Source organism: Nocardia sp. NBC_00416, from assembly GCF_036032445.1.
In the GTDB taxonomy this organism is placed as follows: Bacteria; Actinomycetota; Actinomycetes; order Mycobacteriales; family Mycobacteriaceae; genus Nocardia.
This window is the reverse complement of sequence record NZ_CP107932.1, coordinates 7,193,395-7,372,728: the sequence shown is the minus strand read 5'-3', so window position 1 is coordinate 7,372,728 and position 179,334 is coordinate 7,193,395. Positions and strand designations below refer to the sequence as shown.

172 protein-coding genes, 1 tRNA gene and 3 pseudogenes (1 of these 176 only partly in view) are annotated in these 179,334 nt (G+C 68.9%); 85 read left to right on the top strand and 91 right to left on the bottom strand.

The genetic code is table 11. The features are described 5' to 3' along the window. Nucleotides 1–121 precede the first annotated feature (121 nt). Together tyrS and OG804_RS32195 are read right to left on the bottom strand one after the other, a co-directional pair. Nucleotides 122–1,411, bottom strand: a complete 1,290-nt coding sequence (gene tyrS, locus OG804_RS32200; protein ID WP_328392505.1) for a tyrosine--tRNA ligase — start codon at nt 1,409–1,411, stop codon at nt 122–124. A 202-nt stretch (nt 1,412–1,613) separates the two neighbouring features. Then, nucleotides 1,614–2,234, bottom strand: a complete 621-nt coding sequence (locus tag OG804_RS32195) for a DNA-3-methyladenine glycosylase (protein WP_328392503.1) — start codon at nt 2,232–2,234, stop codon at nt 1,614–1,616. Nucleotides 2,235–2,455: 221 nt separating this feature from the next. On the opposite strand from OG804_RS32195, the gene OG804_RS32190 reads away from it, so the two are divergent. Genes OG804_RS32190 through OG804_RS32180 form a run of 3 tightly spaced genes read left to right on the top strand, consistent with a single transcriptional unit; the run spans nt 2,456 to nt 4,658 of the window. Beyond that, nucleotides 2,456–3,187 carry an ABC transporter ATP-binding protein gene (locus OG804_RS32190; protein ID WP_328392500.1) on the top strand — a complete coding sequence of 244 codons (732 nt, stop codon included), beginning with the start codon at nt 2,456–2,458 and terminating at the stop codon, nt 3,185–3,187. Next, a complete protein-coding gene (locus tag OG804_RS32185; protein WP_328392498.1) occupies nt 3,184–4,017 on the top strand; it encodes an ABC transporter permease in 834 nt (277 codons plus the stop codon). The genes OG804_RS32190 and OG804_RS32185 overlap by 4 nt, the downstream gene beginning before the upstream one ends. After that, nucleotides 4,014–4,658: a TetR/AcrR family transcriptional regulator gene (locus OG804_RS32180; protein ID WP_328392496.1), complete on the top strand. Its 645-nt coding sequence runs from the start codon at nt 4,014–4,016 to the stop codon at nt 4,656–4,658. The genes OG804_RS32185 and OG804_RS32180 overlap by 4 nt, the downstream gene beginning before the upstream one ends. An 8-nt stretch (nt 4,659–4,666) precedes the next feature. Here the strand turns inward: OG804_RS32180 and OG804_RS32175 are convergent, their stop codons facing one another. From OG804_RS32175 to OG804_RS32165, 3 genes are read right to left on the bottom strand one after another with little or no spacing between them, the layout of a single operon-like run. Further along, a complete protein-coding gene (locus OG804_RS32175; RefSeq protein ID WP_328392494.1) occupies nt 4,667–4,897 on the bottom strand; it encodes a Trm112 family protein in 231 nt (76 codons plus the stop codon). 5 nt (nt 4,898–4,902) lie between these two features. After that, entirely contained in the window at nt 4,903–5,388 is a 486-nt protein-coding gene (locus OG804_RS32170) for a GtrA family protein (RefSeq protein ID WP_328392492.1), read from the bottom strand. Continuing rightward, on the bottom strand, nt 5,385–7,622 hold the full coding sequence (locus tag OG804_RS32165) for a hypothetical protein (protein ID WP_442941698.1): 2,238 nt from the start codon (nt 7,620–7,622) through the stop codon (nt 5,385–5,387). The genes OG804_RS32170 and OG804_RS32165 overlap by 4 nt, the downstream gene beginning before the upstream one ends. 307 nt (nt 7,623–7,929) lie before the next feature. On the opposite strand from OG804_RS32165, the gene OG804_RS32160 reads away from it, so the two are divergent. After that, entirely contained in the window at nt 7,930–8,943 is a 1,014-nt protein-coding gene (locus OG804_RS32160; protein WP_328392490.1) for a glycosyltransferase, read from the top strand. After that, entirely contained in the window at nt 8,940–10,145 is a 1,206-nt protein-coding gene (rffA, locus tag OG804_RS32155; RefSeq protein WP_328392488.1) for a dTDP-4-amino-4,6-dideoxygalactose transaminase, read from the top strand. The genes OG804_RS32160 and rffA overlap by 4 nt, the downstream gene beginning before the upstream one ends. Here rffA and OG804_RS32150 read toward each other — a convergent pair. Continuing rightward, nucleotides 10,106–13,042, bottom strand: coding sequence for an AMP-binding protein (locus OG804_RS32150; RefSeq protein WP_328392486.1), 2,937 nt, complete (start codon nt 13,040–13,042; stop codon nt 10,106–10,108). The genes rffA and OG804_RS32150 overlap by 40 nt on opposite strands. A gap of 165 nt (nt 13,043–13,207) precedes the next feature. Between OG804_RS32150 and idi the strand changes: the two genes are divergently transcribed. Continuing rightward, complete coding sequence (gene idi / locus OG804_RS32145) at nt 13,208–13,795, top strand: isopentenyl-diphosphate Delta-isomerase (protein WP_328392484.1); 588 nt, start codon at nt 13,208–13,210, stop codon at nt 13,793–13,795. 188 nt (nt 13,796–13,983) lie between these two features. Here the strand turns inward: idi and argH are convergent, their stop codons facing one another. Together argH and OG804_RS32135 are read right to left on the bottom strand one after the other, a co-directional pair. After that, the gene (gene argH, locus OG804_RS32140; protein WP_328392482.1) at nt 13,984–15,393 is read right to left on the bottom strand and encodes an argininosuccinate lyase; all 1,410 of its coding nucleotides are present in this window, start codon (nt 15,391–15,393) and stop codon (nt 13,984–13,986) included. 241 nt (nt 15,394–15,634) lie between these two features. After that, on the bottom strand, nt 15,635–16,837 hold the full coding sequence (locus OG804_RS32135; RefSeq protein ID WP_328392480.1) for an argininosuccinate synthase: 1,203 nt from the start codon (nt 16,835–16,837) through the stop codon (nt 15,635–15,637). A gap of 299 nt (nt 16,838–17,136) precedes the next feature. On the opposite strand from OG804_RS32135, the gene OG804_RS32130 reads away from it, so the two are divergent. Together OG804_RS32130 and OG804_RS32125 are read left to right on the top strand one after the other, a co-directional pair. Then, nucleotides 17,137–17,283 carry a hypothetical protein gene (locus OG804_RS32130; RefSeq protein WP_328392478.1) on the top strand — a complete coding sequence of 49 codons (147 nt, stop codon included), beginning with the start codon at nt 17,137–17,139 and terminating at the stop codon, nt 17,281–17,283. A 158-nt stretch (nt 17,284–17,441) separates the two neighbouring features. Beyond that, a complete protein-coding gene (locus OG804_RS32125) occupies nt 17,442–18,932 on the top strand; it encodes a protein kinase domain-containing protein (RefSeq protein WP_328392476.1) in 1,491 nt (496 codons plus the stop codon). Nucleotides 18,933–18,984: 52 nt separating this feature from the next. Here OG804_RS32125 and OG804_RS32120 read toward each other — a convergent pair whose 3' ends face one another. From OG804_RS32120 to argC, 6 genes are read right to left on the bottom strand one after another with little or no spacing between them, the layout of a single operon-like run. Continuing rightward, complete coding sequence (locus OG804_RS32120) at nt 18,985–19,494, bottom strand: arginine repressor (protein ID WP_328392474.1); 510 nt, start codon at nt 19,492–19,494, stop codon at nt 18,985–18,987. Next, nucleotides 19,491–20,435 carry an ornithine carbamoyltransferase gene (gene argF / locus OG804_RS32115; RefSeq protein WP_328392472.1) on the bottom strand — a complete coding sequence of 315 codons (945 nt, stop codon included), beginning with the start codon at nt 20,433–20,435 and terminating at the stop codon, nt 19,491–19,493. Before argF ends, OG804_RS32120 begins: the two co-directional genes overlap by 4 nt. After that, complete coding sequence (locus OG804_RS32110; RefSeq protein WP_328392470.1) at nt 20,432–21,631, bottom strand: acetylornithine transaminase; 1,200 nt, start codon at nt 21,629–21,631, stop codon at nt 20,432–20,434. Before OG804_RS32110 ends, argF begins: the two co-directional genes overlap by 4 nt. Next, nucleotides 21,628–22,545: an acetylglutamate kinase gene (gene argB, locus OG804_RS32105; RefSeq protein WP_328392468.1), complete on the bottom strand. Its 918-nt coding sequence runs from the start codon at nt 22,543–22,545 to the stop codon at nt 21,628–21,630. The genes OG804_RS32110 and argB overlap by 4 nt, the downstream gene beginning before the upstream one ends. Further along, a complete protein-coding gene (gene argJ / locus OG804_RS32100) occupies nt 22,542–23,753 on the bottom strand; it encodes a bifunctional glutamate N-acetyltransferase/amino-acid acetyltransferase ArgJ (protein WP_328392466.1) in 1,212 nt (403 codons plus the stop codon). The genes argB and argJ overlap by 4 nt, the downstream gene beginning before the upstream one ends. Next, a complete protein-coding gene (gene argC / locus OG804_RS32095; RefSeq protein ID WP_328398901.1) occupies nt 23,750–24,802 on the bottom strand; it encodes an N-acetyl-gamma-glutamyl-phosphate reductase in 1,053 nt (350 codons plus the stop codon). The genes argJ and argC overlap by 4 nt, the downstream gene beginning before the upstream one ends. 307 nt (nt 24,803–25,109) lie before the next feature. Between argC and OG804_RS32090 the strand changes: the two genes are divergently transcribed. From OG804_RS32090 to OG804_RS32075, 4 genes and pseudogenes are all read left to right on the top strand, one after another. Then, on the top strand, nt 25,110–25,544 hold the full coding sequence (locus tag OG804_RS32090; RefSeq protein WP_328392464.1) for a VOC family protein: 435 nt from the start codon (nt 25,110–25,112) through the stop codon (nt 25,542–25,544). Nucleotides 25,545–25,561: 17 nt separating this feature from the next. Next, the gene (locus tag OG804_RS32085; protein ID WP_328392462.1) at nt 25,562–26,578 is read left to right on the top strand and encodes an aldo/keto reductase; all 1,017 of its coding nucleotides are present in this window, start codon (nt 25,562–25,564) and stop codon (nt 26,576–26,578) included. Nucleotides 26,579–26,581: 3 nt separating this feature from the next. Further along, nucleotides 26,582–26,674 (top strand): annotated as a pseudogene (locus OG804_RS32080) (DNA alkylation repair protein); the annotation flags it as partial. 421 nt (nt 26,675–27,095) lie between these two features. After that, a complete protein-coding gene (locus OG804_RS32075) occupies nt 27,096–27,896 on the top strand; it encodes a crotonase/enoyl-CoA hydratase family protein (protein WP_328398899.1) in 801 nt (266 codons plus the stop codon). Nucleotides 27,897–27,963: 67 nt separating this feature from the next. On the opposite strand, the gene OG804_RS32070 is transcribed toward OG804_RS32075, so the two are convergent. Further along, nucleotides 27,964–28,548, bottom strand: coding sequence for a helix-turn-helix domain-containing protein (locus tag OG804_RS32070; protein ID WP_328392460.1), 585 nt, complete (start codon nt 28,546–28,548; stop codon nt 27,964–27,966). Between the two features lie 63 nt (nt 28,549–28,611). On the opposite strand from OG804_RS32070, the gene OG804_RS32065 reads away from it, so the two are divergent. Further along, nucleotides 28,612–29,286, top strand: coding sequence for an AzlC family ABC transporter permease (locus OG804_RS32065; protein WP_328392458.1), 675 nt, complete (start codon nt 28,612–28,614; stop codon nt 29,284–29,286). Next, nucleotides 29,283–29,606, top strand: a complete 324-nt coding sequence (locus tag OG804_RS32060; RefSeq protein ID WP_328392456.1) for an AzlD domain-containing protein — start codon at nt 29,283–29,285, stop codon at nt 29,604–29,606. The genes OG804_RS32065 and OG804_RS32060 overlap by 4 nt, the downstream gene beginning before the upstream one ends. 62 nt (nt 29,607–29,668) lie before the next feature. Here the strand turns inward: OG804_RS32060 and OG804_RS32055 are convergent, their stop codons facing one another. From OG804_RS32055 to OG804_RS32025, 7 genes are all read right to left on the bottom strand, one after another. After that, nucleotides 29,669–30,160: a pyridoxamine 5'-phosphate oxidase family protein gene (locus OG804_RS32055; RefSeq protein WP_328392454.1), complete on the bottom strand. Its 492-nt coding sequence runs from the start codon at nt 30,158–30,160 to the stop codon at nt 29,669–29,671. A 127-nt stretch (nt 30,161–30,287) separates the two neighbouring features. Next, nucleotides 30,288–33,089, bottom strand: a complete 2,802-nt coding sequence (gene ppc / locus OG804_RS32050) for a phosphoenolpyruvate carboxylase (RefSeq protein ID WP_328392452.1) — start codon at nt 33,087–33,089, stop codon at nt 30,288–30,290. A gap of 136 nt (nt 33,090–33,225) precedes the next feature. Further along, nucleotides 33,226–33,645: a VOC family protein gene (locus OG804_RS32045; protein WP_328392450.1), complete on the bottom strand. Its 420-nt coding sequence runs from the start codon at nt 33,643–33,645 to the stop codon at nt 33,226–33,228. 121 nt (nt 33,646–33,766) lie between these two features. Then, a complete protein-coding gene (locus OG804_RS32040; RefSeq protein WP_328392448.1) occupies nt 33,767–34,438 on the bottom strand; it encodes a hypothetical protein in 672 nt (223 codons plus the stop codon). 118 nt (nt 34,439–34,556) lie between these two features. Further along, nucleotides 34,557–35,135, bottom strand: a complete 579-nt coding sequence (locus OG804_RS32035; protein ID WP_328392446.1) for a GNAT family N-acetyltransferase — start codon at nt 35,133–35,135, stop codon at nt 34,557–34,559. A 294-nt stretch (nt 35,136–35,429) separates the two neighbouring features. Next, nucleotides 35,430–36,620: a Cmx/CmrA family chloramphenicol efflux MFS transporter gene (locus OG804_RS32030; protein ID WP_328392444.1), complete on the bottom strand. Its 1,191-nt coding sequence runs from the start codon at nt 36,618–36,620 to the stop codon at nt 35,430–35,432. A gap of 263 nt (nt 36,621–36,883) precedes the next feature. After that, nucleotides 36,884–37,240, bottom strand: a complete 357-nt coding sequence (locus OG804_RS32025) for a hypothetical protein (RefSeq protein ID WP_328392440.1) — start codon at nt 37,238–37,240, stop codon at nt 36,884–36,886. A gap of 275 nt (nt 37,241–37,515) precedes the next feature. Between OG804_RS32025 and mscL the strand changes: the two genes are divergently transcribed. The 4 genes from mscL (at nt 37,516) to OG804_RS32005 (ending at nt 40,652) form a co-directional block, all read left to right on the top strand. Next, entirely contained in the window at nt 37,516–37,965 is a 450-nt protein-coding gene (gene mscL, locus OG804_RS32020; RefSeq protein ID WP_328392438.1) for a large conductance mechanosensitive channel protein MscL, read from the top strand. 85 nt (nt 37,966–38,050) lie between these two features. After that, complete coding sequence (locus OG804_RS32015) at nt 38,051–38,866, top strand: ABC transporter ATP-binding protein (RefSeq protein ID WP_328392436.1); 816 nt, start codon at nt 38,051–38,053, stop codon at nt 38,864–38,866. After that, nucleotides 38,863–39,837 carry an aliphatic sulfonate ABC transporter substrate-binding protein gene (locus OG804_RS32010; RefSeq protein ID WP_328392434.1) on the top strand — a complete coding sequence of 325 codons (975 nt, stop codon included), beginning with the start codon at nt 38,863–38,865 and terminating at the stop codon, nt 39,835–39,837. Before OG804_RS32015 ends, OG804_RS32010 begins: the two co-directional genes overlap by 4 nt. A gap of 122 nt (nt 39,838–39,959) precedes the next feature. Then, the gene (locus OG804_RS32005; RefSeq protein ID WP_328398897.1) at nt 39,960–40,652 is read left to right on the top strand and encodes an ABC transporter permease; all 693 of its coding nucleotides are present in this window, start codon (nt 39,960–39,962) and stop codon (nt 40,650–40,652) included. Between the two features lie 27 nt (nt 40,653–40,679). Here OG804_RS32005 and OG804_RS32000 read toward each other — a convergent pair whose 3' ends face one another. Further along, nucleotides 40,680–42,374, bottom strand: a complete 1,695-nt coding sequence (locus tag OG804_RS32000; protein ID WP_328392432.1) for a WXG100 family type VII secretion target — start codon at nt 42,372–42,374, stop codon at nt 40,680–40,682. Between the two features lie 190 nt (nt 42,375–42,564). On the opposite strand from OG804_RS32000, the gene OG804_RS31995 reads away from it, so the two are divergent. Continuing rightward, entirely contained in the window at nt 42,565–47,262 is a 4,698-nt protein-coding gene (locus OG804_RS31995; protein ID WP_328392430.1) for an FHA domain-containing protein, read from the top strand. After that, entirely contained in the window at nt 47,243–47,518 is a 276-nt protein-coding gene (locus OG804_RS31990; protein WP_328392428.1) for a hypothetical protein, read from the top strand. The genes OG804_RS31995 and OG804_RS31990 overlap by 20 nt, the downstream gene beginning before the upstream one ends. 8 nt (nt 47,519–47,526) lie before the next feature. On the opposite strand, the gene OG804_RS31985 is transcribed toward OG804_RS31990, so the two are convergent. From OG804_RS31985 to pheS, 4 genes are all read right to left on the bottom strand, one after another. Next, entirely contained in the window at nt 47,527–48,567 is a 1,041-nt protein-coding gene (locus OG804_RS31985) for a hypothetical protein (RefSeq protein WP_328392426.1), read from the bottom strand. Between the two features lie 107 nt (nt 48,568–48,674). Continuing rightward, nucleotides 48,675–49,187, bottom strand: a complete 513-nt coding sequence (locus OG804_RS31980) for a hypothetical protein (protein ID WP_328392424.1) — start codon at nt 49,185–49,187, stop codon at nt 48,675–48,677. A gap of 71 nt (nt 49,188–49,258) precedes the next feature. Continuing rightward, the gene (gene pheT / locus OG804_RS31975) at nt 49,259–51,760 is read right to left on the bottom strand and encodes a phenylalanine--tRNA ligase subunit beta (RefSeq protein WP_328392422.1); all 2,502 of its coding nucleotides are present in this window, start codon (nt 51,758–51,760) and stop codon (nt 49,259–49,261) included. 28 nt (nt 51,761–51,788) lie between these two features. Further along, a complete protein-coding gene (gene pheS, locus OG804_RS31970) occupies nt 51,789–52,862 on the bottom strand; it encodes a phenylalanine--tRNA ligase subunit alpha (RefSeq protein WP_328392420.1) in 1,074 nt (357 codons plus the stop codon). Between the two features lie 167 nt (nt 52,863–53,029). Here pheS and OG804_RS31965 point away from each other — a divergent pair, with 167 nt between their 5' ends. Further along, nucleotides 53,030–54,319 (top strand): glycosyltransferase 87 family protein, encoded by a 1,290-nt coding sequence (locus OG804_RS31965; RefSeq protein WP_328392418.1) that lies wholly within the window; start codon nt 53,030–53,032, stop codon nt 54,317–54,319. 46 nt (nt 54,320–54,365) lie between these two features. On the opposite strand, the gene OG804_RS31960 is transcribed toward OG804_RS31965, so the two are convergent. After that, on the bottom strand, nt 54,366–55,814 hold the full coding sequence (locus tag OG804_RS31960; protein WP_328392416.1) for an MFS transporter: 1,449 nt from the start codon (nt 55,812–55,814) through the stop codon (nt 54,366–54,368). Between the two features lie 116 nt (nt 55,815–55,930). Continuing rightward, nucleotides 55,931–57,133 (bottom strand): IS110 family transposase, encoded by a 1,203-nt coding sequence (locus OG804_RS31955; RefSeq protein WP_328392414.1) that lies wholly within the window; start codon nt 57,131–57,133, stop codon nt 55,931–55,933. Between the two features lie 236 nt (nt 57,134–57,369). Between OG804_RS31955 and OG804_RS31950 the strand changes: the two genes are divergently transcribed. Further along, nucleotides 57,370–57,912, top strand: coding sequence for a TetR/AcrR family transcriptional regulator (locus OG804_RS31950; protein ID WP_328392413.1), 543 nt, complete (start codon nt 57,370–57,372; stop codon nt 57,910–57,912). Nucleotides 57,913–57,922: 10 nt separating this feature from the next. On the opposite strand, the gene OG804_RS31945 is transcribed toward OG804_RS31950, so the two are convergent. Together OG804_RS31945 and OG804_RS31940 are read right to left on the bottom strand one after the other, a co-directional pair. Then, on the bottom strand, nt 57,923–58,729 hold the full coding sequence (locus tag OG804_RS31945) for a TrmH family RNA methyltransferase (RefSeq protein WP_328398895.1): 807 nt from the start codon (nt 58,727–58,729) through the stop codon (nt 57,923–57,925). A gap of 367 nt (nt 58,730–59,096) precedes the next feature. Beyond that, a pseudogene (locus OG804_RS31940) lies at nt 59,097–59,531 on the bottom strand (carboxymuconolactone decarboxylase family protein); the annotation flags it as partial. A 352-nt stretch (nt 59,532–59,883) separates the two neighbouring features. Between OG804_RS31940 and OG804_RS31935 the strand changes: the two are divergent. The 4 genes from OG804_RS31935 (at nt 59,884) to OG804_RS31920 (ending at nt 61,655) form a co-directional block, all read left to right on the top strand. Continuing rightward, entirely contained in the window at nt 59,884–60,135 is a 252-nt protein-coding gene (locus OG804_RS31935) for a hypothetical protein (RefSeq protein ID WP_328392411.1), read from the top strand. 189 nt (nt 60,136–60,324) lie between these two features. Beyond that, nucleotides 60,325–60,711: a hypothetical protein gene (locus OG804_RS31930; protein WP_328392409.1), complete on the top strand. Its 387-nt coding sequence runs from the start codon at nt 60,325–60,327 to the stop codon at nt 60,709–60,711. A 65-nt stretch (nt 60,712–60,776) separates the two neighbouring features. Further along, nucleotides 60,777–61,061: a winged helix-turn-helix transcriptional regulator gene (locus OG804_RS31925; protein ID WP_328392407.1), complete on the top strand. Its 285-nt coding sequence runs from the start codon at nt 60,777–60,779 to the stop codon at nt 61,059–61,061. Nucleotides 61,062–61,208: 147 nt separating this feature from the next. Next, the gene (locus tag OG804_RS31920) at nt 61,209–61,655 is read left to right on the top strand and encodes a MarR family winged helix-turn-helix transcriptional regulator (protein WP_328392405.1); all 447 of its coding nucleotides are present in this window, start codon (nt 61,209–61,211) and stop codon (nt 61,653–61,655) included. Between the two features lie 132 nt (nt 61,656–61,787). Here OG804_RS31920 and OG804_RS31915 read toward each other — a convergent pair whose 3' ends face one another. The 5 genes from OG804_RS31915 to infC all read right to left on the bottom strand — a co-directional run bounded on the left by OG804_RS31915 (nt 61,788) and on the right by infC (nt 64,843). Then, nucleotides 61,788–62,624 (bottom strand): SAM-dependent methyltransferase, encoded by an 837-nt coding sequence (locus OG804_RS31915; RefSeq protein WP_328392403.1) that lies wholly within the window; start codon nt 62,622–62,624, stop codon nt 61,788–61,790. A gap of 115 nt (nt 62,625–62,739) precedes the next feature. Beyond that, complete coding sequence (locus OG804_RS31910) at nt 62,740–63,087, bottom strand: rhodanese-like domain-containing protein (RefSeq protein WP_328392401.1); 348 nt, start codon at nt 63,085–63,087, stop codon at nt 62,740–62,742. A gap of 298 nt (nt 63,088–63,385) precedes the next feature. Continuing rightward, entirely contained in the window at nt 63,386–63,766 is a 381-nt protein-coding gene (gene rplT / locus OG804_RS31905) for a 50S ribosomal protein L20 (RefSeq protein ID WP_058856755.1), read from the bottom strand. 113 nt (nt 63,767–63,879) lie between these two features. After that, complete coding sequence (rpmI, locus tag OG804_RS31900; protein ID WP_328392399.1) at nt 63,880–64,074, bottom strand: 50S ribosomal protein L35; 195 nt, start codon at nt 64,072–64,074, stop codon at nt 63,880–63,882. Between the two features lie 142 nt (nt 64,075–64,216). After that, on the bottom strand, nt 64,217–64,843 hold the full coding sequence (gene infC, locus OG804_RS31895; RefSeq protein WP_328392397.1) for a translation initiation factor IF-3: 627 nt from the start codon (nt 64,841–64,843) through the stop codon (nt 64,217–64,219). A gap of 350 nt (nt 64,844–65,193) precedes the next feature. Between infC and OG804_RS31890 the strand changes: the two genes are divergently transcribed. Further along, the gene (locus OG804_RS31890; RefSeq protein WP_328392395.1) at nt 65,194–65,721 is read left to right on the top strand and encodes a DinB family protein; all 528 of its coding nucleotides are present in this window, start codon (nt 65,194–65,196) and stop codon (nt 65,719–65,721) included. A gap of 30 nt (nt 65,722–65,751) precedes the next feature. After that, entirely contained in the window at nt 65,752–66,093 is a 342-nt protein-coding gene (locus OG804_RS31885) for a DUF1844 domain-containing protein (RefSeq protein ID WP_328392393.1), read from the top strand. Between the two features lie 166 nt (nt 66,094–66,259). Here the strand turns inward: OG804_RS31885 and uvrA are convergent, their stop codons facing one another. Both uvrA and OG804_RS31875 read right to left on the bottom strand, forming a co-directional pair. Next, nucleotides 66,260–69,289 (bottom strand): excinuclease ABC subunit UvrA, encoded by a 3,030-nt coding sequence (gene uvrA, locus OG804_RS31880; RefSeq protein ID WP_328392391.1) that lies wholly within the window; start codon nt 69,287–69,289, stop codon nt 66,260–66,262. A gap of 394 nt (nt 69,290–69,683) precedes the next feature. Then, nucleotides 69,684–70,841 carry a beta-ketoacyl synthase N-terminal-like domain-containing protein gene (locus OG804_RS31875; RefSeq protein ID WP_328392389.1) on the bottom strand — a complete coding sequence of 386 codons (1,158 nt, stop codon included), beginning with the start codon at nt 70,839–70,841 and terminating at the stop codon, nt 69,684–69,686. A gap of 190 nt (nt 70,842–71,031) precedes the next feature. Here OG804_RS31875 and OG804_RS31870 point away from each other — a divergent pair, with 190 nt between their 5' ends. Together OG804_RS31870 and OG804_RS31865 are read left to right on the top strand one after the other, a co-directional pair. Next, nucleotides 71,032–72,366 carry a diguanylate cyclase domain-containing protein gene (locus OG804_RS31870; protein ID WP_328392387.1) on the top strand — a complete coding sequence of 445 codons (1,335 nt, stop codon included), beginning with the start codon at nt 71,032–71,034 and terminating at the stop codon, nt 72,364–72,366. A 127-nt stretch (nt 72,367–72,493) separates the two neighbouring features. Then, the gene (locus OG804_RS31865) at nt 72,494–74,824 is read left to right on the top strand and encodes a HelD family protein (RefSeq protein ID WP_442941697.1); all 2,331 of its coding nucleotides are present in this window, start codon (nt 72,494–72,496) and stop codon (nt 74,822–74,824) included. An 86-nt stretch (nt 74,825–74,910) separates the two neighbouring features. Here OG804_RS31865 and OG804_RS31860 read toward each other — a convergent pair whose 3' ends face one another. From OG804_RS31860 to OG804_RS31850, 3 genes are all read right to left on the bottom strand, one after another. Beyond that, nucleotides 74,911–75,363, bottom strand: a complete 453-nt coding sequence (locus OG804_RS31860; RefSeq protein WP_328392385.1) for a universal stress protein — start codon at nt 75,361–75,363, stop codon at nt 74,911–74,913. Between the two features lie 337 nt (nt 75,364–75,700). Beyond that, nucleotides 75,701–76,114: a DoxX family protein gene (locus tag OG804_RS31855; protein ID WP_328392383.1), complete on the bottom strand. Its 414-nt coding sequence runs from the start codon at nt 76,112–76,114 to the stop codon at nt 75,701–75,703. Between the two features lie 56 nt (nt 76,115–76,170). Further along, the gene (locus tag OG804_RS31850) at nt 76,171–77,049 is read right to left on the bottom strand and encodes an AraC family transcriptional regulator (RefSeq protein WP_328392381.1); all 879 of its coding nucleotides are present in this window, start codon (nt 77,047–77,049) and stop codon (nt 76,171–76,173) included. A gap of 404 nt (nt 77,050–77,453) precedes the next feature. Between OG804_RS31850 and OG804_RS31845 the strand changes: the two genes are divergently transcribed. Further along, nucleotides 77,454–77,924, top strand: a complete 471-nt coding sequence (locus tag OG804_RS31845) for a VOC family protein (protein ID WP_328392379.1) — start codon at nt 77,454–77,456, stop codon at nt 77,922–77,924. A 29-nt stretch (nt 77,925–77,953) separates the two neighbouring features. On the opposite strand, the gene uvrB is transcribed toward OG804_RS31845, so the two are convergent. Continuing rightward, nucleotides 77,954–80,146, bottom strand: coding sequence for an excinuclease ABC subunit UvrB (uvrB, locus tag OG804_RS31840; protein ID WP_328392377.1), 2,193 nt, complete (start codon nt 80,144–80,146; stop codon nt 77,954–77,956). Nucleotides 80,147–80,263: 117 nt separating this feature from the next. Here uvrB and OG804_RS31835 point away from each other — a divergent pair, with 117 nt between their 5' ends. The 3 genes from OG804_RS31835 (at nt 80,264) to OG804_RS31825 (ending at nt 82,270) form a co-directional block, all read left to right on the top strand. Continuing rightward, complete coding sequence (locus tag OG804_RS31835; RefSeq protein ID WP_328392375.1) at nt 80,264–80,788, top strand: DUF402 domain-containing protein; 525 nt, start codon at nt 80,264–80,266, stop codon at nt 80,786–80,788. Between the two features lie 47 nt (nt 80,789–80,835). Next, entirely contained in the window at nt 80,836–81,411 is a 576-nt protein-coding gene (locus OG804_RS31830) for a TetR/AcrR family transcriptional regulator (RefSeq protein WP_328392373.1), read from the top strand. A 70-nt stretch (nt 81,412–81,481) separates the two neighbouring features. Further along, on the top strand, nt 81,482–82,270 hold the full coding sequence (locus tag OG804_RS31825) for an oxidoreductase (protein WP_328392372.1): 789 nt from the start codon (nt 81,482–81,484) through the stop codon (nt 82,268–82,270). 196 nt (nt 82,271–82,466) lie between these two features. On the opposite strand, the gene coaE is transcribed toward OG804_RS31825, so the two are convergent. After that, complete coding sequence (gene coaE / locus OG804_RS31820) at nt 82,467–83,639, bottom strand: dephospho-CoA kinase (RefSeq protein WP_328392371.1); 1,173 nt, start codon at nt 83,637–83,639, stop codon at nt 82,467–82,469. Nucleotides 83,640–84,156: 517 nt separating this feature from the next. Next, nucleotides 84,157–84,873, bottom strand: coding sequence for a TetR/AcrR family transcriptional regulator (locus OG804_RS31815; protein ID WP_328392370.1), 717 nt, complete (start codon nt 84,871–84,873; stop codon nt 84,157–84,159). Nucleotides 84,874–84,962: 89 nt separating this feature from the next. On the opposite strand from OG804_RS31815, the gene OG804_RS31810 reads away from it, so the two are divergent. After that, entirely contained in the window at nt 84,963–85,640 is a 678-nt protein-coding gene (locus OG804_RS31810; protein WP_328392368.1) for an NAD(P)-dependent oxidoreductase, read from the top strand. 64 nt (nt 85,641–85,704) lie between these two features. Here the strand turns inward: OG804_RS31810 and rpsA are convergent, their stop codons facing one another. Continuing rightward, the gene (gene rpsA, locus OG804_RS31805) at nt 85,705–87,171 is read right to left on the bottom strand and encodes a 30S ribosomal protein S1 (RefSeq protein ID WP_328392366.1); all 1,467 of its coding nucleotides are present in this window, start codon (nt 87,169–87,171) and stop codon (nt 85,705–85,707) included. A 167-nt stretch (nt 87,172–87,338) separates the two neighbouring features. On the opposite strand from rpsA, the gene OG804_RS31800 reads away from it, so the two are divergent. Next, a complete protein-coding gene (locus OG804_RS31800) occupies nt 87,339–88,229 on the top strand; it encodes a class I SAM-dependent methyltransferase (RefSeq protein ID WP_328392364.1) in 891 nt (296 codons plus the stop codon). A gap of 168 nt (nt 88,230–88,397) precedes the next feature. On the opposite strand, the gene OG804_RS31795 is transcribed toward OG804_RS31800, so the two are convergent. Beyond that, on the bottom strand, nt 88,398–88,565 hold the full coding sequence (locus OG804_RS31795) for a hypothetical protein (protein WP_328392362.1): 168 nt from the start codon (nt 88,563–88,565) through the stop codon (nt 88,398–88,400). After that, a complete protein-coding gene (locus OG804_RS31790) occupies nt 88,565–89,449 on the bottom strand; it encodes an SPFH domain-containing protein (RefSeq protein ID WP_328392360.1) in 885 nt (294 codons plus the stop codon). The genes OG804_RS31795 and OG804_RS31790 overlap by 1 nt, the downstream gene beginning before the upstream one ends. Before the next feature lie 161 nt (nt 89,450–89,610). On the opposite strand from OG804_RS31790, the gene OG804_RS31785 reads away from it, so the two are divergent. Then, nucleotides 89,611–90,696, top strand: coding sequence for an isocitrate/isopropylmalate dehydrogenase family protein (locus tag OG804_RS31785; RefSeq protein ID WP_328392358.1), 1,086 nt, complete (start codon nt 89,611–89,613; stop codon nt 90,694–90,696). A gap of 41 nt (nt 90,697–90,737) precedes the next feature. Here OG804_RS31785 and OG804_RS31780 read toward each other — a convergent pair whose 3' ends face one another. The 4 genes from OG804_RS31780 to OG804_RS31765 form a co-directional block, all read right to left on the bottom strand. Continuing rightward, entirely contained in the window at nt 90,738–92,135 is a 1,398-nt protein-coding gene (locus tag OG804_RS31780) for an FAD-binding oxidoreductase (protein WP_328392356.1), read from the bottom strand. 138 nt (nt 92,136–92,273) lie between these two features. After that, nucleotides 92,274–93,050: an amino acid ABC transporter ATP-binding protein gene (locus tag OG804_RS31775; RefSeq protein ID WP_328392354.1), complete on the bottom strand. Its 777-nt coding sequence runs from the start codon at nt 93,048–93,050 to the stop codon at nt 92,274–92,276. Then, nucleotides 93,047–93,979, bottom strand: coding sequence for an amino acid ABC transporter permease (locus tag OG804_RS31770; RefSeq protein WP_328392353.1), 933 nt, complete (start codon nt 93,977–93,979; stop codon nt 93,047–93,049). Before OG804_RS31770 ends, OG804_RS31775 begins: the two co-directional genes overlap by 4 nt. A 4-nt stretch (nt 93,980–93,983) precedes the next feature. Beyond that, nucleotides 93,984–94,847, bottom strand: a complete 864-nt coding sequence (locus tag OG804_RS31765) for an ABC transporter substrate-binding protein (protein ID WP_328398891.1) — start codon at nt 94,845–94,847, stop codon at nt 93,984–93,986. A 210-nt stretch (nt 94,848–95,057) separates the two neighbouring features. Between OG804_RS31765 and OG804_RS31760 the strand changes: the two genes are divergently transcribed. After that, a complete protein-coding gene (locus OG804_RS31760; RefSeq protein ID WP_328392352.1) occupies nt 95,058–95,591 on the top strand; it encodes a 2'-5' RNA ligase family protein in 534 nt (177 codons plus the stop codon). A gap of 124 nt (nt 95,592–95,715) precedes the next feature. Further along, nucleotides 95,716–96,099 (top strand): thioredoxin, encoded by a 384-nt coding sequence (trxA, locus tag OG804_RS31755; protein WP_328392351.1) that lies wholly within the window; start codon nt 95,716–95,718, stop codon nt 96,097–96,099. 87 nt (nt 96,100–96,186) lie between these two features. Here trxA and OG804_RS31750 read toward each other — a convergent pair whose 3' ends face one another. From OG804_RS31750 to OG804_RS31715, 8 genes are all read right to left on the bottom strand, one after another. After that, entirely contained in the window at nt 96,187–96,627 is a 441-nt protein-coding gene (locus tag OG804_RS31750; protein WP_328392350.1) for a 2-keto-3-deoxygluconate kinase, read from the bottom strand. Between the two features lie 668 nt (nt 96,628–97,295). Next, nucleotides 97,296–100,034 carry a DNA polymerase I gene (gene polA / locus OG804_RS31745; RefSeq protein ID WP_328392349.1) on the bottom strand — a complete coding sequence of 913 codons (2,739 nt, stop codon included), beginning with the start codon at nt 100,032–100,034 and terminating at the stop codon, nt 97,296–97,298. A 46-nt stretch (nt 100,035–100,080) separates the two neighbouring features. Then, complete coding sequence (locus tag OG804_RS31740; RefSeq protein ID WP_328392348.1) at nt 100,081–100,839, bottom strand: ABC transporter ATP-binding protein; 759 nt, start codon at nt 100,837–100,839, stop codon at nt 100,081–100,083. After that, nucleotides 100,839–101,882 (bottom strand): ABC transporter ATP-binding protein, encoded by a 1,044-nt coding sequence (locus tag OG804_RS31735; RefSeq protein ID WP_328392346.1) that lies wholly within the window; start codon nt 101,880–101,882, stop codon nt 100,839–100,841. Before OG804_RS31735 ends, OG804_RS31740 begins: the two co-directional genes overlap by 1 nt. Then, entirely contained in the window at nt 101,879–103,285 is a 1,407-nt protein-coding gene (locus OG804_RS31730) for a branched-chain amino acid ABC transporter permease (RefSeq protein ID WP_328392344.1), read from the bottom strand. The genes OG804_RS31735 and OG804_RS31730 overlap by 4 nt, the downstream gene beginning before the upstream one ends. Beyond that, nucleotides 103,282–104,316: a branched-chain amino acid ABC transporter permease gene (locus OG804_RS31725; RefSeq protein WP_328392342.1), complete on the bottom strand. Its 1,035-nt coding sequence runs from the start codon at nt 104,314–104,316 to the stop codon at nt 103,282–103,284. Before OG804_RS31725 ends, OG804_RS31730 begins: the two co-directional genes overlap by 4 nt. Nucleotides 104,317–104,410: 94 nt before the next feature. Further along, the gene (locus OG804_RS31720) at nt 104,411–105,658 is read right to left on the bottom strand and encodes a branched-chain amino acid ABC transporter substrate-binding protein (protein ID WP_328392340.1); all 1,248 of its coding nucleotides are present in this window, start codon (nt 105,656–105,658) and stop codon (nt 104,411–104,413) included. A 210-nt stretch (nt 105,659–105,868) separates the two neighbouring features. Next, nucleotides 105,869–106,465, bottom strand: coding sequence for an ANTAR domain-containing response regulator (locus tag OG804_RS31715; protein WP_328392338.1), 597 nt, complete (start codon nt 106,463–106,465; stop codon nt 105,869–105,871). Nucleotides 106,466–106,684: 219 nt separating this feature from the next. Here OG804_RS31715 and OG804_RS31710 point away from each other — a divergent pair. The 3 genes from OG804_RS31710 to OG804_RS31700 all read left to right on the top strand — a co-directional run bounded on the left by OG804_RS31710 (nt 106,685) and on the right by OG804_RS31700 (nt 108,451). After that, nucleotides 106,685–106,771, top strand: a tRNA-Leu gene (locus OG804_RS31710). Between the two features lie 396 nt (nt 106,772–107,167). Continuing rightward, nucleotides 107,168–107,797: an arsenate reductase/protein-tyrosine-phosphatase family protein gene (locus OG804_RS31705; protein ID WP_328392336.1), complete on the top strand. Its 630-nt coding sequence runs from the start codon at nt 107,168–107,170 to the stop codon at nt 107,795–107,797. A 246-nt stretch (nt 107,798–108,043) separates the two neighbouring features. Further along, nucleotides 108,044–108,451, top strand: coding sequence for a hypothetical protein (locus tag OG804_RS31700; protein ID WP_328392334.1), 408 nt, complete (start codon nt 108,044–108,046; stop codon nt 108,449–108,451). A 105-nt stretch (nt 108,452–108,556) separates the two neighbouring features. On the opposite strand, the gene OG804_RS31695 is transcribed toward OG804_RS31700, so the two are convergent. From OG804_RS31695 to OG804_RS31655, 9 genes are all read right to left on the bottom strand, one after another. Beyond that, a complete protein-coding gene (locus OG804_RS31695; protein WP_442941695.1) occupies nt 108,557–109,450 on the bottom strand; it encodes an acyl-CoA thioesterase in 894 nt (297 codons plus the stop codon). A gap of 26 nt (nt 109,451–109,476) precedes the next feature. Then, nucleotides 109,477–110,895, bottom strand: a complete 1,419-nt coding sequence (gene pyk / locus OG804_RS31690) for a pyruvate kinase (protein WP_328392332.1) — start codon at nt 110,893–110,895, stop codon at nt 109,477–109,479. Nucleotides 110,896–111,151: 256 nt separating this feature from the next. After that, complete coding sequence (locus OG804_RS32465) at nt 111,152–111,709, bottom strand: TM2 domain-containing protein (RefSeq protein WP_442941694.1); 558 nt, start codon at nt 111,707–111,709, stop codon at nt 111,152–111,154. A 103-nt stretch (nt 111,710–111,812) separates the two neighbouring features. Further along, nucleotides 111,813–113,087 (bottom strand): prolipoprotein diacylglyceryl transferase, encoded by a 1,275-nt coding sequence (gene lgt, locus OG804_RS31680; RefSeq protein ID WP_328398887.1) that lies wholly within the window; start codon nt 113,085–113,087, stop codon nt 111,813–111,815. 125 nt (nt 113,088–113,212) lie between these two features. After that, the gene (gene trpA, locus OG804_RS31675; RefSeq protein ID WP_328392330.1) at nt 113,213–114,013 is read right to left on the bottom strand and encodes a tryptophan synthase subunit alpha; all 801 of its coding nucleotides are present in this window, start codon (nt 114,011–114,013) and stop codon (nt 113,213–113,215) included. Next, the gene (gene trpB, locus OG804_RS31670) at nt 114,010–115,305 is read right to left on the bottom strand and encodes a tryptophan synthase subunit beta (protein WP_328392328.1); all 1,296 of its coding nucleotides are present in this window, start codon (nt 115,303–115,305) and stop codon (nt 114,010–114,012) included. Before trpB ends, trpA begins: the two co-directional genes overlap by 4 nt. After that, nucleotides 115,302–116,120, bottom strand: a complete 819-nt coding sequence (trpC, locus tag OG804_RS31665) for an indole-3-glycerol phosphate synthase TrpC (RefSeq protein WP_328392326.1) — start codon at nt 116,118–116,120, stop codon at nt 115,302–115,304. Before trpC ends, trpB begins: the two co-directional genes overlap by 4 nt. Nucleotides 116,121–116,263: 143 nt before the next feature. Then, nucleotides 116,264–117,181, bottom strand: a complete 918-nt coding sequence (locus OG804_RS31660) for a TIGR02234 family membrane protein (RefSeq protein WP_328392324.1) — start codon at nt 117,179–117,181, stop codon at nt 116,264–116,266. Further along, complete coding sequence (locus OG804_RS31655; protein WP_442941693.1) at nt 117,178–118,776, bottom strand: anthranilate synthase component I; 1,599 nt, start codon at nt 118,774–118,776, stop codon at nt 117,178–117,180. Before OG804_RS31655 ends, OG804_RS31660 begins: the two co-directional genes overlap by 4 nt. Before the next feature lie 65 nt (nt 118,777–118,841). Here OG804_RS31655 and OG804_RS31650 point away from each other — a divergent pair, with 65 nt between their 5' ends. The 3 genes from OG804_RS31650 (at nt 118,842) to OG804_RS31640 (ending at nt 121,290) form a co-directional block, all read left to right on the top strand. Next, a complete protein-coding gene (locus tag OG804_RS31650) occupies nt 118,842–119,306 on the top strand; it encodes a peroxiredoxin (protein WP_328392322.1) in 465 nt (154 codons plus the stop codon). 178 nt (nt 119,307–119,484) lie between these two features. Next, nucleotides 119,485–119,976, top strand: coding sequence for a MarR family winged helix-turn-helix transcriptional regulator (locus OG804_RS31645; protein WP_328392320.1), 492 nt, complete (start codon nt 119,485–119,487; stop codon nt 119,974–119,976). Between the two features lie 135 nt (nt 119,977–120,111). Next, on the top strand, nt 120,112–121,290 hold the full coding sequence (locus tag OG804_RS31640) for an NAD(P)/FAD-dependent oxidoreductase (protein ID WP_328392317.1): 1,179 nt from the start codon (nt 120,112–120,114) through the stop codon (nt 121,288–121,290). Nucleotides 121,291–121,366: 76 nt separating this feature from the next. Here OG804_RS31640 and hisI read toward each other — a convergent pair whose 3' ends face one another. The 5 genes from hisI to OG804_RS31615 all read right to left on the bottom strand — a co-directional run bounded on the left by hisI (nt 121,367) and on the right by OG804_RS31615 (nt 124,529). Next, nucleotides 121,367–121,732 carry a phosphoribosyl-AMP cyclohydrolase gene (gene hisI / locus OG804_RS31635; protein WP_328392315.1) on the bottom strand — a complete coding sequence of 122 codons (366 nt, stop codon included), beginning with the start codon at nt 121,730–121,732 and terminating at the stop codon, nt 121,367–121,369. Then, nucleotides 121,732–122,505: an imidazole glycerol phosphate synthase subunit HisF gene (gene hisF / locus OG804_RS31630; RefSeq protein WP_328392313.1), complete on the bottom strand. Its 774-nt coding sequence runs from the start codon at nt 122,503–122,505 to the stop codon at nt 121,732–121,734. Before hisF ends, hisI begins: the two co-directional genes overlap by 1 nt. Before the next feature lie 64 nt (nt 122,506–122,569). Continuing rightward, nucleotides 122,570–123,439 (bottom strand): inositol monophosphatase family protein, encoded by an 870-nt coding sequence (locus OG804_RS31625; protein WP_328392311.1) that lies wholly within the window; start codon nt 123,437–123,439, stop codon nt 122,570–122,572. A gap of 25 nt (nt 123,440–123,464) precedes the next feature. Beyond that, complete coding sequence (gene priA, locus OG804_RS31620) at nt 123,465–124,196, bottom strand: bifunctional 1-(5-phosphoribosyl)-5-((5-phosphoribosylamino)methylideneamino)imidazole-4-carboxamide isomerase/phosphoribosylanthranilate isomerase PriA (protein ID WP_328392309.1); 732 nt, start codon at nt 124,194–124,196, stop codon at nt 123,465–123,467. A gap of 156 nt (nt 124,197–124,352) precedes the next feature. After that, the gene (locus tag OG804_RS31615) at nt 124,353–124,529 is read right to left on the bottom strand and encodes a hypothetical protein (protein WP_328398907.1); all 177 of its coding nucleotides are present in this window, start codon (nt 124,527–124,529) and stop codon (nt 124,353–124,355) included. Here OG804_RS31615 and OG804_RS31610 point away from each other — a divergent pair. The 9 genes and pseudogenes from OG804_RS31610 to OG804_RS31570 all read left to right on the top strand — a co-directional run bounded on the left by OG804_RS31610 (nt 124,449) and on the right by OG804_RS31570 (nt 132,546). Beyond that, the gene (locus OG804_RS31610) at nt 124,449–125,993 is read left to right on the top strand and encodes a serine/threonine-protein kinase (protein WP_328398883.1); all 1,545 of its coding nucleotides are present in this window, start codon (nt 124,449–124,451) and stop codon (nt 125,991–125,993) included. The genes OG804_RS31615 and OG804_RS31610 overlap by 81 nt on opposite strands. Nucleotides 125,994–126,034: 41 nt before the next feature. Then, nucleotides 126,035–126,637: a maleylpyruvate isomerase family mycothiol-dependent enzyme gene (locus OG804_RS31605; protein ID WP_328392307.1), complete on the top strand. Its 603-nt coding sequence runs from the start codon at nt 126,035–126,037 to the stop codon at nt 126,635–126,637. 36 nt (nt 126,638–126,673) lie between these two features. After that, nucleotides 126,674–127,105, top strand: coding sequence for a hypothetical protein (locus tag OG804_RS31600; protein WP_328392305.1), 432 nt, complete (start codon nt 126,674–126,676; stop codon nt 127,103–127,105). Nucleotides 127,106–127,239: 134 nt separating this feature from the next. Beyond that, nucleotides 127,240–128,577, top strand: coding sequence for a histidinol dehydrogenase (gene hisD / locus OG804_RS31595; RefSeq protein WP_328392303.1), 1,338 nt, complete (start codon nt 127,240–127,242; stop codon nt 128,575–128,577). Continuing rightward, nucleotides 128,574–129,731, top strand: a complete 1,158-nt coding sequence (locus OG804_RS31590) for a histidinol-phosphate transaminase (RefSeq protein ID WP_328392302.1) — start codon at nt 128,574–128,576, stop codon at nt 129,729–129,731. Before hisD ends, OG804_RS31590 begins: the two co-directional genes overlap by 4 nt. 20 nt (nt 129,732–129,751) lie before the next feature. Then, nucleotides 129,752–130,384, top strand: coding sequence for an imidazoleglycerol-phosphate dehydratase HisB (hisB, locus tag OG804_RS31585; protein WP_328392301.1), 633 nt, complete (start codon nt 129,752–129,754; stop codon nt 130,382–130,384). A gap of 136 nt (nt 130,385–130,520) precedes the next feature. Further along, nucleotides 130,521–131,144, top strand: a complete 624-nt coding sequence (gene hisH / locus OG804_RS31580; protein ID WP_442941921.1) for an imidazole glycerol phosphate synthase subunit HisH — start codon at nt 130,521–130,523, stop codon at nt 131,142–131,144. Continuing rightward, the gene (locus tag OG804_RS31575; protein WP_328398881.1) at nt 131,126–131,419 is read left to right on the top strand and encodes an SDR family oxidoreductase; all 294 of its coding nucleotides are present in this window, start codon (nt 131,126–131,128) and stop codon (nt 131,417–131,419) included. The genes hisH and OG804_RS31575 overlap by 19 nt, the downstream gene beginning before the upstream one ends. 303 nt (nt 131,420–131,722) lie before the next feature. Then, nucleotides 131,723–132,546: pseudogene (locus OG804_RS31570) on the top strand (IS5 family transposase). A gap of 8 nt (nt 132,547–132,554) precedes the next feature. Here the strand turns inward: OG804_RS31570 and OG804_RS31560 are convergent. Then, nucleotides 132,555–133,529, bottom strand: a complete 975-nt coding sequence (locus OG804_RS31560) for an alpha/beta hydrolase family protein (protein WP_328392299.1) — start codon at nt 133,527–133,529, stop codon at nt 132,555–132,557. A gap of 89 nt (nt 133,530–133,618) precedes the next feature. Here OG804_RS31560 and OG804_RS31555 point away from each other — a divergent pair, with 89 nt between their 5' ends. Beyond that, nucleotides 133,619–134,797, top strand: coding sequence for a winged helix DNA-binding domain-containing protein (locus OG804_RS31555; protein ID WP_328392297.1), 1,179 nt, complete (start codon nt 133,619–133,621; stop codon nt 134,795–134,797). A gap of 33 nt (nt 134,798–134,830) precedes the next feature. Beyond that, a complete protein-coding gene (locus OG804_RS31550; RefSeq protein ID WP_328392295.1) occupies nt 134,831–135,466 on the top strand; it encodes a GNAT family N-acetyltransferase in 636 nt (211 codons plus the stop codon). Nucleotides 135,467–135,512: 46 nt separating this feature from the next. Here the strand turns inward: OG804_RS31550 and OG804_RS31545 are convergent, their stop codons facing one another. Beyond that, nucleotides 135,513–135,983, bottom strand: a complete 471-nt coding sequence (locus OG804_RS31545) for a MarR family winged helix-turn-helix transcriptional regulator (protein WP_328392293.1) — start codon at nt 135,981–135,983, stop codon at nt 135,513–135,515. A 101-nt stretch (nt 135,984–136,084) separates the two neighbouring features. Here OG804_RS31545 and OG804_RS31540 point away from each other — a divergent pair, with 101 nt between their 5' ends. Then, nucleotides 136,085–136,615: a nuclear transport factor 2 family protein gene (locus tag OG804_RS31540; protein ID WP_328392291.1), complete on the top strand. Its 531-nt coding sequence runs from the start codon at nt 136,085–136,087 to the stop codon at nt 136,613–136,615. A 49-nt stretch (nt 136,616–136,664) separates the two neighbouring features. On the opposite strand, the gene OG804_RS31535 is transcribed toward OG804_RS31540, so the two are convergent. The 4 genes from OG804_RS31535 to nadA form a co-directional block, all read right to left on the bottom strand. Beyond that, a complete protein-coding gene (locus OG804_RS31535; protein WP_328392289.1) occupies nt 136,665–137,528 on the bottom strand; it encodes an arylamine N-acetyltransferase family protein in 864 nt (287 codons plus the stop codon). Nucleotides 137,529–137,613: 85 nt separating this feature from the next. After that, nucleotides 137,614–138,474, bottom strand: a complete 861-nt coding sequence (gene nadC / locus OG804_RS31530; RefSeq protein ID WP_442941692.1) for a carboxylating nicotinate-nucleotide diphosphorylase — start codon at nt 138,472–138,474, stop codon at nt 137,614–137,616. 124 nt (nt 138,475–138,598) lie between these two features. Further along, complete coding sequence (locus OG804_RS31525; RefSeq protein WP_328392285.1) at nt 138,599–140,221, bottom strand: L-aspartate oxidase; 1,623 nt, start codon at nt 140,219–140,221, stop codon at nt 138,599–138,601. Between the two features lie 108 nt (nt 140,222–140,329). Further along, on the bottom strand, nt 140,330–141,385 hold the full coding sequence (nadA, locus tag OG804_RS31520; RefSeq protein ID WP_442941691.1) for a quinolinate synthase NadA: 1,056 nt from the start codon (nt 141,383–141,385) through the stop codon (nt 140,330–140,332). 64 nt (nt 141,386–141,449) lie between these two features. Here nadA and OG804_RS31515 point away from each other — a divergent pair, with 64 nt between their 5' ends. Beyond that, nucleotides 141,450–142,205 carry an NUDIX hydrolase gene (locus tag OG804_RS31515; RefSeq protein WP_442941690.1) on the top strand — a complete coding sequence of 252 codons (756 nt, stop codon included), beginning with the start codon at nt 141,450–141,452 and terminating at the stop codon, nt 142,203–142,205. A 40-nt stretch (nt 142,206–142,245) separates the two neighbouring features. Here OG804_RS31515 and OG804_RS31510 read toward each other — a convergent pair whose 3' ends face one another. Next, nucleotides 142,246–142,776, bottom strand: coding sequence for a DUF1353 domain-containing protein (locus tag OG804_RS31510; protein WP_328392281.1), 531 nt, complete (start codon nt 142,774–142,776; stop codon nt 142,246–142,248). A 383-nt stretch (nt 142,777–143,159) separates the two neighbouring features. On the opposite strand from OG804_RS31510, the gene OG804_RS31505 reads away from it, so the two are divergent. Both OG804_RS31505 and crcB read left to right on the top strand, forming a co-directional pair. Further along, nucleotides 143,160–143,663, top strand: a complete 504-nt coding sequence (locus tag OG804_RS31505; RefSeq protein WP_328392279.1) for a fluoride efflux transporter FluC — start codon at nt 143,160–143,162, stop codon at nt 143,661–143,663. Beyond that, a complete protein-coding gene (gene crcB, locus OG804_RS31500; protein WP_328392277.1) occupies nt 143,660–144,022 on the top strand; it encodes a fluoride efflux transporter CrcB in 363 nt (120 codons plus the stop codon). Before OG804_RS31505 ends, crcB begins: the two co-directional genes overlap by 4 nt. 88 nt (nt 144,023–144,110) lie before the next feature. On the opposite strand, the gene OG804_RS31495 is transcribed toward crcB, so the two are convergent. Genes OG804_RS31495 through bioB form a run of 3 tightly spaced genes read right to left on the bottom strand, consistent with a single transcriptional unit; the run spans nt 144,111 to nt 146,112 of the window. Then, on the bottom strand, nt 144,111–144,812 hold the full coding sequence (locus OG804_RS31495; RefSeq protein WP_328392275.1) for a DUF2567 domain-containing protein: 702 nt from the start codon (nt 144,810–144,812) through the stop codon (nt 144,111–144,113). A gap of 2 nt (nt 144,813–144,814) precedes the next feature. Further along, nucleotides 144,815–145,024, bottom strand: a complete 210-nt coding sequence (gene bsaP / locus OG804_RS31490; protein WP_328398877.1) for a biotin synthase auxiliary protein BsaP — start codon at nt 145,022–145,024, stop codon at nt 144,815–144,817. A 50-nt stretch (nt 145,025–145,074) separates the two neighbouring features. Then, nucleotides 145,075–146,112 carry a biotin synthase BioB gene (gene bioB / locus OG804_RS31485; RefSeq protein WP_328392272.1) on the bottom strand — a complete coding sequence of 346 codons (1,038 nt, stop codon included), beginning with the start codon at nt 146,110–146,112 and terminating at the stop codon, nt 145,075–145,077. A 157-nt stretch (nt 146,113–146,269) separates the two neighbouring features. Between bioB and OG804_RS31480 the strand changes: the two genes are divergently transcribed. From OG804_RS31480 to macS, 5 genes are read left to right on the top strand one after another with little or no spacing between them, the layout of a single operon-like run. Next, nucleotides 146,270–146,866: a TetR/AcrR family transcriptional regulator C-terminal domain-containing protein gene (locus OG804_RS31480; RefSeq protein ID WP_328392270.1), complete on the top strand. Its 597-nt coding sequence runs from the start codon at nt 146,270–146,272 to the stop codon at nt 146,864–146,866. A 59-nt stretch (nt 146,867–146,925) separates the two neighbouring features. Further along, on the top strand, nt 146,926–148,080 hold the full coding sequence (locus tag OG804_RS31475) for an 8-amino-7-oxononanoate synthase (RefSeq protein WP_328392268.1): 1,155 nt from the start codon (nt 146,926–146,928) through the stop codon (nt 148,078–148,080). Continuing rightward, nucleotides 148,077–148,802 carry a dethiobiotin synthase gene (gene bioD / locus OG804_RS31470; protein ID WP_328392266.1) on the top strand — a complete coding sequence of 242 codons (726 nt, stop codon included), beginning with the start codon at nt 148,077–148,079 and terminating at the stop codon, nt 148,800–148,802. Before OG804_RS31475 ends, bioD begins: the two co-directional genes overlap by 4 nt. A 10-nt stretch (nt 148,803–148,812) precedes the next feature. Continuing rightward, on the top strand, nt 148,813–149,283 hold the full coding sequence (locus OG804_RS31465) for an SRPBCC family protein (RefSeq protein WP_328392264.1): 471 nt from the start codon (nt 148,813–148,815) through the stop codon (nt 149,281–149,283). A gap of 36 nt (nt 149,284–149,319) precedes the next feature. Then, on the top strand, nt 149,320–150,492 hold the full coding sequence (macS, locus tag OG804_RS31460) for a MacS family sensor histidine kinase (protein ID WP_328392262.1): 1,173 nt from the start codon (nt 149,320–149,322) through the stop codon (nt 150,490–150,492). 126 nt (nt 150,493–150,618) lie between these two features. On the opposite strand, the gene OG804_RS31455 is transcribed toward macS, so the two are convergent. Then, nucleotides 150,619–151,044 (bottom strand): hypothetical protein, encoded by a 426-nt coding sequence (locus OG804_RS31455; RefSeq protein WP_328392260.1) that lies wholly within the window; start codon nt 151,042–151,044, stop codon nt 150,619–150,621. A gap of 155 nt (nt 151,045–151,199) precedes the next feature. Here OG804_RS31455 and OG804_RS31450 point away from each other — a divergent pair, with 155 nt between their 5' ends. The 7 genes from OG804_RS31450 to OG804_RS31420 all read left to right on the top strand — a co-directional run bounded on the left by OG804_RS31450 (nt 151,200) and on the right by OG804_RS31420 (nt 158,712). Further along, nucleotides 151,200–151,862 carry a DUF998 domain-containing protein gene (locus OG804_RS31450; protein ID WP_328392258.1) on the top strand — a complete coding sequence of 221 codons (663 nt, stop codon included), beginning with the start codon at nt 151,200–151,202 and terminating at the stop codon, nt 151,860–151,862. A 60-nt stretch (nt 151,863–151,922) separates the two neighbouring features. Further along, nucleotides 151,923–152,294, top strand: coding sequence for a YciI family protein (locus OG804_RS31445; protein WP_328392256.1), 372 nt, complete (start codon nt 151,923–151,925; stop codon nt 152,292–152,294). Continuing rightward, nucleotides 152,291–153,553: an RNA polymerase sigma factor gene (locus tag OG804_RS31440; RefSeq protein WP_328392255.1), complete on the top strand. Its 1,263-nt coding sequence runs from the start codon at nt 152,291–152,293 to the stop codon at nt 153,551–153,553. Before OG804_RS31445 ends, OG804_RS31440 begins: the two co-directional genes overlap by 4 nt. Nucleotides 153,554–153,992: 439 nt before the next feature. Then, nucleotides 153,993–155,165 carry an alpha/beta hydrolase family protein gene (locus OG804_RS31435; RefSeq protein ID WP_328392254.1) on the top strand — a complete coding sequence of 391 codons (1,173 nt, stop codon included), beginning with the start codon at nt 153,993–153,995 and terminating at the stop codon, nt 155,163–155,165. A gap of 191 nt (nt 155,166–155,356) precedes the next feature. After that, nucleotides 155,357–155,620 carry a hypothetical protein gene (locus OG804_RS31430; protein ID WP_328392253.1) on the top strand — a complete coding sequence of 88 codons (264 nt, stop codon included), beginning with the start codon at nt 155,357–155,359 and terminating at the stop codon, nt 155,618–155,620. 184 nt (nt 155,621–155,804) lie between these two features. After that, nucleotides 155,805–156,440 (top strand): response regulator transcription factor, encoded by a 636-nt coding sequence (locus tag OG804_RS31425; RefSeq protein WP_328398875.1) that lies wholly within the window; start codon nt 155,805–155,807, stop codon nt 156,438–156,440. A 100-nt stretch (nt 156,441–156,540) separates the two neighbouring features. Further along, nucleotides 156,541–158,712, top strand: coding sequence for a DUF2339 domain-containing protein (locus OG804_RS31420; RefSeq protein ID WP_328392252.1), 2,172 nt, complete (start codon nt 156,541–156,543; stop codon nt 158,710–158,712). Nucleotides 158,713–158,771: 59 nt separating this feature from the next. On the opposite strand, the gene OG804_RS31415 is transcribed toward OG804_RS31420, so the two are convergent. After that, on the bottom strand, nt 158,772–160,064 hold the full coding sequence (locus OG804_RS31415) for an adenosylmethionine--8-amino-7-oxononanoate transaminase (protein WP_328392251.1): 1,293 nt from the start codon (nt 160,062–160,064) through the stop codon (nt 158,772–158,774). Nucleotides 160,065–160,175: 111 nt separating this feature from the next. Between OG804_RS31415 and OG804_RS31410 the strand changes: the two genes are divergently transcribed. Beyond that, the gene (locus OG804_RS31410) at nt 160,176–160,490 is read left to right on the top strand and encodes a hypothetical protein (RefSeq protein WP_328392250.1); all 315 of its coding nucleotides are present in this window, start codon (nt 160,176–160,178) and stop codon (nt 160,488–160,490) included. 189 nt (nt 160,491–160,679) lie between these two features. Further along, on the top strand, nt 160,680–163,082 hold the full coding sequence (gene treY / locus OG804_RS31405; protein WP_328392249.1) for a malto-oligosyltrehalose synthase: 2,403 nt from the start codon (nt 160,680–160,682) through the stop codon (nt 163,080–163,082). 26 nt (nt 163,083–163,108) lie between these two features. Here treY and OG804_RS31400 read toward each other — a convergent pair whose 3' ends face one another. Both OG804_RS31400 and OG804_RS31395 read right to left on the bottom strand, forming a co-directional pair. Further along, nucleotides 163,109–164,524: an amidase gene (locus OG804_RS31400; RefSeq protein WP_328392248.1), complete on the bottom strand. Its 1,416-nt coding sequence runs from the start codon at nt 164,522–164,524 to the stop codon at nt 163,109–163,111. Between the two features lie 126 nt (nt 164,525–164,650). Beyond that, the gene (locus tag OG804_RS31395) at nt 164,651–164,878 is read right to left on the bottom strand and encodes a hypothetical protein (protein ID WP_328392247.1); all 228 of its coding nucleotides are present in this window, start codon (nt 164,876–164,878) and stop codon (nt 164,651–164,653) included. A 166-nt stretch (nt 164,879–165,044) separates the two neighbouring features. On the opposite strand from OG804_RS31395, the gene OG804_RS31390 reads away from it, so the two are divergent. Then, nucleotides 165,045–165,479: a nitroreductase family deazaflavin-dependent oxidoreductase gene (locus OG804_RS31390; protein WP_328392246.1), complete on the top strand. Its 435-nt coding sequence runs from the start codon at nt 165,045–165,047 to the stop codon at nt 165,477–165,479. Between the two features lie 92 nt (nt 165,480–165,571). After that, on the top strand, nt 165,572–166,927 hold the full coding sequence (gene ilvA / locus OG804_RS31385) for a threonine ammonia-lyase IlvA (protein ID WP_328398873.1): 1,356 nt from the start codon (nt 165,572–165,574) through the stop codon (nt 166,925–166,927). 4 nt (nt 166,928–166,931) lie between these two features. Here ilvA and OG804_RS31380 read toward each other — a convergent pair whose 3' ends face one another. Then, the gene (locus OG804_RS31380; RefSeq protein ID WP_328392245.1) at nt 166,932–168,155 is read right to left on the bottom strand and encodes a serine hydrolase domain-containing protein; all 1,224 of its coding nucleotides are present in this window, start codon (nt 168,153–168,155) and stop codon (nt 166,932–166,934) included. A gap of 491 nt (nt 168,156–168,646) precedes the next feature. Here OG804_RS31380 and OG804_RS31375 point away from each other — a divergent pair, with 491 nt between their 5' ends. Beyond that, the gene (locus OG804_RS31375) at nt 168,647–169,507 is read left to right on the top strand and encodes a helix-turn-helix domain-containing GNAT family N-acetyltransferase (protein WP_328392244.1); all 861 of its coding nucleotides are present in this window, start codon (nt 168,647–168,649) and stop codon (nt 169,505–169,507) included. Nucleotides 169,508–169,536: 29 nt separating this feature from the next. Here the strand turns inward: OG804_RS31375 and OG804_RS31370 are convergent, their stop codons facing one another. Further along, a complete protein-coding gene (locus OG804_RS31370; protein WP_328392243.1) occupies nt 169,537–170,088 on the bottom strand; it encodes a hypothetical protein in 552 nt (183 codons plus the stop codon). Between the two features lie 210 nt (nt 170,089–170,298). Between OG804_RS31370 and OG804_RS31365 the strand changes: the two genes are divergently transcribed. The 5 genes from OG804_RS31365 to OG804_RS31345 all read left to right on the top strand — a co-directional run bounded on the left by OG804_RS31365 (nt 170,299) and on the right by OG804_RS31345 (nt 176,049). Next, the gene (locus OG804_RS31365; protein ID WP_328392242.1) at nt 170,299–171,576 is read left to right on the top strand and encodes a PucR family transcriptional regulator; all 1,278 of its coding nucleotides are present in this window, start codon (nt 170,299–170,301) and stop codon (nt 171,574–171,576) included. Nucleotides 171,577–171,838: 262 nt separating this feature from the next. Beyond that, entirely contained in the window at nt 171,839–172,822 is a 984-nt protein-coding gene (locus OG804_RS31360) for a phosphotriesterase family protein (protein ID WP_328392241.1), read from the top strand. A 141-nt stretch (nt 172,823–172,963) separates the two neighbouring features. Further along, nucleotides 172,964–174,757, top strand: coding sequence for an ABC transporter substrate-binding protein/permease (locus OG804_RS31355; RefSeq protein ID WP_328392240.1), 1,794 nt, complete (start codon nt 172,964–172,966; stop codon nt 174,755–174,757). 3 nt (nt 174,758–174,760) lie between these two features. Continuing rightward, complete coding sequence (locus OG804_RS31350; RefSeq protein ID WP_328392239.1) at nt 174,761–175,486, top strand: amino acid ABC transporter ATP-binding protein; 726 nt, start codon at nt 174,761–174,763, stop codon at nt 175,484–175,486. Nucleotides 175,487–175,545: 59 nt separating this feature from the next. Further along, nucleotides 175,546–176,049, top strand: a complete 504-nt coding sequence (locus OG804_RS31345) for a hypothetical protein (protein WP_328392238.1) — start codon at nt 175,546–175,548, stop codon at nt 176,047–176,049. Between the two features lie 41 nt (nt 176,050–176,090). On the opposite strand, the gene OG804_RS31340 is transcribed toward OG804_RS31345, so the two are convergent. Next, nucleotides 176,091–176,258: a DUF4236 domain-containing protein gene (locus OG804_RS31340; protein ID WP_328392237.1), complete on the bottom strand. Its 168-nt coding sequence runs from the start codon at nt 176,256–176,258 to the stop codon at nt 176,091–176,093. Between the two features lie 86 nt (nt 176,259–176,344). Between OG804_RS31340 and OG804_RS31335 the strand changes: the two genes are divergently transcribed. From OG804_RS31335 to OG804_RS31325, 3 genes are all read left to right on the top strand, one after another. Then, the gene (locus OG804_RS31335; RefSeq protein WP_328392236.1) at nt 176,345–176,959 is read left to right on the top strand and encodes a class I SAM-dependent methyltransferase; all 615 of its coding nucleotides are present in this window, start codon (nt 176,345–176,347) and stop codon (nt 176,957–176,959) included. A gap of 155 nt (nt 176,960–177,114) precedes the next feature. Further along, nucleotides 177,115–177,624 carry a YbaB/EbfC family nucleoid-associated protein gene (locus OG804_RS31330; protein WP_328392235.1) on the top strand — a complete coding sequence of 170 codons (510 nt, stop codon included), beginning with the start codon at nt 177,115–177,117 and terminating at the stop codon, nt 177,622–177,624. Then, complete coding sequence (locus OG804_RS31325; protein ID WP_328392234.1) at nt 177,621–177,935, top strand: hypothetical protein; 315 nt, start codon at nt 177,621–177,623, stop codon at nt 177,933–177,935. The genes OG804_RS31330 and OG804_RS31325 overlap by 4 nt, the downstream gene beginning before the upstream one ends. Nucleotides 177,936–177,945: 10 nt before the next feature. Here the strand turns inward: OG804_RS31325 and dnaE are convergent, their stop codons facing one another. Further along, a protein-coding gene (dnaE, locus tag OG804_RS31320) for a DNA polymerase III subunit alpha (RefSeq protein WP_328392233.1) crosses the window boundary here: on the bottom strand, nt 177,946–179,334 show its final stretch. The gene runs 2,160 nt beyond the window's last position; 1,389 of the gene's 3,549 nt are visible here — the last part of the coding sequence; the start codon falls outside the window, past its right edge; it ends in the stop codon at nt 177,946–177,948.

The following is a 179,334-nucleotide window of genomic DNA, read 5'->3' as shown; positions in this document are numbered from 1 at the left end:
CTACGCGGCGGAGAACGCTACGTCAAATCGCCACGTCGGCACCGCATCTGCGCAGTTCAGAGGCTTGCCGACAAGCGATCCGGCGGGCCGGATCGCACAAGTGTGACCCAGCCCACCAAGATCAATTCACCGGTGTACGCCGCACACCCGCGAAATTCCGCTTGCCACGGCGCAATACGAGCCACTGTCCGTGCAGGTAGTCACTGTTTTCCGGCGTCCATTCCAGGTCCTTCACGCGCTCGTTGTTCACCGAGGCGCCCCCTTCGTTCACGGCCCGGCGGGCCGCTCCCCGGCTCTCGCACAAGCCGGCGGCGACCAACAGGTCGACGATCGTGTCGCCGCCGGGCACCACCTCGGCGACCGTCCCATCGGCCGCGGCCTCACGCAACGCCGCGGCGAGTGTCGGCTCGTCCAGGTCCCGCAGCTCGGCGCGACCGAACAGCGCCTGACTGGCGAGTTGCACGGCGCGGGTGTTCTGTTCTCCGTGCACCAGCGTGGTCATCTCGGCCGCGAGACGGCGCTGCGCCTCGCGTGCGTGGGGACGCTCGGCGGTCGCCTCCTCCAGTTCCCCCAGTTCGGCACGGTCCAGGAAGGTGAACCAGCGCAGGTAGCGGACGACATCGGCGTCGGCAGTGTTCACGAAGTACTGGTACCAGGCGTACGGGCTGGTCAGCTCCGGGTCTAGCCAGAGGCTTCCACCTCCCGTGGACTTGCCGAACTTCTTACCGTCGGCCGAGGTGACCAGCGGAACCGTCAGCGCGTGGACGGCGGCGCCGTCCACGCGTCGGTTCAGTTCCACCCCCGCGATGATGTTGCCCCACTGATCGGAGCCGCCGACCTGCAGTACGCAGTCGTGCGTGCGGCGCAGCTGCAGGTAGTCGTTGGCCTGCAGCAGCATGTAACTGAACTCGGTGTAGGAGATTCCTTCTCCCTCCAACCGCCGTTTCACGGTGTCGCGGGCGAGCATTACGTTGACCGAGAAGTGTTTGCCGATATCGCGCAGGAAGTCGACGGCGCTCAGGGCACCGGTCCAGTCCATGTTGTTCACGATGAGCGCGCCGGTCGGCGAATCGTCCAGGTCCACGAACCGCGCGAGCTGGGAGCGGATCCGCTCGGCCCAGGCGGCGACGGTATCGGCGGAATTCATCGCCCGCTCGCCTACCTCGCGCGGATCGCCGATCAGTCCGGTGGCGCCACCGGCCAGCACGATCGGGCGGTGCCCAGCCCGCTGGAAGCGCGTCAAGGCCAGCAGCGGCACCAGATGTCCCGCGTGGAGACTGGCCGCGGTGGGATCGAAGCCGGCATAGAGGTTGCGCGGGCCCGAGCCCAGCGCCTCCCGGAGCGCGTCGAGGTCGGTGGACTGCGCGATGAGACCGCGCCAGGTCAGTTCGTCGATGATGTCGCTGCTCACGGGTCCATCTTCGCGCACCACCGCAACCGGGATAACGCGCGGTGCGATCATCGCGAACCACTCCGGTGGGCGATGCGCGGCGGTAGTGTCCGCCGCTGCGCACGGTCCCGGCGCGGGCGATCCGCGTGCATCGCGGTCGGTCGCGGCAGTTCCCGCTCACGACCGGCGCACCAGCCGCGCGAGCCGGCCGGGCGACGTGGGCTCAGGCGGACTTCTCGCCGCGCGGCGCGCGTGGACTGCGCCGGTATGCGGAGACCGCCGGGGAACCGGCCAGCCAGACCCGCCACGGGCGGTCGGCGGCGGAGCTCACTCCGACCCGTGGTCCGGTGGCGATCCGTGACGGCTCGACCGGACTGCCCAGTTCCAGCCGGATCGCGGACTCGGGATCGAAAACGTCGGCGCCGTAGTCACCGAGCCCTATGCCCAGCGCGCTGCCCAGGTTGCCCGGCCCCTTGGCCAGGTCGGCATCGGTGCGCGCGCCGGGCCGGCGACCACCTGCCTGCGCGTGGCCGGCGATGATCTCCGCCGCCCGGAGCAGAATGCCGCTGGCCACACCGTCCGGACCGCTGATGATGTTCACGCAGGTGTGCATTCCGTAGCTGAGATAGCAGTACAGCCTTCCCGGCGGGCCGAACATCACCGCGTTACGCGGCGTCGGGCCGCGCCCGGAATGCGCCGCCGGATCATGCCAGGGTCCCGCGGGGTCGCCACCGTATGCCTCGACCTCGACGATCCTGGCGCCGACCGGGCCCGACCACAGGGTTGCGCCGAGTAGACGCCGGGCGGCGGTCAATGGATCAACAGCCAGTTCCTCGGCACTCACCTGTGGATTGTCGCAGCCGGTACCCGGCGCCCGCCCGGGGTGTCTGTCCGTGCAGGTCCACGCGGTGAACCGGGCCGGTGGGGACGGCGCGAGATCTGGGCGCGCACCGCTCGGGACAAGTGGGGTCGACAGGTCGATCGACCTCACGGCTTGCGGAGGGGACCCGCCGGGCGAATAATTCATCAGGTAATGAATTCAACACCGGATGAATAAGGTGGATCATGTCCGATACCGGCGCGCCGGCCGCGGTGGAGGTTCGGAGCCTCACCGTTCGCCGCGGCAAACACGAAGTGCTACAGGATATTTCGCTGAGCATTCCGCGGGGATCCATCACCGGACTGCTGGGACCGTCGGGTTGCGGGAAGACCACCCTCATGCGCAGCATCGTCGGCACCCAGGTGGTGGCCGGGGGTGAGGTCACCGCACTCGGACTGCCCGCGGGCAGTGCCGGGTTGCGGCGGCGGATCGGTTACGTGACCCAGGCGCCGAGCATCTACTCCGATATCAGCGTGCGCGACAACGTCGCGTACTTCGCGGCGCTCTACGGGGGTGATCGGGACGCGGTCGAATCGGCGCTGGGCGCGGTCGGATTACTGGACCATCAGGGACAACGCGGCGACGAACTCTCCGGAGGACAGCGGACACGGGCCTCGCTGGCCTGCGCGCTGGTCGCCGGACCCGAACTGCTGGTACTCGACGAACCCACCGTCGGGCTGGACCCGGTCCTGCGGGTGGAGCTCTGGAAACAGTTCCGCGAGCTGACCGCCGGCGGCACGACCCTGCTGGTGTCGAGCCATGTCATGGACGAAGCCGAGCACTGCGATCGGCTGCTCCTCATGCGCGACGGCCGGTTGCTGGCCCAGCTGAGTCCCGACGGGCTCCGCGAACACACCGGCGAGCAGAACCTCGAACAGGCGTTCCTCGCCCTCATCACGATGGGAGCCCCGGCATGAGCGACCGAGGAGCGGAATCGACCGTGGCGCCGGGACGCACCGAACCGGCCACGCTGTCGCCGGCCGGACCCCGGCCGGGGGCGGCCTACCTGGCGACCACCGCCCGGATCCTCCGGCAGTTGCGCAGCGATCGGCGGACGGTGGCCATGATCCTGGTCGTGCCGGCACTGCTGATGACCCTGCTGTACTTCATCTATCAGGACGTTCCGGCCACGCCACAGCAGCCGGTGAGCCTGTTCGACCGCGTCGGGATCAGCATGCTCGGCATATTGCCGTTCATCGTGATGTTCCTGATCACCGCGATCGCCATGCAACGCGAACGCACGTCGGGAACACTCGAACGGCTACTCACCACACCGCTGACCAAACTCGATCTGCTCGGCGGATACGGGAGCGCGTTCTCCCTCGCGGCGGCGGCCCAGGCGGCGGTCGCCTGCCTGGTGTCGTTCGGACTGCTGGGCCTCGACGCGGCCGGCAATCCCGGCTGGGTCGTGCTGATCGCGATGGTCGACGCGATGCTGGGAGTCGCACTGGGGCTGCTGTGCAGCGCGTTCGCCCGCACCGAGTTCCAGGCGGTGCAGTTCATGCCGTTGGTGGCGGCGCCGCAGATCTTCCTGTGCGGACTCCTGGTACCCCGCGCACAGCTGCCCGACTGGCTGGAGGTGATCAGCAACATCATGCCGCTGAGCTATGCGGTGGACGCCCTGCACGAAGTATCGATCCATGCCGAACCGACGGGCCTGATGTGGCGGGATCTGGCGATCGTCGCGGGGTTCGCGGCGGTCGCGCTCTGCCTGGGCGCGGCGACGCTGCGGCGCCGGACCGCATGACTACGGAGGAATCCGACGCCGCGCGGGTGCCCCGGACGGGCCGGCGCCCCGGGCAGTCCGGGGCGCGGGACGCGATCCTCGCCGCCGCCCGGCAGCGATTCGCGCGGGGCGGTTTCGACAAGACCTCGATCCGGGCGGTAGCGGCGGACGCCGCAGTGGATCCGGCGCTGGTGCACCACTACTTCGGAACGAAACAGCAGTTGTTCGCGGCGGTGGTGGAACTGCCGGTGGATCCGGAGATCGTGCTGCGGCAGATCGACGCGGCACCAGTGGATCGACTGGGCGAAGCCATGGTGGCGGCGGTGGTGGGTCTCTGGGATTCCCCGGCGGGCGCGGGAGCGATCGCTTTGGTCCGCAGCATCGTCGCGGGCGGCGATACCACGCTGGCCCGGGATTTCTTGTTGTCGGTGATCCTGGAACGGGTCCGGCAACGCATCGCCACCGACGGTGACGACGGACGGTTGCGGGTCGCACTGGCGGCATCCCAGATGGCGGGGCTGGTGCTCACCCGCAAGATCCTGAACCTGCAACCGGTCGCCGAGCTGCCGCTGCCCGACGTCGTCGCCATCGTCGGACCCGCTGTGCAGCGGTATCTCACCGGTGATATCGGCCAGGGCCCCCGGTCCGGCGACGAGCCCTGACCCGGGGGTCATTCTCCGTACTGGCTCGCGAAGTCCGCGTGCTCACCGTCCTCGACGGGACGCGCTTCGTCGGCGAGCAGTACGGGGATCCCGTTGTCGATCGGGTAGGCCAGGCGCAACCGCGGGTTGTAGAGCACATCCGCGCCGTCGGCGGCGCGCACCAGGTGCAGCTGCCCTTTGTCCTGTGGGCAGGCCAGCAGGCTCAGCAGGGTGGGGTCCAGAATGGTTTCCTCCGACATGGAGATCAACCTACCGGGCGGCGGAACGAGATATACCGGTGGCCGAAATAGGTCCCGGCCGCGACCGCCCCCATCACCACCACCGCGGCCGGCGCCCGGGGGAAACCGAGCACCGTCACCGCGAGTTCGAGCAGCAGCGCGTTGGCGACCAGTCCACCGCTGTTGACCGCCGCGAACGCCACGAAATCCCGGAACACCCGGCCCTGGACCCGGAACACCAGTTTCCGGTGCAGTACGAACGCGATACCGATTCCGGTCGCGTACGCGGCGGCCACCCCGGCCGACGGCGGCACCGAGGCGCCGAGAACAGCGAGCCACGCGACGGTCAGACCTATTCCCATCACCGTATTGACGGCCCCGACCACAGCGAAGGCGAGTCCCTGACGGCGGACCAGCCGCAGCAGGGGACCCGGGTCCGGCGGCTCGCCGGGCGTGGCGCCCGCTTCGGAGGAGGCGGTGGCCGGGGACGCGTGTGCGGCGGGATCGCTCACGGCCGGGCCGCCACCAGATCCGGCTGGTCGGCTGCCGGTTCGGCGGGCGGCGGGATCGGTGTCCCGCCCTGGCGACGTCCGCGCCGATACAAGAGTTCGAGGAGCGCGAGACCGAGCAATCCCGCTACCGCGGCCGCGATCCCGATTCTCCAGCCCGGCGGCCGCCAGGTGAGCTCCAGATCAGCCGCACGGGTGCCGGGCGGGATGTCCACCGCGACGAAACTGTTCGCGACCACATCGATCGGAATCGGACGTCCATCCAGGTGAGCGCGGTATCCGGGCCAGCCCAGCCGCGCGAAGACGATCCGGCCGCCGCTGGGCGAATCGACCCGGACCCGGCTGGTGGTGTCGGATTCCGCGGGCGCGCCGGTGGCGACGCCGTCGGTGTACGCGATTCGCCCGGTGCGACCGGATACCGGGCCGCCTTCTCGTTCGAGGACCTCGAGGTACTTCTCGTGTCCCGGGTAGTCGACCCATTTCCAGCCCGGCGGAGCGGGTTGATCACGAGCGCCGGGATACAGCGCCCGGTGCAGGACGACACGGTCGACGAGCATCAGATCCACCAGGGGGCGGCCGGTCTCGGGTTCGGGCGCGAAAGCCCGGCGGTAGGCGTCGGGGCAGACGCTGGTGTCCCAGCGCATGCACAACAGATGCCCGAAATAGAAGTGACCGTTGGGGGTGTAGCCGCCCACGTAATCCGCTTCCAGGTTCTTGGCATAGTTCCCGAAGGCCAGCGATCCATAGGCGCCGTCGAGGGTGCGCTCGCCGGGATCGATCAGCGCACGATCGCCCAATTGCAAGGTGGTACCGGGGAAGTCGGGGAACGCGGCCTTCATCGCCGAGCGTTTCTCCGGCAGGTGCCAGCTCATCGGCGTGGGTTGCGCGGCGTGGACCTGGAGGTAGGCGATGGGCGCCACCGCGGCCAGCGCCAGTACACAGGCCGCGGCCCGGCCGCGGGTCCGGGCCAGCCACACTACGGCCGCCCCCAGCACCCCGACCCCCGTCGCTGCCGCGAGGTGCCCGAGTACCGCCTCGGGCGCGGCCGCCGCGGAGCGCGCCAGCAACGCGACGATCAGCAGGCCCGCCGCGATACCGCGGCGCTGTCCCCCGGCCACGGTCCCGAACCGGCCGAGCAGAACGCACACCAGCACCAGCAGGGCGAGCGCCACCATCGGCAGCACCCGCGCCGGCCAGCGCAGCGGACCCATGGTGCCGGGTCCGGCGGTCCACAGCAGGGTCAGAACCGCGAACAGCGCGGGCCCGCTCAGCTCGCGGGCCGCCTCGGCCGCGCGTTTCCAGTCGACGAACGCCAGCGCCGGGATCAGGAACCAGGCGATGTACACCATCGGCAGCGGCTGTACGTAGCCCCACCAGGAGGTGAAGGCCGGCAGCGTGCTGGGCAGGCTGGCGTTCAGCGATTCCGACCACGGCACCGCCAGGAACTGGTCGTTGCGTATCTCCGACGCCCCACGCCAGGTGACATCCGCGGTCAGCAGGCTGGGCAGGTAGGTGGCCAGGCCCGCGAGCGCCGCGCACCCCGACACCAGGGCCAGCCGGACCGAGGGCGCCCAGCGACGCTGGTACACGACCTCGCCGATGAACACCGCGCCGAACAGGACGGCCGCTTCGACGGCGGGGAACACGTACTGGACCGAGAACGTGAAATAGAGGAACACGAAAACCGGGATCGGCCCGCCACGCCCGCGCGCGTACCGGACCCCCGACGCCCAGGCGTGGACCAGCCAGGCGGTTCCGGTGAACGCGGTCATCCAGCTGGCGGCGTCGAAGAACAGCAGGAAACCGCTGAACGGAAGGGCGACTCCGGCGACCGCCGACCAGGCCGGACGACCCCCGTAGCCGAGGCAGACCCGGTACACGCCGAGCCCGAGGATCACCGCGAACAGCAATTTGACCGCGGTCGCGTACAGCGCGAGATCGTCCACCGAGACCGCGACCAGGTCGATCAGCAGTTGCGGCGGGTTGAGCAGTCCGGCCTCTTCGATCGCATAGTTACCGGCCAACCAGTGTTCGGGCACCATGACAGGGAATTTCCCGTCCCGCAGCCGGCGGCCGATCATCACCCACAGCGGCGCGTACTGGGATTCGGTGTCGTCGGTGTAGAAATGCCGGGAATTCGCCAGTAGGACAGCGACGTAGGCGGCGAGCACTCCCGCCGCGCACACCAGCCCCCATCGGAGCACATCCCGCCGATCATCGGCTCGACCATCCGCCACGGGTCCCAGACCCTACCGTTTCCGAGCGGCTCCGCGACCGTAATGACGCGCAACCGGATCTACCCGCGCCGCGCCCAGTACACCTGCTAGAGTTCGCATTTCTCGGGCTCACCAGCGTCATCGAGACCCGGCACGCGTTATCCGCCGTCGAAAGTCGATCTCGCCAATGCCGTCTTCTCCCAGGTTCGCTTCCGCCCCGGCCACCGACCGGCCATCGGCGTCTCCGTCCGCTCCATCCACCCGTGCGGGCCTCCCGTGGTCCGATCCCCCGTTACCGCCGACCGGTTCGGCATCCGATTCGCCCGAAGTGTGCGGTATCTCGGTGGTGGTTCCGGTCTACCGCGGTGAGCAGACCATCGCCGAGCTGGTGCGCGAACTACACACACTGGCCGCGCCCACGGAGACGCCGGGCGGGCTCCGGTTCCGGGTGGACGAGATCGTGCTCGTCCACGATCACGGTCCCGACCGGTCCGATCTGGCCCTCCAGCGACTCGCCCGCGAATACCCGCGAGTGCGAGTGATCTGGTTGAGCCGCAATTACGGTCAGGATGCCGCGACCATCGCGGGAATGGCCGCCGCGCGGGGCAGCTGGGTGGTGACCATGGACGAGGACGGTCAACACGATCCGGGCGATATCGCCGCGTTTCTCGACGCCGCTTACCGCGAGCGTGCGGATCTGGTGTACTCCCGGCCCACCAACACCCGCCCGCACGGTCCGCTGCGCAACCTCACCTCACGCGGCGCGAAACTCGTGCTGGCCACCCTGTTCGCCTTCCCCGCCTCGACCCGCTTCGAGAGTTACCGGCTGATCCGCGGCGATATCGGCCGCCGGCTCGCCGAGGTCGCCGGGAACGGCGCCTATCTCGACGTCGCGCTGACCTGGGTCGTCGGCCGGACGGCGACGGTTCCGGTGCGGTTGCGCACCGAGGGTCGGGCCGAATCGGGCTACAACTACCGGCGGTTGTTCTCGCTGTTCTGGAAGATGGTGCTGTGCACCGGAACCCGGGGTCTGCGACTGGTGAGCCTGCTCGGCGTGACGCTGGCGCTGGCCGGAGCGGTCCTCGCCGGCCTGATCATCTATTCCGCGCTGGCCGGTGACGGCGGTGATCCCGAGGGCTGGGCCTCGATCGTCGTCGTCACCCTGCTGTGTTCGGGCGCGGTGCTGTTCTCGCTGGGGCTCATCGCCGAATACCTCGGCGTGGTGCTGCACATCCTGGTGGGCAAACCGCTGTATCTGACAGTCGAATCACCCACCCCCCGGCCACCCGACGAGGTCCCCCGATCGACCGTGCGGCAACCCGCCGAGGCGGCCGCGCGATGAGCGACCGGATCATCTTCAGCCGGCCCTACCGGTCCGCCGCGGAACTGGCGAACGTGACGGCCGTACTCGACTCCGACCACTGCCACGGTGACGGCCCGTTCACCGCGGCGGCGTCCGCGAAACTCGCCGAGATCACCGGCTCCCCGCATGTGCTGCTGACCACCTCGTGCACGCACGCGCTGGAACTGGCCGCGCTGCTGCTGGAACTGGGTCCCGGCGACGAGGTGATCGTGCCGAGTTTCGCCTTCACCTCCGCCGCCGCCGCATTCGCGGTGCACGGCGCGACCTGTGTGTTCGTCGATATCGACGAGACCACCGGAAATATCGACCCGCAGGCCGCCGCCGCGGCGGTCACCGACCACACCAAGGCGATCGTGGTCATGCACTACGGCGGGGTCGCCGCCGATATGGCGGCACTACAGCGGCTGGCGGACCGGCACGCGATCGCGCTCATCGAGGACAACGCTCACGGCCTCGGCGGCACCTGGCGCGGCCGCGCCCTGGGCACTCTCGGCACGCTGGGCACCCAGAGTTTCCACGACACCAAGAACGTGCACTGCGGCGAGGGCGGCGCGCTGCTGCTCTCCGACGAGATCCTGATGGGCCGCGCGGAGATCATCCGGGAGAAAGGCACCGACCGGGCCCGGTTCCTGCGCGGCAAGGTGGACAAATACACCTGGCAGGACATCGGATCCAGTTATCTGCCCAGCGAACTCAACGCCGCTGTGCTCGACGCCCAGCTCGCCGAATTCCACACCATCCAGCGCGCCCGGCACCGGGTCTGGCACACCTATGCGGCCGGGCTCGGTGCGTGGGCGGCCGAGCAAGGGGTCGTGCCGATGACGGTCCCGCCGGACCGGCGGCATACCGCGCACCTGTTCTATCTCCGGATGCCCAGCGAGGAAGAGCGGGACGGGCTCATCCGGCATCTCGCCGGACGAGGGATCGTCGCGCCGTTCCACTATGTCCCTCTCGATTCCAGCGCGGCGGGCCTCAAATACGGCCGGACACCGGTCCCGTGCACCCGCAGCGCCCGATTCGCGGCGACCATCGTGCGGTTACCGCTGTGGCCCATGCTCACCGGTGACCAACTCGACCGAATACTCGAGGCGGTCACCGATTACCGATGCGGATCCGGCCGTGCCGCGGATCCGCCGACCTGTCACAGCCGGGCCGCACCGGTTTCGGTGAGCACCTCGTAACTCTCCGAGGCAGGGTCGTACCACCAGGTGAGCGGGCCGGGCTGTGGCCCGCCCGCCGCCTGGACCGCATGCGCCGACGGGCGGAACCACGGACTGCGCGCAATATCGTCGACCACGTACACCAGGTCGGGGCGCTGGTCCGGCGCCAGTGAGCGCAGGGCCTCGGTGACATCGGCGGGCTCGAGCCGGAACCCGGGTCGCACGCTCACCGCGGCAACGGCCAGAACACTGTCGCGGGCCGGCAATCCGTAGGCGACTTCCATATCCACCGCGGCGATATCGTTGAGCACATCGACGATCGGCTGGGTGAACACCGGTCCGCGCCTGGTCCCGATCACCGTGTCGATCCGGTCGACCAGCCAGTAGTCACCGTCGCTGTCCCGGCGGAACAGGTTCTCGGTGGGCAGCCAGGAGTCCTCCGGTTCGAACACACCGCGTAACCCGCCCAGGGACAGGTCCACGGTCGCGCCGGCCGAGCCGATGAGCAGCCCCACCTCGTTGTCCGCGCAGCGCCGGGCATACCCGTTCTCGTCCACCAGCACCTGCCCGGTCTCCGGGGCATAGGCCACCAGCTCGACCCGCGCCGTCCCCGGCACCGGACGGCCCTTGCACCCGAACTTGACGCCCGGCACATTCGCCAGCACCACATCGCCCTCGATCGAGGCGTAGAACTCCAGGACTCGGGCCGGCGCGAACTGTTCCAGGGTGCGCCGCCAAAGTCCCGGGGGCATACCGGAGCCGATGAACAATCGGATCGGATGCGCGTGACCTTCGGGGAAGACCTCGGCGTCGAGGATGTCCCGCAGCATCGTCCACGTATAGGTCACGACGGTGACCCCGTACCGGTGGACCTCTTCGGCGAATTGCGCCGGATCCAGCGACCTGGCCAGCGCGATCCGGCTCCCGCCCGCGATAGCGCCGCCCAGACTCACCAGCAATCCGGACGAATGGTGCAGCGGCGCCAGGCAGTAGACCGTGTCCTTGTGATCGAGGTCGGCGGCCGTGGCGGTGCCGAAGGCCGACAGCGCCCAGCGATGGTTGGTGATGTATTTGACCTCCAGGCGGTCGCCGCCCCCGGCGACCAGAATGAACGCCAATTCGCGCGCCCGTCCCGGATTCGGTCGGTACCAGCCCGGCACCCGCACCTGTTCCGGATCGATCTGCTCCAGATCTACCAGATCGGTGGCGCCGGAAACGGCCAGTCCACGGGCGTCGCCGCCGCCCAGGACGAGCACCCGGGCACCCGTGGCGACCGCGTGGCGCACGTTCTCCGGATCGGATACCAGGATCGTGGTCCCGGTCTGCTCCAGTGCGGCGCTCAGATCGCTCTCGGGCGCCATGAGCACCGCGACCGCGCCGATCCGGGACAGCGCCGCCAGGGTCACCAGCGCGCTGGGCCGGGTCTCCATCACCACCCCGACGCGACTCGCGGGGCGGATCCCGACCGAGATCAGTCCGCGCACCACATTGTCGATCCGGATATCGACGGCGGCGTGGGTGTGCACCCGGTCGTCGAACAGGAAGCATTCGCCGCCCGGCGAGCGGCGGGCCTGCTCGGCCATGAGCCCGCCGATGGAGATCCGGGTCTGCGGCTCGATCGTGCCGAGCCGGGTCAGCCGGGGCAGGGTCCGCGCGGCGCCCTCGACCACTCCGACCGAACCGCGCAGCGTATTCCCGGCGATATGTTCGATGGTCCGGCCGATCTCGGCGCCGGCCTCGGCGAGTGCCGCCACGGTGTGCACCGCGCGCAGCAGGGCGGTCCGCGGCGCTCCCGCGGGCACATGCTCCGACATGGGCACGATCTCCTCCGGCAACGGGTTGCTCCCATCGACCCAGCCCACCCAGTCACGAACCTGCGGCCAGGTGAACCTGGTCGCCACGGAGCCCGCGACCAGACCGAAATGCCCCGACACCACGGTGGATTCGTACACTTCGGCGCGTGGCGCGGCCCGCACGATACCGCGCACCGCCGCCGGCTGGCCGATCTCGTCGACCTCGCCGACGAAAGCCAGGATCGGGCATTTCAAATCGGCCAGGGAGATGGGCTGATCGCGGATGACGAAGCCACCCAGCATCATCCGGTTGTGCACGACGAACTGTTTCAGCAGGTCGGCCGCCGCGGGCCCGGCGTAACCGATCCACCCCTCGCTGGCCAGGAACCGCCGCTGGCGTTCCTTGGGCAGCAGCGCCTCGCGATCGTGCAGCTGGCGCAGGAAATCTATCCGCGCTTTGGCGGTCTTCACCGGATCGAGCATCTGGAAGCCGATCCGCACCATCCGGTCGGTGATCGGCAGCCGGGGCACGACATGGTCGGCGGCGAAATCCACCAGATCGCTCACCGCGTCGTGCGGCAGGCCCAGCGGCATTCCGGCGACGATATCGACCGGGCTCCCGAAGGTCACGATGCTGGCGATGCCTTTCCCGGCACGGTAGGCGGCGGTCTGGTAGGCGAACATGCCGCCCTGCGAATACCCCATGAGGTGCACGTTGCGCCCGGTCGCCGCGCAGACGGTGTCGATCGCGCTGTTCACGGCGAGCACATGGTCGGCGAGATCCCGTTTCCAGCCGCCCTCCTCCGCTGACGGGGAGCCGAAGTCGATCACCCAGCAATCGACACCGCTGCGGTGCAGAATTCCCACCGCGCCGTCGTCGCCGTTGACGTCCCAGATATCGGCGCTGACCATGAGCGGCGGCACGAACAGCGCCACCGGACCGCCGCCGGTGGCGCAGGGGAAATAGCGCCGCAACCGGTACATGGGCCGACGCTCGGCGATCTCGAACGGCGAGGATTCCGTGTCCCGTCCCAGCCCGCCGAACCGGATCACTTCGAGACCGTTCTGCGCGGTGGACAACACCCGCCGCGCCGACCCCGCCAAATCTCGCACACTCAACTTCACGTTCCGCTCCCAGCCCTACACGTGGCGTGGAATACCTCATAACCCTGGAGGTATGCACAAAGCCTGCCATATCGCTCGCCGCACCCGAAGGTCCGTTGTGACATCTACATCATGTACCCGTCACCTCGAGGAGCCCTCGCGTCCCGCGCCGATAAGGTGGGGATCGTGACCGAGCCGACCCTCCCGCCGACCCCCGCGCGCCGGACGGCGGGCGCCGATCGTGAATCCCTGCTCGTCGAGCTCGTGGACGACGCCGGTACGACGGTCGGTTCGTGTGCGGTGGCCGCGGCGCACCGCGCACCCGGGCGCCCGCACCGGGCGTTCTCGGTGCTGATCTTCGATACCGCGGGCCGGACGCTGCTACAGCAGCGCGCGCTGGGTAAGACGCGGTTCCCGGCCCGCTGGTCCAATACCTGCTGCGGCCATCCGGCGCCCGGTGTCCCGGTACTCGAGTCCGCGGGTATCCGGCTGATCGAGGAGATGGGCCTGCGGGTTCCGCTGACCGAGGTCGGCGTGTACCGGTACCGGGCCGAGGATCCGCGCACCGGGTTCGTCGAGGACGAATGGGACCATGTCCTGGTCGGTTCGCTCGACGGTGTCGAACCGGCCCCGGATCCGGCCGAGGTCGCCGGCCACCGCTGGATACGCCCGGAGGAGCTGCGCACCCGGCTACGCGAACAGCCGGACGATTTCAGTCCGTGGCTCGCCGGAGTACTCGAGATCGCGGGTGCGAACCCGCCGGTCCACACCTGACGACACCGGACACCCGCGCGGCGCAGGCCTCTGCTCCTCTGTGTCGATCGGGCGTTTTCTCTCCACCCGGGTGACATATTCAGATGCGCATATCGTCGTAGTCAGATTTTTCAGAGCCTCTCGCATGGCTCACCGCCCGAACCGGAGCGGCGAGCCATGCGGGACCGCGGCAGTGCGCGGGCGGCGATTCAGCCCAGCCAGGACCGGATCTCCACGACCGCCTGCCGGATCTCGCCGAGTTGTTCGGCCACCCGCTCCCCCGCGGTACCGCCGCGCGCGTTGCGCGACGCGACCGAACCCGCGACCGTCAGCACCTCCCGCACCCGCGGCGTGAGTGCCGGATCGATCGCGGCGAACTCGGTGTCGGTCAGTTCGTCCAGCCCGACTCCCCGCGCCTCGGCGGTGCGCACGCACGCCCCGGCCGCCTCGTGTGCGACCCGGAACGGCACCCCGTGCCGCACCATCCATTCCGCGATATCGGTCGCGAGGGTGAAACCGGCGGGTGCGAGTTCGGCCATCCGGTCGGTATGGAAGGTAAGGGTGGAGATCAGACCCGCGATGGCGGGCAGCAGCAGTTCCAGCTGAGCCACCGAGTCGAACAGGGGCTCCTTGTCCTCCTGCAGATCCCGGTTGTACGCCAGCGGCTGGGCCTTCAGTGTGGCGAGCAGCCCGGTGAGATTACCGATCAGCCGGCCCGCTTTTCCCCGGGTGAGTTCGGAGACGTCCGGGTTCTTCTTCTGCGGCATGATCGACGAACCGGTGGACCAGGCGTCGGCGAGCGTGATGTAGCCGAATTCCGGCGTACTCCACAGAATGACCTCTTCGGCCATCCGGCTGAGATCCACTCCGGTCATCGCCAGCACGAAAGCCGCCTCGGCCGCGAAATCGCGCGCGGAGGTGGCGTCGATGGAATTGGCGGCCGAGGCCGTGAAATCCAGTTCGGCCGCGATCGCCTCCGGGTCCAGGCCCAGCGATGACCCGGCCAGGGCGCCGGACCCGTAGGGGGAGACGGCGGCCCGGCGGTCGAAATCGCGCAGCCGGTCGATATCGCGCAGCAGCGGATGGGCGTGCGCGAGCAGGTGATGTGCGAGCAGCACCGGCTGCGCGGCCTGCAGATGGGTCTTACCGGGCATTACCGCGTCCGGGTGGGCGGCGGCCTGGTCGGCCAACGCGTCCACCACCGCGACCAGCCCGGACGCGATGCGGCGCACCGCGTCGCGCAGCCACATCCGGAACAGTGTGGCCACCTGGTCGTTACGCGAGCGACCGGCCCGGAGCCGGCCGCCGATCTCCGGGCCGACCCGGTCGATCAGTCCGCGTTCGAGCGCGCCGTGCACATCCTCATCGGACTCCGCCGGCACGAAATCACCGGATTCGACATCGGTGGCGAGCCGATCGAGGCCGGCGAGCATATCCGCCAGATCGGGCTCCGACAGGAGCCCGGCCTTGTTCAGCACCCGGGCATGCGCCTTGGAGGCGCGGATATCGTAGGGCGCCAGCACCCAGTCGAACTGGGTCGATTTGCTCAGTGCCGCCATCGCCTCGGCGGGACCGGAGGCGAACCGCCCGCCCCACAACGCGCCTTCGTTGGTGCCCACTACCTCTCCCGTCTCGGTGTGCCGCTCGAATCGTCGGCCCCACGGTATTCGCCGGTCCGGACCGGAGTCCGGCCGCCCGGCTCCCACGCCCGATCCGGGCGCGGACCGGAACCCGCGCGATCACCGGGGCGCGGACCGGTGTCCGACGCCGATGGTCGTCGCTCGCGCCGGTGGCGGGCACCCGCCGCACCACCGGAACAGCGGCGTCGCCCCGCCCGGATTCCGGGCGGGTTCTCGCTTATTACTTCTGGTTCAGATCGCGCTTGGCGGCGACCTTGGAGGACAGGCCGTGGATCTGCACGAAGCCCTTCGCCAGCGACTGATCGAAGGTATCGCCCTCGTCGTAGGTGGCCAGGTTGAAGTCGTAGAGCGACTGGTCGCTGCGACGGCCGTTGACCACCACATTGCCGGCGTGCAGCACCATCCGGATATCGCCGGTGACGTGCTGCTGGGTCTCCGCGACGAACGCGTCGAGCGCCCGCTTGAGCGGCGAGAACCAGAGACCGTCGTAGGCCAGCTCGCCCCAGCGCTGTTCGACCTGCCGCTTGTACCGGCCGAGCTCCCGCTCGAGGGTGACGTTCTCGAGCGCCCGGTGCGCGGTGATCAGCGCGATGGCGCCCGGGGCTTCGTAGATCTCGCGGCTCTTGATTCCGACGAGCCGGTCCTCGACCATGTCCAGCCGGCCGACGCCCTGGCGACCCGCGCGGGTGTTCAGCTCGGTGATCGCCTCCAGCACACTCACCGGACGGCCGTCGATGGCGACCGGAACGCCCCGCTCGAAGGTGACGATCAGTTCGTCGGGCGCCTCGAAGTTGACGGTCGGATCGGTGGTGTAGTCGTAGACATCCTTGGTGGGTGCGTTCCAGAGGTCCTCGAGGAACCCGGTCTCGACCGCGCGACCCCAGACGTTCTGGTCGATGGAGAACGGCGATTTCTTGGTGACATTGATCGGGAGCTTGTTCTCCTCGGCGAACGCGATCGCCTTCTCCCGGGTCCAGGCGTAGTCGCGGACCGGGGCGATCACGTTCAGATCGGGAGCCAGCGCGCCGATGCCGACCTCGAACCGGACCTGGTCGTTACCCTTGCCGGTGCAGCCGTGGGCCACCGTGGAAGCGCCGTGGAACTTCGCGGCCTCCACCAGATGTTTGACGATGAGCGGCCGGCTGATGGCCGATACCAGCGGGTATTCGTCCTGGTAGAGCGCGTTGGCCTGGATGGTGGGCAGGCAGTATTCGTCGGCGAACTCGTCGCGGGCGTCCACGACGACCGCTTCGACGGCCCCACAGTCGAGGGCGCGCTGGCGCACCACGTTCATATCCTCGCCGCCCTGTCCCAGGTCGATGGCCACGGCCACGACCTCGGCGCCGGTCTCCTTGCCGATCCAGCTGATGGCCACGGAGGTGTCCAGCCCACCGGAGTAGGCGAGTACGACGCGATCGGACATGTTCTGGTGCTCCTCGGATGATCTTCGATAGTGCGGATGATGGTAGGTCTGCTGTGTTCGCGGGCCCACTGCCTCTCAGCAGTATGCTGGCCCGTTGCCGGTACGGCTCGCGCCACCGCTACAAATGATTATGCACGATGATGCAATCTCATTCACACTCGGGGTGTCACGGCCGCCACCTGCGCGGATATCCGCTGGCCCGAGTGTCTCGATCGATGACGAGCCCTTCCGGACCCCCATCCACTGTGAGACGCTGATCACACCGACAGCAGCCCGAACGGTAAAGGAGGTGGGACGCCGTGCAGACATTGCAGCAATTCGCGCAGGACAACTACGAGACGATCGGCTTCATCGTCGTCAATCTCGGCAACGCCGCGCTGACCATCGGCAAACTGGGCATCGAACTGGCCACACCGATCCTGCAGGACCTGGTGAACAACCACTGAGCTCCGCACCGACGGCCCGATCTCCGCGTCGAATACCGGCCCGCCGAGGTGTCCGGCCGGATAGGCGCGCTCGGTCCCGGATCACGAGCCGAACCGCCGGACGGTACCGGAAAGTGCGGTAGCGTCACGGCGTTCGGATCGGAGCGGAAGGAGCAGCGGTGCTGGGGGTGGGCGCGACCTTCGCCGGATACCGAGTCGAAGGGGTGCTGGGCCAGGGCGGAATGGGGACGGTCTACCTCGCCCGCCATCCACGGTTGCCGCGCAGTGTCGCACTGAAGCTGCTGAACCGGGAGGTGAGTACCGACACCGAACTCACCCGCCGGTTCGAACTCGAGGCCGATGTCGTCGCGCGACTGGAACATCCGGGCATCGTCGGCGTGTTCGATCGCGGAACCGACGAGGGTCATCTGTGGATCGCGATGCAATACGTCCGGGGAACCGACGCGGCCACCTGGGTGGCCCGCGCACACCCGCCCGCCACCGCCGTGCGACTACTCGGCGAAACCGCGGCGGCCCTGGACTACGCGCACGGGCGAGGCGTGCTGCACCGCGACGTCAAACCGGCCAACATTCTCATCGCCGACGCCGATCCGCTGCGCGAGGCGCATTCGGTACTCACCGATTTCGGTATCGCCCGGCTCACCGACGCCAATACGAAGATGACGGCGACGGGGGCCTTCACCGCCACCCTGGCCTACGGCTCTCCGGAACAACTGTCCGGTGAAGTGGTCGACCAGCGCACCGACCAGTACTCCCTGGGATGCACGCTGTTCGCGGTTCTCGCCGGCCGCCCACCGTATGCCTCGACCAATCCCGGGCAAGTGGTGATGGGCCATATTTCGCAACCGGTGCCCCGGCTCACCGCCACCCGGCCCGACCTCCCCGCCGCGATAGACGGCGTGCTGGCCCGTGCCATGGCCAAACATCGCGACGACCGATTCGGCAGCTGCGCCGAGTTCACCACCGCGATCCGCGACGCGCTCGACGGCAGGCACACCGCGGCGCCCGTCGCGGCACCCATATCCGCACCTGCCGCGCAGCCGCGCATACCGCCGGAGCACGGCCCGCGCGAGTGGCCCGGCCGGGGCTCCTGGACGCCGCCGATTCCCGCCCGGGCGCGGGTCGCCACGGATCCCCGCCGCGCGGCGAGCGGCCCGGCATGGGCCGCTCCGGTGGCCGGGCCCGGTCCGGTGGCCGGCGCGGGCGGACCGAAACCGTCCCGCGGCACCGCGGTCACCGCCGCGATCGCCACCCTGCTGGTCGCCTGTTTTCCCGCTTTCATCTGGTGCGTGGGCCTGGTGGAGACGGTGCGAATGGCCGGGGCGGCCGGGCGGGAAGATCTGCTCTACTCGATCATCGCCCTGCTGGTGGTCAGCGCGGTGCTGCTGTTGTGGGCCGGCTCAGCGGTATTGCTGCTGGCGGGTCGCCGGATAGGTCGCGCGCTCACCCTGGTGAGCTCGGTACTCGGTGTCATCACATCCACGATCGGCGAGGGTGCGGTGATCTACGCGCGTGAGCTCGCCGGACTGGCGGCCATCACCCCGCTGCTGATCCTGTCGGTGATCGCGCTGATCTGCGCCGCGGCGCGCAGCACCGGGCGCTGGATCGACCACCGCACCGCGGTCCGGGCGGTTCGACGCAGGTACTGAAACCGCGAAACGGGCTCGCACGCCGGGTCCGACCGGCACCGCGCACCGCACGTCAGGCCAGGTTTTCGATCTTCGCCGCCAACTCCGCGCCGGTGAGCGGCTCACGGGCGATCACCGCGATGGTGTCGTCCCCCGCGATCGTGCCGACGATGAACGGCAGCGACGCCCGATCCAGCGCACTGGCCAGGAAGTGCGCGGCCCCCGGCGGCGTGCGCAGGACAGCGATATTGCCGCTGGAATCCGTGGACACCAGCAGATCACCGAGCAGTTTCGTCAGCCGGCCGGTACCACCGGTGACCCCGCGCACCGGACTGCCGTCCTCGGGCACCACATAGACGCCCGCACCGCCGTCGGCGGCCCGGAGTTTGACCGCGCCCAGTTCGTCCAGGTCACGCGACAGTGTCGCCTGGGTGGTTTCGATCCCCTCGGCGGCGAGCAGCGTGGCCAGTTCGGTCTGGCTGCGCACCGGATGCGCGGCCAGCAGCGCGATGATCCGCGACTGCCGACCGGCCCGGGTGGCCGCCGTTATCGGGCCTGCCGAATGCGTTCGGGCTTCGCTCATCGGCGCCGCGCGCCTTGATGTCCCAGCAGCCACACCAGCAGCGCCTTCTGCGCGTGCAGCCGATTCTCGGCTTCATCCCAGACCACGCTCTGCTTCCCGTCGAGCACCTCGTCGGTGATCTCCTCGCCGCGGTGTGCGGGCAGACAGTGCAGCACCATCGCGTCCGCGCCCGCCCGGGCCAGTAGCTCGGCGTTCACCTGGTAGGGACGGAACGGGCCGACCCGGTCCAGGCCGTCCGATTCCTGACCCATCGAAGTCCAGGTATCGGTGACCAGTACGTCGGCGCCGGCGGCCGCCACCCGCGGATCCTCGGTCACGGTGATACTGCCACCGGTTTCGGCCGTACGCGCCTGAGCGGCCTCTACCACCGCGGGATCAGGGAGGAACCCCGCCGGGGCGGCGATCCGCACGTGCAGGCCGGCGGTCACCCCGCCGAGCAGCAGCGAATGCGCCATATTGTTGGCGCCGTCACCGAAATAGGCCAGCCGCAGCCCGCGCAGCCCGCCCTTGTGCTCGGTGATGGTGAGCAGATCCGCCAGCACCTGGCAGGGGTGGAAATCATCGGACAGCGCGTTCACCACCGGAACGGTCGCGGTGGACGCCATTTCCTCGAGGCGCCGCTGCCCGAAGGTCCGCCAGACGATGGCCTCGACGTAGCGCGACAGCACGCGCCCGGTGTCGGCCAGGGTCTCGTCGCGCCCCAACTGGGTGGTCTGGCTGTCCACGACCACAGCGTGCCCACCGAGCTGGGCGATCCCGAGCTCGAAGGAGAACCGGGTGCGGGTGGAGTTCTTGTCGAAGATCACCCCGACACCGCGCGGGCCCTCCAGCGGCCGGTGCGCGAACGGGCTCTTCTTGAGTTCGGCGGCCAGGGCCAGCACTTCAGCCTGTTCGGTGGGCGTGAGGTCGTCATCGCGTAGGAAATGCCGGACGGCGGTCATCCTCGGGTTCCTTCCGTTTCGGCCAGCGCCTCGTCGAGGATTCCGGGCAGATCCAGAACCAGATTGTCGGCCTGTGTTTCGGTGAGCACCAGCGGCGGGGCGAGCCGCACGGCATCGGGCTTGGCGGGGTTCACCAGGTATCCGGCCGCCCGCGCGTGGGCCTCCACCCGGGCCGCCACCGGCTGGGTGAGACCGATCCCGATCAGCAGTCCCGCGCCGCGCACCTCGGAGATCAGCGGATGCTCGAGCACCGCGATCCCGTCGCTGAGCCGTTTCCCGACCGATTCGACGTGTTCCAGCAACCCGTCCTCCTCGAGCGTGCGCAGCACCGCCAGCGCCGCGGCCGCGCAGACGGGGTTGCCGCCGAAGGTGGTGCCGTGCATCCCCGGGGTGAACAGCTCCGCGGCGTCCCCGGTGGCCAGTACCGCGCCGATCGGCAGCCCCGCGCCCAGCCCCTTGGCAAGGGTGATCACGTCGGGGGTGATGCCGAACGACTGGTGGGCGAACATCTTTCCGGTGCGGCCGATGCCGGTCTGCACTTCGTCGAGGATCAGCAGCGCTCCGGCCCGCGCGGTGATCTCCCGGGCCCGAACGAGATAGTCCATCGGTGGGACGACCACGCCGCTCTCGCCGAGCATCGGCTCCAGGAACACTGCGGCGGTATCGGAATCGACCGCGCGCTCGAGGATTCGCGCGTCACCGTAGGGCACGTGCACCACACCGGGCGGCATGGGTTCGAACGGCGCCCGCTTGGCGGGCTGGCCGGTGAGCGCGAGCGCACCCATGGTGCGGCCGTGGAACGCCTCGTCACAGGCGATGATCTTGCGGCGACCGGTCAACCTGGCCAGCTTGAAGGCGGCCTCGTTGGCCTCGGTGCCGGAGTTGCAGAAGAACGCGCGCCCGTCGCCGTCACCGAAATGCCCGAGCAGGGTTTCCGCGAGTTCGATCACCGGCTCGCTGCCGTACAGATTCGACACATGGCCCAGCGTGCCGAGCTGATCCATCACCGCGCTCAGGACGGCCTGGTGCGCGTGACCGAGACTGTTGACCGCGATTCCGCCCACGAAATCGATGAAGCGGTTGCCGTCCGCGTCGTACACCACCGCACCGGTCCCCCGGGTCAGTACGACCTCCGGGGTGGGGTAGTTGCGCATCATCACGTTCGACCACCGTTGCCGCAGTTGCGCAGTGTTCATGCTCCGACTCCGTTTTCCTCGTCCGCCGATGATGGTGTGACCATGGTTCCGATCCCCTCCCCGGTGAGAAGCTCCAGCAGTACCGCATGGGGCACGCGTCCGTCGATAACGTGTGCGCCCGGTACCCCGCCCCGGACGGCGCGCAGGCACGCCTCCATTTTGGGCACCATTCCCGAATCCAGTGACGGCAGCAGCTCCGCCAGCGCGTCGGTGTCGATCACGCTGGTCAGCGACGACCGGTCGGGCCAATCGGTGTACAGGCCCTCGACGTCGGTGAGCACCACCAGTTTCTCCGCCCCGATCCCCTCGGCCAGCGCGGCCGCGGCGGTATCGGCGTTGATGTTGTGCACGACGCCGTCGGCGTCCGGCGCGATGGTGGACACCACCGGGATCCGGCCCGCACGGATCAGGTCGAGCACCGAGTCCGGGTGCACATCGGTGACATCGCCGACCAGCCCGATATCGGTGGCCGCACCGTCGACATCGACGGTGCGGCGGGTCGCGGTGAACAGCCGGGCGTCCTCTCCCGAGATGCCGACCGCGTACGGTCCGTGCGCATTGATCAACCCGACCAGTTCGCGCCCGACCTGACCGAACAGCACCATCCGCACCACATCCATCACCTCGGGTGTGGTGACCCGGAAACCGCCCCGGAACTCCCCGGTCATGCCGAGGCGTTTCAGCATGGCCGAGATCTGCGGCCCGCCCCCGTGCACGACCACCGGGTGCACGCCCACCGTCCGCAGGAAGGCCATATCGGCGGCGAACGCGCGTTTGAGATCGTCGTCGATCATGGCGTTGCCGCCGTATTTGACGACCACGATCTTGTCGCGGAACTTCTGCAGCCAGGGCAGGGCCCCGGCGAGGATATGCGCTTTGTCCAGCGCGGACATAGCGTGGATGGCTTCGGTCATGAGCTGTATGCCGAGTTCTCTTCGACATAGCCGTACGACAGGTCGGTGGTACGGACGGTGGCCGTCCCCGAGCCGAGCCGTAGATCTACCACGACCGCGATATCGGCGCCCGACAGATCCACCTCGCGCGCGCCCGGCGCACCGGTGCCGTCGACGCATACCGGAGAACCGTTGAAGGACACCGAGATGAGGTCCGGATCCAGGTCGATCGGGGCGGTGCCGACCGCGGCCAGTACCCGACCCCAGTTCGGGTCGGAGCCGAACATTGCGGTCTTGACCAGGCTGTCCCGGGCGATCACCCGGGCCGCGGTGAGCGCGTCGTCGTCGCTGCGCGCCCCCTCGACCGTGACCAGGACCCGCTTGGTGACGCCTTCGGCGTCCGCCATCAGCTGACCCGCCAGATCGTCGCAGACCGCGAGCACGGCCGCGTCCAGATCCGCCTGGGTGGGGCTGACCTCACTGGCGCCGTTGGCCAGCAGCAACACCGTGTCGTTGGTCGACATCGACCCGTCCACATCGAGCCGGTCGAAGGTGAGCCGGGTGGCCCGCCGCAACGCGGTATCGAGCTGCTCGGCGGTGGCGACGGCGTCGGTGGTGAGCACCACCAGCATGGTCGCCAGCGACGGCGCCAGCATGCCCGCACCCTTGGCCATCCCGCCGACGTTCCACTTGCCGGGATGGTGCAGCGACGCTTCCTTCGACACCGTATCGGTGGTCATGATGGCGTGCGCGGCGTCGGTGCCGCCCGACATCCCGCCGCCCATCTCGTGCACGATCTCGGTGATCGCGGGCAGGATCTTGTCCATCGGCAGCAGGTCACCGATCAGCCCGGTGGAGCACACCGCGACTTCACCGGCTCCGGTCTCGGTGCCCCAGTTGCTCAGCGCCGTGGCGAGTTCCTCGGCGGTGCGGTGCGTGTCCTGGAACCCTTGCGGACCGGTGCAGGCGTTGGCGCCACCGGAGTTGAGGATCACCGCGCGCAGCCGCCCGGATTTCAGCACCTGCTGCGACCACAGCACCGGTGCGGCTTTCACCTTGTTGCTGGTGAACACACCGGCCGCGGCGTAGTCGGGGCCCTCGTTGAAGACGAGCGCGAGATCGGGACCGCCTTTGGTCTTGATCCCGGCGGCGATCCCCGCCGCGCGGAAGCCGAGGGGTGCGGTGACGCCCTGGTTGTGCACGAGGTTTCCGTTCTTGTCGGTGGTCACGGCGCCACTCCTACGGTGGACAGCCCGGCGGTCTCGTCCAGGCCCAGGGCCAGGTTCATGGACTGCACCGCGCCGCCCGCGGTGCCCTTGGTCAGATTGTCGATCGCGCCGATCACCACCAGCAGGCCGGCATCGGCGTCCACCGCGACCTGCAGCGTGACGGCATTGGCGCCGAGGACCGCGCCGGTCTGGGGCAGCACACCTTCGGGCAGCAGATGCACGAAGGGCTCGTCGGCGTAGGCCTTCTCGTAGATCGCGCGGACCTCGGTCGCGTCCACCCGCACCGGCGCGGTGCAGGTCGCGAGGATTCCTCGCGGCATGGGCGCGAGCACGGGGGTGAACGACACCCGGACCGGCGCGCCGGCGACCGCCGACAGGTTCTGCGTGATCTCGGGTGTGTGCCGGTGCGCGCCGGCGACGCCGTACGCCCGCGCCGAACCCATGACCTCCGAACCGAGCAGACCCACATCCAGTTTGCGCCCCGCGCCCGAGGTGCCGCTGACGGCGACGATGTTCACCGTCGGCTCGACGATCCCGGCCGCGATCGCGGGAGCCAGCGCCAGACTGCTGACGGTCGGGTAGCAGCCGGGCACCGCGATACGAGTCGCGCCCCGGAGCGCGTCTCGCGCGCCGGGCAGTTCCGGCAGCCCGTACGGCCAGCTCCCGGCGTGCGGGCCGCCGTAGTACCGGTCCCAGGCCGCGGGGTCGGTGAGCCGGAAATCCGCGCCGCAATCGATGATCACGGTCGAATCCGGGAGTTCTGCGGCCAGCGCCGCCGACTGCCCGTGCGGCAGGCCGAGGAAGACGATGTCGTGACCGGCCAGTTCCGCGGCCGTGGTCGGGGCGAGGATCCGGTCCGCCAGGGGCAGCAGCTGCGGTTGCAGCGCGCCCAGGGCCGTGCCCGCGTTGTTGCCGGCGGTCAGCGCCCCGATCTCGAGGCGCCCGGCTCGGTACTCCGGATGGCCCAGCAGCAGGCGCAGCACTTCTCCGCCCGCGTAACCACTGGCACCGGCGACGGCCACGCGCAGGGGTCCGTTCCGGTCGGGCATATCCGTGAGATCAGCCATGTGATGATTATGCACGACCATGCAAGCTCATTCACAACGTGGTTCGCGCCCGACTTCGGCAAGCCCACGTGGACGCCCCGGTTCGCATCGGCGACCGAGGTCCGCGGCGCCGAAATGGCAAGCGGCGGAATAGCGGCGGCCGTGCGGATGTTGCGACAGCCGGGATCCGTGGGCACCCGACGCGGACCTGCCACCGGGCGCGGGAGCAAAGTACGGACAGCGCCCCGGAGACATTCGATACACGACCGCCGGTCGCTCCTCGGCGAACGTTTTCCGGAAGGGCACAGCCGTGGCCACTCTGACCCCCCATCTCGTCGTGCGTGACGTGGCGCGCGCCGCACGCTGGTACACCGAGGCGCTGGGCGCCCAGGAGCGCAGCCGGATCCCACTGCCGGACGGCAAGGTTCTCACGATAGAACTGGCCTTCGGCGACTCGGCGGTCATGATCGCCGACGAGTTCCCCGCACAGGGGATCGTCTCGCCGCTCACCTTGGGTGGCACCTACGGCGCGCTGCAGATAGCCACGCCCGACGCCGACGCTCTCTGGAAACGCGCGCTGGACGCGGGCGCCGAGGTGTTCCACCCCCTCGCCGATGTCTTCTGGGGCGAACGGCACGGACAGATCATCGACCCGTTCGGGCACCGCTGGGGCATCTCCCAGCACCTCCGCGACGTCTCACCCGAGGAGATCGCGCAGGCGGCAGCCGAAGCGTTCGGCGCCTGAGTCACTGAGGAGAACCCTTGCGTTACAGACTTTTCGGCCGAACCGGCCTGCGCGTATCCGAGTTGTTCCTCGGCGCGATGACCTTCGGCGAGCAGGGCGGTGTCGGAGCCCCGCTCGACGAATGCCGGCGCATCCTGGATGCCTACGCCGACGCCGGCGGCAATGTCGTCGACACCGCGATCAACTACCGCGGCGGCGCCAGCGAGGAATTCCTCGGCGAACTGCTATCCGGGCGCCGAGACCGTTTCGTGCTGGCGACCAAGTACACCGTTTCCCGTGACGGCGCCGACCCCAACGCGGCGGGTAACCACCGCAAGAACCTGACTCTGTCACTGGAAACGAGCCTGCGTCGATTGCGGACCGACTACCTCGACGTCTACTGGGTGCATCTCTGGGATCGGAACACCCCCGTCGAGGAAACGATGCGGGCGCTCGACGATGCCGTCCGGTCCGGCAAAGTCCTCTATATCGGGATCTCCGACGCGCCGGCCTGGATCGTTTCCCGTGCCAACACCCTCGCCGAGTGGCGCGACTGGTCGCCTTTCGCCGGTCTCCAGGTGCCCTATAGCCTGCTCAACCGGGATATCGAGAACGAACTGCTGCCCATGGCCGAATCCTTCGGGATGACCGTCGCGGCCTGGAGCCCGCTCGGCGGCGGTGTCCTGTCGGGCAAGTACACCAGCGCGGCGAGCGACGCGCCCCGGCGCCTCGACCCCGGCCAGATCAGTGCGCACGACCTCGATGTCGCGAAGGTGGTCCAACTGGTCGCCGACGAACTGGGCGCCACTCCGTCCCAGGTCGCCCTCGCCTGGGTGCGGTCGCGCTCGCGCAACGTTCACCCCATCATCGGCGCGCGGACCGTCGAGCAGCTGACCGACAACCTCGCGACGCTGGACCTCGATCTGCCCGCCGAGGCCGCTCGCCGACTGGATGAGTCGACCGGGTTCGGCCCCACGTTCCCGACCTCTTTCATCGCCCAGACCTCGCCGTGGGTCTTCGGCGAGAGCTCCCGGCGCGTCGAGGATCGCGCCTGACCCCTCCTCGAGGACTACCCGACTCCACCGAACTGCACCTCCCCGTTCGCGCCCATCTGGATCACCGAGATGGTGCGCCGTCGGCACGCCGAGTAGACACAGTCGGCACTGACAACCAGCCCCCATCGGCTAGCATTAGAACATGTGTTCGAATCGCGCGTTCCGGGACCGGCTGAGCGTCCTGGATCAGGCAATCGACACCCTGCTCGCCGGCGACCTCACCGCGGCTTCCGATACCGAGCTCGGCGAGATCCTGTCCCGAGTGGAATCACGGACACGCAACCTCGCGGGGTTCACCGCGCGGTTGGTCCACGAGCACAACCGCCGGAGCCACGGCGATGAACGACAGCCCACACCGGCGCCGGCGGACGCCACTGCGGCGGCGGAGCCCCAGATCCGCAGCGACGTGCCGTGCGCACCGCCGACCGTCGCCCCGAACCGCACCTCGCGCTCGCCCGCGCCGAACGGATCGGGCATTGTTTCCGGTGACCGCAGCACCGTGGCCCGAGGAGTAACCGTGACCGCACCCGTGCGCGTGGAGCGCACCGGCGACGTCGTCGTCTGGACCATCGACAATCCCGAGCAGCGCAATCCGATCTCCGACAAGGCGACGATCGACGCCCTGGAGAACGCGGTACGCGAGGCGAACCGCGACCAGTCGATCCGGGTGGCGATCCTCACCGGTGCGGGCACAGCGTTCAGCGCGGGCGGCAATGTCAAGCACATGCGGGACAAGGCCGGTATGTTCGGCGGCGCCCCCGCCGACTTGCGCCAGGGCTATCGGCACGGCATCCAGCGCATCCCCAAAGCTCTCTACCACTGCGAGATCCCCACCATCGCGGCGGTGAACGGCCCGGCGATCGGCGCGGGCTGCGATCTGGCCCTCATGTGCGATATGCGGATCGCGGCGACCACGGCGACGTTCGCGGAGAGCTTCGTCCGTCTCGGCCTCATCCCGGGCGACGGCGGCGCCTGGTTGCTGCCGCGTGCGGTCGGGATGGCGCGCGCCAGTCAGCTGGCCTTCACCGGCGCCGCCATCGACGCGGCCACCGCCCTCGACTGGGGCATGGTCAACGAGGTCGTCGAACCCGACCGCCTACTGGAGACCGCGCTCCAGCTCGCCGCCGAGATCGCCGTCAACCCGCCGCACGCCCTGCGGATGACCAAACGCCTGCTGCGCGAGGGCCAGCACCAGAGCCTGGAGACGCTGCTCGAACTCTCCGCCGCGATGCAGGCCATCACCCATCACACGGCCGACCACGACGAGGCGGTCGCGGCCATGCTCGAACGCCGCGCGCCCCGGTTCACCGGCGACTGACCGCACCGGGCCCGGAACCCGCGGACCGGCCGCCGCCGCGCCCGGAACGCCGTTCGAACGTCGCGGGTCAGGAGTATTCCGAGATCAGCGTGGCCACCGTGGCGGGTTCGAGGGCTTCGAAGACGTGGGGTACGTCGGCCGGGTAGGCGATGTAGTCACCTGGCGTCAGTTCCACTGGATCGTCGGCCGTGCCGACGAGTGCACGGCCCGTGCCGAGCAGTACATGCTCGACCACCCCGGGCATATGCGGTTGCGAGGACCGCCGGCGACCGGGTTCGGCGGCGATGCGGTAGATGTCGCGGCGCACACCCTGCGGGCTCACCGCCAGCAAGGTGGCCCGGTAATCGGCCTCGGCCGCCGATACCGCGGGCCCCTCCGCGGCTCGCACCACCCTGGTCTGGGTGCGCGGTGGGTCCAGCAGGCGCGAGAAGGGCACCTCCAGGGCCAGGCACAACGCCCACAGGGTTTCCAGGCTGGGGTTACCCGTGCCCGACTCGAGTTGGGACAGTGTCGATTTGGCGACGCCCGCCCGACGGGCCACCTCAGAGAGCGACAGCTGCGCGCGAATGCGTTCGCGGCGCAGCGAGGCGGCGATCACCTGCTGCGGCGTCCGGATCGAGTCCCCGGCCCCACTCCCATCACGCTGCGTCATGTTCGCTCCATCAGTCATATGTTCGGTTTGACGAACGTCTCGGTGACGTTCACCATGGTAGCCATGCGTTCGTTATGGCGAACAGTCGACCGGCCGACCCGCCCCGTGATCACCGCCCTCTGCGTAGCCGTCGCCGTGGCCGGGTCGTCGTACGGCGCCACGGCGGTCGCGGCGGGACTGCCCCTGTGGTTTCCGGTCGCCCTGGGTGTCCTCGTTCTCGCGGGGGGCTCGGAGTTCCTGTTCCTCGGTATCGTCGTCGCCGGTGGCAGCCCGATCGCCGCGCTCCTCGCGGGGTTGCTGGTCAACGTTCGCCATATCGCGTACGGACTCTCGGTCCCCGACGTCTTCGGCACCGGCTGGCGCAGAGTCCGCCGCGCCCACCTGCTCAACGACGAAACCGTGGCGGTCGCACTGGGCCAGCGCACGGCCACGCAGAGCCGCGCCGCCTACCTGGCCTGCGGGCTCGGGATCCTCGCGGCCTGGCCGGCCGGAACCTTCCTCGGCGGCCTGGCCGGCAGTGCGATTCCCGACCCCGGCGCATTCGGTGTGGACGCGGTGTTCCCGGCGGTGCTGCTGGCGCTGATCATGCCCGCGCTGAGCGCGCCCGCCGTCCGGCGCGGCGCACTGGCCGGCGCGGCCCTCGCACTGGCGGCCACACCGTTCCTGCCGCCCGGCCTGCCGATTCTGCTGGCCACGGCGGGTGTTGTCCTCACGATCCCGCGAACCGGCCGCCGATGAACCACCTCGGCTACCTGGTCGGCGCCGCACTCGCGCTGGCGGCCGGAACGTTCGCTCTCCGGCTCGCCGGCCCCGCGCTGGGATCACGGATCGCACTGTCGGCCCGGACGACACAACTCCTGGAGAACTCGTCGGTCGTGGTGCTCGCGGCCCTGGTACTCACCACCGGCCTGACCGAGGACGCCGCACCCGCCGGGTTCGCCCGCCCGGCGGGCGTGCTGGTCGCGGGTGTGCTCTGCCGTTTCCGGATGCCATTGCCACTGGTCCTGGTGGCCGCGGCGGCGACGACTGCCGCCCTCCGGTTGGCGGGCGTCCCGTGAGCGGGCGGCATCCGTCGGTTAGGACCCGGACGCACATGGAGCGACGCCGATAGCGGCCGCCCTCACCGCTTCTCGACCAGGCGCTCGCCCTGGCCCGGTTTCCAGATGGTGACCTTCATCAGGTCGTCCCCGACCTCGACCGACGACGCCGAGCTCAGATCGGCCACGAAGAAATGATCGAACGGCTGCCCCCGCAGATCCAAACCGCTGTCGTCGTAGAGGTACTCGGCGAAACGCGAGTGCAGTGCGGTATCCGGGTCGTCGACCACCACGCCGAAGAGTTTCGCGTCGCCTTCGGCCACCATCGTGTCCACCGTGGCGGTGTGCAGGCAGAAGCGCGGATCACGCACCAGGTCCTGGAATTTTGTGGTACCCGGCATCCCGACGATCACCAGTCTCTCCTCGAAGATGATCGGCTCCACCGGACTGATCCGCGGGAATCCGTCCGAGCGCAAGGTCGCGAGCATGCACAGGTTGCTGGTCGCGCTGTGGCGACGACGGAAGATCTCGCTGATCCGCGGCGCCTCGGCGGTGAATTCGCTCCATGTCGTCATACAGGCGACGGTACGACGGAAGACGCCGGCGCAGGTGGCGCCGGGCCGGATACCGCCGAACACGACCGCCCGAACCGTGGCGGGCCCGAGTACTCGCCGGCCGCGGCGCCCCGCTCGCGGGTACCTCTCACCCCGAGTTGCGCAGCGCCGTGGCCAATCCGTTCATAGTGAGCAGGATGCCGCGTTTGACCAGTTCGGAGTCGTCGCCGGCACGCAATCGGCGCAGCAACTCGACCTGCAACTGGTTCAGCGGTTCCAGATACGGGAACCGGTTGCGAATGGACTCCGCCAGCGACGGGTTGTCGGCCAGCAGATGGTCGTTGCCGGTGATGGCGGCGTGGATGGCCACCGTGCGCGCGTGTTCGCGCTCGATCATCCCGAAGATCCGCTCCCGCAGATCGATATCGTCCACCAATTCGGCGTAGCGGGCGGCGATCGCGAGATCGCTCTTGGCCATCACCTGCGCCAGATTCGACAGCACGGTACGGAAGAAAGGCCACCGCCGGTACAGGTCGGAGAGCTGGGCGAGCCGGTCGGGGTCCCCGTCCACCCATTCCTCGAGCGCGGTGCCGGTGCCGTACCAGCCGGGCAGCATCACCCGGGCCTGGCTCCACGCCATCACCCACGGGATGGCCCGCAGGTCGGACACCGAATTGGTCGGTTTACGGGACGCGGGGCGGCTGCCGATATTCAGATCGCCCACCTCGGCGACCGGGGTCGACTGGCGGAAATACTCGACGAATCCCGGCGTCTCGTGCACCAGCTGTGCGTACGCGGCGCGGGCCCGGGCGGCGAGTTCGTCCATGAGCGCGTAGGAGGGTTCGGCGTCGGCGCCCAGCCCCTCCACATCCAGCAGCGTCGATTCGAGGGTGCCCGCGATGAGCGATTCCAGATTGCGATGCGCCGCACCGTGTTCGGCGTATTTGGCGGCGATGACCTCCCCCTGTTCGGTGAGCCGCAACGCGCCCCGCACCGCACCGGCGGGCTGGGCGAGGATCGCGTCGTAGCTGCGGCCGCCGCCGCGGCCCACGGTGCCGCCGCGACCGTGGAACAGCCGCAATCGGATCCCGTGTTCGCGGGCCAGCTCCACCAGATCCAGCTCCGCGCGGTAGAGCGCCCAGTTCGCGGCCAGATATCCGCCGTCCTTGTTCGAATCGGAGTATCCGAGCATCACTTCCTGGCGCATACCGCGCGCGGCCACCAGATCCCGGTACACCGGCACCCGCAGTGCCGCGGCCAGTGTCGACGCGCCGGCCGCGAGATCCTCGATCGTTTCGAACAGCGGGACGATCCCCACCGGACTGGACGGACCGCTGTCGGCGGCGCCCGGGTCGAGCAGTCCGCCTTCTTTGAGCAGCAGTGCCGCCTCCAGCAGATCACTGACCGAGGTGCACATCGAGATGATGTAGTTGGGTACCGCGTCCGCGCCCAGTTCGGCCACCACCGCGGCGGCCGCCCCGATGATCCCCAGCTCCTTGGTCGCGATATCGCTGAGCCGCGCCTGCCGGCCCAGCAGCGGCCGCCGGGTGCGCAGTTCCTTGGTGAGCAGTTCGACCCGCTCCGGTTCGGACAGGCTCGGATAATCCAGGTGCACACCGGCCCAGGCCAGCAGTTCGGCGACGACCTGCTCATGGGTTTCGGAATTCTGCCGCATATCCAGGCCCTGCAGATGAAATCCGAAGGTCTCCACCGCATACCGCAACGCCGCCAGCCGGTCGTCGGCGAGCAACCCGTCACCGCCGGCCCGCAGGGAGGTGTCGACGGTGTCGAGATCGTCGAGCAGCTCCTGCGGGGTCGCGTAGGGGCGCGCCCCGGTTCCGTTATCGGCGCAGAACGCTTCGAAGTCCGGGGGGCCGTAGGCTTGCGGTTCCAGCGCGCCGCGCGCTCGCCGCGCGGTCTCGGTGAGCCGGACCCGGATCCCGTACAGCGCCCGCCGATACGGTTCGTCGGCATGCGTCTTCGGGTCCGGATAACCCTGATCGGCGAGGGCGCGCAGCTCAGGGGTCACCGGGACCAGCCGCGCCGACAACGCCAGCGTCTTCTCGAGCTGCACCAGCTCCCGCAGATAGCGTCCGAACGCCACCCCGGCGGCCTGCCCGGCGGCAGTACGCACCACCTCCGCAGTCACGTACGGGTTCCCGTCGCGGTCACCGCCGATCCACGAACCCGGCCGCAGGATGGGCTCGGGCAGCAGTCGCTGTTCGGGCCAGCGCGACCCCAGCGCCGCCCGCACCCCCGCGTTGATCGCCGGAATGACATCGAAGAGCGTGAGCTCGTAGTAGCGGAGTCCGACCGCGATCTCGTCCTGGATCCGCAACCGCGACAACCGGATCAACGCGGTACGCCACAGGGTCAGCACCTGCCGCCGGATCTCGAGCTCCAGGCGCGGCCGCTCCGACTCGGGGGCACGCTGCCGCTGCCGCATCAGCTCGGTGACCCTGGTCTGGGTATCGAACACCGTCCGGCGTCGCGTCTCGGTGGGGTGCGCCGTGATCACCGGTGACACCAGCGCGTCGGCGAGCAACTCCGCCACCCGCTCCCCCGGCAACCCCGCCGCGTCCAATTTCCGGTAGGTCGCGGCCAGCGAGGAATCCTGGGGCGCCTCCCCCGCCGCCTCGTGCGCGGCCCGGCGGCGATCGCGCTGGATGTCTTCGGCGAGGTTGGCCAGCAGGACGAAATAACTGAACGCCCGGATCAGCGGCAGCGCGACAGTGATGTCGACCCCGGCCAGCATCTCACCGACCGCGCTGCGCTTCACCTCCTCCCGCCGCACCCGGAATGCCTCCACCCGCACCCGCTCGATCAGATCGAAGACGTCGGCGCCCTCGTGATCGCGGATGGTGTCACCGAGTACGCCGCCGAGGAACCGGATGTCCTCGCGCAGCGGCAGGGTCGCGTCGTTTCCTTCAGCGGTCTGCGCATCGCCCATGGTCAGACAGTATGGTCGGCGACCGCGCCGGGAGCTGTGACGACGCACACGGCCCGGCCGAACCGGTGCGCGCCGAGCATCGGCACTCGCGGCCCGTATCGGCCCGTCGGCACAGGTCGCGGCCGCCGCGGCCCGCTCAGCCCAGCGGTTCGGAGAAGCGCAGGAAGTTCCCCCAGGGATCGGCGAATCCGCAGTCGCGCACGCCGTAGGGCTGATCGGCCGGCTCCTGAGTGACCCGGACACCCGCGTCGCGCAACCGCGTGAAGGTGTCGTCGGCCGAGTCCGTCGTGAAGATCAGCGTCCCGTGCGCGCCCGTGGCCAGCCGTCGCTCGGCCTCCCGGCGCTGCTCGTCGTCGGGCACCATCGACGGTATCTCCAGGATGAACTCGATACCGGGCTGTCCGGCGGGGCCCACGGTCACCCAGCGCATCGGGCCGAACGGCATATCCGCGCGCACTTCGAGACCGATGACATCCCGATAGAACTCCAGCGCCTCCTGCTGATCGCCGACCAGCAGGCCGACATGCGACAGTGCCAGATCTTTTCCAGTGCTCATCCGTCTCTCCTTCGTTCAGGGCTCGTCCGGTTACCGGGCCGGCTCGGGATCGGTCCGAGTCGGCGGAACAACACAGAAGACGTCGCCCACGGCCGGAATTCATCGTGCGCGGCGGAACCGATCACCTCGTGCTCGTGGCAGGCGTCGGCGACGACTCGGACAGCCGGACGGCGGTCGCCACCGTCCCCAGGGCGAAGACCAGTTCGGCGCAGTTGGTGAGCAGCATCGGGGGCATCGCGGCCGAGACCACCGTCATCGTCACCGTGGTCACCGTCCAGGTGCGGTAGCCACGCACGCGCCACACCGCGCCGGCCGCGACCAGCACCACCAGCACGGTCACGACGGGCGGCAGCAGCCCGGCGATCGACGCGTGGGCGGTGGTGTAGCGCACGGTCCCCGACCACTGCGCCGGGACCAGGGTCAGCGAGATCAATTCCCCGAAGACCCCCGTCGCGATCACCGCTCCCGTCACCACGTAGACCGCCGCGCGCGCCCACTCGGTGCGCGCCCATCCGACACCGGCCCGGCCCGCGGCGGCGACCGCCCACGGCATCAGCAGTGGAGTGAGCACGATATGCGCCACGAAACGGGGAGCCGACCAGGTCTCGAGGGCGGCGCCCGCGCCGACCCAGCGACCCGCCGCGAGCACCGCGTTGTCGTAGACCAGCGCCGCGCACACCACCGCTGGAACGATCAGGATGCGGTCGGCGGTACGCCGGAACCGCACACCGCACCAGCAGACCAGCGCCAGCTGACCGGCGGCGAGGACCGCGAACGACAACGAGGCGAGCACAGGCGTCCTTTCCGGCCACGGATGCCGGGCCCGGCCGCTGACGATACTGCCGTCGGCTGCCGGTTCACCCGGCGCTCGGCCGTCGGGAGGCGGCGACGCGGCCCGGCGCCCACGGGCGTCACACCCGCCGACGCACCCGGCCGGGGATCGGGATCGCGGCGCCTTCCGGTGTCCCACCGCGCACCAGCGGATCGGCTCCGAGCACCTTCTCGAAGCGGAACGGCCGGTCACGCCGCTGGGGCCCGGACCGCACCTCGGTGTATCCCGCCGTCGTGTACAGCCGCCGGGCCTCGGGTTGCCGATCGCCGATCGCCGCGCACGCCTGCCGATAGCCGAGCCGGATCATGCCCGCCTCCAACTCCGCCAGCACCCGGGTCGCCAGGCCGCGCCGCCGCTGTTCGCGCGCGGTCCACACCCGTTCGAGTTCGGCAGTCGTCGGATCGCGTCGGCGGAAACCTCCGCCGGCCACCGGTTCCCCGTGCTCCACCAGCACCACCAGGTCTCCGAGCGGGTCGGCGAAATCGGCGGCCGGGCAGTCCCTGAGCCGGTGATGGATCGCGCCGGCGGTATCGCCGTACCGGGTGCTGTAGTCGATGGCGAGTTCCGCGAGCAGGGCGATAGCCAGCGGATGGTCCTGCTGCACGTGATAGAGCCGCGGGCCGCGGGCCCGCACATCGATCGCCGACGGTGTACCCACGCTCGGTACCTCCACACCCTTGGCCGTTCGCGCCACACCACTCGGCCACTCCGGATGGTGTTCCCGAGGTTAACGAAACGGACAGGGCGAAACATCGTTTCCGGTCGCGTGTCGTCGAACTCTGGACACTGTTACGTTCCGTTTACACCCCCTGGTGTTCACCGATCGGCAACCAAGACTTCGACACCGCGGCCGACCGCCGGGCGCCGGCGGGGCCGCCGAGTCGAACGCCGCCCGGGCGGCCGCCGGAACCGGCTCCGCGGTACAGCGGATCACCGCGCCGGCGGCCCGCCGTCACCGGTTCGCCGGCTCGGACTCCGGGATCTCGGTACCCGCGCCGAGCACCTGCCGGAACCGTGCCGCCAGCAGTAGCGCCACGGCCACCAGCACACCGCCGACCCGGACCGGCCCGAGCTCGCCGAGCCCGGTGGCCAGGGACAACGCCGCCACGGCCGGGCCCACCGCCGCACCGATGTTCAATGCCGCGGTCGCGTAGGCCCCGGCCATGGTCGGCGCGTCCGCCGCTTCGTACAACACCCGCGCGATCACCGTGCTCCCCAGCGCGAACGACAGCGCACCCTGCGCGAACACCAGGACGAGCAGCGCCACGGGACGATCCGCGAACGCCGCCAGGGCGAACCACCCGGCGCACAGCAGCGGCCCGGTCACCGCGACCACCGCGCCCGGCCGATCGTCGGACAGCCGGCCGGCGACCGTGACCCCAGCAAAGGAACCGGCACCGAACAGTACGAGTGCCACCGGTACCCAGAGCGCGCCCAGCCCGGCCGGCCCGGTCACCAGCGGCGCGAGGAAAGTGAAGCTGCCGAAGGTGGCGGCGTTCACCAATGCGCCGAGGACCATGACCACAACCAGGCGCGGGCGCCGCAGTGGGGTGAGTTCGGCGCGCAGATCCGGGCCGCCGAGGTCACCGCCGCCGCGCATCCGCCCGGGGATGCCGGCGAGAACACCCAGCGCGGCAGGGACGCAGACGACCGCGACCGCCCAGAAGGTCGCCCGCCAGCCCAGCATCGCCCCCAGCAGAGCCCCGCCCGGGACCCCCGCGACGGTGGCCAGGGCGGTACCGGACAGCAACACTGCCAGCGCGCGCCCCTTGTGGCCGGGGGGAACCAGCCCGGCGGCGGTGGTCAGCGCCACCGCCAGGAATCCCGCGTTCGCGAAAGCGGCCACCACCCGGGTCGCCACCAGCACCCCGAAACTGCCGGTCACAGCTCCCGCGATATGCGCGGCCAGGAACAGGATCACGAAACCCAGCAGGCCGGCCCGGGCAGGCCAGTTCCGGGCGACCGCCGCCATCAGCGGTGCGCCCACGATCATTCCCACGGCGAACGCCGAGGTCAGCAGGCCGGTGGCGCCGATGCCCACTCCGAGGTCGGCGGCGATGTCCGGGACGAGACCGGCCAGCATGAATTCCGAGGTGCCCATGGCGAATACGGCCAGGGCCAAGAGGTAGAGAGAAAAGGGCATGAAGGACTCCGAGGTGGAAGAGACAGGACTGAATGTCTCGTCACCCCGGTCAGCGCCCGGGCATCACCGAGTCACCGTGCCCCTCAGCAGGGCACGGTGTGAGAAATCTGGGATTCAGGGGCTGACGGGGATGACCGACAGCCCTGCTCTGGATGCCTCCGGGCTCGACACGGAAAGCACGTTACCGGCTCGTGCCCGCTATCGCACACCGGTTTCCCGGGCCGCCGCCCGCGGCCGCCTGCGGGAAAGCCGCACGGACGCTGTCAGCTCGGCTCGTCGAGCCGGACCCGCACCGTGACCCGTCCCTTCTCGTCCCGCTGCGCGGTCGCGTGCCCGGCCCGGTCTCCGTCGCGCAAGTGCAGCAGGATCGGGGCGCCTTCGCCGAGAAAATTGCGCCACCAGCTCTTCTTATCGGGCATCGCGACCCCGATGACCAGTTCCCCGTCTTTCTTCAGATAGTTCACCGGGGTGCGGAACGTCCGGCCCGACTTCCGGCCCACGTACTCGATCTCCACGAAACCCTTGCCCAGTAGCGGGCCCAGCAGCGGAACGTCGAGGAGAGCGACCACCCCGGTGTTGAAGCCCCGGACCGCGCGGCCCATCGGTGACGTCGATTCCACGGGTTTCCTCCTGGTAGATAGCGCTCGTGCCCGATACCACCGACCCTAGCGCTCCCCCACTCACGTCGCCCACCACAGCGAGTCACCGGGCGACAGGTGGTTTCCGGCCCCCCGCACTCCGGGTACCTCTCACCCGACGGACGCTGCCGGTTTGCGCGGCGCAATCCCGGCTGCCACTATCACCTGCGGTGTGCCCCGGGACCTGGCTCGCAGCGGTCGGCGCAGATCGGCCGGGACCGGCGGTGAACAGGAACGTTCGATACGGAGTTGCGTAGATGCTCAAGGGTTTCAAAGACTTTCTCATGCGCGGGAACGTCATCGATCTCGCCGTCGCCGTGGTGATGGGCACCGCGTTCACCGCGGTCGTGAGCTCGGTCACCAAAGGCGTGGTGGAGCCGCTGCTGGCCGTGCTCGGCGGGAGCAGTCAGCTCGGCTTCGGTGTCACCCTGATATCGGGAAAGCCCGCGACCTTCATCGCGCTCGGACCCATCATCAGCGCCGCGATCGATTTCATGATGGTCGCGGCCGTGCTGTACTTCGCGCTGATCCTGCCGATGAAGACCATGCAGAAGCGTTACCGGGCACGGAACGGAATCGCGGACAAGCCCACGCCGACCGATACCGAATTGCTCACCGAGATCCGCGACCTGCTCGCCGCGCAGGGCGACGCTCGGGTGGGGCTGCACAAGCGGGATACCGAACAGGTGAGCGCGCGTCAGGGTTGAGACGCCGGCACTCGGCCGCTCGCCGGTTCGAATCATGTGTCGTATAAACCTGTTCACCGGTTGACCGGGGGCATATCTTCCCTCGGTGACCTCGACCGTTCTTCACCCCGCGGCTCTCACGGTGCGTGGGGTCCGCCGCAGTTTCGGGCCCACCACCGTGCTGCGCGATATCGATCTCGATATCGCCCCGGGGCAGATCGTCGCGCTCGTCGGCGCGTCCGGGTCGGGGAAGTCGACTCTGCTGCGGCTCATCGCCGGTCTCGACAGTCCGTCGGCCGGTTCGGTGCGCATCGACGATCAGCCCATCGCCGGTGTGGATCCGCGGTGCGCGGTGGTGTTCCAGGAGCCGCGGCTGCTGCCGTGGCGTGATGTCGCCGGCAATGTGGCGCTCGGACTGCCTGCCGGAACCGGGCGATCCGCCGGCGCGGCGGCCGTGCGGAGCTGGCTCGAGGTCGTCGGGCTGACCGGTTTCGCGAAATACCGGCCGCGCCGGATCTCGGGCGGCATGGCCCAGCGGGCGGCGCTGGCGCGGGCCCTGGTTCGCCGGCCCGGAGTACTGCTGCTGGACGAGCCGTTCGCGGCGCTGGACGCCTTGAACCGGTTGAAGATGCAGAACCTGCTGGTCGATGTCCATCGGGATATCGCCACCACCGTCGTGCTGGTCACCCACGATATCGACGAAGCACTGTTGCTGGCCGATCGGATCGTGCTGCTGGAACCCGAGCCCGGACGTGGCTCCGGTATCGGCGCGATCTTCGAGGTCCCCGGGCCCCGGCCGCGGGAGCGGACCGACAGCCGGCTCACCGCCCTGCGTACCACCCTGCTCGACCGGCTCGGAGTACCCGAGCCCGGCACGGCCCCGGCCGCCGCCGCTCTTCTCGTTAAGGAGCCCGCCCGATGAAGTTCCGAGCCGCCCTTGCGGTCCTGATCGCGGCGGTCGCCGTGCTCAGCTCCGGTTGTGTCCAGGGTGAGGGGTCCGGTGGCGCGGGCGATGCCGATATCCGCCTGGACTACGCCTACTACAATCCGCTGAGTCTGGTGGTGCGGGACCAGAAACTCCTGGAGAACGCCGGTTACAGCGTGACCTGGGTACTGTCCGCGGGCAGCAACAAGGCCAACGAGAACCTGCGGGCGGAGGCCATCGATATCGGGTCGACCGCCGGGTCGGCGGCATTGATGGCACGCGCCAACAACACTCCGATCAAAGTGGTGTCGCTGTACAGCAAACCGGAATGGGTGGCACTGGCCGTCCCGCCGGGTTCGCCGATCGATTCGGTGGCGAAGCTGCGCGGCCAGAAGATCGCGGCGACCAAGGGCACCGACGCCTACTTCTTCCTGCTGCAGGCCCTCGGCACCGCCGGGCTCACCGGCAAGGACGTCGATATCGTCAATCTCCAGCACTCCGACGGGAAGATCGCACTCGAACGCGGATCGGTGGCGGCGTGGGCCGCCCTGGACCCGTACATGGCGCAGAGCCGGCAGGAGGGCAAGTCCCGGTTGATCTACCGGAACGCGGATTTCGCCACCTACGGCACGCTCAACGCCCGCGAGGACTTCCTGACCGAACATCCGGACCGGGCACAAGCGGTCGTGGACGCCTATGAGAAGGCGCGTGCCTGGGCCCTTGCCCATCCCACCGAACTGGCCGCGCTGCTCGCCCGGGACGCCGGCGTCACCCCGGAGGTCGCGGCCGAAGAGCTGGAACGGACCGTGCTGGACAATGACCCGGTGCCGGGGGCGGAACTGCGCAGCGTCCTGGAACGCGTGGTGCCGATCGTCGTCGGCGACGGCAGTGTGCGGTCGGCGGACGCGGCGACCGCGTCGCTGGAATCGCTGTTCGAACCGAAATTCGCGGCGCAGGCCACCCAGTGACCACCGTGTCGCAGCAGCTCACGGACCCCGCGGCGGGCGACCCCGAGACGACACCGCCCGCCCCTGGAACGCGATGGGGGCGGATCGGACTCGGGCTGGTCGTCCCGCTCGCGCTGCTCGCGCTGTGGCAGGCCGTGACCGCCGCGGGCCTGTACTCGCCGTCTCAGCTCCCGCCACCCACGGATGTGCTGTCCGCCGCGGGCGACCTGCTCACCGAGGGAGCGCTGTGGAACCACCTCGCCATCAGCGTGCAGCGTGAGTTCATCGGATACCTGGCCGGGGCGGGCGCCGCACTGGCGCTGGGTGCGCTGATCGGCCTGTCCGATATTGCCCGCCGCATGCTGGCGCCGACGGTCGAGATCCTGCGCACCGTACCGTCGCTGGCCTGGGTACCGCTGCTGCTGCTGTGGCTCGGAATCGGAGAACAGCCGAAGATCGTGCTGGTCGCGATCGGCGCATTTTTCCCGATCTACACCACCACCGCCTCCGCGCTGTCCCAGGTGGATCCGCATCTGATCGAGGTCGGCCGCGCCTACGGGCTGCGCGGCGCGGCGCTGCTGGCCCGGATCATGCTGCCGGCGGCGGCCCCGTCGATCCTCAACGGGTTGCGACTGGGACTGGTCAACGGCTGGTTGTTCCTGGTGGCGGCCGAACTCATCGCCTCGTCGAAGGGGCTGGGATTCCTGCTGATCGACAGCCAGAACACCGGCCGCACCGACATCATGCTGCTGGCCATCGTGCTACTGGCCGGGCTGGGCAAGGTCAGCGATATCGCGTTCGGCGCGGTGGAACGGGCGGTCGTCGCCCGGCGCTGACCGAAGTCCCGGTACCGGCCGGCACTGTCACGGCAGCCGGTCGGCGGCCGGGTCGCGCCGGGTCCCCGCGGGATCGGCCGTCTCGACCAGGAGCCGGTGCAGCGCGCGGGCGGGTGGCGAGGCGCGACGAGCGTCGAGCACGACCTCGGTGAACGCCTCGGCCAATGCGGCCGCGGGCTCGAAGCGGCCGGCCGGGAAGCCGCCGTTCAGTTGCGCCCGCCACTGCCCGAATCCGGCGACCGTACGCGCCAAGGAGCCCGCCGTTTCTGGTCCCGCCAGCGGCAGGTAGGCGGCGATCAGAGCACGCCGGGCAGCGGCGCGGGCTCGGAAACCACCGGCCGCGTCGAGAACCCGGCCCAGTTCACGAACCACAGCGGAGTACACCGGCCGCCGGGCGCACCCCGGTGCGAACCCGCCGGCCGCTTCGTCCCTGCGGATCGCATGCTCCCACTGTGCCGGTTCCACGGCCGCCCCGGCGGACAGCGTGATGCAGGCGGCGATCAGGTTCCCGTCGGCGCCCGGATTCGCGACGTGTCCGGTGTCCGCCCCAGCCGAATCCTCCGCTACAGCAGGCCGGTCGACCGGTTCGAGGTCGAGCCGGATCGGGGCGCCGTCGGATATCTCGTCGATGCCGATCGCAGCCAGCACCATCGCCGGATGCCGTGGGAGGACGTCGTTGACCGCGGCGACGATCTCGATCAGCACCTCACGCGGCACACCCGGGGTCTCGAATCCGAATGCCCGGACACCGTGGCGTTCGGCCAGTTCCCGAGCGAGGCGGGCGCCGAACGACTCGGCGGCCGCGGCGGCGGGATCACGTTCCGCAGCGCCGGGTTTCTCGGCGGGTCGTTGCGGGGTCCGGCCCGGCATCCGGGGCGGGGTATCGGATCCTCCCGGCCCCGGGGCGGCGACCCGGGGCGGGCCGGTCCGACCGGAGCTCGACCACGGCGTACCAGCGGTGCCCGGGGACCCGCCGCGCGCCGACCTCGTCACGGCGGCGGCCGATCCGGGCGAGCCGGGGTTGGGCACCGGCCGGAGGCCGCTGGCCGGAGGGGTGATCGAGGGCGTAGCCGGGCTGCCGGTGCGATCGGTCGAGGTATTGTTCCGGGCACCCGTTCCGTCGTACGGCGATTGCCGCTGTGGTGACTGCTGCGGCGGCGCCTGCCCCGGCGCGTCGGCAGCGGATCCGCCGCTGGTCGGTGCGGAACTTCCGGCGGCGTTCGACGGCGCCGCGCCCGCGGAGTGTGCGGATGACGCGGGTGTTTCGGTGACATCGCGAGTCGAGGCGGGATCGTTCGCCCGCGGCACGACTGCGGGCGCTCCGGTATCCGCCGGAACGTACGGATCGGCACCGCCCACCGGGGCAACGAAATTCGTCGCCGCCGGTGTGCGGGTGCGGGGAGTCTCGGAGTCGGCGGTACGGATCTGCTGCCCGCCCACCAGGTCTTGTCGCTCGAAATTGTCGGCTACCTGCCGTAGATCCGGGCCCGTCTGCCGCAGTACGTCGGTGAGGCTGCCCAGTTCGGACAGCGTTTGTCGTTCCTCGGGGACGAACGTCTCGGCAAAGGCTCGGCCGGTGTCGTCCCCGCCCCAGGGGGCGATATCGGACGATACGAGATCTTGCAGGCGCTGTACCAGCGCCGCCACTTCGGCGCCCAACTGTTCGAACGCCGGCGCCGTCGCACGCAACTCCCCGGTATCCGCTCGAAACTGTTCACCCACGTCGCAGCCCACCTTTCGACCGGCATACGAGTTTCTCTGCCACCTTTCCATATTCCCGCGCACGGGAATCAAATGAACAGTACAAAGCGGGCAAACACTCACCTTCTGTGGGAATATCGACACCTCACCATGAGGGGGTGAGCGTGCCCTAGCAGGCAGGATGAGGATTCCGGAGGCCGCCGGAATGGATATGAACGCACTTTTGGCCGAGGTGCCGGCTGCCGTGCGTGACCTGGTCATCGGTCATTGGCCGGAAGCCGAGGTCGCGCCGATGCGTGCCCGCGGCGACGTGTACATCGCGACCGGCCGGGGCCTCCGTGCCGGGGCCGACAGGTACGACGCCGAGGGGAAGAAGGCAGAGCTAGCACTCGACGGCGCCACGCGGACCGGGCTTTCCGAACGGAACCGGACAATCGTCGGGGCAATGCGCAACCAAGCCGCGGTCTGCGACGACATGGGTCGGCAGTGTCACGAGGTCGCCGATGTCACCGAGCAGACACAGCACCTGCTGATCGTCACCGGAATCGTCCTGGGCGTGCAGCTGGCCTACGACGCTCTGCTGTTCCTGTACGGCGGCGGATTCAAAGCCGTCGCCGACCGGCTGGCCGCCGAGCAAGCCATGCGGATGGCGGTCACCCGGCTCACGGCCAAGGTTGCCACCGACGCCGCGGCGGGCGCCGCCCGCCGCGCCGCCCTGCACGGCGCCGTCCATGCGGCGAAGATCGGAGCCCTCACCAGCGTGGCGATCAGCGTCGGCGCCCAGGTGTGGGATCTGGAAACGGGCGCGCGCGACGAATTCGATATGGGCTCCCTTTTCGAGATGGTGGCGGGCGGTGTGATCGGCGGTGTGGTCGGCGCCGAGATCGGGCGCCGAGTCGCGCCACGCATACTCGGGCGGCTGGGCGGACGGGCCCGCACCGATATCGGCAGGTTCACCGGCCACCTCGGCGGGACCGTGCTGATCGGCGGCGCCGGTGGGTTGACCGGCGGAATCGCCGGCGCGGTGCCCTCGCTGATCATCCATTACAAAGATATTCACAGCTTCGGCGATATGTTCACGATGGTCCGCGAATCGGCGGTCGTCGGCTTCGGCAGTGGTTTCGTGGGCGCGGCGGGCAGCGCGCTGCGCGTGCACCGGGCCGGAGTCGCCGGGGTGCGCGGCGACCTCGACCTCGCGCCGATCGCCCGGCGGCAGCTGGACTTCGGCCGGCGCGTCGACCAGCTGCTCTCGGGTGAACCGCCCCGTGCCGAGCCGCTGTCGCGCCAGGCCACCCTCGAGAACTCGGCGAGATCCGTGGAAATGCTGACCTTTCCGGACGGCAGCCAAGTGGTCCACAAGGTGGTCGCGGACCCGCGGCACGCGCACGCGGAATTCCTCGCCTCGGTGATGGGCGATACCGTCGGGGCGCGCGTACCGGCGGTGCACATCGACGGCCGTCACGTCTATCTGGAAGTAGTACCCGGCAAGAGCGCGCTGGACTCGTATCCGAGGGACTGGGCACCCGAAGAGCGATTCCACGGCACGCCCTCGGGAAACCGGCTCGGACTGCTCGACGCACTGATCGATATCCCCGACCGCAACAGCGAGAACTGGATGATCGACCCGGACGGCAGGGTCTGGGGCATCGACCACAGTCTCGCGTTCGAGCCGGACGGCCGCATCGGAGCCTTCGCGAAACAGTTCCTGGATCACGGTCCCGCCGAGGGGACCGTGCAGTGGAAGGAACACGGCTTCACCCGCGCCGAGGTGGCGGAGATACGGCACCACGTCGCAGAACTACAGCCCGCCTTCTCCGCGCTGGGGCGCCACGACTGGCACGACGGGGTGTTACAGCGACTCGACGGCATGGCCGACGCGGCACCACCGCCGCATCCTGCCGACCCGGGCGGGGTCGTTCCCCCGCACACCGGGCCCGGCGACACCCCCGGACAGGCTCGCAGGACAACGGTGGACGCGCACCCGCCGCTTCCCGCCGATCGCCGAGAGCCCCAGAACGTTCCACCGCGGAACAGCCGACCCGAATCGGGAGACCCGCGCACACAGGTCAGGCCGCCCGCACACCAGGAGCGCCCCGGCCCCCGAGTCGAGGCGGGCGAGAACCGGTCCCCCGGCGGCCGAAACGCCGGACCCGAATCCGGTCAGCCCCCGAAGGGCGTCGATATGCGCGCCACACCGGAGGAAAGGCCGATAGACGCAGATCCGGTTCCGCGACGCGAGGAATCCTATGACGGGCCGCCGACCCGTCCGCTTCAGCGAATCGGTCCCGACGAGGCGCCGCCCGACCGCGGCGACTACGAACTGGCCGCAGCGCCGCCACCGCAGGGCCAGACGCACCACTTCCGCCACCCGCAGAGCGGTCACGTCGACGTCGTGTTCACCCCGGCGCAGGGCGGCGAACTCTCACTGCGGTTGCTGCCGGGCAGCGAATACATCCTGGGCAGCGGCCGAGACGCGCTGCTGCACAATGTGGCCGGCGAGTACGTATCACGGCGGCACGCGAGCATCAGAGTCGATGACGCCGGCCATGTTTTCCTCCGCGACAACAACTCGATGAACGGCACGTTCATCGACGGCAAGCAGATGGTCAGCGGCGAGTGGGTCCGCGTATACGACAGCCAGCAACTGATGCTCAGCCGCGCCTTCGATCTCGGCCTGGACCTCCGGCGTCAGATATCCGATGTGCGGCTGTTCGGGAACGACGCGCCTCCGCTGCGGCTGCAGCGCGGGCAGAGTATCGGGATCGGGCGCGACTTCGTACAGCGAAGCGACCTCCCCGACCTCCGCACCATGTCCAAAGATCACGCCCTGGTCGGGATGGACGAGGACGGCCGGGTGTGGATCCAGGACGACGGATCCGCCAACGGCACCAAGGTCAACGATGATCCGCTCGCACCCGGCGAAAAGCGCACACTACGCCCCGGTGATTCGGTGCGATTCGGACTGGTCCGAGGCGAAGCGCAGTTCTTGCCGGCCGACAGGAGCACCGAAGCACCCCCGATGCAGGTGCGTCTCGGCGGCGGGCCGGACGCGATTCCGACGCAGTTGGCGGCCGGCCGATCGGTCCCGGTGGGCACCGGTCCCGATTCACCGTTCGCGAACCAGCTGAGCCGCTACCGGGGGGTGGCCGAGCGGCACGCGACGCTGGGAATGGACCACGACGGCCGAGTGTGGATTCGGGACCATCCCGGGTCCGACGGGGTCTGGGTCAACGGCGACCGGATAGCCCCCGACCAGCGGGTTACGCTGAACGCAAGTGACCAGATCGGGCTCGGTCCCGAATTCGTCACCACCGCGCGTCTGGGTGGCGAGCCCGTCCATCCGCCGGCGGTCGTGCATTTCGCGCCGGAGCTGCGCCTGCCGCCGATCCGGCTGTCGCCCGGACAGGAGATACCGGTCCCGGTCCGCTATTTCGTCGGCGACTCGAACCTCCGCGGTGACCAGGCGCAGCACTTCAGGGTCGGTACGCGCGAGGTGTTCGTCGGCCGCGACCCCGACGGCCGGGTGTGGGTCCGTGATCCGGAGCCCGAACTGCCCCCGGCCACCGAAGTGAACGGCCGCGCACTCGAGGCAGGCGAGAAGCGGTATATAGAGGCCGCCGACACGCTGAAGCTCGACGGCCGCCTATCCCGGCTCGAGGTGGGCGCGGAGCGGCCGCTGACGCTGCGCCTGGCCGATGACCCGCGCGTACCGCCACTCAACCTGCGGCGTGGTGAGGAAATGGTCATCGGTCGCGACCCGATCTCGCCCATGGCCGATCAGCTCACCGCACATCGGTCGGTGTCCCCGCAGCACGCGACCGTCTTGCGCGATCAATACGGGAACCTGATGTTGCGGGACAACCATTCCGAGCGGGGGACCTATGTCAACGGCGTGAAAGTCGACCCGGCCGCACCCCCGGTACCGCTGCGTCCGGGCGATTCCGTCCGATTCGGCGACTGGGTGGGCAGCGCCCAGTACGCGGACGGTGACACCCCGCTCATTCCGAAGGATCTGGCGGTGAAGTTCAACAGCTCGCACGGGGACCTCGCCTTCGATATCCCGCGCGGCGGCGAACCGATGGTCCTCGGCCGCAACAACTCCGAGCTCCCGTCCGGGCTTCCGCACGGCGATCTGGTCTCCCGGCGGCACGCCACGCTGGGCGCCCATCCCTCCGGTCGTGTCTGGATCCGGGACGAAGGTTCCCAGAACGGGACCCGGGTCAACGGCGAGATGATCGCGCCCGGCCGGCAGGTCGCCTTGCACCCGGGCGACCACGTCGATCTCGGCGGAGGATACGACTTCACCGTCGCGTTCCCCCCGCCGGAGGGCGGGCCGTTCGTGGACATCATGGACCGGACACCCGCGACGAAGCACGTGATCGAAGAACTCGCCCGGATTCCCCACCGGATCTACCAGCGCGTCAGCGACCATATGAACGCGGTCGTCGGCGGCGGCATAGTGATCGGCAACAGACCGCTGCTGGACATGCCCGGAACCGACCAGCTACGCGGCCACACACCGTACGGCCGGAAGTCCGGTACGAGCTGGAATACCGTGCAGGGGGTGTACATGGGCGGGCCCCGGCGGATCGTGATCAACAGCGGGGGCGATTCCGGTAGCGCGAACGTCGTATGGCACGAGTTCGGCCATGCCACGGACGCCGCCTACGGAACCGGCGGCCGTTGGCTGAGCAGCGGACCGGAATGGAGTTCGCTGCATTCGGACATTCTCCAGCGCATCGGCGGCCACCGGAAATGGAACAGCTACTTCGACAAACCGTCGGAGGCGTTCGCCGAAGCCTTCACCGCCTGGACGCACGGGGGTCGCACTAAGCTGAAGGAGTTCACCCTCGGTGACCGAGTTCTCGCCGATCGATTGAAGGCTTATTTTGACAGCGTATTCGGATGACACCAGCCCGCCGGTACTCGCGCCGGACGGCGTGACCATCCGGCTCCCGCTGCGGGGCCGGACCGCGGACGGTATCCACTATCGCGGGTACGAAGAGCTCGTCCCGGGCGAGGACGGTTACGACGAACTCCTGCCGATCGCCCGCGCCAATGCCGCCGAGCCGGCCGAGCCGCCGCAACGTCCGGTGGACCCCGAGACGCTCGCCCGGATCATGCGGGATTCCGGTCTCGACCGTGCGGAGGACCGAGACGCCTGACTCCGTCCCTACTCGGGCGGAGTCAGAATCTTCAACACCTCGTCCGAGTGGTAGAACGGTTCGAGGCGTTCCCGGATCAGCCCGGCCAGGACCCCGTCCCGCTTCGCCGTCTCGATCACGGCCGGCCCGTAGCGCAGGATCTCGGTGACGATGTCCTCCCCCGACAGTCCCAGCTCACCGAGCAGCGCGGCCACGGTGTAGTCGCGGTACTTCTCGTGGAAGACCTGGACGCATTCGTCCACCAGCAGGCCGAAATACTCCTTCTCCCGGGTGGTCACCGCGATCCGGTAGCAGAGCCCGACCAGCTCGTTGAGATCCTGCTTGGTGAGGTACTCGCGCAGACCGCTGATCGGTTCATCGGCGTGCAGGTCCCAGAATTCCATGGTCGCGTCGTGCACCGGTGCGTCGCGCAGCATTTCGCGGATCGCGTTGTTGGTGCGTTTGAGCGCGTACATCGCACCTTTGCCGGCGATATCGCCGAGAATGGTGTTGCTCTCGGCGGCCTTGCGGGCGCGGTCGGCGGCGGACTGACCGATCGACATGAGCGTGCCCATTCCGGGGATCTTCTCCGCGCGCTGCCGGTTGGCCTCCACGAAATCACCGACCAGTTTGTCCACGAATTTGGAAGCCACCGTGGCCACCAGCGGGCTGTCGGTGAGTCGTTCCAGGACGCGCTCCTGGGTCTGGTGCATATCGACGATCTTCTGCAGCAGCGCCTCGACCGGTTCCCGTTCGACCAGTTCGCCGAGGGTGTGGTCTTCGTTGGACGCGATGCTGTCGTAGATCGCGTCGGCGAACACACCGACCGTATCGGCGAGAACGGCACTGCCGCCGACCTTGTCGATCAGCGTGGCCACGGTCCGCTCGGCCTGTTCGGCCTCGACCACTTCGCCGGCGTTCACGGTGGCCGCGACATCCAGGACCGCGGCCACGTCACGGGCGACGACCTCGGCGAACCGGTCGCCGCTCACCTCGTCGAGCAGCCACTGCACCTGGGCGTCGAGCAGCCGGTCGGCGAGCACGCGGGCGGCCTCGATGGTTTCGGTCACCGGTTCTCCTTCGGAGCGGCTTCATACGGTCGGCTGAGGCCGCGGCGAAGGCCGAGGTATCGCATCACGGGTCCATCCCTTGTCACTCCGGCGCGGGCCGGGCGGGATCAGGACCCTTCGCCCTCGTGCAGGGAGGTGCGGATCTGTTCCAGACGTTCCCGCGCGGCCTGTTCACGCGCTTCCCACTGTTGATCGGCGCCGCGCCCGGCCCGGCTCTGCCGATCGAGTGCCCGGGCGCCGAACGCGGTGCCGATACGCCGCTCGACCTTATCGCGAACGGAACCGAACGTCGGCACACCGGAGCCGGTGTAGCCGCCCGCCCCGCCGCCTGCGCCGGGATGTTGTCCGGCCCCGGTGCCGATACCGCCACCGACCTGCGCCGACGAATCGAGATCGGGCGCGGTGCCATAGCCGCCACCGACCGGAGTGCCGGGAATCACACCGGATGCCGGTGCGCTCTGCCCGGTTTCGGACAGCAGTCTCGTGGCGGCCTCGTACAGGGGGGCCAGGTTTTCCCGGCCCGCCGTGGCGACGACCAGCACCGCCAGCAACTGCTCGTCGGGTAGGACCGCCAGCCGCGCGGCGAGCGCGCCCGGATCGCCTGCGCTCGGTTCACTCATAGGAACACCCTACGGCGTGCGGCCCGGCCGTTCGGCCATACCGCAAGCCTGTTGCCGGACACCGAGTTCTCCTACGAACGGATCACCGCGCCGACCGCGTCCGAGGCCGCCGCCACCGCGGCGTCCCGAGCCGCACTGGCCTCGTCCTCGGTGAGCGTGCGGTCGGGCGCGCGGAAACGCAGCGCGTAGGTGAACGATTTACGACCCTCGCCGGCCTGCGCTCCCGCGTAGACGTCGAACAGCGAGATGTCCTCGAGCAACGCACCGCCGCCGGCGCGCAGCGCGGTTTCCACGGCCGCGGCCGGGACGTCCGCGGTCACGCTGACCGATACGTCCTGAAGGACGGCCGGGAACGGGGAGATGGCCGGAGCCGGCCGGGACTCGTCCAGCGGCAGCGCGTCCAGATCGAGTTCCAGCGCGCAGGTCCGCGGCGGCAGACCGGAGCGTTCCAGCACCCCGGGGTGCAGTTCACCCGCATAGCCGATCACCGTGCCGTCGACCGTCAGCTCGGCGCAGCGCCCCGGATGCCACGGCAGATGCTTGCCCGGACGGCGAGTGAGCGCTACCCCGGCGGCCTCGGCGATCACATCGGCGAGCGCGAAGGCGTCCGCGGCCTCGGCCGCGCGGCCCGGACCCCACGGCCCGCGGGGTTCCCGGCGTCCGGTGAGCACCACCGCCACATGCTGGGGCTGTTCGGGCAACGAGGCCAGCAGTTCGCCGACTTCGGCGGCGGTCGGGCGGCGATCCACCGGGAGCGGTTCCACCGGTTTGGTGTCCGGCCCGGGCAGGACCACCTGAGCGATCCCGTACAGCGCCAGATCACGGGCGCCGCGCGAGATGTTGCGGGCGGCGACCTCCAACAGTCCCGGCAGCAGCGTGGTGGCGAGTTCGGCACGCTCCGAATCGAGCGGGTTCAGCACCCGGGTGGTGGTGCGACGGGAATCGTCGTGCTCCAGGCCCCAGGTGTCGAAGACACCGGCGGGCAGGAACACCGGCGGGGGCACTTCGACGCAGCCGGCGAACGCCAGCGCCCGGCTCACCGCGCGGCGGCGGCGCTGCACCGGGGTCAGGCCGCGACCGGCCGGCGCCTGCGGCAACACCAGCGGGATCCGTTCCAGACCCTCGAGCCGCAGCACCTCCTCGACCAGGTCGGCGGGCTGCGCGAGGTCGGGCCGCCAGCTCGGCGGGGTGACCACCAGCTGGCCGTGGCCGCTGGTCTCGTCGACCGCCACCTCGACCTGACAGCCGATCTGGGTGAGTCGGCGCGCGGAGGTCCCGGGGGCGTATGGGACACCGGCCACCCGGTCGGGCAGGTCGATATCCATCCGGATCGGTGCCGGCGGATCCAGCGGGAACCGGATATCGGTGAGAGCCGCTTCGACCGTGCCGCCGGTGATCTCCGCGAGCAGCGTCGCGGCCCGATCCAGTGCGGCCAGGTTGAGCTCCGGATCGACCACCCGCTCGTAGCGTTTACTCGCCTCGGACACCAGCTTGTGCCGGCGTGCGGTGCGGTAGACGAACAGCGGATCCCAGGTGGCGGCCTCGAGGACGATATCGGTCGATTCCGCGCCCACCTCGGTGGACGCTCCGCCCATCACACCGGCGAGGGAGACGACACCGGTGTCGTCGGCGATCACCACGTCCTCGGCGTCGAGTTCGCGGGCAACCTCGTCGAGCGTGCGCAGGGTCTCACCGGCGCGGGCGCGGCGCACCACCAGGCCGCCGCTGAGTTTCGCGGCGTCGAAGGCGTGCAGCGGCTGACCGAGTTCGAGCATCACATAGTTGGTCACGTCGACGGCCGGCGAGATGGGCCGCACACCCGCCAGCAGCAAACGACGTTGCAACCACCACGGGCTGACCGCCCCGGGGTCGATACCGGTCACCCGGCGCACCCCGAACCGGGTGCACCGCGATTCCGGTTCCACCCGCACCGGCCATGCGTCGGGCCCTTCGCCCAGCGTGCGCACTGCCGGGTCGGCGTATTCGAGATCGAAACCGCAGGCCAGTTCGCGGGCGAGCCCGCGCACCGAGAAACAGTAGCCGCGGTCGGGGGTGATGTTGAGTTCGATGATCGTATCGCCGAGCCCGAGCAGGTCATTGGCGTCGGTGCCGGGTTCGGCGGTACCGGGTTCCAGCACGAGGATGCCGGAATGGTCCTTGCCGATGCCGAGTTCGGCGACCGAGCAGATCATGCCGTGGGAGACATGCCCGTAGGTCTTGCGCGACGAGATCGCGAAACCACCCGGCAGCACACCGCCGGGCAGCACCACGACGACCAGATCGCCGACCGCGAAATTGGTTGCGCCGCAGACGATCTCCTGGAGTTCGGCCGCGCCGATATCGACCTTGCAGAACCGGATCGGTTTTTTGAACTCGGTGAGTTCGGTGATCTCGGCGACCCGCCCGACCACCAGCGGACGGTCGACATCCCCGCCCACCGGTTCGAGCTGATCGAGCTCTTCGACTTCGAGCCCGACCCGGACGAATCCGGCATCGAGTTCCGCCGGTGTGACCTCCCAGCCGGGGACGGTGCGGCGGATCGTTTCGGTCAGCCAGGACTGCGCTACTCGCACTGTGACGTTCGCTCTCTCGCTCGGAAGATCAGGACCGGATACCGAAGGGCAGGGTGAACCGCACATCACCCTCGACGATGTCGCGCATATCGGGGATGCCGTTGCGGAACTGCAGGGTCCGCTCCAGTCCCATCCCGAAGGCGAAACCGCTGTACACGTCGGGGTCGATACCGCTGGCGATCAGCACCTTCGGGTTGACCATGCCGCAGCCGCCCCATTCGACCCAGCCCGCGCCGCCCTTCTTGTCCGCGAACCACACGTCGACCTCGGCGGAGGGCTCGGTGAACGGGAAGTAGTTGGGCCGGATCCGGGTGGTGGTGTCGGGGCCGAACAGCGCCCGCGCGAACGCGTCCAGCGTGCCGCGCAGATGCGCCATGGTCAGGCCCTTGTCGATGGCCAATCCCTCGACCTGGGAGAACACCGGGGTATGGGTGGCATCCAGTTCGTCGGTGCGGAAGGTGCGGCCCGGGCACACCACATAGATCGGCAGTTCGCGCTCGAGCATGGACCGCACCTGCACGGGGGAGGTATGGGTGCGCAGCACCTGCCGCGAACCCGCCGGTGCGATGTGGAAGGTGTCCTGCATGGTGCGCGCCGGGTGGTCGGGCAGGAAGTTGAGCGCGTCGAAATTGAAATGCTCGGTCTCCACCTCCGGGCCCTCGGCGACCTCCCAGCCCATACCGACGAACACATCGGCGACCTGTTCGGAGATGACCGTGATCGGATGCCGGGCGCCGACCGGACCCCGGTTCGCCGGCAAGGTGACGTCGATGGCCTCGGCGACGAGCACCGCGGCGTCGCGTTCGGCGAGCAGGGCGCGCTGGCGCTCCTCGAACGCCTCCGATACCCGCGCCCGCGCCTTGTTCACCCGTTTGCCGGCGTCGGCCTTCTCCGATTTCGGCAGCGAGCCCAGCGAGCGCTGCGCCAACGCGATCGGCGACCGGCCCCCCATGTACTCGGTTTTGGCGGCGGCCAGCGCCTCGAGGTCGGCGGCGGCCGCGAAGGCTTTCTCGGCGGCCGCCGCCGCGGCGGCCAGGGCTTCTTCGGTGAGCGCGGATTCCTGCTCGCCGGTCGCTGCGCCTGCGTCGGTGTCGTCGGCCACGGTCTCTCGTCTCTCCCCTAGGCATCGGTGAGCGGACCCGGTCGGCTCCGGTGCCCGTATTGCTGCTGGTGGAATCGTATTCGATGACCGGTATCCGGCTCACGCCGATATCCCCCGACCATCACTGCCCGGTACGTGTACACCTTCAACCGGTAAAGTCCCCTCCGATGACGAACGCCTTGACCCGCACCGAGACGCTCGCCGGACGTGCCCGCCAGCAGGCGGTCTGGCTGCTACCGCTTCTGGCGGTGATCGTGACGTGGGTGTGTATATCGCACCCGATCGATCCGTTCCGCGCCATCAGCGGCGAGTACATCGACCTCGAGGTCTATCGGCTCGGGGTCGAGGAGTGGCGCTCCGGCGGCGACCTCTACGGACACCTGCCGGAAACGGCCGCCGATATCAGCCTGCCCTTCATCTATCCGCCGTTCGCGGCGCTGGCGCTGGGCATCTACGCGCTGCTGCCCTGGGCGGCGTCGGTGGTCACCTATTTGGTGGTGTCGGTGGGCGCGCTGGCGCTCACCCTGTTCCTGGTGGCTCGGCAGCTCTGGCCGCGCCACGACCAGCGCAAACTCGCGCTGGTAGTGACCGCGACCGCGACTCCGCTGGCGTTGCTGCTGGAACCGATCTGGGCGACCCTGGATTTCGGTCAGGTCAACCTGATGCTGATGGGCCTGGTCGCGGCCGACTGCCTGACCCGCAATCCCCGCTGGCCACGCGGGGTTCTGCTCGGTATCGCGGCGGCGATCAAGCTGACTCCGGCGGCGTTCGTCCTGTTCTTCCTGATCCGCAAGGACTACAAGGCCGCGGCGACCGCCGCGATCAGCGGTGCGATCGCCACGGTGATCGGCTTCGCGGTGATGCCGGACGAATCGGTGCGTTACTGGTTCGGCGGTTTCGGCAATGTCGGCGGACTGAGCGGGTCGGAGTTCCAGACCAACCAATCGATCCAGGCGGTACTGGCCCGCTTCCAGATCACCGGCACCCTGGCCACGGCGCTGTGGCTGCTGGCGGCCGTCGCGCTGGTGGCGGTGGCCGTGGCGGCCATCCGGCGCACCGGAACGCCGCCGATGATCGCGCTCGCCGTCAACGCGGTGGTCGCGCTGCTGGTATCGCCGATCTCCTGGTCGCATCACTGGGTGTGGGTGGCGCCGGCGCTGCTGGCGATGATCGGGTACGCGACCACCCGGCCTTGGTCGCAGGTCCGCGGCTGGTACGCCGCGGCAGTGGCGACCGCGGTGGTGTTCGTCCTGGCGAAGCACAGCGACCTGCCCGGTAACGACGGCCGGGAGCTGGACTGGACGGCGTGGCAGCAGTTCATCGGCAACGGATACGTGTGGTTCAGCCTGCTACTGGTGGTGCTGTACGCGACCGCCGGGCGCGGGCAGCGCGGCCTGCTCCCGGACCGGGCCGCCACCAGCGGCACCGACGCGTTGGTCACCGTCCGCGAACGCTGATCGGCGGCCCGCCCGCAGGCGCGCCGCCGATCGATCCGTTCCGGGTTCAGCCGTGCCGGACCCGCCCGGGCAGCAGCGCCGCGGCCACCGCCCCGACCGCGACGATTCCCGCGCCGACCCATACGGCCGGCACCAGTCCGTCCACGTAGCTCTGCGGGTCGGTGTAAGCGCCGTACGAGGCGAACACCGAGGCGAGGACCGCGATGCCCATGGCCACCCCGACCTCCCGCACGGTGTTGTTCGTCCCCGAGGCCACCGACCGATACGTTTCGGGCGCCGCCGCCATCACCACGGTCGCCAGCGGCGCGAAGGTCAGCCCCATCCCTACCCCCGCGAGCAGCAGCGGCGGGACGAACGTGCTGTAGGCGATGTCGACCGTGGTGATCGCCGCCATCCAGCCCAGCGCCACCGCCAGCAGCACCTGCCCGGTCACGAGCAGGATCCGGGCCCCGACCCGGTCGATCACCAGGCCCGCCAGGGGCGCCACCACCATCGGCGCCATGGTCCACGGCATGGTGCGGATCCCGGATTCGAGGGGGGTGTAGCCCTGCACGACCTGGAAGAACTGGGCGAGCAGGAAGATCGACCCGAAAACGCCGATGGAGAAGGCGAAGGCCACCACATTGGCGACGCTGAAGGCGCGGACCCGGAACAACCGGGGCGCCAGCATGGGGGCCGCGGCCCGATGTTCCCAGGCGATGAGGCCGCCCAGCAGGATCACACCGCCGAGCAGGGCCGTCAGTACACCGGGCGAGGTCCAGCCGTCGTCGGCGCCGTGCACCACGCCCCAGACGATCGCCAGCACCCCGGCCGAGCTGAGAACGAGCCCGAGCGGATCGAGCCGGCCGCCACCGCCGCGTGAGTCGCGCAGGGTCCAGAGCACCAGGGGCAGCACCAGGATCCCGATCGGCACATTGATCCAGAAGATCCAGTGCCAGTTCAACCCATCCACGACCGCTCCGCCGAGTAGCGGACCGACCGCGACCCCGAGACCCGAGATACCGCCCCAGATGCCGATGGCCGCGCTGCGCATCCGTTCCGGGACCGCGTCGGAGAGCAGGGTCAGCGACAGCGGCATCACCGCGGCGCCGCCGAAGCCCTGCAGCACCCGGGCGGCGACCAGCATCCCCGGGTCGTTCGCGACCGCACAGGCGGCCGAGGCGACCGTGAACAGGGCGATTCCGGCCACGAAGACGCGGCGGCGCCCCAGCCGGTCGCCCAGCGCGGAGGCCGTGAGCAGCAGGGCGGCGAAGGACAGGGTGTAGGCGTTGACGAACCATTGCAGGTCGCTGAGCGAGGCGTTCAGTTCGGTGCGGATCACCGGGAGCGCGTTGGTGACCACCAGATTGTCGAGCGTGACCATGAACATCGGGATTCCGACCGCGGCGAGCACGGCTGCCAGCGGACGGCGAGGCGGTGTGATGCGAGAGACGGTCTCGGCGGCCGACCGCGCCGGGGACGAGACCGTCTCGGGCGGGTTCAGTATTTCGGTCATGTCCAGTCCTTGTTGTAATCGACTGATAACTAAGTCGTTCTTACGGTATGCATTGACTGATAACATGTCAAGGACGTCAAGGACGTCAGGGATGCAGAGGAGTCTCAATGAGGAAGTCAAGCTGCGAGCGCGACCGGTGGGACGGGGGTGAATTCGCGGTTGTCGCGCAGCAGTGCCCACAGGACACCGACTCGTCGGCGGGCCAGGGCGATGATGGCTTGGACGTGCTTGCATCCCTCGGCGCGTTTCTTCAGGTAGAAGTCGCGGTTGGGTCCGTCGCGGATGATGCTGGTCTGGGCCGACATGTAGAACACCCGCCGCAAGCGGCGACTGTACCGTTTGGGCCGGTGCAGATTGCCGGTCCGCCGGCCCGAGTCACGGGGGACCGGGACCAGCCCGGCGGCCGACGCCAGGTGCCCGGCATCGGTGTAATTGGACAGATCACCGGCGGCGACAACCAGCTCCGCACCCAGGATCGGCCCGATTCCCGGCAGGGACTCGATGATCGCGGCTTGCGGATGACCGTGGAATATCTCACGGATCTGGCTGTCGAGCTGCTTGAGCCGGTCGTCCAGGGCGAGGATCTGCTTGGCCAGGTCTGCGACGATCTGCCCGGCGGCGTCCTCGCCGGGCAGTGTGGTGTGCTGGGCCTGAGCCGCTTGCACGGCGGTGTCGGCAACGGTGTCCGCGGCGCGGACACTGCGGTTGGCCAGCCAGGCCGTGAGCCGGGTCCGGCCGCGCCGTCGGATCGCGGCCGGAGTCTGATAGCCGGTCAGCAAGACCAGCGCGCCCTTGTGGCTGTTGTAGTCGAAAGCCCGTTCCAGAGCGGGGAAAATGCTGGTCAACACGTCCCGCAGCCGGTTGATCATCCGGACCCGATCGGCCACCAGGTCGGTGCGGTAGGCAGTCAGCAACGCCAGGTCGGCAGCGAGCTGGGCCGGCACCTCGATCGCGGTGAAGTCGTTGCGGTGCCGAGCGGTTTCAGCGATGACGTAGGCGTCGCGGGCATCGGTTTTTGCTTCACCGCGGTAGGCACCCGACATGCGGTTGACGGTCCGGCCGGGCACATAGACGGCCTGATGGCCGTGAGCGGCGAGCAACGCCAGCAGCAACGCCGAGGAAGACCCCGAGATATCCACCGCCCAGTGGACTTCTTCGGCCAGGCCGCAGATCTCGCCGAGCGCGGTCAGGATCGCCGACTCGTCGTTGATGATCTTCTTCGACCACAGGGTCGCACCGGTCTCATCGACCACCGCCACCCAATGGTGGCCCTTGCCGGCATCGACACCAGCCCACGCACGGGGCCGCTGTTGGTTCATTCGTTCCTCCGAGTTCTGAACACGACAGTCCCGGCCCGAGGGAACACCCCGCCATCATCTCCGTAATCAGCGACCGCACATGGCGCGCAATTCTCAATTAGCAGTCAGGGCGCCCCGGAGGGTCGGACGGCCACTCCTCTGAAGCCACATAAGGCAGAGAACCATCAGCCACATCCGGCCCTCCCGGGCCGCCTAACAACTTACGGAGAACCATGCCGGAATCGAGCAGGACCAGGATGACCGCCGAAGAACGGGGCGAACAGGTGTTGACGGCGGCGGTATCCGCCTTCGCCGAGTCCGGCTACGTCGCCACCCGCACCGACGAGATCGCCCGCCGGGCCGGAGTCTCCCAGCCGTACGTCATCCGGCTCTTCGGCTCCAAACAGCGACTCTTCCTCGCCGCGGTCGCCCAGGTCTGCGATCGCATCGAGCAGTTCTTCACCGAGGCCGCCGTCGGCGCGGACACGAACGACCCGATGAGCGCCCTGTCCGTGGCATACGACCGGTTCCTGGCGAACCGGGAACTCCTCCAGGTGCTCCTGCACGCCTTCGCCGCCGCGGCCGATCCCGAGATCGGCCCGGTCGTCCGCGAACGATACGGCCGGATCTATCGCCTGATCCGCGAACTGACCGGCGCCTCGGTCACCGACTGCCGGCGGTTCCTGGCGACGGGCATGCTGCTCACGGTCATGGCGGCGCTACAGGTCGCCGGACCGGACGCCGTCCCCGCCGACTGGGCGGATGAACTGTTCACGGACCTGATCGAAAACGGGACCTGACCGCACCGGATCAGTCGCGGCCGAACCGGACGCGCGAGTTCGCGTAGAGGCAGATCGCCGCCGCCGAAGCCAGATTGAGGCTTTCGGCCCGCCCCCGGATCGGGATACGGATCCGATGCCGGGCCCGGCGCGCCACCTCCGGATCGAGGCCGTGGGCCTCGTTTCCGAACAGCCAGGCGACCGGCCCGGTGAACAACTCGTCGGCGTCGTCCAGGTCGATCTCACCGTCGGCGGCGGTCGCGACCGTGGCGATCGCCGCGGATTCCAGCCGGTCCAGAACCGCGGCGGTGTCGCGCTCCCGCACGACCGGGACGTGGAACAGACTGCCCGCGCAGGCGCGCACGCATTTGCCGTTGTGCGGATCCACACTGTCACCGGCGAGGACGACGGCGTCCACGCCCACGGCATCGGCCACGCGAATGAGCGTGCCCGCGTTCCCGGGGTCGGCGATACCGACGGGGACCGCGAGCATTCGCGGACCCTCCCCGCCCGGCTCCGCCGGCACCACCCGGTCCAACGGCATATCGACCAGATCGCACACCGCCACCAAACCGGGCGGCGTCACCGTCTCCCCCAGCGCCTGCGCGGCCCGATCGGAGACGAGCGTGGTCCGCACGCCGCCGGCCTCCGCGCCCGCGATCAACGCATGCTCACGGGTAGCGCCTTCGACGGAGTAGAAGAGTTCGCGAACCCGGCCGGTCTCCAGTGCGGCGCCGACGGAGTTGGCGCCCTCGGCGAGGAACCTGCCCGCCTTCTTCCGCGCCGCACTCCGGTGCAGCTTCACCGCGGAAACCACCCGCGCATTCCGCCAGTCCATCGGTTCTCGTGGGTCACGCACCAGGCGATCCTAGAGCGCGCCTGTCTCAGCACTCGCGGAGACGGGACCCGGTCGGCCGCCGGCCAACGACACCGACGACCTCACCGAAGTCCAGCGCCCGCGCTGCCGCACATCTCACCGGACGCCCCGAAGTGAGAGCCGCCCACGGCTAGGAATTGCTCTCCAGGAATTCGCGCAGGAAGCAGAGCGGGCAGATCGGGTCGAAAGGTGCTGTCGTCGTTTCGATTCGGGTCGTCGGCGCGGCGGGCTCGACCGGGATTCCGGCCGGGGCGGCGGCCGCGATCATCGGCTGGAAACCGATCACCAGCGAAACCGACACCGTAGCAAAGACATTCAGAACGATTCGCCTCACGATCACGCCGAGCCGGTTCGCCGCGTTGATCATGGCGACCAGATAGACCAGCGCGGCGATCTGATCGTCGTCGTAGTGCTCGCGGACCCCGGCCCACGTCGCATCGGACACACCCGTGTGGGCGTCGGCAAGCCGGGTGCCCTCCTCGGCGAATGCGAGTGCGACCCGCTCGGCCTCGGTGAAGACAGTGGACTCACGCCAGGTCGCCGCAAGGTTGATCCGGACGGCGGGTTCTCCCGCGGCCGCCAGCTCTTTCGCGTGCGCGTCGACGCAGAAGCCGCAGCCGTTGATCTGACTGGCGCGCAGTTCCACCAGTTCCATCGTGGACTTCGGCAAGGTCGATTGCAGGATCAGCAGGCTGGTGTTCGCGAACCTCTTGCCGATCTTGGCGCCGAGCTCGTTACCGGTCAGGTCGAAACGGGGTTCCATCGTGTACTCCTCATTCGTGGTGCTGGATCGAACGACCATGAGACGAAGGCCGCCGGATCCCGATAACAACGCGTTCACGTGATGTGCATCACTGCTGAAGTGGTGTGACAAAACGGCAGGGTCCGGCGTCTGGTGGATGACACCGCCGAGCGAACGGAAAGTCCCATGACCGCCACCCAACAGACCACGCCCGCCCCCCGCACCGCGGAAGACAGCCGCGCCGACCGCGCTACCGAGGCCCCAGACCCGCGACGCCTTCGAAGCGTTCCGGCGAGCGGTCGACACCGGTGATCTGCGGGACCTGCTCGACGTCCTCGCACCCGATGTCGTCCTGCTGACCGACGGGGGCGGAGTGGTGCGGGCGGCACTGTCGCCGGTCGTGGGGGCGGACCCGGTGGCGGCCGTACTGAGCAGGATCGCGGGCGCGGCGTCGCTGCGACCGGCAGAGATCAACGGTCACCCGGCGCTGATCGTCCGGGTCGACGGCGCGATCGACACCATCGTGGCGATGCGCATCGACGACGGACTCGTCACCGGGCTCTACGCCGTGCGCAACCCCGCCAAACTCTCCCGCGTGCACCAGGAGACCGCCCTGCACCGCTGAACCGGTCAGGCTATCCAGAACGGTCCGCACCTGATCGGCCGACTTCCCGCGAGTGTTGATCGTGTAGTCGGCGCCGTTCCGTTCGGCGACCTCGAGTTTGCTGCCGGTGCTGGCGAACGCCACCACGGTCGCTCCGCCGCCGATCCCAACCGGCTCACACGGCAGGCATCATGCCTCTATATTAGAGGCATGATGACGTCTCCGACTCTGACCGCATGGCAGTCCGGGAACATTCGGGCGCTGGCCGCGACCGTCACCCACGATGTGGTGTTCTCGAGCCCCGCAACCGACTATCGCGGGCACGCGGCCGCCCTGCACATCATCGGACTGATCGCCGAGGTCCTCGAAGAACCCGCCCGCACCGGCCGATGGGGCGACGAGCGCGACACGCTCTCCCGATTCAGGGCCCGGATCGGAGACGACGAACTGAACGGAGTGCTGCACGAGGAATACGACGCGACCGGCCAGTTGACCCACATCACGCTGTTCCTACGGCCCTACGCCGCACTACGCGCGGCGATCGGCGAGATGCGCCGGCTGCTGGAGCAGTCACCGCTCCCGATCCGATCCACATGAGCCGCGACCTCTCGGTGCCAGAACCCGGAAGGCCGGTCCGCGGATCGACTACCGGGCGCCCGATCATGGCCCTGCTCGACCTGGTCGGCCGACGCTGGGCGCTGCGCATCCTCTGGGAGCTCCACCGTGCGCCGGATCCCCTCACCTTCCGCGAACTGCGCGCCCGCTGCGACGACATGTCGTCCAGCCTGCTGACCCGGCGACTACACGAACTGGGCGGGACGCGAATCGTCGCACGCGCCGCCACCGGTTACGTCCTCACCGATTCGGGGCGGCAACTGATCGACCATCTGCAGCCACTCACCGCCTGGGCCGACGGGTGGGCCACGAACCTCGGCACCGGACCGTAGCGCCCGATCCCACCGAAAACCCGCCCACACCCGGAGCACCCGATGCACGCGACGTCTCCGGCCCACCCGAAGGGAAACGGACAGTGGCGTCGGGGCCGCAGATTTAGCTGTAGAGACAATTACTGTCTAGACATCTATCCTGTTCGCATGGAACATGCCACCGTTCTGCGGACCGCCTCCCTGCTGCACGACTCCGCCCGCCGGTTGTCTAAACTGCTCGACCGGCAACTCGCGCCGCACGATGTGACAGCGCAGCAAGCCGCCCTGCTGGTCAACCTCGCCAACGGCGAGACTCGCCCGAAACAGCTCGCCACGGCGCTGGGGACCGACACTGCGGGAACGACGAGACTCGTCGATCGCCTCGAAACCAAGGGGCTCCTGCGGCGCCACCGCGCGACCGCCGACCGGCGCGCAGTGGTTCTCGAACTCACCGACGCCGGCCACCGACTCACTCCCGCACTGGTTCCCGCCTTCGCGAAGGCCGCCGCGAGCTTCTTCGACGAGATCGCGGACACCGATATCCGGAAGACAGGCGACCTGCTGGAACGCGCCCTCGCGCACACCACTCCCCCGCAGGAAGATTCGAGTCGATGACCCGATAGGTGCATTACGCCGGCCACGTGGCACGGACCGAGCTGTGCAACGACCGATGGGAATTCGTGGGAGCAGCCGCCGCTCTCGCGCGCTGCCGTCACGCCCGGGCGTAACCAGACCGGCCTCGCTCGGCTAGCGCTTGCGCCCCACAGCCGCATATCCCGCCGCGGGCGGCTTCGGCGCGCCGGTGTCCAACTGCGTGACGTTGGGGGCCGGCGGCGCTTCGGCTCCCTCGGGATACCAGCTGTCGATGGCGACGATTCCGGGCTCGAGCACATCCATCCCATGGAAGAAACGCGAAACTCCCTCGCGGGTACGGGCTTCCATCTCGATACCGCTCTGCCGATACGCCTGCACCGTGCCCTCCACCATCACCGGGTCGAAATCAGTGGTCAGGTGTGTCATCACCAGGAACGAACCGGATGCCAACGGCGCCAGCAATGTGTCGATGATCTCGTAGATCCGGTCACCGGGCACGAAATGGCACAGCGCGATGAGGCTCAGCGCGACCGGATTTCCGAAATCCAGGGTGTCCCGGACCGCGGGATCGGCCAGGATCCGATCCGGTTCGGTGACATCGGCCTGCACGTATTGTGTTACGCCCTCCGGCGTTCCGACCAGTAGCGCTCGTGCGTGCGCGAGCACGATCGGATCGTTGTCCACGTAGACGACCCGCGCGTCGGGCGCGGATTCCTGCGCGACCTGATGCAGATTCGGTTCGGTCGGGATACCGGTGCCGATATCGAGGAACTGCCGGACGCCCGATCCGCTCAGGTGGCGCACCGCACGCGCCATGAACGCACGGTTTCCCCTGGCCACGGCCCGAACCGAGGGAATGGCCAGCTCGATCTGCGCCGCCGCCTCCCGATCAGCCGGATAGTTGTCCTTACCGCCCAGGAAGTAGTCGTAGATGCGGGCACTGTGGGCTCGGTCCTGTTTGAGATCTACCGATCCGTTGCGGTCCACCACGATCCACTCCTCACTCAGCACAAACCCCTGCGACGAGTTAACCACGCGACAGCCGGGGTGATCGCCGACTCCTCGCCGCGACGCAGGCGCTCGGCGCCCGTCCGACAGGGAGAGGTCAGCGGCCTTCTTGCCGGCCCGCTTCCAACACCCCACCGGCGGCGCGCCAGTCGACCAGTCCGCCCGACATGTTCCTGGCCTCGAAGCCGTGATCGATGAGTAGATTGGCGGCGCCGTAGGAGCGCAGGCCGCCGGTGCAGAAAGTGATCAGGAGCCGATCATCCGGCAGTTCTTCGCAGCCCGCCGCCAGCTGTTCGAGCGGGAGGTGGACAGCGCCGGGAATGCGGGTGCGGTTCCATTCGAAGTGCCGGCGCACATCCACGATCAGCGCACCGTCGCGAACGGCGTCGATCGCCTCCGGCGCTGAAACCGAGGGTGCGCGATAGAGGTAGTGGCGGATGCTCATGGATATGCCCTCACTTCGTCGGCCGATAGTCGGTTCGAGCTGTTCACGACTCGCGCAGCCTCGATAGCTTCAGCCTAACTGAAGCTTCACTCGATCCTCACCGGAGCTTCGGCTCGATATCGGTACAGACCGGTGGGCACCGACCCTGCGGGGCCGGGACCCCGACACCGGGGACGCCGGGTAAGCGACCGAAATACGCCGATCCGTGCCCGGTCCGGAACGCACGAAAGCCCCCTCCCGAAGGAGGGGGCCTTCTGCACAGCGGACCGGACGGATCGCCCGGGAGCCGGTATCCGACTCAGGCAGCCGGGGCGTTGACGTCCTCCGGCAGCGCGGCCTTGGCGACGGCGACCAGGCCGGCGAACGCCTGCGGATCGGAGACGGCCAGCTCGGCGAGGTTCTTACGATCGACCTCCACACCGGCGGCCTTCAGGCCCTGCACGAAGCGGTTGTAGGTGATGTCGTTGGCGCGAGCCGCGGCATTGATCCGGGCGATCCACAGCTTGCGGAAGTCACCCTTGCGGGCCCGGCGGTCCCGGTAGGCGTAGGTGAGCGAGTGCAGCTGCTGTTCCTTGGCCTTGCGGTACAGCCGCGAGCGCTGCCCGCGATAGCCCTTGGAGGCCTCGAGGATGGAACGGCGCTTCTTCTGAGCGTTGACGGCCCTCTTGACGCGTGCCACTGGTCAGTCCTGTTCGATCTTGGGGGTGCCTGGTGAGCGCACCCGAGTGGGTCGGTTCTTCGGCGTCCGGTCGCGTATGCGGTACCGGACGGTATCGATCCCCGGGAAGGGAATCAGATACCCAGCAGCTTCTTCACACGACGGACGTCGGACGGGGCGACGGCCTCCGTGCCGTCCAGACGACGAGTCCGGCGGCTGGACTTGTGCTCGAGCAGGTGCCGGCGGTTGGCCTGCTGACGGCGCAGCTTGCCCTTACCGGTCACCTTGAAACGCTTCGAAGCGCCGCTATGGCTCTTCATCTTCGGCATGGCAACCTCAATCTGTGTCGTGCCCGCGCAGGGGCGGACCAGGTGTACTGATCAGCGTTATTGCGGGCTCGACGCAATATCGCTGCGGCGTACGCCGCGGTGGTTGCGGCGTGATGCCGCAGTGTTCACGGCTACGCCGTTGTTATTGCGCGACCGGCCGACCGGCATTCGGAGCCGCGCCGGGCTGCGGCCGGGCTGCCGAATCCTGCGCGGCCTTGGCCCGCGTCTTCGCACCCTTGTGCGGGGCGAGGACCATCGTCATGTTGCGGCCGTCCTGCTTGGCCGAGGTCTCGACGAAACCCAAATCCGCCACATCGGAGGCCAGCCGCTGGAGCAGCCGGAACCCGAGTTCGGGCCGGGACTGTTCGCGCCCCCGGAACATGATGGTGACCTTGACCTTCGACCCCGCCTCCAGGAACCGCACCACATTGCGTTTCTTGGTCTCGTAGTCGTGATCGTCGATCTTGGGCCGCAGCTTCTGTTCCTTGATCACGGTCTGGACCTGGTTCTTCCGGGACTCGCGCGCTTTCTGCGCGGTCTCGTACTTGAACTTGCCGTAGTCCATGATCTTGCAGACCGGCGGACGTGCGTCCGGCGCGACCTCTACGAGGTCGAGGTCTGCCTCCAGGGCGACGCGTAGTGCATCTTCAACACGCACGATCCCAACCTGTTCACCGCCGGGTCCGATGAGCCGGACCTCGGGAACACGGATGCGATCGTTGATGCGGGTCTCAGTGCTGATGGGGCCTCCTAGGTCTAGCGGTGTCATCCGACGACCGCTCGAAATGAACCCCTTGTTCAACACGAAGGCCCCGTTGCGGTATTTCGCCGCGACGAGGCCCGATGTCGACCGGTCCGTGCAGGCCATGGGCCTGCACCGCGATCCCGGCTGAGCGGGATCGTACAACCCACCACCTGGATGGGTGACCGGACCGTCTGACCAGGCGATCACTCGCCGGCAACGGTGGGAGTCGGGCTCCACTTGTCTGCCCCGGACAGGACCGGGGCGGTCGTCGCTCGAAATTCTAACAGCTGCTGTTCGGATCTCCGAATCGAGCTCCGGCGCCCGGCTCGTAAATCAGTTGCCGGGGGCGGGACCGCCTGCCAGGCTCGACGCCCGTGAGCGACCGACGTGACCTGCTGCGCTGGCAATTCGACCTGGTCTGGTCGCTGGCCGCGCTGCATTTCCAGGCCCTGACCGACGACGATACGCACTGGGCGCCCGCGGCAGTGACCTGGACGGTGCGTCGCGGCCCCGACGGGCGATGGCGGCCGGACTTCGCGGAGACCGAACCCGATCCCGTGCCGGTCCCGACGGTCGCCTGGCTCACCTGGCATATCGGCTGGTGGTGGAGTTCGGCGATCGCCCATGCCGAAGGCCGGACGATCCCCGCACGCACCGAGGTGCACTGGCCGGGCGCTACCGCCGCCGCCCTGACCTGGCTGAGCGCGCTGCGCGAGCAATGGCTCGCGGTGCTCGATCGCGCCACCGACCCGGATCTGGACGCCGCCGCGTCCTACCCCTGGCCGGTCGAGGCCGGGCTGACGGTCGCGCACCTGGCGGCCTGGGTCAATGCCGAGCTGATGAAGAACGCGACCGAGATCGGCCAGTTGCGGATGCTGCGCGCCGCCGGACCGGGTCGGTGACGAGGGCGGCCGGTTCTCTAACCTGAGGTCATGACCGAACAGCCCGAAGCCGACGTGCGCGAACTGGCCGATATCCCCGCGGTGGAGGTGATCAGCCGCGCCGCCGTGATGCTGATGAGTTCCGCCGCGGAGAAACTCGGGCTCGGCGACGCCGACCCGGACAACAGTCCGCAGCGGGATATGGATGAGGCCAGGCGGGTCATCACCGCGCTGGCCGGGCTGATCACCGCGTCGGTGGAATATCTCGGACCGCACGCCGGGCCGCTGCGCGAGGGCCTCCAGTCATTGCAGAGGGCGTTCCGGGAGAGTTCGGCGGTACCCGACGCACCCGGAACCGGGCCCGGTGAGAAGTACACGGGCCCCGTCCACTGACCGCTTACCCGCTGTAGGGGACCTACGATTCCCGGCGATCCCGGCGATCCTGATTCTCGACGCGCTCCGGCGCGGACTGTGCCCGTTACCGCGGATCGGTAGCGGACACGGTCCGTGTCGGAGTGCTCGTCCGTAACCGGCCCCGACCGCCGGGCCGGGGCCCGGGTCAGCGCAGCGCGGCCGCCTTACGGGCCAGCCGTTTCGCCTTCTGGGCATCCGGAGACTTCGCGGCCTTCTCGCCCGGTTCGCTTGCAGCGGCGGCTTTCGCCGCCTTCTTCGCCGGCGCCGCGGTCTTGCGTGCCGGCCCGGACTTCCGCTTCGGGGAGTTCGTCTCCGCGACCGGCTGTTCCAGGATTTCCTTCAGGAACTGGCCGGTGTAGCTGGCCGGGATCGCGGCGAGGTCCTCGGGTGTGCCCTCCCCGACCACGGTGCCGCCGCCGGAACCACCCTCGGGACCCATATCGATGACCCAGTCCGCGGTCTTGATCACGTCCAGGTTGTGTTCGATGACGATCACCGAATTGCCCTTGTCCACCAGGCCGTTGATCACCGCGAGGAGTTTGCGGATGTCCTCGAAATGCAGGCCGGTGGTGGGTTCGTCGAGTATGTAGACCGTCCGGCCGTTGGAGCGTTTCTGCAGTTCGGCGGCCAGTTTCACGCGTTGCGCCTCACCGCCGGACAGCGTGGTGGCGCTCTGCCCCAGCCGTACGTAGCCGAGCCCGACATCGACCAGAGTCGCCAGATAGCGGTGGATGGAGGTCACCGGTTGGAAGAATTCGGCGGCCTCCTCGATCGGCATATCGAGGACTTCGGCGATGGTTTTGCCCTTGTAGTGCACCTCCAGCGTTTCCCGGTTGTAGCGCGCCCCGTGGCAGACCTCGCACGGTACGTACACATCCGGCAGGAAGTTCATCTCGATCTTGAGTGTGCCGTCGCCCGAACACGCCTCGCAGCGGCCGCCTTTCACATTGAACGAGAACCGGCCGGGTTGATATCCACGCACCTTGGCCTCGGTGGTGGAGGCGAACAGGCTGCGGATCTTGTCGAACACCCCGGTATAGGTGGCCGGATTGGACCGCGGCGTGCGGCCGATCGGCGACTGGTCGACCCGCACCAGCTTGTCCAGCTGATCGAGTCCGTTGACCCGGGTGTGCCGGCCCGGCACCTGGCGCGCGCCGTTGAGCTTGTTGGCCATGACGGTCGCCAGGATGTCGTTGACCAGGGTCGACTTCCCGGACCCGGATACGCCGGTGACGGCGGTGAGCACGCCCAGCGGGAACGCCACATCGATGCCCCGCAGATTGTTCTCCGTCGCCCCGACCACGGCCACCCGGCGCTTCTTGTTCACCGGCCGCCGCACCAGCGGGATCTCGATCCGTTCCCGGCCCGAGAGATAGGCGCCGGTCAGCGATTTCTCATCGGTCAGCAGATCCGCGTAGGTCCCGCTGTGCACGACCTCACCGCCGTGCTCGCCCGCGAAGGGGCCGATATCGACCACCCAGTCCGAGGCGCGGATGGTGTCCTCGTCGTGTTCGACGACGATCAGGGTATTGCCCAGGTTCTTGAGCCGGGTCAGGGTTTCGATCAGGCGACGGTTGTCGCGCTGGTGCAGGCCGATCGACGGCTCGTCCAGTACGTACAGGACCCCGACCAGCCCCGAACCGATCTGGGTGGCCAATCGGATTCGCTGCGCCTCGCCGCCGGAGAGCGTGGCCGCCGCCCGGGACAGGGTCAGATAGTCCAGACCCACATCGAGCAGGAACCCCAGCCGCGCCTGGACCTCCTTGAGCACCTGCCCGGCGATCGCGGCCTGCCGCTCCCCCAGCGTCAACGCGTTGAGGAACTCCGAGCATTCGCGGATGGAGAGTTCGCTGACCTCGGCGATCGATTTCCGCTCCGACTCCGCCGCGAGAGTGACCGCCAGAATCGCCGGACGCAGCCGCGCCCCGTTGCACACCGGGCACGGGACGTCGCGCATATAGCCCTCGTAGTGCTCCTTCATCTGCTCGGACTCGGTGGAGTCGAGCCGTCGCTGCAGGAACGGCATGACCCCTTCGAAATCGGCGTAGTAGGAGCGCCGACGGCCGTAGCGGTTGGTGTACACGATGTGCACCTGGTCCGAGCTGCCCTCGAGCACCGCTTTGCGGGCCCGGGGCGGCAGCTCCCGCCACGGCGTGTCCAGGTCGAATCCCTGCGACTGCGCCAAGCCGGACAGCAACCGCAGGAAGTATTCGGCGCTCTGGCCGCGCGACCACGGCGCGATGGCCCCGTCGGCGAGGCTCAGCTCGGGATCGGGCACCACGAGTTCGACGTCGACCTCTTTGCGGACGCCGAGACCGGTACAGTCCGGGCAGGCGCCGTAGGGCGAGTTGAACGAGAACGAGCGCGGCTCCAGGTCCTCGATATCCAGGGGATGCCCGTTGGGGCAGGCCAGCTTCTCGGAGAAACGGCGTTCCCGATCATGGGCGTGCTCGTCACGGTCCACGAAATCGAGCACAACGATTCCGTCGGCGAGCCGCAGCGCGGTTTCGACCGAATCGGTCAACCGCTGCTTCGCGGTGGATTTGACGGCGAGGCGGTCCACCACCACCTCGACATCGTGTTTTTCCTGTTTCTTGAGCTTGGGCGGATCGGTGAGCGGATACACGACACCGTCCACCCGGACCCGGGCATAGCCCTGGGCGTTGAGCTGGTCGAAGAGGTCGACGAACTCACCTTTGCGGGTGCGCACCACCGGCGCCAGTACTTGGAATCGGACGCCCGGCTCCATGGCGAGTACCTGGTCGACGATCTGCTGCGGAGACTGTTTGGCGATGAGCTCCGAGCACACCGGGCAGTGCGGTACACCGGCGCGGGCGTACAGCAGCCGCAGGTAGTCGTGTACTTCGGTGATCGTGCCGACGGTCGAGCGGGGATTGCGGTTGGTGGATTTCTGGTCGATCGAGACAGCCGGTGAGAGTCCCTCGATGAAATCCACATCGGGTTTGTCCATCTGGCCGAGGAACTGCCGGGCGTAGGCGGACAGGGACTCCACGTACCGGCGCTGCCCCTCGGCGAAGATCGTGTCGAACGCCAGGCTGGACTTTCCCGAACCGGACAAACCGGTGAAGACGATGAGACTGTCGCGGGGCAGATCGAGATCGACCCCCTTGAGGTTGTGCTCCCGAGCTCCGCGCACAGTCAGGCGTTCCGCCACCAGGTCGGTCCCTTCTCGTTTTCGTTCGTCGTCGATGCTGCCGCCGCGATCTGTGTCACCGTCGCACCGTGACACGCGTCAGCGCGGAGGACGGCCCGATTCGCCCGGTCGACGTGTTCGACTCGGGCCGCAGAGCGAGCCCGCGGTGATGGTAGAACCGACCACCGACAAGTTTCGCCGAACGGCCGGTACCGAGTGGACTACGGTGCGCGACCCGGCCGCCGCACCCCTCCCGACCGGGCACTGCGGCGGTCCCTCGGAGCGACCGCCGAAGACCCACGGCGGGGGCGGGCCGGGACGGCCGCACTTCTCCAGAGTAGGTCAACGGCGCATATCCGGGCGGCGTGGCACCCACCACACCTCTCAGGCGGTGGGCGCGGGGGCCACCCACCGCTCAGGCTCGCGAGAGTGAGCCCGGCCCCAGGACAACCATCGAGTTGTTGCCGCCCATCCCGAGCGACAGTTTGGCGGTGAGGCCGGACCCCGCACGCGACGGGCCGTCCAGCAGCCGGGGATGGGCGGGAGCGACGGCGGGCGGAGCCGGGATCACCCCCCGCTCGTAGCCCAGGGCCGCGGCCGCGATCTCCACCGCACCCGAGGCCGCCTGGCAGTGCCCGACCAGCGGTTTCATCGAATACACCGCGGGCCGATCGGCGAACACCCTGGTCAGCAGGTCACGTTCGGCCCGGTCGCATTGGGCTGTCCCGGTGCCGTGCGCGTTGAAGAAGTCGATCTGGCCGGGGCCGACCCCGGCATCGGCCAGCGCCATCCGGGCGCAGTCCACGATCCGGTCGTGGCTCGGCTCCACCGAAACCACGTGATGGGCCTCACTGTTCATCGCCCCGCCGAGCACCGTCGCGTAGGCACGATCCGCCCGGCGAGTGAGGACGAACCCCACCGCCGCCTCCCCCACACTGAACCCCCGGCTGCCCTCCTGGAACGGCCGGCACCCCTGTAGTGATTCGACGTCGACGACGGCGGCGCCGAGCTTCGCGAAGTGCCGGACCAGGTCCGGTGTGGCCGGCAGGTCCGAGGCGATACACACCACATCGTCCACCAGTCCGGCCGCGAACCACAGCCTCGCCTGCAGCATCGCCACATTCGACGAACTGCACGCCGCCGACACCCCCATCACCGGACCGGTGAAACCGAAGGCCTGGGTGACCACCGAGATCGGCGTGGACGGCAGCAGCCGCAGGAAGTCCCGGCCCCGGAACCCGGGCCCGGCCGGCCCGGCGAAGTCCCCCCAGTGCCGTACATCGCCCAGTACGGCCGCGTGCACCAGCCCGACCCGTCGTCCGGGCACCCAGCCGCGGCTCCGGGCATCCGTCACCGCCTCGTCGACCGCCGCGAACACCGCGCGGCCGTAACGGGTGCCGCCGATCTCCGGATCGCCGCCGTCGGGGACCAGCGCCGCCCACCCCCCGGTAGCCGGATCGAGTCCGTAACCGGGTTCGAACCGCGCCGCGGATCTCCCGCTCAGCACGCCGGCCCAGAATGTCTCCCGGCCCCATCCGTACCCGGTCACGGCACCGATCCCGGTAATCGACATAAGATCGAATCTGAGTCCGGTGCCCGTCATGACATCTCCCTCGCCGGTCCCCGGCCGTTCGGCACCGTCGGGAAACACGTTGTGGCGTGATCATTGGAGAGATCACGTCCACAAGTAAGAATTTTATGCGTGTGGATCCGGGCGTAGCGCCGTGTTTGAATGTCCGGGTCAACCGACGATGGGGGTTGGTATGGAGGAGCGCAGGGCTTCCGCCGCCGAGCAGCTCGCGCATCGGTATCGCTCCCTGGTCGAGCACTCCCCGGACGGCATCTGTGTCCACGAACGCGGCATCGTCGTCTACGCCAACCCCGCGGCCCTGCGGATCATGGGCGCCAAGAATCTCGCCGAGGTCCTCGGCCAGAACATCATCCGATTCGTGCACCCGGACTTCCGCCAACCCATGTACGAGCGCATAGCGGGCCTCACCGCGACCGGTATCGCCTCCGAATCCACCGAGATGACCCTGCTCGCGCTGGACGGCCGCGAGGTGCCGGTGGAGACCGTCTCGGTCCTCACCGCCTGGCACGATCGGCTGGCCTATCAGGTGGTCATCCACGATCTGAGCGCACAGAAATCCGCCGAGCGCGCCCAGCGCCGGGCCGAACAGCACTTCACGACAGTGGTATCGCAACTCGAGGAAGGGGTGGCGGTCATCTACCGGGACGGGACCATCGCCTCGGCCAACCCCGCCGCCCGGCGGATCTTCGGTATCGACGACCAGACACAGCTGGTCGGCTCCGATATCAACGAATTGCCCCTGGAACTGCTCGACGCCAACGGCCGGCCCATGCCCCGGACCCGTCACCCGGTGGCGCGAACCCTCACGACCGGCGAGACCATCACCGCCTTCGTGTTCGCGATCGTCCGCCCGGACGGCCAGCGGCGCTGGCTGGCGGTATCGAGCCGGCTGCTGAATCCCGACGAGCGGGGCACGGCGGCGGTGTGCTCGTTCGCCGATATCACCGAGTACTTGGCCAGCCGCCGCCAGCTGGAATACCAGGCCACCCACGATCCGCTCACCGGCCTGGCGAACCGGTCGCTGATCCTGTCCCAGCTGTCGGGGGCGCTCGCGGCCAGCGGCGCACACCAGCGGGTGTCCACCGTGATGTTCATCGACCTCGACGGATTCAAATCGATCAACGACACCATGGGGCACGCCATCGGGGACACCGTGCTGCGGATCGTGGCCCATCGGCTCCAGCGCGCGTTGCGCGCCGAGGACCTGGTGGGCCGCCTGGGCGGTGACGAATTTCTCGTCCTGCTGGCCGGACGGCCCGGCGACGAGGAGCTCGAGCCGCTGGTCCGCCGGTTGCGCGCGGCCATGGCCGAACCGATCGTCGCCCGGGGGCACCGGATCGCGGTGAACGCGTCCATCGGCGTGACCACCCTGGAGCCCGGCGATACGCGCACGCCGGAGGCGGTTCTGCACGACGCCGATGTGGCCATGTACGAGGCCAAACCACCGGGGCCGCGCGATGGCGCATTGGGACGCGGACGGCGCGGCGACAACACCAACGCCTCCTGACCCGCACTGGGACGACCTGCGGAAACACCATCCGATCCGAACCCACAGTAGACTCGACAACTCTGTGCACGCGATCCCGCCGTGTCCCGCCGAGCCCGTCGGGCCGTGGGTGAGAAGGAGTCAGAACTTGCCCGATAACCGCACCGAGGAACGCCCCACCGCCCTGGCCCCCGACGAGGCGCCCCCGGACACGGCGACACGGGACCTCGATCACGAGCAGGCGTATCTGTCGGTGTTGTACGAGCGGCTCGACGGTATGCGCGCCTACGCCGATAAACGGCTGCGCACCGTGCTGCTGGAAACCGGCGGGACTCCGCAGGCCCGCACCGAACGCGAATCGTTCACCCAGCTCTACACCGAGGACCTGGCCAAATACGATGCCGCCGAACACGGCCTGTGCTTCGGCCGGATCGATCTGGCCGACGACGACAGCAACGCCGAGCAGCGGTACATCGGCCGCCTGGGCATCCTCGACGAGGACAACGACTACGAACCGCTGCTGTTGGACTGGCGTGCACCGCTGGCCCGGCCGTTCTACCTGGCCACCACCGCCGCGCCGGACGGAGTGCTGCGCCGCCGCCACATCCGCTCACGCAACCGCCGGGTCACCGCGGTCAATGACGAGTACCTCGATCTGGAGGTGGCGCGGCAGGCCGGGGCCACCGCGTCGGAGGGCGGGGTCGGTAGTGAGAGCGCGCTGCTGGCGGCGCTGAACGCCGCGCGCACCGGGCAGATGTCCGACATCGTGGAGACGATCCAGAGCGAACAGGACGCGATCATCCGGGCCGAGCACAAGAGCGTGCTCGTGGTGCAGGGCGGGCCGGGCACCGGTAAGACCGCCGTGGCCCTGCACCGCGCCGCGTATCTGCTCTACACCTACCGGCAACAGCTGGCCAAGAGCGGCGTGCTGATCATCGGCCCCAACGCCACTTTCCTCGACTACATCGGTCAGGTGCTGCCCTCGCTCGGTGAAACCGGTGTCCTGCTGTCCACCATCGGCGACCTCTACCCGGGAGTGAAGGCCACCCGGTCGGATTCGCTGCGCGCCGGGGAGATCAAGGGCTCCACGAGTGTGCTGGACATTCTGAAGAACGCCGTGCGCGACCGGCAGCAGGTGCCCGACGAGCCGATCATGCTGAGTTTCGACGGCTACCCGGTCACCGTGGACCGCAAGATCGTCACCCGCGCGCGCGGCCGGGCCCGTTCCTCGCGCCGGGCGCACAATCTGGCCCGCCCGATCTTCGCGTCGATGGTGATCGAAGCCCTCACCGACCAGCTGGCGCACACCATGGGCGCGGATCCGGCCGGCAACGGCCGCAGCCTGCTCAGCGCGGCCGATCTGTCCGAGATCAGCGACGAACTGCGCGCCGACCCCAAGGTCCAGCGCGTCCTCGCCGAGCTGTGGCCGTTGCTCACCCCGCAGCAGGTGCTCGGCGAGCTGTTCGCCGACCCGCGACGCCTGGAGCGCGCCGCCGGCAAACTGCTCGATCCCGCCGACCGCGCGGAGCTCGTGCGCACCGGCACCGGCGAGTTCAGCCCCGCCGACGCACCGCTGCTGGACGAACTGGCCGAGCTGCTGGGCACCGACGACGCCGAGGAACGCGAACGCGCCCGGCGACGCTGGCGCGCCCAGCTCGCCGAAGCCCAGGACGCCCTGGACATCCTGACCGGTTCGGCTCCGCAGGACATCGAGGACGAACTGGACCCCGAGATCCTCATGGCCTACGACCTCATCGACGCGAGCCAGCTCGCCGAACGCCAGCAGGTGCGCAACCGGCAGACCACCGCCGAACGTGCCGCGGGCGACCGGACCTGGACCTACGGCCATGTGATCGTGGACGAGGCGCAGGAACTGTCGGAGATGGCCTGGCGCATGGTGATGCGGCGAATTCCGAACCGATGGATCACCGTCGTCGGCGATATCGCGCAGACCGGCGATCCGGCGGGCGCGCGCTCGTGGTCACAGATGCTGGAGCCGTACGTGGCGCGGCGCTGGAAGCGCACGGAACTGACCGTGAACTATCGCACCCCGTCGGAGATCATGGCGGTGGCGGCGGATGTGCTCGCCGCCATCGATCCCGACGCCCGGGTGCCGCGCTCGGTCCGTGATTCCGGGCACCTGCCGCGTGCGCATCGGGTGCCGGCTGCGCAGGTCGAGGCGACTCTGGCCGGGCTGCTCGCCGAGGAGCGGGGGCCCGGAACCGCCGCGGTACTGGCGCCGGCCGGGCAGCTCGACGGATTATCGGGTCTGGCAAGCGAATCCGTGCGAGTGCTGACGGTGACCGAAGCCAAAGGCCTGGAGTTCGACGCGGTGTATCTGGTGGAACCGCATACGGTGATCGCCGAATCGCCCCGGGGCCACAACGATCTGTACGTCGCCCTGACCCGGGCCACTCAGCGGCTCACCGTGGTGCACAGCGAGGATCTGCCTCCGGAGCTGAGCCGACTGACCGACTGACCCGGCCGGGACCGTATCAGCAATACGCCCTCGCCCCGCCCGGATCTGTTGTCCTGGGCGGGGCGAGGGCGTATCGCGGGACGAAATCAGCGCACGGTGTGCACGATCAGGACGTCGGATTTGGATTTGCGCGCCACGTCCGAGGGCACCGAGCCCAGCAACCGCCCGGCCAGGGTGTTCAAGCCGCGGTTGCCGACGACGAGCAGATCCGCCTGGGTTTCCCGGATCAGATTCAGCAGGGATTCGACCGGCTCGCCCACGATCGCCTTTTCGACGATCTCCTTCGCGCCCGCGGCGGTCGCCCGGTCCCGCGCGACGCGCAGAATCTCGTTGGTGGGCGCCGAACCACGAACCTGGTACGCCTCGTCCTTGAGCATATCGCTCGCGGCGGCGACGTCACGGTCGTCGGTCGGGTAGTAGGCGCAGGCCACGATCAGCGTCGAACCCGCGGCGCCGGCCAGTGAGGCGGCCTTCTCCACTGCGACGTACGACGAGTCCGAGCCGTCGGTACCGACGACAATGGTCCGGTAGGCGGTCATTCTCTCCTCCAACTGTGCGGGGTATAAACGCGGCTGCGCCGGAAGCTCGTGGAAAGTCGGGCAACGGTGCAGCGACTGCGTAGACCATAGCCGTATCGAACGCCGGAATATCCGGATTCGTTGTACATCACATACGTCGGTGGCAGCGGTGGTGTTTCACATTTCGCCGGGCCGACCGATAGACGGCCGTGTCTACCTGGTGATTCTCGCTCAGTCGGGCGCAAACCTGTGAGCGATCACAAGGAATACGAACACTGTTGAGCCCGTGGGATTTTCCTCACAGTGCCCGGCGCCCCGCCGGTACGTGGCGGGGCGCCGGGCACTATTACGCCGACGGTCAGAGCGAGAACAGCGGACCCGTTATCGTCAGGCCCAATTCATCGGTGTGCGCGAAAAACGCGAAAAGCATGACGCAGGCGCCGGCCAGCGCGAGATCCTTGTTGAACTGGATGGTCTCCATCTGGGTGGCCTCGGCGTCGGTTTCCTTCCAGAAAGCGTGCATCATGATCATGGTCGGAACCAGCATGATCAACAGCAGCAGTGCGCCCAGGTCGGCCCAGATCCCGAACAGAATGCTGATACTGCCCAGCAGCATGAGCAGCCCCGAGGCCCGCACCGCCATCTCCGGCATGGGTACGCCCTTGGCCTGCGCGTAACCGGCCATGGCCTTGGTCTGGGTGAAATGCCCCAGTGCCGAGCTCAGGAAGAGAATGACGAACATCACCCGGCCGATCAACACCACGACATCCATGTTCAGCTCCTCATCTGTCGCCGACAGGTACCGCCTACGTGAGATGTTCACATCGATTATGAGGCAGGCAGCACCTTCGAGGTCACCTCATCGCGCGAGCGTAACGAATTCTTGGCATATTCCAGCGGAGCCATTCCGACTTCGGCGGTGAACTCACGAGTGAAATGCGCCTGATCGAAATACCCGAGTTCGGCCGCGAGCGCGGCGAGATCCGCGGTGCGACCGCGGGCCAGCAGGTCCGCCCCGTCCTGTAATCGATATCGCCGCAGCACCCATTTCGGACCCGCACCGATATAGCGGCGAAAGAGACGCTGCAAAGTCCGCACCGGTACCCCGAACCGCTCGGTGACCTGGTCGACCCTGGTCAGCTCCGGATCGTCGGACATCGCGGCGGCGATACGCGAGACGAGCCGGAAATTGGGGTCGTCGGGGTGCGGGCGGGTCGCGAGATGGTCCTCCACCACACGCCGGCGGCCGGGGTCGGTGGGTTCGGCCAGCACCCGGTCGACCAGGTCGCCGATATCGGGCATCACCTCCGCCAAGGGGACCGCGCGATCCCGGAATGCTCCGACATCGAGGCCGGTGAAGGCCCCGAATCCACCGGGCCGGAATCGCACCCCGAAGGTTTCCCCGCTACCGCTGAGTTCGCGAACGAATTTCCTGGTGCAGACACCGTTGACGAAACCCCCGCGCCGGTCACCGTCCTGTTCGAAGGTCAGGTGCACACACGGGTACGGGAGGACCTCGGCGAAGTAAGGGGCGCGGCCGCGCATATCCCAGCGCACCGACCAGTACCACTCGACGTACGCGGCGACCCGGCCGTCGGCCGGGAGCCGGTTCAAGCTCCGATAGCGTTCCTGTTCGTGCGGGTGCAGGATCGCCTTGCGGTCACCGGGCGCGGGCACCCCGCTTCCCACCTCCGCTCGGTCGGTCATGGCCGACCACACGGGTTACGGCGAACGGTCGCCGGACGCCTCGATTTCGCGTGCCCAGGTTCCGATGGGACGGGCGCCGCTACGGCCGCGGCGAGCCGTGGCGCGGCGGGCCCCGTGGCAGGGCGCATCGGGTCGGGCGATCCGGCCTGAGCCTCGATCACCCGTCCGGCCACGCCGGCCCGGCCACAATGTTCTCGTGGCCGGGCGCGCCCACCGACCGGCTCGGCATCGGCGCAGCGCCCGGCGCAACCGCAACCGTCGCCGGGTCGGGGCCACACCCGGCGTGCACCGCCGGCACGGGCGCCGAAGGCCGACCCGCGTGCCCGACCGGCCCGATCTCCCGGCGCCGCGGGCTGTCGCTTTCTTACAAGATCTCGGCCGCCCGCCCCGGCAGAGTCGAGGATATGAGCGAAACAGTGAATCCCATCCCCGCCGGCTACCACTCGATCACCTGCTTCATCGCGGTCGGCGACGGCAATGCCGCGATCGACTTCTACTCCGCGGTGTTCGGCGCCGAGGTGGTCTCCCGCAACGATATGCCCGACGGACAGCCCGCCCACGCCGAACTGAAGATCGGCGATTCCACCCTCCAACTGGGCGGCCCGGTGCCGGACCAGAACGTCCTGGCGCCGACCGGTGACTGGGTGCACACCTCTCTCGTGCACTATTGCCCGGATGTCGACGGCGTGATCGCACGTGCCCGCGAACACGGCGCGAAGGTCGCCGAGGATCCGGCCACCTTCGTCACCGGTGACCGGTACGCAGCGCTGCTGGACCCGTTCGGTCACCGCTGGGTCGTGATGACCAAGGTGGAGGACGTAACCCGCGAGGAGGCCGAGCGGCGCGTGAGCGAGTGGATGGCCACCCAGGGCTGACCGCGCCGTGGGCCGCGCGCCGGAACCGTTCATTGCAACCCGGCCGCGTCCATACCGCGCAGCTCCTTCTTGAGGTCGGCGATCTCGTCCCGGAGCCGGCCCGCGAGTTCGAACTGCAGCTCGCGGGCCGCGTTCATCATCTGGTCGGTGAGTTCGGCGACCAGATCGGCCAGCTCGGCGCGCGGCATGGACTTGATATCGCGACCCTCGACGATTCCCGCGCTGACCGCCCGGCCCGGTTCGCCCTGGGCGCGGCGACCTCGACTGGCGTTGCGGCCGGACCCGCCGACCTCCACGCCGTCGGCGGCTTCGGAGTAGACCTGATCGAGAATATCGGCGATCTTCTTGCGCAGCGGCTGCGGATCGATCCCCATCTCTTCGTTGTAGGCGAGCTGTTTGGTACGACGGCGGTCGGTCTCGTCGATCGCGTCGCGCATCGAATCGGTGATCTTGTCCGCGTACATGTGCACCTCCCCCGAGACATTGCGGGCAGCGCGGCCGATGGTCTGGATCAGGCTCTTGGTGCTGCGCAGAAAGCCCTCCTTGTCGGCGTCCAGTATGGCGACCAGCGAGACCTCGGGCAGGTCCAGACCCTCGCGCAGCAGGTTGATGCCGACCAGCACGTCGTATTCGCCGAGCCGCAGCTGGCGCAGCAACTCCACCCGGCGCAGGGTGTCGATCTCGGAGTGCAGGTACCGCACCCGCACGCCGAGCCCGAGCAGATAGTCGGTCAGGTCCTCTGCCATCTTCTTGGTCAGCGTGGTGACCAGGACGCGTTCATCGCGTTCGGTGCGCAACCGGATCTCGTGCAGCAGGTCGTCGATCTGCCCTTTGGTGGGTTTGACGAGAACCTGCGGATCGACCAGGCCGGTGGGACGGATCACCTGTTCCACGACCTCACCGCCCACCCGGCCGAGTTCGTAATCGCCCGGGGTGGCGGACAGGTAGACGGCCTGGCCGATCCGCCCGGCGAACTCCTCCCAGGTGAGCGGGCGGTTGTCCACAGCCGACGGGAGCCGGAACCCGAATTCGACGAGGTTGCGCTTACGCGACATGTCCCCCTCGTACATCCCGCCGATCTGCGGGACGGTGACATGCGATTCGTCGATCACCAGGAGGAAATCGTCGGGGAAGTAGTCGAGCAGGGTGGCGGGCGCCGAACCGGCGGGCCGGCCGTCGATATGGCGCGAATAGTTCTCGATACCGGAGCAGAACCCGACCTGCCGGATCATCTCGAGGTCGTACTGGGTCCGCATTCGCAGCCGCTGGGCTTCGAGTAGTTTGCCCTTGCGCTCGAGTTCGGCGAGGCGTTCCTCGAGTTCGGCCTCGATATCGACGACCGCTCGCTCCATCCGATCCGGGCCCGCCACATAATGAGTGGCCGGGAAGATACGCACCGTATCGACTTTGCGCACCACATCCCCGGTCAGCGGATGCAGATAATAGAGTTCCTCGATCTCGTCACCGAAGAATTCGATGCGCACCGCGAGTTCCTCGTAGGACGGGATTATCTCGACGGTATCGCCGCGTACCCGGAACGACCCCCTGGTGAACGACATATCGTTGCGCGTGTACTGCACATCGACCAGCATCCGCAGGAACGCGTCACGGTCGACTTCCGAGCCCACCTCGAGCAGCACCGACCGATCCAGATACGACTGCGGTGTACCCAGACCGTAGATACAGGACACCGACGCGACCACCACCACATCCCGGCGGGACAGCAGCGCGGAGGTCGCCGAATGGCGCAGCCGCTCCACATCGTCGTTGATCGAGCTGTCCTTCTCGATATAGGTATCGGTCTGCGCGATATACGCCTCGGGCTGGTAATAGTCGTAATAGGAGACGAAATACTCGACCGCGTTGTGCGGCAGCATCTCCCGGAATTCATTGGCCAGCTGCGCCGCGAGCGTCTTGTTCGGGGCCATCACCAGAGTCGGCCGCTGGAGCCGTTCGATGAGCCAGGCCGTGGTCGCCGATTTACCGGTACCGGTGGCGCCCAACAGCACCACATCGGGTTCGCCCGCGTTGATCCGGCGTTCCAGTTCCTCGATCGCCGCGGGCTGATCGCCGGCCGGCTGATGGGGGCTGACGACCTCGAACCGCCCGCCGGTGCGTTCGATCTCGCCGACCGGCCGGAACTCCGATTTCGCCAGCGGAGTCTCCCCGTCGGCCTCGGTTCCGGTGACGCCGGCCGCACGGAGTTCGGTTGCGAATGCCATACCCCAAGAATAAGCGCCGGCACCGACACGATTCCGCCCTCCTCGCATGCCGCCGCAGCTCACCGGGCGCGGATACCGAGCCGCGGCGGGCACCGTGCTGCGGTAGCTTCAGCAGCTGTGACAGAGGCAACCAGCGTGGACGTTCACCGGCCCAAGGTGGAGTACTTCGATATCGCGGAACTGACGAACACCGATCCGAAAGGCTTCGTCCGCGACGTGGAGCGCTACCATCTCGAACCCTGGGGGCTGTACATGGCGCGCACCGCCGACCATCCACAGTTCCACTACCTGGAATCCTGGCTGTTGCCCGCACTCGATCTGCGCGCAACGGTCTTCCATTTCCATCCCGCCCATATGCGCGACCAGGACTATTACGTCGATATCGGTGAATTCGGCGAGGTCGGACCGAAGAAATGGCGTTCGGTCGATCATTATCTGGACCTGGTCGTACGGACGGGACGGGAGACTCTGCTGCTGGATGTCGACGAGCTCCTGGCGGCTCATGCGGCCGGCCTTCTCGACGCGGCCGCCGCCGAGAAAGCGGTGGCCACGGCCACCCGGGCAATCGACGGCATCGCCGCCCACGAATACGATTTCCAGGCGTGGACGGCGTCCCTCGGCATGTCCTTGACCTGGCAATGAGCGCAATTTATTGACCTTCAGGTCAACAACTGGATAGAGTCCTCGCCATGGGAAGACCACGCAACTTCGAACCGGACACGGTCGTGGACCGGGCGATGGAGGCGTTCTGGACCCACGGCTACGCCAACACCTCACCGGCTGCCCTCGCCGAGGCAACCGGAATCGGCAAGGGCAGCCTTTACCACAGCTTCGGCAGCAAACGACAACTGTTCCAGCGGGCACTCACCCGATACGACGAACTCGGACAGGCCCGCGCCGAGGAATTCCTCGCCCGGCCCGGAACCACACGGGAGCGCATCGGCGCTTTCCTGCGCCACCTCGTGGACACCGATCTCGCACATCCGCAGCGGCGCGGATGCCTGGCCGTGAACACCGCGACCGAGTTCGGAACGGATGACCCGGAAATCACCCGGGCGGTGCAGATCATGCAGGATCACGTCGCCGGCGCCCTCGAGGAGCGGATTGCCACAGGGCGGCGCGACGGAGATATCGACGCCGGGACGGATCCGCGGACATACGCGGAGTTCCTGATGAACACCATCGCAGGACTGCGGGTGATGGCCAAGACCTACGACCGGCCCGGCCTGCACCGCATCATCGACACCGCCCTGACAACTCTCTGACCGTTCGATCATTCGCACGGCGCTTCCTCATGCCCACATTTTTGACCTACAGTTCAAGAAAGGTTCAACCATGGATCTCGAATTGACCGGAAAGACCGCCGTGGTCACCGGAGCCGGCCGGGGTATCGGTCTGGCAGTCGCCCAGGCACTGTCCGCCGAAGGCGTGCGGGTACTGGGCGCGGCCCGAACCATCACCCCGGAACTGAAGGCGGTCGCTGACACCACCGTCTCCGCGGATCTGAGTACGCCCGAGGGGGCCACCGCGGTGGTGGAGGCCGCATTATCCGATATGGGCGGAATCGACATACTGGTCAACAACGTCGGCGGCGGCGACGCCGACGAACTGACCCTGGGCGGCTTCCTCGATATCGAGGATCAGCAGTGGCGGAAGCTGTTCGACCTCAACCTGTTCAGTGCCGTGTGGAGCACCCGGGCCGCGTTGCCGAGCATCCGCGAGCGGCGCGGCGCGATCATCAACATCTCCTCGATCAACTCGCGTCTTCCCGCAGTGGGACCCGCCGGTTACAGCGAGGCGAAGGCGGCGCTGACGGCGCTGAGCAAACGCCTGAGCGAAGAGTTCGGTCCGCAGGGCGTCCGGGTGAACACCGTGTCACCCGGCGTGGTCGGCAGTTCGCTGTGGCGCGGAGCCGACAGCTTCGGCGCAAAGGTCGCCGCCGCCGGCGGCATCGGGCACGAGGAGTTCCTTGCCGCCGTCCCGCAGGAGTTCGGCATCAGTTCGGGACGGATCACCGAGCCCGAGGAGGTGGCCGCGCTGGTGGCATTCCTGGCCTCCGAGAAAGCGGCCAATATCCTGGGCGCCGACTATGTGATCGACGGCGGCACCGTGAAGACCAGCTGAGTACACCGGCGACGGCCCGTGCCCGGACAACCGGCACGGGTCCGCGCCTTCGCCCGAGACCCGTGCCGCCCGACCAGCGGCGGCGCGAGTGCGAGACCGATCCCGAATTCACCTGGCCGGTATGAAAACTCGCCGGTCCGAGCCGGCGGCCGACTCGATTCGTCCGGAGACACGGCCGGATCAGGCACGCGGCACTTCAGCGACCAGCCGAACCGATCCAGTCGCGCACCACTGCCCGGTAGGCGTTCTCCGCCGCGTCCCCGGCGAACCCGGCCGCCTGCGCCGCGGCCTCGCGCAGCACCTCGGCGTAGTCGGCACGAACCCGCGCATCCGCGCGCAGCCGATCACGGAACTCCAGCGCGAACTGTTGCGCGGGCGTCCCCGCGGCGCGCACGTACACGGTGGCGGGACGCCCCGGATCGGCGCTGCCGTGCACACGCTCCGACCCGCCCGCGGCACCGACGTGCTCATCGCCCGGAACGGCGATCGTCTCGGCGGCCCCCGCGCCCACCACCACCGGGAAACCGGCCGCCGCCAGCGCGTCCCGGATGTCATCGGCCGCGGACAGGTCGGCCACGGTGATCTGGAGGTCGAGCAGATCGCGCCCGGGCATGCCCGGCACCGCGGTCGGTCCGACGTGATCGATCCGCTGTGCCGCGGCGCCGCACACCACGTGCAGTCTGGCGATCAACCGCTCGGCCTGGGCCGCCCACGCCGAGACCGGCTCCACTACCCGCGGGTGCGGACGTACGGCGACAGCTCCGCGCAGGTTCGCCTCGAACGGCACCAGCCGCTCGTCCCAGAGCCGGGCCACGGTTTCCTCGACCACTCCGGTGGGACCGTTGTTGTCCAGCAGCACATCCGCGGCCGCGTACCGCTGCTCGTCGGTGGCCTGCGCGGCGATCCGCGCCCGCGCGTCGTCCTCGGGTACACCACGGAACTCGACGAGCCGCCGGATCCTGGTCTCGGCGGCGACGTCCACCACGAGCACCAGGTTCACAAAAGGCGCCATATGGTTTTCCACCAGCAGCGGGACATCCTGGACCACGATGGCATCCGGCGCGGCCGCCGCCAGCAGTTCGGCGGTGCGCTGCCCCACCCGCGGATGAGTGATGGAGTTCAGCGTCGCGCGGGATTCGTCGTCGCGAAATGCCCTGGCCGCCAGGGCCGGACGATCGAGGCTGCCGTCGGCAGCCAGGATATCCTCGCCGAACGCCTCGACCAGAGCGGCGAGCCCGGGGGTTCCGGGCGCGACTACTTCCCGGGCGATGACATCGGAGTCGATGAGCACCGCGCCGCGCGCCACGAGGGCCCGCGCGACCGTCGATTTGCCCGCGCCCATACCGCCGGTGAGGCCGATTCGTAACATTCGCCCAGTCTCGCATCCGAGTACGCCGAACCGGCGGCGAGGCTACTCGCGCCATACCCTCTCGACACGCCCAGGTGAGGTCGAACGGCACAAATGTCCTGATTACGCCAGTTTCTGGGCTAGTCTTCGGCCTGAGTGCAGGCACCGATTCACAGCTTCTGTCACGGATAGCAAAGGAACGAGCATGCGCATCAGGCACTACCGCACAGGCCGGCACCGGCTGGGATCGGCGGGTCGTGTGCACTGTCTCGCGATTCCGGCCGTCGCGGCATTCCTGGCGAAGAGTCGCCGCTCCTGGCTCAGCACCTACACGGTCGCTTCCCGCCATAGTCTCGCCGCTCATCGCCCGCGTCCGTCGATTGTCTGGCCGCGCTGGGTCCCGGTCCCGGCAGGTTAGTGCGCGACGGACAACGGTGGCCCGGTCTCCGGACCGGGCCACTGTTGTCTCCGCGGCCGCCGAGCCGTATACCCGTCCGGCGGCCTCCCGTCCGCCGAACCCGCCACGCGGGAATACTGTTCACCCCACAGGCGGCCGAAACCCCAGTTCACGGATCACATCATGCATTTCCGCGCGGAACAGTTTCGCCGGATCAGCCGATTGCGGCCGTAGATGGCCGTACACCTCGAGCGCGACCAGGCCGTGCATTCGACCCCACATCCGCAGTGCGAGCGCGAGTCCGGCGGGCGGCAGGTCCGGGAAATCCGACCGGACGTGCGCGACGAGCTCCGGAGCGAAATCGGTCCATTCGAAGCCGGAGTCCTCCGCCCGGTCCGACCGCCGCGGCCACACTGCCGCCGCCAGACCGACCAAACCGGTGCAGGCCCGCAGTTCCGCCTCGACGGCGGGACCGCCCGGGGGCGGCCGGTAACCGGGAACCGGATCACCGTAGATGAGCCGGAATTCCGCCGGGCGTTCCACTGCCCATTCGCGCACCGCTTCACCCCAAGCGACGATCCGGGCGCCGGGGTCGTCCGCGGAGACCGCGTCCCGTGCCGCCTCGAGGCGATCGACCACGGCTGTGTAGACATCGGCGATCAGGGTCGAGATCAGTTCGTCGCGAGTCGCGTAATACCCGTAGACGGCGCCCGCGGTCATCCCCATCTCCCGGGCGATCGCCCGCAACGCGATCGCGTCGGGTCCGCCCTGGGCGAGGAGCCGCAGCGCGGTCGCTTTGATCTCCTGCGCCGTTTCCACCCGCAGACGTTCCCGGCGACTCATCACAACCTCGGCCACGGTTGACACTCTACAGAGTGCGGATAAGATTCACCGTGAAGTTTCTGAACGCCGTGTAGTAAATGCACGGCACGTACCCAGGAGTGGTCATGCATATCGGAGTTTTCGGCGCCACGGGCGTCATCGGCTCGCGGGTGGCCGTCGAGGCGATACGCCGCGGCCATACCGTGCGGGGATTCACCACCAGTGAGTCCCGGATCCCGGACGACCGGGGCGAGGTGGCCTGGCAGGTGGCCGATTGGCGCGACGCGGACAGCATCTCGACGGGGATCGCGGGTCTGGATGTGGTGATCAGCGCCGTCAACGCCGGGCACGGAATCGACGATACGATCGCACGAGCCGAGGACTTCGTGGTGGGCGCGTCAGCGATGGTGGCGGCGCTGGCCCGGCATCCGGAAACCCGGGTCCTCGTCGTCGGCGGCGCGGGCAGCCTCGAGATAGCGCCCGGACGCCAACTGGTGGACGAACCGGATTTCGCCGACAATCTGCCCCGCAACCTCGGCGTTCCCCGGGAGTACCACCGGGTCGTATCCGCACTGCGGGACGCGCTCGATGTCTATCGCACCTCGAACCGGCTCTGGACCTATCTGAGCCCGTCGTCGGGCCGGATCGACCCCGGCGAGCGCACCGGCCGTTTCCGGGTAGGAGGCGATCAACTGCTCGATACCGGCGGCCGCGATATCTCCGCCGAGGATGTGGCGGTGGCGCTGCTCGACGAGGTCCGGACGCCGCGGCACATCCAGCGCCGGTTCACCGTCGGGTACTGACGCAAAAGACCCCGGTCCATCAGGACCGGGGTCTTCTGTTCTGCTACTTCGCTACCGGAACGCCTCAGGCGTTACCGGAGAGCTTCTCCCGCAGGGCCGCGAGCTGGGCGTCGCTGGCCAGCGAACCGCCACCCGACTCCGGCGGGCTGGAGGGCGATTGCGCGCCGCTCTCGGAGGAGTAGTTCGACGCACCGGTGCCGTTGACAGCCTCGGCCGCGGCGTCGGCTGCCATCTTCTCCATCTGCGCGGTGTGCATCTTGTGCCGGCGCTCCGCCTCGGCGTAACGGCCTTCCCACTCTTCGCGCTGCTTGTCGAAGCCGTCGAGCCATTCGTTGGTCTCGGCGTCGAAGCCCTCGGGGAAGATGTAGTTGCCCTGCTCGTCGTAGCTGTCGGCCATGCCGTACTTCGACGGATCGAACTCCGCGCTGTAGTCCTCGTTGGCCTGCTTGAGGCTCAACGAGATCCGGCGACGCTCCAGGTCGATATCGATGACCTTGACCATCGCGTCGTCGCCGACGACCACGACCTGGTCCGGGACCTCGACATGGCGCTCGGCGAGCTCGGAGATGTGCACCAGGCCCTCGATGCCCTCTTCGACGCGGACGAACGCGCCGAACGGCACCAGCTTGGTGACCTTGCCCGGCACGATCTGGCCGATGGCGTGGGTGCGGGCGAACTGGCGCCACGGATCTTCCTGGGTGGCCTTCAGCGACAGCGAGACCCGCTCGCGGTCCAGATCGACGTCGAGGACCTCGACGGTGACCTCGTTGCCCACCTCGACCACCTCGGACGGGTGATCGATGTGCTTCCAGGACAGTTCGGAGACGTGCACCAGACCGTCGACACCGCCGAGGTCGACGAAGGCGCCGAAGTTGACGATGGAGGAGACCACACCCTTGCGGACCTGGCCCTTCTGCAGCTGGTGCAGGAATTCGCTGCGCACCTCGGACTGGGTCTGCTCCAGCCAGGCCCGGCGCGACAGAACCACGTTGTTGCGGTTCTTGTCGAGCTCGATGATCTTGGCCTCGATCTCCTTGCCGACGTACGGCTGCAGATCGCGGACGCGGCGCATCTCGACCAGCGACGCGGGCAGGAAGCCGCGCAGCCCGATGTCGAGGATCAGACCGCCCTTGACGACCTCGATCACAGTGCCGCGAACGGCCTCGTCCTTCTCCTTGAGCTCCTCGATCGTGCCCCAGGCGCGCTCGTACTGCGCCCGCTTCTTGGACAGGATCAAGCGACCCTCTTTGTCCTCCTTGGTGAGGACAAGAGCCTCCACCTCATCGCCCACGGAAACGACCTCGTTCGGGTCGACATCGTGTTTGATGGAGAGCTCGCGAGACGGAATGACGCCTTCGGTTTTGTAACCGATGTCGAGCAGGACCTCGTCGCGGTCGACTTTGACGATGGTTCCTTCGACGATATCGCCGTCGTTGAAGTACTTGATCGTGGCGTCGATGGCGGCGAGGAAATCCTCCGCAGAGCCGATGTCGTTAACGGCTACCTGCGGCGAGGTGACGGTGGTGGGCATGTGGCGGTTTGCTCCGGACGGATTGTGATCGGTTGCGGACATTGAGACTTTCGGTACGCTGCGATACACCCAGCTGCTCCAGGTGTGATCACTTGCGCGTTCAGCGTACGCGACCCGGAACCGGGCGGGCAAACGACCCCCCGCAGCGGAACTATAGGCTTCGGTTCGTGTCCGACGACCTCGTTCAAGATCGCCACGCTCAGGCCACCGAACTACTGGGCACCGCGGGCGCGGCGCGTTTGCGGGTCGGATCGAGCGAGAGCGAACGCGCGAACCGGCGCTGGTGGGATGCCGACGCCGGCCAGTACCACGATACGCACGGGGAATTCCTGGGCGCCGACAGCGTCGGCGGCGAATTCGTGTGGTGCCCGGAAGGCCTGCACGAGGGCGATATGCGCTTCCTCGGCGAGATCACCGGGAAACGAATCCTCGAGGTCGGCTGCGGTTCGGCGCCGTGCGCCCGCTGGCTGGCCGGGCAGGGCGCTCGGCCGGTGGGACTGGACATCTCGAGGGGAATGCTGTCACGGGGGCTTGCCGCCATGGACCGGGGCGGGCCCCGGGTGCCGTTGGTCCAGGCCGGCGCGGAGGCCCTTCCGTTCGCGGACGAATCGTTCGACGCGGCCTGTTCGGCCTTCGGCGCGGTGCCGTTCGTCGCCGACTCCGCGCTGGTCATGCGCGAGATCGCCCGGGTGCTGCGACCGGGTGGCCGCTGGGTGTTCGCGGTGAACCATCCGATGCGCTGGATATTCCGCGACGATCCCGGCCCAGACGGCCTCGAAGCGGTGATCCCCTATTTCGACCGCACGCCGTACACCGAAATCGACAGCGCGGGCCGGTGCACCTATGTAGAGCACCATCGCACCATCGGTGACAGAGTCCGGGAAATAGTATCGGCGGGATTGGTTCTCGACGATATCGTCGAGCCCGATTGGCCGGAATGGCTGGACCGCGAATGGGGCCAATGGAGCCCGTTGCGGGGACAGCTCTTTCCCGGGACCGCGATTTTCGTAAGCCATAAGCCGCGGCTGCCCGATTCCGCGCGGTATCTACAGCACTGAGGTCATCCGGGCGAGCGCATTCCCTCCGCGTGTGGATCTGCCCATATTTCCGATATGACCGGAAGGATCCAGCCCGGTGCCAGCGCAGGCGCGGTACAGCAGGCGAGGATCCCCATGCCTTCGGCCCCGAACCGTGCCGCAGCGTGAGTTCGGGGCCCAAGGGTGGCGTTATTCGCCGCGCGGCGGCCGCGGCGGCCGCCCGGCTTGTTCGAGCGCGCGCCGGATGGCGAACTCGATCTGAGCGTTGACACTGCGCAGATCGTCAGCGGCCCATTTCGCGACCGCGTCGTAGACCGCCGGGTCGAGCCGGAGCAGGACCTTCTTACGCTCGACCATCAGTTGTACAGGGATCCCGTATTGACCACCGGCTGGGTCGGCCGGTCACCGCACAGCACCACGAGCAGGTTCGACACCATGTTGGCCTTGCGTTCCTCGTCCAGCTCCACCATGCCCTGGGCGGTGAGCCGCTCCAGTGCCAGCCCGACCATGCCCACCGCTCCCTCGACGATCTGCGTCCGCGCGGCCACCACCTGCGCGGCCTGCTGCCGGACCAGCATCGCCTGGGCGATCTCCGGCGCGTAGGCGAGGTGGGTGATCCGTGCCTCGATGACCTCGATACCCGCGGTATCGGTACGTTCCCGCAGCTCCACCGTGAGTTCCTCGGCGACCTCGGCGCCGTCGCGCAGGCTGGTGCGGTCGGCGTCGTGCGCGTCGTAGGGGTGGGTGGTGGCCAGGTGCCGGACCGCGGCCTCGGACTGGGTTTCCACGTATTCCTCGTAGTCGTCAACGGCGAAGGCGGCCTTGAAGCTGTCGACCACTTTGTAGACCACGACCGCCGCGATCTCCACCGGGTTACCGTCGGCGTCGTTGACCTTGAGCTTCTGGGTTTCGAAGTTGCGGACCCGCAACGAGATGCTGCGGCGATCGGTCAGCGGCAGTACCGAGAAGAAACCGGGATCGCTCACCGAGCCGACGTAGCGGCCGAAGAACTGGACGACTTTGGCCTCGTTCGGGTTCACCACGGTCAGGCCCGTGATCCCCAACAGCAGCCCCGCCCCCAGCACACAGGCGACGATCGCCCCGGCGAGCGCGGGGGCGTTCCGCTGCTGCGCGACGGCCGCGAATCCCGCCACTGCCACCGCCGCCAGGGCAATGGTGAGCACGAGCCAGATCAGCAGAACCACGAAGCCGTTGACCCGAACGGCATTCCGGAAAGTCATGACATCCTCCCTCTATCAAAGTGATATCACTACGATAGCAACGCGGCGGCCGGGCCGACAAGGCAGCGACCCGATATTCGGGCCGGCCCGAATATCGGCCGACCGGGGGTGGAACCGGCCCGTCGGCGGATCCCGCCGCCCGGTCCTGCGACCATGGCCGGATGGATCAGACGAAGCCAGGGCGGCCGCTGCGGCTCGGACTCATCGATGGCGACGGCATCGGGCCCGAGGTGGTCGGATCGGCCCGACGAGTGGTGGACGAGGCACTGGCCGCGGCGGACGCGGCGCCGGTGGACTGGGTCCCCCTGCCGATGGGCCGGCAGGCGATCGACGAATTCGGTTCGGCGCTACCGGAAGTCACCCTCACCGGACTGCGCGACACTGACGGATGGATCCTCGGCCCGCACGACAACGCCTCCTATCCCCCGCAACACCGCGTCGCGCCCGGGGGCGCGATCCGGCGGCATTTCGCCCTGCACGCCAATATTCGCCCGGTGCACGCGATTCCGGGGATCGCCGCGGTCGCGCCCGGAATCGATCTGGTGATCGTGCGCGAGAACAGCGAAGGCTTCTACGCCGACCGGAACATGGCGGTGGGGTCCGGCGAATTCTGCCCCACCCCCGATATCGCGCTCTCGGTCGGACTGGTGACCCGCGCGGCCTCCGAACGGATCGCGCACGAGGCGTTCCGGCTGGCCACCGCCCGGCGCGGGCAGGTGACGATCGTGCACAAAGCGAATGTGCTGCCGCTGACGATGGGGCTCTTCCGCGATACGTGCTACGAGGTCGCGCGGGGGTATCCGCAGGTGCGGGTGAACGACGAACACGTCGACGCGGCCGCTGCCCACCTGGTCCGCTCCCCCGGCGATTTCGATGTCCTGGTCACCGAGAACCTGTTCGGCGACATCCTCTCCGATCTCGCCGCTCAGCTCGCCGGTTCACTGGGCACCGCCGCGTCCCTGAACTGCTCCGAGACGCGGGCCATGGCGCAGGCGGTGCACGGCGCCGCCCCCGATCTGGCCGGCCACAACCGCGCCAACCCCGTGGCACTGCACCATTCGTCGGCCATGCTGCTGCGCTGGCTGGCGACCCGGCGCGGCGAGCCGGTGCTCGCGCGCGCGGCCGACCGGATCGAGCGGGCGGTGGCCGCCACCTATGAGGCCGGTATCGCCACCGCGGATCTCGGCGGCCTCGCATCGACCAGCGAATTCACCGAGCATGTCACCGCCCGCGTCCATCGCTGGTGAGCCCCGACCGACGACTTCGGGACATCGCCGGCCGGCCGCGGTCACTCCGCCGGTCGGATATTGCGGTTGAAGCGGAACATGTTGTGCGGGTCGTACTTCGCCTTCAGCGCGGCGAGCCGGTCGTAGGTGTCGGCGTGATACCCGGCCCTGGTCTGCGCTTCTCCGGCCGCGTACCCCGCGCCGTACAGGAACCCCAGGTTGTGGCCGACGGTCCACGGCGCCAGCGCCGCCCGCACCACCTCGCCGGGTGGCGCGTCCGGTTCGTCACCGGCTTCCGGCATGGTGATCACCCGGACCACGTAACCGGCCGAACGGTGATCCACCGCGAGACCGGCCTGCCGGCGATCGCGCAACGCGCCCCCGAGTTGCCGGATATCGATCACGCCGCCGAACCCGGAATCGGGTCCGGCCACCGCGAGCAGCGCCCTGAGCGCCTCCGGCGTGAATTCGTCGAGCAGGGCGTTGGTCGCCGCGTAGGCGTGCGGATGATCCGGGTCGGAGTGGATAGTGTGCGAGTCGCTGTAGAGCATGCTCCGAAGATCGTCCCGCAGCGCCGCACCGATCGCCCGCAGCGGCGCGACCGCTTCCGCACCCGCGGCGGCGTCGCCCACCGCGGCGATCCGGATCGATGCGGCGAAACGGCCGCGCAGCGGAGCCGGGACCGGCGGGATATCCGGGAAGGCCAGCATGGCGACGGTCGAGGTGACCGTATCGGGCGCGGTCGCGCTCCACTCGCGCCACACTTCGAGTGCGTGCGGGACCAGGCCGGTGTCGAAGACGAGCTGGCCCCCGTACACCGCGGTGACCGGAAGCAGACCCAGTTCCAGTGCCGTCACGACACCGAAATTGCCACCGCTGCCCAGCACGGCGCCGAAGAGTTCGTCACCGGGCCGCAGCCGGCGCACCGCGCCGTCGGCGGTGACGAGTTCGATCGCGCGGACGTGCTCGGCGGCGTAGCCGAATGTCCGGGCCAGCAGCCCGACTCCGCCGCCGAGCACGTATCCGACCACGCCCACCGACGGCGACGAACCGGTCGGCGGCGCGAGCTCGTGCCGTGCCGCCGCCTCGATCAGTGCACCGGCCCGTACCCCGGCGCCGATCCGTACGCTCGCGGTCGCCGGATCGATATCGATACCGATCAGGCGCCGGGTACTGATCAGCAGGCCGCTCTCGGTGGCGACCGAGAGCCCGTGGCCGGTGGCCTGTACCGCCACGGGCAGATCGTGCCGGGCGGCGACCTCGACGGTTGCCCGCACATCCTGCGCGTGCCGCGCGGCCACCACCAGCGCCGGGCGGTGCCGGTACGCGGTCTGGAACCCGTCGACCTCGGCGTTGTACCCGTCCTCGCCCGGGCCGAAGACCGGTACCGCGGACGCGGCGAGTGCGTCGGCGGCCGCCGCGGCGGCAGGCTCGGTCCTCCCAACTGCGATTTCTCCCATGGCTCGACGATTCCGCAGCCGCGGCCATAAGTGAAACAGTTGGTTCTTCTGACGACGATGAACGGCAGTTATGAACCTTCGGCGACCACTCACCACCGTCGCGCACCGGGCCAGTTCCCACTCACGCGGGCCGCGCGCCTACAGCAGGCGGGAAAGAAAAGCCTTGGTGCGCTCGTGTTCCGGGGCCGCCAGCAGATCACCGGGCGGCCCGGCCTCCACCACCACTCCTCCGTCCATGAACACCAACTGGTCGGCGACCTCGCGTGCGAAACCCATCTCGTGGGTGACCACGACCATCGTCATCCCGGAATCGGCGAGTTCGCGCATCACCGTGAGCACTTCGCCGACCAGTTCCGGATCCAGCGCGGAGGTGGGCTCGTCGAACAGCATCAATTTCGGGTCCATCGCGAGCGCGCGGGCGATCGCCACGCGCTGCTGCTGGCCACCGGACAACTGCGCCGGATAGGCCGTGGCCTTGTCCGCCAGCCCGACCCGATCCAGCAGTTCCCTCGCCCTGGACACCGCGACGGCCTTGCGGACTCGCTTGACCTGGGTGGGCGCCTCGATGATGTTGGCGAGCACAGTGCGATGCGGGAACAGATTGAAATGCTGGAACACCATGCCGATCTCGCGCCGCTGCCGCGCGGCCTCTCCGGGGTGCAGCTCGTAGAGCCTGCCACCCTTCTCGCGGTAGCCGACCAGTTCACCGTCCACGTACAACCGGCCCGCGTCGACCTGTTCCAGATGGTTGATACAGCGCAGGAAGGTGGATTTTCCCGAGCCCGACGGCCCGATCAGACACAGCACCTGCCCGCGCCGGACTTCCAGCGAGATCCCGTTGAGCACCCGCAGCGCCCCGAAACTCTTGCAGACCCGGTCCGCGCGAACCATCGGCTCCGCACTCGTCGCACTCATTTCGACCGTGCCTTCCCCTGCGCGTCTGCCAGTTCCTGGAGCTGTTTCGCGGTCAACTGCCGGGATATCCCGCGCGAATAGTATTTCTCCAGGTAGTACTGGCCGACCATCAGCACGCTGGTGATCGCCAGATACCAGGTCGCGGTGACCAGCAGCAACGGGATCGGCAGGAAGTTCACTCCGTAGATATCGCGGGCCCGGCCGAACAGATCGGTGCTCAACGGGATCGCGGTGACCAGCGATGTGGTCTTCAGCATGCTGATGAGGTTGTTGCCGGTCGGCGGGATGATCACCCGCATGGCCTGCGGCAGCACTGTCCGGCGCATGGTCTGCGACCAGGACATACCGAGCGCCGTCGAGGCCTCGCGCTGGCCTTCCCCGACCGAGCTGATCCCGGCGCGCACGATCTCGGCCATGTACGCGGCCTCATTGAGTCCCAGCCCGATCACCGCGAACGCGAACCCGGCCTGCAAGCTCTGGACATCGACCTCGAGCAGGCGCGGACCGAACGGCACACCGAACGCGACGTTCTGGTACAGCGACGGGACCAGCCCCCAGAACACCAGTTGCACATACACCGGGGTGCCGCGGAACACCCAGAGGTACACCCACGCCGTCGCCCGCAACACCGGGTTCGGCGATAAACGCATCACTGCCAGCAGCGTGCCCAGCACGACGGCGATCACCATCGCGAGCACAGTGAGTTCCAAGGTGACCACGGCGCCCGCGGCGATGCGGGAATCCCGCAGGTACCGCCAGTACACGTCCCAGTGGTAGGCGGGGTTGGTGGCGGCGCCGTAGACGAACAGGCCGGCCAGCGCCAGGATGACCACCGCCGACGCCCACCGCCCCGGATGGCGCAGCGGTATCGCCTCGATCGGCTTCGGCTCGGACGCCGCACCGGCGGTCACATTCGAATCGGCGGTCATCGCGTCAACTCCTCGCGCCGTTGATCACGGAAGTGCGCAGGGCACCCGCCTGGACGCCCCAGTTCTCGGTGATCTTCCGGTACTGCCCGTTGTCCATCAGGTACTGCACCGCGTCGCGCAGCACGGGCCCCAACGGCGAACCCTTCGGGACGGCCCATCCGTACGGGGCCGAATCGAACACCGGCCCGGCCGGTTCGATCTTGCCGTCGGTCCGTTTGATGGCGTAGGCGGCCACCGGGGAATCCGCCGACATCGCGTCGACCTGCCCGAGTACCAGCGCGTTGGTGACCGCACTCTGTTCGTCGAACGCGTCGATGATGATCGGGTCCTTCCCCGCCGCGACGCAGCGTTCGCTCTTGGCCGGGACCTCTTCGATGTGCTCCACCGTGGTCGCCTGCACAGCGACCCTTCTGCCGCAGGCGTTCTCCGGATCGACAGGGTGGCCGGTGCGCTGGGCCCACTGGACCCCGGCACTGAAATAGGTGACGAAATCCACCTGTTCCTCCCGTTCCACCGAATCGGTGATCGAGGACATCCCGATGTCGTTGGTCCCGGCCTGCACCGCGGGAATGATCTTCTCGAACGCCGATTCCGTGTAGCGGGCGCGGATTCCGAGCACCGCGGTGACCGCGTCCATCAGATCGATATCGAAACCCACGATCGCACCGTGCCGGTCGCGGTACTCGTTCGGTTGATACGGCACATTGACCCCGACCACCACCTCACCGGCGGCCGCGACATCGGGTGGCACCCGCGCGGCGAGCGCGTCCACGGTCCGCACCGCCACTTTCGGCGGAACCGGCCCCGTGTCTTCGATATTGGTCACGCATCCGGCGACCAGCACCGCGCCCGCCAGCCCGCACAGCATCCGCCGCACCCGGGTACCGGATCGATCAGCCACCGCCACCACCTGCCGCTCGCGAGAATCGTGGACCTCGCCCCATCGTCGACGTTGTCAGGCACACTAGGCGACCGCCACGCGCGGGGCACTGCGTGTAACCCAAGTTTGATCCGGCGCGGCGCGGGTCCGGACCATCCTTCGATCACGCGGCGCCCGACCCGCTACCGTCTGCAGATCATGGTGCAGTCGGTGGAATTACTGCTCGACGACGCGGCGGAACGGCGTATCCGGCGCGAGTGGGAACTGCTCGCCGAAGCGGGCCTGCCCGGACTCGGGCAGGGCAGGCGCGACAGTGACACCGAAAGCCACCGGCCGCATATCACCGTCGCGGTAGCACGACAGATCTGGCCGCGGATCGAACAGGACCTGGACCGCTTGCCCTTCCGTCCGTTTCCGGTGCGCGTCGGGGGAGTCCTGGTGTTCGGGGCCCGCCGGCCGATCCTGGTGCGGGCGGTGGTGCCCTCGGAACAGCTGCTGGCATGGCATCGGCGGGTGTACCAGGTGGTGGAGCCGTGCCCCGACATCCCGGCCAACCTGCGGCCGAACCACTGGATGCCGCATATCACCCTGGCCCGCCGGATCCTCCCGCAACGGATCGGCGAGGCAGTGGCGGCGGTCGCCGCCGACCGGGATATCACCGCGACCGTGGTGGGCATCCGGCGCTGGGACGGCGACCAGCGCCGGGCGTGGGCGGTCGCCGAACACAGCTGACCGGAGCCGGCCACATCGCCCGGTCACGACACGTAGGGTGGAAACCCGGTGGCGTACGACACCGCCGTGGAACACCGCGGCCGGGGCCGGCGTTACAGCCTGAAACCGACCACGAGAGGACGTCATGGCCACCCAGACGCTGACGCAGCAGAATTTCGATGATGTAGTCACCAGCAACGACGTGGTACTCGTCGACTTCTGGGCTTCCTGGTGCGGACCGTGCCGCAGTTTCGCCCCGACCTACGACGCGTCGTCGGACAAGCATCCCGACGTCGTGCACGGCAAGGTCGATACCGAGGCCGAACAGGGCCTGGCCGCGGCCGCCAATATCCAGTCCATCCCGACCATCATGGCCTTCCGCGAAGGCGTACTCGTCTTCGCGCAGCCGGGAGCGCTGCCGCCCGCGGCGCTCGAAGATCTGGTGTCCCAGGTCAAGGAGCTCGATATGGACGAGGTCCGCAAACAACTCGCCGAACAACAGTCGGCCAACGGCGAAGTGGCCGAATAGAATCGGTGGACGACGGCGGGCTCCACACTTTCCGGGGATGGTGTAGAGCTCGCCGTCGTTCCGCGTTCCGGTCCGGCCGCCCGGCCGTCAGCGCAGGGCGCCGAGGCGGTTGACGCTCGCGATCATCGCCCGCACCGACGACTCCGCCCCGTCCGCGGCGAGGGCGGCGCCCCAACCGCGACGGCCGTCGCACTCACATTGCACGAAGGTCGCGGTTCCCGCCGGAGTCCGTCGCTGATGGAACCGCAGGATCTCGACGGGGTAGCCCGACTCGTAGAGGGCAGAGGTCATGGCGGCGATCGGACTACCCGCCGCCACGACCGAGCGGGACCAGCCCGCGAATTGGAGGGTGGCGACGAACGCGCCGTCGCGCGCGCCGGTGGACGACCAGCCCGCGAGCCGGATCGGACCGTCGCATTCGCCGTATCGGTCGTGGAATTGCGCCGCGCTCAATTCCGCGCACTCGGTGCGCAGACTACGAGGGGCGGCCGTGGTCAGGGTGTCGTTTTCCAGAATCAGTGTGGTCATCAGCACGTAGGTCTTCCCAGAGAAGGTCGGCAGGTTGGGGGGACCAGCAAAAGTCGAAAGAAAAAGGGGGCCCGCAGCGAGGGGGCCGGTCCGAATCAGACCCCGCTACGGCGGGTTACTACTACGGCAAGTAGCCGACGAGGCGACCCCGCGGTACGCGGGAGAGGCGCCGCACCGTCGCGATCAGCGACCATCGGTGCGGCGCGCAGGCCGTCGGCAAGGATTTGCACGGAACCGACAATAAAGACTCATCCGGCAGTTGGCAACCACATTCGCGGGCCGTTTCTTCTACCGCCGAGTAGTATTCTCGCTGGTCACCGGCGCGCAACCTGATCTTCGCGCAGTTGTTCCGTGACGAACCAGACTCGAACCACCGCTTCCTCGCACCGTGCCGAGGGTTTACCGGCACCGAAAGGTCCGAGGAGGTGCCGGGGTTGGAAGGGTAGGCCCAGTCGCGAAGACTGGGACGCCGGCATCCCGGCTCGGTCGGTACTCGGGACACGGGCTCGGCTCGTATGCGCCCCGCGCGACCGGTCGACCCGGCCGCGCAGCGCGAATGTGGGAATCGCCGTGTGTGGTGTCGTCCCGGCCCGCGTGCCGACAACCATTGCCGACCGATACCGGACTCGCCGCTGTTTCCGACCGCTACACCGCGGCGACGACCCGGTTCAGTGGGCCGCCGAGTCCCAACTGCGGCCCACGCCCACCGAAACACTCAGCGGTACAGAGAGTTCGATGGCCGAGGACATCTTGTCCAGCGCGAGTTCCCGCAGCGGTTCCTGTTCGCCGGGCGCGACCTCGAAGACCAATTCGTCGTGGATCTGCAGCAGCATCCGGGAGCGGAGTTCGGTCTCGGTGAGCGCGGTGTGCACGTTGATCATCGCGACCTTGATGATATCGGCGGCCGTGCCCTGGATCGGGGCATTGAGGGCCATCCGTTCGGCGGCTTCGCGGCGCTGACGGTTGCTGTGGTCCAAGTCGGGCAGGTAGCGGCGGCGACCGAAGAGGGTCTGCGTGTAGCCGACCTTGCGGGCCTGCTCCACGACGGCGTGCAGATAGTCGCGGATTCCGCCGAACCGGGCGAAGTAGATGTCCATCTGCTCCTTCGCCTCCTGCGTGCTGATCTTGAGCTGCGCGGACAGGCCGTAGGAGCTCAGCCCGTAGGCCAGTCCGTAGGACATCGCCTTGATCCGCCGCCGCAGTTCGGGGGTGACCTCCGAGATCGGGATGTCGAAGGCTTTGGAGGCGACGAAGCTGTGCAGGTCCTCGCCGGAGTTGAACGCTTCGATCAGGCCTTCGTCGCCGGACAGATGCGCCATGATCCGCATCTCGATCTGGCTGTAGTCGGCGGTCATCAGCGATTCGTAGCCCGCGCCCACCACGAACGTATCGCGGATCATCCGGCCGGTATCGGTGCGGATGGGGATGTTCTGCAGGTTGGGTTCGGTGGACGACAGCCGGCCGGTGGCCGCGATGGTCTGGTTGAAGGTGGTGTGGATCCGGCCGTCGTCGGCGACGGCTTTCAAGAGACCGTCGACGGTGACCTTGAGGCGGGTGGCGTCCCGGTGCGCGAGCAGATGCTGTAGGAACGGGTGCTCGGTCTTCTCGTAGAGCGATTCCAGCGCGTCGGCGTCGGTCGTGTAACCGGTTTTGGTGCGTTTGGTCTTCGGCATATCGAGTTCGTCGAACAGGACCACCTGCAGCTGTTTGGGGGAACCCAGATTGATCTGTTTGCCGATCACGTCGTAGGCGGCGTTCGCGGCCTCGGCGACCTTATCGGCGAACTGACGTTGCAATTGGCCGAGCTGATCGGTGTCGACCGCGATTCCGGCGTCCTCGAGTTCGGCGAGTACGCCGAGCAGTGGCAGTTCCATCTCGTCGAGCAGTGGCGTGGATTCGATCTTCGCGAGCTCCGCGTCCAGCGCATCGGCCAGATCGGCGACGGCGCGGGCGCGCAGCATTTCGTTCTGCGCGAGTTCCGCGTCGACCGCGTCTTCGGCGTCCAGCAGTGACAGTTGCGGCGCCGCTTCGGTTTCGGTGCGCAGTTCGCGGTGCAGGTAGCGCAGGGACAGGTCGTCGAGGTTGAAGCTGCGCTGGCCGGGCCGGACCAGATAGGCCGCGAGCGCGGTATCGCTGGTGAGGCCGGCCAGCCTCCAGCCGCGACCGCGCAGCGCGTGCAGGGCGCTCTTGGCCTCGTGCAGCGCCTTGCCGCGGGTCGGGTCGGCGAGCCAGGCGCCGAGCGCCGCATCGTCGTCCGCCGTGAGAGCGGTGACGTCGATATAGCCGGACTCCCCGTCCGCCGCCGCGATGGCGAGGGCACGCACGTCTCCGGCGGCGGGCACCCCGTTACCCGCCAGGGAAATCCCGTGCCGGGCACCGCCTTTCGCGTGTTCGGCGAGCCAATCCGCGACACTGCCCGGTTCCAGCGTCTGCCCGCTGATCTCGAAACCCGATTCGGCCTCGACGGTGGGCGGGGCCAGGGTCTCGAAGAGCCGGTCGCGCAGCACCCGGAATTCCAGATCGTCGAACAGCTGATGGATCCGCTCGCGGTTCCAGGCCCCCTGTGCCAGCTGGTCGGGGGTGTAGGGCAGCGGGACTTCCCGCACCATCTCGGTGAGCTGCCGGTTGAGCACCACACTGCTCAGATTGGCGCGCAGCGCGTCGCCGACCTTGCCGCGGACCTCGTCCACCTTGTCGACCAGGGTGTTCAGGTCACCGTATTCGCGGATCCATTTGGCGGCGGTCTTCTCGCCCACGCCGGGAATTCCGGGGAGATTGTCGCTCGGGTCGCCCCGCAACGCGGCGTAGTCGGGGTACTGGGTGGGTGTGAGGCCGTATTTCTTCTCGACCTCCTCGGGCGTGAACCGGGTGAGCTCGGAGACGCCCTTGCGCGGATACAGCACCGTCACGTCGTCACCGACCAGCTGGATCGCATCACGGTCGCCGGTGACGATGAGCACCCGATAGCCCTGCGGGGCGGCCTGGGTGGTGAGGGTGGCGATGATGTCGTCGGCCTCATATCCCTCGATCGCCATCACCGGGATGCCGAGCGCGCCCAGGACCTCCTTGGTGAGCTCGACCTGCCCGCGGAATTCATCGGGTGTCGCGGACCGGTTCGCCTTGTACTCCGGAAACGCGTCGACCCGGAAAGTCTGCCGGGATACGTCGAAGGCCGCCGCGACATGGGTGGGCTTCTCGTCGCGCAGCAGGTTGATGAGCATGGCGGTGAACCCGTACACCGCGTTGGTGGTCTGACCGGTGACCGTCTGGAAGTTCTCCGCGGGCAGTGCGTAGAAAGCGCGGTAGGCCAGCGAATGCCCGTCCAGTAGCAGCAGCGTCGGCCGTTCCCCCGAGGAATCGGAAGTATCGGCGGTGGTCGTCGGCTGCGCAGTGGTCGGTGGGGTCACACCCCGAGAGTCTAGGGACCCCCACCGACACCCGTCTCCGCCGACCTCAGCCGACGCCCAGATAGGCGGCCTGCACCGCGGGATCGTCCAGCAGCTCACGTCCGGGCCCGGTTTTGACGACCGCCCCGGTCTCCAGGATGTAGGCCCGGTCGCTGCGGGCCAGCGCCTGGCGGGCGTTCTGTTCCACCAGCAGCACGGTGGTCCCGCCGGCATTGATCTCGGCGATGATCCGGAAGATCTGCTGGATCACCATCGGCGCCAACCCCATGGACGGCTCGTCCAGGAGCAGCAGCCGCGGGCGGGCCATGAGTGCGCGGCCGATGGCGAGCATCTGCTGTTCGCCGCCGGACAGCGTGCCCCCGACCTGTTTGCGCCGCTCCCGCAAGCGCGGAAACAACTCGAAGACCCGGTCCAGCGCGGCGGCGTGTTCGGTCTTCTTCTTGAAAGGCCGGGCGTAGCAGCCCATCTCCAGGTTTTCCTCGACGGTCATCCCCGGAAAGACGCCCCGCCCCTCGGGCGCCTGTACCAGGCCGGCGATCACCCGCTGGTGCGCCGGCAACCGGCTGATATCCCTGCCGTCGAACAGGATGCGCCCGCGAGTCAGCGGCAACAGTCCCGACAGGGCGCGCATGGTGGTGGTTTTACCGGCCCCGTTCGCGCCCAGCAGAGTCACCAGCTCCCCCTGCGCCACCCGGATCGAAACACCGTGCAGCGCCTCGATTCTGCCGTATCCCACGACCATATCGGTCACCTCCAGCAAGGGCTCGGCGCCCGCCGTGCCGACCTGGTTCCGCGATCCGGTCATCACCGGTCCTCCGATCCGTCGCCGGCGTCGCGCGCCGTGTCCTGTTCCGCACGCAGCGCCGCGGTGGACGCCGAAACGTCCGCGGAGGTCAGCTCGTCGTCGGGCACCCCCAGATAGGCGGCGATCACGGCGGGATCGGTGCGGATCTGCGCGGGCAGGCCGTCGGCGATCTTGCGACCGAACTCCAGCACGACGATCCGATCGGTCACCCCCATCACCAGCCGCATATCGTGCTCGATCAGCAGGACGGTGAACCCGTCGTCACGGATCTTGCGGATCAGGTCCATCAGCGCGGACTTCTCGCTCGGATTGAACCCGGCGGCCGGCTCGTCGAGGCACAGCAGCTTCGGTTCGGTCGCGAGCGCGCGGGCGATCTCCAGACGGCGCTGATCGCCGTAGGAGAGGTTGCGCGCCTTCTCCACCGCGCGCGGCGCGATACCGACGAATTCCAGTAGCGCCATCCCCCTTTCGATGGCGTCACGCTCCTCCCAGCGATGCCGGCGTGTCCGCAGCAACGCGCCCGGCACGGACGTCCGGTGCCGCGCGTCGGTGCCCACCACCACGTTCTCCAGTGCGGTCATCTCACCGAACAACCGGACGTTCTGAAAGGTCCGGGCGATACCCAGCCGGGTGATCGCGTTCCGTTTGGTCTTGGTGAGCGGTCTGCCGTCGAAGTACACCGTGCCTGCCGCGGGCCGGTACACGCCGGTGATCGCGTTGAAACAGGTCGTCTTGCCCGCGCCGTTGGGTCCGATGAGACCGAGGATCTCCCCGCGCCTGATCTCGAAGCTCACCGCGTCCAGGGCGGTGAGCCCGCCGAACTTCACGGTGAGGTTCTCGGTGCGCAGCAGCGGCTCCCCGACCTCGGTGCGGATCTCCCGGTGCGCGGCGACCACCTCGGCGACCGTCGCCGCGTCGGCCAGCGCCGGGTCGACGGCGGTCACATCCACTTCGCCCGCCGACTCGGCCTTACGCTCGGCCGCGTATCCGGCAGCCAGATCCTCGTTGTCGAACAGGGCGTCGCCCGCGTTCGGTCCGGTCACGACGTCACCTCCGCGGCGGCGCCCTTGCCCGGGCGGCGGACGGCCCGGGCGATCTGCCGGCCGTAGGCGAGCAGTTTCTGCCGGACCGGGAACAGGCCCTGGGGTCGCAGGATCATCATCACCACCAGTGCGATGCCGAAATAGAGATACTTCAGGTCGCCGAGGCTGCGCGCACCGCCGTCGTAGAACATGAGCACACTGCTCAGCAGCAGTACGGCGTACACCGCCGCCAGGACGGTCACCGCCAGATACACCCAGCGCAGCGGTCCCGTCAGCGCACGGGCCCGGACCCGCCATCCGATCAGCAGCACCGCGACCAGCACGACCGCGATCGCGAGCAAGAGGTAGCCGGTGGACTCGTCGTCGGTGATCTCCACCGACATCAGCCGGTTCGGCAGGTACACCACGAGGAAGGCCCCGACGATCACCCCGAGTTTGTTGCCCTGGCCGCCGATCACCACCGCGCACAGGAACAGCATCGAGTTGATGATGTTGAACCCGGTCGGGTTGATGAACTGCACCTGGCCCGCGAACAGGGCGCCGGACAGCCCGCCGATACCGGCGCCGATCATGAACGCCCACAGTTTGAACTTGAACGTGGGCACCCCCATGATCTCGGCGGCGTCCTCGTCCTCGCGGATCGCCACCCACGCCCGGCCGACCCGGCTGCGCTCCAGATTGCCGACCAGCAGCAACACCACGATCACGGCGAACATGCCCACCCAATACCACCAGGTACCGGAATTGGCGCGGTCGAACAGATTCGAACTGTCCGGGGCACCGACATTGCCGGCGGAGAAGACACCGTTGGGATGGGTCTCGGATTCGCCGAAGCGAGGATAGGCGATGCCGGACAGTCCGAGACTGCCGTTGGTGAGTTCACCCAGGTTGTCGGCGAGCAGGCGCACGATCTCACCGAAGCCGAGGGTCACGATGGCCAGATAGTCGCCGCGCAGTCGCAGGGTCGGCGAACCGAGGATCAACCCCGAGACGGCGGTCACCAGAATCGCCAGCGGTACACACGCCAACCACGCCCACTCCGGGTCCAGCAGGCCACCGTCGGTCTGGTTCCACGGACTGTTCGGGCTCGTCAGCAAACCGACGGTGTAGGCGCCGACGGCATAGAAGCCCACGTAGCCGAGGTCCAGCAGACCGGCTTGACCGACCACGACATTGAGACCGATGGCGATCAAGGCGTACATGGCGAACTGCGCCATCACGCCGCCGAAACTGGTGCCCGGGGTGTCCAGCAGCGGCGGCGGGAACAGCGGCAGCAGGGCCAGCACCGCAATAGCGGGCACCCCGACCGCCCATTGCGCGGGCCGGCTCAGCCCCGCCCACCAGGCGCGGATCTCATCACCCAAGCCGTGGCCCGCGGGCTTCCGCATGGTCACTGTGCTCATGTGCGGGCCCTCCCGAGGCTTTCGCCGAGAATGCCGGTCGGCCGGAAGAACAGCACCAGCACCAACACCACGAACGCCACCACATCGCGCCATTCGGTGCCGAACAGCATCTGGCCGTAGCTCTCCACCAGGCCGAGCAGCAGTCCGCCGAGCAGCGCGCCGCGCAAGTTGCCGATACCGCCGAGCACGGCGGCGCTGAACGCTTTGATCCCGAGCACGAAACCGCCGGAGAAGATGATGGCGTTGGGAATCTTCATCACGTACAGCATGGCCGCGGCGCCGGCCAGCAGCCCGCCGATGAGGAAGGTCAGCATGATGACCCGCTCCCGCGAGACCCCCATGAGGGTGGCGGTATCGGGATCCTGGGCCACAGCCCGGATACCGCGACCGAACCGGGTCCGATTGATGACCAGTTCGGCCAGGGCGGCCAGGACGACGGCCGACACGACGATCACCAGCGTCACATTGGTGACGTCGGCGCCGCCGATGCTGAACTGCACTGTCGGTTCGACCAGCATGATCGGCTGCTGGGCATTGGTGCCGCCCAGATCCGGCCAGAGTTTCGGCAGCACAAAGTGCACGAATTCCTGCAGCACGAAGGACATGCCGATGGCGGTGATCAGGAAGGTCAGCGGTCTGGCGCCGCGTCGGCGCAGCGGCCGGTAGGCCACCCTTTCCAAGCCGACCGCGGCCGCTCCGGAAACCACCATCCCGAAGAGCATCGCCAGACCCATATAGGTGACTGTGAGGGCGATGCCCTCCGTGTACACATTGCCGCTCGGCGCGAAACCCAGCAGCATCAGGCCGACGTACTGCCCGAACATGCCGAGCATGAATACCTCGGAATGCGCGAAGTTGATCAGCCGGAGCACACCGTAGACCAGGGTGTATCCCACCGCGACCAACGCATAGATCGCACCGTAGGACAAACCGTCGACCGTCAGCCGCCAGAACTGATCGATCACGCCCTCATAGTTGAAATCGATCGATCCCTGCGCCAGCACAACCGCGGCCGGCAAGGATGCTGTCATTCGTAATCCGCCCTCATCATCATCGGACCCGCACCCGCGCAGCGAGCGGTACGCGCTCCCGGCGAATCCGGTGCGCGTACCGCTCACACACGCGTTATCCGACCTCGTAGACCCAGATCAATGCGGAGGAAAGCTCCCCGTTCGCGTTCCACTGGTAGTGCCGGGCCAGGCCGTCCCCGCTGTATCCGCGCACGAATTCCAGCAGGTCCGGGCGGGTGAGTTTCCCGGCGTCGATACCGGCCGCGAGGATGGTGGCCAGATCGTAGGCCTCTACCGAGTACACGCCCGGCGCCTGGCCGTTCAGTTCTTCGTAGGCCTGGGCGAACTCACCGGGCGCCGGACCGCACGGGCAGGACAGCACCGCGCCTTCCGACGAGCCGCCGGCCTGGGAGACGAACTGCGGATCGTTGGTGCCGTCGGCGGAGACGAAGGTGGCGTCCACGCCACCCGAGCGCAACTGCTGCACCAGCGGAGCGGCCTCGGCGTAGTAGCCGGAGTAGAAGATCGCGTCCGGTTGCGCCTGGGAGATCTTGGTGACCGTGGCGGAGAAGTCCTTGTCACCCTTTTTGATACTGGCGGCGCACGCGGGATCGGCCGCGGCGCCGAGCCCCGTGGTGATACTCGCGGCCAGGCCGACACCGTAATCGGTGTTGTCCTGGATCACGCAGACCTTCTTGTAGCCCGCGTTGTCGACCAGGTATTTCGCCACCGACGGGCCCTGCACGTCGTCGTTGGCCAGGCCGCGGAAGAAGGTCTTCCAGCCGTTCTCGGTGAGCGTGGCATTGGTGGCCGAGGAGGTGACCGCGACCAGGCCGGCGTCGCTGAGGATCTGGCCCGTGGCCTTGGTCTCGCCGGAGAAACCGGGACCGACCAGGCCGAGGACCGACGGATCGTTGACGATCTGCGGGATCACCTGGCTGGCCTTCTGCGGATCGCCCTCGGTATCGAACTCCTTCAGCTGGATCTGGCAGCCCTTGTTCGCCTTGTTGTGCTGATCCAGCGCCAGCTTCACACCGTTGACCATATTGATGCCCAATGCCGCGTCCGGGCCGGTCAGCGCGCCGGCCATGGCGACGGTGGTGGTCGGCGGACAGGTGGCCGAACCCTTACCCGCCGGATCCGCGGCGGCGGCGGTATCGGCGGCCGGCACTTCCTTGCCCGCCGCGTCGATCTGCATCAGCGGTTGGATGGACAGTCCACCGCCGCCGGGTGTCTCCGGATCGTTCGCGGTCTTGTCACCGCATCCGGTCAGGACCAATGCGGCTGCCGCGCCGACACTCAGTAACCCGCGTACCGTGCGTCCGCGCCGGGGCGTACCCGACAGCCATGTCGAACCAAGCACGATCTACCCCTATGTTCCTCATCAACCTCGGCCGAGGAAGCCGGCCACGCCGGCTCGGGAGAAACATAACTCCGGCATGTTGATCCCGCGTCACATTCGGATCATCTCCGATGATGTCGTCACCAGTTCTTTTCCGACTTGTGTTGCGGGAGCGTTAAATCCTCGTGCGTGGGAGTCGACGTGCGGTAGGGGCCGCGGGCGGACCCGGACTCATTGCGGCGCGAGGTTCTCCAGAACGACCTCGGCGACCGCTTTCATGGTGGTCCGGCGGTCCATCGCGGTGCGCTGGATCCATTTGAACGCCTGCGGCTCGCTCAGCCCCTGGGTCTGCATCAGCACCCCTTTGGCCCGTTCGACGAGTTTGCGGGTCTCCAGCCGATCGGAAAGGCTCGCGACCTCGCTCTCCAGCGCGGTGATCTCGTGGAAGCGGCTGGCCGCCAGTTCGATGGCCGGCACCAGATCGGATTTGGTGAACGGTTTGACCAGATAGGCCATCGCGCCGGCGTCACGGGCCCGCTCCACCAGGTCACGCTGGCTGAACGCGGTGAGGATCACCACCGGCGCAACACGTTTCGAGGCGATCTCGGCGGCGGCGTCGATCCCGTCCCGGCGCGGCATCTTCACATCCATGATCACCAGGTCCGGACGGTGCTCCACGGCCAGGTCGACCGCCTGCTGACCGTCCCCGGCCTCACCCACGACCTGGTATCCCTCTTCGGTCAGCATCTCGACCAGGTCCATCCGGATCAACGCCTCGTCCTCGGCGACGACCACGCGTTTCGCCCCGGCGTCCGCACTAGTGCTCATATACGACCCCTCTGGTTCCGATGCCTCGTCCCGATACGGCGACGGCGGATCCGGCCGATCCACGGCCGTCGATCCGCCGTCACGCGATCGGGTGGTGTAGAGACTACCTTTCACCCAGATCGAAGGTGCATATACCCTGCGTAACGTGGGTCTCCCCAGATTCCGTGACCCGCGATTCGGTGATCCGGCCGGTGAGCGGATAACATGTGCACCCGGTGCGCCGAGTTGGCGGAACTGGCAGACGCGACGGTCTCAAAAACCGTTGTCCGGAAGGACGTGTGGGTTCGAGTCCCACACTCGGCACCAAGGTCGGACGGCATTTCCGGATCCGGCCCGACTCCCCCTCACAGTCCGTGACAGGCCACCCGCCGACGGCCCCTCTCTTCGTTCCCGCATCCAAGTGGTCCACGAACGATGCCGTGACGATCAGCCGCCTGAAGCGAACTCCCCCGCGATCGGCGAGCTGCTTCAGCGGTGATCCCGGCGCCGGAGAAGGCACGGATGTACGGGGTACCGGCCGGCGCCCGATCCCGAGATGGGGAGATGGGTACGGGCGTCACCGAAACAATGTGTTTACCGAGGAATAAATCCAGGATCTATTCGTATACGGCATGCTGCACGCAGATGAATTCATCACCAGACCGCTGTGATATTGCACGGACAGCGCCGCTCGGCCGCTTTCGCGCGAATTACCGTAGCGATATGCACATCCTGTTCGTCTGCAATGGAAATGTGTGCCGGTCGGTACTCGCCGAACGGCTCACCCGCTCCATCGCGGTCGAATACCGGCTCGCCGGGGTCACCGCCGAGAGCGCCGGTACCCGGGCCCTGGTCGGTTTTCCGGTGGAACCGCGGGCGGCCGAGGCCATTATCGGACTCGGTGGGGATCCCAGTGGTTTTCGTGCTCGCAAACTCCGACCCGAGCATATCGATCGCGCGGATCTGGTACTCACCATGACCGAGAACATCCGTGACGAGGCGACCGAACTGGCCGCCGGTTCGGCCGCGCGCGCCTTCACATTGCTGGAGGCCCACCGGATCGCGCGGATCACCGGCGCCCGCACCGTCGCCGACCTGCATCGCTCGCGCCACGATCTGTCCCGGGTGGGGCGGGAGAACATCGCCGACCCGGTGGGCCTGTCCGCCCAGGCCTACTGCGAGGTCGGCGACAAGATCGCCGATGCCCTGGTGCCGCTGTTGGTGGCTCTGGCACCCACCGCCACGCCCGGGGACCAGCACCGGGGACGACCACCGCTGATAGTCCGGCCGGGCAGGTCATCGACCCGGTTGTCTCCACTGGTCGCGGCCCAGCACACCGGCTGGTACGCGTGACGCCGCGCGTCCGAATATCCGCCTGACCGGCGCGCGGCGCGCGCCAACCGATGCGGCGCGGACCCTCGAACGGCAGTGAGGGCGCGGTGCGCAGGGAGTATCCGCGCCGACGGCTCGCACCTGCGGGCGCGTCGAATACCGACCCGTGCCCTGACTTTTCGTGTTGCGGGCACTACACTCGCGACCCGGTACACAGATTCGAGAATCCACTTCCGTTGCAGGTTCGACACACGACAGGAATCAGGCATGCCGAAACGCATTTCGGATGTTTCGCTTCATGTTTATGTGACACCGGAAATCCTGGAAGGTCTGGTCGATACCGTCAGAGCTGAACTCGCCGAACAGTTGGGCGACGGTGACGTCTGCGCGTGGCGTTTCACCCTGCCCGTCGCCGAAGACGATTCCCGGCACCGCGCGTTGGACAGCCGCTGGCGCGCCGGAAATCCGGGTGCGGAACCGGACGGGCACGCGACCTTCGAGATCGCGTTGAGTCTCGTCGGGGATCCTGCCGAGCTCACCGACGGCTATATCGACGCGCTGGAGCGCCGGCTACTCCGGGGTCTGGACACGCTGCGCCCCGGCGCTCCCTTCACGTTCAGCGCCGAACAGCGCACAGATGTCGAGATGGAGCCGAAGCTGTCGGAACGACTCTGATCCGGCAGCTCGGGCTCTGACCGGGCAGCGGCTCCTTATCGAGCAGCGAAGGCTCCTAATCGAGCAGCGAAGGCTCCTAATCGAGCACTGCCCGACCGGCCTCGCTCAGCGGCGGGCCGGGAAGTGCCGGATCACGCCTTCCTGCACGGTGGTGGCGAGCAGCTCACCCGCGCGGGAGTAGAAGCGACCCGTGGCCAGCCCGCGCGACCCGGCGGCGACCGGAGACTCGGTCGCGTACAGGGCCCACTCGTCGAATCGGAACGGCCGGTGGAACCAGATGGAATGGTTCACCGTCGCGGCGACGATCCGGTCAAGCCCCCAGGACAAGCCGTGCGTGGTGATGATCGAATCCAGCACGGTGGTGTCGGAGGAGTAGCTCAGTGCCGCGACATGGATCAGCGGGTCGTCCGGCAGCTCACCGTCGGCGCGCATCCACACCCGGTTGTGGTTGAGCTTCTCGCCGGTCCCCTTCATGATCCAGGACGGATCGTTCGTATACCGCATATCGATCGGATGCGGAGCATTGACGAACATCTCGAGTTTGTCCTCGAATCCGGCGAAACTCTCCTGGATCCGGGGCAGCGTCTCCGGGTCGGGCACCTCCGGCCGCGCGTGCGCATGCTCGAGGCCCTTCCCCCATTCCTGGAAGGAGGCCAGCATGACGAACAGTTCCAGGCCGTCCTGGATGGCGGTGACGGTGCGATTGGCGAAGGCGCGACCGTCACGATGCCGCTCGACATGGAATTCGATCGGCTTCTTCACATCGCCGCCCCGCACGAAATGGGCGTTGAGGGCATGGATGGGGCGCTGCCCGGCGGTGCGGCCCGCCGCGACGAGCGCCTGCGCCACCAGTTGCCCGCCGAACGTCCGGCTGGCCACCTTCTCCGGATGATGTCCGAGGAAGACGTCCGCGGATATCTCCTCGAGATCCAGCAGCCCGAGCAGGGTGTCGAGATCGTTGCGCTCGCCGGCCGCGGTATCGTCCACCGGCGCGCTCACCCCGTGACTCCGCGGTCCTCGGGCATTCAGTGGTCCTCCTCGCCGATGCGGTGCACATGGATCAGGTTCGTCGAGCCGACGGTACCGGGCGGGGAGCCCGCCACGATGACCACCAGGTCGCCCTTGGTGTAGCGGTTCATGCTCAGCAGCGCCTGATCGACCTGCTGGATCATCGCGTCGGTGCTGTCCACGGTGGGCACGATGAACGTTTCGGTACCCCAGGTCAGCGCGAGCTGGCTGCGCACCTCGGGCAGCGGGGTGAACGCCAGCAGCGGCAGCGGGGTGTGCAACCGCGCCAGGCGGCGCACCGTGTCACCGGACTGGGTGAACGCGACCAGCGCCTTGGCGTTGAGACGCTCGCCGATATCGCGCGCCGCGTAGGAGATGACGCCGCGCTTGGTACGCGGCGTATGCGTCAGCGGTGGGACGCTGGTGGATTCGGTTTCCACCGCGTGCACGATGCGGGCCATGGTGCGCACCGTCTCGATCGGATACTTGCCGACCGAGGTCTCCCCGGACAGCATCACCGCGTCGGCGCCGTCGAGCACGGCGTTCGCCACGTCCGAGGCCTCCGCACGGGTGGGCCGGGAGTTCTCGATCATCGATTCGAGCATCTGGGTGGCGACGATCACCGGCTTGGCGTTCTCCCGCGCCATCTGGATCGCCCGCTTCTGCACGATCGGCACCTGCTCGAGCGGCAGCTCCACACCGAGGTCGCCGCGGGCCACCATCACCGCGTCGAAAGCCAGCACGATGGCCTCGAGGTTGTCGATGGCCTCCGGCTTCTCCAGTTTGCCGATCACCGGCACCCGCCGGCCGACCCGATCCATCACCTCGTGCACCAGTTCGATATCGGACGGCGAACGCACGAACGACAGCGCGATGAAGTCCACGCCCAGGTTGAGGGCGAATTCCAGGTCTTCGATGTCCTTCTCGGAGAGCGCGGGGACCGAAACGTCCATACCCGGCAGCGAAACACCCTTGTTGTTGCTGACCGGCCCGCCCTCGGTGACCTCGCACACCACGTCGTTGCCCTCGACGCGGATCACTTCCAGGCCGACCTTGCCGTCGTCGACCAGCAGCCGATCGCCCGATTTGGCGTCGGCGGCGAGCTGCTTGTAGGTGGTGGAGACCCGATCGTGGCTGCCGACGATATCGTCGACCGTGATTCGAACGGTCTCACCGGTCGCCCAGACGGTCCGTTCCTCGGCGAAGCGGCCCAGCCGGATCTTGGGGCCCTGCAGGTCGGCGAGTATGCCGACGGCGCGGCTGAGGTCGTCGCAGGCCTGCCGCACCTTCTTGTAGTTTTCGGCGTGGTCGGAGTGCTCGCCGTGGCTGAAGTTGAGCCGCGCGACATCCATCCCACTCTCGACGAGCTCTCGAATACGTTCCTCGGTGGCAGTGGCCGGGCCGAGGGTGCACACAATCTTCGTCCGTCGCATCACGTGTCGAAGCCTAATCCTGCCGGGATGTCCCGTCCCGCCCGGCCCGCGGGCCGGGCGTCTCCGGAACGCGAGAATGGACACCTGCGTGAATCATGGTGATCCACCTGGTTGATCGCGCTGTTACCCGACGATGAATTCCGCGCGCCGATACGATCGTGGCCCAGCGGTGTTCCGGGGCAGGTGGGGGCCGGTGATCCTGCCCCCGGAACGCATCGGACCCCCGGCGGCACCGGGGGTCCGACCTGTACGTGGCTGGTCAGTTCTCGCGCAGCGGACGCCCCTGGGTGTCCTGCACACTGCCGGTGAGCATCATGATGCCGTCGATCAGCGGCCAGATACCGCCGAGCCCACAGGTGAGCCAGGTGGCCGCGATCTGAGCCACGGCGATACCGGTATCACCGATGTAGAACCGGCCGGCGCCGAACGAACCCAGGAAGATCTGCAGCAGACCGGCGGTCAGTTTCTGCTTGTCCGAGTACGGCACGCCGTTGATATCGCGGCCATAGGGTGCTTCGGGATCCATCGGGTTGTATCCGCCCGGCCCCATCGGCGGGCCGTACCCGGGCGGCGGCTGACCGTACCCGGGCGGCGGCTGACCGTACCCGGGCGGCGGCTGACCGTAACCCTGCGGCTGACCGTACTGCGGACCCGGCTGGCCCGGATAGGGCTGCGGCTGCGACGGATACGGCTGGGACTGGTAGGGCTGCGGCTGCGGCTGCGACGGATAGCCCGGCGCGCCGGGCGATTTGCTCAGATCCGGGCCGGGCCCGGGTGCGCCGTACTGCGGTCCGCCCTGCTGGTACGGATCGGTCATCGTTCCTCCTTGGGTAGTACCCCCGGCAGCGGAGGACAACCGGTTGTCGCCTCCCCTCCGACAAGATGCTGCCAGACGGCCTCCCGGGCCGCCTGGCAGCGTCCTATTTGCTTCGCGCAGCGCCGGATTCGGCGGTGTCGCCGTTCCGGTCCGCGACCGAATCATCGGATGATTCGGTGGCGGTCACCGCCGACCCCGACCCGGCCGACTCCGACTCCGACTCCGCGCCCGCCGACTCCGCACTTGCCAAGTCCGCGCCCGCCGACTCCGATCCCGCCGAGTCCGAAGCCGCCGAGTCCGAAGCCGCAGCCGGTTCGTCGGACTCCGCCTTCTCCTCGGCGCCCTCCGACTCCGCCGGCTCACCCGAGGTCTCCGTCGCCGACTCCGGCTCGGCGGGGCCGTCCGCGCCCTCACCAGGCGTCTCGTCCGCGGCGACAACGGAATCGGTCGCACCCCCGGCCGCACCCGCCGTACGCAGTGCGCCGATCTGCCAGGGCCAGGGGCGGGGACCCGCGTCGGGGCTCAGTTGGGCGGGAGTCTCCCGGCCCTTCGTCGCGAACAGGACGTAGGCGATCGCCGCGAGGAACACCAGGCCGGAGGTGAACGAATTGATCCGGATGCCGGCGAGATGGGTGGCCTCGTCGTCACGCATGAGTTCGACGAAGAAGCGGCCGAAGCAGTAGCCCGCGACGTACAGCGCGAACAGCCGGCCGTGGCCGATCCGGAAGCGGCGGTCGATCAGCACCAGCGCCACCACCACGAGCACGTTCCATATCAGTTCGTAGAGGAACGTGGGGTGCACGATCGAATGCACCTCGCCGGAGGACACACCGTTCATCATGTCGAGTCGGCCGGACTCGTCGAACCGCAGATAGATCTCGAGACCCCACGGCAGATCGGTCTCCCGGCCGTAGAGTTCCTGGTTGAAGTAATTGCCGAGCCGGCCGATGGCCTGGGCGAGCAGAATCGCCGGCGCCACGGCGTCGCCGAGCGCGGGCAACGGAATCTTGTAGATACGGCAGGCGATCCAGGCGCCGACGGCGCCGAAGAACACCGCACCCCAGATCCCGAGACCGCCCTGGTAGATCTTCAGCGCGTCCATCGGGTTGCCGTCGGCGCCGAAGTACTTCTGCCAGTCCGTGGCGACGTGGTAGAGACGGCCGCCGATGAGACCGAACGGGACCGCGAAGACCGCGACGTCCAGTACGGTGCCCGCTTCGCCGCCGCGGGCCTGCCAGCGTTTCTCGCCCCACCAGATGGCGACGATGATGCCGATGATGATGCAGACCGCGTACGCGCGCAGCGGGAACGGCCCGATCTCCCAGACGCCCTGCGGCGGACTGGGCAGATAGGCCAGCAGCTCGGCAGCGTGCGGCACGGCGCCGCCGGGGGTGCCGGCGGGCAGGACGGTTTCCGGTGCGGCGAGAACGGTCACGGGGCAACCGTAGTCGAGCCGGTTGTCAGGGCAAGCCCGGGCTCCACCCGTGTGTCATTCCGGGCGGGTCAGGATGCGACGGCGGCGGTGCGGACGCCCTCGGCCAGCTCCCGGGTCAGCACGCGGACCGCGTCCAGGCCCGTACCAGCGGCCGATACGAGTGCGGAGCCGACGATCACGCCGTCTGCGTAACCGGCGATCTCGGCCGCCTGCGCTCCGGAGCGCACCCCGAGCCCGACTCCGATCGGAATATCGCTGTGCTCGCGGATCCGGGCGCACAGCGCGGGCGCCATGCTCGACACCGCGTCACGGGCTCCGGTGACGCCCATGGTGGACGCGGCGTAGACGAACCCGGAGCTGGCGTCGATCGTGCTGGCCAGGCGCTCCTCGGTGGACGAGGGGGCGACCAGGAAGATCCGGTCCAGAGCGTGCGCATCCGACGCCGCGAACCAGTCGCCCGCTTCCTCCGGGATGAGATTCGGGGTGATGATGCCGGCGCCACCGGCCGCGGAAAGGTCCCGGGCGAAACGATCCACGCCGTATTTGAGCACCGGATTCCAGTAGCTCATCACCACGGCTTGCGCCCCGGCGTCGGTGACGGCCTCGACCACGGAGAACACGTTCCGTACCCGCACCCCGCCGCGCAGCGCCTGCTCGGCCGCGGCCTGGATGGTGGGCCCGTCCATCACCGGATCGGAGTAGGCGACGCCGACTTCGACGATATCGCAACCGGATTCGACCATCGCCCGCACGACCTGACGGGAACTGTCGAGGTCGGGGTATCCGGCGGGAAGGTAACCGATGAGCGCGGCGCGCCCCTCGGCCCGGCAGGCGGCGAACGTGGCGCCGAGCCGCGAATCGGAACTCACTGACCGTTCTCCTTGCCGCTGTCCGCATCATCGAAGAGCCCGAACCAGTGGGCGGCGGTATCCATATCCTTGTCGCCGCGACCGGACAGGTTCACCAGGATGATCGCGCCCTCGCCGAGTTCGCGGCCGAGTTCGATGGCCCCGGCCACCGCGTGCGCGGATTCGATGGCCGGGATGATGCCCTCGCGGCGGCTCAGCAGCAGCAGCGCGTCCATCGCGGCGGTATCGGTGATCGGCAGGTACTGGGCACGGCCGGTATCCCGCAGGAATGCGTGCTCGGGGCCGACGCCGGGGTAGTCGAGTCCGGCGGAGATGGAATGCGAGTCGATGGTCTGCCCGTCCTCGTCCTGCAGCAGATACGAGTAGGCGCCCTGAAACGCGCCCGGCGACCCACCGGCGAAGGTGGCGGCATGCCGTCCGGTGTCCACACCGTCGCCGGCGGCCTCGTACCCGACCAACCGGACCCCGGGATCGTCGATGAAGGCGTGGAAGATGCCGATGGCATTGGAGCCGCCGCCCACGCAGGCGGCGACCGCATCCGGCAGCCGCCCGGTCAGGGACTGCACCTGCGCGCGAGCCTCCAGCCCGACGACCCGCTGGAAATCGCGGACCATCACCGGGAACGGATGCGGGCCGGCGGCGGTGCCGAAGCAGTAGTAGGTGTCGTCGGCGTGGGTGACCCAATCGCGCAGCGCCTCGTTGATCGCGTCCTTGAGCGTCTGCGAACCCAGGGTCACCGAGATGACCTCGGCGCCCAACAGTCGCATCCGGGCCACGTTCAACGCCTGCCGCGCGGTATCCACCGCGCCCATATAGACGATGCACTGCAAGCCGAGCAGCGCGCACGCGGTGGCGGTCGCGACACCGTGCTGGCCGGCTCCCGTTTCCGCGATGACCCGGGTCTTGCCCATCCGCTTGGCGAGCAGTGCCTGGCCCAGCACATTGTTGATCTTGTGCGAGCCGGTGTGGTTCAGATCCTCCCGTTTGAGCAGAATCCGCGCGCCCCCGGCCTGCTCGGCCAGATTGACGCATTCGAAGACCGGTGACGGGCGACCGGTGTAGTCACGCTGCAGCCGATCGAGCTCGGCCAGGAAGTCCGGGTCCAGGCGAGCCTTGTCGTACTCGGCCGTGACCTCCTCGATCACCGCCATCAGCGCCTCGGGCACATGCCGGCCGCCGTAGACGCCGAAATGGCCGCCCTCATCGGGCTCGTGTTCGCTGCGCTGCGCCACCCCCCGGCTGGCGGCGGGCAACGGGACGCTGGTGGACGACGGCCCGGCCGACGCCATCATCGTCCCCGCCGGGCCGGTTTCGGGCAGGACGGGTGCGTGCCCGCGGTGACCAGCTCGGAAACCGCCGCGCGCGGGTCGCCACTGGTGACCAGCCCTTCGCCCACCAGTACCGCGTCGGCGCCGGCGCCGGCGTAAGCGAGCAGATCGGCCGTCCCGCGGACCCCGGATTCGGCGATCCGGACCACTTCGGTGGGTAGGCCGGGGGCGATCCTGGAGAAGCAGTCCCGGTCGACCTCGAGCGTCTTGAGGTTGCGGGCGTTGACCCCGATCACCGACGCGCCCGCGGTGAGGGCGCGATCGGCCTCTTCCTCGGTGTGCACCTCGACCAGCGCGGTCATCCCGAGCGATTCGGTGCGATCGATGAGCGAGGCCAGCGTGTCCTGCTCCAGCGCGGCCACGATCAGCAGGATCACGTCGGCGCCGTGCGCGCGGGCCTCGTGGATCTGGTAGGGACCGACCACGAAATCCTTGCGCAGCACCGGAATGGTCACCGTCGCGCGGACCGCGTCGAGGTCGTCGAGCGATCCGTGGAAGCGCCTGCCCTCGGTGAGCACGCTGATGATCCGGGCGCCACCGTCCTCGTAGGACTTGGCGAGACTGGCCGGATCGATGATCTCGGCTAGTGCCCCTTTGGAGGGGCTGGCCCGCTTGACCTCGGCGATCACGCCGATGCCGTCTTCGAGGAGCGCTGCCTTCGCATCGAGCGGAGGCACTGCGGCGGCGGCCGCTGCCTTCACCGCGGGGAAGTCCAGCACCGCTTCCCGAGCGGCTACATCCGAGCGGACCCCGTCGAGAATCGAGTCGAGTACCGTCATCTGGCTCGAATCCTTTCTGGGGAGACGCGAGTTACTGCCTGCAGGATTCCCCCAGGCGATGTCTCACCGATGCTGAACAAGAGTAAATGGCCGGGTGCGGCGCGGCGACGCCGGGGGCGGATCACCTGGCCCGGACCGGCCTGCTACGGGGTGGCATCGGAATCCGATGCGCCCGGTTTCCGGGCTGTATCCGGCCGGTTCGCCTCCCCGGCGGGGCCGGCCGCGCTTCCCCGGGTGGTTTCCGGCGCGCCGGGCGCGTCGTCGCTGGTGACCGTGCCCGGGCCCGGCCGCACGGAGTCGGTCGGATCGGCGCCGGCGTCCAGTGCGTCCCACAGCACCCGTTCCGGCAGCGGACCGCCGGAGGACTGGTGCGCGACCGCCTCGGTGGCGGCCGCCTTGCGTGCCCCCGGACTGTCGTATTTCCCGGAGAGTCCTTTGGCGCCGGCCGGCATCCGGGCCAGCAGCAGCCCCGCGCCGAACGCGGCCAGCGCACCGGCGAGGGTGAGCAGCGCGGGCAGCGGCGCGGTCGCCAACTCCTGCACGTCGGCACGGCCGGGCAGTTCGGCCAGCGTCGCCGCCCGCTGCTCGGTGGCGCCGGACCCGGTGAGCAGTGCCAGCGCCGGTACCGCGGTGACCGCCGCGATCAACGCGACCAGCACCCCCACGATCCGGCGGACCCAGCCGCGGGTCGCGACCACCGCGGCGATGGCGGCCAGCAGCACGAGCGCCAGCGGAGTCAGCGCGCCGAACCAGACGCCGCCGTTCAACTCGTCGGTGCGGGGTTCGGTGAGTCCGTCCGCGGAGGTGACGGTGACCCAGGTCAGCCGGGAGGATCCCCACAGCGCGGCCGCGCCCACGGCCAGCAGGACGAGCGCGGCCACCGGATAGCGTCCGGCCGGGGAGGGCCCGGCCGGCGCCGCGGCGGACAGCACTTCCTCGTCGCCCCAGTCGACCGGCCGCGGCCGGGCCGCACCAGGGGCGGGAGCGGCGCTGTCACCGTTCGGAGCCGCTGCCGAGTTCGCGGTGGGTATCGCGGCCGGATCGTCGTCGGCGTCGGTCATACGCTGCCTCCAGGAACCGAGGCCGCCGCCTCCCGATCCGTCTCACCGGCGCCTTCGTCCTGGAACGCGCGCACGGTCTCGGCGGCGGCGACGGCGCGGAGTACGGCCATCGCCTTGTTGCGCGATTCGGTGTCCTCGTACTCTGCCTCGGAATCGGCCACCACGCCCGCACCCGCCTGCACATAGGCGATACCGTCCTTGAGCAGGGCGGTGCGGATGGCGATCGCGGTATCGGCGTCACCGGCGAAATCCAGGTAGCCGACCACCCCGCCGTATACGCCGCGCCGGGTGGGCTCGAGTTCCTCGATCAGCTGCATCGCCCGGACCTTGGGGGCACCGGAGAGGGTTCCGGCCGGGAAGCAGGCGCGCACCGCGTCGAGCGCGATCTTGCCGGGGGCGAGCCGGCCGGTGACCGTGGACACCAGATGCATCACATGGCTGTACCGCTCGACGTGCCGGTACTCGGTGACCCGCACCGTACCCGGGAGGCAGACCCGGCCCAGATCGTTGCGACCGAGATCGACCAGCATGAGGTGTTCGGCGTTCTCCTTCTCGTCGGCCAGCAGGCCCTTCTCGAGCAGCAGATCGTCCTCCTCGGTGGCCCCGCGCCAGCGGGTGCCCGCGATCGGATGAGTGGTCGCGACCCCGTCCTGGACCGCGACCAGCGCCTCCGGGCTGGACCCGACGATGGAGAACGCGGTGTTGCCGGCGCCGTCCGGGATGTGCAGCAGGAACATGTACGGGCTCGGGTTGGCCGCGCGCAGCATGCGATAGAGATCGATGGGCGCGCCGCCGAAGTCCATCTCGAATCGCTGCGACAGCACCACCTGGAACGCCTCACCGGCCTCGATCTCCGAGACCAGGCGGCGCACACCGGCGCCGTACTCGTCCGGGGTCCGGGCTCGCCGGTAATCGGGTTCGGGCTGGTCGAACACCGAGACTGTGGACGGTGCGGGCGCGCCGAGCGCGGCGGTCATCCGGTCCAGCCGGGCGACGGCGTCGTCATAGGCGGCATCGGCGTTCTCGGAGGTACCGTTCCAGTTCACCGCGTTGGCGATCAGCGTGATCGCGCCTTCGTGATGGTCGAACGCGGCCAGATCGGTGGCCAGCAGCAGCACCATCTCCGGCAGTTGCAGATCATCGATCGCGTGCTCGGGCAGCCGTTCCATCCGCCGCACCGCGTCATAACCGAGGTAGCCGACCATCCCGCCGGTGAGCGGGGGCAGACCGGGCAGCCGTTCGGTGCGCAGCAGCTCCAGGGTTTCGCGCAGCGCGTCCAGGGGATCGCCGCCGGACGGCGCGCCCGCGGGGGTGGCGCCCAGCCAGGTGGCGGCGCCGTCCACAGCGGTGAGCGCGGACGGGCTGCCGGCGCCGATGAACGACCAGCGCGACCAGGACCGCCCGTTCTCCGCTGATTCGAACAGGAAGGTGCCCGCTCGATCTCCGGCCAGTTTGCGGTAGGCCGACAGTGGAGTCTCCGAATCGGCCAGCACCTTCCGGGTCACCGGGACGACCCGGTGTTCGGCGGCGAGTTCGAGGAAACGTTCGCGAGTGGTAGTCGCGGGAGTGGGCGCGCCGTGCATTCGTGTCATCATTCCAGCTCGGCCCGGCGAGGTCGCGACGCACCCCGCGCGACCCGCCGTCCCGGTACTGTCCGGGTATGCAGATCGGCCAGCTCGCCCCGGTGTTCGAACTTCCCGACCAGACCGGAACGCAACGCTCCCTGGATTCCCTGCTGGCCGGCGGGCCGCTCGTCCTGTTCTTCTACCCGGCCGCGAACACCCCGGTGTGCACGGCGGAGGCATGTCATTTCCGCGACCTCACCGCCGAGTTCGCCGCCCTGGGCGCGAGCTGCGCGGGGATCAGCGCCGACGCGGTGGACGTGCAGGCCGGATTCGCGGGATCGCAGCGGCTCGGGTACCCGCTCCTGTCCGACGCCGACGGCACGGTCGCCGAGCAGTACGGGGTCAAACGCGGACTGCTGGGCAAGCTGATGCCGGTGAAACGGCATACCTTCGTGATCGATACCGACCGCCGGATCGGCACGGTGATCAGCGCCGAGTTGCGCGCGAATGTGCACGCGGACCGAGCGCTGGAGTTCCTGCGCGCCCGCCCCGGAGCCTGAATCCGCACCACCACCGCCGTCGTGTGGATCGGCGCCGCGCCACCGGGCCCGCCGGGTTTGTGAATGAACTCACCTTCATTTCCGAGATGCCACAAGAACGAGCGAAGTCGTGGCAAACTCTCTGTAGCCGGGCGACCGCTGCCGCAAATCGTCGCCGGGGTGGAGAGAAGGCGGACTAGTGACGGATTGGCTGAACCCGGTGGAAGGACGCGCCTGGCGCGCGGTGGTCGCACTGTTGAACCGCCTGCCCGGCGCCCTGGATACCGATCTGCAGCGAGAATCCGGGGTCACGCATTTCGAGTACTGGGTGCTCACCCTGCTCTCGGAGGCGCCCGATCGGCGACTGCAGATGAGCGAACTCGCCCAACGAGCTAATTCATCGCTATCCAGACTGTCGCATGTGGTGTCCAAGCTCGAACGGATGGGGTGGGCCACCCGCACCGCCGCCGCGGGTCGACGCGGCGTACTCGCCCTGCTCACCGACGAAGGTCACCAGAAGGTCGTGGAAGCCGCGCCCGGTTACATGGATGTGGTTCGACGTCTGGTGTTCGACGGATTGGACGCTGAGCAGACAGCCGCTCTCGCCGATCTGGGGGAAACGCTCACCGGACATCTGGCCGCCACGCTCGGCCGGTCCGGACAGCCGACGGCGCCGGAGCCCGGACGCTGACCGGTGCGATCGGCCGCGGCGCCGCCGCAGGTCCGCCATCGCGGTGATCTGAGTCACCAATTCTCCAGCCCTTGTCACAAACGGGGCGCCGCCGGGATCTCGAGGGCACCACTCCCCAGCGAACAGGAGATCCCGATGACCGCACAGCGCACGCATATCGTCGTCCTCGGCGGCGGCTACGCCGGAAGTCTGGCGGCCAACCGGCTGCAGCAGAACACCGATATCGATATCACCCTCGTGAACCCGCGTTCGGAATTCGTCCAGCGGCTGCGGCTGCACCAGTTCGCGGCCGGGACCGGCGACGCCACCGCCGACTACGGCACCCTCCTCGGTGACCGGGTACAGCTGGTGGTGGACAGCGCCACCCGCATCGATCCCGCGGAGCGCGCGGTGCGGCTGGCAGCGGGCGGCGTGCTGCACTACGACTACCTCGTCTACGCCGTCGGCAGTACGGCGGCCACTCCTCCGGCAGTTCCCGGTGCGGCCGAATTCGCCTGTTCCATAGCGGAACTGGAACACGCCGCGCGACTGCGCGACGCTCTCGCCGCGGCGCCCGGGAACGCCCGGATCACCGTGGTCGGCGGCGGACTCACCGGTATCGAGACCGCCGCCGAACTGGCCGAACAAGGCCGGACCGTCACGCTGATCTGCGGGGGCCGACTGGCTCCGTCGTTCTCCGAACCCGCCCGACGCTCGGTGGCCCGATGGTTGACCGGCCACGGAGTCGAGCTGCTCGAGAACGAGGTGGTGGCCGAGGTCCGGCCGGATGCCGTGGTCCTCGCCGCCGGCACGACACGTCCCAGCGCGATCACCGTCTGGACCGCCGGATTCGGTGTGCCGGAGCTCGCCGCCGTCAGCGGCCTGCGCACCGACCCCCTCGGCCGCCTGCTCACCGACGAGACGCTGACCAGCGTGGACGACGACCGTATCGTCGCCGCCGGCGACGCGTCCGCACCGTCGGGCCGGCCACTGCGGATGAGTTGCTACACCGCCGGACCCACCGGCGCGACGGCCGCCGACACCGTGCTCAGCCGTATCGCCGGAGTCCGGCCGGCCGTGCTGGATCTGGCGTACCTGGCCACCAATGTCGGTCTGGGCCGGCGGGCGGCCACATTCCATTTCACCCACAAAGACGACTCGCCCGGCACGATCTACCTCGGCGGCCGGGTCGGCGGCCGCGTCGCCGGGTCGATCAAGGAGGCGGTCACGAAGGGCACGCTGTGGGCCATCGGCCGTGAGGCCCGCAAACCCGGTTCGTCCGTCTGGCGCAAGGGCGGCGGCATCCGGCCCACACAGCGGCTATGGGATCGGTAATCCGGACAAGCTGACCGCCGTCGCGGTCCCGCGGGCCATCAGCCGCCGATCACCGGACCGGGCGGGCGAATAGCGCTCAGTCCGTGCCGGAGTCGGCGCGGTCCGGCGCGAGGAGGACATCGGTGTCGAAACACGTGTGCGTGCCCGTATGGCAGGCCGCACCCTCCTGGTCCACGACCAGGAGCACCGTATCGCCGTCGCAGTCGAGCCGTACTTCGTGCACGTACTGGGTGTGGCCGGAGGTCTCCCCCTTCACCCAGTACTGCTGCCGGGAGCGCGAATAGTAGGTCGCGCGGCGGGTGGCCAGCGTCCGGGCCAGCGCCTCGTCGTCCATCCACGCCATCATCAGGACGGCGCCGGTAGCGCGCTCCTGGGCGACCGCGGCCACCAGCCCGGACTCGTTACGTTTCAGCCGGGCCGCGATCGCCGGATCGAGACTCATCAGCGCACCACCAGTTCCGCCGCCCGCAGCGCGTCCTTGACCTGCGCGATGGTCAGGTCGCCGAAGTGGAAGACGCTCGCCGCCAGTACGGCGTCGGCGCCTGCCCGCACCGCCGGAGCGAAATGTTCGACCGCACCGGCGCCGCCCGAGGCGATCACCGGTATCGAGACGGCGGCCCGGACCGCGCCGATCATCCGCAGGTCGAAACCGGCTTTAGTGCCGTCGGCGTCCATCGAATTGAGGAGGATCTCCCCGACACCGAGTTCGGCCCCGCGGATCGCCCATTCGACAGCGTCGATACCGGTGCCGCGGCGCCCACCGTGCGTGGTCACCTCCCAGCCCGAGGGCGTATCGGGCTCGCCGGCCGGCACGGTGCGGGCGTCCACCGACAGCACGATGCATTGGGACCCGAACCGCTGCGACATCTCGTCGAGCACCTCGGGCCGGGCGATGGCGGCGGTGTTCACCGAGACCTTGTCCGCACCGGCCCGCAACAACCGGTCAACGTCGGCAACGGTGCGGACCCCGCCGCCGACGGTGAGTGGAATGAAGATCTGCTCGGCGGTCCGCGTCACCACGTCGACCATGGTGCCGCGGTCGCCGGTGGAGGCCGTGACGTCCAGGAAGGTGAGTTCGTCGGCGCCCTGGGCGTCGTAGGCGGCGGCGAGTTGCACCGGGTCGCCCGCATCGCGCAGATTCTGGAAGTTGACGCCCTTCACCACCCGCCCGGCATCGACGTCCAAACAAGGAATAACCCGAGTAGCCAGCGTCATAGGGTCCTCATCGGGGCTGGTTGATGCGGTCCGCGGAGACCGCAGCGAAGGCGAAGGTATCGCATCATGAGGTCCCCTCCGCGCCACGCGGGCCCGCGGTGTCCACCCGATCGGATACTGCGGTGTGCCCGCTACCCCTGGTGGCGGCGATCATATCGAGCAGTTCGGCGTGCACGCCCGGCGCGGCCGCGAGCACCGACCCGGATTCGATGGTCCACTCCACGCCTTCGAGGTCGGTGACCACTCCGCCCGCACACCGGACCATGAGCGCGCCGGCCGCGTTGTCCCAGGGGTGGTGCCCGAAGACGATGGCGCCGCCCAAGGTGCCTTCGGCCGTGAAGGCCAGGTCGATCCCGGTCGAGCCGTGCATGCGCACCCGGGACGACAGCGCGCTCAGCGCGCCGAGCACCCGATGCCGGAACAGGCCGGGCACCCGGCCGGTGGACTCGATATTGAAGGCGCCGAACCCGATCATCGCCTCGTCGAGGATGGCGGGCGCCAGCGGCGGCTGCGGTTTACCGTCGAGCAGCAACGGGCCACCGGCCACGGCGGCGTACCGGCGGCCGAGCGGCGGGAACCAGGCCAGGCCGAGCACCGGTTCGCCGTCGCGGACCAGCGCCAGCAGCGTGCCGGTGAGCGGATGCCCGTTCGAATAGTTGAAGGTGCCGTCGATGGGGTCGAGGACCCAGGCGGTGCCGCTGGTGAGCGCGGGACCGCCGAATTCCTCACCGTGCACCTCGATCCCGGTCCGGGTCAGCAGTTGCCCGGAGATGGTCCGTTCGAGCTCCAGGTCGAGTTCGGTGGCGAAATCCTTCGATCCCTTGGCCACCGCGCTCGGCGCGCCCCGGCCTTCCAGGAACCGGTCGTGCACCCCGTCCAGCACCTCGGCGGCGGTGGTCATCAGCGTGGCCAGCTCGGTGTCTGCCCCGGTCATCGACTCGGCTCCCCGATCACGGCGGTCAACGGACGGCAGCCAGCGCCTCGGGCAGGGTGAACCGGCCCGCATAGAGCGCCTTGCCTACGATCGCGCCCTCCACACCTTCGGGCACCAGGCCCGCGATCGCGGTGAGATCGGCCAGGGCCGAGACCCCACCCGACGCGATCACCGGCGCCTCGGTCGCCATGCACACCTCACTCAGCAGGTCGAGGTTCGGTCCGGTGAGAGTGCCGTCTTTGGTGACATCGGTGACGACATAGCGGGTGCAGCCGTCGCGTTCCAGCCGTTCCAGTACCTCCCACAGATCGCCGCCGTCGCTGACCCAGCCGCGGCCGCGCAGGCGGTACTCCCCGTCGACGATCTGCGCGTCCAGGCCGACCGCCACCCGGTCGCCGTATTCGCCGATGGCCCGCGCGCACCACTGCGGATTCTCGAGCGCGGCCGTGCCGAGGTTGACGCGGGCGCAACCGGTGGCCAGCGCCGCCTTCAGCGATTCGTCGTCGCGGATCCCGCCGGACAGTTCGACGGCCACATCGAGTTCACCGACCACCTGGGCGAGCAGCTCACGATTGGACCCGCGACCGAAGGCCGCGTCCAGGTCCACCAGATGCACCCATTCGGCGCCCGACTCCTGCCACGCCAGGGCCGCGTCGCGGGGCGAACCGTAACTGGTTTCGCTACCCGCCGCGCCCTGCACCAGGCGTACGGCCTCTCCATTGGCGACATCGACGGCGGGCAGCAGCACAAGACTCACTCGGAACAGCGTAGTAGCCCGGTGTTCGCCCGCGCCGCGCGCCTCGGTCCGTGGCGGCCCGGCCGCCGTGATCGCCCGACCGGCACCCCGTTAAAGTGACATCACCCACTGGGGCGGTCGAGGTGCCCGCTACACTCGTCCCGGACGCGTGAGTGGTCAAGTACGCGGCATGTCACGATTTCGAGAAGGTTCGGAGTAGGCGCCATCGATACCGGTCAGTTGATCGCGGATCACTACCGCCTGGTCGAGCAGATTGGTAGCGGCGGCACAGGCGTTGTCTGGCGTGCTGTCGACGAGCGTCTGCAACGGTCGGTGGCGATCAAGCAGATCCACATCAAGCCCAGTTTGCCGCCCGCCGAGCGCGATGTGCTCCGCCAGCGCGCGACTCGGGAGGCCCGCAACGCGGCCCGATTCCAGCATCCGAATGCCATTGTGGTCTTCGATATCACCGAGCACGGCGGCGATCCGTGCCTGGTGATGGAGTACATGAAATCCCGCAGCCTGGCGATGGTGCTGTCCGCCCAGGGACCGCTGCCGCTACCGCAGGTGGCCCGGATAGGCGAACAGGTCGCGGCCGCGCTCATCGCCGCGCATCAGGCCGGGATAGTGCACCGCGACGTGAAACCGGGCAATGTGCTGCTCGACGATCACGGCACGGTCAAGATCACCGATTTCGGCATCTCCCGGGCCACCGGCGATGTCACGCTCACCGAGACTGGCCTCATCTGCGGTACCGCCGCGTATCTGGCGCCGGAGGTGGCGCGCGGCGCCGATCCGACCCCCGCCGCGGATGTGTTCGCCCTGGGCGCGACGCTCTTCCACGCGCTGGAGGGCGAGCCGCCGTTCGGTTCCGGCAATCCGCTCAAAGTCCTCTACGCGGCGGCCAACGGACAGGTGAGCGATCCGCAGAACGCCGGTCCGGCCACCGATTTCCTACTGGACCTGCTCAGCCCGGACCCGCGCGAGCGGCCCACGATGCGCGAGGCGCGCGAAGAGCTGTCCCAGTTCGCCGGCTACGAGAACTCCTCGGCGGAGCATGCGGGTTTCGTCCCGGCCCGCGAGGCGTTCGACCGCAACGGACAGGATCGCAACGGGCACGGCGGCGCCGCCGTCAGCACCATGGAGTCGCCCGCGCCCGGCCGGTACGGCAGCGCGACCGAGAACACCGCGCCCCGGCGGCGTCCGGAGCCGCGCACGGCGAATCGCAACGGCGAGGAAGCGCGGCCGCCGCGCCGCCCTTCGACCAATCCCCCGACGACCACCCAGCGGGTCGCACCGAAATCGGGATCGGGGAACGGCGGTGTCAAACGCGCCGTCATCATCGGCGGGATCGCCGGTGCGGCGGTGGTCGGCGGAGTACTGTTCTTCAGCTCCTCCGATTCCGGCGACGACAGCCCGGCCCGCGCGGACAATTCCACCAGTGCCACGGCACCGAGCTCCCCCGACACCTCCGCCTCGAACAGTCCGGCGCTCGGCGCCACGGCGAGCAGCGGCTCGGTCGAATGGGTGCAGGCCGGGCAGGTCATCGAGCAGTTCTATCTCGATCCCACGGGTTCCTGGTCGCTGCTGACGCCCGCCGCGCAACAGGTGTACGGCAGCCAGGACGAGTTCGATCAGTACTGGTCGACCCGGACCGTGCAGAGTTTCAACCAGATCGAGGCGTACAAGGGCAACAACCCGGACGGTTCGGTGGATATGCGGGTGAACAACCTCAGTTACGGGGGCCAGACACGCAATCCGACGCTGCGGATCGTGAGCTCCGGCGGGAACCTGCTCATCGACAGCGATACCCGCTGACCGCCGGGTAGCCGACCACCTCCCGAGTTAGTGTGTGTGACATGGACATTCGGGGAATGCTCGCCGCGGAGCGCACGGAGCTGATCGCCCTGCTGCGGGAACTGACCGAAGCGCAATGGGATACGCCCACATTGTGTTCGGGCTGGCGGGTGCGCGAGATGGTCGCGCATCTGCGCTACGACAGCATCCCGCTCACCGAATACGCCGGCATCGCGATCCGCAACAGATTCTCGATCGACGGTGTCAACAACGCCATGGCCGCGGCCGGGGCCCGGCGGACGCCGGCGGAGCTGCTCGCGGAATTCGAGGCGGCGCCCGGCTCGGTCTCGCGCTGGTGGCCACGGCTGGGTCTCGCGGATCTGCTCGTACACCAGCAAGACATCCGCCGCCCGCTCGGCCTGCGCCGCGATATCCCCGCCGAGCGGCTGCGCGCCGTCCTCGACCGGCCCGACCCGTTCGCTCGCCCGTGGCGGTTTACCAGAGGGCTACAGTTCGTCGCGACAGATTTCGACTGGATCAAGGGGTCCGGTCTTCCGGTACGGGGCCGGGGTGAGGCGCTAGCGTTGGCGATGGCGGGCCGTCCGGTGGTCCTCGACGAGCTCGAGGGTGAGGGGGTCCCGGAACTGCGTCGCCGCTGCAGCTGAGCATCCGAGTTCGCGCCACCGATGGGAGACGCTCCGATGACAGAGTCAGCACTGGCCTCGATGGGCAGAATGGTCGGTGAGTGGACGACGACCACGAGCCTGCACCCCGATATCACCGGGCATACGTCGATCGAGTGGATGCCCGATGCGCGATTCCTGGTGGTCCGCTATACGGTCCCCGATCCCGGGGTCAGCTGGACCTGGCTCGTCGGCGCCGACGATCTGTATCAGGAACACCTGGTCATCCTGCACTACGACCAGTACGGCGAGCACCGCGTCTACCAGGGTTCCTTCGACGGACCGCTGTGGCGGGTGTGGCGCGATGCGCCCGGCCATTCCCAGCGGTTCACCGGGAACCTGGATGAGACGGGAAGCACATTCCGCGCCACCTGGGAGCGCTCGGACTCCGAACTGGACCCGCGCAGCTGGGACCACACGCTCGATTTCATCTACACCCGGATCTCCTGACCACAGACCCACTGCACACCCCTTCCCTGCGGCCGTGCGTGGACTGCGGATGGGCTCCGCCCAACGGCGCCTATTAGGCTGGAACGGCACCTTGTGCTGATGTACCCAGGCCGAAGACAAGGACCGGAACCACCATGACATCCCGTATCGAGCTCGCCCGCGTCGATCTACGCGGTCGCACTCCCACCACCGCGCAACTGCGCACCGCGCTGCCGCGCGGCGGGGTCGATGTGGACTCGGTACTCCATCAGGTGCGGCCCGTGGTCGAGGCCGTCCGCGACCGCGGCGCGGCCGCCGCGCTCGAATTCGGGGCGAAATTCGACGGGGTCACCCCGGAATCCGTCCGGGTCCCGGCGGACCGGCTGGCCGCCGCCCTGGACGAGCTCGATCCGGCCGTACGCACGGCACTCGAGGTCGCGATCGAACGCACCCGCACCGTCCACGCCGACCAGCGGCGCACCGATACCACCACCGCGGTGGTGCCCGGCGGCACCGTGACCGAACGCTGGGTCCCGGTGGAGCGGGTCGGGTTGTACGTGCCCGGCGGTAACGCCGTCTACCCGTCCAGTGTCGTGATGAACGTGGTCCCGGCCCAGGCCGCCGGGGTGGACTCGCTGGTGGTGGCCTCGCCGCCACAGCAGCAGTTCGGCGGGCTCCCGCACCCGACCGTCCTGGCCGCGGCCCGGCTGCTGGGCGTCGAGGAAGTGTGGGCGGTCGGCGGTGCGCAGGCGGTGGCGCTGCTGTCCTACGGCGGCACCGATACCGACGGCGCCGAGCTGCTGCCGGTCGATCTGATCACCGGTCCCGGCAATATCTACGTCACCGCCGCCAAACGACTGTGCCGCGGCCTGGTCGGGATCGACGCCGAGGCGGGCCCCACCGAGATCGCCGTCCTGGCCGACGCCACCGCCGATCCGGTGCACGTGGCGGCCGATCTCATCAGCCAGGCCGAACACGATGTGCTCGCCGCCAGTGTGCTGGTGACCGACAGCCTCGAACTCGCCGATGCCGTGGATGCCGCGCTCACCGCGCAGCTGGCCGTGGTGAAGCACGTCGAACGGGTCACCGCCGCGCTGACCGGCACCCAGTCGGGGACCGTGCTGGTCGACGATATCGATCAGGGCTTGCGAGTGGTCAACGCCTACGCCGCCGAACACCTCGAGATCCAGACCGCGGATGCCGCCGGCGTAGCCGCGCGGGTACGCAGCGCCGGTGCGATCTTCGTGGGCCCCTACGCCCCGGTGAGCCTCGGCGACTACTGCGCCGGATCCAACCACGTCCTGCCCACGGCCGGCTGCGCCCGGCACTCGTCGGGTCTCAGTGTGCAGACCTTCCTGCGGGGGATCCACGTCGTGGAGTACAGCGAGTCGGCCCTGAAAGACGTGGCCGGACATGTGGTCGCGCTGGCCGACGCCGAAGATCTGCCCGCGCACGGGCAAGCCGTCCGCGCCCGTTTCGAGGCGCTGTCGTGACCACACCCGACTCCGAAAAGAGCACCGCGATCACCGTTCCCGGATCCGCCATCGGGCTCGACGCGTTGCCGCTGCGCGAGAACCTGCGGGGCAAATCCCCCTACGGCGCACCGCAACTCAGCGTTCCGGTGCAGCTCAACACCAACGAGAACCCGCATCCACCGAGTCGGGCACTGGTCGACGAAGTGGCCGCGGCCGTCCGGGCCGCGGCCGCCGATCTACACCGCTACCCGGATCGCGACGCGGTCGCGCTGCGCACCGATCTCGCGGCCTATCTCACCAGGCAAACCGGGTTCGCCGTGGATACCTCCAATGTGTGGGCGGCCAACGGCTCCAACGAGATCCTGCAGCAGCTGCTGCAGGCGTTCGGCGGACCCGGCCGGCGGGCGCTCGGTTTCGTTCCGTCGTATTCGATGCATCCGATCATCTCCGAGGGCATCGATACCGAATGGGTCGAGGCGAAACGCGGCGCCGATTTCGCCATCGATATCGACGCCGCGCTGGCCGCCATCGCCGAACGCCGGCCCGACGTCGTCTTCGTGACCAGCCCGAACAACCCCACCGGGCACAGTGTCGCGCCCGCCGACCTGGCCCGGATCCTCGACGCGGCACCCGGAATCGTCATTGTGGACGAGGCCTACGCCGAGTTCTCCGCGGCGCCCAGCGCCATCGGCCTCATCGACCGGTACCCGGCGAAACTCGTCGTCAGCCGGACGATGAGCAAGGCGTTCGCGTTCGCAGGCGGTCGCCTCGGCTATCTCGTCGCCGCCCCCGCGGTCATCGACGCGCTATTGCTGGTGCGGCTGCCGTACCACCTCTCGGTGGTGACCCAGGCGGCGGCGCGGGCCGCGCTGCGGCATGCCGACGAAACCCTGGGCAGTGTCGCCGAACTGGCCGCCCAACGCGACCGGGTCGCCCGGGAGCTGACCGAGATGGGGTACGAGGTGGTGCCCAGTGATGCGAACTTCCTGCTGTTCGGCAAATTCGAGAACGCCGCGCGCGCCTGGCAGCACTACCTGGACGAAGGTGTGCTGATCCGCGATGTCGGAATCGGCGGATACCTGCGCGCCACCATCGGATTGGCCGCCGAGAACGACGAATTCCTGCGGGCCGGCGCGAAACTGGCCGCCACCGAATTGACAGCGCAGCGCTGATCACCGAGATGGAAGAGAGTATGAACCGAACCGCGCGGGTCGAGCGCACCACCAGGGAATCGAGCATCGTGGTGGACCTGAACCTGGACGGCACCGGAAAAACCGATATCTCCACCGGTGTCCCGTTCTACGACCATATGCTCACCGCGCTCGGCACCCACGCCAGTTTCGATCTGACCGTGCGCGCCGACGGCGATATCGAGATCGAAGCGCACCACACCGTCGAGGACACCGCGATCGTGTTCGGGCAGGCACTCGGGCAGGCGCTCGGCGACAAGAAAGGCATCCGCCGGTTCGGCGACGCCTACATTCCGATGGACGAGACCCTGGCACATGCCGCGGTGGACGTCTCCGGGCGGCCCTACTGCGTGCACACCGGTGAACCGGACCATCTGCTGCACGCCGTGATCCCCGGCGCACCGGTCCGGGGTCGCAACGATCCCGGGGCGCCGTATTCGACGGTACTCAACCGGCACGTCTTCGAATCGATCGCCCTCAATGCCCGGATCGCGCTGCACGTCCGGGTGCTCTACGGCCGCGACCAGCATCATGTGACCGAAGCGGAGTACAAGGCGGTGGCCCGCGCGCTGCGCACCGCCGTGGAACCCGACCCGCGCGTACAGGGCGTGCCCTCGACCAAGGGAACACTGTGATGCGGCGATACCTTCGCCTTCGCTGCGGCCGCCGCGGCCGCATGGAGAGCGACAGTGGGGGTGGTGTGATGGGTTACCTGGGCTCTTGCCTCCGCGAACCGCATGCATCCGACAGGGAGAAGGCACTGTGACTTCGGTGGTTCTGCTGGACTACGGGTCCGGGAATCTGCATTCCGCCGAACGGGCGCTGGTCCGGGCCGGTGCGCGGGTCGAGGTGACCGCGGACCCCGAGGCCGCGCTCGCCGCCGACGGCCTGGTGGTTCCGGGTGTCGGTGCCTTCGCCGCCTGCATGGCCGGGCTGCGGGCGGTGCGCGGGGAGCGGATCATCGGTCAGCGGCTGGCCGGTGGGCGGCCGGTACTGGGTATCTGCGTGGGGATGCAGATCCTGTTCGATCGCGGCGTGGAGTTCGGGGTGGAGACCGACGGTTGCGGCGAGTGGCCGGGCACCGTCGACAAACTCGAGGCGCCGGTTCTGCCGCATATGGGCTGGAACACCGTTTCCGCGCCCACGGACAGCGTCCTCTTCGCCGGAATGGACCCCAGTACCCGGTTCTATTTCGTGCACACCTACGCTGCCCGTACCTGGGAACTGCCACCCAGCGACCATCTCGCCGCACCCCGGCTGACCTGGTGCGAGTACGGTACCGGCCGGTTCCTGGCCGCCGTGGAGAACGGCGCGCTCTCGGCCACGCAGTTCCACCCGGAGAAGTCGGGCGACGCCGGTGCACAGCTGCTCTCCAACTGGGTGAAATCGATCTGACCCGGCGCCGTGCGCGGTACAGGCCCTCACCGCCGCGTGCGGCGGGCCTTCGGATCTATGCGGGTAAGGCCGCCGTCGAACAGCTCACCCGTAGTTGGGCACTGGAACTCGCCGCACACGGTATCCGGGTCGACGCGGTGGCCCCGGGGCCGACCGAAAGCGAGGCACTGGACCGGATGGGGCTGTCCGGCGCCGCTGTCGAACAGCTGAAAGCGCAGGAGACCGCCGGGATTCCGCTCGGTACCCGGGGCCGCCCCGAAGATATCGCGCCGTAGGTGGCCGCCCTGGCGCGACCGGATTCGTGGGTGACCGGTCAGGTGATCGGTATCGACGGCGGCTACGCGGTGGCCTGACCGCGGCAGTCGGCTAGGCCGCGTTTCATAAGCCCGATGGTGTGGGATGGAACCCGTTGTCCGGGTTGAGAAGTTGGTGATGTGGCGAGGTCTCCGGTAGTTGGTTGAACGACCAAGCACAACCGGAAACCAACCGGAGACCTCGTGAACAGCGTAACGGCAACGTGCCGTGCGGATCTGACTGATGCTCAGTGGGCGAAACTGAAACCGCTACTACCTGCTGGTATGAAGCCGGGTCGGCCACCGCGGTGGTCGAAACGCCGGTTGATCGACGGGATCCGGTGGCGGATCCGGACCGGCAGCCCGTGGCGTGATATTCCGACAACGTATGGGCCGTGGCAGACGGTGTACGGGTTGTTCCGCCGCTGGCAGCGTGACGGCACGTGGGAATCGATACTGACCGCGCTGCAAGCCCACGCCGACGCGGGCGGCGAGATCGAGTGGACGGTGAGCGTGGACTCCACGATCGCCCGTGCGCACCAGCATGCGGCGGGTGCCCGCCGCGACTTCGACGGTCAGGTCGAACCGGCGGGTGGTTTCGACGACGAACCCGCTGACCACGGTCTGGGACGGTCGCGGGGTGGGTTCACCACGAAGCTGCATCTGGCCGCCGACCAGGGCCAGCGGCCGTTGGCTCTGGTGATCACACCTGGTCAGTGGGCCGATTGCCCGCAGTTCACGACGGTGCTCGGCGAAATACGGGTGCCGCGACTCGGGGTCGGTGGCACCCGGTCGCGACCGGATCGGGTCCTGGCCGACAAAGCCTATTCCTCGGCGGCCAACCGTGCTTACCTGCGGCAACGCGGGATCAAGGCAACCATCCCGATCAAGGCCAGGCAGCGCATCGCGTGGCCAAAGGAAACGCTGGCGGCCGGCCGCCAGCGTTCGACCCGAACCTCTACAAACTGCGCCACGCCGTGGAATGCACGATCAGCCGCCTCAAACAGCACCGCGCAGTCGCCACCCGCTATGACAAACTCGCTGTCCGCTACCTGGCCACGGTCCGCGTCGCCGCAATCAACCTGTGGTTATCCGGCCACGACTTATGAAACGCGGCCTAAGCGGCGCATTTGGCGTTCGGCGGTGGCGGGGGCGCGGCCACGATGCCCCGGGCCACATCGACCACATAGTCACGGTTGCCGTCGAGCGGTTCGGTACCCAGGGCGAGCCGCTCCACCACACAACCGGCCTCGAACAGGGCCGGGCCGATATTGTGGCGCCCGGGTTCGACCATTCCGTTCAGGGTTCGCCCGCTGACGATGGAATACAGCGTGCTGGGTTTACCGGCGAGCATGAGCGCGGCCCGCATCTGAGTGCTGGCCGCGTAGGGCACCACCTCGTCGGCCGTGCCGTGGATGAGGAAAGCGTGCCGGATACCCATCCGGCCGGCCTGCAGCGCCGGGGAGCGGTCGGCATAGGCGAGCGGGCAGATGACGGGCACACAATTGCCGGCGTCCCGCTGGATCTGCGCCTGGAGGGCGGGGTAGTCGGCGGCGGGCCCCGACCAGTGGGTGAACAGATCCGAGGGGCCGAAGGTGTCCACCCAGTAGTCGAACAGTCCGGCCGGGCCGTAGGCGGCGGCCAGTCCGGAGGTCATCGCACCCTGGCTCCAGCCCCACAGGATAGTGCGCGCCACACCGGGATGCGTTGCTTTGTACCACTGGGTGGCGGCGACCAGATCCTGCCATCCGGCCCACAGATTCCATTCCCCGGTGCGCCACCGAGCACTGCCGCGCATATCCATCGAGACGACCGGAGTTCCGGTGCGCGCGGCGATCGAGGTGAGGTATTCGGAGTACTGGGCCGCCGAACCCTTGTGCCCGTGCGCGGCCACGACCAGCGCGTTGCCGACCGTACAGCCGCGTGGTTCGTAGACCAGGCCGGTGGCCTGCTCACCGTCGACCGGTACCGAGATCGGCCGGCTCTGGACCGCGCACGCCTGGGTCGCGGCGGCGGGCGCCCCGGCCAGCAGCGTCGCCGTCAATGCCGGTAACAGCACCCCGGCCAGGAAGCTCACTGCGCGTCTGCTCATCCTTCGAATATTCCACGGCGCGGGCCACATTCGCAGGAACCCGGCCGGACGGGCCGGGGGTGTCGGATCCCGCCGCTAGCATCCGGGCCATGTATTCGATCAGTACCGCGCAGCGCCGTGCCCGGATCGGCGTCCGCCACCGGCTCTCCGGCGCACACCGTAGCGCCGATCCGGCCGAGATCACGCGGTCGATGGTGGTACTGCACGCCACCGATCCCGCCACCGTGCACCTGTCGGTGGCGGCCCGCGGTCACGACCTGGGCCCGGTGCAGGTGGAACAGGCCTTGTACGAGGACCGGTCGCTGGTGCGGATGCTGGCGATGCGGCGCACCATGTTCGTCGCGCCGGTCGATCTGGTGCCCGTACTACACGCCTCCTGCGGCACCGATCTCGCGGCCCGACAGCGCCGGACCTACGCGCGATACCTGGAGCAGGCGGGGATCGGGGCGGGCGATGCCCCGGGCTGGCTCGCCGAAGTCGCCGAGCGTACGCATCGAGCGCTGCTCGCACGCGGCAGCGCCACCGGGGCCCAGTTGAGCAAGGACGTTCCCGAACTGCGGACGCAGATCGATACCGCGCCGGAGAAGCCGTATTCGCGGGCCACCAATATCACCAGCTGGGTGCTGGTGTTGCTCGGCACCGAGGGCCGGATCGTGCGGGCCCGGCCGAACGGTACGTGGTCGAGCAGCCAGTACTCGTGGGCGCCGGTGGAGTCCTGGCTACCCGGCCCCCTCGGCGATATCGAGGCCGAGGCGGCCCGCACCGAACTGGTCCGGGCGTGGTTGCACACCTTCGGGCCCGCACCGATCGGCGATATCAAATGGTGGACCGGATGGACGCTGGGACAGGTCCGCAAGGCACTCGCCGGGATCGATACCGTCGAGGTCGATCTCGACGGCACCCCGGGGCTGATCCTGGCCGGCGATCTCGAGCCGGTGCCCGATCCGCCGCCGTGGGCGGTGCTGCTACCCGCACTGGACCCGACTCCGATGGGTTGGCAGTCGCGCTCCTGGTATCTGGGCGAACATCAGCCCCGGCTGTTCGACCGCAACGGCAATATCGGCCCGAGCATCTGGTACGACGGCCGGATCGTGGGCGGCTGGGCACAGCGCAAGGACGGCGAGATCGTGACACGGATCCTGGAGGATATCGGCGCCGAGGCACAATCGCTGGTTGCGGCCGAGGCCGAACGCGCCGCCGGCTGGTTCGGTGCGGTGCGCCCGATTCCACGGTTCCGTACTCCGCTCGAACGCGAACTCACCGCATGACCGGGGCCGCGAATTCGAAGTAGATTGTCCGATATGCGTATTCGGCCCTTCCACGAAACCGACCGCGACGCGTTGCGGCAGCTGTTCGTACGCGCCGGGGAGGGCTCCCCTACCGAAAGCCTCTGGGGGCATCCGGAATCGGAGGCCGGAATCTATCTCGAACCCTATATGGACCACGAGCCGGAGTCGCTGTTCCTGGCCGAGGACGACGGTGCACTCGTCGGTTACCTCACCGGCTGCCTCGACACCGCGGCTTTCCTCAGCGAGGAACAGCGGATCGCCGACGCCATCCGGCGGCACCGGCTCGTACTGCGCCGCCGCCCGGCCGCTTTCTTCGCCCGCAGTGCGCTCGACGCGGCCGCGGTGGCGCTGCGCCGCGATCCGAGCGCGGGCGAGATACGCGATCCGCGCTGGCCGGCGCATCTGCATATCAATATCGCTCCCGAAGCGCGCGGTACCGGTGCGGCGGACGGGCTGATGCACCGGTGGTTCGATCGGCTGACCGCGACAGGCGCACCGGGTTGCCATCTGCAGACGCTGGTCGAGAACACCAGGGCCGTCCGGTTCTTCGAGCGGATGGGTTTCACCGCCTACGGCCCCACGCCGCTGGTGCCCGGTCTGCGCTACCGGGGTGCGCGGGTACACCAGCGGACCATGATCCGCGCTTGATCCGCGGCGCCCCCGAGCGGTGCGGCGCGTGTTTCCGAGTATTCGGTCAGCTGCTTCGGGTATCCGCGGCGGCGGTGTGCGCGTCGAGTATCCGGGTGAGCAGGGCGACGAGCGTCCGGCGCTCCGGCGCGGACAACGCGGTGAGCAGTTCGTCCTGCGCCCGGTCCAGCCTGCGGTCCAGCTCGTCCAGGTGCGCGCCACCCGCTTCGGTGAGAGTGACGATGTTGCGGCGGCGATCGTCGGGATCGGCGGACCGATCGGCTAAGCCACGCGCGACGAGGTCGTTGAGGACCGCCACCATATCGCTGCGGTCGATTTTGGTGCGCCGGCCGAGTTCGGCCTGACTGGCGGCGCCGGCCTCCCGCAGCGTGGTGAGCACGGCGTAGTGATGCCGCCGCGATCCGGTATCGGCCAGCGCCTGCTCGGTGGCGCGGTCGGCAAGAAGTGCGGTCTGGTTGATCAGTCGCGTCGGCAGCGAGCGAAGCCTGCCGGGGACGTCCTCGTGCGCGATCTTCATACCCGGAATGTAGCAAGCAATTGTTGGCAATCCCCACAAATTGGTTTATCGTTGGAGTTACCAACATTGGCTGCTCCAACAATTAGCGGAAGGCTACCGCCGTGAAGATTCGTCGCCGCCTGGTGCCCCTGACCCTGTTCTCCACGACCGCCGCCGGGGCGGCGGTCGCAGCCGGTGTGCACCTTGCCGCCGACCGGCCCGGGCGCGCACTGTGCGAACTCACCGATCGCGCCGAACTCACCGCCCTCGTCGACCGGCTGGCCCGCGCGTTGGACGACGGGGATTTCGACCAGTTCCGGACGATCTACACCAGCGACGCCACCGCACGCACCCCGGGCGGCGAGGCCGCCGGCCGTGATGCACTGATGGCCCAGGCGGCACGTAACCACTCCCCGGACCGGGTGATCCAGCATTTCGTCAGCAATACCGCGATCGAACTGGCCACCGATACCGCCGAGATCCGGGCGAACCTACTCGCGGTATTCGCTCCCGCCACCACCGACGGCACCCTGCCGAACCCGGGCTTCACCCTGGGTGAGATCTACCGTTTCTCCGCACGACGCCTGCCCGAGGGCTGGCGGCTGACCCGCGTGCATTCGACGCCGGTCTGGTCCGTCGGCACCCGGTTCTGAACCGGAACACCGGACCACCGCGAACCTCCCGCTCCGGAACATGCTCCGGTCAGCGAGTGGTCCACGGCGCGTGGATCAGCGCCTCCGCGTCCTCGCCGGCGAGATCGATATCGAATACCTCGGTGAGAACCTTCGGCAACTGCGCGAGCTCGAATTCCCGGGAGACGCTCGTCCCGTCGGGATACTCCGTGGTCATAGCGCGCCCGTCCAGCGTGTGGTGCACTCCGGGCAGAAAACGCTGCACGAACGGGCGCTGGGTGAAAGGGGAGCGCGGCGAGGTGGAGACGAAGTGATTGCCCACCTCGTAATCGATCCGGTACTGCGGATCCATGGTGAATGTGTAGCGGTCGACCCATCCAGCACCGACGAACTGGTGCAGTACCCACTGGTCCCCGCCCAGTTCACCGCGGGTGCGTTCGAGCCGGAACCGCCAGCCGCCGAGGCGGAATTCTTCCGGCTCGTCGACGAGGGCATACGGTTCGGACGGCCCGTGGCCGAAACCCACATCGGCCAGCCACACCCGGTCGTCGTCGGCCACCGTGACCCGCAGCAGCGCGTGGGTGGCCGGACGAAGACCGCCCGACCCCATGGTGACCCGGCCGGACAGACCCGTGATGCCGAACCCGAAGCGCTCCAGTGCCGCCGCGAACAGGACGACGTTCTCGTAGCAGTAACCCCCGCGCCGCCGCCGGATCAGTTTGTCCTGCAGGGTTTCCAGGTCCAGTGGGACCGGCCGCCCCAGCACCGCCTCCAGATTCTCGAACGGTACGGCGGTGGTGTGCGCGGCGACCAGGTCGCGCAACACGGACAACGTCGGAGTGCGCGGGCCGGTGTATGCGATCCGCGTCAGGTACGCGTCCAGATCCAGTGCATCGCCGTTCCAGTGATACGCGGCATCCGCCGGCTTCGACATAGCATCCTCTTTCGTCCGGGTCCGTCACGAGCAACCACACGGAGTGCGCTGGTGTTCCGGCGCGGACGCGGGCGCCGACCGCGCCCTACATGTCGAGACCGAGGTCGAGCACCCGGACCGAATGGGTGAGCGCCCCGACCGCCAGGAAATCGACACCGGTTCGCGCATAGCCTGCGGCCATGTCCAGGGTGAGACCGCCGGAGGATTCCAGCTTTGTGCCCGGCGCTTTCGCGTTGCGGCGCTGGACCGCGGCCTGGGTCTGCCAGAGCGGGAAGTTGTCGAGCAGGATCAATTGGACGTTCTCGCCGAGTACGGCGTCGAGCTGGTCGAGGTCGTCGACCTCGACCTCGCATTCGATATCCGGGGCGGCCGCGCGGACCGCGCGCAGCGCCGCCACCACCGACCCCGCGGCGACGACATGGTTGTCCTTGATGAGCGCGGCGTCGCCGAGACCCATCCGGTGGTTCACCCCGCCGCCGGCCCGCACCGCGTACTTCTGCAGCGCCCGCAGCCCGGGCAGCGTTTTGCGGCTGTCCCGGATGCGGCAGTCGGTTCCGGCGACCGCGTCCACCCAGGCGGCGGTGGCGCTGGCGATACCGGAAAGATGGCACATCAGGTTGAGCATCGTGCGTTCGGCGGTGAGCAGGCCGCGGGTCGGCGCCACCAGGCCCAGGACCGTGTCGCCGGGCGCGACGCGAGTGCCGTCGGGCACCCGCTCGGTGACTTCGTAGCCGCCCGCGCCGATCACCTCGTCGAGCACGAGCACGCCGATATCGATACCGGCGACCGTGCCCGGCTGGCGGGCGACCACCGCGGCCTTCACCGCCGCGTCCGCCGCGACCGTGGCCGTGGTGGTGATATCGGGCCCGTACCGCAGGTCTTCGTCGAGCGCGGTGCGGATGAGACCGCGCACTTCCGCGAGATCCAGACCGGGATCCAACGTCATTGTCATCTCCTTGTTTCCGATTCCACCGCGGACGCGTGCGTCGGCGGGATCGCTTCGTCACCGGACAGCGGATCGGCCGGTCTCGGCCGGGTGGGCGTCGCGTAGGCCCGTATCGGCCGGTCGCTCATGACGGCGCCGCCAGCGGGGCCTGCTGGGCCAGCACCCGCGGAGCGCCGGTGGCATCCAGCCGCACCACCGTCCCCTGTGCCGCGCTCGCCACCGCGTGCGGATGATCCGAGCGAGTGTGGCAACCGCGGCTCTCGGTGCGTACCCGGGCGGCGAGCAGCAGCGCCCGCGCCGTCACGGTGAGCGCGGCGTCCTCGAATCGGGCGACGAGATCCGCCGGTGCACCGGCCCCGCCTGCCGAGGCACCGTCACCCACCCGAGGCGACTCGTCGTACCGCGCGGTGTCGAGTATCCCGGCCGCGAGCGCCAGACCGGCCCCGTCTCGGACGACCGAGGCGTGCTCGGTCATCGTCTGCTGGAGCAGGCTGCGCGACAGCGCGGGCCGGAAGGGCCGAGGCCTGCCCGCCGCGTTCGCCGGTTCGCCCAGCCGTTCCATCGCCGCGAGCCCGGCGCGCTCACCCATCACCAAACCCTCCAGCAGGCTGTTGGAGGCCAGCCGGTTCGCGCCGTGCAACCCGGTGCGCGCGACCTCCCCGGCCGCGTAGAGCCCGGGTACCCCGGTGCGTCCGTGCAGATCGGTGACCACACCGCCGCACTGGTAGTGCGCGGCGGGCACCACCGGGATCAGATCGCGGCGGGGGTCGATACCGGCGGCGCGACAGGACATCGTGATCGTGGGAAAACGCCGGGTGAACCCGTCTACTTCGCGGGCGTCGAGGTAGACGTGGTCGTCGCCGAGCAGTCGCATCCGGGCGGCGATGGCCCGCGACACCACATCGCGGGGCGCCAGATCTCCGCGCGGATGGACACCGGCGGTCACCGAGTCGCCCCGCGAGTCGACCAGCCGCGCGCCTTCTCCCCGGACCGCCTCACTGATCAGCGGCCGACGGCCGACGCCGTTCGGTGTGTAGAGGATGGTGGGATGGAACTGCACGAACTCCAGATCCGCGACCGCCGCTCCCGCCCACAGAGCCAGGGCGACACCGTCGGCGGTGGCCCCGGCCGGGTTGGTGCTCGACGCGTACAGCTGGCCGAAACCGCCGGTCGCCAGCAGGGCCGCCGGCGCATGCACGACCCCGGCGCCCCGCTCGGAGACGGCGATCACGCCCTGGACCCCGGCCGGGCCCGTGACGACCTCGAGCACGGCTGTCCCGAACAGCACGGGCATTCCCGCCGCCGATAGCGCGCGCTGCACCTCCGCGCCGGTCGCGTCGCCACCGGCGTGAATGATGCGGCGGGTGCTGTGCCCGCCCTCCCGGGTCCGCGAGATCTGGCCGTCGCGTCCGAGGTCGAACACCGCGCCCAGATCAGTGAGCGCGGCGACCGCGTCGGGTCCGGCCTCCACAATGGACCGCACCGCGTCGGGATCGCACAATCCGCCGCCGGCCGCGAGGGTGTCGGCGACATGGGAATCCGCCGAATCACCGTGCGGAGCGACGACCGCGATACCGCCCTGCGCGTATTGGGTGGCCGTATCGCTGGGGCCGCCCTTGCTGAGGATCAGCACCCGCAGACCGCGGCGTGCCGCCGCGCGCGCCGCGGTGAGCCCGGCGACGCCACCGCCGATCACCACCAGGTCCGCGTGCTCTTCCCAGGCGTGACCCCACTGTGCACCGGTCATCGTGGCCACCGCCGCACGATCACGGTCGCGCCCAGGAGCGCACCGCCGTCGGCGGGAAGCACTGCCGGATCTGTGCGCCGGACGAGGGCCGGCTACCGGGCGAGCACATCATTCGCCGCCGCCGGAATTGCCGATTTCGATCATGCGCTGGACCGAATGCCGAGCCAGCGCGGCGGTCTCGGTATCGACGTGCACTTCGTCGCGATTCTCGGCGAGGCAGCGCAACAGGGCCGCGGGGGTGATCATCTTCATGTACTTGCAGGCGGCGCGATCGTTCACGGCCTGGAAATCGATTCCGGGGGCCGCCTTGCGCAGCTGGTGCAGCATCCCGACCTCCGTCGCAACCAGCACCTGGTTCGATTTCGCGGCGCGGGCGGCGTCGATCATGCCGCCGGTCGACAGGATGTGCACCCGGTCGGCGGGGAATTCGCCCTCCCCGGCCAGGTACAGCGCGGAAGTGGCGCAACCGCATTCGGGGTGCACGAAGAGTTCGGCGTCGGGGTGGGCGCGGGCCTGTTCGTTGAGCTCGTCGCCGTTGATACCGGCGTGGACGTGGCATTCGCCCATCCAGATGTGGATGTTCTCCCGGCCGGTCTCCCGTTTCACGTGCGCGCCGAGGAACTGGTCGGGCAGGAACAGCACCTCGCGATCGGGGTCGATGGAGGCGACCACGTCGACGGCATTGGAGGAGGTGCAGCAGATATCGGTGAGCCCCTTCACTGCTGCGGTGGTGTTGACGTAGGACACCACGACCGCGCCGGGATGGTCGGCCTTCCATTCGCGCAGTTGCTCGGCCGTGATCGAATCGGCCAGCGAGCATCCGGCGCGCTGGTCGGGGATCAGCACGGTCTTGTCCGGGCTCAGGATCTTGGCGGTCTCGGCCATGAAGTGGACGCCGCAGAAGACGATGGTGCCCTCGGGGGCTTCGGCCGCGATCCGCGACAGCGCCAGCGAGTCGCCGACGTGGTCGGCCACGTCCTGGATCTCGGGCAGCTGATAGTTGTGCGCGAGAATGGTCGCATTGCGCTGTCGCGCCAGCCGTTTCACCTCGGCCGCCCACTCCGGTGTCGGCTCGACACCGGTATAGCCCGTTGGCCCGTCGCTGATCCGCTCCCGCAATGCGGTACCCGGCGCCGGGGCCAATTCTGCTCCCATCGTCGCCATGGTCGCTCCTTCCTCCGCGCGATCGGCGCCTCTGCCGATTCGCACTCAACCAGGTTTTCGACTTATGATCGAAAACGTGGACCAGTTTAGCACCATCCATGAATCGCTCACCGCGGTGTTCCAGGTTCGCCGGTTCCCCGCGAACATCGCCCCAGGTGAGAGCGGCCGTAGCGGCACAGTGGACCGTCCGGGCGGGCACAGCGAGCTCGCCGTGCTGCTGTGGCAGCGCGCGCTCGACCCGCAACGCGGGACCTGGTCGCTACCGGGCGGCCGGCTGCGCAACGACGAGGATCTGGACACCTCGGCCCGCCGCCAGCTCGCCGAGAAGGTGGACGTCCGCGAGGTGAACCATCTCGAACAGCTGTCGGTGTTCAGCGCCCCGGACCGCATCCCCGGACCGCGCCGGATCGCCTCGGCATACCTGGGGCTGGTCCCCCTCACCGCCGACCCGCGACTGCCCGACGACACCTCCTGGCATCGGGTGGCAGCCCTGCCGGAGATGTCGTTCGACCACGGCACGGTGGTCCAGCACGCCCGCACCCGCCTCGCCGCGAAACTCTCCTACACGAATATCTCGTTCGCGCTGGCCCCCGAGCGTTTCACCATGTCCACACTCCGGGAAATCTATTGCGCCGCACTGGGTTACGATGTCGACACCACGAACCTGCAACGCGTCCTGACCCGGCGCAAGGTGATCACCCCCACCGGCGACACCGCCGCCCCGGGCCGCACCGGCGGACGCCCCGCGTCGGTCTACCGATTCACCGATTCCGGGCTTCGGGTCACCGACGAGTTCGCCGCGCTGCGCCCTCGCGCCTGAGCGTTCGAGCCCCGTGCCCGAGCCTTCGACCGGCCCGGCCTCAGCTCCGCATCTCCGGCCGCGGCACCTGCTTGCGCCGGTCGTGCGCACGGGACCGATCCAGCGGCCACGCCAGCAGTTCGATCACCCAGAACAGCATCAGGAACACGGTGACCACGACGGTCGGGATCAGCAGGAACAGGATCGACAGCACCGCGACCGCGGTCCACACCGCGAGCGCCGCCGCGGACGCGCCCCGCAGCCGGCTACCGAACCGCACCGCCGTCCACATCATCCACCGGCGCAGCAGCGAGACCTCGCACTCGCGCAGCGCCCGCCGGAAGAGGCCGTCGGCGTCGACCGTGCTCACCTGGTCCGAGCGCAGCAGATAGTCGTGCAGGATCGCCGCCCGCGTGTACACGCCGTACCGCGGGATCAACCACACCACCGGCCGCGGCACCGACGCGAAATCGGTGCGGAATCCCACGGGAACCTCGAAATGCTCGTCCGCGCCCGCATATCCCAACGGCTCCCGGACCTTCCAGAACGTCCCATCGATCTCCTCGACCACGAGCGCACTGGTGAACCCCACGACGTTATCTCCTTGTCGGCCTGCCGAATCGGGGGTCAGCCTACGACCGTCCGCGCGAATCCGCGCACTGTCCGGGACAATCGGCGCGATCTTGCGCGCTCGGTCCACCGGTCACGCAGCCGAGCAGCTGTCTCGTCCAGCCCGTGGGCCGGCTCCGACTACTCGGTACCGCGCCGTCCTCGTGCTCTCCTGAGAGCAGCACATCGCGCAGGTCGCGGTCGTCCCGACGCACCGGCGAGGTCGCCCGGCCACTAAACTCCGCAGCGCGGCGGTGGGGCTCGCCGCTCCGGGTACCGACCCGGAACAACCGCGGCGATACGGCCGCCGACAGTCCCTACCCGTCACCTCACCGTCCTGTGGTGGTTATGGAGTAGGAGAGAGTTGTGCCCACCGACCCGGAGCCGGTCACCGGCCCTGAGCTTCCCGTCGATCCGGATATCGAGCTGCGATCCCCGCGCCAGGCCCGCGAACTCGCCGCCACCCACGGCGCGATCCTGGTCGTCATCGCCGTCGGCGGCGCGCTCGGCGCACTGGCCAGGTACGGACTGATCCAGTACTGGCCCACCCCCGCCGGCGGCTTTCCCTGGGCGGTATTCGTCATCAATGTGAGCGGAAGTTTCCTGCTCGGCGTGCTGATGGTCGTGGTCACCGAACTGCGGACCCCGCATCCCCTGCTGCGCCCCTTCCTCGGCGTCGGCGTGCTGGGCGGGTTCACCACCTTCTCCACCTACGCCGACGAGATCCGCGCGCTGCTCGAACCCGGCACGATCGTCGTCGGCGCCGTCTACCTGGCCGCAACCCTGGTCGCGGCGGTATCGGCCGCCGCCGCCGGAATGTGGCTGGCGCGCACCGCCGGACGGCGCGGACCGGCGGGAGCGGCGCGGTGAACGTACTACTGGTGATCGCGGGGGCCGCGGTCGGTGCGCCGCTGCGCTATCTGCTCGACCGGGCGGTCCAGGCCCGGCACAGCGGGAGGTTCCCGTGGGGCACGTTCGCCGTCAATGTGTCCGGCTGCCTGATCCTCGGTGGGCTCACCGGAGCGGGCCTGCCCCCGGCGTGGACGGTGCTGGCGGGCACCGGGTTCTGCGGCGCGTTCACGACCTACAGCACCTTCAGCTATGAAACCGTGCGCCTCACCGAACAACGCGCCTACTGGCATGTGGTCCGCTACGCCGGCGGCAGCATCGCCGCGGGACTGGTCGCGGCGGTGCTGGGATATACCGGAACCCACGCACTCTTCGGCTGAACCGGCGGCACCCCCGACCGGGTGAGGGCACCGCTGGCCGGAGACCGACCGCATCGACCGCATGCGGGGCCGTTCGCAATCGGCGCGGTCAGCTCGGTCTTGCCGGCGGCGAATCGTCGGCGGAGAGCGCATCGGCCCGGACGGACCCCGCCGACGCACCGGCCCGAGACGGGTCGCCCGCGGGTGGCGACTCGGGTGGATCTCGCTGGTAGGCGGCCGCGTCGGATTCCGGATCGGCGTAGGGCTGCGGCCGGGAATCGTCGAACGGGCTCAGGAAGCCCGTCCCGAGATCCTCGGCCGGACTCAGCCCGGCCAGGATCAGGATCACCAGCCCGGCCACGAGCGGTTGCGCGACCAGCGCCAGCAGGCTGCCCAGCTCGACGGGCAGGGCGACGATCTGGCCTACCGGCGGATCCTCGGGCCGCGGATTGTCCCAGGTGTTGACGACTTCCCCGACCCAGGCCATCACCCGGGCGCCGGCCACCGAGCCGAGTATCAGGCCGACGAGCTGGATCGGACCGCGCATCCGCCGCCAGCGCCACGCACCGACCGCCGAGAGGAAACCGGTGACCGCACCGGCCGCCGTGAACAGCGCCATGGCGTCGAAGCGGTGCAGGCTCTCACCGACCAGCGCGGCGCCGCGACCCGGCTCGACGACCAGCACCCGTTCGGTCGGCGCCAGCAAGCCCCAGAGCGCGCCCACCACCAGACTCACCACGACCACCGCGAGCAGCAGTACGACGGCGGCGCGCAGCTCCCGTCGCAACCCGGTCCGGTTCCGCCCGGGCACCCCTACCGCCTTTCCAGGCTGCCGGAGTCGATCACGCCGTGCCGGGAACACTTGGCCCACCAGCCGCCGGGGTCTACCTGCACGATCATCCGGCGGCCGCAGTGCTCGCAGAACCGCGGTGGTTCCAGACCGAGTTCGACGGCCCGGGCGGTCGGTTCGTCGAGCCCGGGCACAATCGGCCGGCCCGTGAACGGGTTGTAGCGCGCGTCCATAGCGCTGACAGTACTCACGGGGTCGGCCGTTCCCCGGCTGACGTCGCCGATCAGAATGTCTCGTTGAGTGCCTTGATCGGCATCTCGAGTTCGCCCAGCAGGTCCAGATCCTGTTCGGCCGGGCGTCCGAGGGTGGTGAGGTAGTTGCCCACGATGACCGCGTTGATCCCGCCCAGGATTCCTTTCTTCGCGCCGAGATCGCCGAGCGTGATCTCCCGGCCACCGGCGAAGCGCAGCAGTGTGCGCGGCAGCGCGAGGCGGAACGCGGCGACGGCGCGCAGCGCGTCGGCGGCGGGCAGAACGTCGAGGTCGCCGAAGGGTGTGCCCGGTCGCGGGTTGAGGAAGTTCAACGGCACCTCGTCGGGGTCGAGTTCGGCCAGGTTCGCGGCGAATTCGGCACGCTGCGCCAGGCTTTCGCCCATGCCGAGAATTCCGCCGCAGCAGACCTCCATGCCGGCCGCGCGCACCATTCGCAGTGTGTCCCAGCGTTCCTCCCAGCTGTGCGTGGTGACCACGTTCGGGAAGTAGGAACGCGCGGTCTCGAGGTTGTGGTTGTACCGGTGGACCCCCATGGCTGCGAGCCGGTCGACCTGGTCCTGGGTGAGCATGCCCAGCGAACAGGCGACCTGGATGTCGACCTCGTTGCGGATCGCCTCCACCCCCGCCGCCACCTGCGTCATCAGTCGCTCGTCGGGGCCGCGGACCGCGGCCACGATGCAGAACTCGGTGGCACCGGTCTTGGCGGTCTGCTTGGCCGCCTCCACCAGGCTCGGGATATCCAGCCAGGCCGCGCGCACCGGCGACTGGAACAGACCCGACTGCGAGCAGAAATGGCAGTCCTCCGGGCAGCCGCCGGTTTTGAGGCTGATGATGCCCTCGACCTCGACCTCCGGGCCGCACCACTTCATGCGCACCTCGTGGGCCAGTTCGAGCAACTCCTCCAGCCGGTCGTCGCCCAGGCGCAGCACCTCGAGGGTTTGTTCGCGGGTGAGTCCTGTCCCGCGGTCGAGAACCTGCTCGCGCGCGAGTGTCAGCACATCCGCGGTGGTCGCTGCGGGGTCGGCGTTCCTAACAGGTGCCTGGGTCACGGGCGTATCCCTTCGTCCGGAGGGTTTTTCCTGGCCCCGGCCTCCCGGGGACAGCGAACTTGAACAGCGTTCAGGGCAGCGTAGCGCCGAAGATTGAACGGCGTTCAGGCTGGGGTAGCGTCTGAGAGAGTCGCAGCGCTATCGGGAGGTCCGCATCGTGCAGTTACACCGGGACGACGTCGTGGACGGGGCCATCGCCATCCTCGACCAGTACGGCCTGGCCGACCTCACCATGCGCCGGCTCGCCGGCGCCCTGCGGGTCCAGCCCGGTGCGCTGTACTGGCACTTCCCCAACAAACAAGCCCTGCTCGGCGCGGTGGCCGACCGCATCCTCGCCCCGATGGAACGACCCGTGGCCGCCGGTGACTGGTCGGGAGCGCTCACCGAACTGGCCCACCGGCTGCGCGACTGCCTGCTCACCTACCGCGACGGCGCGGAACTGGTCTCGGCCACCTACGCCTCCCGCCTCACCACCAGCACCGGCCGGGAGCGGCTGGCCGGGACCGTCGTCCGCGCCGGCATACCGCGCGAACAGGCCGAACTCGCCGCCTACACACTGCTGTACTACGTGCTCGGGCACACCGTGGACGAACAATCCCGGATGCAGATGGACTCGGCCGGAGCCCTGACCGACCCGCCCGCCGAGTCGACCGGTCCGCTCGCCGAATCCCCTGACCCGACGGCCCGCTTCGATTTCGGACTGCAACTGTTCACCGCCGGAATCCGGCATCGCCTGGGCTCCGACGTGCGCTGAGGCAGATCCCCGGGGACCACTCCCGACAACCTTGAACACCGTTCAAGTATGGTGCCCGGGTGACCACCGATCCACTGGCCTGGCTCGACGATCGCGCCGCCGCACGCGCGAGCGCCGGATTGCGGCGACGGCTACGCGCGCGAACAGCGCAGGCGGCGGCCCTGGACCTGGCCTCCAACGACTACCTCGGTCTGACCCGTCATCCCGAGGTGGTCGCCGGAGCGGTCGACGCCGTGCACCGGTGGGGCGCGGGGTCCACCGGGTCACGGCTGGTCACCGGGACCACGACCGACCACGAACTCCTGGAGACCGAACTCGCCGAGTTCACCGGATTCGCGTCCGGGCTGGTCTTCGCGTCCGGCTATGCCGCAAACCTCGGCGCCGTCACCGCACTCGCCGGACGAGGCTCGCTCATCGTGTCCGACGCCGGCTGCCACGCCTCGCTCGTCGATGCCTGCCGGCTCTCCCGCGCCCGGATCGAGATCGCCCCGCACCGCGATACCGCCGCCGTACGCCGCCTGCTGGCCGACCGCACCGAAGAACGCGCCCTGGTGCTCACCGATTCGGTGTTCAGCGCCGACGGCGATCTCGCGCCGCTGGCCGAACTCCACCGCGTGACGCGTGCACACGGCGCGGTCCTGCTGGTCGACGAAGCGCACGGACTGGGGGTGCGCGGCACCGGCGGTCGCGGACTCGTCCAGGAAGCGGGACTGGCCGGCGAACCCGATGTGGTGGTGACCGCGACCCTGTCGAAAGCCCTCGCCGCCCAAGGTGGTGCCGTACTGGCCGGCGAACGGGTGCGGGCGCACCTGGTCGACACGGCCCGCACGATGATCTTCGATACCGGCCTCGCGCCCGCCGCGGTGGGGGCGGCCCGCGCCGCGCTGCGGGTCCTGCGCCGCGATCCCGGGCTGGCTCGCCGAGTGCTCGACCACGCCGCCGCGATCGCCCGGATCGCCGGTGTCGCCGCCCCGGATTCGGCGGTGGTGCCGGTGGTGCTCGGCGACCCCCGGATCGCCTACGACGCCGCCCTCGCCTGCCGCGAAAACGGCCTGGAGGTCGGCTGTTTCCGGCCCCCGTCGGTGCCCGAGGGCACTTCGCGGCTGCGGATCACCGCCCGCGCCGACCTGTCCCCCGCCGACCTCGACACCATCGCGGCGGTACTGACACCGGTACTGGCCCGGTCCCGTGCCGCCGATGCGGTGCCCGTATGACGCGGCTGCTCGTCACCGGAACGTCCACCGAGGTGGGCAAGACCGTGACCACGGCAGCCCTGGCGGCCGTCGCCCTGGCCGCGGGGCGCACTGTCGCGGTGTGCAAACCGGCGCAAACCGGTGTCGCCCCCGATGAACCCGGCGATCTCGCCGTCGTCACGGCACTCGGCGGGGTGTCCGAGACCGCCGAACTGGCCCGCTACCCCGATCCGCTCGCCCCCGATACCGCCGCTCGCCGCTGCGGCGCGCCACTGCTCGGTCTCGACGAAACCGTCACCGCGCTCACCGCGCTCGAATCCGACGTCGTCCTGGTGGAAGGCGCCGGCGGGCTGCTGGTCCGGCTGGGCGAGTTCACCCTGCTCGAACTGGCACGCGAACTCTCGGCCCCGGTACTGGTCGTCACCGCGCCCGGTCTGGGCACGCTCAATCACAGCGAGCTCACCACCTGGGCGCTGCGCCAGGCCGGCGTCGAATGCGCGGGACTGGTGATCGGGTCCTGGCCCGAGCAACCGGATCTGGCGACGCTGACCAACCGCACCGATCTGCCCCGGGTCACCGGAGCCCGACTCGCCGGCGCCGTCCCAGCGGGCGCGGGGTCGTGGACTCCGCCGCGTTTCCGGGCGGCGGCACCTGGGTGGTTCGATGTGGATTGGACCGACCGATATCTGGGATATCGAGCCGGTACGGAGATTCGCCCGCCGCGCACCGTGTTCGCTCCCTAAGGTCTCGGCCATGGCCACCACTCGAATCCACCGGGATATCGCCGCGCCCCGTGCCACCGTCTACGCGGCCCTGGTGCACGGCGACGCGGTGCGCACCTGGATGGTGCCCACCGGAATGACCAGCCGAGTCCACGAGTTCGACGCGACCGAGGGCGGCCGGTTCCGCATCTCGCTCACCTACGACGACCCGGCGCAGAGCGGGAAGACCGCGGGCGCCACCGATACCTTCCACGGGCACTTCGCCGAGCTGATCCTGGACGAGAAGGTGGTCCAGACAGTCGAATTCGATACCCACGATCCGGCGATCACCGGCGAGATGCGGATCACCTACACCCTCAGCGACGGCCCCGCGGGCACTCGGGTGGACGCCGTCCACGAGGGGCTGCCCGACGGCGTCTCCGCGGCGGACAACGAACTCGGCTGGAGTATCTCGCTCGGTAAGCTGGCCGCGCTCGCGGAAGGGCGCGAAATTCCGCGGTAGCGTCCACCCACCGGCAGCCGACGAGGAAGGCACCTCATGCGCCCGTCCCCGCCGACCGGACCCGATCCGGCCGATGCCGCGACCGCGCCGCTGTGGCGGGCGGTCCAGGCGTTCCGGCTGGTCACCCTCCTGTACGCGGTGGGCCAGCAGATCGCGTCCGTGCGGTACTACCAGAATCAACAACTGAGCTGGTTCTTCATCGCGCTCATGGTGATCTGGTCCGGGATTTCGGCGCTACTGCTCGCGCAATGGCACACCACCGATACCGCGCGCACCCGGACGCTGGTCGTCGTCGGCGACCACCTCGTGGTGCTCGGTCTCATCGCCGCGACCCCGCTGGTCGCCGACTACGACTGGTACCACGGACACCAGCCGCTGCCGACCACCATGTGGTCGGCGAACGCGGTGATCTCGGCCGCCATCCTGCGCGGGCCGGTCGCCGGAGTCGCGTCGGGCCTGATCGTCGCGGCGGCGATCATCACGATGCGCCAGCAGTGGGGGCAGGACGTCTGGGCCGATGCCACCGCGCCGGTACTGGTTTCGGTGGGGCTGGCGCTGGGTCTCGCCGCGAATACGGCGCGCCGCGCCCAGGAACAGTTGCAGCGGGCGGTCCGGCTCACCGCCGCGACCGAGGAGCGAGAACGACTGGCCCGGCAGGTGCACGACGGTGTGCTGCAGATCCTTTCCTATATAAAGCGACGCGGAAACGCGATCGGCGGACCGGCCGCGGAACTGGCGCTGCGGGCCGGCGAACAGGAGATCGCGTTGCGGCGGCTCATCTCCGAACAGGGCGCTCACTCCGATACCGGCGATACCACCGTCGACCTCCGCCCGCTGCTCACCGCGCACTCCACCCCGCATATCGTGGTCGCCACCCCGGGCGAACCGGTGCCGATCGGCCGCTGGTACGCCCAGGAGATCACTGCCGCGGTCACGGCCGCCCTCACGAATGTCGCCCTGCACGCCGGCCCGGACGCCCGCGCCTATGTATTGCTCGAGGACACCGGTACCGAGCTGATCGTGAGTGTGCGCGACGACGGGGTCGGTATTGCGCCCGGCCGGCTGGCGGAGGCCGAGAACGAGGGCCGAATGGGAATCTCTCGTTCGATCACCGGCAGAATCGCGGCCTTGAGCGGCACCGCGGAACTACTCACCGTGGGCGTGGTCGGCGAGGGCACCGAATGGGAGTTCCGGGTACCACGCTCCTGAGCCGATCGCCCGCCCCTGCGCGAGTCCTACTTCTCTGCGGGCGATCCGGCCGCAGCGGAAGGAACCGGTCGTCCGCGATCTCCCTCAGGTCGGCACTGGTCGGAGTGCAGCGGGCCGGGAGCAGTGTCAGATGCGCGTCATGACCGACGCGTACCCGCCCCCGCCGGGGTAGACCCATTCGCCGCGGACAGTGGTGCCCGCGGCGTCGAATACGCCTCGGTAGTACGCGGGACCGCCCTTGGCCCCGGCCCAGATGGTCAGTGTGTCGCCGGTCAGTTCGTAGACGTAGTCGAAGCTGTTGCCGAGCGAGTCGTAGTACCGCGACATCAGGTCGGCGCCGGTCGGTTCGCCGAACGGGCGCAGATTGCCGATCACTTCCATACCGGTGACCGGCTCGCCGAACTGGCTGAGATCGACATGCTGGAGCAGAAAGAACCGGCCGGGCATCCATTCGTAACGCACGGTTCCCTCCGCGCCGCCGGTGACCTGCCAGGTGCCCGTCAGCCGATCCAGGGCTTTCAGTTCGGGGCCGGGCTGCTGCGTCTCGATCATGTCGTCCTCCTGTGGGTGGGTGTTCGCTGCTACCTCGGAGCCGGTCCGCGAATTTCGATACCGGCACATGTGTTCTGAATCACTTGTTGGTCCGGTCGAGATCCGCGATGCGGCACCGAGGTAGCAGCGATGACCCACCACCGAAGGAGGAGGCCATGACCACCGCCGCCACCACAACCGCGCACCACCGCCCTGCCGCCCGTGGCGACACCCGCGCGCGACGACGTCTGCTCTTCGCGGGCGCCGTCGCGGGGCCGGTGTTCTTCGCGTCGGCGATCACCCAGATGCTCACCCGGGAGGGCTTCGACATCACCCGGCACCCGATCAGCCAACTCGCCACCGGTGGCCTGGGCTGGATCCAGATCATCACGTTCGTGCTCGCGGGCCTGGGTGGGCTGGCGCTGGCCGCCGGAATCCGGCGAACGATCACCGACGGGGTCGGACGGCGGGCCCTGCCGATTCTGGTGGCGATCTTCGGAGCCGGGCTCGTCGCCGCCGGCGCGTTCACCATGGACCCGGAGAAAGGCTTCCCGGCCGGAACGCCCGACGGGCCGGTCGCCGAGATGTCCTGGCACAGCATCGCGCATTCGGCCGCGGCCGCCGCGGCGTTCACCGCCCTGGCCGTCGCGGCCCTCGTGATGAGCGTGCGCTGCGCCCGCCGCCGGGCGGTGCCGGCCGCCGTCGCGCACGCCGCCGCCGGGCTGGTTCTGCTGATTCCGATATCGCCCGACCATATGAGCATCCAGATCGCGGTCAACGGACTGATCGCGTTCACCTGGACTACCGTGCTGGCGCTTTCCCTGCGGCGCACCGACTGACCAGGGCGAACCCCGGATCCGGGTTAGCGTGGCCACAACCGTCACCGTGGAGGACACATCATGAAATACCTGCTGCTCGGTTACACCCCGGACGCCGCCTGGGACGCCGCGACCGCCGACACTCCTTCGGAAGAGGCCCTGGCGGCGTTCGCCACCTATCAGCGGCTGGAACGGGAATTGATCGAGTCCGGGGAACTCGTCTCCAGCGAGGGCCTGGGCCATCCGGCGGTGAGCACCACCCTCCGCAGGACACCCGCCGGTGTGGTGGCGACGGACGGGCCGTTCGCCGAGTTGAAGGAAGTGCTGGCCAGCTTCGCCGTGATCGACGTGACCGGACAGGAACGCGCCGTCGAGATCGCCGCGGGCATCGTCGAGGCGCTGGGCGAACCGATCGAGATCCGGCCGATCATGGGCGAGGACTTCACCGCATGACCCCCGACGTCGAGTACCTGCTGCGCACCGAGGCGCCGCAGGTACTCGGCGCGCTGGTCCGCCGGTTCGGGCGCTTCGACATCGCCGAGGACGCGGTGCAGGAGGCACTGCTGGCCGCCGCTCGGACCTGGCCGGCCGAAGGCGTCCCGGACAACCCGCGCAGCTGGCTGATCCGGATCGGGTACCGGCGCATGGTCGACCGGCTCCGCGCCGATCGAGCCCGCCGACACCGCGAGCTCACGGCCGGCGCGGCCGAACTGGCCATGCGGGAACCGGCCCGGGCACCGCACGACCCGGCCGCGACCGACGACAGCCTCACCCTCCTGTTGCTGTGCTGTCATCCCGCGCTGGGTCACAACGCACGAGTGGCGCTCACGCTGCGCGCGGTCGGCGGTCTGACCACCGCCGAGATCGCCCACGCCCACGGCAGCACCGAGGCCACCATGAGCACGCGGATCAGCCGCGCCAAACAACAGCTGACGCGCGCCGGCGCGCGCTTCACTCCACCCACCGACGCCGACCGCGACAGCCGGATGGCCGCCGTCGTGCAGGTGCTCTACCTGATCTTCAACGAGGGCTACACGGCCACGGCCGGCGAAGAACTCGCCCGGGTCGACCTGACCCGCGAGTCGATCCGCCTGACCCGCATGCTCCACGCCTCGCTTCCCGATGACGCGGAAGTGACCGGCCTGCTGGCTCTCATGCTGCTCACCGAATCCCGCCGCACCGCACGCACCGTCGCCGGCGAGCTGGTTCCCCTGGACGAGCAGGACCGCACCCTGTGGAACCGCGACCTGATAGACGAGGGCACCACCCTCATCGACGGCGTCTGGCAGCGCGGCGAAACCGGCCCCTACCAACTCCAAGCGGCGATCGCCGCAGTGCACGCCGCAGCCGCCACATCGGCACAGACCGACTGGCCCCAGATCGCGATGCTGTACCTGTGGCTCGAACGACTCACCCCCACGCCACCGGTCCAACTCGGCCGCGTCGTAGCCGTCGCCCACGCGCACGGGCCCGCCCGCGGCCTGGCACTCCTGGACGAGCTCGACCGACACCACCATCTGGACCGGAACCCGCTCACCCGGCAGCGGGAACACGCCGTCCGCGCCCACCTCCTCCAGCGGACCGGCGACCCCACCGCGGCGGCCGCACTGTTCCGCCGAGCCGCCGAGCTGACCGGCAACCAGGTCGAGCAGCGCTACCTACGCGACAAAGCCGACCACCTCGATCGGCAGGAACCGCCCGGTCCGGTCTGAAACCGGTTCACCGGCAGCTCGCTCACGCCCGAGACCCGGCGGAGCTCACCGCGTTCGAGCAGCGTTGCCCAGCGCTGAGCCGAGGCCGCAGTGAGAGGTGCATGGTGATCCACGACGACGAGAAGCCGACCACTGTGCTGTGGCGCCCGACCGGCCCAGAGGAATTGGAACTCGTCCGGCGATCCGGCTGGCGCGCTCGGCTTTCACCCATGAGGCCGCAGGCCGCACCCGGGGACCGATACTGTCAGGAATGCTGTGGGGATGGTGCATGAACCGGCTTCTGCTCGACGAGTCGTTTTCGCACAGTCGCTCGCGCGAACTTCTGCCGCAGGCACGGGCTGGACTACACCGGCCGAGGGCGAGCAGCATCTGACTTCGGGGAGGGATCACATTGCGGAAGAGTCTATTTCGATTTGCGTCTGTTCTGGTCCTATTGGCGTTGGCGCCGACGGATGTCGGCGCACGAGCCGAACCGGAACCGTCGCAACAGGTCCCGGTCCTCCTGACCCTGCCCGAGCCAACCGGCACCGAGGCGGTCGGTGTGGTGGATCTGCACCTGGTCGATGCCTCGCGGCTCGATCCGTACAGCCCTGCCGACCCGCGTGAGCTGATGGTCAGTATCTGGTACCCCGCCACCGATGTGGCGGGAGTTCCCGTGCGGCCATGGCTCTCGCCGGGCGTCGCCCAGGTATATGCCGACAGCCTGATTCAGGTCGGTGCTTCGCCGGAGAAGCGATGGGCGTGGGCGCCCGGTCACGGCGGCGTCGGCGCGGCGGCGGAGGTGTCGGGTGGGCGTCGCCCGGTGGTGGTGTTCTCACCGGGCTCGGGCATGCCGCGTGAACTGAGCACCGCGCAAGCCGAAGATCTCGCCGGCCACGGTTTCGTCGTCGTCACCATGAGCCACACCTACGATTCATCCGCGACGGAATTTCCCGGCGGACGGGTCGAACAGCGCCTGCTGCCACCGGCAGCCGACCCCGGCGCGGCCGAGGCCCAAATCCTCACCGCGTTGGCGACGCGGGTCGCCGACACCCGGTTCGTGCTCGACAAACTCGTCGATATCGCCGCGGGGAACAACCCGGACGCCGACCGCCACCCGCTGCCCGCGAACCTCCCCCGAGTACTCGACGTGTCGAAGATCGTGATGTTCGGACATTCCTTGGGCGGCGCTACCGCGGCCCAGGCAATGCACGACGACCCCCGGATCGCGGCGGCAGCCGACCTCGATGGCCGCCTGTGGGGGTCGGTCGTCACCGAGGGGTTGGACCGCCCGTTCATGCTCATCAGCGGCGACGGCGAAGACCGCGACGACTTCCCGGGTTGGCAACAGCTCCGGGCCACCGGTCACGGACCGAAATTCCATTTCCGGCTCAACGGCGCACAACACCATTCGTTCTGCGACAACCAGCTGATCGCCGCTCCACTGGTGACCGCGAACCTCATGCCCTCCGGTGTCGCGTCGCAAGTGGTCGGCACCGTCGATCCGCACGTCTCGCTCGAACTGCAAAACGGCTACCTGCGCAGCTTCTTCAACACTGCACTGGGCCGATACGACCAGCTCACCCAGGCACCGGCCACCCTGCTGCACCCGGAAATGGTCCCGGTTCCATAAACGGCCGGCGCCGGAGCGAAGATGTCCACTGTCTCGAGCTGGTCACCACGCCGATCGTGGTCGAGGACGTATGCCCACCGACCATTGTCGCACTGCCGCAACATGCCCGACGGCCACACGTCCGGCCGAGCTCCCTTTCGCCATCACCCGGAGCGGCGGGCGGTCCCGCCCAGGAGAGAACGAGGAACAGAGTGCAGAACGCTTATCGTTCCACGCTGGTGGAGCAGGTGCGGAGGTACGCGCCCGCGCTCCCTCCGGGGAAGGTGGATTCGCTGCGCACGCTTGTGCTGGTGGGTGAGCTCTCGCTCGCCGCCGTCGATCTCGTCACCGCGTTGGTCGACGGCGCGGTGCCCGTGGACCCGCAGGATGTGCCTACGCTGCGGCGGCTGCTCGAAAGCGTCACACTGCCCCCGGACACCCCGGCCGACCTCACCGACCGGCTGGTGGCCGAGTGAGAGTCGCCGACTCGACAGCAGCGCGCACTCCCTGGCTCGCTGGTGTCTCTCGACTACCGTGGAAGCGAATCGTGGGCTGCCCGGCGCCCGCCCCGCACGGTCGCACCGGCCGGAGAAACGCGCGGCGCCCGCACCCGGAAGGAGCGGCGGCGTGACCGAAGAGGCGGCGGAAACGATTTCGGTGATGGTGGTCGACGATCATCCGATCTGGCGGGAAGGGGTGTCCCGTGATCTGGCCGCGGCCGGATTCCGGGTGGCCGCCACCGCCGAGAGCGCCGCGGCCGCCGGTCGGCGGGCCGCCGCCACGAGACCGGATGTGGTGTTGATGGATATGCAACTCCCCGACGGGAACGGCGCCCTGGCCACCGCCGAAGTCCTGCGGGTCTCACCGGGCAGCCGGGTGCTGGTGCTGTCGGCGTCGGACGAACGCGACGATGTGCTGGACGCGGTGAAAGCCGGCGCGTCCGGCTATCTGGTGAAGAGCGCCTCCGCCGCCGAACTCATCGCCGCGGTCCACGCCACCGCCGCTGGTCAAGCGGTGTTCACGCCCGGCCTGGCCGGTCTCGTCCTGGGCGAATACCGCCGGATGGCCACCGTCCCGGCTGATCCCGGCGCACCGCACCGGCCGGCGCTGACCGATCGCGAGACCGAGGTGCTGCGGATGGTCGCCAAAGGCCTGTCCGCCAAGCAGATCGCCACCCGCCTCGATCTCAGCCATCGGACCGTCGAGAACCATGTGCAGGCGACGCTGCGTAAACTCCAGCTCGCCAATCGGGTCGAACTCACCCGCTACGTGATCGAACAGGGCCTCGACGACTGATCGCACCGGGTGATCCCCCGCCGGAGATCGGGTAGATCCCGGCGCCGCCCCGAGTAGTCCTACTCATCCTTCCCGGCCGCCCGCGGCCGACCATCGATTCATGACGACTTCGATCGATCCGGCGCTGGTCGCCCGCCTCTCCGGCGAGTTCACCTCGGTCGCCGGAGATTTCACCGCGCTCAGCGGCCGGCTGAGCACCCTCGGGCGCGATCTCGAATCGCTGCACCGCCAAGTGCGGGCCACCACCGTGCCGGAACCCCCAGCGGAGACGGAACCTTCAGCGGACAAGAGCGGGGCCGACACGGCGGCGACCACCGGATCGGCGGCGGCACAGCCGCCGCGGGCCGACACCGCCACCGGCACAGCAGCGCGGACCGTCCCCGCACCGGACGCGGCGGGGACGCCCGGTGTGCGCGACGGCGGGGTACGCACACCGGGCGCAACCGCGTCCCCCTCCGGAGTCGCCGCACCCGGTCGGCCGGCGCACGCTGTCCGGGGCGCCCCCGGACCCAGCGCCGGCCACCAGCCGCCGTGGCCGGGCCGCCCGACTCCGCCGCCGGGTGCGTACGCCGGTGTGTACCCGCGATACCCGGTGGCGCCGCCCGGGGTTCCGCCCGGCCCACCGGTCCCCCGGCCCCCTGCCGTTCCCCGGATACCGTGGTGGCAGCGTGAGGGCGTCATCAGCCGCGTATTGGCGGTCGCGGGCGTGGCGGTCACCCTCATCGGTGTCGTGATGCTGCTGGTGCTGGCCGCTCAGGCGGGCATATTCGGCCCGGTTCCGCGCGTCGTCGCCGGTGCGGCGTTCTCGGCCGCGCTCATCGGCGCGGGAATGCGCGTCTACCGCCGCACCGGCGGCCGGGTCGGCGGAACCGCCCTGGCCGCCACCGGTTTCGCGGGCGCCTATCTGGACGTGGTCGCGATGACCACAATCTACGACTGGCTGCATCCGGGGCTCGGTTTCGCTGCCGCGCTCGGCGTGGCCGCCGCGGGGGTCGGCCTGGCCACGCAGTGGCGCTCGCAGTCGCTGGCCGTGCTCGTCGTCGCGGGCGCGGCCGTGCTGGCCCCGTTCGTCAGCGTCGAACTGAGCCTGCTCGCGTTCCTGATCGTGCTCCAGCTGGCCTGTGTGCCCGTGCAATACCGGAACGACTGGCCTTTCCTGCATGTGGTCCGGACAGTTCCGGCCGTCCTGGCCACCCAGATCGCCATCGTCGCCGCCGCCGCCGTCGGCGACCCTGGACCCGGCCGTTGCACGCTGGTCCTCGCGGCCGCCGTGGGGGTCGCGCTGGTCGGGCTGGCCGGCACCGTCGTGGTGGTGCGGAAACGACCGGGCGATATCGTGGCCGCCCTGACCTTCGCCCTGGCCACCACACCGCTGCTCGCCGCACCCGCGCTGTACGACCGGCCCGCCGCCACGGTGATCTCGTCGTGCTACGCGGTCGTGCTCCTCGCCGTCGCCGCGACCGCACTGCTGCCGAAGGTCCGTGATATCGCCCGGATCCCGGGCCATACCGCGACCGTCGCGGCGGTCGCCGGATCGTTCGCGCTGCTGGAGACCTGCTGGGGTGTCACCACTGCCGCCACCCTCCCGCTCGGGCTGTTCCTTGTCGGCGGCTGCTATCTGGCGATCGCGGGACAGACCCGTAATCGGGTCACCGGCGCATTGGGCGGCGGCTACGCGATGCTGGGCGGTCTCGCGTTCCTCACGATCGCCGGCCCGGAATCTCTGGCCACCGGATCAGCGGCCGTACGCGACCTGAGCGCCGGAACCGCGGCGTCGGCGATCGCCGGGCTGGCGGTGGTCGCGGTGGCGCTGTGGGGGTTGCGACGGCTCGCCGGCTCGGCCGCCGACGACACCGTCGTCTCCCTGCTGTGGATCGGCGGCAGCGCGGCGGCGCTCTACCTGGTGACCGCGGCGACCGTATCGCTCGGGGTGATCTCGGGCGCCGCGGACGGATTCGTCATCGGCCACAGCGTCGCCACCATCGTCTGGATGGCGGGCGCGCTCGCCGCGCTCCTGTACGGCCTGCGCACGCTGAACGCCGAATCGCCGACCGCCGCCAAGGTCGCGCTGGGGTCCGGGCTGCTGGTCACCGCGGCGGCGCTGGCGAAACTGTTCCTGTTCGACCTGGCCACGCTCGACGGCCTGATCCGGGTGGCCGCTTTCCTCGTGGTCGGCATCCTGCTGCTGGTCGCCGGAACTCGTTATGCCCGGGCGTTCGCCGAATCGGGCGCCCGGCGGGAGGACGCGGGGACCCCGGCCGCGCGGCCCTGATCCCGGCCCATGCCCGCCCTCGCCGGTGCGAGGGCGGGCAGTGCTGTGCCCGCCCTCGGTCACCCCCCGGTGCGCGCCGCGGCGACCATGGCGCCGGTGACGGTGGCGATATCACCGGAATCACTGATGTAGGGCGGCATCGCGTAGATCAGGTCCCGGAACGGCCTGATCCAGGCGCCCGCCGCGGTGGCCGCGGCGGTGGCGGCACGCATATCCACCGGCCGATCCAGTTGGATCACCCCGATACCGCCCAGCACCCGCACCTCCGCCACACCCGGAATGTCCCGGGCCGGCGCAAGACCCGCGCGCAACTCGGTTTCGATCCGCGACACGTCCCCCCGCCAGTCCCTCGACAGCAGCAGTTCCACCGACGCCACGGCGACGGCGCAGGCCAGTGGATTGCCCATGAAGGTGGGACCGTGCATGAGACCGCCGTGCGCGGCGCTGATCGTCTCGGCGATCTCCGAGGTGCACAGGGTCGCGGCCAGCGTCAGATATCCGCCCGTGAGCGCCTTGCCGACGCACAGCACATCCGGGGACACCCCCGCGTGCTCGGCCGCGAAAAGCTTTCCGGTGCGGCCGAATCCGGTGGCGATCTCGTCGAACACCAGCAGTACCCCGTGTTCGTCGCACAGCCGGCGCAGATCGGCGAGGTAGCGAGGATCGTGCCAGCGCATCCCCCCGGCGCCCTGGACCACCGGTTCCACCACGACCGCCGCCAGTTCGTCGGCGTGCCGGGCCACGGCCCGCTCCAGTTCCCGTACGTAGTCGTCCCGGTAGTCCGCGGGCGGGGCGGAGACGAAGACCTGTTCGGTCAGCACATCGGTCCACAGTGTGTGCATCCCACCGTCGGGGTCGCACACACTCATCGGGGTGAAGGTGTCACCGTGGTAGCCGCCGCGCCAGGTGAGCAGGCGGCGCTTGTCCGGGCGGCCCGCCGACCGCCAATACTGCAGGCACATCTTCACCGCGACCTCGACCGATACCGAGCCCGAATCGCACAGGAACACCTTGTCGAGCCCGGCCGGGGTGTGCCGCACCAGGAGTTCGCACAGCCGGGCGGCCGGTTCGTGGGTGAGCCCGCCGAACATCACATGGCTCATCCGCCGCGACTGCGCCACCAGTGCCTCGTCGAGCACCGGGTGCCGGTAGCCGTGCACCGCGGCCCACCAGGAGCTCATTCCGTCCACCAGTTGCCGGCCGTCGGCCAGTGTCAGCCGGGTGCCGGCGGCGGCGGTGACGACGAGCGGTTCGGTGGTGGCCGGGAACCCGCCGTACGGATGCCAGACATAGCGCGCGTCGAGGTCGGAGATCTGCGCGGCGGTGAGTCCTGCGGGGGCGGCAGCGGGCACGGTGATCCTCCACGTCGGAGCGCGACCGGTCACAGCCGCACAGCGTCTTGAACGCCGTTCAAGTTACCAATGCCGCCGCGCGCCCGACACCCGGCCGGCCCCGGCGATACCGTGCACGCACCGGCCCGGGCAGTGCACGAATTCTGGAACGAGTCGCCCGATACCGTGCTCGACCACGAGATCCGTCCGCTGTTGCGGCATCTGGACATGTTCACGCTGTGGAGCGCCCTGGACGGCGCGGGCGCGACCACCCGCTCCGGGATTCCACGCAACCCATTGGCACTCGCCCTGCTCTGGAACCTACAGGACGGCTACCTGGCCGGAATACCAGCCTGGCTGCAGCGAGCGATACTGGGGAGTCTCGCCGCAATCGCCCGGCGAACCGGCTACGCGCGCCGCTGGACGGATTCACCGGCACTGAACTGAACAACCGCCCAACGGCCGACGGTATCCGTGCGCCGAGATCACGCTAGTGTCGTCTCCATGCACGCGAGCAGTGCCCGATCACCGGGCGACGCCTATCACCCGGGCTGACCCGGCAGTCTCCGCATATCCGCGCCACCAGAGGCGCCCACCTGCCCACCGCGCCACCTCAGGACCCCGACCGAGAACCGTATGCCCGCAGACCCGCCGAGCTTCCGCCGCAATCCGCGCGTCACTCCGGTCCGCAGCACCTACCGGCTACAGCTGCGACCGGACGGCCTCACCTTCATCCAGGCCGCGGCCATCGCGGAATACCTTCAACAACTGGGTGTTTCGCATATCTACCTGTCCCCGGTCATGGCCGCCGCGCGCGGCTCCACCCACGGATACGACGTCATCGACCCCACCACTGTCTCCCCCGCGCTGGGGGGACCGGTCGGACTCAAGAACCTCTCCGACGAAGTACACGACCGCGGTATGGGGCTGATCATGGATCTGGTGCCCAACCATGTCGGGGTCGCGGATCCGCAGCAGAACATGTGGTGGTGGCATGTGCTGCAGTACGGCCGCAAATCCCAGTTCGCCTCGTTCTTCGATATCGACTGGAGTCCCGGCAACGGCGTGGGCGGACGCCTGGCGCTTCCGGTGCTGCGCGGCGCGAACGATCCGGCCGCCCTCACTGTCGACCGGACCGGCCCCGAACCGCTGCTGGCCCTGCACGAACTCCGTTTCCCGATCGCCCCCGGCACCGACGGCGACAACGCGCTGCGGATCCACGATAAGCAGCACTATCGGCTGGTCAGCTGGAAATCGGGGATCTGCGGATACCGGCGGTACTGCTCCATCAGCGGACTGGCCGCGCTGCGCCAGGAGGACCCGCAGGTATTCGAGGCGACCCACCGGGAACTGGCCGCCTGGTGCGAACACGATCTGATCGACGGCGTCCGCGTCGACCACCCGGACGGACTCGCCGATCCGGCCGAATACCTCCAGCGGTTGCGCACCCTGATCGGACCCAATCGGCTGCTGCTGGTGGAGAAGACCCTGGCCAACCGGGAACCTCTCGACCCCACGCTGCCGATCGACGGCACCACCGGCTACGACGGTGTCGCGGATTTCGGCGGCGTCCTGCTCGAACCCGCGGGGGAACCGATCCTCACCGAACTGTCCCGCCACATCACCGGCCACGGCAGTGACCGCGTCTGGGTCGGGGAGAAGGAGCACCGCATCAAACGCGCGGTGGCCGAGAGCATCCTCGTCCCGGAGATGCGGCGACTGGTGACCGCGATCAAAGCCGACGCGGGCGCCGACGATTTCGACACCATGGCCCTCAGCAACGCCACCATCGAGGTGCTGTCGTTCCTGCCCGTCGCGCGCGCCGACTACACCCCGCTGGCCGGCATGATCAGCGCGGTGGTCGCCGAGGTGGAGAAACGCAATGCCGAGCTGCGGGTGCCGTTGGCCATCCTGATCATGGCGTTGACCGCCGGCGGTACCGCGTGGACCCGGTTCCATCAGGTGAGCAACGCGATCGGCGCGAAAGCCGTGGAGGACATCCTGTTCTATCGCGCCGTGCGACTGGTGTCGCTCCAGGAGATCGGCGGCAATCCGGCCAGGTTCGGGCGCACCGTCAACGAATTCCATCTCGCCAACGCTTCGCGCGCGCGGCGCTGGCCCGCGTCGATGACCACCCTTTCCACGCACGACACCAAACGCGGGGAAGATGTGCGGGCGCGGATCGGCGTGCTGTCGCAGGTACCGCGAATGTGGGCGCGGGCGGTGACCCTGTGGCTGGAGAAGCTCCCGGCGCCGGACGGGGCGACGGCACTGTTCCTGCTGCAGAACATGTTCGGAATGTGGCCGGCCGACGGCCGCCCCGCCCCCTCGGTGCCCGGGCTGCGCGACCGGGTGCACCGCTTCGCCGAGAAGGCGATGCGCGAATCCGGGGAGCACACCTCCTGGGAGGAACCCGATACCGAATTCGAGAACGCGGTGCACTCCTGGCTCGATCAAGTGATCGACGGTCCGGTCGGCCGCCAGCTCACCGATCTCGCGCACGATCTCGCGCCGCATGCCTGGTCGGATTCGCTGGCGCAGAAGCTGCTGCAGCTGTGCGCACCGGGCATACCGGATATCTATCAGGGCTGCGAGGTCTGGGAGGATTCACTGGTCGATCCGGACAATCGGCGGCCGGTGGATTTCGGGTCCCGGTCCGGGATGCTGCACACCCTCACCACCACTCCGCCACTGGACATCACGGGCGCGGCGAAGATGTGGCTGGTGGCCTACGCGCTGTGGTTGCGCCGCGAACGCCCGGAGTGCTTCGTCGGCGGTACCTATACCCCGGTGTTCGGGCACGGCGAGCACGCCGACAAACTGGTGGCCTTCGCGCGGGGCCGGGTCGGCGGCGAGCCCGAGATCATCGTGGCGGTCACCCGGCACAGTGTCGCGATCGGTGAAACCGGCTGGGGCGATACCTATATCGAGCTCTCCGGCGGGTCCTGGACCGACCGGCTCACCGGTCACACGTTCCAGAACCGCGCCCGCACGGAGAAATTGTTCGCCCGGCTTCCGGTCGCGCTACTGGTCCGCTGACCCGCCGGGCTCGCGGGCGCGGCCGGTCAGGACCCGGTGGTCGCGGCGGCGATACGCGGGAACGGGGCCTGCGCTTCCAGGAGGAAGCCGAGCTCGAGCAGCGTCCGCTCGCCCCCGTAGGCGCCGCTGAGCATGACTCCCACCGGCAAGCCCGTCTCGGTGAGCCCGGCCGGAACCGCGATCGACGGCGAACCCGTCACATTGTTGATCGGGGTATAGCCCACGAAATTCGTGACCCGCTCGATCAATTCGTCATAGGGCACGCCCGGTCGCAGGTAGCCGAGCTCGGGTGTGGCGTGGGTGAGCACCGGCGACAGGATGGCGTCGTAGCGGGTGAGCACCGTGTCGTAATCGGCGCGGGCCTTGTTCAGCCGGTACAGCGCGCCCGGGGTGCTGAGCAGGCGTCGACGGAAGGAGGCGGCGAGCCCCTTGGTGAAGGCATCGAGGCGGGCGGCGTCGAACGAGCGCCCGTGGCTCAGCTTCCCGGTGACCCCCGACATCTGCGCCAGGAAGCCCCAGTACTGGAGGAAGTCCTCGACCAGTCGCGGGGCCACCGGGGAGTCCATCGGTTCGATGGTGTGGCCCGCACTCTCCAGAATCGCCGCGGTGGCGGTGACCGCCGCGAGGGTCGCGGCGTCGGGTTGCCGCCCGTTGGCCGAGGTGGTGAGCAACCCGATGCGGAGGGTGCGCGCGGAGGGGCCTTCCACCGTGCCGATGGGCGGGAGTTTCGGGTTGCGCCAATACTTCTCGGCGGCGGCGTGATACACCGCCTGGTCCCGGACCGAACGGGACAGCACGCCCTCGGAGACGAGTTTGATCGGCAACTGCCGCGCCTGCGCATTGTCCAGATGCCGGAAGCGGCTGGGTTTCAACGACACCAGGCCGGCGCAGGCCGCCGGAATCCGCAGCGATCCGCCGCCGTCGTTGCCGTGCGCGACCGGAACCACGCCGGCCGCGACCATGGCGGCCGACCCACCCGACGAACCGCCGACAGTGCGTCCGGTGTCCCACGGGTTGCGGGTGGGTTCGCCGGTCTCGAATTCGGTGCTCGAGATGAAGCCGAATTCGGGCAGTGTGGTCTTTCCGAGCACGGTGACCCCGGTGCTCAGCAGTTGCGCGGTGAACCGGTCGTCCGCGGCGGCCGGATGCGGGGTGATCGCCGCGCTGCCGAAGCGGCTGGGCATCCCCGCCACATCGGCGTTGTCCTTGACGAAGGCCGGCACCCCGAACCACACGCCGGAGGAGTCCGGCTCCGCGTACCGCGGCCGTGGGGAGCGGTAGGCGATCGCGTTCAGCCGCGGATTCACCGCTTCCGCGCGGGCCAGCGCGGCCTCGGCCACTTCCTCCGGGCTCGCCGCACCGGTGCGGATCAGCGCCGCCAGTGCCACCGCGTCGTGTTCGCCCAGCGCGTCGTCGGTGAAGGCATGTACTCGATCGGTCATGAATCGGCTCGCATACCTCGGGGACCCGGACGCTCGCCCCGGGGCCAAATGGACAAGTGTTCAACTCGGCCCAGGGTAGTACGGAGAGGATCTCGACGGAACTGTTCGCCACCCCGCGGCGAACGCCTAGTGGACCGTGCGCCACCACCCGAGGGCCCACAGCGCAGTGCCGACGGCGGCCCCCAGCAACACCCCGACCTGCGCCGAACCCAGGACGAGCGTCGGCACGAGGAAGATGAGCAGCCCGGCGACCAGCGCCTCCAGCTTGTACACCGGCCAGCGTGACCCCGCGATATCGACCGCCGCCCCGCCGTGAACGGCGACGCGCGTGTCGACGAGATGGGATGCGGTCATCTGTTCAGGCTACCCGTGGACCCGGTCTTCGGTCCATCGAACTTTTGTCTTCCCGGACACATATATCAACGGTCGGGATGCCCGAACGGGCTCGGCCTCCGGGCCGGAGACCAGCACCGAGAGTCGCGCCGGGAACACGACTCGCGCCCGAGACGTTCCCCCGGACATGCCATTGACAGGAGAATACGCACCGTCCACGTCCGACTGGGCCCGGGAACAGGCCGAGAAGATCGAGAACTCCGGCGGAACCGAAGGCACCACCATGCAGGGCATGGCGGTCATCGTGCTGACCACGGTCGGGAACAAATCCGGCAAACTCCGCAAGACCGCGCTCATGCGGGTCGAGCACGACGGCGAATACGCGGTCGTCGCCTCGCTGGGCGGCGCGCCGAAGCATCCCGTCTGGTACCACAACGTGGTCGCCGAACCCCATGTGGAACTGCAGGACGGCACGGTCACCAAGGACTACACCGCGCGTGAGGTCTTCGGCGAGGAGAAGGCCCTGTGGTGGGAACGCTCGGTCGCCGCCTACCCGCCCTACGCCGACTACCAGACCAAGACGGACCGCCAGATCCCGGTCTTCGTACTCACTCCGCGCTGACCGATCCGGCCACTGCGGACCACACCGCCGAAATGAACGAAAACGCAGGACAGGGCCACCCGCCGCATACTCGGGCAGCGGCGGGTGGCAGCATGGAGCGGGTGTCCGATGTGCTCACTCACCTGCCAGAAGCCCGTCCTGCGCTGACCGCGGACGAGATCGACGCCGCAGCCAAACGCATCTCCGACATCATCGAACCCACTCCCCTGCAACTATGCCCGCGCCTGTCCCAGTTGACCGGCGCCCAGGTGTACCTCAAACGTGAGGACCTCACCGTCGTGCGCTCCTACAAGCTGCGCGGCGCCTACAACCTCGTGGTGCAGCTCAGCGAGTCCGAACGCGCGGCCGGGGTGGTCACCGCGAGCGCGGGCAACCACGCCCAGGGAGTGGCGTTCGCCTGCCGGGCCATGGGGATCACCGGCCGGATCTATGTCCCCACCACCACCCCCAAGCAGAAGCGCGACCGCATCCGGGTGCACGGCGGCGAGTTCGTGGAGCTGATCGCGGTCGGGGAAACCTTCGACGCCGCCGCCGCGGCCGCGGCCGATGATGTCCGCCGCTCCGGCGCCACCATGGTGCCCCCGTTCGACGACACCCGCACCGCCGCGGGCCAGGGGACCATCGCGGCCGAGATCCTCGAGCAGCTCGGGGCCGCGCCGGACCTGATGATCGTTCCGGTAGGAGGCGGCGGCTGCCTCGCCGGAATCGGCACCTACCTGCGTGAACGCGCTCCGGAGACCGGAATCCTCGGCGTCGAGCCGAGCGGTGCCGCCTCGATGACCGCCGCGCTGGTCGCGGGCGCGCCGGTCACCCTGCCCGAGGTCGACCCGTTCGTGGACGGCGCCGCTGTGCGCCGGATCGGGCAGGTTCCCTACGATGCGGTGGCCGGTTTCGGCGGCCGAGTGGTCTCGCACGGTTCGCTGCCGCTGCTCATCTCCACCGAATCTCCCGGCAGTGCGGGCTCTTTCCGGCTGCTGCGCGTCGATGAGGGCGCGGTGTGCACCGCCATGCTCGATCTCTATCAGAACGAGGGGATCATCGCCGAGCCCGCCGGCGCGCTCGCGGTGACCGCACTGCTGGAGACCGCGCCGGAACCCGGTTCGACCGTCGTATGCCTGGTCTCCGGCGGGAACAACGATGTCTCGCGCTACGGCGAGGTGATCGAACGCTCGCTGGTGCACCAGGGACTCAAACACTATTTCCTGGTGGACTTCCCCCAGGAACCCGGCGCGCTGCGCCGGTTCCTGGACGAGGTACTCGGCCCCGACGACGACATCACCCTGTTCGAATACGTCAAGCGCAACAACCGGGAGACCGGCTCCGCGCTGGTCGGCATCGAACTGGGCGAGCGCAACGGGCTGCCACCGCTGCTGGACCGGATCGCCCGGTCCCCCATCCAGTGCGAGCAACTCGAGCCCGGCTCCCCCGCCTACCGCTATCTGACCTGATCGATCAGGCCGCGGCCTCGCGCGGGGCGCCGCGGCCGATCCGGTCGGCCGACCGGGCCCCGGCGAGGACCAGCGGCAGCAACCAGGCGAACGCGGGCTGGTCGACGGCCAGCGTTTCGAGCGCGAGCCGGTTGTGCACGAAACCGAGGGACAGGCCGCTGTCGGGGTCCGCCCAGCCGAATGATCCGCCCAGGCCGATATGACCGAACCCGCGGGGCGCGCCGACGGTGGGCATGGCGTGGTAACCCAGATGCCACAGGGGGCCCATGTAGAGGAAGAGCCCGGTATCGGGCCGGTACCGTTCGATCCGGCGGATTGCCTGCACGGCGGCGCCCGACAGGTACCGCTTGCCACCGGCGAGGCCGTCGCAGGCCAGCGGTTCGTACACGGCGGCCAGACCGTTGGCGGTGCACACACCGTTGGCGGCCGGCATCTCGCTGTCCAGCACCGGCGGGTTCGGGCCGCTGAGAATCGCCTCGGCGCCGGGGATGAACAGTGAGCGACTGCTGACGCCGAGCGCGCCGGGGATGCTCTGCAGCAGGGTGACCAGCCGGGATCCGCGCGGGGTTCCGGCGAACGAGAATCCGGTGCCGAAGCTTTCGGCGGCCATGGTGACCGAGCCCGCGGGTGGGCGGCCCAGATGGACGCCGTCGGTGCCCAACGGGATGGCGACCTCCCGCAGGAACAGCTCCTTCATGCTCAGCCCGGTGACCGCTCGCGTAAGACCCGCGAGCAGCCAGCCGAAGGTCATCGCGTGGTAGGCCGGAACGCCCAGCAGGCGGTCGGGAGTGGCGGCGGCCAGGCGTTCGGCCATGAGTTCGTGGTCGAGCAGTTCGGACCCGTGGGCCGCGAGGGTCCCGACGCCGGACAGCCCCGCCGAATGGGTGAGCACCTGCCGGACGGTGATCCGGTCCTTGTTGTTGCAGCCGAATTCCGGCCAGTACTCGCAGACCGGCGCGTCGTAGTCGATGAGGCCGCGGTCGGCGAGCCGGTGCACGACCGTGGAAGCGATCCCCTTGGTCGCGGAGAAGACCACCGCGCCGGTATCGCGGGTCCACGGGCGGCCCGGTGCGGACTCCCCTGTCCAGATATCGAGTATCGGCTCCCCGTGCCGGTATATCGCCAGCGCCGCCCCCACACCCTTCCGGCCACCGTAGACCCGGGTGAAGGCGGACGTCAGCCGCCGGAATTCTGCTCCGGCGTTGCCGGAATAAGCGACGCTGCCCATCCTTACACAGTAAGGTCATCCGATCTTCTCGGCAACGGCCGTCCCGGACAGGGCGCGAACGTGCAGGCCCGTGACGGTCCGGTGTGGACCGCGCCGGCGCCACCCGAATGTAATCGGACGGGTCGGTGCGCCGCCGGAGAAATCGATAAGGAATACCTTTCCGTGGGCCGCGCCGGAATCCGTGCGGCCAGGAAACGAAATGGTAAAGAATTCTCCGGCCCTGTGCACGGCAGGAAGAATTCACCGGCGCCGAACAGTCCCGATCCCGCAACCCGCCGGCCGCGAGACGCCCGCCGAACCGGACTCGACCGCACGGATATCGCCCGGTGGCAGCCGGTATCGGAGTCGGCCCGTCAGTTCCGGCGCCGCGCGGCGCCCGCCTTGTGGGTACGCGACGGCGATACCCACGCCCGGCAATATCGACGACACTGGATAAACATCGGGAAGCCGACTTTCTCGGGCCGAATAACCTCCGTCGATATAGTGGCCCCATGACCTCCTTGGAACCGCCGGTCGTGCGGGACCAGGTGCGCGGCGACGCGCTCCCGGTCGCCGACGCGACCGTCTACGCAGGCTGGTTTTCCTGCCTGGCCGACCCGACACGGGTCCGGTTACTGCACCAGGTCGCCACGAGCCCCGCCGGAATCCACATCGGCGAGATCGCCGAAGCACTCGGTATCGGTCAGCCGACCGTCTCCCATCACGTCCGCAAGCTCACCGACGCCGGGTTCGTGACAGTGCACAAAGAGGGCACCGCCACCCTCGTCATGGTCAACCCACACCGCTGCACCGAACTCCCGCACACCGCCGACGCGGTCATGGGCATCCTCACTCCCCAGCCGCCCTGCCCCGACGACTTCCCCCGCGACATCACGGTCCGCGCGATGACCGACGCCGATTGGGACCCGGTCCGGACCATCTACGCCGAGCGCGGCACCGCCTATCCCGCGGTCTTCGCCGCGGACGCGCCCGACCGGCACACCCTGGACCACCAGTGGCTGCCCGACCACCGCTGGGTGGCCGAGATCGACGGCCGGATCGTCGGCTGGGCGGCCCTGACCCCGGTATCGGGCCACGAGTTCTACCGCGATATCGCCGACAGCTGCGTCATGGTCGCCGATGAGCAGGAAGGCCGCGGCGTCGGCACCGCACTGCTGCGGCAGCAGGTCGTCGCCGCCGAGAAGGCCGGACTGCGGGCCCTGCAGACGACGGTGTTCCCGGAGGACCGGATCAGTGTCTCGCTACATCACGCGGCGGGCTTCCGCACCGTCGGCATCCGCGAGCGGATCGGCCGGTTCGAGGGCCGCTGGCGCGACGCCGTCCTGCTGGAGCGCCGCAGCCCGCTGAACTGACCGGCCCGGCGCACCCGGGCGGTGGCCGCCTACGCACCACCGCGAACCGGCCGCAGGATCACCTTCAACCACATCGTCGACAGCCCGCACAGCACGCACAGCACCGCGACCCCCGCGGCCGACCAATCGGCCACGGACATCCCCGCGAGACCCGCGTCGCCGTAGCGAGCCAGCGGATAGATCCCTACCATCAGCATCGCCACGGTCCCGAACAGGGAGACCAGGGACGTGGGCAGCCAGCGCATACGGCGGAAGGGACGCACCGCCGCGTCCGGCGCGGCGCCGGAGAACACCTGCCGGACCCGCGCCCACGCGACACAGTTCAGCAGCAGTACCGCGAGGTCGAGCAGCAGGGCACCTATCGCGACCGTGAGCACCACACCCGGCGTCGCGGACGGCGACCGGCGCAGCGGCAGCAGTCCGGCCGTCGACACGAACACGGCCAGCACGAGCCCGGCCCCGGTGAGCACCGCCCACACCACCGTCCATTTCCACCGGGACGTGGCCAGCGCCACCGTGGTGGCGCGTTCTTCCGGTGTGCACGCGTCGTACCAGCCGGGCGCGCCGGCGGAGATCTTCATACGCCCCCTGTACCGGGTCGATCCAGCGATAACCGGCACGCGCGGCCCGGTCCACCGGCCTCCCGCCGGTGGACCGACTCTATCCGTCCGCATCGGCCCGAACCACGGGTTCCGCGGCGACCGATCGACGGGCGAGGGGAGGTTGCGCCCAGGACGACGAAGTACGGCCCGGGCAGCGACCCGTTCACCCCGCCGCGCGATCATTGACGCGTGGAGCAACAACGGGCGGCGCGCAGCACCGAAGAGGTGGTCGGGCTGGTCGCGCAGACATTCCTGCGTGACCGGGCCCAGTTCATCGACGAGCTGTCGAGCCTGATGCGAACCCAGGTGCCGGCGCTGGACCGTGATCCGCGGCTACGCGAACTGATGGAAGCGGGCACTACCGACAATTTGATGGAGGCACTGCAGTTCCTGCAGAACGAAGCGACGGAGGACGACGTCCGGGCTCCGGAGCGCGCACTCGTGTACGCCCGGATCCTCGCCCAGCGCGATGTTCCCGCCTCCGCGCTGATCCGGGCCTACCGCGTCGGGCAGGCCGGATTCCTGGACACCGCCATGCGGTACGCGATCGAATTCGGCGGCCCGGTCAGCACACCGGCGATCGTCCATATCGTCAACCGCACCTCGGTGTACATCGACCAGGTCTGTGAGCAGGTCGGGGTCGCCTACGAACAGGAACGCGACCGCTGGGTCGGCAATCGGGGCGGCTTGCGGCAACAGTGGGTGACCCGGGTGCTCAACGGCACGGCCACCGATGCCGACGCCGCGGAGCAGGTCCTGCAGTACCCGCTCACGCGCGGCCATCTCGCGGTCTACGCCTGGACCGATCCGCATATCGATCCCGCCACCGCCGTCGAGGTTTTCGACCACCTCCGAATGGCGCTGGCCGGCGTTTTCGACCGCGCGCAGGGGACCCTCATGGTGCCGGTGGACGAACACGAGGCCCGATTGTGGTTCGCCCTGCCACATGAGGCCGCCGTCGACAGCGCGGCAGTCGAACGGCTGCTGTCGGAACGGGGGCTACCGGTGCGGGCGGTCTTCAGCGGCTACGGCACCGGGATCGCGGGTTTCCGGCGAACGGCCGGTCAGGCCGACCGGGCGCGCCGGCTCGCGCTGCTCGGCGGCGAGCACATGGCACGCGTGCTGTCCTATCCCGACGTGGCAGCCGTCGCCCTGCTGGCGGGTGATATCGATACGCTGCGCGAGTTCGTCGCCGACCAGCTGGGCGAACTGGCGGCGGACAACGAACGCAATCTCTGGCTGCGCGAGACACTGCGGGTGTTCCTCGCCGGAAATCGGAGTTACGCCGCCGCGGCGACCCGCCTGGCAGTCCATCGCAATACGGTCCAATACCGGGTCCGGCAGGCACTGAACCTGATCGGCGCGAATCCCGAGACCCACGGCGCGGATCTGTATCCGCGGCTCGCGTTGCAGGCCACCCAGTTGCTCGGCGCCGCGGTGCTGCGACCGGAGGCGCCGCACCGCTGAAACGCCCGACCGGCCCGCCGTCCCGGCGTGACCTGGGCGACTGTGCTCTCCGCACAAATGTCGCCGGAGCTTTCATGCCGCCGGAATATGGCCCGCCCGAGACAGTACGTCGTACAGTTCCGGTATCCCCGAAACCGGCTCCCACCCGTGGGAACTACTGCCGGATATGCCGTCGGCGGACCCAACCGGGTTACACCGCGGATCGAAACCACTTGTCGTGCAAGCGTTTCGCGCTGCCCGCTGCCCTTGTCAGGAGCCTCCTGTGTCCTCCATTCAGACCGTCCGCGGCGCCGCCGATACCGCCGACCTCGGTGTCACGCTCATGCACGAGCACGTCTTCGTACTCAGTTCCGATGTGCAACAGAACTATTCCGCGGAATGGGGTTCGGAGGACGAGCGGGTGGACGACGCGGTACGACAGCTGACCGCCGCCTACGACGCGGGTGTGCGCACCATCGTGGATCCCACCGTGGTGGGCCTGGGCCGCTACATCCCCCGGATCGCGCAGATCGCGCAACGGATTCCGCTCCGCCTGATCGTGGCCACCGGCCTGTACACCTACGATGATCTGCCGTTCTACTTCCACTATCGCGGCCCGGCGCTCGACGCGATGCTCGGCACCCAGGTCCCCGATCCGCTGGTCGACATGTTCGTCTCCGATATCCGGGACGGTATCGGCGACACCGAGGTCAAGGCGGGGATGCTCAAATGCGCCATCGACACTCAGGGTCTGACACCCGGGGTGGAACGGGTGATGCGGGCCGTGGCCCGGGCCCACCACGAAACCGGTGTACCGATCACGGTGCACACCCATCCCGAGTCGGGCTCCGGCTTCGAGGTCAAGCGGGTGCTGTGCGACGAAGAGGGGATCGATCCGCGCCGGATCGTGCTGGGGCACAGCGGCGACACCACCGACCTCGACTATCTGACCGCGCTCGCCGACGCCGGTTTCGTGCTCGGGATGGACCGGTTCGGCATCAATCTCGAGACCACCTTCGAAGCGCGCGCCGATACGCTCATCGAGATGGTGCGCCGCGGATACGCCGACCGGATGGTGCTCTCCCAGGACGCCAACTGCTATATCGACTGGATGGCGCCGTCCCTGCGGGCGGCCGTACTGCCGCAGTGGCACTACACGCACCTGTTCGACGATGTTCTGCCCTATGTGCTCGACCGCGGTATCGAGCAGAAGCAGATCGACACGATGCTCGTCGAGGTACCGCGCGCGTTCTTCGAAGCGGGGTGAGACGGCTCGCGGGTACCCGGACACACCGCGTACCCGCGCCGCCGTGGGCGGAGCCGGGGGCCGGGCGCAACTTCGCGACCCCTCCGGCCGGGCGCGGTCTGCGGACGGCCCCGCCGTCCGCACCTATTAGGGTTGTCGATCATGGCTGGTCTGCCCCCACCGCGTTCCCGTGCGCTACTCGCCGCGATCCTGCTCGCGGTCGCCCTGCTGGCGGCGGCGTGCGGAGGTGGCGGCGGTGATACCGCCGCCCGTGACCTGTGCGCGCCGCCCGGCCCGGCAGCGGCCTCTGCCGCGCCGGAGAACCTGACCGCCCCGGGCGCCGGGACCGAGGACCGGTTCACCACCGATTCCACCATCGCCGTGCGATCGGTCGACGTATCCCGGCTCGGCCTCGCGCAGCCCGGGGTGCTGAGTGTGGGCACGCTGTCGGACGCCCCGCCCAGCATCTGCGTGAACTCCGCCGGCGCGTTCACCGGATTCGACAACGAACTCCTGCGGGCGGTAGCCGCGAAGATCGGCTTGCGGGTCGAATTCTCCGGAACCGAGTTCGCGGGCCTGCTGGCCCAGGTCGCGGGCGGGCGCTTCGACGCCGGCTCGTCCAACATCACCACCACCGATGCCCGACGCCAGATGGTCGGCTTCACCAACGGCTACGATTTCGGCTACTTCTCGCTGGTCGTCAAGGACGGCAGCCCGGTACACGGATTCGACGATCTGGGCCCGGGCTCCCGGATCGCGGTGGTACAGGGCACGGTCCAGGACGAATATGTGGTGAACGAACTGGGCCTGGACCCGGTGAAGTTCCCCGACTACAACACCGCCTACGCGAATGTGAAGACCGGTCAGGTGGACGCCTGGGTCGCGCCGTCGGCACAGGCCGAAGGGGCCATCGCCCCCGGTGACGGCACCTCGGTGGTGCAGAACTCGTTCAGCCTGGACAACTTCGCCGCCTGGGCGGTGGCGAAGAACAATCGGCCGCTGATCGACGCGCTCAACGCCGGATTGGACGCGGTGATCGCCGACGGCACCTACGCCCGCCTCTACAGCGACTGGGTGCCCCGGGAACCACCGCCGGGCTGGAAACCCGGGTCGAAAGCCGCGCCCGCCCCGCAGTTCCCGGATTTCGCCGCGCTCGCGGCCGAGAACGCACCCCAGGAGCAGACGCAACAGGCGCCCAAATCGACCCTGCAACAGTTGCGCGACACCTTCTTCGACTGGTCGCTGTACCGGCAGGCCTTCCCGGACCTGTTCAAGACGGGCCTGCCCAACACGGTGATCCTCGCCCTGGTCTCCGGCGTGCTGGGCACCGTGATCGGCATGCTGCTCGCGGTGGCCGGAATCTCGCGGACCCGCTGGCTGCGCTGGCCGGCCCGGGTGTACACCGATATCTTCCGGGGCCTGCCCGCGGTGGTCATCATCCTGCTCATCGGGCTGGGCATCGGACCGGTGGTCAGCGGTATCACCGGAAACAACCCGTACTGGCTCGGCGCGGTGGCGCTGGCACTGCTGGCCTCGGCGTATATCGGCGAGATCTTCCGCTCCGGTATCCAGTCGGTGGAGCCGGGTCAGCTGGAGGCCGCCCGCGCGATCGGTTTCGGGTACCGGCAGGCGATGACGCTGGTGGTGATCCCGCAGGGCGTACGGCGGGTGCTGCCAGCGCTGATGAACCAGTTCATCGCGTTGATCAAGGATTCCTCCCTGATCTATTTCCTCGGCCTGCTGGCCACCCAGCGCGAACTGTTCGCGGTCGGCCGTGATCTCAACGCCCAGACCGGCAACCTCTCCCCGCTGGTGGCGGCCGGGCTGGTCTATCTGCTGCTGACCATCCCGCTCACCCATCTGGTGAACTATGTCGATCAGCGGATGCGCACCGGCCGGCCCGATCAGCCGATCGACCCGGTCGAGCAGTCCACCATCACCGAAGGCCGGGGGTAACCGATGAGCGCGTCATTGACCGGTACCGACCTGCGGCTGCGGTTGGGCGGCAACGAGGTACTACGCGGGGTCGACGTCCACGTCGCCGCCGGGAAGACGACGACGGTGATCGGCCCGTCGGGTTCCGGGAAGTCCACCCTGCTGCGGGTGCTGAACCGGCTGCACGAACCCGATTCCGGGGATATCCTGCTCGACGGCGCATCGGTGCTCACCGAGAATCCGGACCGGCTGCGCCAGCGCATCGGCATGGTCTTCCAGCAGTTCAATCTGTTCCCGCACCGGACGGTGGCCGACAATATCGCGCTGGGTCCGCGGAAACTGCGCGGCCTGGCCAAGGACGAGGCCCGGGCCCTCGCGCTCGAACAACTCGAGGTCGTCGGTCTCACCGGGAAAGCCGATTCCCGGCCCGCCAATCTCTCCGGCGGTCAGCAGCAGCGGGTGGCGATCGCGCGAGCGCTGGCCATGAAACCGGAGATCATGTTCTTCGACGAGGCCACCTCGGCGCTGGACCCGGAATTGGTCAAGGGGGTACTCGCACTGATGTCGGACCTGGCCGCGGGCGGTATGTCGATGATCGTGGTGACCCATGAGATGGGTTTCGCCCGCAGCGTGTCCGATCATGTGGTCTTCATGGACGGCGGCGTGGTGGTGGAGTCGGGCAGCCCGGACGCGCTGTTCGACAGTGCCGAAACCCCACGGCTGCGCAGATTCCTCGACCAAGTGCTGTAGGTCGGCGCCGGACAACGGAACATACGGCACGACGCGCCTCGCGGGCCGATACTGGAACCATGAGCGACGACTCCGCAGCGCCCAACCCCTACGGCACCCCCGGCACCAGCGGGCCCAAGCCGATCGGCCGGGCACAGGGCGTGACCAACCTGCTGGTCCGGACATTGCTACGGGTACCGGGGCTGTCCTCGGTGGTGGGGAAACGGCTGGTGACCCTGCACGTGGTGGGCCGGAAATCCGGGCGCACCTACGATGTTCCGGTCGCCTACACCGTGCACGGGCAAAGTCTGCTGATCGGTACGGCGCTGCGGCCCTGGGTGAAGAATCTGGCGCCCGGCACTCCGGTCACTGCGAGCCGGGGCGGGCGGCCCGAACAGTTCGACCCCCTCGTGCACACCGGTACGGACGATGTGGTGCACCTGTTCGAGGTCATCGCACGCGATAACAAGACCAACGCGGGATTCAACGGCATCGGCTTCGACGCCGAGGGCAACCCGAACAAAGCCGATATCTACCAGACCTGGCAGCAGGGCGGCGTGGTGATCGAACTACGCCCGATCTGATCGCGCGTTCCCGGCCGCGGAACACCGTGGCCGGGAAGGTTTCAGCGCTGACGCCAGCTCAGCGGACCCGGTAGATCGACGCTGTTCTTCTTGGTCCGGGAGTTCCACGACCACGGGCCGATCTTGATACTCCATGAGGACAGACCCGCTTGGGTGTAGTTCAGTTTCAGCGGCCCGAAGGATTGACGTTTACGGAACCTGATCGGCATGAGCGACCTCCCTAGCTCTGCCCCAGAGTAGCCGATCCGAGTGTCCACCATGGCTTTCGCAGGTAGTGGGTGCCAGAGTAGAGGGCGTGGGTATCTATCGCGACCATGTCGTACCGCGCATCGTGAACGTGGCCTGTGGGATGAAGGCCAACGAGCCGTTACGGGAGCGGGTATGCGCCGGCCTGTCCGGGCGGGTGCTGGAACTCGGCTTCGGCTCGGGGCTGAACGTGCCCTTCTACCCGGACACCGTCGATTCGGTGAGCGCGGTCGAGCCCGCGGACCTGGGCTGGCGGTTATCGGCGCCGCGCCGCGCCGCGGGAACGGTGCCGATCGAGCGCGCGGGCCTGGACGGGCAGGAACTGCCTTTCCCGGACAACAGTTTCGAATCCGCCCTCTCGACCTGGACGATGTGCACCATCCCCGATATCGAGGCCGCTCTCGGCGAGGTGCGCCGGGTACTGATACCGGGCGGCACCCTCCATTTCGTCGAGCACGGTCTGTCGCCGGATCCGAAGGTGCAGCGCTGGCAGCACCGGCTCGACCCGATCCAGCAGCGCATCGCCGGCGGATGTCATCTGGACCGCAATATCCGCGCGCTGATCGAGTCGGCGGGGTTCGGGATCGGCGACCTCGAGGTCTTCCAGGGCCAGGGCCCGGCGTTCATCGATACCCAGTCGCTCGGCGTGGCTGTCAGCCACTGAACCCGACCACGCGCCGATCGGCCGTACGGGCGCCGGGCGCGGCGCGATGGTATATCTCGAACCCCGACCGGAGCTTCGCCGGCGACCACGCCGGAACCGGTCGACGCCCGCGCGCGTCGAAGGGTAGGAACCGGTTCCGTGGAAATGAGGTATCGATGAGCGAGTACGACCGCGCGGCCATCCGGGCGGACGCGGGGGTGTTGCGGGAGAGTGTGGATCAACTGCTGGGCACCTTCGAACGGCAGCGGCAGGCGATGTCGGAGGTGCGGCAGCGGCTGGCGGAGACGACCGTCAGCGTGTGGTCGGCCGATAACCTGGTCCGGGTCGACGCGAACACCGCCGGAGTCCCGGTGCAGGTGCATCTCACGCCGGAAGCGTTCAAACGGTCGACCCCGGAAAAGCTGGGGCGTTCGATCCTGGAGGCGGTGCAGCAGGCCGCCCGCCGGGCCACCGATCTGTCCCGGGACGCCTGGGCTCCGATACAGGACATGGCGGGCGAGGTCCCGGACCTGCCGGATCTGGCGCCGGGTATGCCGAGTATCAAAGCAGTGATCGGCACCCTGTTCGCCGATCCCGCAACCGAGGCGGAACCGGCCGCGCCGATGGGCCGGGAAGACGAGGATGAGTTCTTCCGCAACCGCAGCTACCTGGACGGTGGTAAATGAGCACCATCCGGGTCGACCAGGAAGCGCTGCAGGCCAGCCGCCCCGCCATCGCGAAGGTGGCGGACCGGGTCGCCGCCGCGGTGAACGCGGCCCGTACCGTCATCGACGCCGAGGGCGAGTGCTGGGGCGGTGACGAGATCGGCCAGAACTTCGCCGCGCAGTACGGTCCCGGCGCCGCCGAAGGACTCACCGGTCTCGACCTGCTGAGTCAAGCGGTGAACGGGGTCGGCGACGGTGTGGGCGCGGTCGCGACGGACTTCGGCAACCAGGACCAGAACACCGCCGCCGGCGTCGAACAGGCGGCCCGGTAGCGCGGCACGCTCAGCCGGCCAGGCAGCCCGGCCCGAGTAGCGCTTTCAGGTCTCCCATGAGCGCCGAGGACTGTTCCACCCGCAGACTGTCGTCCAGTTTCAGCAGGGTGGTCTTCTCCCGGGCGCCCACATGCCGAACGTGCACATCCGAGGTTCCGGGATGGCGGGACAGCACCCGCTTGAATTCGCCGATCTTATCGGGGGTGCACATCCGGGTGGAGATGGTCACCGCCAGCGGTTTCGCCACCCCGATGGCCGACAGGTCCGGTACGGCGAGATCGTTGGCGATCAGCGAGATACGGTCGTCGCGCATCGAGACGCGGGCCTTCACCAGCACCACGGCGTCCTCCACCACATCCATCCCGTACACCGAATAGGCCTGCGGGAAGAACAGCACCTCGATCCCGCCGGTGAGATCTTCGAGCTGACAGGACGCCCACGCCAGGCCGTTCTTGTTGATCCGGCGGTTCACCGAGGCGAGGATCCCGCCGACGGTCACCTGGGTGCCGTCCTTGATATCGCCCTCGAGGATGGTCGGGATCTGGGTATCGGCCTGGGCGGCGAGTACATGGTCGACGCCGTTGAGCGGATGGCCGGACACGTAGAGACCGAGCATCTCCCGTTCCAGGGCGAGCCGGTGCTTGCTCTCCCATTCGTCGTCGGGGACTTTCACGTCGAACACCGACGCCACCGATTCGCCGTCGTCGTCCATCCCGCCGAACAGGTCGAACTGCCCGATGGCCTCCGCCTTCTTGGTGGACATCACCGCGTCGATCGCGTCGGAGTGCACGAGCATGAGCCCCTTACGGGGATGGTCGAGCGAATCGAAGGCGCCGGCCTTGATGAGCGACTCGGTGACCTTCTTGGTGCAGGCGACCGTATCGATCTTGTTCAAATAGTCGGAGAAATCGGTGTACTTGGATTTGTCCCTGCGGGCATTGATGATGGACGACACCACATTGGCGCCGACATTGCGCACCGCGCCGAGCCCGAAACGGATATCGGCGCCGACCGAGGCGAAGTTCATCTCCGATTCGTTGACATCGGGCGGCAGCACGGTGATACCGAGCTTTCGGCAGTCCGACAGGTAGATCGCGGCCTTGTCCTTGTCGTCACCGACCGAGGTGAGCAGGCCCGCCATATATTCGGCGGGATAGTTGGCCTTCAGATAGGCGGTCCAGAAGGAAACCAGGCCGTAGCCGGCGGCATGCGATTTGTTGAACGCGTATCCGGCGAACGGCAGAATGGTGTCCCACAGCGCCTTGATCGCCGGTTTGGAGAATCCGTTGGTTTGCATACCGGACTCGAAACCCTCGAATTCCGCCTCGAGGACCTCGGCCTTCTTCTTGCCCATCGCACGGCGCAGAATATCGGCTCGGCCGAGCGAGTATCCGGCGAC

Excerpts from the sequence above, each read along its gene's own strand:
- OG804_RS31450 (WP_328392258.1), top strand. The coding sequence starts at position 151,200 with ATGACCACCGCCGCCACCACAACCGCGCACCACCGCCCTGCCGCCCGT.
- OG804_RS31770 (WP_328392353.1), bottom strand. The coding sequence starts at position 93,979 with ATGACCGCCGATTCGAATGTGACCGCCGGTGCGGCGTCCGAGCCGAAG.
- OG804_RS31715 (WP_328392338.1), bottom strand. The coding sequence starts at position 106,465 with ATGAGCACTAGTGCGGACGCCGGGGCGAAACGCGTGGTCGTCGCCGAG.
- OG804_RS31810 (WP_328392368.1), top strand. The coding sequence starts at position 84,963 with ATGCATATCGGAGTTTTCGGCGCCACGGGCGTCATCGGCTCGCGGGTG.
- OG804_RS31650 (WP_328392322.1), top strand. The coding sequence starts at position 118,842 with ATGCAGATCGGCCAGCTCGCCCCGGTGTTCGAACTTCCCGACCAGACC.
- OG804_RS32190 (WP_328392500.1), top strand. The coding sequence starts at position 2,456 with ATGTCCGATACCGGCGCGCCGGCCGCGGTGGAGGTTCGGAGCCTCACC.
- OG804_RS32135 (WP_328392480.1), bottom strand. The coding sequence starts at position 16,837 with ATGTCCGATCGCGTCGTACTCGCCTACTCCGGTGGGCTGGACACCTCC.
- OG804_RS31445 (WP_328392256.1), top strand. The coding sequence starts at position 151,923 with ATGAAATACCTGCTGCTCGGTTACACCCCGGACGCCGCCTGGGACGCC.
- OG804_RS31705 (WP_328392336.1), top strand. The coding sequence starts at position 107,168 with ATGCACATCCTGTTCGTCTGCAATGGAAATGTGTGCCGGTCGGTACTC.
- OG804_RS31910 (WP_328392401.1), bottom strand. The coding sequence starts at position 63,087 with ATGAGCATCCGCCACTACCTCTATCGCGCACCCTCGGTTTCAGCGCCG.
- OG804_RS31845 (WP_328392379.1), top strand. The coding sequence starts at position 77,454 with ATGAGCGAAACAGTGAATCCCATCCCCGCCGGCTACCACTCGATCACC.
- OG804_RS31885 (WP_328392393.1), top strand. The coding sequence starts at position 65,752 with ATGACCGAACAGCCCGAAGCCGACGTGCGCGAACTGGCCGATATCCCC.
- nadA (WP_442941691.1), bottom strand. The coding sequence starts at position 141,385 with ATGGCGACGATGGGAGCAGAATTGGCCCCGGCGCCGGGTACCGCATTG.
- OG804_RS31765 (WP_328398891.1), bottom strand. The coding sequence starts at position 94,847 with ATGCTGTGCGGGCTGGCGGGCGCGGTGCTGGTCGCCGGATGCGTGACC.
- hisF (WP_328392313.1), bottom strand. The coding sequence starts at position 122,505 with ATGACGCTGGCTACTCGGGTTATTCCTTGTTTGGACGTCGATGCCGGG.
- OG804_RS31515 (WP_442941690.1), top strand. The coding sequence starts at position 141,450 with ATGATCGAAAACGTGGACCAGTTTAGCACCATCCATGAATCGCTCACC.
- OG804_RS31960 (WP_328392416.1), bottom strand. The coding sequence starts at position 55,814 with ATGACCGAAATACTGAACCCGCCCGAGACGGTCTCGTCCCCGGCGCGG.
- OG804_RS31875 (WP_328392389.1), bottom strand. The coding sequence starts at position 70,841 with ATGTCGATTACCGGGATCGGTGCCGTGACCGGGTACGGATGGGGCCGG.
- OG804_RS32465 (WP_442941694.1), bottom strand. The coding sequence starts at position 111,709 with ATGACCGATCCGTACCAGCAGGGCGGACCGCAGTACGGCGCACCCGGG.
- macS (WP_328392262.1), top strand. The coding sequence starts at position 149,320 with ATGCGCCCGTCCCCGCCGACCGGACCCGATCCGGCCGATGCCGCGACC.
- OG804_RS31605 (WP_328392307.1), top strand. The coding sequence starts at position 126,035 with ATGGACATTCGGGGAATGCTCGCCGCGGAGCGCACGGAGCTGATCGCC.
- OG804_RS31955 (WP_328392414.1), bottom strand. The coding sequence starts at position 57,133 with ATGAACCAACAGCGGCCCCGTGCGTGGGCTGGTGTCGATGCCGGCAAG.
- OG804_RS31330 (WP_328392235.1), top strand. The coding sequence starts at position 177,115 with ATGAGCGAGTACGACCGCGCGGCCATCCGGGCGGACGCGGGGGTGTTG.
- OG804_RS32045 (WP_328392450.1), bottom strand. The coding sequence starts at position 33,645 with ATGAGCACTGGAAAAGATCTGGCACTGTCGCATGTCGGCCTGCTGGTC.
- rpmI (WP_328392399.1), bottom strand. The coding sequence starts at position 64,074 with ATGCCGAAGATGAAGAGCCATAGCGGCGCTTCGAAGCGTTTCAAGGTG.
- OG804_RS31760 (WP_328392352.1), top strand. The coding sequence starts at position 95,058 with ATGGTGCAGTCGGTGGAATTACTGCTCGACGACGCGGCGGAACGGCGT.
- OG804_RS31355 (WP_328392240.1), top strand. The coding sequence starts at position 172,964 with ATGGCTGGTCTGCCCCCACCGCGTTCCCGTGCGCTACTCGCCGCGATC.
- OG804_RS31425 (WP_328398875.1), top strand. The coding sequence starts at position 155,805 with ATGGTGGTCGACGATCATCCGATCTGGCGGGAAGGGGTGTCCCGTGAT.
- OG804_RS31625 (WP_328392311.1), bottom strand. The coding sequence starts at position 123,439 with ATGACCGGGGCAGACACCGAGCTGGCCACGCTGATGACCACCGCCGCC.
- OG804_RS31725 (WP_328392342.1), bottom strand. The coding sequence starts at position 104,316 with ATGACAGCATCCTTGCCGGCCGCGGTTGTGCTGGCGCAGGGATCGATC.
- hisD (WP_328392303.1), top strand. The coding sequence starts at position 127,240 with ATGACATCCCGTATCGAGCTCGCCCGCGTCGATCTACGCGGTCGCACT.
- OG804_RS31660 (WP_328392324.1), bottom strand. The coding sequence starts at position 117,181 with ATGACCGACGCCGACGACGATCCGGCCGCGATACCCACCGCGAACTCG.
- OG804_RS31560 (WP_328392299.1), bottom strand. The coding sequence starts at position 133,529 with ATGAGCAGACGCGCAGTGAGCTTCCTGGCCGGGGTGCTGTTACCGGCA.
- OG804_RS31700 (WP_328392334.1), top strand. The coding sequence starts at position 108,044 with ATGCCGAAACGCATTTCGGATGTTTCGCTTCATGTTTATGTGACACCG.
- OG804_RS32180 (WP_328392496.1), top strand. The coding sequence starts at position 4,014 with ATGACTACGGAGGAATCCGACGCCGCGCGGGTGCCCCGGACGGGCCGG.
- OG804_RS31640 (WP_328392317.1), top strand. The coding sequence starts at position 120,112 with ATGACCGCACAGCGCACGCATATCGTCGTCCTCGGCGGCGGCTACGCC.
- OG804_RS32065 (WP_328392458.1), top strand. The coding sequence starts at position 28,612 with ATGCGTTCGTTATGGCGAACAGTCGACCGGCCGACCCGCCCCGTGATC.
- trpB (WP_328392328.1), bottom strand. The coding sequence starts at position 115,305 with ATGATGGCGTCGGCCGGGCCGTCGTCCACCAGCGTCCCGTTGCCCGCC.
- OG804_RS32120 (WP_328392474.1), bottom strand. The coding sequence starts at position 19,494 with ATGAGCGAAGCCCGAACGCATTCGGCAGGCCCGATAACGGCGGCCACC.
- OG804_RS31825 (WP_328392372.1), top strand. The coding sequence starts at position 81,482 with ATGGATCTCGAATTGACCGGAAAGACCGCCGTGGTCACCGGAGCCGGC.
- OG804_RS32110 (WP_328392470.1), bottom strand. The coding sequence starts at position 21,631 with ATGAACACTGCGCAACTGCGGCAACGGTGGTCGAACGTGATGATGCGC.
- rffA (WP_328392488.1), top strand. The coding sequence starts at position 8,940 with ATGAGCGACCGGATCATCTTCAGCCGGCCCTACCGGTCCGCCGCGGAA.
- OG804_RS32070 (WP_328392460.1), bottom strand. The coding sequence starts at position 28,548 with ATGACGCAGCGTGATGGGAGTGGGGCCGGGGACTCGATCCGGACGCCG.
- OG804_RS31345 (WP_328392238.1), top strand. The coding sequence starts at position 175,546 with ATGAGCGACGACTCCGCAGCGCCCAACCCCTACGGCACCCCCGGCACC.
- OG804_RS32185 (WP_328392498.1), top strand. The coding sequence starts at position 3,184 with ATGAGCGACCGAGGAGCGGAATCGACCGTGGCGCCGGGACGCACCGAA.
- OG804_RS31730 (WP_328392344.1), bottom strand. The coding sequence starts at position 103,285 with ATGAGCACAGTGACCATGCGGAAGCCCGCGGGCCACGGCTTGGGTGAT.
- bsaP (WP_328398877.1), bottom strand. The coding sequence starts at position 145,024 with ATGGACGCGCGCTACAACCCGTTCACGGGCCGGCCGATTGTGCCCGGG.
- infC (WP_328392397.1), bottom strand. The coding sequence starts at position 64,843 with ATGACACCGCTAGACCTAGGAGGCCCCATCAGCACTGAGACCCGCATC.
- OG804_RS31790 (WP_328392360.1), bottom strand. The coding sequence starts at position 89,449 with ATGACTTTCCGGAATGCCGTTCGGGTCAACGGCTTCGTGGTTCTGCTG.
- OG804_RS31350 (WP_328392239.1), top strand. The coding sequence starts at position 174,761 with ATGAGCGCGTCATTGACCGGTACCGACCTGCGGCTGCGGTTGGGCGGC.
- OG804_RS31420 (WP_328392252.1), top strand. The coding sequence starts at position 156,541 with ATGACGACTTCGATCGATCCGGCGCTGGTCGCCCGCCTCTCCGGCGAG.
- OG804_RS31400 (WP_328392248.1), bottom strand. The coding sequence starts at position 164,524 with ATGACCGATCGAGTACATGCCTTCACCGACGACGCGCTGGGCGAACAC.
- OG804_RS31775 (WP_328392354.1), bottom strand. The coding sequence starts at position 93,050 with ATGAGTGCGACGAGTGCGGAGCCGATGGTTCGCGCGGACCGGGTCTGC.
- OG804_RS31830 (WP_328392373.1), top strand. The coding sequence starts at position 80,836 with ATGGGAAGACCACGCAACTTCGAACCGGACACGGTCGTGGACCGGGCG.
- OG804_RS31850 (WP_328392381.1), bottom strand. The coding sequence starts at position 77,049 with ATGACCGACCGAGCGGAGGTGGGAAGCGGGGTGCCCGCGCCCGGTGAC.
- OG804_RS32010 (WP_328392434.1), top strand. The coding sequence starts at position 38,863 with ATGAAGTTCCGAGCCGCCCTTGCGGTCCTGATCGCGGCGGTCGCCGTG.
- OG804_RS31655 (WP_442941693.1), bottom strand. The coding sequence starts at position 118,776 with ATGATGACACGAATGCACGGCGCGCCCACTCCCGCGACTACCACTCGC.
- OG804_RS31740 (WP_328392348.1), bottom strand. The coding sequence starts at position 100,839 with ATGACCGGATCGCGGAACCAGGTCGGCACGGCGGGCGCCGAGCCCTTG.
- OG804_RS31375 (WP_328392244.1), top strand. The coding sequence starts at position 168,647 with ATGACCTCCTTGGAACCGCCGGTCGTGCGGGACCAGGTGCGCGGCGAC.
- OG804_RS31860 (WP_328392385.1), bottom strand. The coding sequence starts at position 75,363 with ATGACCGCCTACCGGACCATTGTCGTCGGTACCGACGGCTCGGACTCG.
- OG804_RS31370 (WP_328392243.1), bottom strand. The coding sequence starts at position 170,088 with ATGAAGATCTCCGCCGGCGCGCCCGGCTGGTACGACGCGTGCACACCG.
- nadC (WP_442941692.1), bottom strand. The coding sequence starts at position 138,474 with ATGACGTTGGATCCCGGTCTGGATCTCGCGGAAGTGCGCGGTCTCATC.
- OG804_RS31525 (WP_328392285.1), bottom strand. The coding sequence starts at position 140,221 with ATGACCGGTGCACAGTGGGGTCACGCCTGGGAAGAGCACGCGGACCTG.
- OG804_RS31995 (WP_328392430.1), top strand. The coding sequence starts at position 42,565 with ATGAACGCACTTTTGGCCGAGGTGCCGGCTGCCGTGCGTGACCTGGTC.
- OG804_RS31325 (WP_328392234.1), top strand. The coding sequence starts at position 177,621 with ATGAGCACCATCCGGGTCGACCAGGAAGCGCTGCAGGCCAGCCGCCCC.
- OG804_RS31535 (WP_328392289.1), bottom strand. The coding sequence starts at position 137,528 with ATGTCGAAGCCGGCGGATGCCGCGTATCACTGGAACGGCGATGCACTG.
- OG804_RS31870 (WP_328392387.1), top strand. The coding sequence starts at position 71,032 with ATGGAGGAGCGCAGGGCTTCCGCCGCCGAGCAGCTCGCGCATCGGTAT.
- OG804_RS31930 (WP_328392409.1), top strand. The coding sequence starts at position 60,325 with ATGATGACGTCTCCGACTCTGACCGCATGGCAGTCCGGGAACATTCGG.
- OG804_RS31855 (WP_328392383.1), bottom strand. The coding sequence starts at position 76,114 with ATGGATGTCGTGGTGTTGATCGGCCGGGTGATGTTCGTCATTCTCTTC.
- OG804_RS31455 (WP_328392260.1), bottom strand. The coding sequence starts at position 151,044 with ATGATCGAGACGCAGCAGCCCGGCCCCGAACTGAAAGCCCTGGATCGG.
- OG804_RS31550 (WP_328392295.1), top strand. The coding sequence starts at position 134,831 with ATGCGTATTCGGCCCTTCCACGAAACCGACCGCGACGCGTTGCGGCAG.
- argC (WP_328398901.1), bottom strand. The coding sequence starts at position 24,802 with ATGCCCGACCGGAACGGACCCCTGCGCGTGGCCGTCGCCGGTGCCAGT.
- bioD (WP_328392266.1), top strand. The coding sequence starts at position 148,077 with ATGACGCGGCTGCTCGTCACCGGAACGTCCACCGAGGTGGGCAAGACC.
- OG804_RS31390 (WP_328392246.1), top strand. The coding sequence starts at position 165,045 with ATGCCATTGACAGGAGAATACGCACCGTCCACGTCCGACTGGGCCCGG.
- mscL (WP_328392438.1), top strand. The coding sequence starts at position 37,516 with ATGCTCAAGGGTTTCAAAGACTTTCTCATGCGCGGGAACGTCATCGAT.
- uvrB (WP_328392377.1), bottom strand. The coding sequence starts at position 80,146 with ATGGCATTCGCAACCGAACTCCGTGCGGCCGGCGTCACCGGAACCGAG.
- trxA (WP_328392351.1), top strand. The coding sequence starts at position 95,716 with ATGGCCACCCAGACGCTGACGCAGCAGAATTTCGATGATGTAGTCACC.
- OG804_RS31545 (WP_328392293.1), bottom strand. The coding sequence starts at position 135,983 with ATGAAGATCGCGCACGAGGACGTCCCCGGCAGGCTTCGCTCGCTGCCG.
- OG804_RS31780 (WP_328392356.1), bottom strand. The coding sequence starts at position 92,135 with ATGGGAGAAATCGCAGTTGGGAGGACCGAGCCTGCCGCCGCGGCGGCC.
- OG804_RS31555 (WP_328392297.1), top strand. The coding sequence starts at position 133,619 with ATGTATTCGATCAGTACCGCGCAGCGCCGTGCCCGGATCGGCGTCCGC.
- OG804_RS31785 (WP_328392358.1), top strand. The coding sequence starts at position 89,611 with ATGGATCAGACGAAGCCAGGGCGGCCGCTGCGGCTCGGACTCATCGAT.
- ppc (WP_328392452.1), bottom strand. The coding sequence starts at position 33,089 with ATGGGCGATGCGCAGACCGCTGAAGGAAACGACGCGACCCTGCCGCTG.
- OG804_RS31980 (WP_328392424.1), bottom strand. The coding sequence starts at position 49,187 with ATGAGTGAACCGAGCGCAGGCGATCCGGGCGCGCTCGCCGCGCGGCTG.
- treY (WP_328392249.1), top strand. The coding sequence starts at position 160,680 with ATGCCCGCAGACCCGCCGAGCTTCCGCCGCAATCCGCGCGTCACTCCG.
- OG804_RS31340 (WP_328392237.1), bottom strand. The coding sequence starts at position 176,258 with ATGCCGATCAGGTTCCGTAAACGTCAATCCTTCGGGCCGCTGAAACTG.
- OG804_RS32060 (WP_328392456.1), top strand. The coding sequence starts at position 29,283 with ATGAACCACCTCGGCTACCTGGTCGGCGCCGCACTCGCGCTGGCGGCC.
- rpsA (WP_328392366.1), bottom strand. The coding sequence starts at position 87,171 with ATGCCCACCACCGTCACCTCGCCGCAGGTAGCCGTTAACGACATCGGC.
- OG804_RS31440 (WP_328392255.1), top strand. The coding sequence starts at position 152,291 with ATGACCCCCGACGTCGAGTACCTGCTGCGCACCGAGGCGCCGCAGGTA.
- OG804_RS31965 (WP_328392418.1), top strand. The coding sequence starts at position 53,030 with ATGACGAACGCCTTGACCCGCACCGAGACGCTCGCCGGACGTGCCCGC.
- OG804_RS31395 (WP_328392247.1), bottom strand. The coding sequence starts at position 164,878 with ATGACCGCATCCCATCTCGTCGACACGCGCGTCGCCGTTCACGGCGGG.
- coaE (WP_328392371.1), bottom strand. The coding sequence starts at position 83,639 with ATGTTACGAATCGGCCTCACCGGCGGTATGGGCGCGGGCAAATCGACG.
- OG804_RS31925 (WP_328392407.1), top strand. The coding sequence starts at position 60,777 with ATGGCCCTGCTCGACCTGGTCGGCCGACGCTGGGCGCTGCGCATCCTC.
- argF (WP_328392472.1), bottom strand. The coding sequence starts at position 20,435 with ATGACCGCCGTCCGGCATTTCCTACGCGATGACGACCTCACGCCCACC.
- OG804_RS32030 (WP_328392444.1), bottom strand. The coding sequence starts at position 36,620 with ATGCCCTTTTCTCTCTACCTCTTGGCCCTGGCCGTATTCGCCATGGGC.
- ilvA (WP_328398873.1), top strand. The coding sequence starts at position 165,572 with ATGGAGCGGGTGTCCGATGTGCTCACTCACCTGCCAGAAGCCCGTCCT.
- hisI (WP_328392315.1), bottom strand. The coding sequence starts at position 121,732 with ATGAGTCTCGATCCGGCGATCGCGGCCCGGCTGAAACGTAACGAGTCC.
- OG804_RS31380 (WP_328392245.1), bottom strand. The coding sequence starts at position 168,155 with ATGGGCAGCGTCGCTTATTCCGGCAACGCCGGAGCAGAATTCCGGCGG.
- OG804_RS31465 (WP_328392264.1), top strand. The coding sequence starts at position 148,813 with ATGGCCACCACTCGAATCCACCGGGATATCGCCGCGCCCCGTGCCACC.
- OG804_RS31950 (WP_328392413.1), top strand. The coding sequence starts at position 57,370 with ATGACCGCCGAAGAACGGGGCGAACAGGTGTTGACGGCGGCGGTATCC.
- OG804_RS31945 (WP_328398895.1), bottom strand. The coding sequence starts at position 58,729 with ATGGACTGGCGGAATGCGCGGGTGGTTTCCGCGGTGAAGCTGCACCGG.
- argB (WP_328392468.1), bottom strand. The coding sequence starts at position 22,545 with ATGACCGAAGCCATCCACGCTATGTCCGCGCTGGACAAAGCGCATATC.
- OG804_RS32055 (WP_328392454.1), bottom strand. The coding sequence starts at position 30,160 with ATGACGACATGGAGCGAATTCACCGCCGAGGCGCCGCGGATCAGCGAG.
- OG804_RS31795 (WP_328392362.1), bottom strand. The coding sequence starts at position 88,565 with ATGGTCGAGCGTAAGAAGGTCCTGCTCCGGCTCGACCCGGCGGTCTAC.
- hisB (WP_328392301.1), top strand. The coding sequence starts at position 129,752 with ATGAACCGAACCGCGCGGGTCGAGCGCACCACCAGGGAATCGAGCATC.
- trpC (WP_328392326.1), bottom strand. The coding sequence starts at position 116,120 with ATGACGGTACTCGACTCGATTCTCGACGGGGTCCGCTCGGATGTAGCC.
- OG804_RS31920 (WP_328392405.1), top strand. The coding sequence starts at position 61,209 with ATGGAACATGCCACCGTTCTGCGGACCGCCTCCCTGCTGCACGACTCC.
- OG804_RS31750 (WP_328392350.1), bottom strand. The coding sequence starts at position 96,627 with ATGACCACACTGATTCTGGAAAACGACACCCTGACCACGGCCGCCCCT.
- OG804_RS31600 (WP_328392305.1), top strand. The coding sequence starts at position 126,674 with ATGACAGAGTCAGCACTGGCCTCGATGGGCAGAATGGTCGGTGAGTGG.
- OG804_RS32175 (WP_328392494.1), bottom strand. The coding sequence starts at position 4,897 with ATGTCGGAGGAAACCATTCTGGACCCCACCCTGCTGAGCCTGCTGGCC.